The sequence below is a fragment of the Sphingopyxis sp. genome (assembly GCF_040216815.1).
Lineage (GTDB): Bacteria > Pseudomonadota > Alphaproteobacteria > Sphingomonadales > Sphingomonadaceae > Sphingopyxis.
Window position 1 is genome coordinate 223742 of sequence record NZ_JAVJOJ010000004.1, and the last position, 230686, is coordinate 454427.

203 protein-coding genes, 2 tRNA genes, 1 pseudogene and 1 riboswitch (2 of these 207 cut by a window edge) are annotated in these 230686 nt (G+C 65.0%); of the genes and pseudogenes, 130 read left to right on the plus strand and 76 right to left on the minus strand.

What is annotated here, in order from left to right; all coding sequences use genetic code 11:
• The 7 genes from tsaB to RIA72_RS04940 all read left to right on the plus strand — a co-directional run.
• Positions 1-614: the 3' portion of a tRNA (adenosine(37)-N6)-threonylcarbamoyltransferase complex dimerization subunit type 1 TsaB gene (gene tsaB, locus RIA72_RS04910; RefSeq protein WP_350031205.1), read on the plus strand. 13 nt of this gene lie to the left of the window's left edge; 614 of the gene's 627 nt are visible here — the last part of the coding sequence; its start codon lies beyond the left edge, outside the window; its stop codon occupies positions 612-614.
• The gene (locus tag RIA72_RS04915) at positions 611-1093 is read left to right on the plus strand and encodes a GNAT family N-acetyltransferase (RefSeq protein ID WP_350031206.1); all 483 of its coding nucleotides are present in this window, start codon (positions 611-613) and stop codon (positions 1091-1093) included. Before tsaB ends, RIA72_RS04915 begins: the two co-directional genes overlap by 4 nt.
• A gap of 107 nt (positions 1094-1200) precedes the next feature.
• Positions 1201-1635 carry a Ros/MucR family transcriptional regulator gene (locus RIA72_RS04920; RefSeq protein ID WP_350031207.1) on the plus strand — a complete coding sequence of 145 codons (435 nt, stop codon included), beginning with the start codon at positions 1201-1203 and terminating at the stop codon, positions 1633-1635.
• Positions 1636-1759: 124 nt separating this feature from the next.
• The gene (locus tag RIA72_RS04925) at positions 1760-2185 is read left to right on the plus strand and encodes a Fur family transcriptional regulator (protein WP_350031208.1); all 426 of its coding nucleotides are present in this window, start codon (positions 1760-1762) and stop codon (positions 2183-2185) included.
• Positions 2157-2942 carry a lysophospholipid acyltransferase family protein gene (locus RIA72_RS04930; RefSeq protein WP_350031209.1) on the plus strand — a complete coding sequence of 262 codons (786 nt, stop codon included), beginning with the start codon at positions 2157-2159 and terminating at the stop codon, positions 2940-2942. Before RIA72_RS04925 ends, RIA72_RS04930 begins: the two co-directional genes overlap by 29 nt.
• A gap of 7 nt (positions 2943-2949) precedes the next feature.
• Entirely contained in the window at positions 2950-4284 is a 1335-nt protein-coding gene (gene miaB, locus RIA72_RS04935) for a tRNA (N6-isopentenyl adenosine(37)-C2)-methylthiotransferase MiaB (protein WP_350031210.1), read from the plus strand.
• Between the two features lie 150 nt (positions 4285-4434).
• Positions 4435-5427, plus strand: a complete 993-nt coding sequence (locus RIA72_RS04940; RefSeq protein ID WP_350031684.1) for a PhoH family protein — start codon at positions 4435-4437, stop codon at positions 5425-5427.
• An 87-nt stretch (positions 5428-5514) separates the two neighbouring features.
• On the opposite strand, the gene RIA72_RS04945 is transcribed toward RIA72_RS04940, so the two are convergent.
• From RIA72_RS04945 to RIA72_RS04965, 5 genes are all read right to left on the minus strand, one after another.
• Positions 5515-6438, minus strand: coding sequence for a crotonase/enoyl-CoA hydratase family protein (locus tag RIA72_RS04945; RefSeq protein ID WP_350031211.1), 924 nt, complete (start codon positions 6436-6438; stop codon positions 5515-5517).
• Positions 6439-6567: 129 nt separating this feature from the next.
• On the minus strand, positions 6568-7095 hold the full coding sequence (locus tag RIA72_RS04950) for a hypothetical protein (protein WP_350031212.1): 528 nt from the start codon (positions 7093-7095) through the stop codon (positions 6568-6570).
• A gap of 10 nt (positions 7096-7105) precedes the next feature.
• Positions 7106-7459, minus strand: a complete 354-nt coding sequence (locus RIA72_RS04955) for a hypothetical protein (protein ID WP_350031213.1) — start codon at positions 7457-7459, stop codon at positions 7106-7108.
• A gap of 137 nt (positions 7460-7596) precedes the next feature.
• Positions 7597-7950, minus strand: coding sequence for a hypothetical protein (locus tag RIA72_RS04960; protein ID WP_350031214.1), 354 nt, complete (start codon positions 7948-7950; stop codon positions 7597-7599).
• Between the two features lie 62 nt (positions 7951-8012).
• Positions 8013-8522, minus strand: coding sequence for a hypothetical protein (locus RIA72_RS04965; RefSeq protein WP_350031215.1), 510 nt, complete (start codon positions 8520-8522; stop codon positions 8013-8015).
• A 66-nt stretch (positions 8523-8588) separates the two neighbouring features.
• Between RIA72_RS04965 and RIA72_RS04970 the strand changes: the two genes are divergently transcribed.
• The 3 genes from RIA72_RS04970 (at position 8589) to RIA72_RS04980 (ending at position 13169) form a co-directional block, all read left to right on the plus strand.
• Entirely contained in the window at positions 8589-9185 is a 597-nt protein-coding gene (locus RIA72_RS04970; RefSeq protein WP_350031216.1) for a helix-turn-helix domain-containing protein, read from the plus strand.
• A gap of 143 nt (positions 9186-9328) precedes the next feature.
• Positions 9329-10105, plus strand: coding sequence for a phosphoribosylaminoimidazolesuccinocarboxamide synthase (gene purC, locus RIA72_RS04975; protein WP_350031217.1), 777 nt, complete (start codon positions 9329-9331; stop codon positions 10103-10105).
• A 163-nt stretch (positions 10106-10268) separates the two neighbouring features.
• Positions 10269-13169 (plus strand): M16 family metallopeptidase, encoded by a 2901-nt coding sequence (locus RIA72_RS04980; RefSeq protein WP_350031218.1) that lies wholly within the window; start codon positions 10269-10271, stop codon positions 13167-13169.
• Between the two features lie 177 nt (positions 13170-13346).
• On the opposite strand, the gene RIA72_RS04985 is transcribed toward RIA72_RS04980, so the two are convergent.
• Positions 13347-14255, minus strand: a complete 909-nt coding sequence (locus tag RIA72_RS04985; protein WP_350031219.1) for a helix-turn-helix transcriptional regulator — start codon at positions 14253-14255, stop codon at positions 13347-13349.
• 297 nt (positions 14256-14552) lie between these two features.
• On the opposite strand from RIA72_RS04985, the gene RIA72_RS04990 reads away from it, so the two are divergent.
• Complete coding sequence (locus RIA72_RS04990) at positions 14553-15236, plus strand: hypothetical protein (RefSeq protein WP_350031220.1); 684 nt, start codon at positions 14553-14555, stop codon at positions 15234-15236.
• 22 nt (positions 15237-15258) lie between these two features.
• On the plus strand, positions 15259-16278 hold the full coding sequence (locus RIA72_RS04995; RefSeq protein WP_350031221.1) for a hypothetical protein: 1020 nt from the start codon (positions 15259-15261) through the stop codon (positions 16276-16278).
• 350 nt (positions 16279-16628) lie between these two features.
• Here the strand turns inward: RIA72_RS04995 and RIA72_RS05000 are convergent, their stop codons facing one another.
• Positions 16629-17006 carry a DoxX family protein gene (locus RIA72_RS05000; RefSeq protein ID WP_350031222.1) on the minus strand — a complete coding sequence of 126 codons (378 nt, stop codon included), beginning with the start codon at positions 17004-17006 and terminating at the stop codon, positions 16629-16631.
• A gap of 152 nt (positions 17007-17158) precedes the next feature.
• On the opposite strand from RIA72_RS05000, the gene RIA72_RS05005 reads away from it, so the two are divergent.
• The 8 genes from RIA72_RS05005 to RIA72_RS05040 all read left to right on the plus strand — a co-directional run bounded on the left by RIA72_RS05005 (position 17159) and on the right by RIA72_RS05040 (position 24596).
• Complete coding sequence (locus RIA72_RS05005; RefSeq protein WP_350031223.1) at positions 17159-17614, plus strand: carboxymuconolactone decarboxylase family protein; 456 nt, start codon at positions 17159-17161, stop codon at positions 17612-17614.
• Positions 17614-18480: a sigma-70 family RNA polymerase sigma factor gene (locus tag RIA72_RS05010; RefSeq protein WP_350031224.1), complete on the plus strand. Its 867-nt coding sequence runs from the start codon at positions 17614-17616 to the stop codon at positions 18478-18480. The genes RIA72_RS05005 and RIA72_RS05010 overlap by 1 nt, the downstream gene beginning before the upstream one ends.
• A gap of 281 nt (positions 18481-18761) precedes the next feature.
• Positions 18762-19268 carry an rRNA maturation RNase YbeY gene (gene ybeY / locus RIA72_RS05015; protein ID WP_350031225.1) on the plus strand — a complete coding sequence of 169 codons (507 nt, stop codon included), beginning with the start codon at positions 18762-18764 and terminating at the stop codon, positions 19266-19268.
• A gap of 19 nt (positions 19269-19287) precedes the next feature.
• Positions 19288-20232, plus strand: a complete 945-nt coding sequence (locus tag RIA72_RS05020) for a hemolysin family protein (protein WP_350031226.1) — start codon at positions 19288-19290, stop codon at positions 20230-20232.
• 41 nt (positions 20233-20273) lie between these two features.
• On the plus strand, positions 20274-21431 hold the full coding sequence (locus RIA72_RS05025) for a glycosyltransferase family 4 protein (RefSeq protein WP_350031227.1): 1158 nt from the start codon (positions 20274-20276) through the stop codon (positions 21429-21431).
• 7 nt (positions 21432-21438) lie between these two features.
• Complete coding sequence (locus tag RIA72_RS05030; RefSeq protein ID WP_350031228.1) at positions 21439-22758, plus strand: replication-associated recombination protein A; 1320 nt, start codon at positions 21439-21441, stop codon at positions 22756-22758.
• A gap of 103 nt (positions 22759-22861) precedes the next feature.
• Positions 22862-23215: a hypothetical protein gene (locus RIA72_RS05035; RefSeq protein ID WP_350031229.1), complete on the plus strand. Its 354-nt coding sequence runs from the start codon at positions 22862-22864 to the stop codon at positions 23213-23215.
• A 1-nt stretch (position 23216) separates the two neighbouring features.
• A complete protein-coding gene (locus tag RIA72_RS05040) occupies positions 23217-24596 on the plus strand; it encodes a serine hydrolase domain-containing protein (protein WP_350031230.1) in 1380 nt (459 codons plus the stop codon).
• Here the strand turns inward: RIA72_RS05040 and RIA72_RS05045 are convergent.
• Complete coding sequence (locus RIA72_RS05045) at positions 24578-24988, minus strand: GFA family protein (protein ID WP_350031231.1); 411 nt, start codon at positions 24986-24988, stop codon at positions 24578-24580. The genes RIA72_RS05040 and RIA72_RS05045 overlap by 19 nt on opposite strands.
• A gap of 185 nt (positions 24989-25173) precedes the next feature.
• On the opposite strand from RIA72_RS05045, the gene RIA72_RS05050 reads away from it, so the two are divergent.
• Positions 25174-26865, plus strand: a complete 1692-nt coding sequence (locus tag RIA72_RS05050) for a hypothetical protein (RefSeq protein ID WP_350031232.1) — start codon at positions 25174-25176, stop codon at positions 26863-26865.
• Between the two features lie 14 nt (positions 26866-26879).
• Here RIA72_RS05050 and ptsP read toward each other — a convergent pair whose 3' ends face one another.
• The 4 genes from ptsP to RIA72_RS05070 all read right to left on the minus strand — a co-directional run bounded on the left by ptsP (position 26880) and on the right by RIA72_RS05070 (position 31341).
• Positions 26880-29177, minus strand: a complete 2298-nt coding sequence (ptsP, locus tag RIA72_RS05055; protein ID WP_350031233.1) for a phosphoenolpyruvate--protein phosphotransferase — start codon at positions 29175-29177, stop codon at positions 26880-26882.
• Between the two features lie 86 nt (positions 29178-29263).
• On the minus strand, positions 29264-30007 hold the full coding sequence (locus RIA72_RS05060) for a hypothetical protein (protein ID WP_350031234.1): 744 nt from the start codon (positions 30005-30007) through the stop codon (positions 29264-29266).
• Between the two features lie 30 nt (positions 30008-30037).
• On the minus strand, positions 30038-31042 hold the full coding sequence (locus tag RIA72_RS05065; RefSeq protein WP_350031235.1) for an NAD(P)H-dependent flavin oxidoreductase: 1005 nt from the start codon (positions 31040-31042) through the stop codon (positions 30038-30040).
• 143 nt (positions 31043-31185) lie between these two features.
• Positions 31186-31341, minus strand: coding sequence for a hypothetical protein (locus tag RIA72_RS05070; protein ID WP_350031236.1), 156 nt, complete (start codon positions 31339-31341; stop codon positions 31186-31188).
• Positions 31342-31691: 350 nt separating this feature from the next.
• Here RIA72_RS05070 and katG point away from each other — a divergent pair, with 350 nt between their 5' ends.
• The 9 genes from katG (at position 31692) to RIA72_RS05115 (ending at position 41100) form a co-directional block, all read left to right on the plus strand.
• Complete coding sequence (katG, locus tag RIA72_RS05075) at positions 31692-33887, plus strand: catalase/peroxidase HPI (protein ID WP_350031237.1); 2196 nt, start codon at positions 31692-31694, stop codon at positions 33885-33887.
• Between the two features lie 170 nt (positions 33888-34057).
• Positions 34058-35242: a GNAT family N-acetyltransferase gene (locus tag RIA72_RS05080; protein ID WP_350031238.1), complete on the plus strand. Its 1185-nt coding sequence runs from the start codon at positions 34058-34060 to the stop codon at positions 35240-35242.
• Positions 35239-36105 carry a cupin-like domain-containing protein gene (locus tag RIA72_RS05085; protein WP_350031239.1) on the plus strand — a complete coding sequence of 289 codons (867 nt, stop codon included), beginning with the start codon at positions 35239-35241 and terminating at the stop codon, positions 36103-36105. The genes RIA72_RS05080 and RIA72_RS05085 overlap by 4 nt, the downstream gene beginning before the upstream one ends.
• 81 nt (positions 36106-36186) lie before the next feature.
• Entirely contained in the window at positions 36187-36405 is a 219-nt protein-coding gene (gene infA / locus RIA72_RS05090) for a translation initiation factor IF-1 (protein ID WP_010162480.1), read from the plus strand.
• Positions 36406-36416: 11 nt separating this feature from the next.
• Positions 36417-36989, plus strand: a complete 573-nt coding sequence (locus RIA72_RS05095; RefSeq protein ID WP_350031685.1) for a Maf family protein — start codon at positions 36417-36419, stop codon at positions 36987-36989.
• Entirely contained in the window at positions 36982-37974 is a 993-nt protein-coding gene (locus RIA72_RS05100; RefSeq protein ID WP_350031240.1) for a ribonuclease, read from the plus strand. Before RIA72_RS05095 ends, RIA72_RS05100 begins: the two co-directional genes overlap by 8 nt.
• A complete protein-coding gene (locus RIA72_RS05105; protein ID WP_350031241.1) occupies positions 37964-38146 on the plus strand; it encodes a DNA gyrase inhibitor YacG in 183 nt (60 codons plus the stop codon). Before RIA72_RS05100 ends, RIA72_RS05105 begins: the two co-directional genes overlap by 11 nt.
• Before the next feature lie 85 nt (positions 38147-38231).
• Positions 38232-38307 (plus strand) — tRNA-Phe (locus tag RIA72_RS05110).
• 219 nt (positions 38308-38526) lie between these two features.
• Complete coding sequence (locus RIA72_RS05115) at positions 38527-41100, plus strand: TonB-dependent receptor (protein WP_350031242.1); 2574 nt, start codon at positions 38527-38529, stop codon at positions 41098-41100.
• 147 nt (positions 41101-41247) lie between these two features.
• Here the strand turns inward: RIA72_RS05115 and RIA72_RS05120 are convergent, their stop codons facing one another.
• Positions 41248-44250 (minus strand): TonB-dependent receptor, encoded by a 3003-nt coding sequence (locus RIA72_RS05120; RefSeq protein ID WP_350031243.1) that lies wholly within the window; start codon positions 44248-44250, stop codon positions 41248-41250.
• A gap of 436 nt (positions 44251-44686) precedes the next feature.
• Between RIA72_RS05120 and folE the strand changes: the two genes are divergently transcribed.
• Positions 44687-45289, plus strand: coding sequence for a GTP cyclohydrolase I FolE (gene folE / locus RIA72_RS05125; RefSeq protein ID WP_350031244.1), 603 nt, complete (start codon positions 44687-44689; stop codon positions 45287-45289).
• 33 nt (positions 45290-45322) lie between these two features.
• Here the strand turns inward: folE and RIA72_RS05130 are convergent, their stop codons facing one another.
• The 5 genes from RIA72_RS05130 to RIA72_RS05150 form a co-directional block, all read right to left on the minus strand.
• A complete protein-coding gene (locus tag RIA72_RS05130; protein ID WP_350031245.1) occupies positions 45323-45979 on the minus strand; it encodes a Fe2+-dependent dioxygenase in 657 nt (218 codons plus the stop codon).
• Between the two features lie 10 nt (positions 45980-45989).
• Entirely contained in the window at positions 45990-47027 is a 1038-nt protein-coding gene (locus RIA72_RS05135; protein WP_350031246.1) for a hypothetical protein, read from the minus strand.
• Positions 47028-47171: 144 nt separating this feature from the next.
• The gene (locus RIA72_RS05140; protein WP_350031247.1) at positions 47172-48572 is read right to left on the minus strand and encodes an SPOR domain-containing protein; all 1401 of its coding nucleotides are present in this window, start codon (positions 48570-48572) and stop codon (positions 47172-47174) included.
• Between the two features lie 22 nt (positions 48573-48594).
• The gene (locus RIA72_RS05145) at positions 48595-49290 is read right to left on the minus strand and encodes a hypothetical protein (protein ID WP_350031248.1); all 696 of its coding nucleotides are present in this window, start codon (positions 49288-49290) and stop codon (positions 48595-48597) included.
• A gap of 17 nt (positions 49291-49307) precedes the next feature.
• Complete coding sequence (locus RIA72_RS05150; RefSeq protein ID WP_350031249.1) at positions 49308-50030, minus strand: AAA family ATPase; 723 nt, start codon at positions 50028-50030, stop codon at positions 49308-49310.
• Positions 50031-50288: 258 nt separating this feature from the next.
• Here RIA72_RS05150 and RIA72_RS05155 point away from each other — a divergent pair, with 258 nt between their 5' ends.
• On the plus strand, positions 50289-51467 hold the full coding sequence (locus RIA72_RS05155; protein WP_350031250.1) for an SPOR domain-containing protein: 1179 nt from the start codon (positions 50289-50291) through the stop codon (positions 51465-51467).
• Between the two features lie 22 nt (positions 51468-51489).
• Here the strand turns inward: RIA72_RS05155 and RIA72_RS05160 are convergent, their stop codons facing one another.
• Entirely contained in the window at positions 51490-52560 is a 1071-nt protein-coding gene (locus tag RIA72_RS05160; protein WP_350031251.1) for an energy transducer TonB, read from the minus strand.
• Between the two features lie 84 nt (positions 52561-52644).
• Positions 52645-53511, minus strand: a complete 867-nt coding sequence (bla, locus tag RIA72_RS05165) for a subclass B3 metallo-beta-lactamase (protein ID WP_350031252.1) — start codon at positions 53509-53511, stop codon at positions 52645-52647.
• A 95-nt stretch (positions 53512-53606) separates the two neighbouring features.
• On the opposite strand from bla, the gene RIA72_RS05170 reads away from it, so the two are divergent.
• On the plus strand, positions 53607-54488 hold the full coding sequence (locus RIA72_RS05170) for a LysR substrate-binding domain-containing protein (RefSeq protein ID WP_350031253.1): 882 nt from the start codon (positions 53607-53609) through the stop codon (positions 54486-54488).
• A gap of 73 nt (positions 54489-54561) precedes the next feature.
• Here RIA72_RS05170 and rplI read toward each other — a convergent pair whose 3' ends face one another.
• The 4 genes from rplI to RIA72_RS05190 form a co-directional block, all read right to left on the minus strand.
• Positions 54562-55197: a 50S ribosomal protein L9 gene (gene rplI / locus RIA72_RS05175; RefSeq protein ID WP_350031254.1), complete on the minus strand. Its 636-nt coding sequence runs from the start codon at positions 55195-55197 to the stop codon at positions 54562-54564.
• A gap of 13 nt (positions 55198-55210) precedes the next feature.
• Complete coding sequence (rpsR, locus tag RIA72_RS05180) at positions 55211-55435, minus strand: 30S ribosomal protein S18 (RefSeq protein ID WP_089217216.1); 225 nt, start codon at positions 55433-55435, stop codon at positions 55211-55213.
• An 11-nt stretch (positions 55436-55446) separates the two neighbouring features.
• Positions 55447-55812 carry a 30S ribosomal protein S6 gene (gene rpsF, locus RIA72_RS05185; RefSeq protein ID WP_194955022.1) on the minus strand — a complete coding sequence of 122 codons (366 nt, stop codon included), beginning with the start codon at positions 55810-55812 and terminating at the stop codon, positions 55447-55449.
• A gap of 158 nt (positions 55813-55970) precedes the next feature.
• The gene (locus RIA72_RS05190; RefSeq protein ID WP_350031255.1) at positions 55971-57359 is read right to left on the minus strand and encodes a Mur ligase family protein; all 1389 of its coding nucleotides are present in this window, start codon (positions 57357-57359) and stop codon (positions 55971-55973) included.
• Positions 57360-57512: 153 nt separating this feature from the next.
• Here RIA72_RS05190 and RIA72_RS05195 point away from each other — a divergent pair, with 153 nt between their 5' ends.
• The 4 genes from RIA72_RS05195 (at position 57513) to RIA72_RS05210 (ending at position 60745) form a co-directional block, all read left to right on the plus strand.
• Positions 57513-58340 carry an LD-carboxypeptidase gene (locus tag RIA72_RS05195; RefSeq protein ID WP_350031256.1) on the plus strand — a complete coding sequence of 276 codons (828 nt, stop codon included), beginning with the start codon at positions 57513-57515 and terminating at the stop codon, positions 58338-58340.
• 128 nt (positions 58341-58468) lie between these two features.
• A complete protein-coding gene (fabD, locus tag RIA72_RS05200; RefSeq protein ID WP_350031257.1) occupies positions 58469-59407 on the plus strand; it encodes an ACP S-malonyltransferase in 939 nt (312 codons plus the stop codon).
• A gap of 26 nt (positions 59408-59433) precedes the next feature.
• Positions 59434-60174 (plus strand): 3-oxoacyl-[acyl-carrier-protein] reductase, encoded by a 741-nt coding sequence (gene fabG / locus RIA72_RS05205; RefSeq protein ID WP_350031258.1) that lies wholly within the window; start codon positions 59434-59436, stop codon positions 60172-60174.
• A 31-nt stretch (positions 60175-60205) separates the two neighbouring features.
• Entirely contained in the window at positions 60206-60745 is a 540-nt protein-coding gene (locus tag RIA72_RS05210) for a hypothetical protein (protein WP_350031259.1), read from the plus strand.
• Between the two features lie 43 nt (positions 60746-60788).
• On the opposite strand, the gene RIA72_RS05215 is transcribed toward RIA72_RS05210, so the two are convergent.
• Positions 60789-61688 carry an NAD-dependent epimerase/dehydratase family protein gene (locus tag RIA72_RS05215; RefSeq protein WP_350031260.1) on the minus strand — a complete coding sequence of 300 codons (900 nt, stop codon included), beginning with the start codon at positions 61686-61688 and terminating at the stop codon, positions 60789-60791.
• A 47-nt stretch (positions 61689-61735) separates the two neighbouring features.
• Positions 61736-62842 carry a glutamate 5-kinase gene (proB, locus tag RIA72_RS05220; RefSeq protein ID WP_350031261.1) on the minus strand — a complete coding sequence of 369 codons (1107 nt, stop codon included), beginning with the start codon at positions 62840-62842 and terminating at the stop codon, positions 61736-61738.
• 35 nt (positions 62843-62877) lie between these two features.
• On the opposite strand from proB, the gene RIA72_RS05225 reads away from it, so the two are divergent.
• Positions 62878-63498, plus strand: coding sequence for a GNAT family N-acetyltransferase (locus tag RIA72_RS05225; protein ID WP_350031262.1), 621 nt, complete (start codon positions 62878-62880; stop codon positions 63496-63498).
• Positions 63499-63596: 98 nt separating this feature from the next.
• Here the strand turns inward: RIA72_RS05225 and RIA72_RS05230 are convergent, their stop codons facing one another.
• Both RIA72_RS05230 and RIA72_RS05235 read right to left on the minus strand, forming a co-directional pair.
• Complete coding sequence (locus tag RIA72_RS05230) at positions 63597-64043, minus strand: NfeD family protein (protein WP_350031263.1); 447 nt, start codon at positions 64041-64043, stop codon at positions 63597-63599.
• A gap of 1 nt (position 64044) precedes the next feature.
• Positions 64045-64959, minus strand: a complete 915-nt coding sequence (locus tag RIA72_RS05235; RefSeq protein ID WP_350031264.1) for an SPFH domain-containing protein — start codon at positions 64957-64959, stop codon at positions 64045-64047.
• A gap of 85 nt (positions 64960-65044) precedes the next feature.
• Here RIA72_RS05235 and RIA72_RS05240 point away from each other — a divergent pair, with 85 nt between their 5' ends.
• Positions 65045-65848 carry an HpcH/HpaI aldolase/citrate lyase family protein gene (locus RIA72_RS05240; protein WP_350031265.1) on the plus strand — a complete coding sequence of 268 codons (804 nt, stop codon included), beginning with the start codon at positions 65045-65047 and terminating at the stop codon, positions 65846-65848.
• Between the two features lie 153 nt (positions 65849-66001).
• On the opposite strand, the gene RIA72_RS05245 is transcribed toward RIA72_RS05240, so the two are convergent.
• Positions 66002-66472, minus strand: a complete 471-nt coding sequence (locus RIA72_RS05245; RefSeq protein WP_350031266.1) for a DUF3237 domain-containing protein — start codon at positions 66470-66472, stop codon at positions 66002-66004.
• Between the two features lie 66 nt (positions 66473-66538).
• Positions 66539-68722 carry a TonB-dependent receptor gene (locus RIA72_RS05250; protein ID WP_350031267.1) on the minus strand — a complete coding sequence of 728 codons (2184 nt, stop codon included), beginning with the start codon at positions 68720-68722 and terminating at the stop codon, positions 66539-66541.
• Between the two features lie 144 nt (positions 68723-68866).
• Here RIA72_RS05250 and RIA72_RS05255 point away from each other — a divergent pair, with 144 nt between their 5' ends.
• The gene (locus RIA72_RS05255) at positions 68867-70243 is read left to right on the plus strand and encodes a spinster family MFS transporter (RefSeq protein ID WP_350031268.1); all 1377 of its coding nucleotides are present in this window, start codon (positions 68867-68869) and stop codon (positions 70241-70243) included.
• Positions 70244-70385: 142 nt separating this feature from the next.
• Here RIA72_RS05255 and RIA72_RS05260 read toward each other — a convergent pair whose 3' ends face one another.
• A complete protein-coding gene (locus tag RIA72_RS05260) occupies positions 70386-72515 on the minus strand; it encodes a TonB-dependent receptor (protein ID WP_350031269.1) in 2130 nt (709 codons plus the stop codon).
• Between the two features lie 195 nt (positions 72516-72710).
• Between RIA72_RS05260 and RIA72_RS05265 the strand changes: the two genes are divergently transcribed.
• The 30 genes from RIA72_RS05265 (at position 72711) to RIA72_RS05410 (ending at position 106035) form a co-directional block, all read left to right on the plus strand.
• Positions 72711-73688: a cysteine synthase A gene (locus RIA72_RS05265; protein ID WP_350031270.1), complete on the plus strand. Its 978-nt coding sequence runs from the start codon at positions 72711-72713 to the stop codon at positions 73686-73688.
• On the plus strand, positions 73685-74095 hold the full coding sequence (locus RIA72_RS05270) for a hypothetical protein (protein ID WP_350031271.1): 411 nt from the start codon (positions 73685-73687) through the stop codon (positions 74093-74095). Before RIA72_RS05265 ends, RIA72_RS05270 begins: the two co-directional genes overlap by 4 nt.
• A 20-nt stretch (positions 74096-74115) precedes the next feature.
• Entirely contained in the window at positions 74116-75255 is a 1140-nt protein-coding gene (locus RIA72_RS05275; protein ID WP_350031272.1) for a Gldg family protein, read from the plus strand.
• A 274-nt stretch (positions 75256-75529) separates the two neighbouring features.
• Complete coding sequence (locus tag RIA72_RS05280) at positions 75530-76030, plus strand: division/cell wall cluster transcriptional repressor MraZ (RefSeq protein WP_350031273.1); 501 nt, start codon at positions 75530-75532, stop codon at positions 76028-76030.
• On the plus strand, positions 76027-77028 hold the full coding sequence (rsmH, locus tag RIA72_RS05285) for a 16S rRNA (cytosine(1402)-N(4))-methyltransferase RsmH (protein ID WP_350031274.1): 1002 nt from the start codon (positions 76027-76029) through the stop codon (positions 77026-77028). The genes RIA72_RS05280 and rsmH overlap by 4 nt, the downstream gene beginning before the upstream one ends.
• On the plus strand, positions 77022-77663 hold the full coding sequence (locus tag RIA72_RS05290; protein WP_350031275.1) for a hypothetical protein: 642 nt from the start codon (positions 77022-77024) through the stop codon (positions 77661-77663). The genes rsmH and RIA72_RS05290 overlap by 7 nt, the downstream gene beginning before the upstream one ends.
• Complete coding sequence (locus tag RIA72_RS05295; protein ID WP_350031276.1) at positions 77660-79348, plus strand: peptidoglycan D,D-transpeptidase FtsI family protein; 1689 nt, start codon at positions 77660-77662, stop codon at positions 79346-79348. The genes RIA72_RS05290 and RIA72_RS05295 overlap by 4 nt, the downstream gene beginning before the upstream one ends.
• Positions 79348-80787: a UDP-N-acetylmuramoyl-L-alanyl-D-glutamate--2,6-diaminopimelate ligase gene (locus tag RIA72_RS05300; protein WP_350031277.1), complete on the plus strand. Its 1440-nt coding sequence runs from the start codon at positions 79348-79350 to the stop codon at positions 80785-80787. Before RIA72_RS05295 ends, RIA72_RS05300 begins: the two co-directional genes overlap by 1 nt.
• Positions 80784-82160: a UDP-N-acetylmuramoyl-tripeptide--D-alanyl-D-alanine ligase gene (locus RIA72_RS05305; protein ID WP_350031278.1), complete on the plus strand. Its 1377-nt coding sequence runs from the start codon at positions 80784-80786 to the stop codon at positions 82158-82160. Before RIA72_RS05300 ends, RIA72_RS05305 begins: the two co-directional genes overlap by 4 nt.
• On the plus strand, positions 82160-83230 hold the full coding sequence (gene mraY, locus RIA72_RS05310) for a phospho-N-acetylmuramoyl-pentapeptide-transferase (protein ID WP_350031279.1): 1071 nt from the start codon (positions 82160-82162) through the stop codon (positions 83228-83230). Before RIA72_RS05305 ends, mraY begins: the two co-directional genes overlap by 1 nt.
• On the plus strand, positions 83227-84531 hold the full coding sequence (gene murD / locus RIA72_RS05315; protein WP_350031280.1) for a UDP-N-acetylmuramoyl-L-alanine--D-glutamate ligase: 1305 nt from the start codon (positions 83227-83229) through the stop codon (positions 84529-84531). Before mraY ends, murD begins: the two co-directional genes overlap by 4 nt.
• Positions 84532-84545: 14 nt before the next feature.
• Entirely contained in the window at positions 84546-85760 is a 1215-nt protein-coding gene (locus tag RIA72_RS05320; RefSeq protein ID WP_350031281.1) for an FtsW/RodA/SpoVE family cell cycle protein, read from the plus strand.
• The gene (murG, locus tag RIA72_RS05325; RefSeq protein WP_350031282.1) at positions 85757-86935 is read left to right on the plus strand and encodes an undecaprenyldiphospho-muramoylpentapeptide beta-N-acetylglucosaminyltransferase; all 1179 of its coding nucleotides are present in this window, start codon (positions 85757-85759) and stop codon (positions 86933-86935) included. Before RIA72_RS05320 ends, murG begins: the two co-directional genes overlap by 4 nt.
• The gene (gene murC, locus RIA72_RS05330) at positions 86935-88365 is read left to right on the plus strand and encodes a UDP-N-acetylmuramate--L-alanine ligase (protein WP_350031283.1); all 1431 of its coding nucleotides are present in this window, start codon (positions 86935-86937) and stop codon (positions 88363-88365) included. Before murG ends, murC begins: the two co-directional genes overlap by 1 nt.
• Positions 88362-89258, plus strand: coding sequence for a UDP-N-acetylmuramate dehydrogenase (gene murB / locus RIA72_RS05335; protein ID WP_350031284.1), 897 nt, complete (start codon positions 88362-88364; stop codon positions 89256-89258). Before murC ends, murB begins: the two co-directional genes overlap by 4 nt.
• Entirely contained in the window at positions 89255-90181 is a 927-nt protein-coding gene (locus RIA72_RS05340; protein ID WP_350031285.1) for a D-alanine--D-alanine ligase, read from the plus strand. Before murB ends, RIA72_RS05340 begins: the two co-directional genes overlap by 4 nt.
• Positions 90178-91116, plus strand: a complete 939-nt coding sequence (locus RIA72_RS05345) for a cell division protein FtsQ/DivIB (RefSeq protein WP_350031286.1) — start codon at positions 90178-90180, stop codon at positions 91114-91116. The genes RIA72_RS05340 and RIA72_RS05345 overlap by 4 nt, the downstream gene beginning before the upstream one ends.
• 3 nt (positions 91117-91119) lie before the next feature.
• A complete protein-coding gene (gene ftsA / locus RIA72_RS05350; protein WP_350031287.1) occupies positions 91120-92376 on the plus strand; it encodes a cell division protein FtsA in 1257 nt (418 codons plus the stop codon).
• A 153-nt stretch (positions 92377-92529) separates the two neighbouring features.
• Positions 92530-93996 (plus strand): cell division protein FtsZ, encoded by a 1467-nt coding sequence (ftsZ, locus tag RIA72_RS05355; RefSeq protein ID WP_350031288.1) that lies wholly within the window; start codon positions 92530-92532, stop codon positions 93994-93996.
• Between the two features lie 74 nt (positions 93997-94070).
• Entirely contained in the window at positions 94071-95726 is a 1656-nt protein-coding gene (locus tag RIA72_RS05360; protein ID WP_350031289.1) for a tetratricopeptide repeat protein, read from the plus strand.
• Positions 95723-96895, plus strand: coding sequence for a deoxyguanosinetriphosphate triphosphohydrolase (locus RIA72_RS05365; RefSeq protein WP_350031290.1), 1173 nt, complete (start codon positions 95723-95725; stop codon positions 96893-96895). The genes RIA72_RS05360 and RIA72_RS05365 overlap by 4 nt, the downstream gene beginning before the upstream one ends.
• A complete protein-coding gene (locus tag RIA72_RS05370; protein ID WP_350031291.1) occupies positions 96888-97535 on the plus strand; it encodes an NAD-dependent epimerase/dehydratase family protein in 648 nt (215 codons plus the stop codon). The genes RIA72_RS05365 and RIA72_RS05370 overlap by 8 nt, the downstream gene beginning before the upstream one ends.
• Before the next feature lie 58 nt (positions 97536-97593).
• Positions 97594-97693: riboswitch (glycine riboswitch) on the plus strand.
• 158 nt (positions 97694-97851) lie between these two features.
• Entirely contained in the window at positions 97852-99006 is a 1155-nt protein-coding gene (gene gcvT / locus RIA72_RS05375; RefSeq protein ID WP_350031292.1) for a glycine cleavage system aminomethyltransferase GcvT, read from the plus strand.
• Between the two features lie 3 nt (positions 99007-99009).
• The gene (gene gcvH / locus RIA72_RS05380) at positions 99010-99381 is read left to right on the plus strand and encodes a glycine cleavage system protein GcvH (RefSeq protein ID WP_350031293.1); all 372 of its coding nucleotides are present in this window, start codon (positions 99010-99012) and stop codon (positions 99379-99381) included.
• A gap of 36 nt (positions 99382-99417) precedes the next feature.
• The gene (locus RIA72_RS05385; protein ID WP_350031294.1) at positions 99418-100233 is read left to right on the plus strand and encodes a glycosyltransferase family 2 protein; all 816 of its coding nucleotides are present in this window, start codon (positions 99418-99420) and stop codon (positions 100231-100233) included.
• 12 nt (positions 100234-100245) lie between these two features.
• On the plus strand, positions 100246-101604 hold the full coding sequence (gene gcvPA, locus RIA72_RS05390) for an aminomethyl-transferring glycine dehydrogenase subunit GcvPA (RefSeq protein ID WP_350031295.1): 1359 nt from the start codon (positions 100246-100248) through the stop codon (positions 101602-101604).
• Positions 101601-103148: an aminomethyl-transferring glycine dehydrogenase subunit GcvPB gene (gene gcvPB, locus RIA72_RS05395; RefSeq protein ID WP_350031296.1), complete on the plus strand. Its 1548-nt coding sequence runs from the start codon at positions 101601-101603 to the stop codon at positions 103146-103148. The genes gcvPA and gcvPB overlap by 4 nt, the downstream gene beginning before the upstream one ends.
• Positions 103149-103265: 117 nt before the next feature.
• The gene (locus RIA72_RS05400) at positions 103266-103730 is read left to right on the plus strand and encodes an ABA4-like family protein (protein WP_350031297.1); all 465 of its coding nucleotides are present in this window, start codon (positions 103266-103268) and stop codon (positions 103728-103730) included.
• Positions 103727-104374, plus strand: a complete 648-nt coding sequence (locus RIA72_RS05405) for a DUF938 domain-containing protein (RefSeq protein WP_350031298.1) — start codon at positions 103727-103729, stop codon at positions 104372-104374. The genes RIA72_RS05400 and RIA72_RS05405 overlap by 4 nt, the downstream gene beginning before the upstream one ends.
• 101 nt (positions 104375-104475) lie before the next feature.
• Positions 104476-106035, plus strand: a complete 1560-nt coding sequence (locus tag RIA72_RS05410; RefSeq protein ID WP_350031299.1) for a fatty acid--CoA ligase — start codon at positions 104476-104478, stop codon at positions 106033-106035.
• Between the two features lie 473 nt (positions 106036-106508).
• Here RIA72_RS05410 and RIA72_RS05415 read toward each other — a convergent pair whose 3' ends face one another.
• Positions 106509-107129 (minus strand): glutathione S-transferase family protein, encoded by a 621-nt coding sequence (locus tag RIA72_RS05415; protein WP_350031300.1) that lies wholly within the window; start codon positions 107127-107129, stop codon positions 106509-106511.
• Complete coding sequence (locus RIA72_RS05420) at positions 107126-108085, minus strand: DMT family transporter (protein ID WP_350031301.1); 960 nt, start codon at positions 108083-108085, stop codon at positions 107126-107128. The genes RIA72_RS05415 and RIA72_RS05420 overlap by 4 nt, the downstream gene beginning before the upstream one ends.
• 99 nt (positions 108086-108184) lie before the next feature.
• Here RIA72_RS05420 and RIA72_RS05425 point away from each other — a divergent pair.
• Positions 108185-108260, plus strand: a tRNA-Trp gene (locus RIA72_RS05425).
• Between the two features lie 150 nt (positions 108261-108410).
• Here RIA72_RS05425 and RIA72_RS05430 read toward each other — a convergent pair.
• The 4 genes from RIA72_RS05430 to RIA72_RS05445 form a co-directional block, all read right to left on the minus strand.
• Positions 108411-109358 (minus strand): tetratricopeptide repeat protein, encoded by a 948-nt coding sequence (locus RIA72_RS05430; protein ID WP_350031302.1) that lies wholly within the window; start codon positions 109356-109358, stop codon positions 108411-108413.
• Entirely contained in the window at positions 109355-110419 is a 1065-nt protein-coding gene (locus tag RIA72_RS05435; protein WP_350031303.1) for a dipeptidase, read from the minus strand. The genes RIA72_RS05430 and RIA72_RS05435 overlap by 4 nt, the downstream gene beginning before the upstream one ends.
• A gap of 90 nt (positions 110420-110509) precedes the next feature.
• On the minus strand, positions 110510-111133 hold the full coding sequence (locus RIA72_RS05440) for a helix-turn-helix domain-containing protein (RefSeq protein ID WP_350031304.1): 624 nt from the start codon (positions 111131-111133) through the stop codon (positions 110510-110512).
• 191 nt (positions 111134-111324) lie between these two features.
• Positions 111325-113766: a TonB-dependent receptor plug domain-containing protein gene (locus RIA72_RS05445; protein ID WP_350031305.1), complete on the minus strand. Its 2442-nt coding sequence runs from the start codon at positions 113764-113766 to the stop codon at positions 111325-111327.
• Positions 113767-114002: 236 nt separating this feature from the next.
• On the opposite strand from RIA72_RS05445, the gene RIA72_RS05450 reads away from it, so the two are divergent.
• From RIA72_RS05450 to RIA72_RS05465, 4 genes are read left to right on the plus strand one after another with little or no spacing between them, the layout of a single operon-like run.
• The gene (locus RIA72_RS05450; RefSeq protein ID WP_350031306.1) at positions 114003-115259 is read left to right on the plus strand and encodes a metal-dependent hydrolase family protein; all 1257 of its coding nucleotides are present in this window, start codon (positions 114003-114005) and stop codon (positions 115257-115259) included.
• 46 nt (positions 115260-115305) lie between these two features.
• Entirely contained in the window at positions 115306-116862 is a 1557-nt protein-coding gene (gene amaB, locus RIA72_RS05455; RefSeq protein ID WP_350031307.1) for an L-piperidine-6-carboxylate dehydrogenase, read from the plus strand.
• Between the two features lie 23 nt (positions 116863-116885).
• Positions 116886-117878: a hypothetical protein gene (locus RIA72_RS05460; RefSeq protein WP_350031308.1), complete on the plus strand. Its 993-nt coding sequence runs from the start codon at positions 116886-116888 to the stop codon at positions 117876-117878.
• Positions 117879-117938: 60 nt separating this feature from the next.
• Positions 117939-119351 (plus strand): amino acid permease, encoded by a 1413-nt coding sequence (locus RIA72_RS05465; RefSeq protein ID WP_350031309.1) that lies wholly within the window; start codon positions 117939-117941, stop codon positions 119349-119351.
• 31 nt (positions 119352-119382) lie between these two features.
• On the opposite strand, the gene RIA72_RS05470 is transcribed toward RIA72_RS05465, so the two are convergent.
• Positions 119383-120150 carry a helix-turn-helix transcriptional regulator gene (locus RIA72_RS05470; RefSeq protein WP_350031310.1) on the minus strand — a complete coding sequence of 256 codons (768 nt, stop codon included), beginning with the start codon at positions 120148-120150 and terminating at the stop codon, positions 119383-119385.
• Positions 120151-120304: 154 nt separating this feature from the next.
• Between RIA72_RS05470 and RIA72_RS05475 the strand changes: the two genes are divergently transcribed.
• The 4 genes from RIA72_RS05475 to leuC all read left to right on the plus strand — a co-directional run bounded on the left by RIA72_RS05475 (position 120305) and on the right by leuC (position 125426).
• Positions 120305-121198: an EamA family transporter gene (locus RIA72_RS05475; RefSeq protein ID WP_350031311.1), complete on the plus strand. Its 894-nt coding sequence runs from the start codon at positions 120305-120307 to the stop codon at positions 121196-121198.
• Between the two features lie 149 nt (positions 121199-121347).
• A complete protein-coding gene (locus RIA72_RS05480; protein WP_350031312.1) occupies positions 121348-122691 on the plus strand; it encodes a phosphotransferase family protein in 1344 nt (447 codons plus the stop codon).
• An 18-nt stretch (positions 122692-122709) separates the two neighbouring features.
• Positions 122710-124005: an acyl-CoA dehydrogenase family protein gene (locus RIA72_RS05485; protein ID WP_350031313.1), complete on the plus strand. Its 1296-nt coding sequence runs from the start codon at positions 122710-122712 to the stop codon at positions 124003-124005.
• Positions 124006-124013: 8 nt separating this feature from the next.
• Positions 124014-125426: a 3-isopropylmalate dehydratase large subunit gene (leuC, locus tag RIA72_RS05490; RefSeq protein ID WP_350031314.1), complete on the plus strand. Its 1413-nt coding sequence runs from the start codon at positions 124014-124016 to the stop codon at positions 125424-125426.
• Here leuC and leuD read toward each other — a convergent pair.
• Positions 125423-126007, minus strand: coding sequence for a 3-isopropylmalate dehydratase small subunit (gene leuD, locus RIA72_RS05495; RefSeq protein WP_350031315.1), 585 nt, complete (start codon positions 126005-126007; stop codon positions 125423-125425). The two genes, leuC and leuD, sit on opposite strands and share 4 nt — an antisense overlap.
• 162 nt (positions 126008-126169) lie before the next feature.
• On the opposite strand from leuD, the gene RIA72_RS05500 reads away from it, so the two are divergent.
• Complete coding sequence (locus RIA72_RS05500) at positions 126170-126676, plus strand: MarR family winged helix-turn-helix transcriptional regulator (RefSeq protein WP_350031316.1); 507 nt, start codon at positions 126170-126172, stop codon at positions 126674-126676.
• A gap of 67 nt (positions 126677-126743) precedes the next feature.
• The gene (locus RIA72_RS05505) at positions 126744-127319 is read left to right on the plus strand and encodes an NADPH-dependent FMN reductase (protein ID WP_350031317.1); all 576 of its coding nucleotides are present in this window, start codon (positions 126744-126746) and stop codon (positions 127317-127319) included.
• A 124-nt stretch (positions 127320-127443) separates the two neighbouring features.
• Here the strand turns inward: RIA72_RS05505 and RIA72_RS05510 are convergent, their stop codons facing one another.
• Positions 127444-127887: a MarR family winged helix-turn-helix transcriptional regulator gene (locus tag RIA72_RS05510; RefSeq protein WP_350031318.1), complete on the minus strand. Its 444-nt coding sequence runs from the start codon at positions 127885-127887 to the stop codon at positions 127444-127446.
• 143 nt (positions 127888-128030) lie between these two features.
• Here RIA72_RS05510 and RIA72_RS05515 point away from each other — a divergent pair, with 143 nt between their 5' ends.
• The 6 genes from RIA72_RS05515 (at position 128031) to RIA72_RS05540 (ending at position 134834) form a co-directional block, all read left to right on the plus strand.
• A complete protein-coding gene (locus tag RIA72_RS05515; protein WP_350031319.1) occupies positions 128031-129665 on the plus strand; it encodes a long-chain-fatty-acid--CoA ligase in 1635 nt (544 codons plus the stop codon).
• A 24-nt stretch (positions 129666-129689) separates the two neighbouring features.
• Entirely contained in the window at positions 129690-130823 is a 1134-nt protein-coding gene (locus tag RIA72_RS05520) for an alpha/beta hydrolase (protein WP_350031320.1), read from the plus strand.
• A 1-nt stretch (position 130824) separates the two neighbouring features.
• Positions 130825-131802 (plus strand): phosphotransferase family protein, encoded by a 978-nt coding sequence (locus RIA72_RS05525; RefSeq protein ID WP_350031321.1) that lies wholly within the window; start codon positions 130825-130827, stop codon positions 131800-131802.
• Positions 131799-133097 carry a phosphopyruvate hydratase gene (eno, locus tag RIA72_RS05530; RefSeq protein ID WP_350031322.1) on the plus strand — a complete coding sequence of 433 codons (1299 nt, stop codon included), beginning with the start codon at positions 131799-131801 and terminating at the stop codon, positions 133095-133097. Before RIA72_RS05525 ends, eno begins: the two co-directional genes overlap by 4 nt.
• Entirely contained in the window at positions 133094-134014 is a 921-nt protein-coding gene (locus tag RIA72_RS05535) for an NAD(P)-dependent oxidoreductase (protein ID WP_350031323.1), read from the plus strand. Before eno ends, RIA72_RS05535 begins: the two co-directional genes overlap by 4 nt.
• Positions 134015-134141: 127 nt before the next feature.
• A complete protein-coding gene (locus RIA72_RS05540; RefSeq protein ID WP_350031324.1) occupies positions 134142-134834 on the plus strand; it encodes an alpha/beta fold hydrolase in 693 nt (230 codons plus the stop codon).
• A 94-nt stretch (positions 134835-134928) separates the two neighbouring features.
• On the opposite strand, the gene RIA72_RS05545 is transcribed toward RIA72_RS05540, so the two are convergent.
• A complete protein-coding gene (locus RIA72_RS05545) occupies positions 134929-135981 on the minus strand; it encodes a cobalamin-independent methionine synthase II family protein (RefSeq protein WP_350031325.1) in 1053 nt (350 codons plus the stop codon).
• A gap of 85 nt (positions 135982-136066) precedes the next feature.
• Between RIA72_RS05545 and RIA72_RS05550 the strand changes: the two genes are divergently transcribed.
• Positions 136067-137632 (plus strand): long-chain-fatty-acid--CoA ligase, encoded by a 1566-nt coding sequence (locus RIA72_RS05550; RefSeq protein ID WP_350031326.1) that lies wholly within the window; start codon positions 136067-136069, stop codon positions 137630-137632.
• A gap of 39 nt (positions 137633-137671) precedes the next feature.
• On the opposite strand, the gene RIA72_RS05555 is transcribed toward RIA72_RS05550, so the two are convergent.
• Positions 137672-138130, minus strand: a complete 459-nt coding sequence (locus tag RIA72_RS05555) for a hypothetical protein (RefSeq protein WP_350031327.1) — start codon at positions 138128-138130, stop codon at positions 137672-137674.
• Here RIA72_RS05555 and RIA72_RS05560 point away from each other — a divergent pair.
• Positions 138089-138574 (plus strand): hypothetical protein, encoded by a 486-nt coding sequence (locus RIA72_RS05560; RefSeq protein ID WP_350031328.1) that lies wholly within the window; start codon positions 138089-138091, stop codon positions 138572-138574. The genes RIA72_RS05555 and RIA72_RS05560 overlap by 42 nt on opposite strands.
• Before the next feature lie 144 nt (positions 138575-138718).
• Here RIA72_RS05560 and RIA72_RS05565 read toward each other — a convergent pair whose 3' ends face one another.
• Entirely contained in the window at positions 138719-139726 is a 1008-nt protein-coding gene (locus RIA72_RS05565) for a DUF4189 domain-containing protein (RefSeq protein ID WP_350031329.1), read from the minus strand.
• A 143-nt stretch (positions 139727-139869) separates the two neighbouring features.
• Positions 139870-142173 carry an LPS-assembly protein LptD gene (locus tag RIA72_RS05570; RefSeq protein ID WP_350031330.1) on the minus strand — a complete coding sequence of 768 codons (2304 nt, stop codon included), beginning with the start codon at positions 142171-142173 and terminating at the stop codon, positions 139870-139872.
• Between the two features lie 131 nt (positions 142174-142304).
• Here RIA72_RS05570 and RIA72_RS05575 point away from each other — a divergent pair, with 131 nt between their 5' ends.
• The 3 genes from RIA72_RS05575 (at position 142305) to ndk (ending at position 144729) form a co-directional block, all read left to right on the plus strand.
• On the plus strand, positions 142305-143750 hold the full coding sequence (locus RIA72_RS05575) for a leucyl aminopeptidase (protein WP_350031331.1): 1446 nt from the start codon (positions 142305-142307) through the stop codon (positions 143748-143750).
• A 20-nt stretch (positions 143751-143770) separates the two neighbouring features.
• Positions 143771-144220 (plus strand): DNA polymerase III subunit chi, encoded by a 450-nt coding sequence (locus RIA72_RS05580; RefSeq protein ID WP_350031332.1) that lies wholly within the window; start codon positions 143771-143773, stop codon positions 144218-144220.
• A gap of 86 nt (positions 144221-144306) precedes the next feature.
• Positions 144307-144729: a nucleoside-diphosphate kinase gene (gene ndk / locus RIA72_RS05585; RefSeq protein WP_350031333.1), complete on the plus strand. Its 423-nt coding sequence runs from the start codon at positions 144307-144309 to the stop codon at positions 144727-144729.
• Between the two features lie 57 nt (positions 144730-144786).
• On the opposite strand, the gene purN is transcribed toward ndk, so the two are convergent.
• The gene (purN, locus tag RIA72_RS05590; protein ID WP_350031334.1) at positions 144787-145734 is read right to left on the minus strand and encodes a phosphoribosylglycinamide formyltransferase; all 948 of its coding nucleotides are present in this window, start codon (positions 145732-145734) and stop codon (positions 144787-144789) included.
• A gap of 111 nt (positions 145735-145845) precedes the next feature.
• A complete protein-coding gene (gene purM / locus RIA72_RS05595) occupies positions 145846-146952 on the minus strand; it encodes a phosphoribosylformylglycinamidine cyclo-ligase (protein WP_350031335.1) in 1107 nt (368 codons plus the stop codon).
• Between the two features lie 210 nt (positions 146953-147162).
• On the opposite strand from purM, the gene RIA72_RS05600 reads away from it, so the two are divergent.
• The 4 genes from RIA72_RS05600 to RIA72_RS05615 are packed head-to-tail and all read left to right on the plus strand — an operon-like array spanning position 147163 to position 152753.
• Positions 147163-148437, plus strand: a complete 1275-nt coding sequence (locus RIA72_RS05600; RefSeq protein WP_350031336.1) for a heavy-metal-associated domain-containing protein — start codon at positions 147163-147165, stop codon at positions 148435-148437.
• Positions 148437-149093 (plus strand): P-loop NTPase family protein, encoded by a 657-nt coding sequence (locus RIA72_RS05605; RefSeq protein WP_350031337.1) that lies wholly within the window; start codon positions 148437-148439, stop codon positions 149091-149093. The genes RIA72_RS05600 and RIA72_RS05605 overlap by 1 nt, the downstream gene beginning before the upstream one ends.
• Entirely contained in the window at positions 149084-151258 is a 2175-nt protein-coding gene (locus tag RIA72_RS05610) for an RNA degradosome polyphosphate kinase (protein WP_350031338.1), read from the plus strand. Before RIA72_RS05605 ends, RIA72_RS05610 begins: the two co-directional genes overlap by 10 nt.
• Complete coding sequence (locus RIA72_RS05615) at positions 151239-152753, plus strand: Ppx/GppA family phosphatase (protein ID WP_502957944.1); 1515 nt, start codon at positions 151239-151241, stop codon at positions 152751-152753. The genes RIA72_RS05610 and RIA72_RS05615 overlap by 20 nt, the downstream gene beginning before the upstream one ends.
• Before the next feature lie 10 nt (positions 152754-152763).
• Here the strand turns inward: RIA72_RS05615 and rnd are convergent, their stop codons facing one another.
• Positions 152764-153957, minus strand: coding sequence for a ribonuclease D (gene rnd / locus RIA72_RS05620; RefSeq protein ID WP_350031340.1), 1194 nt, complete (start codon positions 153955-153957; stop codon positions 152764-152766).
• A gap of 121 nt (positions 153958-154078) precedes the next feature.
• On the opposite strand from rnd, the gene RIA72_RS05625 reads away from it, so the two are divergent.
• The 6 genes from RIA72_RS05625 to RIA72_RS05650 all read left to right on the plus strand — a co-directional run bounded on the left by RIA72_RS05625 (position 154079) and on the right by RIA72_RS05650 (position 160189).
• Positions 154079-154408, plus strand: coding sequence for a hypothetical protein (locus RIA72_RS05625; RefSeq protein ID WP_350031341.1), 330 nt, complete (start codon positions 154079-154081; stop codon positions 154406-154408).
• Positions 154408-155922: an FAD-binding protein gene (locus tag RIA72_RS05630; RefSeq protein ID WP_350031342.1), complete on the plus strand. Its 1515-nt coding sequence runs from the start codon at positions 154408-154410 to the stop codon at positions 155920-155922. Before RIA72_RS05625 ends, RIA72_RS05630 begins: the two co-directional genes overlap by 1 nt.
• A 92-nt stretch (positions 155923-156014) precedes the next feature.
• Entirely contained in the window at positions 156015-157796 is a 1782-nt protein-coding gene (aspS, locus tag RIA72_RS05635) for an aspartate--tRNA ligase (protein ID WP_350031343.1), read from the plus strand.
• 46 nt (positions 157797-157842) lie between these two features.
• On the plus strand, positions 157843-158733 hold the full coding sequence (locus RIA72_RS05640; protein ID WP_350031344.1) for an alpha/beta fold hydrolase: 891 nt from the start codon (positions 157843-157845) through the stop codon (positions 158731-158733).
• 79 nt (positions 158734-158812) lie between these two features.
• Positions 158813-159598, plus strand: a complete 786-nt coding sequence (locus RIA72_RS05645) for a polyphosphate kinase 2 family protein (protein ID WP_350031345.1) — start codon at positions 158813-158815, stop codon at positions 159596-159598.
• Between the two features lie 54 nt (positions 159599-159652).
• Positions 159653-160189 (plus strand): J domain-containing protein, encoded by a 537-nt coding sequence (locus tag RIA72_RS05650; protein WP_350031346.1) that lies wholly within the window; start codon positions 159653-159655, stop codon positions 160187-160189.
• A gap of 48 nt (positions 160190-160237) precedes the next feature.
• Here RIA72_RS05650 and RIA72_RS05655 read toward each other — a convergent pair whose 3' ends face one another.
• The 3 genes from RIA72_RS05655 to RIA72_RS05665 form a co-directional block, all read right to left on the minus strand.
• Positions 160238-161062 (minus strand): SMI1/KNR4 family protein, encoded by an 825-nt coding sequence (locus RIA72_RS05655; RefSeq protein WP_350031347.1) that lies wholly within the window; start codon positions 161060-161062, stop codon positions 160238-160240.
• A gap of 85 nt (positions 161063-161147) precedes the next feature.
• Positions 161148-161852 (minus strand): glutathione S-transferase family protein, encoded by a 705-nt coding sequence (locus RIA72_RS05660; RefSeq protein ID WP_350031348.1) that lies wholly within the window; start codon positions 161850-161852, stop codon positions 161148-161150.
• Positions 161853-161856: 4 nt separating this feature from the next.
• Entirely contained in the window at positions 161857-163020 is a 1164-nt protein-coding gene (locus RIA72_RS05665; protein ID WP_350031349.1) for a CaiB/BaiF CoA transferase family protein, read from the minus strand.
• Between the two features lie 124 nt (positions 163021-163144).
• Between RIA72_RS05665 and RIA72_RS05670 the strand changes: the two genes are divergently transcribed.
• Positions 163145-164044 carry a hydroxymethylglutaryl-CoA lyase gene (locus tag RIA72_RS05670; RefSeq protein ID WP_350031350.1) on the plus strand — a complete coding sequence of 300 codons (900 nt, stop codon included), beginning with the start codon at positions 163145-163147 and terminating at the stop codon, positions 164042-164044.
• A gap of 10 nt (positions 164045-164054) precedes the next feature.
• On the opposite strand, the gene RIA72_RS05675 is transcribed toward RIA72_RS05670, so the two are convergent.
• Positions 164055-164966: an EamA family transporter gene (locus RIA72_RS05675; RefSeq protein WP_350031351.1), complete on the minus strand. Its 912-nt coding sequence runs from the start codon at positions 164964-164966 to the stop codon at positions 164055-164057.
• A 219-nt stretch (positions 164967-165185) separates the two neighbouring features.
• Between RIA72_RS05675 and RIA72_RS05680 the strand changes: the two genes are divergently transcribed.
• The gene (locus RIA72_RS05680) at positions 165186-166208 is read left to right on the plus strand and encodes an acyl-CoA dehydrogenase family protein (protein WP_350031352.1); all 1023 of its coding nucleotides are present in this window, start codon (positions 165186-165188) and stop codon (positions 166206-166208) included.
• On the opposite strand, the gene RIA72_RS05685 is transcribed toward RIA72_RS05680, so the two are convergent.
• A complete protein-coding gene (locus RIA72_RS05685) occupies positions 166205-167335 on the minus strand; it encodes an acyl-CoA dehydrogenase family protein (RefSeq protein ID WP_350031353.1) in 1131 nt (376 codons plus the stop codon). The two genes, RIA72_RS05680 and RIA72_RS05685, sit on opposite strands and share 4 nt — an antisense overlap.
• Before the next feature lie 49 nt (positions 167336-167384).
• The gene (locus RIA72_RS05690) at positions 167385-168134 is read right to left on the minus strand and encodes a helix-turn-helix transcriptional regulator (protein WP_350031354.1); all 750 of its coding nucleotides are present in this window, start codon (positions 168132-168134) and stop codon (positions 167385-167387) included.
• A gap of 135 nt (positions 168135-168269) precedes the next feature.
• Here RIA72_RS05690 and RIA72_RS05695 point away from each other — a divergent pair, with 135 nt between their 5' ends.
• Positions 168270-170720 (plus strand): TonB-dependent receptor, encoded by a 2451-nt coding sequence (locus RIA72_RS05695; protein ID WP_350031355.1) that lies wholly within the window; start codon positions 168270-168272, stop codon positions 170718-170720.
• Positions 170721-170792: 72 nt separating this feature from the next.
• Here the strand turns inward: RIA72_RS05695 and RIA72_RS05700 are convergent, their stop codons facing one another.
• Complete coding sequence (locus RIA72_RS05700) at positions 170793-172490, minus strand: N-acyl-D-amino-acid deacylase family protein (protein ID WP_350031356.1); 1698 nt, start codon at positions 172488-172490, stop codon at positions 170793-170795.
• Between the two features lie 24 nt (positions 172491-172514).
• Positions 172515-173138, minus strand: a complete 624-nt coding sequence (locus tag RIA72_RS05705; RefSeq protein ID WP_350031357.1) for a helix-turn-helix domain-containing protein — start codon at positions 173136-173138, stop codon at positions 172515-172517.
• Between the two features lie 142 nt (positions 173139-173280).
• On the opposite strand from RIA72_RS05705, the gene RIA72_RS05710 reads away from it, so the two are divergent.
• The 8 genes from RIA72_RS05710 (at position 173281) to RIA72_RS05745 (ending at position 184626) form a co-directional block, all read left to right on the plus strand.
• Positions 173281-175254, plus strand: a complete 1974-nt coding sequence (locus RIA72_RS05710) for a serine hydrolase domain-containing protein (RefSeq protein WP_350031358.1) — start codon at positions 173281-173283, stop codon at positions 175252-175254.
• On the plus strand, positions 175254-176261 hold the full coding sequence (locus RIA72_RS05715; protein ID WP_350031359.1) for a dipeptide epimerase: 1008 nt from the start codon (positions 175254-175256) through the stop codon (positions 176259-176261). The genes RIA72_RS05710 and RIA72_RS05715 overlap by 1 nt, the downstream gene beginning before the upstream one ends.
• Before the next feature lie 82 nt (positions 176262-176343).
• Entirely contained in the window at positions 176344-177486 is a 1143-nt protein-coding gene (locus RIA72_RS05720; RefSeq protein ID WP_350031360.1) for a dipeptidase, read from the plus strand.
• Positions 177487-177490: 4 nt separating this feature from the next.
• On the plus strand, positions 177491-179677 hold the full coding sequence (locus tag RIA72_RS05725) for a TonB-dependent receptor (RefSeq protein ID WP_350031361.1): 2187 nt from the start codon (positions 177491-177493) through the stop codon (positions 179675-179677).
• Positions 179678-179697: 20 nt separating this feature from the next.
• On the plus strand, positions 179698-180738 hold the full coding sequence (locus tag RIA72_RS05730; protein ID WP_350031362.1) for an N-acetyltransferase DgcN family protein: 1041 nt from the start codon (positions 179698-179700) through the stop codon (positions 180736-180738).
• A 23-nt stretch (positions 180739-180761) separates the two neighbouring features.
• Positions 180762-181883, plus strand: a complete 1122-nt coding sequence (locus tag RIA72_RS05735; RefSeq protein WP_350031363.1) for a YkvI family membrane protein — start codon at positions 180762-180764, stop codon at positions 181881-181883.
• Positions 181880-183451, plus strand: a complete 1572-nt coding sequence (locus RIA72_RS05740; protein WP_350031364.1) for a serine hydrolase — start codon at positions 181880-181882, stop codon at positions 183449-183451. The genes RIA72_RS05735 and RIA72_RS05740 overlap by 4 nt, the downstream gene beginning before the upstream one ends.
• Entirely contained in the window at positions 183448-184626 is a 1179-nt protein-coding gene (locus tag RIA72_RS05745; RefSeq protein ID WP_350031365.1) for a dipeptidase, read from the plus strand. Before RIA72_RS05740 ends, RIA72_RS05745 begins: the two co-directional genes overlap by 4 nt.
• Before the next feature lie 3 nt (positions 184627-184629).
• On the opposite strand, the gene RIA72_RS05750 is transcribed toward RIA72_RS05745, so the two are convergent.
• The gene (locus RIA72_RS05750; protein WP_350031366.1) at positions 184630-185967 is read right to left on the minus strand and encodes a sigma-54-dependent transcriptional regulator; all 1338 of its coding nucleotides are present in this window, start codon (positions 185965-185967) and stop codon (positions 184630-184632) included.
• Positions 185964-187760 (minus strand): sensor histidine kinase, encoded by a 1797-nt coding sequence (locus RIA72_RS05755; protein ID WP_350031367.1) that lies wholly within the window; start codon positions 187758-187760, stop codon positions 185964-185966. The genes RIA72_RS05750 and RIA72_RS05755 overlap by 4 nt, the downstream gene beginning before the upstream one ends.
• 218 nt (positions 187761-187978) lie before the next feature.
• Here RIA72_RS05755 and RIA72_RS05760 point away from each other — a divergent pair, with 218 nt between their 5' ends.
• The 4 genes from RIA72_RS05760 to RIA72_RS05775 are packed head-to-tail and all read left to right on the plus strand — an operon-like array spanning position 187979 to position 195578.
• Positions 187979-189319: a dicarboxylate/amino acid:cation symporter gene (locus RIA72_RS05760; RefSeq protein WP_502957935.1), complete on the plus strand. Its 1341-nt coding sequence runs from the start codon at positions 187979-187981 to the stop codon at positions 189317-189319.
• 35 nt (positions 189320-189354) lie between these two features.
• Positions 189355-192483, plus strand: coding sequence for a TonB-dependent receptor plug domain-containing protein (locus tag RIA72_RS05765; protein ID WP_350031368.1), 3129 nt, complete (start codon positions 189355-189357; stop codon positions 192481-192483).
• Between the two features lie 56 nt (positions 192484-192539).
• A complete protein-coding gene (locus RIA72_RS05770; RefSeq protein WP_350031369.1) occupies positions 192540-193451 on the plus strand; it encodes an SGNH/GDSL hydrolase family protein in 912 nt (303 codons plus the stop codon).
• Positions 193452-193508: 57 nt separating this feature from the next.
• Positions 193509-195578, plus strand: coding sequence for a transglycosylase domain-containing protein (locus RIA72_RS05775; protein WP_350031370.1), 2070 nt, complete (start codon positions 193509-193511; stop codon positions 195576-195578).
• Positions 195579-195684: 106 nt separating this feature from the next.
• Here the strand turns inward: RIA72_RS05775 and RIA72_RS05780 are convergent, their stop codons facing one another.
• From RIA72_RS05780 to RIA72_RS05795, 4 genes are read right to left on the minus strand one after another with little or no spacing between them, the layout of a single operon-like run.
• Positions 195685-196581 carry a DNA alkylation repair protein gene (locus tag RIA72_RS05780; RefSeq protein ID WP_350031371.1) on the minus strand — a complete coding sequence of 299 codons (897 nt, stop codon included), beginning with the start codon at positions 196579-196581 and terminating at the stop codon, positions 195685-195687.
• Complete coding sequence (locus RIA72_RS05785; protein WP_350031372.1) at positions 196578-197996, minus strand: efflux transporter outer membrane subunit; 1419 nt, start codon at positions 197994-197996, stop codon at positions 196578-196580. Before RIA72_RS05785 ends, RIA72_RS05780 begins: the two co-directional genes overlap by 4 nt.
• Complete coding sequence (locus RIA72_RS05790) at positions 197989-201153, minus strand: multidrug efflux RND transporter permease subunit (RefSeq protein ID WP_350031373.1); 3165 nt, start codon at positions 201151-201153, stop codon at positions 197989-197991. The genes RIA72_RS05785 and RIA72_RS05790 overlap by 8 nt, the downstream gene beginning before the upstream one ends.
• Positions 201154-201159: 6 nt before the next feature.
• Positions 201160-202314, minus strand: coding sequence for an efflux RND transporter periplasmic adaptor subunit (locus RIA72_RS05795; RefSeq protein WP_350031374.1), 1155 nt, complete (start codon positions 202312-202314; stop codon positions 201160-201162).
• 131 nt (positions 202315-202445) lie between these two features.
• Between RIA72_RS05795 and RIA72_RS05800 the strand changes: the two genes are divergently transcribed.
• The 10 genes and pseudogenes from RIA72_RS05800 (at position 202446) to RIA72_RS05845 (ending at position 211328) form a co-directional block, all read left to right on the plus strand.
• A complete protein-coding gene (locus RIA72_RS05800; RefSeq protein WP_350031375.1) occupies positions 202446-203096 on the plus strand; it encodes a TetR/AcrR family transcriptional regulator in 651 nt (216 codons plus the stop codon).
• Between the two features lie 51 nt (positions 203097-203147).
• Positions 203148-204494, plus strand: coding sequence for an MFS transporter (locus RIA72_RS05805; RefSeq protein ID WP_350031376.1), 1347 nt, complete (start codon positions 203148-203150; stop codon positions 204492-204494).
• A gap of 157 nt (positions 204495-204651) precedes the next feature.
• Positions 204652-204849 (plus strand): preprotein translocase subunit SecE, encoded by a 198-nt coding sequence (gene secE / locus RIA72_RS05810; RefSeq protein ID WP_350031377.1) that lies wholly within the window; start codon positions 204652-204654, stop codon positions 204847-204849.
• Between the two features lie 34 nt (positions 204850-204883).
• Positions 204884-205420, plus strand: coding sequence for a transcription termination/antitermination protein NusG (gene nusG / locus RIA72_RS05815; protein ID WP_011541737.1), 537 nt, complete (start codon positions 204884-204886; stop codon positions 205418-205420).
• 109 nt (positions 205421-205529) lie between these two features.
• Entirely contained in the window at positions 205530-206465 is a 936-nt protein-coding gene (locus tag RIA72_RS05820; RefSeq protein WP_350031378.1) for an acyl-CoA thioesterase, read from the plus strand.
• Positions 206466-206734: 269 nt separating this feature from the next.
• Positions 206735-207166, plus strand: a pseudogene (rplK, locus tag RIA72_RS05825) (50S ribosomal protein L11).
• A gap of 4 nt (positions 207167-207170) precedes the next feature.
• Positions 207171-207869: a 50S ribosomal protein L1 gene (gene rplA, locus RIA72_RS05830; RefSeq protein WP_350031379.1), complete on the plus strand. Its 699-nt coding sequence runs from the start codon at positions 207171-207173 to the stop codon at positions 207867-207869.
• A gap of 223 nt (positions 207870-208092) precedes the next feature.
• Positions 208093-209550, plus strand: coding sequence for an IMP dehydrogenase (guaB, locus tag RIA72_RS05835; protein ID WP_350031380.1), 1458 nt, complete (start codon positions 208093-208095; stop codon positions 209548-209550).
• A 24-nt stretch (positions 209551-209574) separates the two neighbouring features.
• Positions 209575-210765 carry an RsmB/NOP family class I SAM-dependent RNA methyltransferase gene (locus RIA72_RS05840; RefSeq protein ID WP_350031381.1) on the plus strand — a complete coding sequence of 397 codons (1191 nt, stop codon included), beginning with the start codon at positions 209575-209577 and terminating at the stop codon, positions 210763-210765.
• A gap of 32 nt (positions 210766-210797) precedes the next feature.
• Entirely contained in the window at positions 210798-211328 is a 531-nt protein-coding gene (locus tag RIA72_RS05845; RefSeq protein WP_350031382.1) for a tetratricopeptide repeat protein, read from the plus strand.
• A 478-nt stretch (positions 211329-211806) separates the two neighbouring features.
• Here RIA72_RS05845 and rsmA read toward each other — a convergent pair whose 3' ends face one another.
• The 10 genes from rsmA to miaA all read right to left on the minus strand — a co-directional run bounded on the left by rsmA (position 211807) and on the right by miaA (position 222933).
• Positions 211807-212646 carry a 16S rRNA (adenine(1518)-N(6)/adenine(1519)-N(6))-dimethyltransferase RsmA gene (rsmA, locus tag RIA72_RS05850; RefSeq protein ID WP_350031383.1) on the minus strand — a complete coding sequence of 280 codons (840 nt, stop codon included), beginning with the start codon at positions 212644-212646 and terminating at the stop codon, positions 211807-211809.
• Complete coding sequence (gene pdxA, locus RIA72_RS05855) at positions 212643-213662, minus strand: 4-hydroxythreonine-4-phosphate dehydrogenase PdxA (protein ID WP_350031384.1); 1020 nt, start codon at positions 213660-213662, stop codon at positions 212643-212645. The genes rsmA and pdxA overlap by 4 nt, the downstream gene beginning before the upstream one ends.
• The gene (locus RIA72_RS05860) at positions 213662-215002 is read right to left on the minus strand and encodes a peptidylprolyl isomerase (protein ID WP_350031385.1); all 1341 of its coding nucleotides are present in this window, start codon (positions 215000-215002) and stop codon (positions 213662-213664) included. The genes pdxA and RIA72_RS05860 overlap by 1 nt, the downstream gene beginning before the upstream one ends.
• 138 nt (positions 215003-215140) lie before the next feature.
• Positions 215141-216397 carry an adenosylmethionine--8-amino-7-oxononanoate transaminase gene (locus tag RIA72_RS05865; RefSeq protein WP_350031386.1) on the minus strand — a complete coding sequence of 419 codons (1257 nt, stop codon included), beginning with the start codon at positions 216395-216397 and terminating at the stop codon, positions 215141-215143.
• Positions 216398-216412: 15 nt separating this feature from the next.
• On the minus strand, positions 216413-217177 hold the full coding sequence (gene bioD, locus RIA72_RS05870; RefSeq protein ID WP_350031387.1) for an ATP-dependent dethiobiotin synthetase BioD: 765 nt from the start codon (positions 217175-217177) through the stop codon (positions 216413-216415).
• Positions 217174-218310: an 8-amino-7-oxononanoate synthase gene (locus RIA72_RS05875; protein ID WP_350031388.1), complete on the minus strand. Its 1137-nt coding sequence runs from the start codon at positions 218308-218310 to the stop codon at positions 217174-217176. Before RIA72_RS05875 ends, bioD begins: the two co-directional genes overlap by 4 nt.
• 127 nt (positions 218311-218437) lie before the next feature.
• On the minus strand, positions 218438-219478 hold the full coding sequence (ilvC, locus tag RIA72_RS05880) for a ketol-acid reductoisomerase (protein ID WP_350031389.1): 1041 nt from the start codon (positions 219476-219478) through the stop codon (positions 218438-218440).
• 125 nt (positions 219479-219603) lie between these two features.
• A complete protein-coding gene (gene ilvN, locus RIA72_RS05885) occupies positions 219604-220122 on the minus strand; it encodes an acetolactate synthase small subunit (protein ID WP_350031390.1) in 519 nt (172 codons plus the stop codon).
• A gap of 4 nt (positions 220123-220126) precedes the next feature.
• Positions 220127-221881 (minus strand): biosynthetic-type acetolactate synthase large subunit, encoded by a 1755-nt coding sequence (gene ilvB / locus RIA72_RS05890; protein WP_350031391.1) that lies wholly within the window; start codon positions 221879-221881, stop codon positions 220127-220129.
• A gap of 74 nt (positions 221882-221955) precedes the next feature.
• Entirely contained in the window at positions 221956-222933 is a 978-nt protein-coding gene (miaA, locus tag RIA72_RS05895; protein ID WP_350031392.1) for a tRNA (adenosine(37)-N6)-dimethylallyltransferase MiaA, read from the minus strand.
• Between miaA and serB the strand changes: the two genes are divergently transcribed.
• Entirely contained in the window at positions 222932-223816 is an 885-nt protein-coding gene (serB, locus tag RIA72_RS05900) for a phosphoserine phosphatase SerB (RefSeq protein WP_350031393.1), read from the plus strand. The two genes, miaA and serB, sit on opposite strands and share 2 nt — an antisense overlap.
• A gap of 65 nt (positions 223817-223881) precedes the next feature.
• Here the strand turns inward: serB and RIA72_RS05905 are convergent, their stop codons facing one another.
• From RIA72_RS05905 to RIA72_RS05925, 5 genes are all read right to left on the minus strand, one after another.
• The gene (locus RIA72_RS05905) at positions 223882-224475 is read right to left on the minus strand and encodes a VOC family protein (protein WP_350031394.1); all 594 of its coding nucleotides are present in this window, start codon (positions 224473-224475) and stop codon (positions 223882-223884) included.
• A gap of 142 nt (positions 224476-224617) precedes the next feature.
• Positions 224618-225265 (minus strand): carboxymuconolactone decarboxylase family protein, encoded by a 648-nt coding sequence (locus tag RIA72_RS05910; RefSeq protein ID WP_350031395.1) that lies wholly within the window; start codon positions 225263-225265, stop codon positions 224618-224620.
• A gap of 10 nt (positions 225266-225275) precedes the next feature.
• On the minus strand, positions 225276-225671 hold the full coding sequence (locus RIA72_RS05915; protein ID WP_350031396.1) for a nuclear transport factor 2 family protein: 396 nt from the start codon (positions 225669-225671) through the stop codon (positions 225276-225278).
• A gap of 16 nt (positions 225672-225687) precedes the next feature.
• Positions 225688-226983 carry a spinster family MFS transporter gene (locus RIA72_RS05920; protein WP_350031397.1) on the minus strand — a complete coding sequence of 432 codons (1296 nt, stop codon included), beginning with the start codon at positions 226981-226983 and terminating at the stop codon, positions 225688-225690.
• Between the two features lie 144 nt (positions 226984-227127).
• Positions 227128-229494: a TonB-dependent receptor gene (locus RIA72_RS05925; RefSeq protein ID WP_350031398.1), complete on the minus strand. Its 2367-nt coding sequence runs from the start codon at positions 229492-229494 to the stop codon at positions 227128-227130.
• A 122-nt stretch (positions 229495-229616) separates the two neighbouring features.
• Between RIA72_RS05925 and RIA72_RS05930 the strand changes: the two genes are divergently transcribed.
• Together RIA72_RS05930 and RIA72_RS05935 are read left to right on the plus strand one after the other, a co-directional pair.
• Positions 229617-230123: a DUF3237 domain-containing protein gene (locus RIA72_RS05930; RefSeq protein WP_350031399.1), complete on the plus strand. Its 507-nt coding sequence runs from the start codon at positions 229617-229619 to the stop codon at positions 230121-230123.
• A gap of 1 nt (position 230124) precedes the next feature.
• On the plus strand, positions 230125-230686 hold the 5' portion of the coding sequence (locus RIA72_RS05935) for a glutathione binding-like protein (protein ID WP_350031400.1). It continues 164 nt past the right edge of the window; 562 of the gene's 726 nt are visible here — the first part of the coding sequence; its start codon is at positions 230125-230127; its stop codon lies beyond the right edge, outside the window.

A 230686-nucleotide genomic window follows, 5' to 3' on the forward strand; every position in this document is an offset into this window, starting at 1 on the left:
AAACGCTCGTCATCGATTCCGCCAGCGAGGCCTGCTCGGTTGCGCTGGTCGCGGACGGGCGCGTCGTCGATTATCGGCATGACGTGATCGGGCGCGGCCATGCCGAACGGCTGGTGCCTTTGGTCGCAGAGCTGGCGGGCGGCGGTCGTGCCGACGCGATCGCAGTCGGGTGCGGCCCCGGCAGCTTTGCCGGTGTGCGGATCGGCGTCGCCGCGGCGCGCGCGCTCGCGCTCGGCTGGCAGGTGCCGGTGCAGGGCTTTTCGACGCTCGCGCTCGTCGCCGCCACCGCCGCCGATGCGGTTGCCGAAGCGGGCGGGGCGCTCGTCGTGATGGAGGGGGGGCACGGGCAATGGTTCGTCCAGCCCTTTGCCGCCGACTTGTCGCCGCGCGCCGAGGTTCGCTCGCTCCTTCCCGATGCGGCGATCATGCTCGACGATATTCTGGTGATCGGCAACCGCGCCGAAGCCTTTGTCGAGCGCCGCGGGCCGGGCCGGGCGCTGGCCGTTCTGCCCGACGCGCGCGCCTTTCTGCGCTTGCCGCGCGCGGCGCTCGGCGACCGGCCGAGCCCGATCTATGGCCGCGCCCCCGATGCCAAGCCGATGCGGGCCGTATGACCGGCGCGATCCGCATCGCCACCGCACGCGTCGGGGACGTCGGCGCCGTGATGCGCGTGATGGAGGCGGCGTTCGATCCCGCCTATGGCGAGGCGTGGAGCGCGGCGCAGCTGCTGACGCTGTTCGCGCTGCCTTCGGCGCGCGTCGCGATCGCGTGGGACGGCGACCGCGCCTGCGGCTTTTCGGCGGCGCGGATGGCGGGGCCCGAAAGCGAACTTCTGTTGCTGGCGGTTGACCCGGCGAATCGCGGACGCGGGATCGGCAGGTTGCTGCTCGCCGATTGGCAGCTGTGGGCGACAGGGCAAGGCGCCGAAGACTATTTTCTTGAAATGCGGGCCGACAACGACGCGATTCATCTTTATACGCGCGCGGGTTTTTCGGAGTGCGGCCGTCGCGCTGCTTATTATCGGGGCCAGGATGGCGCGATGCGCGATGCAATTACGATGCGCCGTTCGGAACGCCACAGCGTGACCGACTGATCGGTCATTGCGAATTTGCTGTCAAAGTGGCAGTGGTTGGGTGGGTAAAAGAATTGATGCAATAAGTGCCCGACCAACTTCTGGGAAGCAAAACAAGGAATAGTCTCATGTCCGATCAAGCCGACACCAACGAAATGCTGGTTACGCTGACTGCCGACATTGTTGCTGCGCATGTCAGCAACAACAGCGTCGCGATTTCCGACCTTTCTCTACTTATCAATAATGTGCACGCGGCGCTTTCGGGCCTGGGTGACACCCCTGCGGTCGAGGAAAAGCCCGTGCCTGCGGTGTCGGTGCGCGCATCGGTCAAGCCGGATTATATCGTGTGCCTGGAGGACGGCAAAAAGCTGAAGATGCTCCGCCGCCACCTGATGACGCATTATGGCATGACCCCCGACGATTATCGGGCGAAATGGGGCCTTCCCGCCGACTATCCGATGGTGGCGCCCAATTATGCCGAAAAACGCCGCGCCTTGGCAAAGGAAATCGGCCTCGGGACCAAGGGGCGCGGCGGCGGCCGCCGGCGCAAGTCCAAGTCGTAACAGGCCGTTTCTGGCGGGTTGAAAGGGCGGCGCCGCCGGGGCGCCGCCCTTGTTCTATGGGCGGCGCGTGCCTATACAGTGGGCAAGCAAGACAGACACGACTGCATCGGCAGGAAAGGCAAGCATGTCCGGCAATATCGATCTTGAAGCGCTGTGCCACGAAAAGGGTCTGCGCATCACCGAACAGCGCCGCATCATCGCGCGTGTCATTTCGGAATCGGAAGATCATCCCGACGTCGAGACGCTTTATGACCGCGCCTCGAAAATCGACAGTGGCATCTCGATCGCGACCGTCTATCGCACGGTCCGCCTGTTCGAAGAGGCGGGCATCCTCGACCGGCACGATTTCGGCGACGGACGCTCGCGCTACGAAGCCGCGCCGGAGGCGCATCACGATCATCTGATCGACGTCGAAACGGGCAGGGTGATCGAATTTGTCGATCCCGAACTCGAAGCGTTGCAGAAGGTGATCGCCGAACGGCTGGGCTTCCGTCTCGTCGATCACCGCATGGAGCTTTACGGTGTCGCCATCGATCGCAAGCGCGACTGATCGCACCACGATCACGTGGCGGACGGTCGTTCGCCTGGCGCTGATGGCGCTGACGCTGCTTTTCCTGCTCGTCCCGCACCTTGTCTATCGCGCCATCGGGCGCCCCTCGCCGATGGTGATGGCCTTCCTCAACGCCGCGGGGTGGATCGCCGGGCTGCGGATCCGCACGACCGGCACACGGCTGCGGCGCGACGTGCTGTTCGTGTCGAACCATGTCAGCTGGCTCGACATACTGGCACTCGGCGGCGCGGCGCGATCGGCCTTTGTGTCGAAGGCGGAGGTCGGGACGGCGCCGCTCGTCGGCTGGCTCGCCGATCAGAATCACACCATCTATGTCCAGCGCGAGGCGCGGCGCGAGATTCATAACCAGACGAACGAATTGCGCGGCGCGCTGGCGCGCGGGCGCCCGGTGACGCTGTTCCCCGAAGGCACGACGGGGCCGGGCGACGGGTTGCTGCCTTTCCGGCCGTCACTGTTCCAGGCGGTGATCCCGACGCCGCCGCGGCTGCGCATCCAGCCCGTGTTCCTCGACTATGGGGCAGAGGCGAGCGACATCGCATGGCTCGACCCCGAATCGGGGCTCGACAATTTCAAGCGGCTGCTAGCGCGCAAGCGCCCGGTGCATTTGACGATCCATTATCTCGACCCGCTGCCCGACGCGGTCGAGGCCGATCGCAAGCTGCTCGCGGAGGCGGCGCGAGCCGCGATTGCCGCCGAAATCGCGCTCTCTTCCGCCGCGCCGCCGCTTCGCCTATAGCGCGCCGATGAAATCCGACTCCCCCCGAACCTTTCGCGTCAAATCCTTCGGCTGCCAGAACGTCTACGACGGCGAACGCATGGCAGAGATGCTGGGCGTGCAGGGTTATGTTCCCGCGGCCGAGGGTGCCGACGCCGACCTGGTCGTGCTCAACACCTGTCACATCCGCGAAAAGGCGGCCGAGAAGGTCTATTCGGATATCGGCCGCCTGAAGCGCGCCGACGGCAGCACGCCAACGATTGCCGTGGCTGGCTGTGTTGCGCAGGCCGAGGGCGCCGAAATCGCGCGCCGCGCGCCGAGCGTCGACGTCGTTGTCGGCCCCCAGGCCTATCACCGCCTGCCCGACCTGATCGCGCGCGCCGAACGCGGCGAGAAGGCAGTCGACCTCGACATGCCGATCGAGAGCAAGTTCGGCGCGTTGCCCAAACGCGCGAGTGGCCAGCGCCCGACCGCCTTTCTGACCGTGCAGGAAGGCTGCGACAAATTTTGCACCTATTGCGTCGTGCCCTATACGCGCGGCGCCGAGATCAGCCGACCCTTCGCCGACCTAGTCGCCGAGGCGCGTGCGCTGGTCGAGGGCGGGGTGCGCGAGATCACCTTGCTCGGCCAGAATGTGAACGCCTGGCGCGGCGAGGACGACAAGGGCAGGGCGATCGGGCTCGACGGCCTGATCCGCGAACTGGCGAAAGAGGATGGGCTCGAACGCATCCGCTATACGACCAGCCACCCCAACGACATGACCAACGGGCTGATCGCCGCGCATGGCGAGGTCGAAAAACTGATGCCGTTCCTCCACCTGCCGGTACAGGCGGGAAGCGACCGCATCCTCGCGGCGATGAACCGCAGCCACAGCGTCGAGAGTTATCTGCGCATTATCGAACGCGTCCGCGAAGCGCGCCCCGACATTGCGATTTCGGGCGACTTCATCGTCGGCTTCCCCGGCGAGAGCGATGCGGATTTCGAAGCGACGCTCGATATCGTCCGCGCGACCCATTATGCGATGGCGTACAGCTTCAAATACTCCCGCCGCCCCGGCACGCCCGCCGCGACGATGGCGGAGCAGGTCGACGAGGCCGTGATGAACGAGCGACTTCAGCGACTCCAGGCATTGCTCAACGAACAGCAGCAGGCGTTCAACGAGGCGAGTGTCGGCCGGACCACGCGCTTGCTCCTCGAACGCAAGGGCAAGCTCGAAGGACAGCTCATCGGCAAGTCGCCATGGCTTCAGTCGGTGCATGTCGTCGCGCCGGGTCTCGCTATCGGTGACATGATCGACGTGCGCATCACCTCGGCGGGACCGAACAGTCTCGCCGCCGAGGCGCTGATGGAAGCGCTGTCCTGATGCCGGTTTGGAGTTTGTGTGTCCCCGCGAAGGCGGGGACCCATCTCCGTCCCCCGAATTTCGAGAGCATCGGTGATGGACTCCCGCCTTCGCGGGAGTACACAGGATATATTACCAGTTAGGAGTCCTGCCCACGTGTCCAAACGCCCGATGACCGCCGCTGCCCCCGCCGAACCCGGCGATCGCGTTCGACTGACGGCCGAATTTGAACGGACACAATTGCTGGGCATCCTCTTTGGCGAATTCGACCGCAACCTTGTCGCAATCGAGAACCGCCTTGGCGTCTATATCTCGGCGCGCGGTAACCGCGTGCAGATCGAGGGGGAGGCCGAGGCCGCGGCGCGCGCGCGCGATGTGCTCACCGACCTTTATGACCGTATCGAAAAGGGGCAGGAGGTCGACGCGGGCATGGTCGACGGCGTGATCGCGATGTCGGCGCAGCCGACGCTCGACGGCATCATCCGTCACGACGCGAGCGAAGCCCCCGCGGTGATGATCCGCACGCGCAAAAAGACCATCGTGCCGCGCGCGCCGTCGCAGGTTCCCTATATGCAGGCGCTCGCGCGCGACGATGTGATTTTCGCGCTGGGCCCCGCGGGCACCGGCAAGACCTATCTCGCGGTCGCGCAGGCGGTGGCGCAGCTCATCACCGGCAGCGTCCAGCGCCTCATCCTGTCGCGTCCCGCGGTCGAGGCGGGCGAGAAGCTCGGCTTCCTTCCCGGCGACATGAAGGAAAAGGTCGATCCCTATCTGCGCCCGCTCTACGACGCGCTGCACGATTGTCTGCCCGCCGAGCAGGTCGAGCGACGGATCGCGAGCGGAGAGATCGAGATTGCGCCGCTGGCCTTCATGCGCGGGCGCACGCTTGCCGACGCGTTCATCATCCTCGACGAGGCGCAGAATACGACGATCCCGCAAATGAAGATGTTTCTGACGCGCTTCGGGATGAACAGCCGCATGGTAATCTGCGGCGATCCCAAGCAGGTCGACCTTCCGGCCCCCGCAACATCGGGGCTCGCCGACGCGGTCGCGCGGCTCGAAGGGCTGGAGGGCATCAATGTCAGCCGCTTCACCAGCGCCGACGTCGTTCGCCATCCGATCGTCGGCCGCATCGTCGAGGCTTATGAGGGGCCGGGGGCCTGATGGGCCATGCTGGTGTTAGGGGTGGCGCGCTGCGATTGGTTTTTCCGTCCCCCCGGTCTTCCGCCGCGATGATGCAGGCGTGACAGGTCAGCTGTACGGCGGGGCCTCCTCGAACTCGGCAAACCAGGGATAGTCGTCCGCGACGCTCGCGGTAAAATTGGGCGCGCGCTTTTCGAGAAAGCTCGTCACCCCCTCGGCGGCGTCTGCGCTGCGCCCGCGTGAGAAGATCGCGCGGCTGTCCCAGCGGTGTGCGCTCATTGGGTGGGCCGCGCCCATCATCCGCCACAGCATGTGGCGGGTCAGCGCGACCGACACCGGCGCGCTGTGCTCGGTCATCTCGCGCGCCTTGGCGATCGCAGCGTCGATCAGCGCGCCTGGCGCGTGGACCGACTGGACGAGACCCTTTTCCTTTGCCTCGGCCGCCGAAATCAGCCGCCCCGAATAGCAAAGGTCGACCGCGTTCGCGATGCCGACGAGACGCGGGAGGAACCAGCTCGACGCTGCTTCGGGCACGATGCCGCGCCGCGCGAAGACGAAGCCGTAGCGGGCGGTTTCGCTGGCGAGCCGCGCGTCCATTGGCAGCGTCATCGTCGCGCCAATGCCGACCGCGGCGCCATTGATCGCGCCGAGCACCGGCTTTTTCGCTTCGAAGATGCGCATCGACACGCGCCCGCCGCTGTCGCGGATCAGCGGATGCGACCAGTTGATCGTGCCGTCGTCGGCGACCGGGCTCGCGGGCATGCCATCGGGCAGCATCGCCAGCTTGTCGCTGCGCTTGTCGTAATCGAAGGTCGCGGCGCCGCCGCCGAGGTCGGCCCCGGCGCAATAGGCCTTGTCGCCGTGCCCGGTAAAAATCACCGCGCGCACCCCATCGTCGGCATCGCATTCGTCGAGCGCGGCGACAATCTCCTGCATCATCTCGCCGGTAAAGGCGTTCATCCGGTCGGGCCGATACAGCGTCAGCAGCGCGATGCCTTCGTGGAGGTCGAGGCGAATCTGGTCGAAGCTCATCCATCTCTCCTTGATTTTGGATCAGCATCGCCAGCTGGGCGCATGATTGCAAGCCCTTTACGTAAACGTAAAGTGGGGCAGCGTCTCGATACGCTCGCTAGACTCGTCGCCAGCGCCTGGCGGAAGCGCTTATGGCGAGGGGTTGGCGGGTGCTTCGGCGGCGGGCGCATCCGTAGCGTCGGCGGAATCGTCTCGTACGGTTTCGGGCGCAGTGGTGCACAGGCCGAGATTCTCGAAATAACTATATGCCGCCTTTGCATCGCCGGTCAGCGCGCGCGCCAGCAGCCGCTCGGCCGTGTCGGCGTCATCGCGCGCGGCGGGATGATCGCTATCTTCATCGCGGAAAAAGTCGACCGCATTTAACGCGGGATGGAGTTGTAATTGCGAAATGAGGATGTCTTCTACGGCCTCCGGGAAGATGAACTTCTCCAGAGCATCGGCGTGCACCTGCCAGCGAGCGCGGCAACGCGCGGCGTCCTTCATGGTGTAAACCATCGGCGAGCGCCGCTCGCCAATGGCAAAGGCGGCGATAGCGGCTTCCCAATCCGGTCCCGCCGCCTCGCCGGTACTCGCCGTCGCTCCGGCAAGCGTTGCGGCAGCGGCGATCGCCCCGACGCTAAAGCCGACCAACACGACCGGACTTCTCATTCTTGCCATCGCAAGCTCCTCAAACCGACTTGTAGACCGCGTAAATGGACTGGTGCCATGCGATCAGCGACGCAGGGACCGAGATCAACCCATATTGCCACGAGATGTCGGCCCACCCGTTCTGAAATTCAAAGAAGAAAAACTCGAGCCAGATCACAATCAATTGCACGCTGACGAAGAACAGGATGAGCGATTGTATGAGCCCCAGCCTCAGCATCGCAACGATCGCGAGCAGGAGCATCCCCCCCGCCAGCGCCACGACAAGCGCAACACCAAAAGTCAGCGCGGCAATCGCCACGGTTTCAAGCCCGACCATACGCGCCGCTACGGCCACCAACGCCGCGTGAGCAACGCCCGCAAAGATTGCGGTCATGGCTGCCGCGGGGACAAGACGCCCGAAATATAACTTCAACCGCTGTATCATTTGACCGTCATCCGCGTGCGGGCGCTCAGGGCCGGAACGGGACCGCTCACCGCCGCGGGGGCCGCGCCGGTGAGCCGGGCCGTTGCTCAAGATGCGGCGAGCAATTCGTCATAGGCCAAGCAGGCCTGCTCGATGCCGAAGCTGCCGTCAGCCGTGCCTTGCTGAACCTTCGCCTGAATATCCTGCATCTTGGTGGCCATTTCCTGCATCGCCTGCGGGTCGCTTGCCATGCCTTTCATCTTTTCGCCAAGCTCAGTCGCCTTGGCCATCATGGTTTCCTCTGTGCACGGCGCGCTCGCCGCCGCGGAGGCCGCTTCAGCCGTCTTGTCGGGTGCAGCACCCTCTGTCGTTTCGGTGCCGCCGCTACAGGCGGCGATCAAAAAAATGCTCGCGATCAAGGCGGCTTTGCCCATCATATTTTTCATAAACTCTTCTTCCATTCGCTTGGACATTTGCCGGGATCGGCGATCCGTTCGCAAATTCCACGTAAGTATCTGTTTGTTTACGGAATACGCACCAGCGCCATCTCCGACTCTTTGCTTGTTTCCCCCTGTCGATAGGCTTCCCCTCGAATAACCTGTCCCATGTCCGCAAGATCGAAGCTCAACCGATGCTGATGGCTTTGATCGGAGCTGTTCAAATTGGTGGCATCGTGAAAATCGAAGCTGATGCGGTTTTCATCGCCGCCGCTTTCCATCCTCAGGCGGGGCTGATTGCCCTGAGGGCAATAATGGGTCGCCATCAGCGTTGGCCCGTCCCGATGATAGATGGTCAGCGAATGGGTTTTGTCGCGATGAACCCATCGTTCGACCAGGACAGAGTCGTTGGCTGTCAACTCGAAGTCGATTCGAAATGCTATTCCATCGCTTCCGGCGCGCTTCCAGCTTCCGGCAAGTGCGGAAAGTTTTGAAAATGCGGCTTCGGACTCCAGCGGTTCGCCCGCACCTGCCGGCGTACCCGACAGAGCCACGAAAAGCGCGAGGACCGCCCCTACCATTTTCGCACGCCGCACTATATTCTCCCAGCGTCGTCCCGATCCACTATATGAGAAATCTATCATAATAGAAAATGATGTGCAATGACGGATTCGGTAAAATACAGGGGCGCTGAACAGGAAGCCGATGGCCTGGGCCAAAGAGCCAAGGCCTTGAGGTTGGCACGGAATCTGACGCTCGACGCGCTTAGCCGCCAGTGCGGCGTGTCGCGTGCGTCGCTGTCGAAGATTGAGCGCGGCGAGATGTCGCCAACCTATGAAACCTTGCGAAAGCTTGCGAACGGGTTGGATGTTGCCCTCACGACTCTGGTGGTGAAAACCAACCCCATTCGCGACGATGACATTCAGATCGTCCGTTCGGGCGAAGGCAAGCGATATGGGAATCCGCTCTACGGCTACGAACTGCTCTCCGGCTCGCCCGATGTCCTCGGCCAGACCATCTACATCAGCGAAATCGCCGCGCAGGACATTGATGCGTTCCCCGAGAAACACTCGCACGACACGATCGACTTCTTCTACGTCCTCGAAGGCAGAATATCCGCTCATTTCGAAGGGCGTGAGGTATTTGAGCTGGCAGCCGGGGACAGCCTGACATTCGATGGTCGACGGCCGCACGCCTTTGTGAAGGGTGGAACGGCGACGACTAATCCGAAAGTGATCTGGGTTTCGCGCCCTCAGTAGCTGGCGATGGACCGGATCGTGTTGCCGGGGATGACGCGCCCTCGCTTTGTCGCTATAGGCGCGCGGACCGCCCCGGCGCCGCGCCTCGTCCTGAGTCGTCTGGCCGGGGCCATTCATTTGGTTCCAACAGAAAGTTGACCGCCATGGCCCGTCGCCGCCAGATTTACGAAGGCAAAGCCAAGATCCTGTACGAAGGCCCCGAACCGGGCACGCTCATCCAATATTTCAAGGATGACGCGACCGCCTTCAACGCGCAAAAGCGCGGGACGATCAATGGCAAGGGCGTGCTCAACAACCGGATTTCGGAGCATGTCTTCACCCTGCTCGGCAATATCGGTGTGCCCACGCACTTCATCCGCCGCCTCAACATGCGCGAACAGCTGGTTCGGCAGGTCGAGATCGTGCCGATCGAGGTGATCGTGCGCAATGTCGCCGCGGGCACGCTGTCGAAGCGGCTGGGGATCGAGGAGGGGACGCAGCTCCCCCGCACACTGATCGAATATTGCTACAAGGACGATGCGCTCGGCGATCCGCTCGTCGCCGAGGAGCATATCGCCTGCTTCAACTGGTGCAGCCAGGACGAGCTTCACGACATTCAGGACATGGCGATCCGCATCAACGACTTCATGTCGGGCATGTTCGCGGCGGTCGGCATCCGCCTCGTCGACTTCAAGCTTGAGTTCGGGCGGCTTTACGAAGGCGATTTCAGCCGCATCATCCTCGCCGACGAGATCAGCCCCGACGGCTGCCGCCTGTGGGACATGACGACGAACGAAAAGCTCGACAAGGACCGCTTCCGCCGCGACCTCGGCGGCGAGGTGGAAGCCTATCAGGAAGTCGCGCGCCGCCTTGGCCTGCTGCCCGAAGGCGGCGACAATGCCGTGCTCGACCTCGAAAGCCATCGCAAGAAGAAGGGCTGAACCTTCCTTATCCGTCATCCCGGCGAAAGCCGGGATCTCACCCGATGGGGTTGCAGAACCGGCGAGATCCCGGCCTTCGCCGGGATGACGATAGGAATATGTTCACAATCGGTGCCAAGCCCGCCGCCTTGACGTTGACGCAATGATCGCCAGAACGGGGCGCATGACCAACCCCATCTTCCGGCGCGCCGCCATTACGCTGTCGCCCTTCGCCTTGCTTGCCGTCTGCGCGCCGCCGCTGCTTGCCAAGGAGGCCGAACGGCCTGCCGCGGAGGCGTCCGTCAACCCCCAAAGCGATGCCGCAAAGGCATGGAATTTTGCGAATAGCGATGTTCCTGTCGATCCGAACATCGTCTTCGGCGTCCTGCCGAACGGAATGAAATATGCGCTGCTGAAGAACAGCACACCCAAGGACAGCGTCGTGTTGCGAATGCGGTTCGACGTCGGCAGCTTTGCCGAGGCGGAGGACCAGCGCGGCCTCGCCCATTTCCTCGAACATATGGCGTTCAACGGCTCGAAGGGCGTACCCGAGGGCGAGATGATCAAGCTGCTCGAACGCAAGGGACTCGCCTTTGGCGCCGACACCAATGCATCGACGGGGTTCGATGAGACGATCTACAAGCTCGACCTGCCGAATGCCTCGGACGATCTTATCGACACCGGGCTGATGCTGATGCGCGAAACGGCGAGCGAGCTCACGCTTGATCCGGCCGCGGTCGATCGCGAACGCGGAATCATCCTGTCCGAACGGCGCGCACGCGACACCTATCAGCTCCGCAACCTCGTCGACCAGCTCGATTTCCAGATGCAGGGAATGACCGTTGCCAATCGCCTGCCGATCGGCACCGCAGAGGTCATTCGCACCGCCCCCGCGTCGCGCCTTCGCGACCTGTACGACCGTTATTACCGGCCCGAACGGGCGACGCTGGTGATGGTCGGCGATTTCGACCCGGTAGCGGTCGAGGCGAAGATCAAGGCGCGCTTTTCGGACTGGGCCGGACGCGGTCCCGCGGGGGAAGATCCCGACATCGGCGATGTCGATTATGATCGCGCCGCCGCGGCCGACGATTTCGTCGATCCCGCCATCCAGGATTCGGTGACGATCGCGGCCTTCCGTCCGTGGGTCGACGAACCCGACACCAGGGCCAAACGCGCGCGCCTGCTCGCCGAAAATATCGGCGAAGCCATCGTCAGCCGCCGCCTCGCCAAGATCGCGCTCGACGAGGATTCGCCGATCCTCGGTGGTTCCTTGTCCGACGCCAATGGCTGGAAGGTCTTTGACCAGGTGACGATCGGAGCGGTGGCCAAGGAAGGCGCGTGGCAGCAGGCGCTGGCGCTTGTCGAGCAGGAACGGCGCCGCGCGATCGAGCATGGATTCACCGAGGCCGAGGTCGCCGAACAGCTCGCCAACCGCCGCACGGCGCTGCGCAACGCGGCCGCCGGGGCGACGACAAGGCGCAGCGAAACACTCGCCGACGCGCTCGTCGTGGCGGCGAAGGGAGAGGCAGTGTTTACGCGCCCCGAAACCGCGCTCCAAATGTTCGAGGCGGCGGCACCTTCGCTCGACGCCGCCGCCGTCACCGCTGCCTTTCGCAAGCGGATGGCGGGGTTGAGCGCGCCGCTCGTCCGTGTCACGGCCAAGGCACCGATCGCAGGCGGCATCGACGCCATTCTGTCCAGCCTGCGCGCTTCGGCGAAAGTCGCCGTTGCGCCGCCCGCCGAAAGCGCGAGCGTCGCCTTCGCCTATAATGATTTCGGCTCGCCCGGCACCGTCGTCGCCGACGATCGCATCGAGGATCTGGGCATTCGGCGCATCCGCTTTGCCAATAATGTCATGCTCAACATCAAGGCGACCGATTTTCAGAAGGATCGCGTCATGCTCTCGCTGCGCGTCGACGGCGGGACGCTGCTCGCAACGCGCGACGACCCGACGCGCGTTGCGCTCGCCAACTCGTTCATGCTCGGCGGGCTTGAAGCGCATAGCGTCGACGATCTGCGCAGCGTGCTGGCGGGCCGGACCGTCAGCCCGTCCTTCGGCGCCGGGGTCGACGCGTTCGGCGGCTCGGCGACAACGTCACCCGAGGATTTCGCGCTTCAGGCCAAACGGCTCGCGGCCTATCTGACGCACCCCGGCTATCGCGCCGACGGGCTCGCGCTCATCCGCCGTGTGCTGCCGCAGCAATATGCCGCGAACGATGCCACGCCCGCGGCGGTGATCGCGCGCGACGCCGGGGGCATCCTGGCCAACGACGATCCGCGTGCCCAAACGCCGCCGCTCGACAAGCTGATGGCGCTCGACTGGACCCAGCTCAAACCCGTCATCGCCGACAGCCTGGCGCATGGCGCGATCGAGATCGGCGTCGTTGGCGACATCGACGAGCAGGCGGTGATCGACGCCATCGCGGCGACCTTTGGCGCGCTGCCCGCGCGCCGCGCTGCCTTCGATCCCCGCACCGACGCGCGCATTCGCGAATTTGCCGCCGACCGTCGAGAGCGCACGCTGGTCCACAAGGGGCCTGCCGAACAGGCCGAGCTGCGCGTCTATTGGCCGGCGCGCGACGACAGCGACCTCGCGGAAGCGATGCGGCTCAACCTGCTCGCGCGCGTCATGCGCCTCAAGCTGACCGAGGAACTGCGCGAGCGACTGGGCGAAAGCTATAGCCCCGGCGCCGCCGCCAGCCTGTCGGACGAGTTTCCAGGCTATGGGCATCTTTTTGCCGCAAGCAATGTCGATCACAAGCATCTGGCGACGACCCGCGCGGCGATCTTTGCGATCGCCAGGGAACTCCGCGATGCGCCCGTCGACACCGACCTTCTCGACCGGGCCCGGCGCCCGCTTGTCGAGGCAATGACCAAGGCGCGGCGCGAGAATAGCTATTGGCTGAACTATGTCGCCGAAGCGACGAGTGAGGCCGACCGGCTCGACCGCAGCCGCAACGGCATTGCCGAGGTCGAAGCCGCGACCCCCGCGGAGTTGCAGGCGCTGGCGCAGCACTATCTGACCGATGACAAGGCGCTCGTCATCAAGGCGGTGAGCGACAAGGCGGCTACATCTTTATTATAGCTGATTCGGATTTGCCATTTAGAGCGTTTTTCGACCATTTCGGATCGGCGTAACGGAGCTGACCCTAAATGGTCGAAAACCGCTCCAAGGCTTTGTAGAAGGCTCGCGTCGGCCGATATGCTTTCGAGACTTTGTTCCCCGTCTTTGAAGACGCCGGTACGCCGACTTCTGGCGGCGTCAATCGCGCGGGGCTCCGCCATCGAACGCGGCCGGGAACGTCGCCAACAGTCTGACCAGCGAGCTCTGGCGCGTGACACCGGTTTTATGAAACAGCGATTTCAACTGCGTGCGCAGCGTCTCGCGCGTGACCCCGCGCTGGGCGGCGATCTCGTCCAGCGAATGGTCCGCAAGAAGCCGTGACGCAAGGTCGGCCTCCATGGCCGACAAGCCATAGACCCCTCGCAGCGCGACTTGCCAATCCGGACTGGGCGTGACGTCCGGGTCGTCGATCCGCAACAGCACTCCGGCATCGCCATCGAAACCCGCGGGTAGGAGGCGCAGGCGATAAGCGCGGCGTCCCGACGGACGCGGGCAAAGCAGCGCGGTGCGTGCGCGCACCGTCCGGTCAATGATCGCGGCGATCGCGGCGCGCAGTTCCGTCTCGATGTTCACCGGCAGGACAAGCCGCCGGTCGCGCAGAAAAATGCCGTCGCGTTTTTCCAACAGGCGTTCGGCGGCAGCGGAGATGGCAACAACCCGCAGGTTGCGGTCAAGGTGCAGGATCGCCTCGCCGCTCTGGTCGACGAGGTTTTGGAGCCTTGCCCCCCGGGCCCGCTCGACAGCGAGCGAGCGGCGCAGCGCAACGACGCGGCGGACATGACCGTAAACCTCATCGAGCCGCCGTTCGTCCTGCGCGGTAAACGCCGCGTCGTCGGCGGCGCGGTGAACCGCCAGCATGACACCCTCGCGTCCCGGCGGCGGGGCGACGCCCAGGCACCGTCCCGTATCATCGCCAGCCTGGCGCATCAGATCGTTATAGAGCGCAGTCCGTTGAAAATCCTCGGGTGGCATCGCCGAGTCCAGAGCGGCAGCACGGCCGAAACGGCCGAGGCGCAGCGACAACGCCGTCCACGGATCGTCGTGCACGAAATGCTGCTCGTAAGTGGTCAGAAACGCCCCATCCCACCAGTTTGCCTTTACCAGTGTCGCGACATTATTCTCCAATAATGTGAGGATGGCGGATCGGGTGCTACACGCTTCGGCGATCCGGTCCGCGAGCCCATCGAAGGCGCGATCGTCTTCGATTGCGGCGTAAATCCCATCGAGATCGATTTTCATCTCCGCCCCTCAACCCGCTCTCTGCACTGATTATCCCGTCGTCCATTTCGCAACAAGCCGCATCCTTCACCCGAACGGGGGAAGCGCGTTTCGACCGACAGGATTATGAACGCGGTGCGGATGACGCGGAAACGGAAGGAACAGCGGATGCTCTTTTGCATGGTCGGCATGGGGGGCGAGCCGTCGGCGGTGCGGCGCATGGCGCTCCTCGCCATGCTGGGCGCCGTTATGTTGGCGCCGGATCATGCGATGGCGGCATTGTCGGCAAATTGTCCCGCGCCAGGTGCCGGGCAGGCACCGCCATCTCCGGGAGCCGGTGTGGCGACAAGGCGTGCGTCGTCCGGCGTGATCGGCGCCCCGAACCCGACCCCGCCTCCGACCACGGCGGCGCAGGATGGATTCGGGAAAAAACTCGACCGCCTCAGGTTGACCTATACCGTGGACAAGGACGGTGATTACAGGATTGTCTTCAATGTAAGGGACACCAAGCGTACCCAACTGCTCTATATTTCGGGTAGAACGCAAAGCTATGATTGCCTCGTCATCCGCGAATTCTTTGCGCCCGCCGCCAAGGTATCGGCATCGGTCGATGGCGCGAAGGCGCTGGAACTGATGGCCCATAGCCACACGCGGAAGATCGGCTCGTGGGAAATCCACAGCAGTCTGCTGATGTTTACCGCCAAGATTCCCGATGTGATTGACGGTGAAGACCTGCGATCGCTGATAAATCTCGTTGTGAACACCACCGACGAGGCGGAGCTGAAACTCACCGGCGCGGATGTCTATTGATCGACGAAGATAGGGGGATTTTATGCGGTGGATCATCTCTTTGCTGGCGATGACGGCACTGGCGTTCTCGAGCGTTGCTCATGCTGGCAAGGAAAAAGGCCCAACCACTGGTGTTCTGGAGGTTGTCCCCGATCAATATGATAATGAATATGGGGCGGTCTTCAGGCTCAACGGATGTATCGTCATCGCTATGGAAAAATATGCAGGATATGACATTTCCAGTGATGATCTTCAGGAGGACAGGAGCAGTTGGTCAGGCGCATGTGCAGCCAATGGCATGGCTGAGGGGAAGGGCGTACTCAAATTATGTGTTTTCAGTGACGGCTTTTTTGATCGCTGCACTGTCGAAGAAGGGATCATGCGCAACGGATTGTTACAGGGGCGGGTACATTACTGGTTTGAACAATATAATGATGACGGTAGTATAATGGGCAACAAATTTGAATCATGGGAAGAATATAATAATGGATGCCCGCTCGATCCTAATAATGAACGCAATAGTTCGCCTTGCGATACCGAACTAGGCCCGAAACTTCAAACCCGCTACCTTACCAGCGCTTCAGGTGGCAGCGTGCGCGCAGTCGCCAGCGCGACCGGCGGGGCGGTTGGGCAGAATCGCGGCAAGGGCGGCAATCCCGACTGGATGTATGACGATGCCGATCACGGCAAATGTATATCGGTCCAGCCCGCGAGGCGGAACACCGGCAGCGGGCTCGCCTATGGGCATTACAAGCTGATCAACAACTGCGCCTATCCGATCAAGATCAGAACCTGCATCACCACCGACCGCGCGGACGGCAGTGAAAGCAATTACGACCTGCATCAGGACGGGGCGAAATGTCCCGGCATGGGCTGGCTCGGCGGCGACATGGATGCGAACGAGGTGCAGAACGGGCGCGAGTGGTTCGAATATAACCGCCTCAAATGGGACATTCAGGTCTGCCGCGAAGGCTGGAGCTTCGTCGGACGGGACGGCGTAACCTACCCCGGCCCATTGCTCGGCGAAGAATATGGCTGCAGAATGCGCAGGCCGAGTGAATGAGCTTTGGGGCTGGTCTGCCTTGGAAAAGCTGGTCCAATTCTGGAGAGAGCCGATTGGGGCGAGAGCATCGGAGAAAGCTACAGGACGTCAGCAATCCTGCGAGAGACGCAAACGCGGCTCGGCGCCTCAAGCGACATCCGTTCGTCGTCGGCAAGATCGTCCCGCATCCCGGCGAGCAGCGCGTTGAGTTTCACGCCACGCTCCACGGCTTGCTCATGGGCATTCTCGACTTTGCCAACGACCGGCCGCAAACCGGGGAGCGCCGAGTTATAACATCGGTGTCGTCGGGTTCGCCGGGATGACGACAAAATAATGGATTGGCAGCGGCCCGCTTGCTGACCCGACGCTTCCTATTTGCTGGCCCCGCCGAGGCTCCATATCCCCGCACCACGCGTCGCGATGAACAGAAAGATGAAGCAGTAAAGCGCGATCGTTTCGCCGCCATTGGCGATCGGATAGAGGCCCTGGCTGCCGTGTTGGGCCCAATAGCCGACCGCCGACATGCCGCTCGCGATGAAGGCTGCGGGGCGCGTGAACAGGCCGATGACGATCAGCGCGCCGGCGACGATCTCGATCGTTCCCGCGGCATAGAGCATCGGGTTCAGCGGATAGGGGAAGGCCACTGGAAAATTGAAGAATTTCTGGACGCCGTGCGCGAGGAACAGGAGCCCGGACACGATCCGCAGCAACGCATAAGCCTGTTCGCCATATCTATCGAGAAAGTTCATGACACGCCCCTCTCATCGTGGTGGAGCGCCGAAACTAACCGATTTGACGATGCGCGCGAAATTTTTTTGGCGCGCCATGTCACAGCTTGCCATCTTGTCTCGTCATGTTCTGGCAACCCCTTTGCAGCAATCCCCTTGCAGGAGCCAATGAGATGACCAAGCCGATCGACCCCTTCGCCGCCGCACCGCACCTGATGAAACAATGGATGGGCGCTTCGCTCGAAATCGAGAAGGGGCTGGAAAAAAGCCTGATCGAACTCGTCAAGATCCGCGCGTCGATCCTCAACGGCTGCGCCAATTGCATCAACATGCACACCGCCGACGCGCGTTCGCTGGGCGAAAGCGAACAGCGCATCTACCTGCTCGCCGCCTGGCACGAAGCGCCCGTCTACACCGACCGCGAACGCGCCGCGCTTGCGTGGACGGACGCCTTGACCACCTTGTCGCAGGGCCACACACAAAAGGCCGCGAAAGAGGCGCTCGAAGCGCATTTCACGCTGGAGGAACAGGTGAATCTGACCCTGATGATCAATATCATCAACGGCTGGAACCGGATCGCGGTCGGTTTCGACCTGTGGTACGAAACGCCGGCGACCCAGGCGGCCTGATGGCGGCGAGCGGTCCCACGGATGCGGCAGACGCGGCGGGTCTGTTCGACCCGCTGCGTCCGATGCTCACGCGCGTCGCATACCGGATGCTGGGGTCGGTCGCCGATGCCGAGGATGTCGTGCAGGACGCCTTTCTCCGCTGGGTCGGGACCGATCGCGATGCGGTGCGCGAGCCTGCGGCCTTTCTCCGCCGCACCGTGACGCGGCTGTGCCTCGATCAGCTCAAATCGGCGCGCAGGCAGCGCGAAACCTATATCGGCCCCTGGCTTCCCGACCCGATGGTCGAGGAGGAGGAAGCGGACGACGTCACCTTGCCATTGATGCTCGCGCTCGAACGGCTCTCCCCCTTGGAGCGCGCCGCTTTCCTCCTCCACGACGTGTTCGGTGTGGGGTTCGACGAAGTCGCAGCGACGATCGGGCGCGACCCTGCTGCAACACGCCAGCTCGCCGCGCGTGCCCGCGCGCACGTCCGCGAAGCCCGACCGCGCTACAAGCTGGAGAAGGAGCGCGGGCTGGCGATCGCGCACGCCTTTTTCGAGGCGTCGCGCAGCGGCGATATGGAGGCGCTCGGCGCGATGCTCGCCGCCGACGTCGGCATGTGGGCCGACGGTGGCGGCAAACGCCCCGCCGCCGCGGTCCCGATCATCGGCAGGGCGCTGGTGATGAAGGTGCATCGCAGCGTCGCCGTATTGCTGCGCAAATATGGCTCGACGCTCGTTCACACGGGCATGATCAACGGCCTGCCTGGCTTCGTCACCCGCGAAGCCGACGGCGAGTTCCAGACGACGGCGCTGGAAATCGCGAACGACCGGATCATCGGCATCTATGTGATGCGCAATCCCGACAAGCTGAAGCACATGCATTGAGCGACTGGCCGGTTTGGGCCGGAGCTGCTGTTCTTTTCGTGGTCATCCCGGCGAAGGCCGGGGTGACGAGACAGGGGATGACGGGACCGGGAAGGTCCGCTTCCCCCCCCCTGCGCGGACATCTGCGAACCCGAAAAAACTCTGTCCTACTTGACCGTGTGGCGGTAGCGCATGGGCATGACCATTCCGGATAATCCCGCCTACACTCTCGCCCCGCCCGAAACGCGAATTGCGGGTCAAGTTGCGCAGTTTTCTGCCCGTTTTTCCCCGTGGCATTTTCCATGCTGAGCGTCGAAACCCATGCCGCGACGCCGTGGCCCGACGCGCTCGACTGGGACGCACGCGCTGCGGAGGCCGTAGCGGTGGCGCTCGCGATCACGCCCTTTGCCTCGCTCGCCGACGCGGCGCCGCTCGTCGAGGTGGCGGTGCGGCTGACCGACGATGCGGAGGTCCACACGCTGAACCGCGATTTCCGGGGAAAGGACAAGCCGACCAATGTGCTTTCCTTTCCGCAGGTTCAGGCCGACCTGCTCGAAAGCCTTGCGAACAGCGACGACGGTGAAATCCTGCTGGGCGACATCGTGCTCGCACGCGAAACCTGCGCGCGCGAGGCGGAGGAGAAGGGCGTTTCGCTCGTCGATCATGCGACGCACCTGATCGTCCACGGGACGCTCCACCTCGTCGGATACGACCATATGGACGATGTCGCGGCGGCCGCGATGGAGACGCTGGAAGTGAAAGCCCTTGCATCGCTGGGCATCGCCAATCCATATGCGGAACGGGATTAACTTGGGATACGCTGAAAACATGCCCGACGAACAGGGATCTTCGAGCCGATCGGAAGAGGACAGTAGCAGGTCCGGGCTGCTGTCCGGACTGAAAAACCTGTTGTTCGGGGGCGACAAGGAACCGTCGCTGCGCGAACAGATCGAAGAGGTCATCGACGAGGCCGAAGAAGAGGGCGAGGACCGCCGCGGCAGCAACATCGTCGGCGACCTGTCCCCCATCGAGCGCAAGATGCTGCGCAACCTCCTCCATTTCGGCGAACAGACGGTCGACGATGTCGCGGTGCCGCGCGGCGAGATCATCGCGATTCCCGAAACCGCGACGTTTGAGGAGGTGCTCGCCATTTTTGCCGACGCAGGGCACAGCCGCCTGCCAGTCTATCGCGAAAGCCTCGACGAAGTGATCGGGATGATCCACGTCAAGGACGTCTTTGCCGTGCTCGCCGAAAAGCGGCCGCCGCCGCCGTTGCTCGATCTCCTCCGCCAGCCGCTTTATGTTCCGCAATCGATGGGCGTGCTCGACCTGCTCGCCGAAATGCGCGCCAAGCGGACCCATCTTGCGATCGTGATCGACGAATATTCGGGAACCGAGGGATTGTTGACGATCGAGGATCTGGTCGAGGAGATTGTCGGCGAGATCGAGGACGAGCATGACGACGAGCCCGAACCGCTGATCGTCGCGGGCGAGGGCGGCTGCTGGGAGGTCGACGCGCGCGCCGAACTCGACGATCTGGGCGAGGCGGTCGACGCGCGGCTGGCCGAGGTCGAGGAGGATGTCGATACGCTCGGCGGGCTCGCTGCGGTGCTTGCAGGCCATGTGCCGGAGGTCGGCGAAATCCTGGCCCATGCCAGCGGCTGGCGCATCGAGGTGGTCGATGCCGACGAGCGCCGCGTCCATCGTCTGCGGCTGCATCCGCCGGTCGAGGTCGATCTGGAAGCGCCGGCGGATCGCGGCGAGGGCTTCTGACGCAATTGCCTTTGCCGGCCTGAGTGATTAGGCGAGGCGGGATGGAAGTTTCCGATCTTCGCATCGCCCTGTTCAGCGGCAATTACAACATGACGACCGATGGCGCGAACAAGGCGCTCAATCGGCTGGTCGGCTATCTGCTCGCGCAGGGCGCGGCGGTGCGCGTCTACTCGCCGACCGTCGACGATCCCGATTTCGAACCGACCGGCGATCTGGTCAGCGTGCCCTCGATGCCGATTCCCGGCCGCGGCGAATATCGCATTCCGCTGAATTTTTCGGCGAGGGTGCGCAAGGATATTGCCGATTTTGCACCCAATATCGTCCATATCTCCAGCCCCGACCGCGTGTCGCGGCAGGCGGCGGCGTGGGCGCGGCGGCGGCGGCTCCCCGTCGCCTGTTCGGTCCACACGCGTTTCGAAACCTATTTCCGCTATTACAACCTGTCGTTCCTCGAACCGCTGGTCGTCGCCTGGCTGCGCAAACTCTATCGCCGCTGCGATGCGCTGATCGCGCCATCCGAAAGCTTTGCGCAGGTGCTGCGCGACCAGCGGATGAACTATGACATCGGCATCTGGACGCGCGGCGTCGAGCAGGGAATTTTCAACCCCGCGCGCCGCGACATGGGCTGGCGCCGGTCGCTCGGCATCCCGGACGATATGCCTGTCATCGCCTTTCTCGGCCGGTTGGTGATGGAAAAGGGACTCGACGTTTTCGCCGATGCCATCGACGTGCTCCAGCGGCGCGGCGTGGCGCACCGGGTCGCGGTGATCGGCGAGGGGCCGGCTGGCGAATGGTTCGAATCGCGGCTGCCCGATGCGCATTTCGTCGGTTTTCAGGGCGGTGTCGACCTGGCGCGCGCGCTTGCTTCGTGCGATATTTTTTTCAACCCTTCGGTCACGGAAACCTTCGGCAATGTGACGCTGGAAGCCATGGCGTGCGGACTTCCCGTCGTTGCTGCGCGGGCGACGGGCAGCGCCAGTATCGTCAAGCAGGGTCAGACGGGCTATCTGGTCGCGCCGGGGTCGATATCGAGCTTTGCCGACCATCTCCAGCGCTATTGCAACGACGCCGCACACCGTGCCGAGCATGGCGCGGCGGCGGTGCTGGAAAGCGGGTCCTATCAATGGGACGCGATCAATCAGGCGGTCGCGGACACCTATGTGCGCCTGATCCGCCAGAAACAGCGGCACGGGGGCTGAGCGTCCGATGGCGGGCGACTTGTTCGGAGAGGCGACGCCCGCGGCGCAGCCGACCAGCGCGCCCGGTCCCGCGCCGCTCGCCGAGCGTCTGCGCCCCAGAACGCTCGGCGATGTCGTCGGGCAGGAGCATCTGACCGGCGCCGACGGGGCGATCGGGCGCATGGTTGCCGCGGGTCAATTGTCGTCGATCATCCTCTGGGGTCCGCCGGGCACCGGCAAGACGACGATTGCGCGCCTGCTGGCCGAGGCGGTGGGGATGCGCTTCGCGCCGTTGTCGGCAGTGTTTTCGGGCGTCGCCGATCTGCGCCAGGCCTTTGCCGATGCCGAAAAAATGGCCGCGGCGGGCAAGCGGACCTTGCTCTTCGTCGATGAAATTCACCGCTTCAACCGCGCGCAGCAGGACGGCTTTCTGCCCTATGTCGAGCGCGGGACGGTGGTGCTCGTCGGCGCGACGACAGAAAATCCGAGCTTCGCCTTGAATGCCGCGCTGCTCAGCCGCGCGCAGGTGCTGGCGCTGAACCGGCTTGGCGATACCGCGCTCGGCACGCTGGTGGCGCGCGCCGAGGCCGAGATGGGCGCCGACCTGCCCGTCACCGCGGAGGCGCGCGAAGCGCTGATCGCCAGCGCCGACGGCGACGGACGTTTCCTGCTCAACCAGGTCGAAACGCTTTTCTCGGTTGCCATCGAAAAGCCGCTCGATCCCGCGGAGCTGGCGCAATTTCTCCACCGCCGGATGCCGGTCTATGACAAGGACCGCGACGGCCACTACAACCTCATTTCCGCGCTGCATAAGGCGCTTCGCGGCTCCGATCCGCAGGCGGCGCTCTATTGGATGGCGCGGATGCTGGTGGCGGGGGAGGAGCCGCTCTACGTGCTTCGCCGCCTCACGCGCTTCGCCAGCGAGGACATCGGGCTCGCCGACCCGCAGGCGCTGGTGCAATGTCTGGCGGCCAAGGATGCCTTTCAGTTTCTCGGCTCGCCCGAAGGCGAACTCGCGATCGTGCAGGCATGCCTCTACCTTGCCACCGCGCCCAAATCGAACGCCGCCTATGCCGCGCAAAAGGCGGCGTGGTCCGCGGCGCGCGAGACGGGCAGCCTTGCGCCGCCCGCGAATATCCTGAACGCGCCGACGAAGCTGATGAAGGATCTGGGATATGGCGCGGGCTACAGCTATGATCACGACGCCCCCGACGGCTTTTCGGGTGACAATTATTGGCCCGACGGCATGGCGCCGGGCGACTATTACCGCCCCGTCGATCGCGGCTTTGAAAAGCGGATCGCGGAGCGCATGGCGTGGTGGGACGAAAGGCGCCGTGCAAAGGACTGATGCCCGCCGGGCGTTGACGTGCCTTCACATCCAGCCCATGCAATCCAAGGGGCGCGACACGGAAGTCGGCGCCGCGACCTTGGAAGATCGAGCAGAACCGCTAATGATGCCGAGATTCGACAGCTGGGACGATGTCGTCGCCTTTGCGTGCGCACTGCCCGATGTCGAAATGCTACCCTTTTACGGTACCCCCTGTCCCAAGCTCAACGGCAGGGCGCTCGCATCGCCGGGGCGCGAGCCCGGCAGCTTTGTGGCGATGTGCAAACCGCATGAAAAGGAAATGCTGCTTGAAACCGATCCCGACACCTTCTGGCAGACGGCCCATTACGAAGCTTGGCACGCGATCCTCATCCGCTTCGGGTCGCACGATCCCGAACGCGTCGCCGATGTCCTCCGCCGCGCCTGGTGGGATCGGGCAAAAAAAGCGCAGCGGCAGGCGTTCGGCGATCGGCCCTGACATGCTGCGGATCGCCGCTGCCCTGTCCGTCATCGTCGCGGCGCCATCCGCCGCACAGGCCCCGACGCCCCAAGCCGAGCTTCATCGCGCCTGGGCGGCGGGTTATCGTGCCGCGTTCGTCTGTTCTTCCCTATGGAACGGCGCGGGCAAGCCGCTCGACGCGATCGAGCGCGACGAACTCACCGGAATCTATCCCGAGATCGAGGACGATGTCCGCGCTTTGAGCGCCGATGTCGACGATGGGGCGAAGCGGGTCAGCGTTCAATATCGCGACGACATGCCGCCGCGCGTCGCGGTCTGGACCGGCCGCGACGGCTGCGTCACGCTGCCGATCGGGGCGCAGCCGGGTGAGACAGGCGCGGCGCAGGCGCCGCGGCCGAACCTCGACGCGCAGCCCTGGCCCATGGGCGACAGGAAGGCGAGCTGGCCAGGGCTCCAGGAGCGATCGGGGTTCGCCCTGGCCACAAGGGATATGGATCGGTTCGGGGGACGCACCAGTTCACTGCTGATCGTCAAGAACGGTCGCATCGCGCTCGAACGCTATTGGGGCGGACATAACGCCCACACGGCGCAGCGCACCTTTTCGGTCGCGAAGTCGATGGCCGCGACGCTGATCGGACACGCGGTCGCGCAAGGGCGGTTCGACGTCACAAAGCCCGCGATCATCGCCGACTGGCAGACGCCGGGGGACCCGCGCGCCGCGATCACGACCGAGCAACTGCTGCGTATGGCGAGCGGGCTCACCAGCGACAGTGCGGGGAACCGCACCGATGCCATCTATATGGGCGGCGCATCGGTCCGCCAGTGGACGGTGCACTGGCCGCTGCTCCATCCGCCGGGAACGCGCTATCGTTACGCCAACAACGATACGCTGCTCGCGGTGTTGTCGCTGAAGGCCGCACTTGCGAAGGCCGGAACGCCCCTCGATCCCGCTGCCTTTTTCGATCGGCTGGGTATGACGCGCACCTTTGTAGAGCGCGACAAGGAGGGTGACTTCATCCTGTCGAGCCAGGTGTGGACCACCGCGCGCGATCTTGCGCGGTTTGGCCTGCTCTATCAGAACGACGGTGTTTGGCAGGGGCAACGCTTGCTGCCCACCGACTGGCGCCGGTTCGTGACGACGCCCAGCGGACCGCAACCCGATGGCGCGTTCGGCTATGGCGCGGGTTTCTGGCTGCTCGACAAATCGCCGGGGGTTCCCGCCGACGCCTTCGGCGCCTTTGGCAATCGCGGCCAATATGTCGTCGTCATCCCGTCGCGCGCGCTGGTGATCGTGCGACAGGGCTATGACGACGCCGGAACCCGGCTCGACATTGCGAAACTGGTGGCTGCGGTGGTCGCCGCCGACGGCGAGGACCGACGCTATTCGAACGGCGGATAACGCTCGAACGCGGGCAGGTCGTCGAGCCTTTCCATCCAGCCGATGCGTTCGGCGATCTGTATCTGTGCCTGCGCCGGGATCAGGTCGGGATCGTCGAGCGTTGCGGTCTGCACGTCGATCTGGCCGGGGAAGATGGTTTCGTTCGTATAGAAAAGCCCGGTGCCGCAATCGCCGCAGAAATGGCGGCGGCCATGTTCCGACGAGGCATAGATTTTGGGCGTTCCGCTGATCTCGATCTGATCGTTTCCGACCAGCCCCCATCCGACGAGCGGCGCGCCCGAATGACGGCGGCAATCGGTGCAGTGGCAAAGCGCATGATGCTCGACCGCAGTGGACATCGAATAGCGGATCGCGCCGCAATGGCATTGGCCGCTGGCGCGCCTTTCCTTCATGGGGAGCTCCTTCTGGTGATCGAAACAAACTAGTACCGAAGACTGGTGCAATGCAATCACGGGGCGTGCGGGAACGGTAGGTTGATCGACGAGGTAGTTTTTCCTGAAAATATATGAATATTTCTGATGGTTATCGGATTATTAAGCAAGACTCAACATAACGTTCCCAAAGAGTAGGAACGATCGTGATCGAAGAAAAGCGGATGGGCTGGGATGGCTTTGCAACTGTTCGTTGGGGGGCTCTTCTTCTTATGCTTGCTGCGGCCACGTTAGCCGCGATCACGCCGGTAAAGGCCAATCTCACCATATTTTATCTGCGAAACCAGGATATCTGGCTTCTGTTGGCGGCGGCTTTGTTGCTAGCGATCGGAACCAAGGGGTTGTCACACCGTGACACGCCGCTCATCGCAAACAACCGCATGTTAATTGCGATCTCCGTGACAGCCGCGGCGGTGGCTTTGGTTGGACATCATGTGATTTTGCTGGGTTATAATCTCAGCCGCGACGAACAGATGGCCGATTTCGACGCCAGCATCTTCCTGTCGGGTCAATTGTTTGTCACGCTGCCTGAATTTTGGCGGGATCATAGCGACGCACTGAACACCACCTTCATGCAACCTGCCACACATCGGCAGGCGTGGGTGTCGTCGTACCTGCCGCTCAATGCCGCCTTTCGCGCGATGTTCGAGATGCTTGGCGCAGCAGAGTTGGCGGGCCCCAGTTTTATTGCCTTGTCTGCCGTCGCCCTGATCGGGTGCGTGCGTCGGATATGGCCGAATGACCGTGAGTTGCCCATTGTGGCGTTGCTCTTGTTGACGGGCTCGGGTCAGGTACTGTTCGCGGGAATGACAGCCTACGCCATGCCCGCACATCTGGCGATGAACCTTTGTTGGCTTTGGCTTTTTCTGCACCGCAGTTGGCGTACAGACGTGGGTGCGCTGCTGATTGGGTTCATTGCGGTTGGCTTGCACCAATCACATGCTCATCCGCTCTTTGCCGCACCTATCCTGTTTATGCTATTGCTCGAAAGGCAGTGGAGGCGCGCGGCACTCTATTTTCTAGGCTATTGCCTGATCGGCGCGTTCTGGACGCTGTGGCCACACTGGATCGCCGCTCACCTCGCGGCTGCCGATGGCGGCGTTCCTTATGGGGACATGTATCAGATTGCCATGCGCCAGATGGAAGACCGCTGGTCCAAAATGGCGGCCAACCTATTCCGTTTCATCGCTTGGCAGCATCTATTGTTGTTACCGTTCGCGATTGTCGGCTTTTGGTCTGCCCGGCGTAACCGCCTGGCGCTGGGATTGACAGGCGGGATCGTGCTCACGCTGGCAATTCGTGTGGCGATCCTTCCCTACCAGGGACATGGTTTTGGCTACCGCTATTTGCACGGTCTAATCGGAAATTTCATTCTGCTTGCGCTATTTGGCTGGAAAGCTCTGGTTCCGCTCCAGCCCCAATGGCGATCCTTGTTCCTGCGTATGACCGTTGCAGGGTGGCTGCTCATACTCCCGCTGCAGGCATGGATGGCGCATCGCTTTTATGCTCCCTTTGCCCAAGTCTCCAGCCGCATTGACACTCTGGATGCAGACTATGCGGTGATTGGCGTATTCGACGCGCCCTATTCGGCCGACCTAGTGATAAACAGCGCCTTTCTCACGAATCGTCCTTTACGATTGCTCCGCCACAAGATTCCTCCGCACCGTCAGAATCAAATCTGCGCTGGGGGGGCAAGGATTGCTTTGGTTCGGCCATCAATGTTGAAACCGATAGGCGATCGTCTGCACCAGTCCGATAATCCAAAGAACGACCGCGAGCTAGACGAGTTGGCAGTCAGCCTCAGGGCTGCGGGCTGCAGGATCACTTTCGCAGCTTGAAGGAAGGTTCGAGTTCAATCCCCCAGATCGACCCGATGCCGCGCCGCCCAGTCGTGATATTGTTTGCGCGGGTCTGACGATGGCTGGGCCAGGATCGCCGGCATGTCGGCGCGCAGCTTGGCAAGGTCCAGCGACCGGATCATGGCCTTTACGGGACCGACGCCTGCGGGCGTGATTGACAGGCGTTCGATGCCGAGCCCGAGCAGCGCCATCGCTTCCAGAGGGCGCCCGCCCATTTCGCCGCAGACGCCGAGCGCGACCTTCGACCCCGACACGATCTTCACCACGCGGGCGAGGTAGCGCATCACCGTCGGCGACAACCAGTCGTACCGCTCGGCGAGCCGCGGGTGCGCGCGGTCGGCCGCGAAGAGGAACTGGGTGAGATCGTTGGTGCCGATCGAGAGGAAGTCGAGGTGCGGCAGCATCAGGTCGAGCGTTTCGACCAGCCCCGGCACCTCCAGCATCGCACCATAACGGATCGCGACGGGGAGCTTCTTGTTGTGGCTGGCCAGCCATGTGCGCTGGCCGACGAACAGGCTGCGCGCCGCTTCATATTCCCAGGGTTCGGACACCATCGGGAACATGACATTGAGCGTCCGGCCCGCCGCGGCCTCCATCAGTGCGCGTGCCTGCACCTTCAAAAGGCCTTCGCGTTCGAGCGCGAGCCGCAGCGCGCGCCAGCCCATCGCCGGATTTTCCTCCTGCGCGCTGTCACCGACATTCATATAGGGCAGCGCCTTGTCGCCGCCGATGTCGACGGTGCGAAAGATCACCGGCCGATCACCTGCGGCGTCGAGCACGTCGCGATAGAGCCGCTGCTGCCGCTCGCGCGCGGGCAGGGTCGCCGACACGAGGAACTGGAACTCGGTGCGGAACAGGCCGATGCCGCGCGCGCCGGTCAGGTCGAGTGCGGCCACATCTTCGCGCAGCCCTGCGTTGATCATCAACTCGATCGCCACGCCGTCCTTGGTGATTGCGGGCAGATCGCGCAGCGCGGCGAGGTTGGCGCGGCGCTTTTGCGAGATTTCGAGCTTGGCGTCGAACGCTTCCTGTACCGCCGGGGTCGGGCGAACCTGCACCGTGCCTGCGCTCGCATCGAGCAGCAGCAAATCGCCCTCGCGGATCGAAGTGCGGACGTCGCGGACGCGGCCTATCACCGGTACCCCCATCGCTCGCGCGACGATGATGACGTGCGCGGTGAGCGAGCCTTCTTCCAGTACGACGCCCTTCAGTCGCCGCCGGTCATATTCGAGCAGTTCGGCGGGGCCGAGATTGCGCGCGATCAGGATCGAATCCTGCCTGAGGCCCATCTGCGCCGCGGTGCCCATCTGTCCCGACACGATGCGGATCAGCCGGTTCGACAGATCTTCCAGGTCGTGCATCCGGTCGCGCAGCAGCGGGTCGTCGATCTGGCGCATTCGCATCCGGGTGCGTTGCTGGACGCGTTCGATCGCCGCCTCGGCGGTCAGGCCGCTGTCGATCGCTTCGTTGATCCGCCGCGACCAGCCCTCGTCATAGGCGAACATCTTGTAGGTTTCGAGCACCTCCTCATGCTCGCCGCCGACGCCGAACTCGGCCTGGCTTGCCATGCGGTCGATCTGTTCGCGCATCTTGTCGAACGCGGCATAGACGCGGTGCCGTTCGGCCTCGGTATCGTCGGCGACCGTATGTTCGATGGTGATGCGCGGCTGATGAAACACCGCGACCCCGGCGCCCATGCCGTCGACCAGTTTCTGTCCGCTCAGCCGCTGCGCCGACTGGTCGGTCGCGGCGGCGTCGGTTCGCGCGGCCGTGTCGACCAGGTCGGCATTGGCGATCAGTTCGGACAGAACCATCGCGACCGTCTGCAATGTTTCAATCTCTATATCGTCATAGCGGCGCGGATCGGCGTGCTGGACGCAGAGCACGCCGACCGCCCGTTCGCGGCGAATGATCGGCACCCCGGCAAAGCTGTGAAAAAGTTCTTCGCCCGTTTCCGGGCGGTAGGAGAAGTCGGGGTGCGCCGCCGCTTCGTCGAGGTTCAGCGTTTCGATGTGTTCGGCGATCGTCCCCACAAGTCCTTCGCCAAGGCCAAGGCGGGTGACATGCACGGCTTCCTGTTTCAGCCCGCGCGTCGCATAAAGTTCAAGCGCGCCCTCGCGCAGAAGGTAGATCGAGCAGACCTCGCTATCGAGGCATTCGCCGATGATGCCGACAACCTGATTGAGCTTGCCCTGCGCATTGGCACGCGATGCCATGACCTCGTGCAGCCGCGTCAATATGTTGCGGGCGGACTGGGCGGCCGACGAGGGCGGGGGCGGTGCGTTGGTCATCGCCCTCCTGCTATCAGAAGGATGCCGCGCGCGCCAATAGCTCGCGCGCGATTACGCCATCTATTCCTATGCAGTCGGCTCCCGCTTTAATGGCCGGACGGCGGAATGGCGGAAGCCGCGGCCGGGTCATTGGGGTCGGCGGGCATTGCCGATGCGGTCGGCGCGGGCTCGGTCATCGGCATGGGGCGCGGGGCATATTTCGCGTCCCACGCAGCCACATCGGCCTGATATTGGGCATAGGCTTCGTAAAAGTCGGTGAAGGGTTCGTCGAGGCGCACCAGATGGGTCGGCGCCTGCTCGACAAGTTGGGCGCTCGGCGTCGTTGAGATGATCTGCGCGATTTCGTTCGCCCGTGCGCAGAACGCGCGCTGTGCCGGCGGCTGCGCGAAATAATTGAAAAGCTGCGTCGACAGCCGGTCGCGCGCGGCGGTTCCGTTGGTTCTGGTTTCCTTGCCAAGATCGCGGATCACCGACTTTTCGGTGTCGCGGATCGTTTTGCCGTGCGTCTTGACGATCGTGTTGTAGGCGGCAACGAGCGTCGATTCCTCGAGGCCGCGGCAGCCGATCGCCGCGACGTTGAGCCCGATCTTGAGCTGCCAGAAGGCGCGCTCGCCGGTAATGCCGCTGTTTGCGGTAACGAATTTCCCGTCGATTCCGCGGCCGGGAAGAATCTGCGTGAGCGATGCGTTGCCCGGCGGCTGCGGGCGCGGCGGAATGATCACGACCGGCGGTGCGGGCGGCGGCGGAGGAGGGGGCGGAGGCGGTTTCGGTGCACAGGCAGCGACGCTCGCCAGCAGGCCGGCTACGATGATCTTACGCGACAAATTCATGACCACTCCCCAACCGCGAAAAATGCGGCATTAGCCCCGGGCGTGCAAGGCCGCTTCGGCCTGTTGCACCAGCGATGCGACGATTTCGGCCGCACTCTCTTCTTCGGATACCATACCGACAGATTGCCCTGCCATTAACGACCCGTTTTCGACGTCGCCGTCGATGACCGCGCGGCGTAACGCGCCCGCCCAATAATGCTCGATCTCAAGCTGCGCTGCGGCCATGTCGACGTCGCCGGCATCGAGCTTGTTGGCGACTTCGCGCTGCTTTGCAGTAAAGGCCTCCGTGCCAGCGTTTTTGAGTGCGCGAACGGGGATGACCGGCAGGCGCGGATCGATCTGCACGCTTGCCACCGCCTCGCGCGCGGACGCGCGCATGAACGCCTTTTTGAAATTGGGATGCGCGATGCTCTCAGTCGCGCAGACGAAGCGCGTGCCGAGCTGGACCCCCGACGCCCCCATTTCCAGATAGGCGGCGATCGCTTCGCCCCGGCCGATGCCGCCGGCGACGAAGATGGGAAGTTCGTCGGCCAGCGACGGCAGAATCTCTTGCGCCAGCACGCTCGTCGAGACGGGGCCGATATGGCCGCCCGCCTCCATCCCTTCGATCACCAGCGCATCGACGCCCGACCGCACGAGCTTTTTGGCAAGCGCCAGCGTCGGCGCAAAGCAGATGACCTTGGCGCCCGACGCCTTGATGGCTTCGAGGCTGCCCTTTGGCGGCAGGCCGCCTGCCAGAACGACATGGCCGACGCCATGCTTGGCGCATATATCGATCAGGTCGAACAATTGCGGGTGCATGGTGATCAGGTTGACGCCGAAATTGCGCGTCGCCATCGCCTTGGTTGCGGCGATTTCGGCATCCAGAAGCTCCGGCGTCATCGCACCGCAGGCGATCACGCCAAAGCCACCGGCATTGCTGATCGCGCTGACCAGATGGCGCTCGGAAACCCAGCTCATCGCACCGCAGAGGATGGCGTAGTCGCTGCCGAGGAGATCGGTCCCGCGGGCCATCAGTTCGTGAATTTTGCTCATTGATGCCGCCTTTGCCAGCCCGGGCGTTTCGGCGCAATGGATAGCTATGATCGCGCTGACAGCTCATCGTGACGGAGAGTCAGTTCGCCGCGCAAAGGAAAAGGGCCGCCCCACGGGGCGGCCCTTTCTGTGCAGGCTGATAGTCAGCGCTGCTGCGGATCGCGGTCCTGGTCGGAACGCTGGTCGCTGCCGGGCTGGCGCTGCTCGCCGCCCTGCTGCTGTTGCTGCCGGCGGCGCTGTTCTTCGTCGCGGTCCGCCTGCGGGTTTTTCTGGTTCTGCTCGTTAGGGTTGTTAGCCACTTTCCATCTCCTCTCAGCCATCCCACCCCATTGTGGGACGACACCGGACCAACCCGGACCCGAGGGCCGATGTTGCGCCCGAATCGCCGGGACGTGGCAGCGGCGAGACGGGCGCCCCGTTCTCCGGCATCCGCCACGGTTGATCGCTTCATTCGATGACTGAATTCAGCTTATTCGGTTATGTCGATCGGACGGCGCGGCCTATCCTTCCCGTCAGAACGAAAGGATGACACTATCGACTCGACGTCCGCCCGTGCCGACTGTGCCCAGGCGACCACCTGGGCGCTGCGTCATGCGCCCGTCATCGCATTCGCCCATCACCGTCAGATAAATCGAAGAGGAGAGACTGCATGAACGACCAGACCCCCATCGGAAGCGGCTGCCCGGTTCATCAGCCGGGCGGCGTGCGCGCGTTGCTCGGACGGACCAACAAGGATTGGTGGCCCGACATGCTGGCGACCGAGATCCTCAATCCCAATGGTCCGTCGAACCCGATGGGCGAGGATTTCGATTATGCCAAGGCGTTCAAGTCGCTCGATTATCAGGCGCTGAAGGATGACCTTACCGCGCTGATGACGGACAGTCAGCCATGGTGGCCGGCCGACTATGGCCATTACGGCCCCTTTTTCATTCGCATGGCGTGGCATGCCGCGGGCACCTATCGCACCGCCGACGGTCGCGGCGGCGCAAACAGCGGGCAACAGCGCTTTGCGCCGCTCGACAGCTGGCCCGACAATGGCAATCTCGACAAGGCGCGCCGTCTGCTTTGGCCGATCAAGCAGAAATATGGCAACCGGATCAGCTGGGCCGACCTCTTCATCCTCGCCGGCAATGTCGCGATCGAAAGCATGGGCGGGCCGGTGTTCGGCTTCGGCGGCGGCCGCGTCGACGTCTATGAGCCCGAGCGCGACATTTACTGGGGCAGCGAGGACAAGTGGGTCAACCAGGGCGTCCAGACGCGCATCGACCCGGCGAAGGGGATGGAGACGATCGAAGGTCCGCTCGCCGCGATCCAGATGGGCCTGATCTATGTCAATCCCGAAGGGCCGCAGGGCAATCCCCACGACGATGAGGGCATGGCGCGCGACATGAAGGAAACCTTTCTGCGCATGGCGATGAACGACGAAGAAACCGTTGCGCTGACCGCCGGCGGCCATACCTTCGGAAAGGCGCATGGCAATGGCGACGCCTCGCTGCTCGGCGCGGCTCCCGCGGGCGGCGACTTGGCCGCGCAGGGTTTCGGCTGGGTCAGCGGCCATGAAAGCGGCGGCATCGGCGAACATACCGTCACCAGCGGCATCGAAGGCGCGTGGACCAACACGCCGCGCGAGTGGACCGAAAATTATTTCCGCCTGCTGTTCGACTATGACTATGAACTGGTGAAGTCGCCTGCCGGCGCCTACCAGTGGCAGCCGATCGATCAGAAAGAGGAGGATATGGCCCCGGCCGCGTGGGATCCGACCATCAAGGTCCCGACGATGATGACCACCGCCGACATGGCGCTGAAGCGCGATCCCGCATACCGCGCGATCAGCGAGCGGTTCCGCAAGGACCATGAGGCGTTCAAGGATGCGTTCGCGCGCGCCTGGTTCAAGCTGACTCACCGCGATATGGGCCCGAAAATCCGTTACCTCGGTCCCGAAGTTCCTGCCGAAGACCTGATCTGGCAGGATCCGATCCCCGCGGGAACGATGCCGACGGACGCCGACGTCAAGGCGGTGAAGGAAAAGATCGCCGCGTCGGGGCTGACCGTCAGCCAGCTGATCAAGACTGCCTGGGCGTCGGCGAGCACCTATCGCAAGTCGGACTTCCGCGGCGGCGCCAACGGCGCGCGCGTGCGCCTCGCGCCGCAGAAGGACTGGGAGGTCAACGAACCTGCCATGCTTGCACAGGTGCTGGGTACGCTCGACGGGTTGCGCGGGTCGATGTCGATGGCCGATGCGATCGTGCTTGGCGGCGTCGTGGGTCTTGAAAAGGCGATCAAGGACGCGGGCTTCAATGTCGCGGTGCCTTTCACCGGCGGCCGCGGCGACGCGACGCAGGAGCAGACCGATATCGAGAGCTTTGAGGTGATGGAGCCCGAAGCCGACGCCTTCCGCAACTATGTCGGCAAGAAGAAGCTGGCGGTGAAGATCGAGGAAATGATGCTCGACCGCGCGTCGCTGCTCGGTCTGTCGGTGCCCGAAATGACGGTGCTGATCGGTGGGCTCCGCGTCCTCGGCGCCAACCATGGCGAGCGCGGCCACGGTCATTTCACCAAGCGGTCGGGACAGCTCACCAACGACTTCTTCGTCAACCTGCTCGACATGACCAACGTGTGGAAGGCCGTGGATGGCTCGGACGATCAGGAATATGTCGCGACGGATCGCAAAGGCGGCGGCGAAACGTGGCGCGCGACGCGCGCCGACCTGATCTTCGGTTCCAACTCGGAGCTGCGCGCGGTCGCCGAGGTCTATGCGCAGTCCGACAGCGGCGAAAAATTCGTCAAGGACTTCGTCCGGGCCTGGACCAAGGTGATGAACGCCGACCGTTTCGACCTCGCCTGATCGGCATCCGCCTCAGACGACGGGTCGCGAACCCGCCCCCGGGGACATGGGCCCGGAGGGCGGGTTCTTTTTTGCGGGTGGCGGAGAGCGGGGCCGCGCCGGGTCGCCATCGCCCCTTCCGCGCGCGAATCAGCACGCGATCTTAACGCTTCGCTGCTAGACTCTTGCCGATGACGGTCCATCCAGCCTTTCCGGTGAACAGCATCGACGCCGCTCCGCTGGCGGTTCGCGTCGTCGATCCGCTCGCGCTGTCGAGCGGGCTTGCGGCGGCGTGGGATCGGCTTGCCGACGAAGCGAGCGAGCCCAACCCCTTCCTTGAGCGCTGGTGCCTGCAATCGGCGCTCCACCTGCTCGACCCCGAACGTCGCGCGCGGCTTGTCGTCGTGCAGGGCGGGGCCGATGGTCCGCTGATCGGTGTGATGCCGCTTGCGCCCGCGTCGCATTATGGACGCTTGCCCTTTGCCCATGTCACCGGCTGGGCACATCCCAATCACTTCCTGGGCGTTCCGCTGGTGCGTGCCGGAATGGAGAGCCTGTTCTGGTCGATCCTGCTCGCCTGGTGCGATGCGGCGGGTTGGGCGCGCACGATGCTGCATCTCCCCCGGCTGACCGAGGAGGGGCCGCTCACCCGCGCGTTGCTCGAAACCGCGCGCCAGCGCGGCGCGGCGGCCGAGATCGTCCATCGGGAGGAGCGCGCCTTGCTCGAAAGCGACCTTTCGCCCGCCGCTTATTGGGATGCGGCGGTGCGTGCGAAAAAGCGCAAGGAGCTTCGGCGACAGGCGAACCGGCTGGCCGAACAGGGCGATGTCGCCTTTCGCCGCTGGCAGGCGGGCGAGGGAGTCGACGCGTGGATCGACGCCTTCCTCGACCTGGAGGCGCGCGGATGGAAGGGGCGTGCGGGGTCGGCGCTTGCGAGCCAGAACGACACCCAGGCCTGGTTCCGCGCGATCATTCCCGCCGCCGCTGCCGCGGGGCGGCTCGACATGCGCGCGCTCGATCTGGGCGGCCGACCGCTCGCGCTGCTCGTCAACTTCCTTTGCCCGCCGGGCGGCTTTTCGTTCAAGACCGCGTTCGACGAGGATTATGCGCGCTTTTCACCCGGCGTGCTGCTGCAACAGGCGAATCTGGATCTGCTCGACGATCGGCGCATCGCATGGACCGACAGCTGCGCGGCGCCGGGCCACCCGATGATCGACAGCGTCTGGCGCGAACGCCGCGCGCTCGTGTGGATCAATGTTCCGCTGGCCGGACGCGCCGACCGGTTCCGCTTTGCGCTGCTCGCGCGCGCCGAACGGGCATGGCGGCGCTGGAAGGGTGCCCCCGTCGGCCCGAATGAAGTAGAAAGCCCGACATGACCGTGCACCAGACCATCGACCGCCCCGTCTTTCCCGCCGAAACGCTGGCACGGATGGCCGAACTCTATCCGGCGGAGGCGGGGCTGATCCATCATCATCTGCCCGACCATCCGTTGCTTTCGATCGAGGCGCTGGCGCGGCTGGGCGAGGCGTTGCCCGCCGGTGCCGCTGAATATAATCCGGGCGATCTACCCGTCGGCATCCGGCCCGAGGATATTCCCTCGAACGGCTTGTCGATCGGCGAGACAATTCGCACGATCGACACCAACGGCAGCTGGGCGGTGCTCAAGAATATCGAGGCGATCCCCGAATATCGCGCGCTCCTGATGAAACTGCTCGGCGAGCTGGAGCCTGTCGTCCTGCCGCGCACGGGGGCGATGCTGACGCCGCAGGGCTTTATCTTCATTTCGTCGCCGGGCTCGATCACCCCGTTCCACTTCGATCCCGAACATAATATCCTGCTCCAGCTTCGCGGCAGCAAGGTGATGCACGTCTGGCCCGCGGGCGACGAACGCTTTGCGCATCGCATCGAACACGAACGCTATCACAGCGGGGGGCATCGCAACCTGCCGTGGCAGGAATCGTTCCGCAGTGCGGCGCAGCAGGTGCCCCTCGCCGCGGGCGATGCCGTACTGATGCCCGTAATGGCGCCGCATTTCGTCGCCAATGGCGATGCGTCCTCGATCTCGCTGTCGATCACCTGGCGCAGCGAATGGAGCTATCGCGAATCCGAAGCCCATGCCGCCAACGCCGCGCTCCGCCGTTTCGGTATCGATGCCGCAATGCCGCCGCGCTGGCCACGCCACGCGCGGGTACGAAGCCTGGGCTGGCGCGTCGCGCGCAAGCTGCGGGTGGTAAAATAGCGGTTGCGACAGATTGCTTTCAATTGGTGGCGATTGCGGTTATGGGCGCGCATCCTGAAATTTCGAGCCCATAGAGGATAGATGGCGAAAGAAGAACTTCTGGAAATGCGCGGCCAGGTGGTCGAACTGCTGCCCAACGCGATGTTTCGCGTCAAACTGGAAAACGACCACGAGATTCTGGGTCACACCGCGGGCAAGATGCGCAAGAACCGCATCCGCGTGCTCGTCGGCGACGAAGTGCTCGTCGAGCTGACCCCCTATGACCTGACCAAGGGTCGGATCACCTATCGCTTCAAGTGAGCGCGGCGACCGTGCCCGCGCTGGTATTGGCTTCGACCTCGCCGCGGCGGCGCGAATTGCTGGCGCGCATCGGCGTGGTTCCGGCGCGCATCGCGGCCCCTGAAATCGACGAAACGCCGCTGAAGGGCGAGCTGCCGCGCGATTATGTCGCCCGGCTTGCGCGCGGCAAGGCGCTGGCGGTTGCGCGCGAAGCCGATGAAGTCGTGCTCGCGGGCGACACCACGGTGGCCGTCGGACGCCGCATCCTGGAAAAGCCGGCCGACGAGGCCGATCTGCGGCGCATGCTCGCCTTGCTGTCGGGACGCCGTCATCATGTCTGGTCGGGCGTATGCGTGGTCGGCGCCGACGGGAAGGCGCGGGTGCGGACGGTCGACACGATCGTTGCCTTCAAGGTGCTGAGCGGCGCCGAGATCGATACCTATGTCGCGAGCGGCGAGGGCATGGGCAAGGCGGGCGGCTATGCGATCCAGGGGCGCGCTGAAACCTTCGTCCGCTTCCTGTCGGGCAGCCATTCGAACGTCGTCGGCCTGCCGCTGTTCGAAACGCGCAGCCTGCTCACCAGCGCAGGAATCCCGCTTGGCTGAGTGGCTTTACGAAGCCGGGATCGGCGAGACGCGCGCCGCGCTGGTCGAGGACGGCGCAATCGTCGAGGCGCGGATCGAGCGCGACGATGAAGGGCCACGCGTGGGCGCGGTCGTCGCTGCAAGGCTGGTCGAGGCAGGGCGCGGCGGCAAGGGCGCGCTGGCCCAGCTCGACTGGCCCGGCGAGCCCGCGGCAATGCTCACCGGACTGCCGCGGGCGACTTCGACCGGCGCGCGCATCATCGTTGAAATCACCCGCATGGCGCTCAGCGAACGCGGCCGTGACAAGCCCGCGCGGGCCCGCATGGCGGAACCGGGCGCGCCGCTTGGCGATGGGCCCGACCTGGCCGCGCAGATCGCGGCGAGCGGCTTGCCCGTTGCCACGCTGCATCCGGCGGGCTCCGACCGGCTCGAAGAGGCGGGCTGGTCCGAACTGATCGACAATGTGCGCACCGGCCACTGGGCTTTTGCCGGCGGCGCCCTGTGGGTCGATGCGACCCCGGCGATGGTGCTGATCGACATTGACGGTGAGGGCGATCCGCTGGCCCTCGCGAGGACCGGCGCGGCAGAGGCCGCAGCCGTGATTCGCCGCTGCGGTATCGGCGGGTCGATCGGCATCGACTTTCCTTCGCTGCCGGGACGCGCCGAGCGGCAGGCGATTGACGCTGCGGTTGATACGGCCCTGCCGCCGCCCTTTGAGCGCACCGCGGTCAACGGTTTCGGTTTCATGCAGATCGTTCGCCGCCGCGATCGAGCGTCGCTGATCGAGCAGATATGCCTTGACCCGGTGCGGACCGATGCTGCGCTGTTGCTGCGACAGGGTGAGCGTGCGACGGGGACGGGCACACTCACCCTGACTGCGCGGCCTGCGGTGATCGACCATATCGCGGCCCGGCCCGACTGGATCGACCTGTTGCAGCAGCGCAGCGGGCGCGCGGTCAGGCTAGCCGCCGATGCGGCGGTGAAAGGAACAGGCCATGCCCAGTAAAGAACCTCATTGTCCGCTGTGCGGTAAGCCGCGCGATCCCGACTTCAAACCCTTTTGCAGCCGTGGCTGCCGCGACCGCGACCTGCTCGGCTGGTTCGGCGAAACCTATCGCGTGCCTGCGCATCAGGCGCCTGACGGCACTGCCGACGACGACAGGTCCGACGAAGGATAATTCCCGAATAAAGGTGCTGGACAGGACGTAGCGCCCTGCCTATAGCCGCCGCTCGCCAGCGCGGCCGACCGGCCGCAAGCGCCTTGCCTGGGTAGCTCAGTTGGTAGAGCATGCGACTGAAAATCGCAGTGTCGGCGGTTCGATCCCGTCCCCAGGCACCACTTTCCTAGTGGTCGCATGATTGCCTTTGTGACGGGGCGGTGACGCTTCCGTAGCGTAAACTGTTGCTTTTGTATCACTAATCGCCAGAAATTCTGGTGGTTTGGTTGCGCGCGCGTTGACGCGGGGGCGGCGCGCGCTAGACCTGATGGCTACCGCCGGGCATCTCCCGATAAGCCTTTGGCTGCGCCGCGGCGGTTTTGGAGAGAGAGACCTTAGCCATGACTTTGCGCAACATCTTGTTGGGCGCCACCATGCTGTGCGCCGCGACCACCCCCGCCATCGCCTTTGCCCAGAATACGGCACCCGCCGGCGACGCCGCCGAGACGTTCGACGACACCGACTATGGCAACGACATCATCGTCACCGCGACGGGCCGGGCGCAGCGTTCGCAGGATATTCCGATCGCGGTCAATGTGGTCGGCGGCGAGCAGCTCGAAAATTCGGGCATCAGCGATATTCGCGGGCTTCGCCAGATCGCGCCGAGCTTTCAGGCCACGACCGGCCAGTCTTCGGCGACCGGCGTTGTGCTGCGCATTCGCGGGATCGGCACCGCGGGCGACAATCCGGGTTTCGAGCCGTCGGTCGGGGTCTTTGTCGACGGCGTGTTCCGCGCGCGCGCGGGCCTTGCGCTTGCCGACCTGCCGCCGATCGACCGCGTCGAAGTGCTGCGCGGGCCGCAGGGAACGCTGTTCGGCCGCAACACATCCGCCGGCGCGCTGAACATCGTGACACAGAAACCGAGCTTCAATCTCGGCGGCTATGCCGAGGCAAGCTATGGAAATCTGGACGAGATCGAACTCAAGGCCGGTGTCACCGGGCCGGTCTCCGAAACGCTCGCGCTGCGGCTTGACGGCGGTTATCACAAGCGCGACGGCTATATCAAAGACGTCAACAGCGATCGCCGTTTCAACGACCTAGACCGCTGGTCGGTGCGCGGCCAGGCCTTGTTCGAAAAGGACGATGTGTCTTTCCGCCTGATCGCCGACTATGCCAAGACCGACGAGCAATGTTGCGGCGCGCTCAACACCAATTCGGGCTTTGCGCAGCCGGGAACGCCGGCCTTTGCCGCGAGCGCGGTCATTCAGGGCCTTGCCGCCGCCAACGGTCTGACGGGCATCGTGACGCCCTTCAATCCCAAGGACCGCGAAGTCGCTTATTCGCCGAATCGTGACTTGACCGAAAAGATGCGCGAATGGGGCGTATCGGGCCAGCTCGACTGGGATCTGGGCGGCGTCGAACTGACGTCGATCACCGCGTGGCGCGACTGGAAGGCGACGCGCGGCATGGACGTCGACTTTTCGGGCATCGACCGTGCCTATCGTGAAAATATGCCGATCGGGATGCGCGATTTCACGCAGGAAATCCGCCTGAAGGGCACGGCGTTCGACGACCATGTCGACTGGTTGATCGGCGGCTTTTATCTCAACGAAAAGCTGAAATATACCGAACGCACGCGCTTCGGTACGCAGGGCGCGCAATATGTCGACGCCTTTATTAATGCGCTGACCGATGCGTCGGTGCCCGGGCCGACGGGTTTCCAGATTTTCCAGTCGATCCCGAATGCGCCGCTGGTGGGCCAGGTGCTGCTGGCGTCGAACCCGCAACTCGCGGCGGCGGCGGCGCAAGCCGGCGTGCTCGACACCTTCCTGGCGCCGCTTCCCGCGCCGCAGGCGGGGCAGGGCCAGATTGCCGACAGCTACCGCGTGAACACCGAAGCCTTTGCGCTGTTCACGCACAATATCATCGACTTCAACGACAATGTCTCGCTGACCCTTGGTCTGCGCTACAACCATGAATCGAAGAAGCTGAACGCCGATCTTCAGTCGAACCTTCCCAGCTGCGCGACCTTGCAGAGCACGCGCTACGGCCTTTTCCGCCAGGCGTTGGGGGGGCTTCCGTCGGGTCTCGGCAATGCGATCTTCAACCTCGTCTGCAACCCGGTGGTGAACCCCGAATTCAACGGGGTTTATCGCGACAAGCGCAGCGAGAGCAAACTCACCGGAACGGCGAAGCTGTCGGTCAAGCTCGACGATCGTGTCATGGTCTATGGCGGTTATGACCGCGGCTATAAATCGGGCGGTTACAACCTCGACCGCGGGTCGTTCGACACCGCCTTCCTTGGCGGTAACGGCGCGCAGGCGTCCGACCTTGAGTTCGGGAACGAGGATGTCGATTCGTTCGAATTCGGCGTCAAGACCGACCTCAGCAGCGCCTTCCAGTTCAACGCCAACGCCTTCTACACCGAGCTCAAGGGCTATCAGAACCTGACGTTCGAGGGGAACAACTTCGTCGTTCAGAATTTCGACAAGGTGGTTGCCAAGGGGGTCGAGCTGGAGTCGGTGATCCGTCCGGCCCCGAACCTCAACATCGTGCTCGGCTACTCCTATGTGGACACCGAGGTGAAGGATCCGGTCGCGGGCGACGACAACGGCCTGCCGCTGACCAATTCGCCCAAGCATGTCGTCACCGGCGCGGTCACATGGACGCCGCAGATCAGCAGCAATGTCGGCGGCCTGCTGCATGTCGACTGGCGCACGAACAGCGATGCCAACACGATGAACGATCCGGTCGCGGTGCCGTTCACCACCAACGATGGCTATACGATCGTCAACGCGCGGGCGGGGCTGAACTTCGGCCCCGACCAGAATTATGCGGTCGAATTCTACGTCGAAAATCTTTTCAACAAATATTACCACATCACCGCTTTCCCGATCCCCGAACAGAGCGCGAGCTTTGCCGTCTATCCGGCGCCGCCGCGGCTCTATGGGGTGAAGCTGCGCGCGAAATTCTGATCGAGCGCACTGGTCAATCAGGATCGCGAAGGGGCCGGGCCATCGGATGATGGCTCGGCCCCTGTCTTTTGTTGACCCGATCAAAAAAAGAAACCCGGCCTCTCGATCGAGAGGCCGGGATTGTCAGCGTTGTTGCTGGCGGTTGTCTTAGAATCGCACGCCCGCCGCGATGCCATAGCGCCGCGGTTCAAGGGTGAAGATGTTGGTGTAATTGCCCGACGACTGATCGGTAATGTAAAGGCCGGTGACGCTGTTGGCGTCGAAGATGTTCTGGATAAATCCCTTCACATACCATTTGTCGTCGGGGCCGTTCAGCTGCAGCTGGGCATTGACCTGAGCATAGCCCTTGATGCGGTTGACGTTGCCGTTGAAGATGCTGCCATAGCTTTCGCCGGTATAGGCGAGGTCGAAGCGGGGAACGAGCGTCATGTCGCCCCCCAGCCGCGCCGTATATTGCACGCCGGCGCTGAACTTGTAGTTCGGCGCCTGCGGCAGCTGGTTGCCCTTGATATTGACGGGGATGCCGGCGGAGAAATAGTCTACGCCGCCGAGCGCCGCAGGATTGACCGACAAGCCTGCCACCGGCGCGGGCAGGTTCGCGAAGGCGCCCGCGGCGGCGGCTTCCATAACCCCACAGATGCTGAAAGCGCCCGTCGAAGCGATGCCGCCATCGGCCGGGAACGGCGTCGTCGGTTGCAGTCCCGCCCCGGCCTGGACGCCAGGCACGATCCCCAGGTTGATCAGCGTCTGGACGCCGTTCACGAACGCATTGACGCCCGCGGCATTGCCCGATCGCGATGCGACTGCGCAATTCGCTGCGTTGGTGATGTCCTTGATGATCACTGCATCGCTGCGCCCGCCGCCAAAGTCGCGCGGGTTGCTGGTGAACTTGTCGTCGGTGACTTTGCTGTGCAGGTAGCTGAACCCGAGATTGACGACGACATCGGGGTCGGGGCGGACGATCGCTTCGGCCTCAAAGCCATAGATATCGGCGCTGACATTGTCGTTGACCGCGGTACGGGCGACGATCTTGCTGAGCTGCAAATCTTTGTATTTATAATAGAAGGCCGTGAGGTTCAGCTGAAGCGCGCCGTTGCCGAAGGTGTTTTTCGACCCGATTTCGAACGCGTCGACCTGTTCGGGCCGGAAGCTTTCGGGCACTGCGAAGATCGGCTGGAGCGGCGGGTTGATACCCCCTGATTTATAACCGCGCGAATAGGAGGCATAGAGCAGATTGTCGTCGGTGATCTTGAAGTCGAGCACCGCGCGGCCGGTCAGCTTGTTGAACTTGACCGAACGTTCCTGGATGATCTGGTTGCCCGGCGTGCCAGGGTCGGCATCGAATGTGCCGACGAAGGGTGAATCGAACGCGCTGCCCGTTCCGCCGTGCGGAGCCAGAAAGCTGGCCAACGTCGAGCGCGCCCGGACGCTCTTCTTGTCATTGTTATACCGAAGACCCGCGGTAAGTTTGAGGCGATCGCTGAACTCGAAATAGGCTTCGCCGAACAGCCCGTAGGACCGGATTTTCAGATCGTCGGTGTTGTTGCGGAAAAAGGGTGTCGCGAGGAATGACGGTGGGAGCGGACCACCCGCGGCGGGTGGGTTGGTCGCCGCGGTGAACGCGCCGAGTACGCCGGTCAGATAGTCGATCGGAAAGGCGTTCACATAATAGCTGTTCTCGGTCAGGTGGTAATCGGCGTAGATGCCGCCGACGAGGAAGTTGAACGGCCCGTCGAGGTCGCTCGACAGAATGCCTTCGACCGACCAGCTGCTGTTATACTGGTTCGACCGGTCGAACTGGAGCGACTGGTCGCTGCAGATTTTTTTGCCACCATAGGCGCCATAGCCGCTTTCTTCGGCCAGTGACGTACAAAGCTGGCCGGTCGGGCCGTTGGGGATTATCGCGGCGGCCACTGGCGCGAAATAGGGTGTAAACGCCGGGCCGAACGCGCCGCTCGCGGCCGCTTGGAGCGTGGCGAGGCCCGTCGCATAGAGCGATCGGTTGCCGACATTGCTGTTATAGTCCTGCGACGCATCAAGCTTGACCTTTTGATACTGGCCCGAAACCTGCAGCGATACGGGGCCGAAATTATGCTCGATCTGCCCCTGCAGCGTCAGTTCGCTGGTGAAATAACTCGGCGTATAGGCGGTGTTCACCGTCCGCGGATCCTCGGGGATCGTGGTGTTGGCGTAGACGTCGGGGCCATAGAGGCTGCCGAGCGCGAAGGATTGCGGAATGCCACGAATGGCCAGGAATTCGCGCGAGGTCAGCGCAGCGGTAAAGGTCGCGTTGCCGTTGAAGGGCGAATTGTCGAGGCGGCTGTTGAGGCAGCCGAGGATGCCGGTCGGGTCGCGCTGGCAAAGCTGCTTCTGAATGCGGGTGCGCTGGTCCTTCTCGCGGAAATAGGACGCCATCAGATCGATCGTTGTGTCCGGCGTCGGTTCCCAGCGGAACGAGCCGCGGACCGAATAGAGGTCGCGGTCGTCGATCCGCGTGTCGAGAAATTCATTCTTCGTATAGCCGTCGCGGTTGAGGTAGATGCCCGCAACACGAAGCCCCATGGTGTCGCCAAGGGGGATGTTGACCATCGCCTTGCCCTTCATGGAATCATAATTGCCATATTCGGCCTCGGCAGCAGCTTCGAACGCTCCAAGCTTGGGCTTGGCGGTGATAACATTGACCACGCCGGAGGTCGCGTTGCGGCCGAACAGCGTGCCCTGCGGCCCGCGCAGCACTTCGACGCGTTCGAGATCGAAAAATTCCGTTTCGAACAGGCGGGTCGAAAATAGCGGATCGCCGTTCAGATGGATCGCCGTGGCGCTGTCGCAGGTCGTGCCGACGCAAAGATCGCCGATGCCACGGATCGTGAAGCTGGCACCGGTGAAATTGGTTTTGGTGAAGGTGACATTGGGCAAGGTCAGTTGAAGATCGGACGGGGTTTTGATCTGTTGCGCTTCGAGCGCCTCGGTCGAAAAGGCGCTGACCGCGATGGGGACGTCCTGCAGTCGTTCGGACTGGCGCTGTGCCGTCACAACGATTTCGCCGCCGAACGCATCGCGCGCGACCTCTTCTCCCGCATCCTGCGCGATCGCCGGCGTCGCGACCGTCATCGCAAGGATCGAGGTTCCGATCAGTGCCTTGAACTTCATTTACAGCCTCCCTTTTTCAGCCCCGCGCTGTGCGGGGCCGCCCAAAAGTCAATTTGTGGTAAGGGGAGGGGAAACGACCAGACATGGCAGCGGGGTCCCTGCTCGAACGGCATGGCGCTGAAGTGTGTCCCACTTGCCAGCTCTGCTGGTCATCGTCCTCTCCCACCGGCGTCGGGGAACACGCACGGCCTCTCCGGAATACGACCCGCTTGAGCGAGTTCTGTATTTCCTAAGGGTGCGCCGAGTTGACGAAAGCGTCAAGTCACTTGTTCAGCCCGAAAAAGGACGCGAAACCGCGCCTCTTGGATCGAGAAAAAAGTCAAGATTCCGCAACGTAAAGTTGATGGGTGAGGACAATTTCTTCTTGTCGCGGTCTTGCTTATCGGCTCTGGGACACCGAAATGTGCGACATGATGGCAACAGTGAAAGCGGGGCGATGAGCGATATGGGAGTGGAGTTGGGACCGGACGGCAAGCCGGTCGTGCCGGATCACGTCGCGGACGCCGTGCGCACGCTGATCGAATGGGCGGGCGACGATCCGGCGCGCGAGGGCCTGCTCGACACGCCGCGGCGCGTCGCGCGCGCGTGGAAGGAATATTGTTCGGGTTATGATGAGGACCCCTCGGTCCATCTGTCGCGCACCTTTGAAGAGGTCGGTGGCTATGACGAGATTGTGCTGTTGCGCGACATCCCGTTCCAGTCGCATTGCGAACATCATATGGCGCCGATCACCGGCAAGGCGTCGATCGCCTATCTGCCGAAGAACCGCGTCGTCGGCATTTCAAAACTGGCGCGCGTGCTCAACGGCTATGCGCGGCGGCTGCAGGTACAGGAACGGCTGACCGCCGAAGTCGCGCAATGCATCTGGGATCATCTCCAGCCGCATGGCGTCGCGGTAGTGATCGACGCGCAGCATGGCTGTATGACCGGCCGCGGCGTCCGCACCCCCGGTGTTGGCATGGTGACGAGCCGCCTGCTGGGTGGTTTTCTTGAGGACGAGCGCAGCCGCAAGGAAGTGCTCAGCCTGATGGGCTATTGATCCATTGCTTCGACAGTCGCGGGACGACGACGATCAGCGTCGCCACATCCGCAAGAGTTGATACTGGACCGCTTGCAGCCGTGTGAAATTCGCGGGCTCCATCTTTCCGCCCTCCAGCGCGGCGACGTCGTTCAGTTCATGCATCAGGTTCCGTTGCTGGACGTCGGGGATCAGGCTCTGGATAAAGGTAATGGCGACCAGCCGTTCCCCGCGCGTTACCGGCTCGACCTCGTGCAACGTGTGCGATGGATAGACGATCGCGACGCCCGGCGCCTCCTTGAAGCGCAGATCGGCATTGCCAAGCTTTACGTGCAGCGCGCCGCCCTCATAATCGGCGGGGTCATTCAGGAAGACCGTACAGCTTACGTCGGTGCGAAGCTGGCCATCGGGCAGCGGGATAAAGGCGGCATCGGGGTGCAGCCCATAGTGCATGCCAGGCGTGTAGCGCGTGAGCAGCGGGGGGGCGATGCGCGCCGGGAAGGAAAACTCCATGAAGTCCGCATTCTGGACCATCGCATCGAGCAGGATTTTCGACGATCGTTCATAGGCAGCGGCGTCGTGCAGTTGCAGGTTGTTCTTCACCTTTGAATGCGGGTTGCTGATCTTGCCATCGACGAAGGTTCCGCGGGCAGCGATCTCGCGCAGCGCGCGTAACGCATGGTCGTCGAGGAGTTGAACAAGCTTGAACATCGGAATCTTCCTATCGGCCGTGGATCGGCAGGTCGGCAAGGCTATTGTAACGTGCCGCCATCGCTTCAACCCATGCGATCGCCTCGGCAATTGCAGAGGCGTGGCGGGTGGCGGCTTCCGCCTGAAGCTGCCGGCGCAGATCGGGGCTATAGCCGTGCTCGGGGGCCTTTGAATATTGACGCATGATCGACCCGGCGAGCACAGCATCGATCTGGTCGGCGCCGACCGAAAGGCCGAAATGCGCGGCTTGCGCAGCAAGCGCGGAGGTCGGGTCGCGCAAAAAGGCCTCGAAGTCCATCCATCGAAAGCGCGGATCATCCGGTGGCAGCCGGCGCCGGGCACTAGCCATCTCGCAAAGCCAGCTCATGGCCACGCGCGTGACGGGCGCGAGCTGCCACAGTGCAAAAGGAAAGTCGGGAAGCAGCGCGGCAAGCCGCGCCATACGTGCGGGAGCCTGGACCAGCGTTTCCGACGTCGACGCCTCGCCGGCGAGGATCGTCTCGATATAGCGCGGTAATGGAACATAGAGGAACAGCGCGCGCGAATCCGTCGCCGTCAAATCGTCGGCGATTGCAGTGATGACGCTCGAGGCTTTCACCATCCCCTGCTGGCCGGGGCCGAAACCGCGACCCAGCCAGCCGCGCACCTGACCAAGCCGCTTTTCATAAAGCGCGGGCGGCCACAGCGATTCGGGGCGGTCGATCCGTTCGGCGACTTGTGCGAGCGTGCGCAGCAGCATCGGTTCGCGGAGCGGCAACACATCGCCAACCTCGGCCAGCAGGCGCGAGACGAGCGTGGACCCGACATGCCCGATGTGAAAGATGAAATGCGGATGCGGTGCGGCCGGCCCAAGGTCCGGTAGCGCCGTCCACGGCACCCATTCGCGCCCGACCCGGTCGGTGATCAAGCGCTGGTCGAGAAAACTTGCGCTGCGATAATCGCCTTCGGCGATCTGTGCGACTAGCACCCGGTCGTTTGTGAGATCCGCCATATGGGGGAACAGGCTTGCGTCGGCGGCAAAGCGTTCAGAAAGGGAAAGTGCGGCCATCGCATTTGCCATAGGAAAGTGGGCACGGGTTGGCCAGCTTTGACAGTGCGATCCATGAGCCGTCCGGTTGCAAATCACAGATGCCCGAAAACGGGGAGGCGCGGCCCTGCGACCACGCCTCTCCCAATAAACGGAAAATTGAAATCAGCGCGAGGCGAGCCGTAGCGGGTTGGCCTTTGCTGCCCATTGGATCGTTTCGCGGCCGCCCATCGCGCGGATGAAACAGGCCTGGCCCTGCGCTTTCAACTGATTGCAAAGGCTCGACGCGTCGGCGCGCGAAGCGAGCCCGTTGACCGTCAGGCGATAGAAGGTGCGGCCGCCCACCGTCGCAGCGTGGCTGGACGCGGGAAAGCTGCCGAGCATGGCGTTGCGCTTTTTCAGCGTACCCCATTTTTCCTTGGCTATCGCCAGGCTGTCATAGGCACCGAGCTGCACGGCCCAGCCGTCGGGGTTTTGGGCGTCGAAGCCCATCGCTTTGGGCACCATGACCGTTGCCAGTTCGAGCGCCTGTTTTTGCGCCGGGCGGATACGCCCCTCGCCCGCGACGCGGGGCGCGGCACGATAGGGGGCCGCATCGGCCAGGATGATTTCGCCGGCCGGCTTCGGCTGCGGCAATTCGGTGACGGGCACGACGCCTTCGGTCGTGCGTTCGGGCATCGGCAGCTCGACGCTGCGGATCGCGCTCCCCGCGTCGGCGAAAGCCGGCGGCGGCGCGTAATCGGCGACCGGCGCCGGGTCGGCGCTCGCCAGTTCGACCGCGGCGTTGCGGGCAGGCTCTGCACCGGCCATCTGCGTGTCGGCAAAGTTGCTGAGCGCCAGGCGGACCGGCATTCCCGCATCCTGCTGCGCACTGGTGCCGATCAGGCTGGCAACGCGCACCGCGGCGTTCGGCTGTTCGGCCAGCTTCGACCATTCGGCCATCCGCCCTTCAAGCTTGGCGAGCGAAAGATCCTGCGACGCGACGATGCGCGCCTGCGCCCAGCGGCCCGAGAGCGCGAGTGCGAGGGCAAAATTCTGGCGCGTCCGGGCGTCGGCCCCTTCGGCTCGTGCGGCCTCGCCCAGAACATAGAGCGACCCGGCGCTGTCACCCGCCAGCGCGAGCGCGAGGCCCAGGTCCGACGCGGGGACGGTGTCACGGTGCCGCGTAAGGAGCGTAATGGCGTCGCTGTTGCGGCCGCGCGCTATTTCGGTGAGCGCGAGCGAGAGGATTGTGCTGCTGTCGTTTGCTCCAAGCTCCATCGCTTCGGAGAGCGCGGAGGCGGCCGATGCAAAGCGGCCGTCGTTCAGATAGGCCTGCCCCAGAAGCGCGCGAAAACCGGCGTCGCGCGGGCTAGCAGCGACCGCAGCCTCGGCAAGGCTGACGGCTTTGCTCGGCTTGCCCGCTTCGAGCGCGTCGCGCGCCTTGTCGGCGGATTTGCTGGCCATAATCGGCGCGCCGGCGGCGCGCGACGGCGCATCGGCCATCTTGCCCATGCCGCTGCAACCCGTTGCTACGCCGAGCACGAAGCCCGAAACGGCCAGGTTCTTCAGCATCTTGCGGTTCATGTCGGGTCCCCCTTGATGGCGTTCAGCGTTGGCCGCGGGCCGGGCGTGCGGCGGGCAGGCGGCTCGCCATCGCGTCGATTTCGGGTAGCGTGGCGAGATAATTGTCGAGCAATTCGGTGAGGATCACCTGCGACGAACGGTTGGTGACTGCGCTGGCGAGCCGCAGGCGAAGGTGCCGTTCGGCGTCGAGACGCAAGGTAAAGGCAGCCTTTTCGCGGGCCCGCAGTGCGCTTGGCGCCTTTTCCCGCTTTGCAGCCGGTGCGGGGCGCGCCTCGACCTTGCGCGCCACCGCGGCGACGCGCTCGATGAGCGATTCCTGCTGGCGGACGACTTCGGGAACCTCGGCCATCTCCGGCGCCATCTCCAGCCCCGTCTCCGGCGCTTCGGCGACAAATTGGTCGACGCCCCGATCGGCGTCGAGCGATCCGGCGACGAGGTCGTGGCCTTCGCTTTCGTCGACGGCATGTTCGGCTTCGGCATTGTGCGCCAGCACCGATCCCGTGAGCAGCGGCTTCAGATCGACCATCCGGTCGGGGGCATCCGACTGGTCGGGATCGACATCATAGCCCATGTCATTCCAGCCGAGGTCGTCATAGCCCATACCGCCCATCGGCGCGGGGCCGCTGCCAAGCGGCTGGCGGCGCATTGCGGGGCGTGCGCCGCCCTTGCGCGCCAACAGTCCGGCGCTCAGCGATGCGAGGGGTTTCGGTTCGCCCATGGTTCCTGTCCCTCCCGTCACTGGCCGGCAATGCGGCGGCCGAAACCACCGCCCATCGGGCGAACCGTGCCGTAACTGCCCTGCTGAGGCATCGGCGCGGCGAAAACGGTGCGGCGGAAATTCTTTTCGAGCCGGTCGTTCATATAGGTCCAGAGCTGGCGGACCTCTTCGGCCGAACGGCCGTTGGGATCGACTTCCATCACGGTGCGGCCGTCGATCATCGACGCGGCATAGTCGGTGCGGTGGTGCAGCGTGACCGGCGCGACCGTGCCGTGCTGCGACAGCGCGACTGCGGCTTCGCTGGTGATCTTGGCTTTCGGGGTCGCGGCGTTGACGACGAACACCAGCGGCTTGCCCGCGCGTTCGCACAGGTCGACCGTGGCGCCGACGGCGCGCAGGTCGTGCGGACTGGGACGCGTCGGAACGACGATCAGCTCGGCGACCGAAATCACGCTCTGGATAGCCATGGTGATGGCGGGCGGCGTGTCGATGACGGCCAGCTTGAACCCTTGCTGACGCAGAATTTCGAGGTCCGATGCCAACCGCGCAACGGTCGTCTGCGCAAAGGCGGGAAGGTCGGTTTCGCGCTCGTTCCACCAGTCGGCAAGCGAGCCCTGCGGGTCGATGTCGATGAGGACGACGGGCCCGGAGCCGGCAAGCTGCGCCTGCACCGCCAGATGCCCCGACAGGGTGGTTTTACCCGACCCGCCCTTCTGTGAAGCCAATGCCAATACGCGCACTGCGTTACCCCCTCGGAAATCCGTAAAATCGGCGAAGGGATGCCATGCAGGGCGCTAAAATTGAGTTAACGATGATAAAAAGAGAGTGAACGACCTGTTCGCGATCGTGGTAAACAAGCTCCTAAGTCCGATATGTCCCATTATGGTTCGGATTCGGTGCGCCCTGAATTGCTGCTAACACCGTGTTAGCCATTTTGCGCTATGACGATCCCGGGGACTGCGGCCGTGCGCACGCGGCGCAAGTCATTGGAGAACAACATGCCTTCTTTTCGCACCCTTGCCATGCTGGCACTGCCGCTGCTGGCGGCATCGACGCTTTCGGGGCCGGCACGCGCCGACGTCAAGGCCGGGGTGGATGCGTGGCAGGCGGGCGACTATCAGTCGGCGGTGGCCGAATGGCGCCCGTTGGCGGTGGTCGGCGACGCCGATGCACAGTTCAATCTGGGGCAGGCGTACAAGCTCGGCCGCGGCGTTCCGACCGATCTGAACCAGGCCGAGGCCTGGTATCGCCGCGCCGCCAAACAGGGGCATTTGCAGGCCGAAGACAATCTTGGCCTGATACTCTTCACCGCGAACCGCCGCGACGAGGCGATGCCCTTCATCGCCAAATCGGCGGCGCGCGGCGAACCGCGGGCCCAATATGTCCTCGGCACCGCGCACTTCAACGGCGACCTTGCCGAGCGCGACTGGGCGCGCGCTTATGCACTGACGAAGCGCGCGAGCGACGCGGGGCTTTCGATCGCTTCGGCGCGGCTGGTCCAGCTCGACAGCCTGATCCCGTTCGACCAGCGCCAGCGCGGCCTTGCGATGATTCCCGAGATGGAGCGCAGCGAACAGCGTGAGCGCCTTGCCGCGGTGACGGCCGCCGCGCCGCCCGAGCCGAAGGCTGCACCGGTCTCGCCGATCAAGACCGCCAGCCTGCCGCCTTCGACGCCGGGAACCAGCTATACGCCGCCGCCCGTCATTGCCGCGACGAAACCCGCGCCCGCGCCGGTCGGCAAGCCCGCCGCATCATCGCCCGCCGCCGCCGCGGCTGCGACGGCCGCCGCCGAAGCCACCGCCGAAGCCATGGCCGCGACCGGGCAATCCGGCACGACCTACGCCGCGCCGCCAGTCAAGGCAGGGGATTCGCCCAAGCCATCCCATGCCGATCCGATCACCATCGTCGAGACCCCCACGCCCGCGCGTGTCGACAACCAGGCGGCAAGCCCGTGGCGCGCGCAGCTCGGCGCCTTCGGGATCGAGGCGAACGCCCGGAACCTTTGGGCGTCGCTGGAAAAGAAGTATCCCGACGTTGCGGGTCGCCAGCGCCATCTGGTCAAGAGCGGCAAGCTTACCCGCCTCCAGGCCGGCGGCTTTCCGAACAAGGGGGCGGCCGAAAATTTCTGCGCCACGCTGCGCAAGGACGGGCAGGCCTGTCTGGTAGTCGATAAATAGGGAGCCCTTGGCGACGTGTTCGTCACTCGTCCTCGGCGAACTGTCCGTAATGATCGGGCATCTTGAACTTCACCGTCTCGATGCAACCCGTTGCGCCCTGCGCTGACGGCGCGATGCGGCCGCTGCGCAGGATGCGGAGCGCCTGATCCCCGAAGTCCGCCGACGGCTGCGCGTCGAGTATCCTGATATTGCCGATCTCGCCCCATGGCGCAGCGTCGAACGACAGCACGGCCCAGCCTTCGATCGCCCGCTGGCGATAGGCAGGGGGATAGTGGGTGTTTGGCCGGGTCGTCCATTCGATCTTTGCGGGACAGCTCGCGTCGGCGGGACGCAACTCGCTCTCGTCCGGTTTATCGGGAGCCGTCAAGCGCCCGGCCGCGCGCCAGTAAGGATAGAGACAGCCCGTGCGGGCGCCGCCGGTAAAACGTGAGGCGCGCACTGCCTCGACCGCCGCCGCGTCAAGGTCGCTGCTACCCGAAGCGTGCGCGACGCGCGCGTTGACGGGGCGGCCCTCGGCATCGGTATCGAAAGCGATGAGCGACCAGTCGCGCGCGCCCGGCGTTGCCGCCACCTTGGAAAAGTCGGGATAGGCACGTAGCAGGACAGCCGGACGCGGCCTGTCGCGGCAATCACCGGTCGGCATTAGCCGGTTCCATCCCGCGGGAGGCAGCTTTGTCAGCCCGGCGGGAAATATCGAATAGGCGGCGAGATCGCCGAGAGGTGCCTGCTCGATCGGATCGAATCGTGGCGTATAGCGAATCGTGCAGTCGCTGCGCACCGCGCCCGCGGAAAAGCGGCTGGCAGCAAGCGCCGGGCCGGTGTCTTGCGCGTGGAGCACGAATCCCGTCTCGTCGCGCTCGATCGAATGCGGCCGCCCGGAACCGTCGATGGCGAAGCGATAGCCGACGCTTCGTACGCGTTGCGGATCGGCCGTCACCAGCGCGACATCGGGGCGCCGCATTTGCGAGGAGGCGACGACTTCGCCGTTGCAGCGGATTTCGCCGGATTGCCATCTCAGCATTCGTAGCGGCGCGCCGCTTGCCCCGACGACCGCCGGAGGAACGGACGCAAGCAGCAAGGCGGCAGTCAACATCGGCCAGTCCCCCCACCCAAACGAGGGCATCAGAATAGCTGGATCGCGACGGCTTACAAGATTGAAAAACAGCGCGATTAAACGCTATCGCGCGCCAGCACGCTCTTCCGCGAGCCGCTTCGCCAACGCCTTGCGCGATCGGTCGGCATAGGCGCGGCACGCATCGGGCTTTTCGCTGTAGCGCCCGTCGCCGACATTGTCGGGATGCGCGGCGATCAAGATGTCGCACGGCAAGGCATTCATCTTGCGATAGCTTGCCTCGAAACCCTTGAGAAACGGTGCGCCGGCCTTGGCGGTAAAGCGATAGCCCTCGGCCGACACGGGGTTGAGGCTCGCGGCAAAGACGACCGACTTGCATCGTTTCCCCTCGCACGCTTGCCAGGTCCAGCTCATGCTGCCCATCGTGTGGCCCGGCGTTGCGACCGCGGTGATGGCCGTCTTGCCTAGCCGCAGTACTTCGCCGTCCTTCAGTGTGCGGACGTTCGCGACGGCGGGCCAGTTGCCGCCATAGCCAAGCTGCGGATCGTCCGCCGCGTGGCGCCCGCTGCGCAGCCCTTCGGCGCCGCGCTCGCTGGCGATGACCGTCGCGCCCGTATCGCGCGCGAGCGCGGCGAGGCCGCCGGCATGGTCGAAATGTGGCTCGGTGCTCAGAATATATTTGATGTCTTTGGGATCGAAGCCGAGCTTGCGCACATTGGCAAGGATCGCGGGCGCCGCCTGCGGCAACGCTCCGTCGACCAGCACCAGCCCCTTGCCGGTGTCGATCAGCGCAACGCTCAACCCGCCGAAGCCGACCGCATAGGTCTTGCCGAAAATCTTCTCAGGCTTAACCGGGGCCAGCCATTCGGCCGATCGCGACGTCTCGATCGGCTGCGTCAGCGGATCGGTCGCCGGAACCGGCGCGCCGCCGACACCTGCAAGCCACGCGAACAGGCCGATTGCTTCGATCATCCTTCTCTCCTTTCGCCGCTGGAAATGCCCGGTCGTGCGCCGCCCGACAAAGTATCATTTCTCGACAAAGCCATGAGAATAATTGATGGTGGGCCATGGATCGTGCCCAGCTCCCTCTCAACGCTCTGCGCGCCTTCGAAGCGGCGGCACGCCATCTTAATTTCACGCGCGCGGGGATCGAACTGTGCGTCAGCCAGGGGGCGGTCAGCCACCAGGTCGCCGAACTCGAAAAGCGGCTGGGCACGCGGCTGTTCCACCGCCTGCCGCGGGGACTGGCGCTGACCGACGAAGGCCATGCGCTCGTCCCCGTGGTATCGGAGGCGTTCGACCGCGTCGCAGCCACGCTCGATCAATATGCCGATGGGCGCTTTCGCGAGACGCTGAAGGTCGGCGTTGTGGGGACGTTCGCGACCGGCTGGCTGCTGCCGCGGCTCGACGCCTTTGCGCGTGCGCACCCGTCGATCGATCTGCGCATCGCGACGAACAACAACCGCGTCGATCTGGCGGGGGAGGGCCTCGATTATGCGATCCGCTTCGGCGATGGCGCCTGGCACGGGACGCACGCCGAACCGCTGCTTGCGGCGCCCATGGCACCGATCTGCGCCCCTCTGGTCGCCGCGCGCCTCCGGGCACCGGCCGACCTTGTTTCAGAGCGTTTGCTGCGCTCCTACCGCGCCGACGAATGGGCGCTCTGGTTCGATGCCGCGGGCGTCGCGGTACCGCTTCTGCGCGGGCCGGTCTTCGACAGTTCGGCGCTGATGGCGGCTGCGGCGGCGGCGGGACAGGGGGTGGCGCTGGCACCGCCGTCGATGTTCACGCGCGAGCTTGCGGCGGAGCTGCTCGTTCAACCCTTTGCCATCGCGGTCGATACCGGACGTTATTGGCTGACCCGCCTGATGTCGCGCGCGGAGACGGAGGCGATGCAGCGGTTCCGCGACTGGCTGCGCGCCGAAGTCGCGGCGGGCGGCGGCGCCTGAGCCCATAGCAAAAGGGCCGCGTCGCCCCTGGGGAAACGCGGCCCTTTCGTAAAGGCTTCGGCCGTCAGGAGGCTCAGGCTTCCTTCGGCTCTTCCTCGGCGACGTCGTCGCTGGCTTCGTCAGCCAGTTCGGACGGCGGCGTCGCATCTTCGAACTCGTCTTCGCTGTCGGGTTCGAGGGCCGCGGCGGCCGCTTCGGCCTGTTCTTCCTCGAACATCGCGGCGATGACGTCGATGCCCTGGCTCTGCATTTCGGCCTCGTCGGGCGAACGCGCGACGTTGACGCCGACGGTCACGACGACTTCGGGGTGCAGCTTGACCTTGACGTCGACAAGACCCAGCGACTTGATCGGGCGTTCGAGCTCGACCATCGCCTTGGTGACGCCCTGGACGCCGTCGTCGGCCAGCGCCTCGACGATGTCGCGGACGGCGACCGATCCGTACAGCTGGCCGGTGTTCGACGCCTGGCGGATCAGGACGATCTGCTTGCCTTCGATGTCCTTGGCGCGGGCTTCGGCATCGGTGCGGCGTTCGGCGTTGTCGGCCTCGATCTTGGCGCGGTTGGCTTCAAACAGCTTGCGGTTGGCTTCGTTCGCACGCAGCGCCTTGTTGTTCGGGAGCAGATAGTTGCGGGCAAAGCCGTTCTTGACGGTGACGACGTCGCCGATACCGCCCAGTTTCTCGATACGTTCGAGCAGGATGATTTCCATGACGCTGCCCTCCTTACTTCACAATGTAGGGGAGCAGGCCGATGTGGCGCGCGCGCTTGATCGCACGGGCCAGCTCGCGCTGCTTCTTGGTGGACACCGCGGTGATCCGCGACGGGACGATCTTGCCGCGCTCCGACAGGTAACCCTGGAGCAGGCGGACGTCCTTGTAATCGATGACCGGTGCGTCCTTCGCGCTGAAGGGGCAGGTCTTGCGGCGGCGGAAAAAGGGTCGTGCCATATTGCTGTTCCTTATTCTTCGCCGTCGCGGTCACGGCCACGGCCGCCGCGGCGTTCCTGCTTGCGCATCATCACCGACGGACCCTTTTCGAGCTCGTCGACCTTGATGGTCATCCAGCGAATGATGTCTTCGTTGATCGCAGCCTGACGCTCGATCTCTGCGATCGCTTCGCCCGAAACTTCGGCCGACAGCATCACATAATGACCCTTGCGGTTCTTCTGGATCTTGTAGGCGAGCTGCTTGAGGCCCCAGGTCTCGGTCTTGTGGACCTGGCCCTTATATTCGCCGATCACGTTGGTGACGGTTTCCGCCAGCGCATCGACCTGAGCCTGGCTCAGATCCTGACGCGCGATAAAGACATGCTCGTAAAACGGCATGATGCGCTTCCTTCGATTTGGCCGATCGCTGATTTCGCGCCAATCGCGAAATCCCTCCGGCTGTCGTCCGGCCCTGCGTATTCGTGCAAGACAAACGGGGCGACCGGCACAAGGCCTCGCCCCGAATGGGGGCGCCTATACAGATTCGAGCGTGGAAATCAAGCGCGGAGGGCGAGCTTTTCCAGCAGCTCCCGCCCGAATTCGGTGAGGGTGTCGTCGCGCGCGCCGAGGATCAGGATGCGGTCGCCCGCTTTTGCTTCATCAAGGATCGCCGCGCCGCACGCCGCGCGGGTCGTCCTATGGGCGGCATCGCCGCCGCCCGCGAGGATGTCGGCGACCAGTGCCTCGCTGCCGACACTGCGGTCGACGGTGCCGCCGAAATAGACGGGGTCGCACACGAACAGCCGGTCGCCGGGCCGCATCCCCGCCGCAAAGCTGGCGGCGAGTTCCTTGCCCATCTGACGCAGCGGCCCATAGCCGTGCGGCTGAAAGAAGAACAAGGCGCGCCCCGGCAGTTCGGAGGCGGCGGCGAGCGTCGCCGCGACCTTGTCGGGATTATGCGCGAAATCGTCGATCACCGTGACGCCGCGTGCCTGCCCCAGCACCTCATAGCGGCGCGCAAGGCCCAGGAAATCGCCGAGCGCCTCGACCGCCTGTGCGATGGTTGCGCCGGCGGCGTGCGCCGCCGCGATCGCGGCGAGCGCATTGGCGGCATTGTGGCGGCCGGGCATCCGAAGCGTTGCCCGATAGGCCGTGCCGCCGGCATGGACGGTAAAGCGGCACCCATCCGCCAGCGCTTCGAAATCGCTGCCGCGCACCGCGGCGCTTTCCCCGAAGCCAAAGGTGACGATATTGTCGGTCCGCCGCAGCGCCGCCGATTCCGGATCGTCGGCGTTGACCACTGCAACGCGCGCCTTTGCGGCGAAGTCGCCGAAAAGCTGGTGCAGTTCGGAGAGGCTCTTGTGGTCGAGGCTGATGTTGGTGATGACCGCGACGTCGGGCCGATAGAGCGCGATCGACCCGTCGCTTTCGTCCACCTCGCTGACATAGGTTGACGCGCCGCCGATCAGTGCGCTTGCAAAGGGCATGTCCGCATTCGCGAAATTGCGCATCACGGCGCCGTTCATCACCGTCGGCTTGCGCTTCACGCTTTCGAGGATCCAGCCGATCATCCCGGTGACGGTCGACTTGCCGCTGGTTCCGCCGACGCCGATTGCGCTCTCTGCCGCATTGAACAGCGCCGCATTCAGCTCGGCGCGCGTGATGCGGGAAAGTCCGAGCGCGTTGGCGGCCGCGATGTCGGGAACGCTGTCCTCGATCGCCGCCGAGGCGACGAGAATCTGTCCGGCCTTCGGACCGCTGCCGTCCTGCGGGAAAAATTCGATGCCCTGTTCCGCAAGCCAGGCAAATTTGTCGGGTGTTCGGCCCTGGTCGCGGCTGCGGTCGGAGCCCGATACCTTTGCGCCGCGCGCCGCGACGATCATGGCGAGCGGCAACATGCCCGACCCGCCGATGCCGCAGAAGAAATAGGATTTGTTTTCGGCCATCGCGGCGCGATATGGCGTCGGCGAAGGGTTTGCAACAGAGCGGCATCCCCTTTCCCGTTCGCATCGAGCGAAGTCGAGATGCCCCTCGGCCCGGCGCCATGTCGATGGGTGTCTTGACTTCGCTCGACACGAACGGAAAACAAAGGCCGTTTTATGCGCATTGGCATCGTCGCCCCTTCTACCTCCATTCTTCCCGACGATGCCGAGGCGGTGCGCGCGATCGCCAGTCTCGGCTATCCCGACGTCGAACTCGAATTCGATCCGCAATGTTTTGCCGTCCACGGCCATTTCGCGGGCGAGGACGGGCACCGCTTCGCCGCGCTCGTCGAAATGGCCAACCGCTCCGACATCGACGCCGTGTGGTTCGCGCGCGGTGGTTATGGCGCCTGTCGGATCGCCGCGGACGCGGTCGCCGCGATGACCGATACCGCGCGCGGCAAGGCCTTCCTTGGCTATTCGGACCAGGGAAATTTGCTCGGCTGTCTTTATCGCGAGGGCTTCGACCATGTCGCGCACGGGCCGATGGTCGCCGATATTCGGCGCGAAGGGGGCGATGTCGCGGTCGCGCGCGCGCTCGACTGGCTCGTTGCGCGCGATCCCGCGGCGTGCGAGCCGGGGTTGGAGCATGGCGCGCGCCATGCGGCGTTCAACCTGATGACACTGTCGATGATGCTCGGCACCCCGCTCGAGCCCGACCTTTCCGGCCATGTTCTGCTCGTCGAGGAGGTCAGCGAATATCTCTATGCGTTCGACCGCGCCTTTTTTCATGTCGCAAACTATCTCGCGCCGCGCGGGCTGGCGGGCATCCGGCTCGGCCGCGTGAGCGACATCCCCGAAAATGATCGGCCGTTCGGCATGGACGCCGAAGAAATTGCCCGCGACTGGTGCGCGCGCGCCGGAATCGCCTGGCTCGGCCGCGCCGACATCGGCCATGACGCCGCGAACAAGGTCGTCCCCTTCGGCTTGCATCGCGCGGGGTGAAGGAATAGGCGCTTGCCCTTTCCGTCGTCCCCGCGAAGGCGGGGGCCGTTGTCGGCTCTATACCGATGGCGAGATATGAAATTCCAGCGGCCCCCGCCTTCGCGGGGGCGACGATAAGGGGCAAGGTCATGCGCGCATTCATCTTTCCGGGTCAGGGCAGCCAGTCGGTTGGCATGGGCAAGGCGCTCGCCGAAGCATCGACCATCGCGCGCGAGGTGTTTCAGGAGGTCGACGATGCGCTCGGCCAGCATCTGTTCAAGCTGATGAGCGAAGGGCCGGACGACCAACTCACCCTCACCGAAAATGCCCAGCCTGCGATCATGGCGAACGCGATCGCAACGCTGCGCGTGCTCGAAAAGGAAGGCGGCGTGACGCTTGCCGCCAAGGCCGATTATGTCGCGGGCCACAGTCTTGGCGAATATAGCGCGCTCTGTGCTGCGGGCGCGTTCGACCTTGCGACCACGGCGCGGCTCTTGAAGACGCGCGGCCAGGCGATGCAGGCGGCGGTGCCGGTCGGCGTCGGCGCGATGGCGGCGCTGCTCGGCGCCGATGTCGAAACCGCGCAGAAACTGGCCGACGCGGCAGCCGAGGGCGAGGTCTGCACCGTCGCCAACGACAATGACCCGTCGCAGGTCGTGATCTCGGGCCACAAGGGCGCGGTCGAGCGCGCGGTGGCATTAGTCAAGGATTACGGCATCAAGCGCGGCGTGCTGCTGCCCGTATCGGCGCCCTTCCACTGTCCGCTGATGCAGGGAGCCGCCGACGCGATGGCCGAGGCGCTCGGCGCGACCCCGCCGGCGGCGCCGCTGGTCCCCGTCGTCGCCAACGTCACCGCCAGCCCGGTGAGCGACGCCGACACGATCCGGGATTTGCTGGTGCAACAAGTCACCGGCCGCGTCCGCTGGCGCGAAAGCGTCGCATCGATGGAAGATATCGGCGTCGGCCAGTTCGTCGAATTCGGCGGCAAGGTCCTCTCGCCGATGGTCAAGCGCAGCGCGAGCGGAGAGGTCGAGACGGTCAGCGTGATGTCGATGGACGACATCGAAGCACTGCTCAAAACACTTTAAGCTCAACGATTTCAGGAGAAACACAGATGTTCGATCTCACCGGCATGACCGCCCTTGTCACCGGCGCTTCGGGCGGTATCGGTTCCGCGATCGCGCAGGCACTCGCGGCGCAGGGCGCGCGGCTCGCAGTGTCGGGCTCCAATGTCGACAAGCTCAATGCCTTTCGCGACAGCCTGGGCGGCGATCACGTCGCCTTGCCGTGCAATCTCGGCGACGCAGCGGCGGTCGATGCGCTCGTGCCCGCGGCGGTCGAGGCGCTCGGCCAGCTCGACATTCTCGTCAACAATGCCGGGGTGACGCGCGACAACCTCATCCTGCGCATGAAGGACGAGGAATGGTCGGACGTCATCCGGATCAACCTTGAGGCCAATTTCCGCCTTGCGCGCGCCGCCGCGAAGCCGATGATGAAGGCGCGCTTCGGCCGCATCATCTCGATCACCAGCGTCGTCGGCGCGACGGGCAATCCGGGGCAGGCCAATTATGCGGCGTCCAAGGCAGGCGTCACCGGCATGACGAAGGCGCTGGCACAGGAACTGGCGAGCCGCGGGGTGACGGTCAATTGCGTCGCCCCGGGCTTTATCGCGACGGCGATGACCGACGACCTGCCCGACGCACAGAAGGAGGTGCTCAACCAGCGTATCCCCGCGGGCCGGATGGGCGAGGGCGACGACATTGCCGCCGCGGTTGTCTATCTCGCGTCGAAGGAGGCGGGCTATGTCACCGGCCAGACATTGCATGTCAACGGCGGCATGGCCATGCTATCCTGAGCGCTGCGGTCGATCGCGAAGGGAATTGCCGATGACGAGATTCTGGATTGCCGCAGCGGGGCTGATGCTGACGCCGCTGCCAGCGGCAGCATCGGCACAGGAAGGCGAAAAATTCGACTGCGTCGTCGCATCGGTGCCGGCAGGGACAAAGGATTTGATCGGCGCCGCGATGGCGGGTGCCGGCGACGAGGCATCGCGCGATGCCCTGTTCAAGGAACTGGCGACGATCACCGACCGGTGCGTCGCGCGCCACGCCATCGCCGACGAGCGCAAGGGAGATTATTTCGACTACAGCCTTGCGCGGATTTCGCGCGAATGGCTGGCGGTGGACATTGCGAATCTCGATCTTGCCCCCGGCGTTGTCGACCGCGCGCTCGACTTCGGGCCGGCGGGCACGAACCCCGATCTGTCGTCGGAAATGAGCGAGGAACAGATTATGAAGATCGTGCAGGCCTATATCGAGGCGGGGGTCGATATTGAAAAGATCGACGGCGCGGTCTGGGAAAAGGTCGGCGCCTATGCCGCGGCAACATCGATTTATTGGAACAAGCGCAAGCTGCTCGCTTTCTGATGCGGTATCGCGTGCGCGATCGGTCGCCCGCCAGGCGGATATTTCAGAGCCAGCCTTCGCGGCGATACCAGCGTACGGTTTCGGCGAGCGCTTCGTCGGTATCATGTTCGGGGCGCCAGATCGCGGCGGGCGGGCGCGCGCCTTCGCTCACCACCCAGTCGGGATGCGCGATATAGCGCGCGCGGTCGGGGGTCAGCTTGGCGCGGCCGCGGCGGACGAACCTGTCGATCCGCCCGCCTGCCTTGAGCAGCAGGGCTGGGGTGGTGAGCGTCGGCACATGAGGCCGCCCCACCGCTCGGCCGATCGCGCGGGCGAACCCCCGATGCGACCAGCCTCCGGGCGTGCCATCGTCGGGTTCGTAAAGCTGACTGCAACTCGTCTGGTTCTCGGCCCCAAGCGCGACGAGCAGGCGGGCGAGGTCGTCGACATAAATCGCCGACATGCGGCCGCGCGGCGGGAGCAGCGCGATCCCGCGGCGGACCATGCGGAACAGGTCGAGCATTTCGGTGTCGCCGGGGCCGAACACTGCGGGCGGACGCACGATCGTCCAGTCGAGTTCGCTTGCTCGCACCGCAGCTTCGGCGCACTCCTTCGACCAGCCATAGTCGGAAAGCGCGGGTTCGCGCGCCGCGAGCGACGAGACATGGACGAAGCGCGACACGCCGGAAGCGCGCGCGGCAGCGATCACATTGGCGGTGGCGGTCGCATTGCCAGCCTCGAAAGCCGCGCGATTCGGTACGTTTACCACGCCGGCGATGTGCATGACGGCATTGGCGCCCGCGCTCATCTCGGCAAGGCTCGCCTTATTATCGAGCGCGCCCGCGATCCACGTCACGCCTGGACGTTCGGGCTGGGGGCGGCGGGTGAGCGCGCGGACGTGCCAGCCCGCTTCGATCGCGTGGCTGAGCGTCGCGCCGCCGACGAAACCGGTCGCGCCGGTCATCGCCAGCACGCGCCTGGCCTGTTTCTCCCCGGAACGGGGAGGGGAGGTCACAGCAGCACCAGATGGTCACGGTGGACCATGGCGCTGCGCGGCGCGTAGCCGAGCGCGGCCTCCTGCGCCTCGCGGCCGAGGCCGAGGATCGCGGCTGCGTCGGCGGCGGGATATTCGGAGAGGCCGCGCGCGACGACGCGGCCATCGGGCCCGGCGATGTCGAGGATGGCGCCGCGTGCAAAGACGCCCGACACCGCCGTGACCCCCGCGGCGAGCAGACTGGCGCCGCCCGCGAGCGCCCTGACCGCGCCCGCGTCGATCGTCAGCCGTCCTTCGGCGGTCAATCCGCCCGCGAGCCACGCCTTGCGCGCACTGGCGCCGCGCTCGGCGACGAACAGGCTGTGCCGCGCCTCGGTCGACAATGGCCGGTCGATGCGGCCCGATGCGATGGCGAGGTGCGCGCCCGCGGCATTGGCGATCCGGGCGGCGGCGATTTTCGACACCATGCCCCCCGATCCCATGCCCGACGCCGATCCGGTGTCGGCCATCGCTTCGATGCCCGAATCGATCCTGTCGATCCGCGCGATATGGACCGCGCCCGGCAGCGCAGGGTTGCGGTCGTAGAGCCCGTCGATGTCGGACAGCAGGATGACGCCGCGCGCCGCCGCAGCCTGCGCGACGCGTGCCGCGAGCCGGTCGTTGTCGCCAAAGCGGATTTCCTCGGTCGCGACGCTGTCATTTTCATTGATGATCGGGACGACGCCAAGGCTGAGCAGGCGGTCGAGCGTTGCCGCGGCGTTCAGATAGCGCCGTCGATGTTCAAGATCGCCGAGCGTCACCAGCATCTGTGCCGCGGTCAAACCTTCGGCGCCGAGCACCTCGGCCCAAACCTGGCTGAGCGCGATCTGGCCGGTCGCCGCGGCCGCCTGGGCATCCTCAAGGCTCGCGCGGCCGCCCTTGGACAGTCCCAGCCGCCGCGCGCCCAATGCGATGGCGCCCGACGACACCACCGCGACCTGCTGCCCCGCGCGCGCGCGCTCGGCGATGTCGGCCGCGATCCCCGCCAGCCAGTCGCGCCGTACCGCTCCATCTGGATCGACGAGCAGCGCCGATCCGATCTTGACGATCAGCCGCGGGCAGGAGACGGGTGGAAACAGGCTCATTCCGCAGCCGATAGCGCGGCGACGACCGCGCGCCAATGCGAATGTCAAAGGCGGCGCTGCACGACCTGTTCGGCCGGTTGCCGAACCCGGTTGACCGCGCGCCTCGCCATGGGCACATCCGGCCGATGTCGAACATCGCCCCCGTCATCGAAACCGAACGCCTGCGCCTGCGCCCCGGGCGCCTGTCGGACAAGGATACGCATATCGCAATGTGGGCCGATGCGCGCGTCACGCGTTTCATCGGCGGCGAACCGCGCGCGCCTGACGTGAGCTGGGGGAAGTTTTTGAGCTCGGCGGGACTGTGGCCGGTGATGGGCTTTGGCTATTGGGTGTTCGCCGACAAGGCGAGCGACGCGCTGATCGGCATGGGCGGCCTCAGCTATTTCTGCCGCGGCATCGCCGAACTCGAAGGGATGCCCGAGGCAGGCTGGGCGTTCGACGCCGACCATTGGGGCGCGGGTTATGCGACCGAGGCGATGACCGCGGCGCTTAGCTGGGCGGACGCGAACCTCGACGCAAACGAAGTGCGCTGCATCATCGATCTGGGCAATGACGCATCGGAACGTGTGTCGACCAAGCTCGGTTTCCGCCGCATCGGTGACAGCGACGCGCTGGGGCATGTGGTGGCGATTTATGCGCGGCCGCGGGGTGGGTAACGCCTTCCGTCATCCCGGCGAAGGCCGGGATCTCACCCTGTCGGATTGACGCACCGGCGAGATCCCGGCCTTCGCCGGGATGACGAACAAGCATGGAGCTACACGACCTCGACCACCAGTACGCCGCCATCGGCGCTGACGACGCGGACCTTGCTGCCCTCGGCGGCGTCGGGGCCGCGCACAGGCCATTCGCCATCGCCGACTTTCGCGCGCCCGCGTCCATCCTCGATCGCCTTGGTCACGATCAGCACTTCGCCGATCAGGCGGCCGCCGCGCTGGTTGAGATGCGGGTCAGCGGTCGTGATCGGATTGGCCTTGAGCCAGCGACGCCCGCCATAGAGCGCGACGAACGACAGCACGGCAAAGATGCCGAGCTGGAACGGGACGCTGAGCGGGACGATCCACGCGATGACGCCGGTAACGATCGCCGCGGCGCCGATCCAGATGAGGAAAAAGCCCGGCGCGACGATCTCCGCCGCCGCGAGCAGAACGCCGAGCGACAGCCACGCCCAATGCGGTTCCATATTGGCAAGCCAGTCGGGCATCTCAGGCTCCCGTCTTGCGTTCGATCGCGTCGCGCGCGAGTTCGCCGATCCCGCCCAAAGTGCCGATCAACTGCGTCGCTTCGACGGGGAACAGGATCGTCTTGCTGTTCGGGCTGGTCGCAAACTGGCTGACCGCCTCGACATATTTCTGCGCGACGAAATAGTTGATCGCCTGCGCATTGCCGCTGGCGATCGCGTCGCTGACCATCTGCGTCGCTTTCGCTTCGGCCTCGGCCTCGCGTTCGCGTGCTTCGGCGTCGCGGAAGGCGGCCTCGCGGCGGCCTTCGGCCTCAAGGATCTGGCTCTGCTTCTCACCCTCGGCGCGCAGGATTTCGGACGCGCGCAGCCCCTCCGCTTCAAGGATCGCGGCGCGCTTTTCGCGCTCGGCCTTCATCTGCCGCGCCATCGCGTTCGAAATGTCGGCGGGCGGGCGGATGTCCTTGATCTCGACGCGCGTGATCTTGACGCCCCACGGCGTCGTTGCATCGTCGACGACGTGGAGCAGCCGCGCGTTGATCTCGTCGCGTTTCGAGAGGGTCTCGTCGAGGTCCATCGATCCCATGACGGTGCGCAGGTTGGTCGTCGTCAGGTTCATGATCGAGAGGTAAAGGTCGCTTACCTCGTAGGCCGCCTTGGCCGCGTCGAGCACCTGAAAGAACACCACCCCGTCGACCGCGACCATCGCATTGTCCTTGGTGATGATTTCCTGCCCCGGAATGTCGAGCACCTGTTCCATCATGTTCACTTTCCGGCCCACCCGGTCAAAGATCGGCATGATGAAGTTGAGCCCCGGCTGCGCGGTATGCGTGTAACGGCCGAAGCGTTCGATCGTATAGGCAAAGCCCTGCCTCACGGGCGTCAGCGCCCAGATCAGGAACACCAGCGCCAGAACCACCAGTGCGATTGCGAATTCCATCGATCATCCCCTTTTGCAAACAAGCGTCTTTGCAAACCCGCCTTCCTTATTGCGGCAATGGCGCGCCTGCGCCACAGAAAAGCGCATGACCGACTTTGCTCCGCGCTCGCTGCTCTATGTTCCGGGGTCGAACGCTCGCGCGCTCGAAAAGGCGCAGGGACTCGCCGCCGATATGCTGATCATCGATCTGGAGGATGCCGTCCCCGAGGATCGCAAGGCCGAGGCGCGTGCGGCGATGCGTGCGGCGGTGACGGCGGGCTATCCGGGAAAGCGCGTTGCGGTACGGATCAATGGCGCAGGCAGCGCGCATCAGGGGACGGACATCGACGCGCTGGCGGGCCTGGCGATCGACGCGGTCGTCCTGCCCAAGGTCGACGCGCCGGCCGATCTGGACGCCGCGCGGAGGCTTGGCCTGCCATTGCTTGCGATGATAGAGACGCCGATCGCCATTTATGCTGCGCGCGACATCGCTGCGGATACCGCGGTTGCCGGGCTGATCGCGGGGCTCAATGATCTGGCGCACGAACTGAAGCTGCCGGACGGAATGGACCGCGGCGCGATGAGCCATGCGATTCAGGCGATCGTGCTCGCGGCGCGCGCGGGCGGGATATGGTGTTTCGACGGCGTTTATAATGCGATTGACGACGCCGCGGGCTTTGCGAACGAAGCCGCCGAAGGCCGCCGGCTGGGTTTCGACGGCAAGACGCTGATCCACCCGTCGCAGGTCGATCCGTGCAACGCCGCCTTCGCCCCTTCGGAGCGCGAGATCGTAGCGGCCGAGGCGCTTGTCGCCGCTGCAACGGGCGGAGCGCAGCGCCACGAAGGCCGGATGATCGAGGATATGCACGTCGTCGCGGCGAGGGCTTTGCTGGAGCGGGCGGGGCGTTGAACCTCTGCGTCAGGTCGACCTTCGCGGGACATTTTATTGTAACTTTCTGGTCCCTCTCCGGAAAGCCAAAGAACGGCATGATCAGGCTGTCTGACTCGACGTTGGATCTCTGACCGAACGGCCCCTTTCCCGCCCGATGTGGGTCTTGGCCCCCTAAAGCAGTTCGAAGACGTCGTAGCGCACCGCGCCGCCAATACTCGCGCCGAGCCCGACAGCGACGATGTCGTTGAGCCAAAGATAGCGTTCGTCCCCGGTTTCGAACATCGGCGTGGTACGGAAATAGACCTCGGCCTTTTCCTCCGGTGTTTGCGGCCCGCCGTTCCGCGCATGTTTGTGGGCGGCCGACAGCGGACGCAAAACTCCGCGATAGGAAACATAAATCAGCGCGCCATCATGCGTCTCCAGCGTGATCCGCGCATCGAGCCGCAGCGTGTCGCGGTCGTCAATCGTCGCCCAATCCCCGCCGCTTGGCATCACGCGTCCGTGCAGGCGTTCGCCCGTGACTTCGCCGCCGGTCAGCGCGGCGATCATGCGGCGTCCGAAATGCGCCTTTCCGACCATCTGCTGCGGTTCGGTGAAGGCGGCGCGGTAGGAACAGAGGTAGCGGAAACGGGGTTCGTCCATCGATCATTTCCTTTTTCGAAGAACAGGGGCGCGGCGGCGAAAGTCGGTGCCGCCGCGCGCGCGGGATCACATCTTGAAGGCGACCGTCACGCCATAGGTGCGCGGCGGCGCATAGGGGGTCAGTATCTGACGGAACGGGCCGAAATAGGTAACATAGGTCGGCGTCAGCTCATCGGTCAGATTCTTGCCCCACAGCGATAGCTCCCAGCGATCGCCGGGCCCCGAAAGCGACAGGCGGGCGTCCAGATTCTCATGCGACGGCCAAAGCTGCTGCGGGATGTTCGACGCCTCGAAAAAGGCATCGTCGACCCAGCTGTAATCGACGCGCAGCTTCGCCGACAGGTCGCCCAGCGGAGCCTCGACCTGTCCGCCGATGTTGAACTTGTTCTTCGGCGATCGCGGCAGGCGGTTGCCCGTATAGTTCTGGCCGGGGATCGTATATTCGGTGAATTTCGCGTCGAGATAGGCATAGCTGCCGTCGATCTGGAAGCCCTCGAAGGGACGGGCCACTGCCTCGACCTCCACCCCCTTGATCCGCGCTTTCGCCGCGTTGGTGACGACGACGCAGCACAGCGGGATAAGCTGCGAGATCTGAAGATCCGAATAATCGGTGCGAAAGGCTGCGACGTTGAGCCGCAGGCGGCGGTCGAACCAGTCGGTCTTGGCCCCGACCTCATAGCCCCAGGCGAATTCCGGGTCATAGGGAGTCGACGCCCCCGCCGCCGTTCCCGAAATCCCCTGGAAACCACCACTTTTATAGCCGCGGGCAACCGAGGCGTAGAGAAGGATGTCGTCGCTCGCTTTCCAGTTGAGCGCAAAGCGCGGCGTGAAGGCTTTCCAGTTCTTCTTGCCCGTTACATCATAGCCTGCGAGCGATCCCAGCGGCGGTGGCAGGCCGGGGCCGCTGTCGGCCTTGAAACCCGCGAAGCGGCCGCTCTTGCGTTCCCAGGTCATGCGCGCGCCGAGCGTCGCGGTCAGCGACGGGACGATCTCCACATCGACCTGGCCGAAGATCGCAACGCTGCGCGCGTTGACCGATTGCGGATAGATGCCCGTTCCCGAAATGGCGGGGGTCGGAAAATCCTGGATCTGCCCTTCGACGCGGTCGTTGTTCTCCTTGAGGAAATAGATGCCCGTCTGGCCTTTCAGGCGCCCGCCCCACGCATCGAAGGCGAGGCGCAGTTCCTGGCTGAACTGGCTATTGTCTTCCTCGCCAAAGCTGGTCGATTCGATCTGCGCCGGCGGGTTGATGGGGTTGCTGAAAAACGGCGTGACGAAGTTGAACTTCACCTTGCGCAGCGCGGTGAGCGACGTCAGCGTGCCGAAGGGCAGGTCGAGATTGGCCTCCGCCGAATAGGTTTGGATCGTGCGCTTGACCTCGCCGTCGATATAGGCGTTCACCACGCGCGGATCGGGGTTGATCCCGACGCAGTGAATTCCATTATTGAAACTTGCGTCGCAATTGTTGTGGCGGGGATTGCCCCTCTGGTCCTGGCGCGCCACTTCGGCGCGCAGGATGATGTCGAGCGTGTCGGTCGGCACGAAACGCAGCGCGATACGCCCCGTCGTCAGGTTGAGGTCGTTGACGTCATTGCCGGTCGATTCATTATATTCGAAGCCGTCGCGCTGCTTGTGCGACAGGCCCGCGGACAGATAGATATTGTCCGTCAGCGCCATGTTGCCGCGCGCAATCACGCCGACGCGATCATAATTTCCGTAGGTGCCCTCGAAATAGAAGCTTTCTTCGTCGGTCGGCTTGCGGCTGATGAACTGGACAAGGCCGCCGATCGCGTTCTTGCCGAACAAGGTTCCCTGCGGCCCGCGCAGCACTTCGACGCGCTCAAGATCGAGGGCGTCGAGATCGGGCGTACCGCCGCGTCCGGCGTAAACGCCATCGACGAAAACGACGACCGACGGGTCGCCGCCCGCATTCTGGCTGATCCCCGGCGCGCTGCCGATGCCGCGCATTGCGAAATTGGTGTTGATGGGGTCGACCGCGCTCACCGCAAGGCCCGGCGTACGGATTGCGATATCCTGCACCGTTTCGATGCTGTTGTCGCGGAGCTGATCGGCGCCGAAGGCCGTAACCGAGACGGGAACATCCTGTAGCCTTTGTTCCTGGCGCTGGGCGGTCACGATGATGTCGCCGCTTGCGTCGCCGGCTTCCTGCGCGGCGACGGAAGCGGGCAGCGCCGCGGCGGCGGCGCCGGCCAAAAAGAGGGCGGATTGCTTCCTGTGGAAATTGGTCATCTCGCGTCTCCCAACACGTTGTCCTTTGCTCATCCGATCAGGCTTGACTCGGCGGCAAATTTACTTAGTTTTCTAAGTAACTGTTTCTATATATCAGGCCGGCTCGCGGTGCAAGAGCGAGCGGCATTCGGGAGAATGGGATCGATGGCGACACAGAGCGCGGAAGCCGGTTCGCATGCCACGATCGTTCCCGACGCGGGAGACCCGTCAGCGGATTGGCCGCGCCCCGCCTATAGCTGGTACGCCGTCGGCGTTCTCCTGCTCGCTTATACCCTGTCGTTTGTCGACCGGATGATCCTCAGCCTGCTCGTTGCGCCGATTCGCGCCGCACTCGATATTTCGGATACCGAGGTGAGCCTGCTGATCGGGCTCGCCTTTGCGCTTTTTTATACGCTGCTGGGGTTGCCGATTGCGTGGATCGCCGATCGCTGGAACCGCCGGAACCTCATTGTATCGGGCGTGGCGCTGTGGAGCGCGATGACTGCGGCTTGCGGCTTTGCCGGAAGCTATGCGACGCTGTTCCTCGCGCGCATGGGGGTGGGGGTCGGCGAAGCGGCGCTGTCGCCGGCCGCTTATTCGATGCTCAGCGACATGTTTCCGCGCGACAAGCTTGCGCGCGCGATGGCGGTTTATTCGATCGGTGTGCCGCTCGGCGCGGGTGTTGCGATGATCCTCGGTTCCTTCGTCGTCCAGACGGTGCTCGCGGCACCGATGGTTGACCTGCCGCTGATCGGCGCGGTCGATGCGTGGCGGACGATCTTTCTGTGGGTCGCCGCGCCGGGGCTGCTGATCTGCCTATTGCTGCTGACGATCCGAGAGCCGCTGCGACGCGGGCTCGCGAAAGCCGGACCGCGCAGCGACGCGGCGCCGGGTTTCCTGGTGCATCTGAAAAGGCAGCGCGTCGCCCTGGGCGCGTTGTTCGCGGGCATGTCGCTGATCGGGCTCGTCATGTACGGCGTGATCGCATGGGTGCCGACCTTCTTCGCGCGCACTTATGGCATGGCGGTGTCAGAGGCCGGTTTTTGGTTCGGCGTGATCATGGCGACCGGCGGCGCGGCAGGACTTGTGATGGGCGGGACGCTCGCCGACCGGCTGTTTGCCCGCGGCGTCGCCGATTCGCATCTGCGCGTGATGCGCCTTTCGATCCTGCTCGGCGGGCCGCCGCTGCTCGCAGCGGCGCTGATGCCGACTGCGACGCTGGCCTTCGTCATGCTTGCCATCGCCTTTCCGATGCTGACCATGCACGGCGTCGGAACGGTGGCGCTGCAATTCATCACGCCGAACGAATATCGCGCGCGCGTCACCGCGCTCTATTTCTTCGTCGTCAACCTCACTGGGCTCGGCTTCGGTCCGATGTTGATGGCGCTCCTTACCGACCATCTTTTCGCCGACGACGGTGCGCTGCGCTATTCGATCGCCTTGGTAACGGGCGTCGCGCTGCCGCTTGCCGCAATTATCCTGACCGCGGGCTTTTCGGCTTTCGCGCGCGATCTTGCCAAAACGGCGAAGGCAACCGGCTGAGTCCCTTCAGGTTCCCGAAAAGCCCATCCCGGCGCGCGGCTCGCCGGGGTGGGATATATTCGACTTCGCCGCGACAATCGGCAACCCGGCCTCGACCGAATTATGATTGCGATGCTGCCCTCTTCGCCGCGATGATGGCAGGTTAAAAGCTCGCCCGCGCGGTGAGGCGAATGTCGCGGCCCGCCAGCGGCACATAATCCTTGGTGAAGCTGGCGTGACGGCGCGCCTCGACGTCGAAGATGTTGTTGGCGGCCAGGCTGAGCGTCAGGTTGCGGCTGTCGGGAAGCGGGCGCCAGCTGATCGATGCGTTGACCAGGGTAAAGCCCTTTGTCGCCGTCTCGAACGGCGCGATGCGCGTCTGGTCGTCGGTCCATTCGACTTCGGCGCGTGCGTCGATCCGCTCGCCCTGTGCTTCCAGCCCACCGAGAACGCGTAGCGCGGGAATGCGCGGCGCATGTTGGTCGAGCCCGCCCTTGATTTTCGCGCGCGTCATGTCGGCCGTCGCGTCGGCGACAATGTTGAACCCGCCGATCTGCGCCAGCCGCGCGCTCGCCTCGGCTTCGAAGCCCCAGACGCGTGCGTCGCGCTGGAAATATTGGAAGACGGGAAGTTCATCCTCCTCTTCACCGGTCGCATTGGAATAGATGAAATTGTCGAACCAGTTGGAATAGGCCGCAAGGTTGAGGTTGAAGCCGTCGGTCTTGAGCTTGAACGACGCCTCGGCACCCCAACTCGCTTCGCGCTGGAGATCCGGATTGCCGACCTCGAACGACTGGGTCGCGATATGCGGGCCGTTGGAGAAAAGCTCCTCGGCCGAGGGCGCGCGCACGGCGCGGGCGACCGAGACGCCGAATTTCACGCCGTCGGCCAGCTCATAATTGGCGCCGAGTGCGCCCGAGAAGGCGTCGAAATCGCGCTCGATCCCCAGCGTCGGCGCACGGACGTTCGTGCTTTCGAAACGCGCCGCCGCCTCGATGCCCAACGGACCAGCCTGCCATTCCTGAAGCGTGAACAGCGCGAATTGGTCGGTCAGGTTGCGCGGGACAAAGGCTTCGGCGCCGATCGCGTTGAAATCGCGGTGGCTGTATTGCACCCCGCTCGCGCCGCGCCAACCGCCGCGGTCATTCTGCGCCAGTTCCAGCCGGCCTTCGACGCCCTGGTTGGTAAAGACGGTGCCGACCTCATCCCCTTCGAACTCCGTATGTTCGTAATCGGCATAACCCGCGCGGATGCGCAGCTTGTCGAAAAAGCCGTCGCCCATTTCGACCTCCCCACGCAAATCGGCGCGCCACTGCTTGAGGCCAATCGTCACCGGGCCCTCACCATGCTCGTGGCCGTGATCGTCATCCTCGTCGTCGTGGCCGTGGTCGTGCGCGGTATTCGGCCGCGACGGCACGCCGTAATTGCTATCGAAATAGCTCACCGAAATGCCGAGCTGGCCGCCGTCGTTGATCAGCGACAGGCCGCCAGCGGCTGTCCAGGTTTCGCTGGCCGTGTTCGCCACCTTGCCGCGCGACCCCGCCTGCTCGGTCAGTTCGGCGGCCTCGTCGGCATGGCCTTCTTCGGCTTCGTGCTCGGCGAGGTGCAAAAGCTCGTTACGCAATGCGGGGGCATAGACAAAGCCGCCCGTGCGCACATCGCCGGTCTTGCGCCAGCTGCCGTCGAGATGCGCGACGATCTGCGGTGAGAGGGCGACGTCGATCGACGCCCCGACGTTGCGGTCGTCGGCGGCGGTGGCATAGCCACCAATGGCGTCGATATGCACGTGATCGCCGGGCACCTTACGCGGGATGCGGCGGTCGAACAGGTTCACCGCCCCGCCGATCGCCTGGCTGCCGAACAGCAGCACCGCCGGACCGCGCAGGATTTCGACGCGCTCGACGGTGAGCGGGTCGATCGTTACCGCATGGTCGGCCGAGGTATTCGACACGTCGATCGATCCGATGCCGTCGGTCAAAACGCGGACGCGCTCGCCCGAAAAGCCGCGCAGTACGGGGCGAGAGGCGCCGGGGGTGAAACTGGTCGCCGAAACGCCGGCTTGCCGCGTCAGGCTGTCGCCGATCTGGCCGCGGAGGTCGCGCGCCAACTCGTCGCCTTCGAGCACCGAAACATTGCCGAGGATGTCCAGGCTGCGCACATAGGGCGCGGTGACGATGATCGGTTCGCGAGTGTGTACATCGTCGTCGCTGCCGGTCGCTGTGCGGTCCTGCGCGAGGGCGGGCGCCGAGAGGACAAGGGTGAGGGTGAAACCGGCGGAAGAGAGAAAACGCATGGGACCGAACAAATCCTGTTTGAGGGAGGAATGGCGCGGTTCAGTAATGTTATACTGTTACAATTACAAGCCTGTTCGACCCTGTTGGCGGTCGTTGGTCGGCGACAGAACGTCATTCGTCGACAAAGGCCGATCATCGGCAGGGCAAGCGAAGCTGTCTTGCGGGGGGCGGGGCTCGGCCCTAGATCAAGGGGCATGATCATTGCCAAAACCAGTCTGGACCTGATCGGCAATACGCCGCTCGTCCTGCTCAAAGGCCCCAGCGAAGCGACCGGCTGCGAAATCTGGGGCAAGTGCGAATATGCCAACCCCGGCGGATCGGTGAAGGATCGCGCGGCGCTCTATATCGTCCGCGACGCCGAAGCAAATGGCAGCCTGGCGCCCGGCGGCACGATCGTCGAGGGGACGGCGGGCAATACGGGAATCGGGCTTGCGCTTGTCGCCAATGCGCTCGGTTATCGAACGATCATAGTCATGCCCGACAATCAGAGCGCGGAGAAGATGGCGACGATCCGTGCCCTGGGTGCGGAGCTGGTGCTCGTCCCGCCCGCGCCCTTCGCCAATCCCGGCCATTTCGTTCACACATCGCGCCGTATCGCCGAGGAAACCGATAATGCGATCTGGGCCAACCAGTTCGACAATATCGCCAACCGCAAGGCGCATGTCTGCGGCACCGCCGAGGAAATATGGGCTCAGATGGATGGGCGGATCGACGGTTTCACTTGCGCCGCGGGGACCGGCGGGACAATCGCGGGGACCGGGCTGGGACTGAAGGCGCATGATGCGAATATCACTATCGCGCTCACCGACCCGCACGGCGCGGGGCTTTATAATTATTATCAGTGCGGCGAATTGAAGGCTGAGGGGTCGAGCGTCGCCGAAGGCATTGGACAGAATCGGATCACCGCGAACCTCGATGGCGCGCCGATAGATACTCAGTTCCGTATCTCGGATGCCGAAGGGCTTGCGGTGGTGCGCCGCCTGCTCGACGAGGAGGGGCTGTGCCTTGGCCTCTCTTCGGGGATCAATGTCGCCGGTGCGATGGCGCTGGCTCGGGAATTGGGGCCGGGAAAGCGCATCGCCACCATTCTTTGCGATAGCGGATTTCGTTACCTGTCAACGCTCTACAATCCCGAGTGGTTGGCAAGCAAAGGGCTGCAGACCGCGGCATGAGTGTTCGTATCGAAAATAGCAGTCCGCCATCGACAGAGAGGCCGCCCGCCACGCGGCCTTTGCCTTCGGAGCCGCCCGTCCACGACACGATGCGCCGGTTGCAGATCGGCATCGCCGGGGTGCTCACCGTGTTGCTGCTTGTCGGAATGGCGGGGCTGATCGGCGACCGGGCGCGCGAACAGGTGGCCGCCGAAGGGCAGGCCAATGCGAAGGTCGAGATGCCCGGCGAAGGAAAAGCTGGCAGCGCCCCCCTCGAAGAACTGGGGGTGCAGCCCGTGTCGCCCTCGTCGAAGGATGAAAATGTCGGGACGTCGATAAAGGTGCCACAGGCGGTTGCGCCGACAGCTACCGTTCCGGACCTCGAACCCGACCCCGAACTCGAACGCGCACGCCAGTCGGCACCGTGACGGCGGCATTGCGCAGCCCCTTGCTGCGTGCCGTGTCCGTGGCGGGGATACTTGTTGCGCTGGCGTGGGCTGTCGGCGGCCAGGCGCTGCTCGGTCGGATCGACCCGGCGCTCGCGGTGCCGCTGCTCGCGCCGCCGATGCTCCTGCTCGGCTGGTGGCAGCGCCGCGAAGCGGGCCGGGTGCGCACACGCACCGCATTGCTCGCGCTGGGGCTGATCGCTGCTGCGCAGGCGCTGCTTGCTTTCTTTCTCGCCGGATCAATTGCGCCGCGCCAGCTGGTGTTGGTGATGCTGGCGAGCGCCGCCGCCGCCTGGATCGCCGATGCGCTCATGCAGTGGCGCGCGCCTGTCCGCTTCCTGCCGGCGTTTGCCGCGCTGGCGTTCGTTCCCGCCTGGTTCGGGGCAGGGCATGTGCTGCTCGCGATGCTCTATCGGCCGGCCGCGGCGCCGGGCGCGGCGCCGTCCGCAACGATGCTCACCGGCCTGCCGCTGCGCTGGGGGGACGGCGGCAGCCTCGCCGGGATGATTGCCGAGGGGGCGAGCGACGATCCGGCGCTCGCCCGGCTGGAGGCGCTTGGCCCAACGTCGCTCGTCGACAGTCTCGTCGATCATGTGCCGCCGCCCGGCGGCGCCCTGCTGCTCGCGCATCCGCGTGCGCTGGCGCCGCAGGACCTGGTCGCGATCGATGCCTTCGTTCGCGGCGGCGGGCGGGCGGTCGTCCTCGCCGACGCGCTGTCGGGCTGGCCGCCGCCGCACGCGCTCGGCGATCCGCGCAACCCGCCGGTGACGAGCCTGCTGACCCCTTTGCTCGACCATTGGGAAATCAGCCTGAGCGCCGCGCCGCCCGATGAGAAGGCGCCCTTGGCCGTGGCGGTCGAGGGCGCGCGGCTGCGCCTGTCGAGCGCGGGGCGCTTCGACCGGCTTCCGGCGACGTGCCGCGCCTTTGCCGATGCGCGGATCGCCCGGTGCCGGATTGATGCGGGCGAGGCGTGGCTCGTTGGCGACGCCGACCTGCTTTTTGAGCCGCTCTGGCGCCCGCTTGTGCCCGGCGCCGATCATCTGCGCCAGGCCGATACGATGGAGTGGGTCGCCGCCCGGCTGTGGCGCGGCGCCGGGTCGGCCGCACTGCGCCCCCAGTGGATTTCAATCCCCGCGCGCTGAGTCGCGCTTTTCGACCCAATTGCCCGATCCGACCCCGTTGCACGACGCTTCTTTGCTTCGTGGGGCCCTTTGCTGCCCGATTTCAGGGACCTTTTGGAGCAAAATGGGGTGATATTCCCTAGTTCACCCTAAAATACCCCTTTTCACCCCGATCTATAGTTGATAACCAGATTGGCGGAGAGGGGCATTCTCCACCCGCGCCGAATCAACCGGATTTTCGCGATTCCGGGGACGGGAAAGTTTTGCCCGGTGACGCAAGGCAGGGGGCAGAGCGATGGCGATTGTGACGCCCGGCCAATATGCGGGCACCAATTTCGCCGCGATCGATGGCAAGGGGCGCATCGCCGTCCCGTCGCAGTTCCGCAATAATGTGCCCCTCAATGCGGACGGTCAGCGCGTACTATGGGTCGGTTTTCACGAAAAATTGCCGTGCCTCGTCGCCTATGGTCAGGATCAGTACGACCGGCTGAACGGTGAGATCGAGCGCGACCGTGAAACCGCGCGGCTCCGCAACCTCGATTTCGACGAAGACAATGAGTTCAAGAAACGCTTCAGCTATACCGAGCCCTATACGCTCGACGACAGCGGGCGTTTCCTTCCCAGCTTCATCCACCGCGACCGCGTCGGCGATGCCGGCGCGACGGCGTTTGTGGGGTCGGGCCGCCGCCTCGAAATCTGGTGGCTATCGACTTTGGCCGAATGCGCCGAGGCCGACCCGGTGCTCCGCCGCCTCGCCGCCTCGTGGGAGCAGGCGAAAGGAAAGGGGCGCAAGTGACCGACCTTTCCCCCGGCCTGCCTCGGGATCCCCGTCACGACCCGGTCCTCCGTGAAGAAGTCATCGCCGCGCTCGCCATTGCCCCGGGCGAGCGCCATGTCGATGCGACGTTCGGCGCCGGCGGCTATACGCGCGCGATGCTTGCGGCGGGCGCCGATGTCATTGCGTGCGACCGCGATCCCGATGCGATCGCCGAAGGGCAGGCGCTTGTTGCCGAAGCCGGCGGCAGGTTGATGCTGATTCACGGTCGCTTCGGCGAGATCGACCGGCTGCTCGCCGAGCGTGGAATCGACGCGGTTGACGGCATCACCTTCGACATTGGCGTCTCGTCGATGCAGCTCGACCGCGATGAGCGCGGCTTCTCCTTCCAGAAGGACGGCCCGCTCGACATGCGTATGGCGCAGGAGGGCGAAAGCGCCGCCGACTGGCTCAACCGCGCCGACGAGGGCGAGATTGCCGACGTGCTCTTTCACTATGGCGACGAGCGCCAGTCGCGCCGCATCGCGCGCGCGATCGTCGCGGCGCGCCCGCTGACGCGCACCGCCGAACTCGCAAGCGTGATCCGCAAGGCGCTGCGCGTGCCCCCCGGCGCGCCGAAGGATCCGGCGACAAAAAGCTTTCAGGCGATCCGTATCCACATCAACCGCGAACTTGACGAACTGGTTGAGGGCCTCGCCGCTGCGGAGCGCGTCCTGCGCCCCGGCGGCCGGCTTGCGGTTGTCAGCTTTCACAGCACCGAAGACCGGATCGTCAAAAATTTTCTGCGCGAACGCAGCGGCGGCGACGCCGGCGGTTCGCGCCACCGGCCGGCGCCGACTGCGGCAGCGCGGGCGGCGACATTCGAGACCCCGGCGCGAAAGGTGCGGCCGGGCAAGGCCGAAGAGGCACGCAACCCGCGCGCGCGCTCGGCGACGCTGCGCAGCGCGGTGCGCACCGCGGCCCCGGCCTGGTCGGGCAAGGGTCCGGACAACAGGATGAAGGAGGCAATGTCATGCTGATGGCGGCCCGCAAGCTCCAGGGGATCGGCCTGGTCCTGCTCGTGCTCCTCTTTGCGATGATGCTTTATCCGGTATCGCTGAAGGTCGCGGCGACGCGCAGCGAACTGACGCGCATCGAGCGCGACATCGACCGTGCGCGCGACAATATCCGTTACCTGGAATCCGAACTTGCGGTGCGTGCGTCGATGCGCCAGCTCGAACAGTGGAATGCCGAGGCGTTCGGCTATTCGGCGCCCGATGCCGGGCAATATCTGGCGAACGAACGCCAGCTCGCCTCGCTCGACCGATTGCCGCGTGCGCGCGGCGCCCACGAGGTCGCCCCCGTGCTGATGGCGATGGTTTCGCCCGTCGCGCTTCCCGAAGCGCCCAAGGCCAGTCCGGTCGCCGCGAAGCCCGCCCAGGCGTCGCCGACGCCGGCGCCGACTTCCGCACCGACGCGGTCGCTCGCGGCAAAGCCGGTCGTGCTGGCGCAGGCCACCAGCGCCGTACGCAGCGACACGATGCCCCGGATGGCGCCGACGCGCCGCCGTGAACAGTTGAAGATGATCGAGGATCAATTGCTCGCCGAATCGACGCTTGCCGACCTGAAGCGCGCTGCGGCGATCGAAGCGGCAGGAGGATCGTCCGGCCGATGAACACGCTGGTCGTCCGTCCGACCCGGGTGCGCACCGCCGGTGTGCGGCAGCAGATTTTGCTGACCGCGCAGCAGCGGCTGATGATCTTGATGCTGCTGTTCGCGGCGGCCTTTGCGCTTGTGTCGATGCGGCTCGTTTATTTTGCGTTGTTCGATACGTCGTCGGGGAATCGCGCCGGCGGCAGCTTCGTTCCGGCCCGCGCCGACATCGTCGATCGCAACGGCGTGCCGCTCGCGCGCACGATCGACGGCTATTCGATCCGCGTTGTGCCGTCGAAGCTGCTCAACGACCGCAATTATCTGGCGGGCGAGCTGCACCGTATTTTCCCCGACATGTCGCGCGCCGACCTGTTGGCCAAGCTTACCGGGCCGCGGCCGACCTATATCCGCCGCCGCGCCCTGCCCGATCAGGTCGCCGCCGTGAATGCGATCGGCGATGTCGGTTTCGATTTCCCGCGCGAGAAGGAGCGGCTTTATCCGCAACTGACGCTCGCCGCTCACGTGCTCGGCTTTACCAATGCCGAAGGGCATGGCGTCACCGGGGTCGAGGGTGCGTTCGACGGACGGTTGCTCGACAAGGCCACGCGCGGCGAGCCGCTGTCGCTGTCGATCGACGCGCGCGTGCAGGGCGTGCTCGAAAGCGAACTCGGCGCGGCGGTCGCCAATCTGGAGGCGATCGGCGGCGCGGGCATCATTTTGGACGTCCACACGGGCGAGGTCGCGGCGATGACCTCGCTCCCGACTTTCAACCCCAACAAGCTGGCGGGCAGCGATCCGACGACGCGGCGCAACGCCGTCACCTATAATCTTTACGAGCTGGGTTCGACCTTCAAACCATTGTCGATTGCCGCCGCGATCGACAATGGTGCGGTGACGAGCATGGCGCGCCGCTACGATGCGTCGGCGCCGCTGCCGATCGCCGGGTTCCGCATTCGCGACAGCCATCCCGGGCGCTGGTACAATGTACCCGAAACGCTCATTGAAAGCTCGAACATCGCGACCGCGCGCATCGCCGATGACCTCGGCCGCGAGCCGCTCGAAAGGCTGTTCCGCGACCTGCATTTCGACACGCGCCCCGGCATCGAGCTGAAGGAGCGCGCCTTCCCGCTGTGGCCCAAAAACTGGGGGCGCGTCACGACGATGACGACCAGCTATGGTCACGGTATCGCGGTCACGCCGCTGCATCTGGCGAGCGCCTATGCCGCGCTGGTCAACGGCGGCCTCTACCGCCCCGCGACCCTGCTGAAGCTGGAGGATAAGGCGCCGCCCAAGGGGCGCCGCGTTTTCAAGGCGGCGACGAGTGCGCGGATGCGCCAGCTGCTGCGCCTGATCGTATCCGATGGCACGGGCAGGAAGGCCGACGCTCCGGGGTTCCGCGTCGGCGGCAAGACGGGATCGGCCGAAAAGCCGGGCGCCGGCGGCTATCGTCGCCATTCGCTCGTGTCGACATTTGCGGCGGCCTTTCCGATGGACAATCCGCGCTATGTCGTGATCGTCATGATCGACGAACCCAAGGGCAACGCCTATAGTTCGGGGCAGCGCACGGCCGGCTGGACCGCAGCGCCGGTGGTGCGCAAGGTCGTGACGCGCGCCGGCCCGATGCTGGGGGTCTTCCCCGACGAGAGCCGCGATGTGGATGTGTCCGAACTCACGCCGTTGCTGCGGAAAAAAGAGAAGGCGCCCTGATGCGTCTCGCCGCACTTCTGGCGGACAGGGATTGGACGGGTGCCGACCCCGTCATCACCGGCCTGGCGATTGATCATCGCAAGGTGGCGCCGGGAACGATCTTCGGTGCCTTTGTCGGCGAAAAATTCAATGGTGAGGATTTTATCGTGGCGGCGGTCGATGCCGGCGCGGTTGCCGTCGTGGCGCGGCCCGGGGCGAAGGTCGAAGGCGCGGCGCATATCGCCGACGCCAACCCGCGCCGCGCCTTTGCGCATATTGCCGCGCGCTTCTTTCACCGTTTTCCCGCAACCAGCGTTGCGGTTACGGGCACCAACGGCAAGACCTCGACCGTCGAAATGACGCGCCAGCTGTGGCGTATGGCGGGCTTCAACGCGGCGTCGATCGGTACGCTGGGCATCACCACCTCGATCGACAGCGCATCGACCGGCCTCACGACGCCCGACATAGTGACCTTTCTCAGCAATATGTCGGGGCTCGCCGCCGAGGGCGTGACCCACGCCGCCTTCGAGGCGTCTAGCCATGGCCTCGACCAGTATCGCACCGAGGGGCTGCCGGTGAAGGCGGCGGCGTTCACCAACCTCAGCCACGACCATCTCGACTATCATGGCACGATGGAAGCCTATCTTCAGGCGAAGCTCCGTCTGTTCACCGAGGTGGTGGAGCAGGGCGGGACGGCCGTGGTCTGGGCCGACGATGCCTATTCGTACGCGGTGATCGACGCGGTGAAGGCGCGCGGTGTCCGCCTGTCGACCGTTGGCGCCCAGGGCGAAACGCTTCGCCTTGTTTCGCGTGCGCCGACCCAGCTCGGCCAGTCGCTCGTCGTCGCCGCCGGCGACCTCGAACAGAAGGTCCAGCTGCCGCTGATCGGCGCCTATCAGGTCGCAAACGCGCTGGTCGCGGCCGGGCTGGTGATCGCAACGGGCGGCGACCCGGCGCAGACGCTTTCCAATCTCGCACGGCTTCAACCGGTACGCGGACGGCTCGAGCGGGCGGCCATCAGCCGCGTGGGCGCACCCATCTACGTCGACTATGCCCATACCCCCGACGCGATCGAAGCGGCGCTTGATGCGCTGCGTCCCCATGCGACCAGCCGCCTGATCCTGGTGTTCGGGGCCGGGGGCGACCGCGATCAGGCGAAGCGTCCGGAGATGGGGCGGGTTGCCGCCGCCAAGGCCGACCTTCTGTTCATTACCGACGACAATCCGCGCGGCGAAGACCCTGCTGCCATTCGCAGCGCGATTGCCGCCGCCGCCCCCGACGCGAGGGTGATCGGCGACCGGCGCGCCGCCATCGCCGCCGCGATTGCCGAGGCGCGCGCTGACGACATCGTCTGCATCGCGGGCAAGGGGCACGAACAGGGCCAGATCGTCGGTCGCGGCGACGCTGTGCGTGTTATTCCCTTCGACGATGTCGCGGTCGCGCGCGAGGCGGCGGCATGAGTCCGCTCTGGACCGCGCGCGCCATCGCTCAGGCGACGGGCGGCACCGCCAGCGCGGATTTCACCGTGAACGGCGTTGCCTTCGACTCGCGCGAGGTCGCGAAGGGCGATCTTTTCGTTGCGATGAAGGGCGAACATGCCGACGGCCACAGCTTCATCGACAAGGCGATCGCCGCGGGGGCCGCGGGCATCGTTTGTGAGACCCCGATCGACCATCCGCATGTGCGGGTCGCCGATAGCGCCGCGGCGCTGAACGCGCTCGGCATTGCATCGCGCGCGCGAAGCCATGGCCGGATCATCGGCGTCACCGGATCGGCAGGCAAGACGGGGACAAAGGAGGCGCTGTTTGCCGCCCTCGACCGCTTTCGGCCCGGCAAGGCGCATCGGTCGGTCAAAAGTTACAATAACCATGTCGGCGTACCGCTCAGCCTCGCGCGGATGCCGTCGACCGTCGATTATGGCGTTTTTGAAATGGGCATGAACCATGCGGGCGAACTCGCCGAACTGACCCGCATGGTTCGGCCGCACGCCGCCATCGTCACCACCATCGCGCCGGCGCATATGGAATTTTTCGGCAGCGAAGAAGCGATTGCCGACGCAAAGGGTGAGATTTTCGAGGGGCTGGAGCCTGGCGGTACCGCGATCATTCCTTTTGACAGCCCGCATTATGCACGGCTGCGCGCCAAGGCGGAGCATCATGCGGCGCACATCGTCAGCTTTGGGTTGAACGAAGGCGCCGACGTGCGCGCGGTCGACTGGTTGCCCGACGGGCGGGGCGGGTCGCTCGTCACCGCGCAGGTGCAGGATTCGCTCCTCTGCTTCACCATCGCCCAGGCGGGGGCGCATTGGGTCGCCAATTCGCTCGCGGTGCTGGCGGCGGTAAAGGCGGTCGGCGGCGACCTGCCTGCCGCGGGTCTTGCCTTCGCCGAGATGGCGGGGCTCGCAGGGCGCGGCGCGCGTCACCGAATTGCTGTGACCGGCGGGCATATTCTGGTCATCGACGAAAGCTATAACGCCAACCCCGCGTCGATGGCTGCGACCATCGGGGGGCTGGCCAACGAATCTGCCGAGCGCCGGGTGGCGATTCTCGGCGCGATGCGCGAGCTGGGTGAACGGAGCGACGCCTATCATGCGGCGCTCGCCGCTCCGCTCGTCGCTGCGGGAGTGCAATTCGCCCTGCTTGTCGGGCCGGAAATGGCGCCGCTCGCCAAAGCGCTTGAGGGGCAGATGGATTTCGCGCATGTGGCCGCGCACTCGGCCGCGGTGGAACGGCTGAAAGACCTGATCCGTCCGGGTGACGTGGTGCTGGTCAAGGGTTCTAACAGCGTCGGCCTGTCGCATGTCGTGACGGCGCTGACCGACGGGGATTATTGATGCTGTATTGGCTGGCGGAATGGCTTGGCTTTCCGGGGGCGCTCAATCTCATCCGCTATCTGAGCTTTCGCTCGGGCGCGGCGGTTGCGACGGCGATGATCCTCGGCCTCTGGATCGGGCCGCGCTTCATCCTGATGCTGCGGATGCGGCAGGGCAAGGGACAGCCGATCCGCGACGACGGCCCGCAAAGCCATCTTGCAAAAAAGGGCACGCCGACGATGGGCGGGCTGATGATCCTCATTTCGCTGATGATCTCCGCCCTGCTCTGGATGGACCTGTCCAACCGGTTCGTCTGGGCGTGCCTGTTCGTCACCGCGGGGTTCGCGGTCGTCGGCTTCCTCGACGATTATGACAAAGTCACCAAGTCGAGCCATCGCGGTATTCCGGGGCGGGTAAGGCTGCTGATCGAGTTTCTGATCGCGGGCGCGGCAGTTCTGCTGATCGTCTCGCGCACCGGCACCGACCTTTATCTGCCCTTTTTCAACGATGTGGTCATTCCGCTCGGACCGCTCTATTATGTCTTTGCGATGGTGCTCATCGTCGGATTCGGCAATGCGGTGAACCTGACCGACGGGCTCGACGGGCTTGCGACCTTTCCGGTGATCATCGCCAGCCTGACCTTCCTCGTCATCGTATATCTGTCGGGCAATGTGAAGTTCGCCGAATATCTGGGCATCCCGCATGTTCCGGGCGCGGGCGAACTGGCGGTCTTTGCCGCGGCGATCATCGGCGCGTGCCTGGCCTTCCTGTGGTTCAATGCGCCGCCCGCCGCAGTGTTCATGGGCGATACCGGCAGCCTTGCTCTCGGCGGCGCGCTTGCGACGATCGCGGTGACGGCGCAGCACGAACTCGTGCTCGTCCTCGTCGGCGGGCTGTTTGTGGTCGAGGCACTGTCGGTGATCATTCAGGTCTTCTGGTACAAGCGCACCGGCAAGCGCGTGTTCCGCATGGCGCCGATCCATCATCATTTCGAACAATTGGGCTGGCCCGAATCCACCGTCGTCGTTCGCTTCTGGATCGTCTCGATCGTCCTGGCGCTTGCGGGACTCGCGACCTTGAAACTGCGGTGATCACCTCGCGCGCCTTTGCCGGCCGCCGCTATGCGGTGCTGGGGCTGGCGCGCTCGGGTCTTGCGAGTGTCGAGGCGCTTGTCGCCAGCGGCGCCGGCGTGACCGCGTGGGACGAGCGCGAAGAGGCGCGCGACGCGGCGATGGCCCTGGGCGCCGACATCGGCAACCCGCTCGACATTGATCTTATCGGCTTTGCGGGTGTGGTCGTCTCGCCGGGCGTACCGCTCAATCGTCACCCGATCGCGGCGCACGCCAGGGAAGCGCATGTTCCCATCATCGGCGACATCGAGCTTTTTGCCGAGGCGCAAAGCGACCTGCCGCGCCACAAGGTCGTCGGCATCACGGGAACCAACGGCAAGTCGACCGTCACCGCGCTTGTCGCCCACATGCTCGAAAGTGCGGGGGTGCCTGCACTGATGGGCGGCAACATCGGCCTCCCGATTCTGACGCGCGAACCGCTCCCCGAAGGCGGAGTCTATGTTCTCGAACTGTCGAGTTATCAGATCGACCTTTCGCACAGCCTTGCCTGCGACGTGGCGGTGCTCACCAACATCAGCCCCGACCATCTCGACCGCTATGACGGGTTCGAGGGTTATGCCGCATCGAAAGCCCGGCTGTTCAGCCTCCAGCACCGCGATCAGGTCGCGGTGATCGCCATCGACGACGACCCGTCGAAAATGATCGCGAGCCGGGTGAACCATCGCCTTCACCGCGTCTCCGCCAAGGACATCGACCCCGCCGATCAGGCGCGCTGGCCCGCGCTGCAAGGCCCGCACAACGCGCAGAACGCGGTCTGCGCGATCGCGGTGTGCCGTGTGCTGGGGCTGAACGATGACGCGATCGAACGCGGCCTTGCGACCTTCCGGTCGCTGCCGCACCGCATGGAATTGGTCGGCGAAGCCCATGGCGCCCGCTGGTATAACGACAGCAAGGCGACCAACGCGGCTTCCGCTGCACCGGCGCTGGCGGCTTTTCCGCCGGCGCCGGACCAGCGTTTGCACTGGATCGCGGGCGGACAGGCAAAGGGCGACGGGCTGGCGGCGTGCCGTCCCTGGTTCGGCCATGTCAGGCGTGCCTACCTGATCGGCGAAGCGATGGAGCCCTTCGCCGCCGAGATCGGCGATGCGATTCCCCTCGAACGATCGGGCGAGTTGGCGCGCGCGGTGAAACAGGCGGCCGCGGCGGTGCGGCCCGGCGACGTCGTGCTGCTGTCGCCGGCCTGTGCGTCGTTCGATCAGTTCAAGGATTATGAAGCGCGCGGCGAAGCCTTCCGCGCCGCGGTCGAGGCATTGGACCTATGAGCGGGGGGGACAATATGGATGCCACCGAACGCCCTGTCATCGCGGCCGCGCGGACGACGAAACGGCGCGGTCCGCGCTTCAGCCGCGCCGACCGCACGCCGCTCGGCCTGTGGTTCTGGGAAATCGACCGCGTGCTGTTGCTGTTCGTATCGATGCTGATCGCGATCGGGCTGGTCGCGGTGGCCGCCGCTTCTCCGGTCGCGGCCCAAAAGCTGTCGACGAGCAGCGCATCGCTCGACCCGCTCTATTATTTCTATCGCCAGCTGATGTGGGTGATCGTCGGGGTGCCGGTGATGTTGGCCGTGTCGATGCTGCCCAAGCCGCAGGCGCGGCGCTTCGCGATCTACGGCACGATCCTCTTCATGGCGCTGCTGTTCCTCGTGCCGCTGGCAGGGACCTCGGTGAACGGCGCGCAGCGCTGGATCGGCAGCGGCGTCTTTCGTTTGCAGCCATCGGAGTTCCTCAAGCCCTTTTTCGCGGTGTCGCTGGCGTGGATATTGTCGTTGCGGCTCCACGACCAGAGCCTGCCCGTCGTCCCGCTCGCCGCGGCGCTGACGGGGGTGATCGCGCTGCTCCTGATGGGCCAGCCCGACCTTGGGCAGACGGTGATTTTCGCCGCGACCTGGTTTGTGCTCGTGCTCGTTGCCGGGCTGCCGATGCGGATCATGGGAATGCTGGCGGGCGCGGGCGTCGCCGGGCTGATCCTCGCCTATTTCTTCTATCCCGTGGCACAGCAGCGCATCAACATCTGGCTTTTCGCCGAAGGCGACAGTTTTCAGGTCGACAAGGCGCACGCGACGCTGACCGCGGGGGGGCTCACCGGCACCGGTCCAGGCGCGGGGCTCGCCAAATTCCAGCTGCCCGAAGCGCATACCGATTATATCTTCTCGGTGATCGGCGAAGAGTTCGGGATGATCGCGTGCGTCGCGATCGCCATCCTCTATCTGGCGATCATCGTCCGCGTGCTCGTCCGCCTGCTCGACGAGGAAGACAGTTTCCTCATCCTGGCGGTCGCCGGGCTCATCGCGCAGTTCGGCGGACAGGCGGTGATCAACATGGCGGTGAATACACAGATCTTCCCGTCGAAGGGGATGACCCTGCCTTTCATCAGCTATGGCGGCTCTTCCTTTATCGCCTTGTCGATCGGCATGGGTTTGCTCTTGTCGCTGACCCGGCGAAACCCCTATGCGGCGCGCATATCAATGACGCGCAACTGGAACAGGAAATGACCGCAACTCGCCACTTTCTTCTCGCGGCCGGCGGGACAGGGGGACATATGTTGCCCGCCTATGCGCTCGGCCGCGAACTGATTGCGCGCGGACACCGCGTCGCCTTGGTCAGCGACGACCGCGGGCTGAAAATTCCCGGCGCGCCCGCCGAAATGACGACGCATATGCTTCCCGCGGGGCGCGCGTCAGGCGGGCCGGTCGGCTGGATCAAGGGGGCGCTCGCGATCCGCAAGGGGCGCGCCCAGGCGATCGAGCTGATCCGCGACTTCGACCCCGCGGTTGTCGTTGGTTTCGGCGGCTATCCCTCGCTGCCCAGCCTGCTGGCGGCCGGGGCGACGAAGCGGCCGCGCGTGATCCACGAACAAAATGCGGTGCTCGGCCGCGTCAACCGGCTGATGGCGCCGCGCGTCGACGCGGTCGCGGTCGCCTATCACCATATTCAGCGCTACCCGGCCGGGCACGAGCTGAAAAAACATATCACCGGCAATCCTGTGCGCGACGAGATTGTGGCGATTCGCGAAGACGGTTTTCCGCCGCTGCTGAGTGACGGCATCTTTCGCCTGCTTGTCGTGGGGGGGAGCCTCGGCGCGACGGTGCTGAGCGAGGTGGTGCCCGCGGCGATTGCGATGCTGCCGCGCGCGCTGCTCGACCGGCTGCAGATCGTCCAGCAATGCCGCGAGGACGATCTGGAGGCGGTGCGCGCCAAATATGCCGAGCTTGGCGTTGCCGCCGAATGCGCACCTTACATTCACGATTTCCCGGAGCGGCTGCGCTGGGCCCATATGGTTATCGCGCGCGCAGGCGCATCGACCGTGGCCGAACTCGCGTGCGCGGGCCGTCCGGCGATCTTCGTGCCCTATCCGCATGCGATGGACGATCACCAGACCCATAATGTCGTCGATCTGGTCGAGGCGGGCGGCGCGATTTCGTTCCAGCAGCCGGTGTTTACCGCGGGAGAGGTCGCGAAGCATATTCAGCGCATGGCGCTCGAACCCGGTGCGCTCGAAGAGGCGGCCGAGCGCGCCGCCGGCTGCGGGCTTCCGGATGCGACGCGTGACCTTGCCGATCTGGTCGAATCCTTTGCGGCGCCGCCGATGATGGACGTGATCCGTGTCGGCGCATCGACGCAGCGCGCGGCATCGGGCGTCGCCGCGGCGCGCCGGGAGGCGAAGTGATGCGCGGCGTTGCCACCGACATCGGCACCATCCACTTCATCGGCATCGGCGGCATCGGCATGTCGGGGATTGCCGAGGTGATGCACAACCTCGGCTATCGGGTGCAGGGCAGCGACATCGCCGACTCCTATGTCGTCGAGGGGCTGCGCAAACGCGGCATCAAGGTGGCGATCGGCCATGCGTCCGAAAATGTCGATGGCGTCGCGGTGGTCGTCACCTCGACCGCCGTGCAGCGCGGCAATCCGGAGGTGGAGGCTGCCTTGGCCAGCCGCATCCCGCTCGTCCGCCGTGCCGAAATGCTCGCCGAACTGATGCGCCTTAAATCCACCGTCGCGATCGCGGGCACGCATGGCAAGACGACCACAACCAGCCTCGTCGCCGCGTTGCTCGACGCGGGCGGGATCGACCCGACGGTTATCAACGGCGGGATCATCAACAATTACGGATCGAATGCGCGGCTCGGCGCGTCGGACTGGATGGTGGTCGAGGCCGACGAAAGCGACGGCAGCTTCCTGCGCCTCGACGGGACGATTGCGGTCGTCACCAACATCGATCCCGAACATCTCGACCATTATGGCAGCTTCGACGCGATCAAGGATGCCTTTGTCGAATTTATCGAGAATGTGCCCTTCTATGGCGCCGCGATGCTGTGCCTCGACCATCCCGAGGTGCAGGCGATCATCCCCCGCATCCGCGACCGGCGGATTATTACGTACGGCTTTTCGGCGCAGGCCGACGTGCGGGGAACGAATGTGACGCCCGGCCCCGACGGCAACCGCTTCGACGTCGTCGTACGCGACCGCGACGGGGGCAGCCGCACGATCGAGGGCATCCATCTACCGATGTCGGGACGCCACAATGTCCAGAACGCGCTCGCGGCGGTCGCAGTGGCGTTGCACATGGGTGTTTCCGACGAAAAGATCGCATCGGGCTTCAACGGTTTTGCCGGGGTCAAGCGGCGTTTCACCAAGGTGGGCGAGATTCCGGTGGATGGGGGCGTCGTCACGGTGATCGACGATTATGCCCATCACCCGGTCGAAATTCGCGCCGTGCTGTCGGCCGCGCGCGAGGGGGCGGGCGCAGGGCGCGTCGTCGGCGTCGTCCAGCCGCACCGTTTCACGCGCCTGCGTGATCATATGGACGATTTCCAACAGGCGTTTAACGACGCCGACATGGTGATTGCCCTGCCAGTCTATGCTGCGGGCGAAGCGCCGATTGACGGCGTGTCGTCCGACGCGCTGACCCAGGGGCTGCGCGATCGCGGTCATCGTCATGCGCAGGTCGTCGCCGACGTGGACGCGCTCGCGGCCAGCATCGCTGCGAGCATCAGGGCGGGCGAACTCGGCGCGGGCGATATGATCATCTGTCTCGGCGCGGGCGACATTACCAAGATGGCGGCAGGATTGGCGCTCGCGGTGGAGGGGGCGTGACTGTTGAAACCCTTCCCGCCGTTCGCGGCAAGCTCACGGTGAAGGCGCCGCTGGCGCCGCTCGTCTGGTTCAAGTCGGGCGGCCCTGCCGACTGGCTGTTCGAACCCAAGGACGCCGACGATCTCGCCGATTTCCTGCGCGACCTCGATACCGCGATCCCGGTGATGGCGCTGGGCCTCGGCTCAAATCTCATCGTCCGCGACGGCGGCTTTCCGGGCGTCGTCGTCCGACTGGGCAAGGCCTTTGCAAAGGTCGAAGTTCTTGACGGAACGACGCTGCGCTGCGGCGGGGGCACGTCGGGTATTCTCGTTTCGTCGACCGCGCGCGACGCGGGTATTGCGGGAATGGAGTTCCTGCGATCGATCCCCGGCACTGTCGGCGGCTTCGTGCGCATGAATGGCGGCGCTTATGGCAGCGAGGTCAAGGACATATTGGTCGAAGCCGACATCATCCTGCGCTCGGGCGAACGCCAGACGCTCGCGCTCGCCGATCTCGGCTATACCTATCGCCACAGCGAATTGCCTGAAGGCGCGGTCGTGGTCGCGGCGACCTTCCGCGGCCGACCCGGCGAGGCGCAAGCCATCCAGGCCGAAATGGACCGCATCTCTGCGAGCCGCGAAGCTTCGCAGCCGCTGCGATCGAAAACGGGGGGGTCGACCTTCAAAAACCCCGACGGGCACAGGGCTTGGGCTCTTGTCGACGAGGCCGGGTGCCGCGGCCTGACGGTCGGCGGCGCGCAGGTCAGCGAGAAGCACACCAATTTCCTGATCAACACCGGCACGGCGACAAGCGCGGACATCGAGGCGCTGGGCGAAGAAGTCCGCCGCCGGGTGAAGGACAAGAGCGGCATCGAACTGCAATGGGAGATTCAACGCGTGGGTAAGCCCGAATGAGCCGGGGTCCGTGGCATGTCGCCGTCCTGATGGGCGGCTGGTCCGCCGAACGCGAAGTGTCGCTGATGAGCGGCAACGGCGTCGCCGACGCGCTCGAATCGCGCGGGCATCGGGTGACGCGGATCGACATGGATCGCGATGTCGCGCTGCGCCTTGCCGAGGCGAAGCCCGATGTCGTGTTCAACGCGCTCCACGGCGTTCCGGGGGAGGACGGGACGGTGCAGGGGATGCTCGACCTGATGGGCCTCAAATACACCCACAGCGGCCTCGTCACGTCGGTGATCGCGATCGACAAGGAATTGACGAAGCAGGCGCTGGTGCCGCATGGTGTGCCCATGCCGACGGGGTTGATGGTCGACAGCGAAAGCCTGTTTTCAAAAGACCCGCTGCCGCGTCCCTATGTCCTCAAACCCGTCAACGAAGGATCGTCGGTCGGCGTCGCGATCGTCAAGGACGACAGCAATTACGGCAACCCGATCGCGCGCGATGCCGTGGGGCCGTGGCAGGAGTTCGACCGCCTGCTCGCCGAACCGTTCATCAAGGGGCGCGAGCTGACCGTAGCGGTGCTGGGCGACCGGCCGCTCGCCGTCACCGAACTGCGCGTCAAATCGGGTTTTTACGACTATGACGCGAAATATACCGATGGACTGACCGAGCATGTCTGTCCCGCCGACGTGCCCGATGAAATCGCCGAACGGATGAAGGAACTGGCGCTGAAGGCGCATCGCCTGCTCGGCTGCAAGGGCGCCTCGCGCTCCGATTTTCGCTGGGACGACGAACATGGCCTTGCGGGCATTTTCCTTCTTGAGGTCAATACCCAGCCGGGCATGACGCCGCTCAGCCTTGTGCCCGAACAGGGGCGCGCCGTCGGCATGGACTATGCCGAGCTTGTCGAACGCATCGTGGGGGAAGCGCTGGCATGAGCAGTACGAGGATCAAGCGCGCGAAGGCGCCGCCGCGGCGGCCCGCACGCGCGCCGAAGAAGCGGCGCAAGGTTCAGCAATCGCGGCTCAACGCGATCATCAACGCGCTGCCGATCAGCCCGCAGCGGCTTCAGAAGGTCGCCAACTGGACGGTCGGCCTTGGTCTGTTCGCCATCGCGGGTCTCGCCGCACATGCGACGGGCGTGACCGCCAAGGTGCACGAGGAATGGGCCCAGGCGGTCGGCCGTGCCGGCTTTCAGGTAAAGAAGGTCGAAGTCGTCGGCGCCGACCGTATCGACCGGCTGAAAGTCTATGACATCGCGCTCGCGCAGAAGGACCGGTCGATGGCTGCCGTCGACCTGGAGGATGTGCGCGGCGACCTGATGCGCTATGGCTGGATCAAGGATGCGCGCGTGTCGCGCCGCCTGCCCGATACGCTGGTCGTCGACATCGTCGAACGCACCCCGGCCGCGATCTGGCAGCATTCGGGCAAGCTGTCGCTGATCGACGAAAAGGGCGTCGTGCTGGAACCCGTCACCGTCGCGACCATGCCCGACCTGCCGCTTGTCATCGGTCCAAAGGCGAACCAGCGTTCGCAGGACCTCGCCCGCTTGCTTGCCGAAGCGAGCAGCCTCAAGGAATTGCTCGCGGGCGCAACCTGGGTCGGCAATCGCCGCTGGGATCTGCGCTTTCGCAGCGGCGAGACGCTCTCGCTGCCCGAAGGCGAGGAAGCGGCGAAGGCCGCGCTCGCCAAATTCGCGCATATGGACGGCGCCAACCGGTTGCTCGGCCGCGGCATATTGCGTTTCGATATGCGCGACCCCGCGCGTTTCGTGCTCCGTCTGCCGCATGAGGGACAGGTCGCGCCCGCGAAGCTCGACGAGGCGCGCGCGGCGGTCGATGCGGTCGCCGCCAGCCGGATGAACAAGGGGTAGGGGATGGCGCCGCCGCGGATCGAAAAGATCATCACCGCGCTCGATGTCGGGTCGTGGAAGGTGTGTGCGCTGATCGCCGGGCAAACCGCCGACGGCAAGCTGCATGTGCTTGGCACGGGCCAGCGCGAGAGCCGCGGCGTCCAGCGCGGCTATGTCGCCGACATGGAACAGACCGAGCATGTCGTGCGCGAGGCGATCGAGCAGGCCGAACGTATCGCCGGGCTCAATATCGACGATGTGTGGGTCAGCTTTTCGGCGGGAAGTCTTTTGAGCGACGTCGCGCCGATCGAAAGCGAACTCGGCGGACACCGTATCGAGCAGGAGGATATCGACGACCTGCTCGCGGCGGGGCGGGCAGGGATCGATCCCGAAGGTCGGATGATCCTGCACGCGCAGCCGGCGCTGTACACGCTCGACGGACTGACCGGGGTGAAAAACCCGATCGGCCTCCACGCCGACCGGCTTGGCGTCGATATTCACATCATCATGGCCGACGGCGCGCCGGTGCGAAACCTTGAGGCAGCGGTGCGCCAGGCGCATCTGGACGTGAACGCGGTCGTGGCTTCGCCGATCGCGGCGGGGCTCGCCTGCCTGTCCGACGAGGAACGCGACCTCGGCGTCGCGCTCGTCGAATTGGGGGCGGCGGTCACTACCGTATCGCTCTATGCCGGCGGAATGCTGGTCGAAATGGCGTCGCTGCCCTTTGGGGCGAGCGACATCACCGACGACATCGCCTCCGCTTTCGGTATCCGGCGCAGCCAGGCGCAGCGGCTGCAAAGCTTCTATGGCTCGGCCTCGGCAAGTCCGCGCGACAATAACGATGTGATCGAACTCGAACCCGGCGCGCCGGCGGGCGGCGATTCCCCGCGCATCACGCGCGCGCAGCTGGTGTCGGTGATCCGCCAGCGGCTCGACACGATGATGGGAGAGATCGGCCGGACGCTGAAAGACCTGCACTTCGTCGGTCCGATCGGGCGCCAGGTCGTGCTCGTCGGTGGCGGTGCCGACCTCAAAGGCATCGCCGATTACACGCAAAGCGCGCTGGGGCGCGCGGCGCGCGTCGGGCGGCCGCGCGGCTTGCACGGGCTGCCCGATGCGCACAGCGGCCCGGCTTTCGCGACGCTTGCGGGTCTGGTTCTTTATGCGGCGTCGGATCCCGTCGACTTGCGTGACCTGCCGATGATGGCGCAGGATGTGTATAAGCCGGCGGGGACGTCGATCTTCCATCGATTGATGGCGGCTTTGAAAAGCAGTTTTTAGCGGTGAAACGCGAAAAAAGGTTAAATTTTTGGGTGATTCCGGCGTCACAATAGTGCAATGCGGTAACAGAACGCCGGGCGGTTGGACTGTCGCCCGGCCGGGTCGCAAGGTTGGGGAAGCGGCAGCTGTCCGCCGCTGCAGGGAGATTGATTGATGAGCATCAACATTGGCCCGCCGCAGGTCGATGAACTGAAACCGCGGATCGCGGTGATCGGTGTCGGCGGTGCGGGTGGCAATGCCATCGCAAATATGATCGCGGCACGCGTCGAGGGCGTCGATTTCATCGTCGCCAACACCGACGCGCAGGCGCTGAACGCTTCGCCGGCGGAACGGCGGATCCAGCTGGGGACGCAAATCACCCAGGGGCTGGGTGCGGGCTCGCGGCCCGAGGTGGGGCGCGCAGCGGCCGAGGAAAGCATCAGCCAGGTCGAAGAAGCGCTGAACGGTGCGCATATGTGCTTTGTCGCGGCGGGCATGGGCGGCGGCACCGGTACCGGCGCCGCGCCGGTGATCGCCAAGGCCGCGCGCGACCGTGGCATCCTGACCGTCGGCGTCGTGACCAAACCTTTCATGTTCGAAGGTGCGCGGCGGATGCGCTCGGCTGACGCCGGGATCGCCGAGCTTCAGGATCATGTCGATACGCTGATCGTCATTCCGAACCAGAATCTGTTCCTGGTCGCCAACCCGAACACGACCTTCAAAGAAGCGTTCACCATGGCGGACGAGGTGCTGCAGCAGGGTGTGCGCGGAATCACCGACCTGATGGTCATGCCCGGCCTCATCAACCTCGACTTTGCCGACGTGCGCAGCGTGATGCGCGAAATGGGCAAGGCGATGATGGGGACTGGCGAAGCCGAAGGCGACGGTCGCGCGCTCGAGGCGGCGCAGAAGGCGATTGCCAATCCGCTGCTCGACGGCGTGTCGATGGCGGGCGCGAAGGGCGTCATCATCTCGATCACCGGCGGCGAGGATATGCGCCTGATGGAAGTCGACGAGGCGGCAAACCATATCCGCGAGCTGGTCGATCCCGACGCCAACATCATCTGGGGTAGCGCCTTTAACGAGAGCCTCGACGGCAAGATCCGCGTCTCGGTCGTCGCGACCGGCATCGACGGGACGGGCGAGGCGGCACAGGCCGCGCCCGCCACGCGCAGCTTCTCCTTCGCGCCCGCGCGTGCGGCGGCGCCCGCGCCAGTGGCCGAAGAAGTCGTCGAGCCTGCGGCGCTGGAAGAGCCCGTTGCCGAGGAAGCGGCGGTGGCGCAGGACGACGAACCGGCACCGGGCTTTTCGCTGGGCGACACCTCTGCACAGGAAGCCCCGCTCCCCGAAGCCGCTGCGGCAGCAGAGGAAGAGCCCATGGAATTGTCGCAGGTCGCCGCGACTTACGACGATACGGCCGATGAACTGATGCTCGATGCGCCTGCGGAGCCCGCAGGCACCCCCCGCGCCGCGTCGGAAGGCGCTCCGGCCGAAGCGCCCGCGCGTTCGATCGGCGGGGGTACGCTGTTCGAGCGCATGTCGCGCCTGTCGCGCGGGGCGAGCACGCCCGACACCGACAATGGCGGCAAGGACGACGCGGTCGATATTCCGCGTTTCCTGGGGCGGCAGAACAACCAGTAACGGGGCATCGAGCGGCCGTCCGCCGGGCACGGCAGGCCGGAAATCGGGAAAAATTGCCCATGTGGCGACGGATATTGACGGCGAAGCCGGCGCGCACATCGCTTTGCGTGGGTGCGTCGGCCGCGCTGTTGCTCGGCACAGTCGGGGCGCCGTTGGCGGGGGCGATGCAGGCGACGCCGCCCGATGCCGCGACGCGCGCGGCCATGGAAAAACGTACGGCCGCGCGCACGCTCCTGTCGGCATCGCTCGCGCGCCTCGCGTCGAACGGTAACGATACGAGCGCGCTGCTCGATGCCGGACGCGCCTCGATCGCGCTCGAAGATTATCGCGCCGCGCTGGGCTTTTTGCTGCGCGCCGAACAGGCAAGCCCGCGCGATGGCGCGGTGAAGGCCGCGCTCGGATCGGCGATGACGCATCTGGAAAATCCGACGCGCGCGCTCGATTACTTCGGCGAGGCGCAGCTGTTGGGCGCGCCCGAACGGCTGCTGCTGGCCGATCGCGGCCTCGCGCGCGACCTGCTGGGCCAACAGGAGGCAGCGCAGCGGGATTATCAGCTCGCGCTGTCGATCGCGCCCGATGCCGAACTGACGCGGCGTTATGCCCTCTCGCTCGGCATCAGCGGCGACGCCGACCGGGCGGTTCAACTGCTCACGCCGCAGCTGCGCGCGCAGGATCGCGGCGCGTGGCGCCTTCGCGCGATGATTCTCGCAATGAACGGCCGCGACAAGGAAGCGAGCGAGATCGTCAATGCGACGATGCCACCCCCGATGGCGGCGAATATCCTGCCCTATCTGACCCAGATGGACCGGCTCAACCCCGCGCAAAAGGCAGCCGCGGCGCATTTCGGCCGTTTCCCGAACGGCCAGCCCGCGGCCGTTTCCCGGCCGGTGCAGGTCGCCGCAGCGACGCCGACGCCCGCGCCCGCACCACGGCGCGTCGTGCCGAAGCCGGCCCCGGCGCCGACCCCCGTGCCAACCTCGACCCCCGCCGCAGCCAAGCCGCCGCCGGGCCCGACACCTGCGCCGCCCCCGGTGGCCGCCAGCGCCAGTCCGATGCGTGTCGACCCGCGCCCTGCGACGTCGACCCCGGCCGCCAGTCCGCCCACGACAAGCGCGGCGGGCGCCCCGATCGGTCCGGGCTTTTCGATAGCCGACATCAAACCATCGGCTCCGGCCACGGCGAGACCGCCTGCCGCACCGTCCGCGGCGCCCTCGACCGCTACATCGGCTGCCGCGCCGCTCGCCTCGCTCGCCGATATTGTCGGATCGATCGAGATACCGGCTGAAGAGCTGGCGCGTCCCGACGATGCGATCGGTGCCGACACGCTCGCCAAGCTGCTCGACGACAAGCGCAAGGCCGAGGCCGCCGAAGCGGCGAAGCGCGAAAAGGAAGAAGCGGCGGCGAAAGCAAAGGCAGAGGCGGACGCCAAGGCCAAGGAAGAGGCCGCTAGGAAAAAGGCGCATCCGGCGCGCATCTGGGTTCAGATTGCGACGGGCGCCAATTTGCGCGCGCTCGCCTTCGACTATAACCGCTTCGAAAAGCGCAACGCGGCGCTGTTCAAGGGCAAGGCGGGTGCGACCGCCGAATGGGGACAGACGCGGCGCCTGCTCGTCGGTCCTTTCGCCAACCGCAAGGCGGCGCAGGACTGGCTGGCCGAGTATAAAAAGGCCGAGGGCGACGGCTTTCTTTTCAACAGCGAGGTCGGCGAACCCGTCGATCCCTTGAAGTGAGCGTTGCCCGCTGCGCCAGCGACCCGGCGCAGAGCCGCGGACGACGACACGTCGAATCGGGCCGTGTCGTGCGCGGACCGCGCGATGCGTTCCAGCGCGACCGCGACCGCATCATCCACTCGATCGCCTTTCGCCGCCTTCGTCACAAGACGCAGGTGTTCATCGCGCCCGATGGCGACCATTATCGCGTCCGCCTGACCCACAGTATCGAGGTCGCGCAGATCGGCCGCGGCATTGCGCGCGCGCTTGGGCTCAACGAGGATCTGACCGAGGCTCTGTGTCTGGCGCACGACATCGGCCATCCGCCCTTCGGACACGCGGGCGAGGATGCGCTGAAGGCCGCGATGGCGGCCCATGGCGGTTTCGACCATAATGGCCATACGCTCCGCACGCTGGCGCGCCTCGAATGCCCTTATCCGCTGTTCGACGGTATCAACCTGACGTGGGAAACATTGGAGGGGCTGGCCAAGCATAATGGCCCGGTCGCGGCCCCCGGCTGGGCGCTTGCCGAAATCGACGGCGATTTCGGACTGGACCTTGCCAGCCACGCCAGCCTCGAAGCGCAGGTGGCGGCAATCGCCGACGACATCGCCTATGACAATCACGATATCGACGACGGCCTCCGCGCCGGTCTGCTGAACCTCGACCAGTTGATGGAACAGCCCTTTGTCGCCGCCAATTATCGCGCGGTCGAGGCGCGCTTTCCCGGCGCGCCGCGCAACCGTTTGCTGCGCGAACTGGTGCGTGACCAGATCGGCGTGATGGTCAATGACGTGATTGCCGCCACCACGGCGAATGTCGCCGATGCCGGGGTGGCCAGCGCGGACGAAGTACGCGCGGCCGGACGCGCGCTCGGCGGCTTTTCGGCCGGGCTCGCCGCGGACGAGCGCGATCTCAAGCGCTTCATGTATGCCAATCTTTATCACCACGCCGACCAGCTTGCCGCCGCCGAGGCGGCGAGCAGGGTGGTGGGCGATCTTTTCGCGGCTTATGCCGCCGACCCGCGGCTGATGGGCGACGACTGGTCGGCGCGGCTCCCCGCCGGGGAATGCGCGATAAACCGCCATATCGGCGATTATATTGCCGGCATGACCGACCGCTTCGCCATCGACCGCTATGCCGAAATCTTTGGCCGCGCGGCAGTGCCGGCGGCGCTGGCGCATGTCTGATGCGCTGATCGTCGGCGCGACCGGGATGGTCGGACGTCTGGTGATCGATCGTTTCGATGCCACGCCCGTCACCATAGTGGCGCGCCGCCCCATCGAGGCGCTGCCCGCGCATCACAGGCAATTGGTCGCGCCGTCAGGTCGCTGGGCCGACATCATCGCGGCCGAGCGCCCCGATGTCCTAATTTCGTGTCTTGGCACGACGATACGGCAGGCGGGGTCGCAGGCGGCTTTTCGCGCGGTCGATCACGATCTGGTGCTCGCTGCCGCGCGCGGGGCGCGGGAGGGCGGCACGCGCCAGATGATTGCGGTCAGCTCGGTCGGCGCCTCGCCAGCAAGCCGCAATTTCTACCTCCGGACCAAGGGCGAGACCGAACGCCATCTGATCGAACTGGGCTTCGACCGGCTCGATCTGCTCCGGCCCGGCCTGCTTCGCGGCGACCGGCCTGGGCCGCTGCGGCTGGGCGAAGGGCTTGCGGCTCTTGCGGCGCCGCTGACCGACGCGCTGCTCCACGGAAATTTTCGCCGTTACCGTTCGATTTCGGGCGCGCGCGTCGCTGCCGCGATCGCCGCGCTTGCCGGGCGCGGCGGTGCGGGCGTCCATATTCACGAAAACGACGCGATCCGCGCGCTCGCCGATTGACTCCGGCAGGGTGCAGCGCCAAGGCTCGCCCGTCCGCCGCATTCCTTCACGGGATTCGGCCGGCCGCGCGGGAGAGCGCGAGGGGTGGTTCGCCGCGCCTCGCCACCGAAGGAGCAACCGCCCCGGAAACTCTCAGGTCAACGGACCGCGCGGACGATTGGACACTCTGGAAAGCGCCCCGGTCGACTGCCGGGGCCACCGAAGGGGTAACTCCATGATAACATGGGGGAAAACTCTCAGGTTCCCGTGACAGAGGGGGCATGGCGAAGGAACGGCATCGGGCCGCGCCGCGTCATGTCAACGACGGGAGGCCGATATGAGCGAAAGCGAAGACGTGATCGAAGAGGTAGCGACCGAGGTGCTGCCGCTCGACGCATGGCACCGCGCAAAGGGCGCGCGCATGGTCGAGTTCGCCGGTTATTGGATGCCGATCCAATATGAAGGGATCATGGCCGAACATCTGTGGGTTCGCGAGAATGCCGGCCTGTTCGATGTCAGCCACATGGGGCAGCTCGTGCTCAGTGGCGACGGCGTCGCCGACGCGATCGAGGCGCTCGTGCCCGGCGATATTGCGGCGCTGAAACCCGGACGGATGCGCTATTCGATGTTGCTTGCGGACGACGGCGGCATCCTCGACGATCTGATGATCACCAATACCGGGCGCGGTCTCTATGTGGTCGTCAACGGCGCAGTGAAATGGGACGACATCGCGCATCTGCGCGAGCATCTGTCCGATTCGATCGACATCAATCTGCTCGACGAGGACGGCCTGCTCGCGCTTCAGGGACCAAGGGCCGTCGACGCGCTCGTCGCGCTGGGTATCCGACCCGAATTTGACGACATCCTGCCCGTAGACCAGCTCGTTTTCATGCAGGCCGGTCCGTATAAATGGGGTGACATCCGGCTGGGGATCAGCCGCTCGGGCTATACCGGCGAGGATGGTTTCGAAATCTCGGTCGCGGCCGAGCACATCGTTGCGCTCGCCGACGCGCTCTGCGCGCTGGATATGGTGAAGCCGATCGGGCTCGGTGCGCGTGACAGCCTGCGGCTCGAGGCGGGTCTTCCGCTTTACGGCCACGACCTCGACGAAGACATTGATCCGGTCGAGGGGGATCTCGCCTTCGCGATCAGCAAACGTCGCCGTGAGGAGGGCGGTTTCCCAGGCGCGCCGCGCATTCTGGGGCATATGGCCGACGGCGCGCCGCGCAAGCGTGTCGGACTGCTGGTCGACGGAAAGATGCCGGTGCGCGAAGGCGCCAAGCTGTTCGACGGCAACACCGAAATCGGCGTCGTGACGTCGGGCGGGTTCGCCCCCAGCGTCGGTGCGCCGATCGCGATGGGCTATGTTCCGACGGGGCTGTCCGCGCCGGGTACCGCCGTCGCCGCCGAGGTGCGGGGCAAGCGCGTCGCCTGCACCGTCACCGCCATGCCATTCATTCCGCACCGCTATGTGCGCAAACAGGGAGCCTGACCGATGCCGCGTTATTACACCGAAGAGCATGAATGGATCGACGTCGACGGCGATGTCGCGACGGTCGGCATCACCGATTTCGCGCAGGGGCAGCTCGGCGACATCGTTTTCGTCGAGGTGCCCGATACCGGCGCCGAGCTCAGCCAGGGCGGCGATGCGGCCGTCGTCGAGTCGGTCAAGGCGGCAAGCGACGTCTATGCGCCCGTCGACGGAACCGTGACCGAAGGCAATGCGCAGCTCGAGGAAGATCCCGCGCTCGTCAACTCGGACCCCGAGGGCGAAGGCTGGTTCTTTCGTATGACGCTTTCGGACAAGAGCCAGCTCGATGGCCTGATGGACGCCAAGGCCTACAAGGCTTTCTGCGACGCGCTGTAACCGATCGCCCCTCCCGCGGGCGGGAGGGGGAGGGACATGATGACCGCAGCTGATCCCGCACTCGCCGATTGCCGCCTGATGGTGGCGACGCCCATCTATGACGGCGCGCAGGGCAGCTATGTCCGCGCGGCACTGGCGCTTGTGTTTGCGGCGCAGGCAAAGGGCGTGCCGGTACGGTTCGAGTTCATTCTCCACGAAGCGCAGATTCATCGTGCGCGCAGCCTGCTGGCTGACCTGTTCGTGCAGAGCGATTGCACGCATTTGCTGTTCGTCGACGCCGACATCGACTTCGCTGCCGCCGACATTTTTTCGATGGTGGAGGCGATGGCGGCGCGGCCCGATTGTTCCATCCTGGGTGCGGCGGTTCCGCGCCGGACGATCAACTGGCCGCAGGTCGCGCGCGCGGCAGAGGCCGGGTTGGGCCGGGATAATCCCGTCGACCTCGCCCGGTTTACGGGTGATTTTGCGCTCAGCTTCCTGCGCCCCGACGAACGCTTTGCGCTGACCGATCTTGTCGAGTTGTCGCAGCTTGGCACCGGGCTGATGCTCATCCGCCGCGACGTCGTCGAAACGCTCCGCGCGCGGCACCCCGAGCTGGCCTTTCGTACCGACGCGCGCGACCGGCAGGGAACCGGCGTGCGCGAGACGGTCCATGCGCTCTTCCTTCCCGAGATAGACCGCGCAAGCGGGCTGATGCTCTCCGAAGATTATGCCTTTTGCCGCCGCGCGCGCGACGCGGGCTTTCGTATCTGGTTCGCGCCATGGGTGCGCACGACGCACAGCGGTCCCGCCACCTTTCGCGGATCGCTCGCCGATCTTGCGCCACTCTTTACATCTTCTTCCGTATCTTAACCGGAGTAGTTCATGCGTTACCTCCCCCTGACCCCCGACGATCGCGCCGCGATGCTCGCGACCATCGGCGCGCCGTCGATCGACGATCTGTTCGCCGACGTCCCAGCCGAAGCCCGGCTCGACGGACCGATCGAGGGGCTGCCGCTACGCGCGAGCGAGCTTGCGGTCGAACGCCATATGGGCGCTCTCGCGCGCCGTAACCGGGTCGCAGGCGACGGACCCTTCTTTCTTGGCGCGGGCGCCTATCGGCATCATGTTCCCGCCAGCGTCGACCATCTGATCCAGCGCGGCGAGTTCCTCACCGCCTACACGCCCTATCAGCCGGAAATCGCGCAGGGCACGCTCCAGATGCTCTTTGAGTTTCAGAGCCAGGTCGCGCGGCTGTTCGGCACCGACGTTGCCAACGCGTCCATGTATGACGGTTCGACGGCGTGCTGGGAAGCCATCGTCATGGCGCGGCGCATCACCAAGCGCAGCAAGGCGCTGCTTTCGACCGGACTCCATCCGCATTATCGCAGCGTCGCGCGCACGATGGCGAAATATACGCGCGACACGCTGGTCGATGGCGACCCGGCCCTCGAAGCCGGAACCGACTGGGCCGCGCTCGCCGCGGCGGTCGACAAAGAGGTGAGCTGCGTCGTCGTTCAATATCCCGACATTTTGGGCCGGATCGACGACATGGCGGCGCTGGCCGAGGCGTGCCAGGTAGCGGGGGCACTGCTGATCGCGGTCGTAACCGAACCCGTCGCGCTGGGCCTCATCAAATCTCCCGGCGAAATGGGCGCCGACATCGTGGTAGGCGAAGGACAGGCGATCGGCGTCGGGCTGCAATTCGGCGGTCCCTATGTCGGCCTGTTTGCCTGCAAGTCCAAATATGTCCGCCAGATGCCGGGGCGCCTGTGCGGCGAAACGGTCGATGCCAAGGGCAAGCGCGGCTTCGTGCTTACCCTCTCGACGCGCGAGCAGCATATTCGCCGTGAGAAAGCGACGAGCAATATCTGCACCAATGCAGGGCTTTGTGCGCTGGCCTTCAGTATTCACATGACCCTTTTGGGCGAAGCCGGGCTGCGTCAGCTCGCCGCAATCAACCATGGGCGGGCAAAGGCCGCTGCTGCCGAACTCGCCAAGGTGCCCGGCGTGTCGGTGATGAACGACAGCTTCTTCAACGAATTTACCCTGCTGCTGCCCGGCGACGCGCGCGCGACGGTGCACAAGCTCGCCGAAAAGGGCGTGCTGGGCGGCGTGTCGCTCGGCCGTCTCTATCCCGACAATGACGGTCTTTCGAAAGGGCTGGTGGTCGCCGTGACCGAAACTGTGACCGAGGAGGATATTGCCGCCTTTGCCGCGGCGCTGAAGGAGGTGCTGGCATGACCGCGCTCAACCCCGCCGGCTGGCGCCCCGAAATGAACGTTGCGGGCGGTGCCGACGACAATGTGACTTTCACTGGCAACCGCGCGCTGATGCTCGAGGAACCGCTGATCTTCGAGATTGGATCGACTGAAACCACCGGCGTCGATTTCGACGAAGCCGCGCCCGCCGCCGATCTGGGGTCGTTGATGCGCAGCGCGCCCATCGGCCTGCCGGGGCTTAGCGAGTCCGAAACGGTGCGCCACTATACGCGCCTGTCGCGGCAGAATTACGCGATCGACCTCGGCCTGTTCCCGCTCGGCAGCTGCACGATGAAGCATAATCCGCGCCTCAACGAAAAAGTAGCGCGGATGCCGGGCTTTGCCGACGTCCACCCGCTCCAGCCGCAGGAAACGGTGCAGGGCGCGCTCGCGGTGATCAACGAACTTGCCTTCTGGCTGATCGACCTGACCGGCATGTATGGCGTCGCGATGTCGCCCAAGGCGGGCGCGCATGGCGAGCTGTGCGGCATTCTCTGCATCAAGGCTGCCTTGGAAGCGCGCGGCGAGGACCGGCGCGTGCTGCTCGTCCCCGAAAGCGCGCACGGCACCAACCCTGCGACCGCAGCGTTTGCAGGCTTCACCGTCGAGGATATTCCGGCGACCAAGGAAGGCCGCGTCGATCTGGAGGCGCTCAAAGCGCGGCTCGGCCCCGATGTGGCGGGGGTGATGATCACCAACCCCAATACGTGCGGCCTGTTCGAACGCGACATGAAGGCGATTTCGGACGCGGTCCATGCCGCGGGCGGCTATGTCTATTGCGACGGCGCCAATTTTAACGCGATCGTCGGCAAGGTGCGTCCCGGCGACCTGGGCATCGACGCGATGCACATCAATTTGCACAAGACCTTCTCGACCCCCCACGGCGGCGGCGGCCCTGGTTCCGGACCGGTGGTGCTGTCCGAAGCGCTCGCGCCCTATGGCCCGATCCCCTATTCGGCGCGCTACGCCGACGGGTCGTTCAAGCTGGTCGAAGAGGAAAGCGCGGGCGAAGAACATCCCGACACCTTTGGCCGCATGACCGCGTTCCACGGCCAGATGGGCATGTTCACCCGCGCGCTGACCTATATTCTGAGCCACGGCGCCGACGGGCTGAAGCAGGTCGCCGAGGATGCGGTGCTCAACGCCAATTATGTGCTGCGCAGCCTGGAGGATGTGCTCGACGCGCCCTTCGCCTCATCGGGTCCGTGCATGCACGAGGCGCTGTTCAGCGACAAGGGACTTGCCGAAGGCTTCTCGACGCTCGACATCGCCAAGGGGCTGATCGACGAGGGTTATCACCCGATGACGGTCTATTTCCCGCTCGTCGTCCATGGCGCGATGCTCGTCGAGCCGACCGAGACCGAAAGCAAGGCGGTGCTCGACCAGTTCATCGGCGCGCTGCGCAGCATCGCGATGCGCGCGAAGAACGGCGATCCCGCGCTCAAGTCCGCACCGCATTTCGCACCGCGCGCGCGGCTCGACGAAACCGCTGCGGCGCGCAAGCCAGTGCTGGCGTGGGAAGATTGAGGTCTTTGTTCATCGTCACCCCAGCCTGCGCCGGGGTCTCTGCGGTGATCCGACACGCATCGGTGAGACCCCGGCCTGCGCCGGGGTGACAGCAAAAATAGGGGGTAGGAGAGGGGCATGAGCTGGGAAACATTATTCACCCTGGCCAACGGCTGGGCGATTGCCGCATGGCTGGCGCTCGTTTTCCTGCCGCGCGGGCCAAAGATTCTGGCGCTGATCCTCTATCTGGGCGTCGCCTTGCTCTGCCTGACCTACACCATCCTTCTGATCGGTGTCATGTCAGGCGGCATGGATCCCGGCGGGACGCGCGGCGCCGCCGACTTCTCGACCCTCGTGGGGGTGATGGCGCTGTTCGATACCAAGGGCGGCGCGGTCATCGGCTGGACGCATTATCTGGCGTTCGACTTGTTCACCGGCATGTGGATCGCGCGCGACGCCGATCAAAAGGGGTTCAGCCGCGTGGTGCAATTTCCCTTCCTGCTGTTGACGCTGCTCGTCGGGCCGGTTGGCCTGTTTGCCTGGCTGATCGTGCGAGAGCGCCGCGCGCGGGCGCTGACGAAAGCGCAGGCGAAAGCAGCATGACGGACGGCAAAGCGCCGCAGCCCTGGATGGCGGAGGATGGCGGAACCGCGGCCAAGCGCCACGCCCCCGCAACGCTGCGCAACCGCGATGCGATAACGCAGGTTCTGGCCGACTGGCTGCCCCCGTCGGGAATGGTGGTCGAGGTAGCGAGCGGGTCGGGCGAGCATGTGGTCCATTTCGCCGCCGCCTTTCCGCACTTGGACTGGCAACCGAGCGACCCCGATCGCGCCGGGTTGGCCTCCATCGCTGCCTGGAGCGGCGAGGCCGCATTGTCCAATCTTCGTCCCTCGCTGATGCTCGACGCTGCCGCATCGGACTGGCCCGTGAGCGCCGCCGACGCGATCCTCTGCATCAACATGGTGCATATCAGCCCCTGGAAAGCGACGCTTGGCCTGTTCGCCGGGGCCGCGCGCCTGCTGGCGCCCGGTGCGCCGCTGATCCTCTATGGCCCTTATATCGAGGCCGATGTGCCGACCGCGGCAAGCAACCTCGACTTCGATGCCAATCTGCGCGCACGGAATCCCGAATGGGGACTTCGCGACAGGGACGCGGTCGAGGCCGCCGCCGCGGACGCCGGCCTGGCTTTCGCCGACCGGCGCGCCATGCCCGCGAATAATCTGATGCTGCTTTTCCGCCGCACCTGACGGACATGACAGGGTAGGGGGATCGGCGCTTTACGTCGCCGCATCAATCGCTAGCTTTCTATCCAAACGCGCGAACGACGCGATTCGAGGAGAGAGAGGCGATGGCTCGCGACGTATCGGAGCTTTTCACATTTGATGAATTTCTGTCGCATTGGGCGGCCGAGCGGCCCGATCGGGTGGCGCTGCGCGAAGAAGATCGCGCATACAGCTACGCCGATCTCGACGATCTCACCGCGCGCGTTGCATCGGCATTGATCGCCGCGGGGCTGGGCAAGGGTGATCGCATCGCGTGGATCGGCAAGAACAGCGATCTGTATTTCATACTCTTCTATGGCGCGGCGCGGGCGGGGATCGTGATGGCGCCGATCGGCTGGCGGCTGTCGCCCGCCGAATGGGCCTTCATCGTCAACGACACGCAGGCGCAGATGGTCTTCGCCGGGCCGGGGTTCGAGGGGCTGGCCGATCAGCTTGCGGGCAGGCCGACGAACGATCCCGCGATCATCGGCGCCGCCGCGGCCTGGGCAATGATCGAAGGCGCCAGGCGGACGCCCTTCGAACCGTCCGCGGTCGACGATGCGGTGCTTCAGCTTTACACATCGGGCACCACCGGCAATCCGAAGGGCGCGGTCCTGTCCAATCGCAACCTCTTCGCGCTGCGCAAACATTCGGGCGAGCTCGACATGCCCTATACCAAATGGGAGGATGACGAGGCCGTGCTGGTTGCGATGCCCTGTGCGCATATCGGCGGCACCGGGCTCGGCATCATGGCGCTCGCGGCGGGTCTGCCCGGTGTCGTGCTTGCCGAATTCAATCCCGATGGCGTGTTCGACGCGGTCGAGCAGTATGGCGTCACCCGCTTTTTCATGGTGCCAGCGGCGCTTCAGATGCTGCTGATGCACCCCCGCTGCGCCAGCGTCGACTACAGCCGGCTCAAATATATCCTCTATGGCGCAGCGCCCATCCCGCTCGAACTGCTGCGCCAGTGTATCCAGATGTTCGGCGCACAGTTCATCCAGGCCTATGGGATGACCGAAACCACCGGCACGATTTCGATGCTGCCGCCCGAGGACCATGATCCCGCGGGCAACAAAAGGATGCGGTCGGCGGGCAAAGCGCTTCCCGGCGTCGAGATCCGCATCGTCGATGGCGACGGCAACCCCCTGCCGACCGGCGAGGTGGGAGAGGTCGTGACGCGCTCATCGAACAATATGCTGGGATATTGGAACCTGCCCGATGCGACCGCGCGGACGTTGAGCGCCGACGGATGGATTCATACCGGCGATGCCGGCTATCTCGACGAGGACGGCTATCTTTATATCCACGACCGGATGAAGGACATGATCATCACCGGCGGGGAGAATGTCTATCCGGCCGAGGTCGAAAGCGCGATCTTTGGCCATCCCGCGGTGCAAGAGGTCGCGGTGATCGGCATTCCCGACGAAAAATGGGGCGAGACGGTGAAGGCCGTGGTCGTCGCCAAGCCCGGCGCCAGCGTCGAGGAGTCCGACATCATCGCCTGGGCGCGCGAGCGCATCGCGCCCTTCAAAGCGCCGCGCAGCGTCGATGTGATCGACGCGTTGCCGCGCAATGCCAGCGGCAAGATTTTGCGGAAGGATCTGCGCGCGCCCTATTGGGAAGGTTATGAGCGGATGGTGAATTGACGCGAATAGCCGCTGTCGACCGATTGCGGAGCTTGCCGGTCCCGCCTGGCGCCCGCTAAAAAGCTAGCTCTCGAAAAAGGGGAGATCGGTGCGGTTGGCCCGGTCCCTGCCGAGGCGGGCCCTGACCTTCGCTGCGGCGTTGAGTCCCAAGACCTTGCACGCTGTTGCAAGCGTGCAACGGCGAAAGAATGGCCTTGGATATGCAGCATCAGATTTCCGTTATCACCCTTGGCATCGCTTCCTCGTTGGAGAGCTCATGGTCACTCGCTGTCCCCCGAGCCGAAGCGCCTTCGCAGGGGGCCGTATCGGGCCGTGAGAATGTGAAAGCCAACCTGCCGGATCATGCATAAAATCGGTCCCACATACGGCCCTTCACGCGACCCATACCCCCGAAGGGCCGATGCGTTTCCCCGTCGCCATGCCATGCACCGGGGGGCACAGAGGGCTTCACCCCAGGGTGGAGCCCTTTTTCGTCAGGTGGCTGCCTGTCTTTCGCGCGCGCGCCGGAACCCGTCGCGCGCCGTACAGCGTCGAAGCCACGCCTTTGTCGCATCGCCCAGCACATCGTCAGCGCCGAGCGCGGTCGCGAGAAAGGCTGCATAGCCGATTGTGATGTCGGCGATGGTGAAGCGCCCAGCGACCAGCCATTCGCGCCCATCGGCAAGTGCCGCTTCGATGCTCTTCGCGCGGCCACTGAAGAAGGCTTTGTAATCCTCGACCGCCTGCGCCAGCCGTCGCTCCGGGGGCTCAACGCGGGTGTAGCGGATCATGATCGCGAGCGGAAAGGTCAGCGTTGCGTCGCTGCGGTGCAGCCAGTTGCGATAATCCCAATAATCGGCCTCGTCTCGGCGTACTTCCAGCGGCGTCCCTTCGGCGATGCGTTCACAGATCGCCGCCGACTCGGTCATCAACCGGCCGTCCTCGACCCAGCCGGGCACGGTCATCAGTGGGTTCACCGCGCGATAATCGGGCTCGAACGCGCGCGGCGGGAACTTGAGCAGGCGAAGATCGACGTCGACCCCCGCTTCCTCGATGGCCCACAGGCAGCGGAGCGAGCGCGCGTCGGGACAGTGATAGAAGGTCGGCAAACTCATGCGGCAAGCTCCTTGGGACGTTCGATATGGCGGCGATGCTCGCGCCATGCGATGAACAGGCCCGACGCGACGATCAATGGTGCGCCGATCCACGTCGTATCGGCGGGCAGCGTTCCGAAGAACCACCAGCCGGCCGCGATCGACCAGAGCAGGCTTGAATAATCCATCGGGATCACGACCGACACCGGGGCGAGGCGCAGCGCGCCGGTCAGCGACATCTGGACGACCGCGCCGAGAAAACCGAGCCCCATCAGGAGCAGCCATTCGCGGCCGTCATGCGGCGTGATGACGAAAGGCAGCGCGATACCGAGCGGGATCATCGATAACAGGCTGAACCAGAAAACGATCGTTGCGGCGTTTTCGGTGCGGCCCAGGTCGCGCACGGCAATGGTGATGAGCGCGGTCATAATCGCGCCGGAAAGCGCGACGATCGTGCCCACCCCGTGTTCGCCCCCAAAGCCCCCGGCAAAGCCGGTGATTGGATCAAGCACCAAAAGCACGCCGATGAAACCGACGATCACCGCACTCCACCGCTGCCACCCCGTCGCTTCGCCAAGCAGCAGCGCAGCAAAGATCACGGCAAAGATCGGTACCGACAGGCTGATGGTCGTCGCCTCGGCCATCGGCAGCAGGATCATGGCGCCGAAATTACATGCCATTCCCGCAAGCCCCATGGCCATGCGCCGCGCGTGCGCGCCGATCCGCTGCGTTTTCAACGATGCGAGCCCGCTCGTCGCCATTACCCAGGCGAGCAGGAAGGGCAGGACGAGCGCCTGCCGCCAGAACAGGCTCTCGACGATATGCACCCCCGCCGCATCGACATATTTGACGAGCACGAACATCAGCGACAGGCTGATCATCGCGAGCAGCCGTAGCGCGATTCCGCCGAGATAATGTTGCGGTGGGCCATCGGAGGCGGCGGGGGGTGGAACGGCGGCCATGCGGCTTTTGCGCATATCAGCCCCGCCCGGACGCGCAAGTCGTCATCCCGCGTCATTTCCCCGTCATTCCCCTTGCTCCGCCCCGCCAATCGGGTTAGGGGCGCACTCCGGCCTAGGGGTATAGCTCAGTTGGTAGCGCATCGGTCTCCAAAACCGAGGGTCGCGGGTTCGAGTCCTGCTGCCCCTGCCAGGCCGCCATCCGGCAAAAGCGTGGCCAGGCTTCGGATATTCATTCGCAAATGAGGAGGGCGGGGCACAGCGCGATGTCGCGCGCACAACCGCTGCACGCCCATGAAGAATATCTGGTATCGATCCGCCTGATCCGGGGCGGTTTCTGTGGTCAGCTGGCCTTGCGGTCCGGCTGCGACAATTCGGCCTCCGATGGCCAGTGCCCTTGCGGATTTTCGCGGACGATTTCGGTCAGCAGCGCCCTGGCGCCTGCCTCGTCGCCGGCAAAGCGGCGTTCCATCGCGATCGCGAACTTGATCGTGCTGTCGCGCGTGTCCTCGAAATCCGCGGGGTCGAGCCGGCCCTGCATGATCTGGACCGCCTGATAATAGACATCGTTTTCGATAAGCTTCAGTCCCGGCTCGATCGCGTCGATCACGGCGCGGGCCTTATCGTGCTGACCCATTTTTCGATAGGCGAGATAGGTCCAATAGGCGGTCGGGACGCGCATGTCGTTGCGCGCAAAGTCGGGTGCGAGTTCCAGCGACCTGGCCATGCCCGTCACCACCGTCGGATAGTCGCCGGTCGCGAAACTTGTCTGCGCGTGATAATAGACGATGTTGCTGCGATAGGTGCCGATCGTCAGGCCGACCGCATTCGGCAGTCCGTCGGGCTCGAAACTGTCGGCTTTTCCCTCCATCAGCGCCAATGCGTCGCGATAATCGGCCAGCGCCGCGTCAAAGGCGCGCGCTCGGGCGAGGTGCCGCGCGCGATAGCGGCGCAATTTATAGCTGTCCGGAAAGGTCTTCAGCCCGTCGCTGAACACCGCAATCGCCTCGCATACCCGCCCGGCATAGCCGAGTCGGCGGCCGAGCCAGAAATGCGACTCCTCGCGATCGGGCGCGACGCGAAGCGCAAAACGCGCGATTTCGATATCCTCGTCCAGCCTCTTCTGCGTCGCGGGCGGATATTGGGGGATTGTGAGCGGCGTGCTGATCAGGCTGGTGGTGCAATTCCCCGCGTCGGCGCCAGGGACATTTTCATTCGCCGACGCGGGGGCGACCGCCATGATCAGGAGGAGGATGGCGCCTGCGCCGGAAGCCACGACGCGCGAACTCATCCGATCACCTCCTGATAGATGCGGCGGACGTTGGTTCCCATGATCTTTTCGACCGTGGCCGCAGGATAGCCGAGTTTGCGCACCCCGTCCCACACCACTTCCATCCGGCGCGGACCGTTGAGTTCGTCGATGAAGAGCGGCCAGTCGGCTTCGTTGAAATTGGCGCCTTCCTCGGCCTTGAGCTCGGCGATATAGGCATCGGTCATCTCGACGACACGGTGGTCACGGTCGCTGCCGATCGCGACATGGTCGGCGCCCATCACCTTCACCGCATGGTCGATATGGCGGAAATATTCGGGCAGCGCGCCCGCGCGCTTTGTCGTCAGGAACGGCCGCATCTGGCAGATGCCGGCGACCCCGCCCTTGTCGGCGAGCAGGCGCAGGTTGGCGTCGGTGGTGTTGCGGACATTCCGGTGCACCGCCATGCATGCGGTGTGCGAGACGATCACCGGCACCTTCGACGCGTGGATCGTATCGGCCATCGTCTGCATGTTCGCGTGCGACAGGTCGATCAGCATGCGCTGCTCGTTCATCCGCCCGACGAGGTCGCGGCCGAAATGCGTCAGTCCGTTCGTGCCGAGCTCCTTGCATCCCGAGCCCGCCCAATTCTGGTCGTTATAGGTGATCTGCGCCGACGTGACGCCAAGCTTGCGGAACAGGTCGACATTGTCGAGGTCGCGCCCGAACTGGGTGCTGTTCTGGAAAAGGTAGAAGAGCGCGAGCTGGCCGTTCTTGCGTGCGACGTCGATGTCGCTGGTCTTCGTCGCTTTCAGGAACAGCTCAGGGTGCTTGGCGATATGCGCGTCATGGTCGAGCACCGCCTGCACAGCCTCTTCATAGGCCTGCCCCTCATAAACTTTGGGGTCGCACAGCGTGATGGTGATCGCGTCGAGACCGCTCGCGCGCATCGCACCGATCAGCGCGGCATCATATTCGAAGCGTACTTCGCCCATCGCGTCGAACGTCAGCGGTCGCGCGACGGTGCGCGCCGCCGCGCCGGGCGCCAGTGCCATCGTTGCGGACATTGCCGCCCCCGACAGGATGAAATTCCGTCTGTCCATCGCCTTACCCTCTCCAATTCTGCATCGGAAAGAAATTAGCCGATAGGAAAATTATTGCAAGTCCACAGATTTGGGACCGGCCCCGTGCGGTCAGCCGGTGTTGACCCACAAAACGACGGCGTCCTTCTCGCTGGTCGAATAGGCGGCGTGCTGCATATTGCTGTTGATATAGATGCTGTCGCCGACGCCCAGGATCGCGGGCTCGTAATGTTCGGTCTGGAAACAGATTTCGCCTTCGAGGACGTAGAGGAACTCCTCGCCGCTATGCTGGGACCAGCTCTTGAAATCCTCGAGGCTGCGCGCCTTGATCGTCGTGACGAAAGGCAGGATTTTCTTGTTCTTGAGCTCGGCGGCGATCAGCCTGTGACGATAAACCTCGGTTTCCATCAGTCGCCCGGCGCCATCCATTGTGACGCTGCGGCGCCCCGCGGCATCCTGCCCCGAATTGCTGGCGAAGAGTTCGGTAATGTCGATGTCGAAACCCGCCGCCAGCTTTTGCACGACGTCGAACGTCGGCGACATCTGGTCGTTTTCGATCTTCGATAGTGTGGATGCCGCAAGTCCGGTCAGCCGTCCCGCGTCTTCCAGCGTCATGCCGCGCTCCTTGCGAAGCTGACGCAATCGTTCGCCCAGGTGAAAGCCTTCCGACCGAGGCCGCTTCGCAGTGCGGACGGCGCCCAATACTTCCGGCTCGTCTCCATTTCTGGGCGGCATAAATCTCCAATCCTTGGCTCGCGCGCGATCATATGGCGCTGGCGATCGGGGTCGGTCGGGCGACGAAGCCCGGTCGGCCAGCCCAGCAATCTATAGGGCACAAATTTCCGATAGGCTACGATATTGGCATATCCGCTATACCGCTGCCGCGTCGACCATCGGAAATTTGTCCTGCCCCCTGGCGGTCCGGATCAGAATTTATACTTGGCGTTGAGGTAATAGAAGCCGCCCGCAACCCCGAATACACTGTGGTTGTCATAGATCAGGCCCGCGCGCGCGCGCGCCGCGCCACGATCCGGCGGGAAGATGTTGAAGATGTTGCGCGCGCCGACGCTGACGTCGACACCCTCGATGCCCGAATAGGTCACTTCGGCATCGAACAACGTGACCGCCTTGCGCGGCAGGAAACTCGCGCCGTCAAGGCGGCGCCACGCGCCATAATGGATTGCCCGCGCCATGAAGCCGAAGTCGCCAACCTTGGTCGTAGCGGAGAAATTGCCGCGCCAGCGCGGGGTGCCGCGTTCGAACTCGGTCACGATTGCCGGGCTGAACCCCGGAGGCGGCGCGCCGCGCAGATGCTGTTCATTATAGTTCACCGCCAGGCTGAAATCGGTCGAGGCATTGTCCGACCAGCTGTGGCGATAGGTGCTGACGAAGTCGAAACCGCGTACGCGCGTGTCCATTTCGTTCTGGAAATAGCGCACCTGTTCGATGTCGGCGCCGTTCGGGAAGTTGATCGCGGCGAGCGCGGCGCGCTCGGCGGCGGTCGTGTTCCGCGACGGGGTTAGCAGCAGGCGGTCGTCGACGTCGATCTGATAGAAATCGAGCGTCGCGAGAAAGCCGTCGAGACCGGTGAAGACCATGCCCGCCGACATGTTGAACGAGGTTTCGGGGGTGAGCGCCTTTGATCCGAAGACCTGCGCCGCGGGCGAGCCCGGAACGAGCACGGCGTCTAGGATGAAGCCACCGACGCCGTCGAGCTGCGACGTCAGGCTGGTGCCGAACACTTGGCCCGCCGCCGGAGCGCGGAATCCGGTGCTGACCGACCCGCGCAGCGCAAAGGCGTCGCTGAGTTCGAAGCGCGTCGCCGCCTTGTAGCTGAAATTGTCACCGAACTGGTCATAATCCTCATAGCGCGCCGCCGCCGACAGGTTCCACCAGGGGGTGATGTCGGCATCGACTTCGGCGAAGACCGCATAGCTGTTCGAATCGAAGCTGCCGGCAAATTCGGGCGAGAAGCCCTGGAAGCCGTTCGAGCCGGCGGGCAGATCCTGCAACGGGCCGGTGGTGTAGCTCGCGACATCGCCTTCGCCGATGACGTAAGTTTCCTTGCGGTGGCTGGCGCCCGCGAAGGCCAGAATATTGTCGGTCAGCTCATAGGCGATTTCGGCGTCGAACTGGATTTCGCGCTGGGTCAGCGACCCCGGCTTGAACGAGGTCGGCGAGCGGACACCCATCGACGCATTGATGGTACCGGTGATCGAATAATCGACCGTGTTGGTGCCATAGCGCGCCGAAAGATCCCACGTCAGCGGCCCCTCCTGGTCGCGCAGGCCGACGAGGGCGCTGAAATCTTCCAGATGACCGCGAAATTCGGGGGTGAAGCCGCCTGGATAGATGGCGGTCAGGTCAAAGACTTCGGGGTGCGCGGCCGACTGGTCGAACGCCGAATTGGCATAGGTGCCGTGGCGGTTGAGCCCGCCCGCGGTGAGCGGCTGGCGCAGACCAAAAGTGACCGAGCTCTTGCCCGTCATATAATTGCCGAAGGTGTAGAGTTCGAGCTCGTCGCTAAGCTCGATCCCCGCGTTCCAGACCGATTTGAACGCCATATAACGCGGGTCGAGATTGCCTTCTGGATGTTCGGGGACGCCCGGAATCCCCATCGCCCGCAGCGCTGCGGCGCCCGAATGGACCGCCTTTTTCGCATAGGCCTTGGCCTGGTCGGTATATTGGGCGGCGAGGTTGAAATAGGCGTTGCCGCCGACGGGCACCGCGATATGCCCCTGGATGTCATAGGTGCGGCCGCCGGTGCTGAAATATTCACCGACCTGGCCCATGATCGAGCCGCCGCTCGGCTGTTTCTTTAGCTCCATGTTGATCACGCCGGCGATCGCGTCCGAACCATATTGGGCCGACGCGCCGTCGCGGAGGACCTCGACGCTCGAGAGCGCGATCGGCGGGATGACGTTGAAATCCTGCCCCTGCGAGCCCGAGGTCGAGGCGTGGCCGGTGCCGATCTGGACGATCGACGCGCGATGGCGGCGCTTGCCGTTCATCAGCAGCAGCACATGGTCGGCGGGCGAACCGCGCAGCGTGATCGGGCGCACGAAGGACGAGCCGTCATTGCCCTGAAGCCGCTGGGCGTTGAACGCGGGCACGAGCGTCCGCAGCGCGTCGTTGACGTCCGAATAGCCGGTCGTTTCCAGCTGTTCGGGCGCGATCACGTCGATGGCAACCGAACTGTCGGTGATCGAACGGTCCTTGCGGCGCGTGCCGATGACGACAATGTCGCTGCCGCCTTGACTTGTTTCGGCACCATCCTCGACCGGCGGCGCCGGCTGGGCATAGGCCATGGGCGTAATCCCAAACGCAACGGCCGACGACAACAGCAGGCGTGACACGAACTTCGACATTATTCCCTCCTTTTGGACCCGGTTCCCCACCCGGAAATTCGCTGATTTCCGTTATGTGCCATGATTTCTATAATTTTCCTATCATAAAATTTATTGCTAAACTAGCAAAAACTTCCTATGCAAATGATGAGCGCTGCACGGGGCGGCCTCGGAGTGCAGGGCGGCAGGAGTTTGGCTTGGGCGGCATCGGGAGATTATGGGCGCTGGCAATCGGCGCATCGCTTTCGGGCGGGGCCTTGGCAACGCCTTCTGGAACGCAAGCGGTCGAAGCTCTGGTGATTCACGCGGGTAGGCTGATTGCGGTGCCCGGCGAGGCGCCGCGCGGGCCAAGCACGATCGTGGTTCAGGGTGGGCGGATCGTCGAGATCTTGCCGGGATTTATCGAGCGCTCCGGCATGCGGCCGCTCGACCTCAAGGACCGCACGCTGCTCCCCGGCTTGATCGACACGCATGTGCATTTCAGCTTCTCGCCCGAAACGAAGCTTTGGTCGGCGGCGATCGACACGCCCGAGGATGTCGCGCTTTTTGCCTTTTCCAATGCGAAAAAGACGCTGGAGGCGGGATTCACGACGGTGCGCGATGTCGGGTCCGACGGCTATTCGATCCACGCGCTGCGCGACGCGATCGACGATGGCATCGTCACGGGCCCGCGGATTTTTCTGTCGGGGACGTCGCTGTCGATCGTTGGCGGCCATGGCGACATGTCGGGGCTCAACCGACAGGCGACCGAGGCGCTCTATCCCTATGACTATACCGGCGCTTGCACGGGCGCGGTCGAATGCGCGCTGCGCGTCCGTGAGGCGGCGAAATATGGCGCCGACCTCATCAAGATCACCTCGACGGGTGGCATCATGTCCGAGCAGGCGCGCGGCCTTGGTCAGCATCTCACCGACGACGAGTTGACGTCGATCGTCTCCACCGCGCACAGCCTGGGGCTCAAGGTTGCGGCGCACGCGCATGGGGAGGCGGGCGTTGCGGCCTCGGTCCGCGCGGGGGTCGATTCGATCGAGCACGGCACGTGGCTGGATGCCGATACCGCGAAGCTGATGGCGACGCGCGGCACCTGGCTGGTTCCCACATTGGGGCTGCTCGACGGACGCAAGGACGAAAGCGCGAGTCCCGCGGTGCGCGCCAAGATGGCCGAGGCCCGCAGCGTTGCCGGCCGCAATATCCGCCTTGCCGTCGAGCATAAGGTCAAATTCGCTTTCGGGACCGATGCCGGTGTGTCGCCGCACGGGGAGAATGCGCGCCAGTTCCGGCTGATGGTCGAACAGGGGCCAATGTCGCCGGCCGCGGCGCTGCGCTCCGCAACGGTCGACGCCGCAGCGCTGCTCGGCCAGTCGGAGCATCTCGGTACAATCGCGGTCGGCAAATATGCCGACATGATCGCCGTCGCGGGCGATCCGCTCCGCGACATCACGATCCTAGAACATGTTTCCACCGTCATCAAGGATGGCCGCGTCATCCTTCATGCGCCGGCCGACGGGCGCTGAGCCGTCAGGTCCGCCGAATTTCAAAACACTTTCAATGGATTTTATAATGAACGCTATCGACACGTCTCTCTCCTCGTCGCCCGGCCGCTTCGCCGATGCGATTGCCGGGCTGTTTCACGATCTTGGTCTGTCGCTGGAGGATGATCTGGGGTTGGGCCTTGATGTCTTTTCGCCGATCGACGGGAGCGCGCTCGCGACGCTGAAAATGCACGGCGCCGCCGAGATGGATGCGATGGTCGCGAGGGCGGACGCGGCGTTCCACACATGGAAACAGGTGCCCGCGCCGCACCGCGGCGAGTTGGTCCGGCGCTATAGCCAGCTGGTGCGCGAGCATAAGGAGGCATTGTCGCGGCTGCTCACGATCGAGAATGGCAAGATACTGACCGAGGCGCGCGGCGAGGTGCAGGAGGTCATCGACATTTGCGAATATGCCGTCGGTCTGTCGCGCCAGTTGTTCGGGCTGACGATCGCGTCCGAGCGCCCCGAGCATCGGCTGACCGAATATTGGCATCCGCTCGGAGTGCTCGGCCTGATCTCGGCGTTCAACTTTCCCGCCGCGGTGTGGGCGTGGGGCACGACCGTCGCGCTGGTGTGCGGCGACAGCGCGATCTGGAAACCGTCCGAAAAGACCCCGCTCACCGCACTCGCCTTTGCGAAACTGCTCCAGAAAGTTGCGGCCGATTATGAATTTGCGCCCGACCATCTGGTCCAGATCGCGATCGGCGGGGCCGAATGCGGCGGCATCATCGCCGACCACCCCGGCGTTTCGATCGTCAGCGCGACGGGCAGCGTGCGGATGGGGCAGGACGTCGGTGTGCGCGTCCAGCGCCGCTTCGGGCGGTCGGTACTCGAGCTCGGTGGCAACAACGCCGCAATCGTCGCGCCGAGCGCCGATATGGGGCTCGCGCTGCGCGGGACGATCTTTGCTGCGACCGGCACCTGCGGCCAGCGCTGCACGACGCTGCGCCGCCTGATCGTCCACGACAGCATTCGCGCCGATTTCGTGAAGCGGCTGATCGCTGCGGTCGGCAGCCTCAACATCGGCAGCCCGCTCGCCGACGCGACGCATATCGGCCCGCTGATCGACAAGGCGGCGTTCGACGCGATGCAGCGCGCGCTCGACCAGGCGCGCCGCGAGGGTGGGACGGTACACGGCGGCGAACGCATCGACGTCGATGGGGCGCCCGGCGCCTATTATGTCCGGCCCGCGATCGTCGAGATGCCGCGCCAGAGCGACGTCGTGCGCGAAGAGACCTTCGCGCCCATTCTCTATATCTTGTCCTATTCGGACCTCAACGAAGCGATCGCTTTGCAGAACGGCGTCCCGCAAGGTCTGTCGTCGTGCATCTTCACGAACGACATGCGCGAGGCCGAGCGTTTTCAGTCGGCGACGGGCAGCGATTGCGGAATCGTCAACGTCAACATCGGGACGAGCGGCGCCGAAATCGGCGGTGCCTTCGGCGGCGAAAAAGCGACCGGCGGCGGCCGCGTGTCGGGCTCCGACAGCTGGAAAAATTATATGCGCCGCGTCACTGCGACAGTGAATTATTCGGCGTCGCTGCCGTTGGCGCAGGGCGTGAAATTCGATCTCGACGTGCAATAAGACATTTTGGAGGAGGTTATACGATGGTCCCCGCGAAACTGACTTGGCTGGTATCGGCGGCACTTCTGGCACTGGCGGCGCCGGTATCGGGTGCGGCGCAGGAAGGCAGTGTGCAGGGCACATCGCTGCTCGGCAAGCCGATGGTGACGACGCAGACGCGTAACGCCAATGTCGCGGCGACCGAAACGCTCGACCGCGCGGCGCGCGATGCGAAGGAGGCGTTCGAAGCGAATATGACCGTCGACACCGCGACCTGGTACGGCCGCGTCCTGTTCTATCAGGGCTATTCGAAGGAATCGGCCGCGGTCTATGATCAGGCGCTGAAGCGCTTTCCCAATTCGGCCAAGCTGCTCCGCCACCGGGCGCACCGGCATTTTTCGCTGCGCGAGTTCGACAAATCGATCGAACTGGGACTGAAGGCGGCGAAGCTTTACGAAAACCAGCCGCTCGAACGCGAGAGGCCGGGTCCCGACTATTTCCCGGGCGACCCGGATGTCGTTCAATATTATCTCTATTACCATCTGGGGCAGGCCTATTTCGCCAAGCATGATTTTGAAAATGCGGCCAAATGGTTCGCGAAATCGGCCGAATCTGCGGCCTTCACCCACGATGTCGAGGCGCGCACCGCCAACACCTATTGGGAATATCTGTCGCTCGCGCGCGCCGGAAAGCTGCGCGAGGCGCAAAAGCTGCTCGACGATTATGACCTGACGCTGTTCGAAGTGCATCCGAAGGGCGGGTCGGACACCTATTTTGACGGCATCCAGCTGTTCAAGGGACACCGCGCCGCCGACAGCTTCTTCAGCGACAAGGACAGCGGCCGCGCCTTTGCGACCGCCGACGGCGTCGCAGCGTCGACCGCCTATAGCCTGGCCAATTATTATATCCTGCGCGGCGAGGCCGAAAAGGCGAAGCCCTGGCTCGTCCGGTCGATCAACGTCGACAGCTGGGGCTTTTTCGCGCGCATCCAGGCCGAAGCCGACTGGTTGCTGCTGTTCCCGAACGAACAGCCCTGAACCGGGGCATGGCGATGCCGCGGACCCGAATGATCGGGCCGTGTCTTTGGGAGAGGTAGCATGAACGACTGGACCCGCCGCAAACCGGTTATTGCGGCTGGCGGAGGCGGCGCGGACAAGCTGCCGCCAACGCTGCACTGGCCGCAACTGATGGCAATGGGCGTCGGGGCGATCATCGGTACGGGAATATTGACGCTGATCGGCGTCGGCGTCGACCGCGCCGGCCCCGCCGTGCTGATCGCCTTTGCCATCGCGGGCGCGGTCTGCGCGTGCGCGGCGCTCGCCTATGCCGAGCTGTCGTCGATGATGCCCGCGGTGGGCAGCGCCTACAGCTATTCCTACGCCGGGCTGGGGGAGGTCTTCGCCTGGGTCGTCGGCTGGAGCCTCATCCTCGAATATTCGCTCGTCGTCTCGACCGTGGCGGTCGGCTGGTCGGGTTATGCGTCGCCGCTGCTCGTCGGGGCCGGTTTTCCCGAAGCGCTGACGCGCGGACCCGAACTCGGCGGGCTGATCAACCTGCCCGCAATCGCGATCATCGCGGTCGTCGCGGGGCTGCTGCTGATGGGAACGCGCGAAAGCGCGCGCGTGAACGCGGCGCTCGTCGTGGTCAAGATCGTTACCCTGCTGCTATTCGTCGGCTACACCTTGCCTTATTTCGACGCCGCCAACCTCGATCCCTTCATGCCCTATGGCTATGCCGCGCATGTCGATGGTGACGGCGTACAGCGCGGGGTGATGGCGGCCGCGGCGATCATCTTCTTTGCTTTCTATGGCTTCGATGCGATTTCGACCGCGGCGGAGGAAACCCGGCGCCCGGCGCGCGACTTGCCGATTGCCATCATCGGCTCGATGGTCGCCTGCACGCTCATCTATATGCTGGTCGCCGCGGCGGCCGTCGGAGCGACGCCTTTCGCCAGCTTCGCCGACAGCCCTGAACCGCTGGCGCTCATCCTGCGTTCGATCGGGCAGGGCGGGATCGCACAGATCGTGGCGACGGCGGCCGTGGTGGCGCTGCCGACCGTCTTGCTCGCCTTTCTTTACGGGCAAAGCCGGATCTTCCTCGCGATGGCGCGCGACGGGTTCCTGCCGCAGCGGCTCGCGCATATTTCGCGGCGCGGAACGCCGACGCGCATCACCTTGCTGACCGCGGCGATCGTCGCGGTCCTCGCAGGGCTGCTGCCGATCGGCAAGGTCGCCGCGCTTGCCAATGCCGGTACGCTGATCGCTTTCATGGCGGTCGGCGTCTGCCTGTTGGTTCTTCGCCGCCGGGCACCCGATGTCCCGCGGCCCTTTCGCGTCCGGGCGGTCTGGCTGGTCGGGCTCGGCACCCTGGGGGGGTGTCTCTATCTGTTTTTCAGCCTTCCGGCCGACACGCTCTTATGGTGTCTGATCTGGAATCTCTTCGGTCTTGCTCTCTATGCCGTGTACGGCCGATTCCGGAGCGCGTTGGCCCGGTCCGTCCCCGGCGTCTGACGCGCCTACCGCCGCGGCCGGGGCGTCAATCCTACGCCGCGCTTTGCCGGTCGTTCGCGCGGCGACGCAACTCGGTCGGCGCCATGCCGAACCGGCGCGCGAAGGCGCGGGTGAAGCTCGCATTGCTGGTATAGCCGCTGCGATAGCCGACGACGGCAACGGGCAGGTCGCTTTCGGCGAGCAGCTGGCGCGCATGTTCGAGGCGGCGCTCGCTGACCGCCTCGGCCACCGTGCAGCGGTAGAGTTCGCGGAACCCTTGCGTCAGCTTGGCCTTGCCCAGCCCGAACCGGCGCGCAATGCCGTCGACGGTCAGCTTGTCCTGCCACGCTTCGAGCACCAGCTCGTGCGCCGCGGCGACAAGGGCGATCTCGCGCTCGCTGAGCGTCGTTGGGCCTTGTGCCTCGACCATCCGGCCCGACTTCAGCGCCTCGAACAATTGGCACAGCAGTTCCAGGCTGCGCGCCGTGCGGAGCAGCGTGACCGCTTCGCCGTCGCCCTCGACCGCGACAACTGCGCGCCCGATGCCGCGCAGGTCCGCGGGAAGATACCAGCGGCCACCCGCCTTGGGGACAAGGCCGAACAGACGGCGGCAGGCCGCGCGGTTGATTGCAAGGACGACCAGATCGTCATGCGCCTCGGCGCCAAGCGCGCCCGGCGTCATCACACCGACCGCTGGTTCGCCGATGTCCCCGAAACCCAGGATCAGCGGCGCGGCGGGAAGCGCCGAAAGGTCGCACGCGCCGCGGCCGATATAGGCGGTCAGCTCGGCAGAGATGACGACGGAGCGTTTCTGGATCATGGCGCCGCCAGCTTGACCCGTTCGGGCTGCGCGCCGCAACCATAAATTGCGATTGTTGGAGCCGTTCGGACATTATGAAATGACGAGCCGGCTTCCCACGCCCGGTTTGACCGCTTAGTCAGGCGCTTCACAACGACAACGACAACGAGAATCGATGGACGCCTCCTCGCCCAAACCCGCATCGCCCGGCCGCGTCGATCTGCTCGCGCTCGGCGCCCTGTTCATCGGGCTGGTGTCGGTGACCGGCGGCGCGGCGCTGGCCAAAAGCCTGTTTCCCCTGGTCGGACCGGCGGGCGCAACGGCGCTGCGCCTGATCTTCGGCGCATTGCTCTTGTCGCTTGTGCTGCGGCCGTGGCGGCTCAACCTGCGCAGCGGCTGGCGATCGATCCTGTTGTATGGCGTCGTGCTCGGGGCGATGAACCTCAGCTTCTATCATGCGCTCTCTTACATCCCCCTGGGCATCGCGATTGCGATCGAGTTCATTGGGCCCCTGGGCGTCGCGGTGTTTACGTCGCGTCGCCGCAGCGACCTGATCTGGATCGCAATCGCCGTTGTCGGACTGCTCCTCCTCCTGCCTCTGCGCGACAGTGCCGCCGCGCTCGATTGGCGCGGCGTCACGCTCGCGATGATCGCCGGCGCGTGCTGGGCGGCCTATATTCTTCTCGGCAAGCGCGCGGGCGTGGAACACGGTCCCGCCGCCGCAGCCGCGGGCACGGTCGTCGCCGCAGTTCTTGTCGCGCCCGTCGGTATCGCTGCGGCGGGGACGGCGCTGCTCCGGCCCGAGATATTGGCGCTGGGCCTCGCGGTCGGGCTGGTATCGAGCGCCATCCCCTATGGCTTTGAAATGGTCGCGCTGCGCCGTTTGCCACCCAGCAGCTTCGGGACCCTGCTCAGCGCCGAGCCCGCGGTCGGCGCGTTGATCGGCGTGTTGATGCTGGGCGAGATCCTGTCGGCCGGGCAATGGCTGGCGATCGGCCTTATCATGGTGTCGTCGATCGGCGCGGCGGCTGGCGCCAAGGACGATGCCCTCGCTGAACCGGCGCCTTGACGGGTCTTGCCCGAATCCCGTTCGCTCTATATTGTTAGAATGCTAAGTAATTGGACCGACCTGTCGAGCGTGACAGGGTAGGCCTGCCGGGGATTGCAAATGCGGGAATTTTCCGAATGGTTTGACCGCATGGCGTACGGGGTGGAGGCATGAGCGACTTTGCGGAGCGGCTGGCGGCCGCGATGCGGCGATTTGCGGGGCAGGGTGAACTTTCCGCGCTCTCGCGGCTGTCGGGCGGCGCCAATATGGAAAGCTGGGCGTTCGAGTGGCGCAGCGCAGCGGGTTCGGCACCCTATGTCCTGCGTCGCGCGCCGTCGGCGGCTTATATGGAAGACCGCCCGTTCGGACACCGCGACGAGGCAGCGCTGGTCATCGCTGCGCGCTTGGGCGGGGTAAAGGCACCCGAAGTGATCGGGGTGCTGGACGATACCGACGGGCTCGGCACCGGCTATATCATGCGCCGCGTGATGGCGGAGGTTGCGCCCGCGAAGATCCTGGCCGACCCGCCGCCGACGCTGCTCGCCGACCTTGGGCGCGAACTCGCGCGCATCCACGCGCTGCCGCTGGCCGACATTCCGGCAGCGATACCCCGCATGGACACGGCGGATGCGCTGGCGGCGCTCAAAGCACGCTTCCTTGGCTATGGCGGCGACCGCCCGGTCATCGCGCTCGCGATCCGGTGGTGCGAGGATCATCTGCCCACGCCCGCCGACCCGGTGCTCGTCCACGGCGATTATCGCATGGGCAATGTCATGGTCGATGCCGACGGTCTTGCCGCGGTGCTTGACTGGGAACTCGCGCATTTGGGCGATGCGCACGAGGATCTGGCCTTTGGCTGCATGACCGTATGGCGATTTGGCCAGCTCGACAGACCGGCCCTTGGGCTCGGCAGTCTCGAGGATTATTTTGCCGCTTATGAAAGCGCGGGCGGCGAGCCGGTCGACCGTGAGCGGTTCCGCTTCTGGCTGATCTATCGCACGCTCTGGTGGGCGCTCGGTTGTCTCCAGATGGGCGAGGCGTGGCGGAGCGGTGCCGACACGACGGTCGAGCGCGTCGTCGTCGGGCGCCGCACCGCCGAGCAGGAACTCGATCTCGTGCGGCTATTGGAGGCCGAGGCACCCGATACCGAGCGCGCGCGCGCTCTGCCGCAGTCGCCGTTGGCCGCGCGGGTTCCCGCTGGTGAGCCGACCAATGGCGAGATGGTGCGGGCGGTGCGTGACTGGATCGAAAGCGCGATCAAACCGCAATCATCGGGGCACGCCAAGTTTGAGGCGGTGGTGGCGATGAACGCGCTCGGCATCGTGTTGCGCGATCTCGATGCCGGGGTGCGCGCAGAGGATAAAGCGCTCGCCGACGAACTGCTTGCGGGCACGGCGACGCTCGCGCGGCCCGGTCTGCTGGCGGAACTGCGCCGCGCGGTGCTGGATAAATGTGCGGTCGACAGCCCGAAATATGCCGCGCTTGCCGCGGCGCGCGCCGAATGGGGCGGATAGGAACAAGGGAGAGAGACGATGGATTTTGCGGTTCCGGCCGATTTGCAGGCCTATCTGGACGAACTCGACGCCTTTATCGAGGCGGAGATCAAGCCGCTCGAGCTGGCCGACGACAATATCCGCTTTTTCGACCATCGCCGCGAACACGCGCGCACCGACTGGGACAATCAGGGGCTGCCGCGGCACGAGTGGGAGGAATTGCTGCGCGCGGCAACGCGCAAGGCCGACGCCGCGGGCCATTGGCGCTTTTCGGCGCCGAAAAAATATGGCGGCAAGGGCGGTAGCAATCTGTGGATGGCGGTGATCCGCGAACATTTCGCGGCCAAGGGGCTGGGGCTGCACAATGATTTGCAAAACGAGCACAGCATCGTCGGCAATTTCCCGTTCGTCGAAATGTTCGAACAATTCGCGACGAGCGATGAGCAGAAGGCCGAGTTCATTTTGGGCGGGTTCGAGGGCAAGCGCCGCACTGCGTTCGGCCTGACTGAACCCGACCATGGCAGCGACGCGACGCATATGGAAACGCGCGCGGTGCCCGAAATCCGCGATGGCGTAGAGGGCTGGTTGATCAACGGCGCAAAGATGTGGACGACGGGGATGCACGTTGCGACGCATTGCGCGACCTTCTGCCGCACCAGCGGCGCCGATGGCGATGCGAAAGGCATCACCTGCCTGCTCGTTCCGAACCCGTCGCCGGGGCTCAGAATCGAAGAATATCTCTGGACCTTCAACATGCCCACCGACCATCCGCGGGTCAGCTTTACCGACGTCTGGGTGCCCGACGGCGCGCGATTGGGGCCCGAAGGAGGCGGCCTGTCGATCGCACAGAGTTTCGTCCATCAGAACCGCATCCGACAGGCGGCGAGTTCGCTCGGCGCCGCGGTCTATTGCATTGAGGAGAGCGTGAAATACGCCCGGATGCGCAAGCCGTTCGGCGAGGCGCTGGCGAAGAATCAGGCGATCCAGTTCCCGCTCGTCGAGCTGGCCACGCAGGCCGAAATGCTTCGGCTGCTGATCCGCAAGACCGCGTGGGAGATGGACAACACGCCGCACAAGGAGATTGAGCGCACGCTGTCGGACAAGGTCAGCATGTGCAATTATTGGGCGAACCGCCTCGTCTGTGAAGCCGCGGACCGCGCGATGCAGGTTCATGGCGGGATCGGTTATTCGCGGCACAAGCCGTTCGAGCATATCTATCGCCACCATCGCCGCTACCGCATCACCGAGGGCGCCGAGGAAATCCAGATGCGCAAGGTCGCGGCCTATCTGTTCGGCTATCTCGGCCCGCGCCGCGAGACGCTGGGACGAATTTGACGCCCCCCATGCCCTTGCCCCGCACGCTCTATGACAAGATATGGGATGCGCACGCCGTTGCCGAAGACGATGGCGAGACGCTCCTGTACGTCGATCTTCACCTGCTGCACGAAGTGACCTCGCCGCAGGCCTTTGCCGGGCTCGACGCGGCCGCGCGCGCGGTGCGGCGGCCCGAACGCGCGCTCGCTCTGTCCGACCATAATGTGCCGACCACGGGGCAGGCGCTGGGGCCGGCGGGGGTTGCCGACGCCGAGGCGCGCGCGCAGTTGGAGGCGCTTGCCCACAATACGCGGCGTTTCGGCATCGAAAATGTCCCGATGGGCGATCCGCGCGGCGGCATCGTCCATGTCGTCGGGCCCGAACAGGGGCGGTCGCAGCCGGGGATGACGATCGTTTGCGGCGATAGTCACACATCGACGCACGGCGCGTTCGGGGCCCTGGCTTTCGGCATCGGAACCTCCGAAGTCGAGCATGTTCTGGCGACGCAGACGATCCGCCAGCGCCGTTCGCGCAACATGCGGGTGACCGTCGACGGCGCGTTGGCGCCGCATGTCCAGGCCAAGGATCTGGCGCTTTACCTGCTCGGCCGGATCGGCGTCGACGGGGCGACCGGTCATGTCATCGAATATGCCGGAACGGCGGTGCGCGCGCTGTCGATGGAAGGGCGCATGACGCTCTGCAATCTCAGCATCGAAATGGGCGCGCGCGCAGGGCTGATCGCGCCCGACACGACGACCTTGGCCTATTTGCAAGACCGTCCGGCGGTGCCCGAGGGGGCGGAATGGGACGCGGCGGTCGCCCGCTGGCGGGCGCTGGGCAGCGACGACGGGGCGATATTCGATCGCGAATTGCGCATCGACGCGCGCGATGTTCCGCCGATGGTCAGCTGGGGCACCAACCCGTCGCAGGTCGCGCCGATCGACGGGCGCGTCCCCGATCCCGCCGCGCTTGCCGATCCCGAAGCGCGCGCCGCGGCGGCGCGCGCGCTCGCCTATATGGATCTGGCACCGGGCAGCCCGATCGCCGGGCAGCCGCTCGACCGCGTGTTCATCGGAAGCTGCACCAACAGCCGGATCGAGGATTTGCGCGCCGCCGCCGAGGTCGTTCGCGGCCGCCGGGTGGCGCCGCATGTGCGCGCGATGGTCGTGCCCGGATCGGGGCTGGTCAAGCAGCAGGCCGAGGCCGAAGGCATCGCCGCGACGCTTTGCGATGCGGGCTTCGATTGGCGTGAACCCGGTTGTTCGATGTGTGTCGGCATGAACCCCGATCGTCTGCAACCCGGCGAACGCTGCGCCGCGACGTCGAACCGCAATTTCGAAAACCGTCAGGGGCGCGGCGGGCGCACACATCTGATGAGCCCGGCCCTCGCCGCCGCGAGCGCCATCGCGGGGGCGATCGCGTCGCCGGATATGCTGGTCTAGCGTGCCGCCTCGAAGCGCGCGATGGCATCGACGTGACGCAGCGTGCGGGCGATGTCGTCGAGCCCTTCCATCAATATGCGCCGGTCGCCGGCGTCGATGGCGAAATCGATCGTCCGACCCGACGCAAGCCGAATCTGCTGCTCGGCAAGGTCGATCTCGACCGGGGCATATTGCGCGTCTTCGACTTCGCGGCGCAGCGCGGCGCACACATCATCGGGCAGGCGGATCAGCAACAATCCGTTCTTGCGGGCGTTGCTCGCAAAAATGTCGCCAAAGCTCGGCGCAATGACGCAGCGTATGCCAAAGTCGGCGAGCGCCCACACCGCATGTTCGCGCGACGATCCGCAACCGAAATTGCGGTCGGCGATCAGGATCTGGGCATTGCGGCAGGGTGGGCGGTTCAGGATGAAATCGGCGCGCTCGCGCCCGTCCGCGCCATAACGCAGCTCGCGGAACAGGTGCTGTCCCAGCCCCGTTCGCGTCAGCGCCTTCATATAATGCGCGGGAATGATCATGTCGGTGTCGACATTGGCCAGCGGCAGCGCTGCCGCCACCGCCCTGACCCGGACAAATTTCTGCACATTGCCTCCAGTATCTTAGCATACTAAGTAAATGCACCGGGGCGCTTTGTCCAATTGTATCGCGTTGACGAAGATGGTTGCCGGGGGAATCCTCGCGCCCTAAGGTTTCGGCATCGAGCGGAGGGGCGTATGGGGCCGCCGCCGCGGCAGGGGAGCAGGAAGTTGGCGAAGAGCAAGCAGGCGTACCGGCATCCGGCCGAATATTATACCGACCCCGAAAACAGCATCGGCTATCTTGCGCGCGTCGTGTTTCGATCCTTTTCGCGCCTGCTCGAACGGCGCACGCTGACGCACGACGTGTCGGCGGGCCAGTGGCGCTTTCTGCGACAGTTGTGGCGCGAGGACGGTATCACCCAGCGCGAACTCAGCGAGCGTGTGGGTATGCGCGAGCCGACGACGGTGGTTGCATTGAAGGGACTTGAAAAGGCCGGGCTGATCACGCGCAAGAAAACCGCCGAGGATCGGCGCAAGACCTTTATATACCTTACCCCGCACGCCAAGAAGCTCGAACTTGTCCTGGCACCGATGAATGCCGAAATCCACGAAATCGCGACCAACGGTATGACCGACGAAGAGGTGGAGACGCTCCAGGCGCTGATGCGCCGCGTGATCGACAATCTGGCCGAAGAAACGCGCAAGCTGTCGGTCCTGTCCGACATCAAGGCCTGAACCTGGCCCACTTGCCCTACCCGCGGATAATAGGTTAGTATTCTAACCATATCGCATGGGAGGGAAAATGACCAATATCGCCGTTATCGCCGGGAGTGTCCGCGAGGGTTCCTATAATCGCGCGCTCGCCGAACTCGCGGCCGACAGTTTGGAGGCGCAGGGCGCGCGCGTCACGCGCATCGACCTTGGTGCCTTCGACTTGCCGCTCTATTCGGCGGCGATCGAGGCGGGGGCATTTCCGCCCGACGCCCTGCGGCTCAAAACCTTGTTCGCCGAACAGGATGCGCTGCTTTTCGTCTCGCCCGAATATAATGGTTCGCTCCCACCGCTGCTCAAAAACGCGATCGACTGGGCCTCACGCCCGACGGGTGACGAAGGGCTTGTCGCGCTCACCGCCTATCGCGGGAAGGCGGCGGCGATCATGTCGGCGTCGATCAGTCCTTTTGGCGGGCTGCGCGGGCTGATGCACTTGCGTCAGATTCTCTCGACGGTGCAGATGCTCGTGATCCCCGAACAGGTGGTCGTGCCCAATGCGCACGCCGCCTTTGCCGAGGATGGCAGTTTAAAGGAGCCGCTGCCCGCGTCGCTGGTCGAGATGACCGCCGCGCGGCTGGTCGCGGTTGCGGGGGCGCTTGCGACCTAGAGCGCAGTCTTCATCAAATCGTCATCCGGCGAAGGCCGGGGCCTCACCGCATCGTTATGACGCACCGGCGAGATCCCGCCCTTCGGCGGGATGACGAATGGGGAGGCGGCGTTTGCTCACCGGATCAGCGCTTGGGCACGCCATCGTCGATATTGTCGCCCCAGTCGGCTTCGAGCGCGTCGAACAGCGCGTCGAACCGGTCCTGTCCGATCCGCGCGGCGATCCGCGCGGTCAGCGTATCCATCGCGCGCTGTGCATCCTGGCGCATCCGCGCGCCCGTTTCGGTGAGCGAGACGATCATATGTCGCCGGTCGCCCGGATCGACGTCTAGCCGAACGATGCCCAGTTTCACCATCTGGTTGATCGTGCTGTGAATTGCCTGCCGCGATACGCCAAGGTTACGGGCGATGTCCGACGGGCGTACGATGCCGCTGACGATGTTGGTCATCACCATTGATTGCGGTCGGTTGACGTCGGGCCAGCCGCGATCGTGCAGTTGCGCCTGCAACCCCTCGTCGAGCCAGCAGAAGCGTTGAAAAAGGGCGATGATCAGCTGGTTGGTGTGCATAGAATGTCGAAGGCAGCCCCCGCAGCCGGCGGGGCGCCGGCGCGCACAGGCTAGAAGAGCAACGCGAGCGAAGCAAGGCGGCGCAAGCATTGCCAAGTCAAAATGCTTAGTATACTATCTATTAAATGAAGGGAGAGGTCCGCATGGACGGGTTGATGCAGAATGTGCCGCTGACGGTCGACCGGATCATCGACCATGCGGCGAACTGGCACGGCCAGCGCGAGGTCGTCTCGCGCGATGCCGATGGGCGCGAGACCCGTTCGACCTGGGCCGATGTCCATGCCAACGCAAAGCGCGTCTCGAGCGCGCTGGCCGCGGAGGGGATCGGACCCGGCGACCGCGTCGCGACGATGGCGTGGAACGGCGCGCGGCATCTTGCCGCCTGGTATGGGACGGCGGGCATGGGCGCGGTGCTTCACACACTCAATCCGCGGCTGTTTCTGGAGCAGATCGTCTATATCGCGAACCATGCGGGCGACCGGCTGTTGATCGCCGACCCGGCAACGGCGGAGTTGATCGAGCAGTTGCTGCCACAGGTGCCGTCGATCGAGAAAGTGATCTTCCTTTGCGATGCGGGATCGCTGCCCCGGACATCATTCGCTGCGGTCGCGTTCGACGATTGGATCGCGGGGCATGGCGACGCCTATGTCTGGGGCGATTTCGACGAAAATGCAGCGTGCGGGCTCTGCTACACCAGCGGGACGACGGGCAATCCCAAGGGCGTGCTTTATTCGCACCGCTCGAATTATATCCACGCGCTGATGACGTTGCAGCGCGACGCGCTTGCGCTTTCGGCGCGCGACACGGTGCTGCTCATCGTGCCCATGTATCACGCCAATGCGTGGGGGGTCGTCTATTCGGCGCCCGCCGTCGGCGCAAAGCTCGTGCTGCCGGGGCAGCGGATGGACGGCGAATCAATCTATGATCTGATCGAAAGCGAAGGCGTCACTTACTCCGCCGCCGTGCCGACCGTGTGGCAGATGCTGCTTCAATATATGCAGGAAAACGGCAAGCGCTTCACGACGCTTCAGCGCGTGACGATCGGTGGATCGGCGTGTCCCGAATCGCTCATCCGCACCTTCCGCGAGGATTATGGCGTCGACGTCATCCAGGGCTGGGGCATGACCGAAACCTCGCCGCTTGGCACGGTGTCGGTTCCCAATGCGTCGGTCGCGGCAAAGCCTGATGCCGAGCAGATGGCGTACAAGCTCAAGCAGGGGCGGTTGCTCTGCGGGTTGGAGATGAAGCTGGTCGACGATGCCGGAAACCGGCTGCCGCACGACGGCAAGACGCCGGGGCGGCTGATGGTGAAGGGGGCGACGATTGCGGCCGCCTATTATGGCGGCGAGGGCGGCGACGTGCTCGATGAAGAGGGGTTTTTCGACACCGGCGATGTCAGCACGATCGATGCCGAAGGCTATATGCAGATTACCGACCGCGCCAAGGATGTCGTCAAATCCGGCGGCGAATGGATCAGCTCGATCGAGATAGAGAATATCGCGATGGGCCACGCGGCGGTCGCCAACGCGGCGGTCGTCGGCGTCGTGCATCCAAAATGGGACGAGCGGCCGATTTTGCTTTGCCAGCTCAAGCCGGGGGCGACCGCGTCGGCCGACGAGCTGAGATCCTGGCTCGATGGCAAAATCGCGCGGTGGTGGATGCCCGACGACGTGCTGTTCGTGGACGAAATCCCGCTCGGTCCGACGGGCAAGATCGACAAGAAGGCGATCCGTGCGGGGCTCGATGGCTATACGCTGCCTTTCGAGGTTACACGCTGAAAATAACCGACAACAGGAGAGAAGATGATGGTGGACCCGAACGGGATCGAAGGGCTGGACGCGCAATTCGTCGGCCGTGTTTCGCCGACTGCGCCGCGCATTCAGGCGGGCGGGCATCCGTGCCAAGGCATTTACTGGACCGAGGCGGGCAAACGGCCCAAGGTCGCGATCATCGCCACCCATTATAATGTCGATTTCTCCGAACATTATATCGCCCCCTGGTTCGCGCGGCAGGGTTTCGGCTTTCTCGGCTGGAACACGCGTTATCGCGGGATGGAGGATCAGTTCCTGTTGGAGCACGCGATCGTCGACATCGGTGTCGGCATGAAATGGCTGAAAGAGGAAGCCGGGGTCGAGGCAATCGTCATCCTCGGCAATTCGGGCGGCGGTTCGCTGATGGGCGCGTATCAGGCCGAAGCCATTTCCCCGACGCTGACCGACCGTCTGCCGTCCGCGGGGCAGGACGCGCTCGCGAATCTCGTCAAGGGCGACCTCTACATCAGCTTCAACGCGCACCAGGGGCGCCCCGAAGTGCTCACCGACTGGATGGACGCGTCGGTGATCGACGAAACTGATCCGGTCGCCACCGACCCCGAACTCGACCCGTTCAACCCCGACAACGGCCCGCCCTATTCGGACGAATTTATTGCCAAATATCGCGCCGCCCAACGCGCACGCAACCAGCGTATCACCGACTGGGCGAAGGCGGAGCTGACGCGGCTCAATGCGGCGGGGATTCCCGACCGCATCTTCCCGATGTTCCGTTGCTGGGGCGACATCCGCTGCGTCGATCCCGCCATCGACCCGTCGGACCGCAAGCCCAACTGGTGCTATCGCGGCGATCCCGCGGTGGCCAACCGCACGCCGAGCATCGGCCGCGCCAATACGATCAAGACCTGGCTCAATATGTGGAGCCTCGAAACCTCGCCGTGTCAGGGTCAGCCGCACCTTGCCAAGCACGACACGCCAGCGCTGGTCGTTCAGGGCACCGCCGATACCGGCGTATTTCCCAGCGATGCGCGCAAGATCTTCGATTTTCTAGGCAGCGAGGACAAGCGGCTCGAACTTATCCCCGGCGCGCATTATTTCGAGGATTCGGTCGAGGAGCGGCAGAACGCCGCCGAGTTGGTCGGTGCATGGATCCGGGAGAAGCTGTAACGTGACGGCGAATGCCGACATTATCGAGGCATTGCGCGGCGCCGGACTGGCGGGTGAGGGCGATGTCGTCCTCGAACCGCTGACCGGCGGCGTGTCGTGCGACGTGTGGAAGGTCGCGACGCCCCGCGGCCCGATCGTCGTCAAGCGTCCGCTGCCGCAACTGCGCGTCGCAGCCGACTGGCGCGCGCCCGTCGAGCGCGGGACGAGCGAGATACGCTGGCTCAAACGCGCGCGCGGCGTCGACCCGCGCCTCGCGCCCGAGGTGCTTGCCGAACTGCCCGGCCACGCCTTCGCCATGCGCTTCCTTCCCGGTTGCCCGGTGTGGAAGGACGAACTCATGGCGGGCCGCGTCGATGCCGGTTTCGCCGCACGGGTCGGGCAGGGGATTGCTGCGGTCCACGCCGCCACGGCGCACGATGACGGCGACCGTGCGGCCTTCGCCAACGACGCGATGTTCCGCGCGCTGCGCGTCGATCCCTTCATCCTTTATGTTGCGCAGCATGATGCAGCATTGGCGCCCGCGCTGACCGCGCTCGCGGGCGACCTGGCGGGGCGCAAGATCGCGCTCGTCCACGGCGACGTCAGCCCCAAGAATATTCTGGTCAGCGCCGACGGGCCGGTTTTCCTCGATGCCGAATGCGCGGTTTATGGCGATCCGGCGTTCGACCTTGCTTTTTGTGTCACGCACCTGCTGTTGAAGGCGGTGTGGTCGGGCGACGCGCGGCTGAACGCAGCCGCCGGCGCTCTCATCGCCGCCTATCAAGCCGGTATCGACTGGGAGGATCGCGAGGGCCTGCTGCTCCGCGCAGGCAAGCTGACCGCGGCGCTGCTCCTCGCGCGCGTCGAGGGCAAGTCGCCCGCGCCCTACCTCACCGACCCCGAACACAAGCGCATCGTGCGTGATCAGGCGCGCGCATCGATCCTGGCGCCGCAATCGATCGACGCGCTCGCCGCCAACTGGAAAAGGACCTGTCCATGACTTCGCGTATTGCCTCCGTTACCGGCCGCCAGCTCTGGGACTCGCGCGGTCGGCCGACCGTCGAGGCCGAGGTCGTGCTCGAATCGGGCGCTGTCGGCCGCGCCATTGCACCCGCGGGGGCGTCCCGCGGCGCGCACGAAGCGATCGACCTGCGCGATGGCGGTACGGCGTTCGGCGGTTTTGGCGTCCATCGCGCGGTGGCAGGGATCGGCGCTGAAATCGCAGGCGCAATCGCCGGGATGGACGCGCGCGACCAAGCGGCGGTCGATGCGGCGCTCTGCGATCTCGACGGTACGGCGAACAAGGGGCGGCTCGGCGCGAATGCCATCGTCGCCGTGTCGATGGCGGTGCTCCACGCCGCCGCGGCGGATGCGCGCGCGCCGCTGTGGCGCTATCTTTCGGGCGACGCGAAGGTCCGCATTCCGCTCCCCGAGATTCAGATTTTCGGTGGGGGAGCGCATGCGGGGCGGCGCACCGACGTACAGGATTTCATGGTCATGTGTCCCAATGCAGGCAGCTTTCGCCGCGCGCTCGAGATCACGGACGATGTCTATCGCGCGGCTGGAAAGCTCATGGAAGCGAAGGGGCCCTTGTCGGGCGTCGCCGATGAAGGCGGCTGGTGGCCGAATTTCGCCTCGAACGAGGATGCGCTCGACACGCTGACCCGGGCGATCGAGGCGAGCGGGCATCGCGCCGGCGAGGATGTGTTCATTTCGCTCGACATCGCCGCGAACGAACTGGGCGACGCCGACGGATATAGTCTCGCGCTCGACAAGGGGCGGCTGTCGGGCGAAGCCATGGCCGCGCGCATTGTCGAATGGGCGGGCCGCTATCCGATCCTGTCGATCGAGGATCCGGCGGGACAGGACGACTGGACGACGATGGCGGCGGTGACGGCCCGCATCGGCGATCGGGTGCAGACCATCGGCGACGATGTGCTCGTCACCAATGCCGCGCGCGTCGAACGCGCGGGCGAAGCGGCGGTGTGCAACGCCGCGCTGATCAAGGTCAATCAGGTCGGCACCGTCACCGAGGCCAAGGCCGCGCTCGACGCCGCGGTGGCGCGCGGATGGGGCGCCATCGTTTCGGCGCGTTCGGGCGAGAGCGAAGATGTCACCATCGCGCATCTGGCGACTGGTTGGAACGCCGGGCAATTGAAGGTCGGCAGCTTCACCCGCTCCGAACGCATGGCCAAATGGAACGAGATGCTGCGGATCGAGGAGGCCATGGGACGCGACGCCGAATTTGCCGGCTTCTCGGCCTTTGCCGCTCCCATCGGGCGGGTGGCGGCATGATCGTCCTTCATGCCCGCCCCAGCCCCGGTTTCCGCGCGGCGGTCGATGCGATCTTCGGGCCGGGCGTCGTCGTTCATGTCGACGAGGCCGCGCCGCTCGACGAGGTGGCGGGCGACATCACCGCGCTGCTCCATGTGCTCACCCCGGTGACGGCGGACTTCATCGCCTCGGCGCCCAACCTCAAGCTGATCCAGAAGCTCGGCGTCGGCGTCAACACCATCGCGCTCGACGCAGCCCGCGACCATCGCGTTGCCGTGTGCAACATGCCCGGCACCAACAGCCAGGCGGTCGCCGAAATGGCGCTGTCGCTGATGATGGCGGTGCTGCGGCGCACCTGTTTCTTTGATTCGCGTACCCGCGCGGGTGAGGGCTGGACCGCCGATCCGTCCGAACTCGACAGCGTGGGGGAGATTGCCGGGCGCAGGGTGGGCCTCGTCGGGTTCGGCAGCTCGGCGCAGCGGCTCGCACCGGTGCTCGCAGCGCTGGGGGCCGATGTCGTCTACACGGCGCGGAGCGCGCGCGACGCTCCCTATGAATTTCTGCCGCTGGACCGCCTGCTTGCCGAAAGCGATATTGTCTCGCTGCATATCCCTCTGACCGACGAGACGCGCGGCAGCGTCGATCCCTTCGCAATGAAGAAGGGCGCGGTGCTGGTGAACACCGCGCGCGGCGAGCTGATCGATCAGGCGAAGCTCGTTGATGCCCTGGGATCGGGGCATTTGCGCGGCGCGGGGCTCGACGTTTTTGCGGAGGAACCGCTGCCGCGCGGCAATCCGCTGCTCGGCCTGCCCAATGCCGTGCTCGCGCCGCATATCGCCTGGCTCACCCCCGAAACGCTCGTGCGCAGCCTAACGGTCGCACAGGAAAATTGCCGCCGCCTCGCTGCCGGCGAGGCGCTGTTGCACCAAGTCGTATGAAACAACTCGTCATTGCGACCCCGGCGAAAGCCGGGGGGGGGGGGGCAATTCAGGGCGGTTTACGCAGTCTCTGGATTGCCGCGTCGCCTTCGGCTCCTCGCAATGACGATGCTTCAGGATTGAACCCATGACTCTTCCCATCGTTCTGATTACCGGTCAGCTTTTGACCGACGCTGTCTGGCAGCCGCTCCTTGATGCATGGGCGGACCGCGACGTGATCCTTGCCGACAATCGCAGCGACGACACGATTGCGGGTTTCGCGCAGCGGCTGCTCGACAACGCCCCGCCGAAATTCGTTCTGATCGCACATGCGATGGGCGGTTTCGTGGCGTTCGAGGTGATGCGCCGCGCGCCCGAGCGGGTCGCGAAACTTGGGCTCATTTCGACGCTCGCCTCGGCCGACGGACCCGCGCAGACCGCGCGGCGGCAGGGCTATATCGATCTCGTCGAAAGCGGTAATTTCGATCAGGTCGTCGAAGAACGTATCCCCATCCTTTTCCCCGAAGAAAAGCGCGGCGACGCGCGCCTGCTCGGCATCGCGCGGCAGATGGCGGCGGAAACCGGCGCCGACACCTTCCTGGCGCAGCAGCGCGCGATCATGGCGCGTATCGACAGCCGCCCGCGGCTGGGCGAGATCGCCGTGCCGACCCTGCTGATCTGGGGCGAGAAGGATGGGATCACCAGCCGCGCGCACCATGACGAGATTTTGGAGGCGATCCCAGAGGCCCGGCTCGAGGTGATCGCGGGCGCGGGGCACCTGCCGACGGTTGAGGCACCGGAGGTGGTGGTGCCCTTGCTGAGCGAGTTTATCGACGCATAAGTAGGTCGTCATCCCGGCGAAGGCCGGGATCTCGACGGTGAGATCGTGTTTCAGAGTCACGTGCCTCTGAACACCCTTCGCCGGGATGACGTGGTCAGGTTAACTCCGCCCGCACCAGCGCGGTCCCGTCCACCATCGCCTTCAGCTTCGCCTGGCTATGCGCGCGGCTGTGGTATTTCATCCCGCAATCGGGCGCGATCCACAGCCGCTCGGCATCGACGTAACGGAGCGCCTCGCGAATACGGCCGGCGACGACTTCGGGCGTCTCGACCTCCGGAATCGACAGGTCGAGCACGCCGTACATGATGGTTTTGGTCGGCAGTTCGGCAAGGATCGCGGGGTCGAGTCCCGGTTGCGCCGCCTCGATCGAGATGACGTCGATCGCCGATGCTTCGAGCTCGGCAAGGAAGTCATAAGCCTTGGGCTTCGGCCCCGTTGCGCCCGCGCCATGGTGCACCATCGCATAGCCGAAGCAGATGTGGAGCGCGGTCGTGCCGCCAACGCCGTCGAGCGCGCGGTTGATCGCCTCGATCGCATAGGATTGCGCTTCGCCGGCGCGCGCCTGCAAATAGGGTTCGTCGAGCTGGACGACATCGACCCCGGCCGCGAACAGATCCTTCACCTCGGCATTGACCGCGTCGGCATAGTCCATCGCGAGCGCGCGGGCGTCGGGATAATAGCCGTTTTCGGCCTGCTGCGTCATTGTGAAAGGGCCGGGCAGGGTAAGCTTCACCGGCCGGGTCGAATGGCGGCGGAGGAAGGCAGCATCCTGCGCCTCGATGGGGCGGGCGCGGCGGATCGGGCCGGAGACGAGCGGCACCGGATTGGCGTTGCCGGTGCGGTCGATCGCCGTGCCGTGCTTTTCCGTATCGATCCCCGACAAGGCGGTCGCCAGCCGGTTCGAATAGCTTTCGCGCCGCATCTCGCCATCGCCGACGATGTCGATCCCCAGCTCTTCCTGATCGCGGATCGCCATCAGCGTCGCGGCCTCCTGCGCCTCGGCAAGCCAGGGTTCGGGGATACGCCACAGCGTCTCCGCGCGCACGCGCGGCGGCAGGCTGGCTTTCAGTCGCTCGCGATCGATCAGCCAATCGGGTTGTGGGTAGCTTCCAACGATCGTCGTCGGCAATATGGGGTGGTCGAACAAGGGCCAATCCTCTCATTTTCGGGCTGGTCAAACATTTGCTTAGTATTCTATCTAATTCAAGTCGAAACGAGCGTGGGAGAGTAAAATGATCGATCTGGAGGCGATCCGGACCCTGGCGGACATCCCGGCGGCGCAGGCGCGCGTGCGGGGGCAGGCGACGGCGGTGAAGTTCGGCGACCGGGAAACGAGCTTCGCCGCGCTCGATGCGGCATCGAACCGCGTCGCCCATGCCTTGATCGCCGCCGGCGTCGCGCCGGGCGACCGCATATCGGCGCTCACCAAGAACCATGACAGCTGGTATCCGCTCTTCTTTGGAACGGCGCGCGCGCGCGCCTGTTTCGCGCCGATCAACTGCCGCCTCGCTCCCGCCGAGATCGGCTTCATCCTGGGCGACGCCGCGCCAAAGCTGCTGTTCGTCGGCGAGGATTTCTTCGACAGCGCGCTCGCGGCCATAGAGGGTCTTGCCGAACCGCCGCGGCTGATTGCTCTTTATGGCGCGCATCCGGCGTTCGAGCCGCTCGAAAGCTGGCTGGCGGGGGCGACGGACACGCCGCCCGCCGGCGTCCCGCAGCTCAGCGACGATGTGCTCCAGCTCTATACGAGCGGCACCACCGGGCGGCCGAAGGGCGTCGTGCTCACCAACGCCAATTATCGCACCTTCCTCGAAGCCGCGAGCGAGGTCGACGGCTTTGCCTATGGCGAGGACGAGACGGTGATGATCGTCATGCCGCTGTTCCACGTCGCGGGCACCAATGTCAGCTTTTCGGGGCTGGCGCAGGGCGGGCGGCTGGTGCTCGTCAAGGATTTCGCCGCGGCTGACGCGGTGCGCATGATGCGCGACGAGGACGTGGCACACGCCTTTCTTGCGCCCGCGATGATCCAGATGATGCTGCTTCAGCCGGATGCGGATGCGGGGGGCTTTCCCCAGCTCAAATCCATCGCTTACGGCGCCTCGCCGATCGCCGAGGATGTGCTGCGCCGCGCGCGGGCGACCTTCGGCTGCGATTTCGTGCAATTCTATGGCATGACCGAATCGGCCGGTGGCGGCTCCTACCTGTCGCCCGCCGCACACGACCTGCCGGGCAAGCTTACCTCTTGCGGTCAGCCCTGGCCGGGGGTCGACATGGCGATCCTCGATGGCGAGGGGCGCGCGCTCGGCGATGGCGAGATCGGCGAGATCGCGATCCGCGGCGGCATCGTGATGAAGGGCTATTGGAACCGGGACAAGGCAACCGAGGAGACGCTCGCGGGCGGCTGGCTCCACACCGGCGACGTCGGCTATCGCGATGCCGACGGCTTTTATTATGTCCACGACCGGATCAAGGACATGATCGTGTCGGGCGGCGAGAATGTCTATCCGGCCGAGGTCGAAAGCGCGATCATGGGCTGTCCCGGCGTCGCCGATGTCGCGGTGATCGGCGTCCCCGACGACAAATGGGGCGAGGGCGTGAAGGCGCTGATCGTCGCCGCCGCGGGCGCGACGCCGGATCCCGCCGCCGTGATCGCCTGGGCGCGCGACCGGATCGCGGCCTACAAGGTTCCGAAAAGCATCGAGTTCATCGACGCCCTCCCACGCAACCCGTCGGGCAAGGTGCTTCGCCGCGAATTGCGCGCACCCTATTGGGAAGGGCGCGACCGGGCCGTGGGGTGACGGGCAGCGCGGCGGCAATTTGGGGGTGGCGGCTCGCGATCAGGTAAATAGGGGGCTTTCGATGGACAAGGGGCGGAACAATCGTCCGACCTGTTCCGGCGCGTCGGCTTCCAGTATCGCCCATTGCTCGCCGCGAAGCGGGAGCAGAGCGGCCGTATCGCTCCCGTCGCTGTCCACGCAATAGCGAATCTCGAAATCGGGCGCGAGCGCCGCGTTGAGTGCGAGCAATGTCGTATCGCGGTCCGCCACGCCGTCGGGGTAGCGCACAATCGACATCTTGCCGCGATAGGCAATCTCCAGGTCGGCCGATATGTCGTTGGGCCGATAGCAGGCGGATAGCGCACCGGTCCGCAAGATGCCCTCGCACATGGTGACGATATCGACTTCGTCTTCCCGCCAATCGACCCACAGGATGATGTCGTCGGCATCGGACGCACCGAGAACGTCGTGCAGGAAATGGCGATCGCCATCGTCGAGATAGCGACGGATCAAAGCCATCTTGTCGGATCGATCGACAGGCTCATGAGCCGGCGGGGCGGCGAACTTGTCGAGCGCGCCCGGAAGTCCCAAATACTCGTACCAAGCGTCAAACATCCGTTCGATCTGGGCGATATGAACGGGGTTCCGGGTCACGGGACTTGCCCACCAAGTCATCTCGTCATCGGCGCCGAAGCGATATTGCACGGCTCCGTCAACCAGGCCCACGGCGGCATAGATCGGCTTGTGGGCCCATTGGACATGCGCATGGCTATGGACGACCAGGTCACGGCGATAGCGGCCGTGCGCCTGTCGGAAATCGATGTCGCACGGGTCGGCCTGAAAGCCGATATTTTCGCCGATTCCCTTGAAACCGCCGATGCCGCTTCGGCCCTGCCCGACGGCATTGTTCGCCTTTGCAAAAGCCAGCATGTGGGCCAGCCGCTCGGGCGTGACCGCCCCTGATGCGGTCCCGCTCCAGAGGCGCCCGAACCATCCGCTGATCCGCCTCAACATTCCCATCATTCCCATCATTCCGGCCCCTGAACTTCGGCTGGCGAGCCTGCCCGAGAATGCGTTCTGGGGTCGGTATCCAGCTATCCTCTTCGATCAGCGCTCTATCCTGGTCTGGTAGCGATGAAGCCCTCGCACGCCGACGTCGAACGACCGTTCGATCCGGCACGCGCCGAGCTGCTCTTGCTTGCAGAAGCCGTGCAAGGCCTCCGCAGCGGCTTGGGGCGAAAAGTCCGTTTCAAAATAGGTCTGCCCCGTTTGATCGGAATAAAGGACCATGACCTTGCTGCCACTCCAGTTGCGCATCCGGCAGTCGTCATCGCCCGGCTCGGCATTACGGCACGCCGCCAGCGCGGCCGCCTTCGCCTCTTCCAATGTCCGATAACCTGTGGCCAAAAAGCCCTCATTGCGATCGGTATCCCGCACGGCAGCAGCGTAGCTGCGCCGGACGTTCCTCAAATCTCTGGGGTGGCGCCGGTTGAGGATCGCCTGTGGGTTGAAATCCTCATAAGTGTCGCTGCTCCGGAACATCCCGATCTCGCTGCAGCGTATACGCGCCTTGGCGCATGATTCGGCCATTCTGCGACGCGCTTCCTTTTTGCGGCCGTCGCTCACGATGAACAGGTCACCATATTGGTCTCGCGACACCATGATATAGCCATTGACCTGCCGCATGGTCTTGCAGCCGTCGCCCATGACATCCCGGCAAGCGGTGAAGGCGTCGATATGCGCCCCGCCGGAACTATTATGTCGTGCCGACGCCCATACATCGTTGGCATCGTCGTGCCAGGCCACGGCAGAAAAGTCGTCGCCCGACCCGCTCGGCGCAGTCGACGCGCCGCTCTGGTCGGTGCGCTGGCAGATCGGCGTAGGCGGCGCGCGGGGCCCGGCGCGATGTTCGCCAACGACCACAACGCCGGGGCCTGGACCGGAACAGGGAAAAGTCTGGGCGTGCGCATCGCCGGAATCGATCGCAAAGATGAAAGCGATGAGCAGCGCCAGCGTCGCAATGAAGTTGCGCAAATTCGCAGTGGTAAAGGGACTCTTCACTGCACTTCTTCCCTCGTTTATGGTTGAACCATGGGAGTCGGATGCCGATACCAATACCCAATGGTATAGATTTGACGTTGTGATGTAAGGGAAAATTCTCCCTCGTCCCGCGCCCGGCCGGGCGCAGTACATGCCGCGTTCGATGGCCCGTTCATGGGGGCCATCGACACGATGGGAACTGAGTTCGGATGTTGGCCCTAGAAGCCCAGGTTGCGGAAGGCCACGCGGAACGAGAAGCTATTGCCGCGCCGCGCGTCGCCGGTGTCGGCATAGTCGCGCCGCCAGGTGAGCGCGATCGACAGGCATTCGTCGTCATAGGCGATGCCAAGCCGGTGGCGGATCGGTTCGAAGCCGTCGGCCTGCGCCAGCGGATCGTCGCTGCGGCTGGTCAGGTCGACGATCGCCGATCCGAAGATCGACCAATTGCGCGCCACGGCGACGCGCCCGCCCGCGCGCACTTCCTCGCGGTCCTGCAAATCCTCGCCGAGCAGCAATATGTCGCGGTTGAGCCGCGAATAGCCGAGCACGGCATAGGTCGACCGATTGCCGATCGTCGCGTCGAACTCGTTGCGGCGCACCGCCAGATTATCCTTGTCGAGCCGGAAGCGGTGCGTCAGGCGCAGGAAATCCTTGTAGGCGATCGTCGTCCGCCCAACGATGTCCGACGTGCGGTCGGTCAGCCCGGTGCCGTCGGGAAACAGGCTGGGCTTGTCGGTCAGACGATAGCTTTGCCCGACTATGCTGTTGATATTGAATCCCGGCCGACTGTAATTCCATTCCACGCCATAGGTGATGCGGGCGCCATCCTCGAACCGGTCGTGGCCGTTGAACCGGTTGATCGCGAAAATATTGCTGTCTTCAAGCTCGAAGGCGCGCGAATCCTCGTTCGGAATGTCCAAATTCTTGATCGGCGGCGTCGCGACGAGCTGGACGCGCGGGGTCAGCGTTTGCGTCCCGCCCGCAAATTCGCCGATGAAGGGCCAGCGCATGTCGGCGGCGACCGCCGCGACGCCGCGCGCCTGCCACCCCGACTTGCCGCGATAGCCGGGAATGGCGGTCAGCAGATTTTCATCGCTGTGATAAACGTCGCCGCGCACCAGGGCGGTCAGGACGACTTCCTGACCCAGCGCGGTCAGCCCGCGCAGATTCCACTGCGCCCCGGCAAAGGCGCGCTGCGTATCCTGCCCCGCGGTACGTCCGATCGCGAGTGTGTTGAGCTGAAGCTCGAACTGCCCGCCAAAGATCGGATCGTCGAGCCGCTGCCTATAATCGATGATGGGCAGCGCGATCGGTTGCTGGCCCTGTTCGTCGTTGCGGCGCAGCGTCTGCGTCGCCCATCCCGCAATCGACAGATAGGAGTTGCCCCCGATCCGTTCGAGCTCGAAGGTCGAGCGCAGCCGGTCGTCGCGGCTGATGTCGTAGCGGCGCATGAAGGTGCGATCGGTCGCGATCCGCCCTGAATAGCTGAGGCTCCAGCGCGGATCGAACTGGAACCGGCCCGCGCTTTCCAGATAGCCGCGAAACCGCTTCTGGCGGTCCGGATCCTCGCCGATCAGCGGAACGAGCGAGCCATAGGTAGCGTAGCCGTTGACACGGAACGACCCGATGTCGGTGAGCGCGCGAAACTCGCCCTCCAGCATCGGCGCGGCGTTGGTGTAGAGGTGCGGGGTGATCGTGACGTCGCGGTCGGGCGCGAGGCGGAGATAATAAGGCACCGCAATCTCGAACCCGTTGCTGCGGTCGAGGCGGATTTCGGGCACAAGGATGCCGCTTCCCGCCTCGCGATTCGCGGGATGGCTCAGCCCCGGCAACGGAATCAGCGGCAGGCCGAAAATCTCGACGCGCGCGCCCTTGTAGCGGACCTTGTTCTTCGCCCGGTCGTACATCACCTTGACCGCGCGGATCTGCCAGCTGGGATTTTTGGGGCAACCCGCCTCGTCCTCGACCGGACACGGCGTGTAGGCGGCGTTTTCCAGCTCGATATTGCCATTGTCGAAACGCGTGCCCTTTACCGCGGCGAGGCGCGCGCCGTTGTCGAGCACGACGAGCAGATTATCGATCACCCCGTCGCGCAGGCTGTCGGTCAGCTCGATCCGCTCACCATAGGCGGTGTCGCCTTCGGGATTGCGGATCATCACATTGCCTTCGGCCATGACCTGTCCGGTCGTGCGATTCCATATGACCTTGTCCGCGCGCATCTCGATCGCGTCGCGGTTCATCTGCACATTGCCTTCGGCTGTGACGATATCGGCGTCGCCATCGTAATGGAGGTTGTCGGCAGCGAAACCGATCTGCTGTTCATCCGTGGTGGCGGGAACGTCGGACGGGGCAGGGGGGATGTCGGGCGTTTGCAGGTCGGGTTCGCCGGAGACTGTCTGCGCAGGGCGGGCGCGCGCCTCGTCCTGGGCGAGCACGGGACTCGCGGACAAGGCAAGGCCGCTTGCCGTTGCAAGCCAGAACCGCTGAGCGGACGGCGGCCGATGGAACAAAGCCCAGCTCATTAAATCCCTTTGTTCCAGACCCTGATCGATGCGCACCGGATTGGACCGGCCGCTTTGTTTTTGCAACTCGCAGGCGAAACCCCTATCGGTCCGCCACGTTCCAATCAATCATCGCATAAGAAAGTTAAGGCATGGACATTCAGTTTGTCGCGCAAATCGATGCGTCTGCCGACGTCGTCGCATTCCCGGTCCGCAAGGGCGGGGCCGATGCGCTCGGCGCGCTGCTTGGCGCTGCGGCGGCCCAGGCGCGCTTCGACGGCGCGGCGGGCACGATCGCCGAGACCGCGGCGATCGACGGCGAACAGGCGAAACGCCTGCTGCTCGTCGGTATCGGCGAAGGGTCGGAGCAGGATCTCGAACGCGGCGGCGCGGCGCTGACGGCAAGGCTCCAGACGAGCGGCGCTGCGCAGGTTCATGTCGACTTTGCGAGCGCGGGGCAGAGCGATGCCGACGATGTGCTTGCCTTTGCGATGGGCGCGCGCCTCCGGAACTGGCGCCTCGACACCTATCGTACGCGCCTGGCCGACAAGTCGAAACCCAGCCTTCGTGTCGTGACGATCGCCTCGCCGCACGGCGACCTTTCGGCGCGCTGGGCGGCGAACGAAGCGATTGCCGAGGGGGTTGCGCTGACCCAAACGCTCGTCGCCGAACCGCCGAACATCCTCTATCCCGAAAGCTTCGTCGAACGCTGCCAGCATCTGGCCGACCTCGGCGTCGAACTCGAAGTGCTCGACGAACGCCAGATGAAGGCGCTCGGCATGGGTGCGCTGTTGGGCGTCGCGCAGGGTTCCACCCGTCCGCCGCGGCTGCTTGCGATGCGCTGGAACGGCGGCAATCCGGGCGATGCCCCCGTCGTCTTTATCGGCAAGGGCGTGACCTTTGACACCGGCGGGATCAGCCTGAAGCCGGGGCCGGGCATGGACATGATGAAATGGGACATGGGCGGCGCGGGCGCGGTCGCGGGCGCAATCAAGGCGATTGCGGGCCGAAAGGCGAAGGCGAATGTCGTCGGCGTCGTCGGGCTCGTCGAAAATATGCCCGACGGCAATGCGATGCGCCCTGGCGACATTGTTTCCACCATGTCGGGACAGACCGTTGAGGTGCTCAACACCGACGCCGAGGGCCGCCTCGTCCTCTGCGACGCGATCACTTGGGCGCAAAAAGCCTATGATCCCAAGGTGATCGTTGACCTCGCGACGCTGACCGGCGCGATGGTGATTTCGCTCGGCCATGAATATGCGGGCATCTTCGCCAACGACGACGCGCTTGCCGCCGACCTGCTCGCCGCCGGAGAGGCGTCGAACAATAAATTGTGGCGCTTCCCGCTGTCGCCCGCTTACGACAAGCTGATCGACAGTCCGATCGCCGACATGAAGAACATCGGCCCCCGCGAAGGCGGGTCGATCACCGCGGCGCAGTTTCTGAAACGCTTTGTCGAGGATGGCGTCGCCTGGGCGCATCTGGACATTGCGGGCATGGCGTGGGCCGACAAGGATGGTCCGGTCTATGCCAAGGGCGCGACCGGTTACGGTGTGCGCCTGCTCGACCGCTATATCGCGGCGACGCACGAGGGCTGAAGGCGGGCGGGGCAGGGAGCGTGGCGCGCGTCGATTTCTACCGGCTGACCCGCGACCCCGCCGAACGCGTGCTTCCCGCGCTTGCAGCCCGCATATTGGCGAACGGCGACCGCCTGTTGGTAGTCGCCGCCGCGGCGATGCAGCGCCAGGCGATCGACGCCGCGCTCTGGACGCTTCAGCCCGCGAGCTTCCTGCCGCACGGCCATGCGGGAACCCCCGACGAGGCGATCGAACCGATCCTGATTGCCGGCACGCTCGACGTCTCGCCGCCCAACGGCGCCACGCACCTCGCGCTCGCCGATGGCGAATGGCGCGAAGAGGCGCTGGGATTCGAACGCGTTTTTCTGCTGTTCGACAACAGCCGCATCGACGATGCGCGCGCCACCTGGCGCCGGCTCGCGGCGCAGGAGGATGTCGACAACCGCTTCTGGAAACAGGATGAATCGGGCCGCTGGTCCGAAGGGCCTTAGGCCTTCGCCGCTCTATCCTTGCGATACGGCAAAAGCGCGTCTAGAGGCGCGCGCACCATATAACACAGATACGCAGGAGCTTTCCCATGGCGGTTACACGCACTTTCTCGATCATCAAACCCGACGCCACCCGCCGCAACCTGACCGGCGCGGTCACCAAGATGCTCGAAGACGCCGGCCTCCGCGTCGTCGCGTCGAAGCGCATCCACATGACCCGCGAACAGGCCGAGGGCTTTTATGCGGTTCACAAGGAACGCCCCTTCTTCGGCGAACTGGTCGAATTTATGATCTCGGGCCCCGTCGTCGTTCAGGTACTCGAGGGTGAAGACGCCGTGAAGCGCAACCGCGACGTCATGGGTGCGACCAACCCCGCCGATGCCGCCGAAGGCACGATCCGCAAGACGCACGCCGAAAGCATCGAAGCCAATTCGGTCCACGGTTCGGACAGCGACGAAAATGCGGCGATCGAAATCGCCTATTTCTTCAAGCCTGAAGAGATCGTCGGCTGAGCCTGTCGGCATAACCGAAACAAAGAGGCCGCCGGAGCGATCCGGCGGCCTTTTTTGTCAGAATTCCTCCGCCACGGCCATCAGCCCCGCCAGCTTCTTCGGCGCGATCGACAGCCAGCTCTTGCGCAGCCATTCGGCGATGGCATCCCAGTCGGTGTCGCCGAGGTCGAGGCGGATGCCGATCCAGCCGTCGCCGAAATAGGCGGGCCGGTAATAACGGTCGGGGTCGAGTTCGATGAGCTGCGCCTGCTCGTCGGCGCCGCTGATCTTCACCAGCAGCGCGGTCTTGCCGTCGCCGTGATGATCCTCGGTGAAATAGGCAAATTTCTTGCCCTTCACGATACCGAAACAGGGCATGCCGTGCGACGTCACCTCGTCGCTTTCGGGCAGCGCCAGCGCCAGTTTGCGCACGCGCCCACGCAGATAGCCGGGCGAGCGTTCGCGCATTACAAAGGCGGCCAGCGCGGCGGGGTAAAGCTGATGTTCGGCAAAGCGGACCCGCTCGGCCAGCGATGCCGCGGTATCGCCCGCGACGATCGCGACCGGGGTTTGTGCCAGCACCGGGCCGTCGTCGAGCGCCGGGGTCACGACATGCACGCTGCACCCCCCGAATTTGTCGCCCGCGTCGATCGCGCGCTGATGGGTTTCGAGCCCCTTGTACAGGGGCAGCAGGCTGGGATGTATGTTGAGCATCCGGCCTTCCCAGCGTTCCACGAAATCGTCGGACAATATCCGCATATAACCCGCAAGCGCGACATATTCGGCGTTCGCGCTGCGCAATTGTTCGTCGACCAGCGCGTCGAAGGCGGCGCGTGTCAGCCCCTTGTGCGGGTGCGCCCAGGTTGCGATTCCCTCGGCCTCAGCAATCTTCAGCCCCGGTGCGGCGGGGTCGTTGCTGGCGACGAGGACCAGTTCATAGGGGCAATCGGCAGCCTTTGCGGCATAGAGCAGCGCCGCCATATTGGTGCCGGCGCCGGAGATCAGGACGGCGACCTTGGCCTTCACTTCTCCCCTCCGGCTTGTGGGAGGGGTCGGGGGAGGGCATGTCGAAGAGCAGGGCGTCGAAACAGGCGCTCACCCCACCCCGCCCGCGAGCGGGAGGGGGACTTTACGGCCTTAGCCATTATGCGTGGCGCTCCATGCGCCCATCGCGCTCCACGTCTCGGCGCTGCCCGTCACGGTGCAGCCCTTTTCGCCCGCGGCAATATGGCCGATGCGGAATACCGTTTCGCCCGCGGCTTCCAGCGCCGCTGTAACATGGTCGACATCGCCTTCGGCGACGACCACCGCCATGCCGATCCCGCAGTTGAAGGTGCGCGCCATTTCCTCGGGCTCGATATTGCCCTGCGCCTGCAGAAACGCCATCAGGGGCGGCTGCTCCCACGCATCGGCGTCGATGTGCGCGTGCAGCGCCTTGGGCAGCACGCGCGGGATATTTTCGAGCAGGCCGCCGCCGGTGATATGTGCGAGCGCGTGAACCTTGCCCGTCTTCACCAGCGGGAGCAGGCTTTTTACATAGATGCGCGTCGGCGCCATCAACGCGTCGATCAGCAATATATTCTGGTCGAACAGCGCAGGGCGGTCGAGCTTCCACCCCTTGTCGGCGGCGAGGCGGCGGACGAGCGAAAAACCGTTCGAATGCACACCCGACGAGGCGAGGCCCAGGATCACGTCGCCCGCCGCGACCTTGTCGGCGGTCAGCACCTGGTCGCGCTCGACCGCGCCGACGCAAAAACCCGCGAGATCATAGTCGCCGTCGGAATACATGCCGGGCATTTCGGCGGTCTCGCCGCCGATCAGCGCACATCCGGCCTGCTTGCACCCTTCGGCGATGCTGGCGACGACCGCCGTGGCGACATCGTTGTCGAGCTTGCCCGTCGCATAATAATCAAGGAAAAACAGCGGCTCGGCGCCCTGTACGATCAGGTCGTTCGCGCACATCGCGACAAGGTCGATACCGACGCCCTCATGCTTGCCCGATTCGATCGCAAGTTTCAGCTTGGTGCCGACCCCGTCGTTCGCCGCGACGAGCAGGGGATCGTCGAACCCCGCGGCTTTCAGATCGAAAAAGCCGCCAAATCCGCCAAGGTCGGCGTCGGCGCCGGGGCGGCGTGTCGCGCGGGCGAGCGGGGCGATGGCACGGACCAGCGCATTGCCGGTCTCGATCGATACGCCGGCCTCGGCATAAGTGTAAGAGGCGGGTGAGTTGTGCTTGGAATCCATGGCCAGCGCGACTAACGACTCTGGCCACGAAATGCCATGATTTCCTTGTCGGCGACATTGCCTTTGGCGTAGTGCATGCTTGAATCGTCATCCCGGCGAAGGTCGGGATCTCGACATCGCGCCAAAATGCGGCGATGAGATTCCGGTCTTCGCCGGAATGACGAAAGAAGATTTGTCGTCGTGAGATTGGGAACGAAGCGTAAATACTATATGATTTCGGCTGCTTTTCCCCGTTTCACGCCCCGGCCGACCCTTGATGCCATTCGCCCGCGCGACTGGCGCTGGGTGGCGCTCGTCGGCTTTTTCTTCGCGATTTTACTCGCAGGGATCGTCGATGGACAGATTGCGAGCGGCAATCGCGGCATCACCCCGATCAATTCCAGCGGCGATTTTCTGGCGAGCGGCATCCGCGTCGACGTGACCGGCGACAACGCCGACGATGCGCGCACAAAAGGTTGGCGAGAGGCGCAGCGGCAGGGCTGGGCGCAACTCTATCGCCGCCTCAACGGCACCGACGGGCCCGCGCTCGGCGATTCGGTGCTCGATGGCATCGTCACCGCGATCGTCGTCGAGGAAGAACAGATCGGGCCGCGCCGCTACGTCGCGCGGCTCGGCGTTCAGTTCGACCGCGTCCGCGCCGGACAGATACTGGGTGTCAGTGGCCGTACGCTGCGTTCGCCGCCGCTGCTCGTCATCCCCGTCTATTCGGTCGACGGCGTCCAGCAGGTGTTCGAACAGCGCAGCGCGTGGCAGCGCGCCTGGGCCGAATATAATACCGGACAAAGCGCGATCGATTATGTCCGCACCGCGGGCACCGGCGCCGACACGCTGCTGCTCAATTCGGGGCAGATCGGACGGCGCGGCCGCGTGTGGTGGCGCGTCATCCTCGACCAATATGGCGCCGCCGATGTGCTGATCCCGATCGCGCGCATCGAATATGCCTATCCCGGCGGACCGATTCGCGGCCATTTCACCGCGCGGTTCGGGCCAGACAACAAATATATCGCCAGCTTTGCCATGACGGGCCCCAGCCCGGCGGCGCTGCCCGACATGATGGAAAAAGCGGTCGCGCGCATGGACCGCATCTATACCGAGGCGCTGGAATCGGGCGTGCTGCGCACCGACACCTATCTTGTCCTCGAAAAGCCCATCGAGCGTGACGACCTGCCCGAAGAAGCGGCGGCGGGCGACGACGATGCGCTGCCCGCAGAAGTGGACGGCAGCGTCCCCGTGACGCCGCCCGCAGGGGTGCAGAGCTTTACCGTCCAATATAGTTCACCTGACGTCGAATCGGTCACGGCGACCGAACGCGCCGTGGCGGCCGTGGCGGGGGTGCAGTCGGCGTCGACCACCAGCCTCGCGCTCGGCGGGACGTCGGTGATGCGCGTGACCTTCCGCGGCGACCTGTCGGCGCTGCGCGCGGCGCTCGCGGCGCGTGGCTTCACCGTGCAGGAAGGCGGCGGCCAGCTCCGGATCAGCCGCTGATGAGGCGCGCCGGATCAGGCCAGATCGCCCTGCCGCTCGACTGGAGCGCGGGCGGAGCGAACGACGGCCCGCTCATCGTCGGCACCAGCAATGCCGATGCCGTGCGCTATCTGCGCCATGTTTCGACCTGGCCGGTGCGCACCGCCGTGCTCACCGGGCCGCGCGGTTCGGGGCGCAGCCTGATGGGGCGCCTGTTCGCGGCGGACACCGGCGGGCGGGTCATCGACGGTCCCGGCAGTGTGAGCGAAGAGGAGCTGTTTCACGCCTGGAACGCGGCGCAGGCCAGCGGCACGCCGCTGCTCGTCATCGCCGACGCGCCGCCCGCTGAATGGAACGTGGCCTTGCCTGACCTTCGCTCGCGCCTTGCGGCCGTGCCGGTGCTGACGATCGGCGATCCTGACGATTGCCTTGCGCGCGATCTGATCGAGGCGCTTTTCGCGCGGCGCGGCATGGCCTTGGCGCCGGGCGTCGCCTCCTATATCGTGCCGCGAATGGAACGCAGCTATGCGATGATCCACCGTGTCGTGGCGGCACTCGATGCGGCATCGCTGGAAAAGGGCGGAGGAATCGGCCTGCGTCTTACGCGTGAAACATTATTGTCACAGGGGCTCATCGATCCCGATTTGCTCGAAAGACAGGATGTTTCATGTCGATGACCGGTCAGCCGCTTCGCGCCGACAATGACCCCGTGGCCGCCCCGCCGCCGCCAAGCTTTGGCTCTGAACGCTTTTTCAACCGCGAACTGTCGTGGCTCGCGTTCAACCGGCGGGTGATGGAGGAAGCGCGCAATCCCGCGCATCCCCTGCTCGAACGGCTGCGTTTCCTGTCGATTTCGGGAAGCAATCTCGACGAATTTTTCATGGTCCGCGTCGCGGGACTGAAAGGGCAGCAGCTTCAGGGCATCGACGATCCCTCGGCCGACGGTCGCTCGCCGGGACAGCAACTGGCCGAGATCGAGGCCGAGGTTCACCGCCTTGTCGATCAGCAGCAGAGCGAATGGCAGCGGCTCCATCGCCAGCTCGCCGAACAGGGCATCGTCGTTCATGGCGCGGGGTCGGACAAGGAAGCGTTGCGCGCCAGCCTGCGCCAATATTTCATCGACCAGATTTTTCCGATTCTGACGCCGCAAGCGCTCGATCCCGCGCATCCCTTTCCCTTCATTCCCAACCGGGGACTCGGCGTCATCTTCGACCTTCAGCGCCGGGCCAGCGGCGATACGGTGCGCGAATTGGTGATGATTCCCGCGTCGCTGCCGCGTTTTGTCCCGGTACCGGGGGAAGCGAGCGGCTTTGTCCCGATCGAATATCTGATCGAATTGTTCGGCGACCTTCTGTTTCCGGGCTTCGTCATCCGGTCATTGGGCGTGTTCCGCATCATCCGCGACAGCGACATCGAGCTGGAGGAAGAGGCCGAGGATCTGGTGCGCCTGTTCCGCACCGCGATCCGCCGCCGCCGGCGCGGCCGCGTGATCCTGATGGAGCTGGAGGCCGACATGCCGGCCGAAATCGCTGCCGTCCTGAACGCCGATATTCAGGGGCACGAGGCGATCGTTGCCAAGATAGGCGGTTTCATCGGGCTCGCGGCGCTGTCGGCGCTCGTTGACGTCGATCGCCCCGACCTGAAATTCCCGGCCTATTCGCCTCGTTTTCCCGAACGTATCCGCGAACATGGGGGCGATTGTTTCGCCGCGATCCGGTCGAAGGACATCGTCGTCCATCACCCCTATGAAAGCTTCGACGTCGTCCTTTCCTTTTTGCGGCAGGCGGCGGCCGATCCCGACGTCGTCGCGATCAAGCAGACGCTCTATCGCGCCGGCAACCAGTCGCCGGTCATCCGCGCACTGATCGAGGCGGCGGAGGCGGGCAAGTCGGTCACGGCGGTTGTCGAACTCAAGGCGCGTTTCGACGAAGAGCAGAATCTGCTCTGGGCGAACCAGCTCGAACGCGCCGGGGTGCAGGTCGTCTACGGCTTCATCGAATGGAAAACGCACGCCAAGATTTCGATGGTCGTCCGGCGCGAAGGGCAGGGGTATCGGACCTATTGCCACTTCGGCACCGGCAACTACCACCCCGTTACCGCGCGCATATATACCGATTTGAGCTTCTTCACCGCCGATCCGCGCGCGGGGCGCGATGCGGCGCAGCTGTTCAACTATATCACCGGCTATGTCGAACCCGAACGGCTCGACCTCATCACCATGTCGCCGCTCAATATGCGCCAGCATCTTTGCGAGCTGATCGACGCTGAAATCGCCGCGGCAAAGGCCGGGCGTCCGTCGGGCGTCTGGGCCAAGATGAACAGCATCGTCGACCCCGACATCATCGACAAGCTTTACGAAGCGAGCGCGGCGGGTGTACCGATCGAACTGATCGTGCGCGGCATCTGCTGCCTGCGCCCGGGTGTTCGCGGCCTGTCCGACACCATCCGCGTCAAGTCCGTGGTCGGTCGCTTTCTCGAGCACAGCCGTGTCTGGGCCTTTGCCAATGGCGCGCCGCTACCCAATCGGGGCGCGCGGCTCTACATCAGCAGCGCCGACTGGATGCCGCGCAATTTCGACCGCCGCGTCGAATATATGATCCCGATCGAAAACCCGACCGTCCACGACCAGATTCTCGATCAGGTGCTCGTCGCCAATCTGATCGACAATGAACAAAGCTGGATCCTGCAACCCGACGGCACCTCGGTGCGCGTCGATCCGGGCGACAAGCCCTTTAACCTGCACCATTATTTCATGAACAATCCGTCGCTTTCGGGCCGCGGTACGGCGCTTCATCAGCGGCAGGACGTTCCGACGCTTGCCTATGATCTGCGCGAAGATTGAGAAGTTGCGCTTGCCCTTGCTGCGATCCGCCAAACAGACAATCCACCGTTCCGCCGTCATCGATATCGGTTCCAACTCGGTCCGCCTCGTTGTCTATGAAGGGCCGGCGCGCGCGCCCGCGGTGATCTTCAACGAAAAGGTCGCGGCGGGGCTCGGCCGCGGGCTGGCGATCGACGGCCGGATTGCAGAGGCCGATGCCGAACGCGGGCTGACCGCGCTGCGCCGTTATGCGCTGCTCGCGCAGCATATGGATGTGACGAATCTGGTCTGCGTCGCCACTGCGGCTGTGCGCGATGCCGCAAATGGTCCCGCCTTTATCGCCGCTGCGGCAGAGGCGGGGCTCGCAATCCGCCTCCTGTCGGGCGAGGAAGAGGCCGAAGCGGCGGGCTATGGCGTCCTGTCCGCCATCCCGGAAGCGCGCGGCATCGCCGTCGACCTTGGCGGCGGCAGTCTCGAGCTCGCGGAGGTTGCGGATGGCGCGGTCGGCCGCCGCGCCTCCTTTCCGCTCGGTGTGCTGCGCCTGCCTGCGCTGCGCCGCGACGGACAGCAGGCGTTCGAGCGCACGGTGCGCAAGATGCTGCGTGACGCGGGCTGGCCGGGGGGCATGGCGGGACTGCCGCTCTATCTTGTCGGCGGATCGTGGCGCGCGCTGTCGCGCCTCGACCTGGAACTGACCAACGACCCGCTGGCAGTGCTCGACCAGCATACCTTTCCGCGCACCGCGCTGCGCCGGCTGGCGCGCGCGACCAAGCGGCTGAGTTTCGACGAATTGCGCGCGATCCCTGGCATGGCGTCGAACCGTGCCGCAACCCTGCCCGACGCGGCGGCTCTGCTGGCGGCGCTCGCCAACATCATCGACGTGCCCGAAATGACCGTCTCGTCGTCTGGACTGCGCGAGGGGCTGCTTTACCAGGCGCTCGACGCCGCGACGCGCGCACAGGACCCGCTGATCGTCGCGGCGGAGTTCGAGGGGCGGCGCCTCGCGCGCTTTGCGCCGCACGGCCGCGCGATCACCGAATGGATCGCCCCGCTCTTTGTCGGCGAAGCGGCCGCCGACAGCCGCGTCCGTCTTGCCGCGAGCCTGCTCAGTGACGTCGCATGGTCGGCCAACCCCGATTTCCGCGCCGAACGCGGAATGGAGATCGGACTGCACGGCAACTGGCGCGGGATCGATATTCCGGGGCGCATTCTGCTCGCCCGCGCGCTCCACGCCGGGTTCGGCGGGGCCGACGGTGACTTTCCCGCGATGGGTACGCTGGTCAGTGCCGAACGGCTGGCGCGCGCACGGCAATGGGGGCTGGCGATCCGGCTCGCGCAGCGGCTGACGGGAGGGGTCGAAGCGCCGCTGAAGGCCAGCAGCATTGCGCTTGACGACGGCCGGCTGTGTCTTCGACTCAATCCCGGCTGGCATCACCTTGGCGGCGAATCGGTGGAACGCCGCCTGCGCTCGCTCGCGCAGGCGTTGGGCGCCAAGCCCGAACTGATGCTGCTTTAGGACCCTGACTTCAACCTTCGTCGGCAGCCGCGGCAGCCGCGTCGATTTCGCTCATCAGCAGCTTGCCGTTCTTTACGGCGAAGCCCATCCGGCCCTCGACCAGATCGAGCGCCGCGTGGCCGAACACATCGTAGCGCCAGCCTTCCATCATCGCGATGCCCTTGCGCGTTCCGGCAGCCAGCGCCTCCAGATCGTCGCTGCGCGCAATCAGCCGCGCGGCGACATTGAGCTCGCGCGCGCGGATTTTCAGAAGCAGTTTCAAGAGGTCGGCGACGAGCGCGCCTTCCTTGCCGAGGCCCGGCCCGCGCGGGGCACGGTCGGGCATATCGTCCTTGCCGAGCGGCTTGGCATTCGTCAGCGCTTCCATCAGCCGTGCGCCGATGTCATTGCCCTTCCACGTCGCCGACAGGCCGCGGACGCGGCCCAGACCATCCTGATCCTTCGGCGGGTGCGCCGCAAGGTCGGCGAGCGTTTCGTCCTTGACGATGCGGCCGCGCGGCAGGTTTTTCGTCCGTGCCTCGCGCTCGCGCCAGGCGGCGAGCGCGCGGAGGCGGCCGAGCACGTCGGGTTTGCGCGACGGGATCTTGATCCGCTGCCACGCCCTGTCGGGATCGATACTGTAATTGGCGGGGTCGGCGAGCTTTTCCATTTCCTCGTCGAGCCAATGGCCGCGTCCGGTCTTGACCAGCTTGTCGAGCATCATCGGGAATATCTCGGCGAGGTGCGTGACGTCGCCGATCGCATAGTCGATCTGCCGCTTGTCGAGCGGGCGGCGGCTCCAGTCGGTGAAGCGTGCGCCCTTGTCGAGCTGTACGCCCAGCCACGCTTCGACCAGGTTCGAATAGCCGACCTGTTCGGCCTGACCGAGTGCCATCTGCCCGATCTGCGTGTCGAAAATAGGGTGCGGCGTCTTGCCGGTCAGGTTGAAGATGATTTCGACGTCCTGCCCGCCCGCGTGAAAGACCTTCAGCATATCCTCCTTGTCGACAAGCAGGTCGAGCAGGGGTTTAAGGTCGATGCCCGACGCCATCGGATCGATCGCGGCGGCGTGGTCGCTGTCGGCGACCTGGATCAGGCACAGCTCGGGCCAGAAGGTGTTTTCGCGCATGAATTCGGTATCGACAGCGATGAAATCGCTGTCCTTGATCAGATCGCAGAATTCAATGAGCGCGCTGTTGGTATCGATCAACGGATGGACTTGCATAGCGCGCCTATACAGCTAGTTGGAACCAACGGGCAGGAAAAATTACCGGATACCTGATCGTCGCTCTTCGGGTCGCGGAGCCGGAACACCGGCCAAATGGAAAACGAAGGGGTTTGGGGCAATGACGTGGCTTGGTTGGGCGCTGGCCGCGCTCGCGTGTCTGCTGCTGTTCGGGCAATATATGGCCGGGCAGTCGGACGTTTTCGTGTCGATCGCCAATCCGCGGCCGCTCGACGAGGATTCGATGGTCGTGACGTTGAAGGGCTGGGGATTCGCCACCCACGCGGCACAGCCCTTCATCGCCCCCGAATCCGACCATGGCCTGTCCGACGTGCGCGTCTTTTCGACGCGGCGGCAGATGCTCGTGTCGATTGCCAGCTTTGGCCTTTTGCGTCCCGTTACCGTCGCGTGGCGCGCGCACGCCGGGGTTCAACCCTTGGGGGACGCCTGATGCCGATCGTGCAATTGGGCAGCGAGGGCCGTTGGCGTAACTATCACGGCACCGGCACTTGCGAGGCTGCGACGCGCTTTGCGCTGCGGGCGGGCGATGCGCCGCGCGGGCGCGACGAGCTGGCGGCGGCTGCGCGCGCGGTGCAGGTCTGGCTGGCGGATGCGGCGGCCGCGGGACGCCGCGTACGGCCGCTCGGCGCGGGATGGTCCCCGTCGAACATCAATATCGCCTCCGAAAGCTGGCTGCTCCACACACGTCGTTTCAACCGCTGCTTCCGCATCGCCGCCGACGACGTGCGGCCCGGCCTCGATGCGGCCGCGCTGATGCTGGTCGAGGCGGGCGCGCTTGTGGATGAGGTGTCCGACAAGCTTGAGGCGCAGGGCCGCTCGCTGTGGACCAGCGGGGCGGGCAATGGACAAACCTTTGCCGGTGCCGCCGCGACGGGGACGCATGGCTCGATGATCGCGCATGGCGGTATTCAGGACCATATCCGCGCCCTGCAGATCGTGACCCCGGCGGGCATTTTCTGGATCGAGCCCGCCGCGGGCGTGATGAGCGACGCGTTCATCGCCGCGACCGGATCGGTGCCGCTTCGCGACGACGAGCTTTTTGCCGCGGCGCAGCTTCCCGTCGGCGCGCTGGGTATCGTCACCGCGCTGGTCGTCGACAGCGTGCCGCGCTTCCTCATCCGCCCGATCCAGAATCTGAGGACGGTCGATCGCGCTGCGCTCGCCTGGCTCGCGGTGGGCGATTTTCGCCGCTTCTCGGCCGCCTATGCGCTCGATCGCGATCCCGATTTCGTTCAGATGATCGTCAACCCCTATAAGCCTTTCAAGCGCCCGGCGATGCTGCGTTTCCTGTATCGCGAACCGTGGCGCGACGATTATCCGCGCGCGACGCCGGGACAGCTCGGGGCTGGCTATGACGCGCTCAGCCTGCTCGGGCGGCTGCTCAACGATTATCCCTGGGCGCGCGGCGCGCTGCTGCAATATGCGATGAAGCTTGGCTATGCGTCGGGCCCCGACGTGGATGATCCGCCCGTCTATGGCAGCTGGGGGGAGGGACTCGACACGCACCGCCCGCTCGCCGACCTGTTCAACGCTTCGGTCACGATCGACCGCGCCGACCTTGCGCGCGCGTTCGAGCTGATCTGCGCGGTGTACGCGCGCCATGGCGGCTCGACGGTCGTGACGCTGCGCTTCATGCGCCGTGCTGGCGGGTTGCTCGCCCCTGCGCGTTTTGCGCACAATGCGGTGATCGACTTCGACGGACCGCGCAGCCGCCGCACGGCCGAGGCCTATGCGCGCGTCGTCGACCGGCTCGATGCCGAGGGAGTCGCTTTCACGCGCCATTGGGGGAAAAGCTGCAACCTCGACGCCGCGCGCGTCGCCGCCGATTATGGCGAGGATTTCCGCCGCTGGTGCCGCGCGCGCGACCGGCTGCTCCCCGATCCTGCACACCGGACGCTGTTCCGCAGCGCGGTGCTCGACGGCCTGGGGCTCACCTGTCCATAGGGACAAGCCTTGACAAATCCCGCCCGGCCCTGCCTTAGGCGCGGCCATAATCACTTTAAATGTGATGCCTCCAATCTTCGAAAGACCAAGAAATGCACGCCTATCGCACCCATCATTGCGGCCAGCTTCGCAGCCAGGACGTCGGCCAGACGGTCCGCCTGTCGGGCTGGGTCCATCGCAAGCGCGACCATGGCGGGCTGCTCTTCGTCGACCTGCGCGATCATTATGGATTGACGCAGATCGTCGCGGATTCGAGCGACGCCACCTTCGCGACGCTCGATGGCCTCCGCGCCGAGAGTGTCGTCACGATCACGGGCGAGGTTGTTGCGCGTTCGGCCGAGACGGTGAACGCCAATCTTCCGACCGGGGAGGTCGAAGTCCGCGCGCGCGAGGTGGCGGTGCAATCGGCGGCGGCCGAGCTGCCGCTCCCCGTTGCGGGCGAACAGGAATATCCCGAGGACATCCGCCTCAAATATCGTTTCCTCGACCTCCGCCGCGAGCGGTTACACGCGAATATCCTGCTGCGGTCGAAGGTGATCGCCTCGCTCCGCCGCCGCATGGTGGAGCAGGGCTTTACCGAATATCAGACGCCGATCCTCACGGCCTCGTCGCCGGAGGGCGCGCGCGACTATCTGGTGCCGAGCCGCGTCCACCCCGGCAAATTTTATGCGCTGCCGCAGGCGCCGCAGATGTTCAAGCAACTGCTGATGGTCGCAGGCTTCGACCGCTATTTCCAGATCGCGCCCTGCTTCCGCGACGAAGATGCGCGCGCCGACCGTTCCCCCGGCGAATTTTACCAGCTCGATTTCGAGATGAGCTTCGTCACGCAGGACGATGTGTTTGGCGCGATCGAACCCGTGCTCGCGGGCGTGTTCGAGGAGTTCGCGAACGGCAAGTCGGTGACGCCGGCGGGCAGCTTCCCGCGTATCCCCTACCGCGAATCGATGTTGAAATATGGCAATGACAAGCCCGACCTTCGCAACCCGCTGATCATCAGCGATGTGTCGTCGCATTTTGAAGGGTCGGGCTTCGGCCGCTTTGCCGACATCGTCGCGGCGGGCGATGTTGTGCGCGCCATCCCGGCGCCAAACACGGCGGAGAAGAGCCGCAAATTCTTTGACGACTTGAACAGCTGGGCGCAGGGCGAAGGCTTTGCCGGCCTTGGCTATGCGACGCGCAAGGGCGGCGAATGGGGCGGCCCGATTGCCAAGAATCATGGGGCGGACAAGATGGACGCGCTCGCTGCCGAACTCGGCCTCGGTCCCGACGACGGGCTGTTCTTTGCCGCGGGCAAGGAAGCGCAGGCGGCGAAACTCGCGGGCCTCGCGCGCACGCGCGTCGGCGAACAGCTCGACCTCATCGATGCCAACCGTTTCGAAATGTGCTGGATCGTCGACTTCCCGATGTTCGAACTCGACGAGGAAACGGGCAAGATCGACTTCAGCCACAACCCCTTCTCGATGCCGCAGGGCGAGCTGGAAGCGCTGGAAAGCAAAGACCCGCTCGACATTCTTGCGTGGCAATATGACATTGTGTGCAACGGCGTCGAACTGTCCTCCGGCGCGATCCGGAACCACCGCCCTGACATCATGTACAAGGCGTTCGAGATTGCGGGTTACAGCCAGGCCGACGTCGACGCCAATTTTGCAGGCATGATCAACGCCTTCAAATATGGCGCGCCGCCGCACGGGGGTTCGGCGCCGGGGGTCGATCGCATCGTCATGCTCCTCGCCGACGAACCCAATATCCGCGAAGTCGTCGTTTTCCCGATGAACCAGAAGGCCGAAGACCTGATGATGGGTGCCCCGGCACCGGTCAGCGAAAGGCAGCTGAAGGAACTCGGCATTCGTATCGTCGACGGTCCCAAGAGCTAAGGCGTTGAAGCGCCCATATTCCTCTCTTGCCCGGGATGACGATTAAATGAGCGAGCCCCGCGAGCATCGGCTCCAAACGCCGGATGGCGACATCTGCTGGTTCGAATGGGGCGAACGCGGCGAGGGGGCTTCGCTGCTCCTGCTTCACGCCACCGGTTTTCACGCGCGTCTTTGGGACCGGGTCGTCGCCGCGCTGCCCGCCGGAACGCATGTCATCGCGCCCGATCACCGCGGTCATGGGCGGAGTTTTCGCCCGGCAACCCTCGCCAATTGGGCGGCCACTGCCGACGCGCTGCTGCCACTGCTCGACGGGCTCGGCGGACATCCGCTGGTCGGTTGCGGACACAGCATGGGCGCGTATGCGTTGACGCGCCTCGCGTCGCAGCGCCCGGCGGCCTTCGGGCATCTTGTGCTGATCGACCCGGTAATCATGGACCCGGCCCTGTATGACAGCGAAAACGCAGGACCCATTCCCGATCCGGCCGATCACCCGGTCGCGCGCCGCCGTAACCGGTGGGCGAGCCCCGAAGAAATGCGCGCGCGGTTCGCCGACCGACCGCCCTACGCACGCTGGGACCCGCATGTCCTCGCCGATTATTGCACCCATGGCCTGCTTTCTGCGGCCGACGGCGACGGGCTCGAACTCGCATGCCCGCCGATGATCGAGGCGTCGGTCTATCAGAATGCGCTGCGGACCAATCCGCATGAATGGCTGCATTATCTCGCGGTCCCTTCGACCCTTATCCGCGCGCCGACCGGCGAGCGGAGCAGCGCGCTCGATTTTTCGCTGAGCCCGACCTGGGCCGGCCTTGGCGCAGCGCTGGGCGCCGAGCGCGACGAATTGTGGGCCGAACACAGCCATTTCATCCCGATGGAAAATCCGTCGCGTGTGGCGGCGTTGCTCGCCGACTATCTCCGGCAGGCGGCGCTCGTCTGATCACACGCGCGCTGTCCCATAAAATGACAGCGGCCATCGCCAGCTTGGTGCGAACGCCAGTGCGCGCTAGGAAAGGCCCATGAGCATCTCTCTCTCCGACTATGAAGCCGGCGCCAAATATGACGGCGATTATTCCGACGATCTCGCGGCGCTCGAGGACCGGCTGGAGCGGCTCCAGGCCGCGCATATCTTTCACGGACAGCGCAGCGTCATCATGTTCGAGGGCTGGGACGCGGCGGGCAAGGGCGGGATCATCCAGCGGCTCACCGCGTCGCTCGACCCCCGCTATTTCGAGGTGTGGCCGATCGGCGCGCCGAGCGAGGAGGAAAAGGCGCGTCATTTCCTCTGGCGCTTTTGGAAACGCTTGCCCGGAAAGCGCGAAATTTCGGTGTTCGACCGCAGCTGGTACGGCCGCGTGCTCGTCGAGCGCGTCGAGGGCTATGCGAGCGAAGCCGAATGGCGCAAGGCCTATGACGAAATCAACGAATTCGAGGCGCAGCTGACCGGCAGCGCGACCAACCTGGTCAAGCTGTTCATCCATGTGACGCAGGAGGAACAGGACAAGCGCTTCGCCGACCGCCTCGACGATCCCTGGAAACGGTGGAAGACCGGAGCCGAGGATTATCGCAACCGGTCGAAACGCGCGGCCTATCTGACGGCGATGGACGATATGTTCGCCCAGACGCATACACGTTGGGCGCCGTGGAAGCTGATCGACGGCAACAACAAGAAGGCGGCGCGCATCGCCGCGCTCACGCACGTCGTCGAAACGCTGGAAGCCGCGGTGCCGATGACGCCGCCCGAACGCGACCCTGCGGTGGTCAAACTTGCGGCCAAGGCCTTCGGCTACAAGCCCAAAGACTAGGATTTTCGCCCTCGTCGGCTAGCAATCGGGCGCTTCAGCCGCTACATGGGGTCGATGAGCCGCGCCAAGCGATCCGACGATTGGGGATTTCCCCGCTGGCGTCCCTATGGCGCATCGCGCGAGGCGCAGAAGGTGCGTCTTTGCGACCGGCACGGCTGCGCGGAGCCAGGCAATTGCCCTGCGCCCAAGTCGCCGAACAGTGCGGAACGCTGGTATTTCTGCGAAGCCCATGCCGCCGAATATAATCGCGGCTGGGACTATTTTGCCGGACTGTCGGCGGAGGATGCCGCGGCGCGCGCCGCCGAGGAGGCCCGCGGCGCGCGCAGCTATGCCCGCGCCCAGCATTATGCCTGGGGCGGCGCCGGCGACGGCAGCCGCAGCGCCGACGAAATGCGCGCGCTCGAACTTTTGGGGCTGGAACCCGACGCCGACTTCGAGGCGACGAAAAAGGCGTGGCGCGCCTATGCCAAGGAATGTCACCCCGACGTCAAGCCTGGCGATGACGAGGCGGCAAAACGCTTCGCGGCCGGACAGGCGGCGTTCGAGGTGCTGAAGCAGGCCGAAGAGCGGAAAAGCTGGAAACCGGCTTGAGGCCGTGTAGCTGTCGGCGCGACAGCGGACGTCGAGCCGAGGCCCATTTCATAAGAACTGGTCGGGCGCTCCCCGGAGTATCCGGGCACCAGTATGGAAGTCGTCTGTTGGCGGTTCCTTCAATCGAAACTGCCGCAGCACATTCTCGCCTGTCGCCGCCGTCAGTCGGAAATTGCCGCTCTCCAACAATCCTGCGATCCACTCCAGAAATTCGCCAAGAGACTCGGCGAGCACGATCTTCACATCCTCGTCGCGCCCGAAGAGGATCACTTGACCAATCCGGCCGCCGGGCCATGGGTCGAAGTCGAGACCGATATGACCGCCCGATCCATCATTGGTCAGCGGGATCCACGAGCGGTTTGTATAGGCCGGGTCGACGGCGCCTTCAGGCCACGCTCCTCCCGGAATGGCGTAACGATCGCCGTCAAAATCGGCCGATATCCTGGTCCATGCCGTCCAATCGGCTGCCGCGCGCTCCAAAGGAAGTAACGGAAGCCCGTAGATATGGCCCCAGCGGTCGTTATTCTCGCCATCATGCCACCGGTATAGTTGGCGGTAGGATCGCGGCATTTCCAGGCCGACCAGGCGCTCGAATGCGTCGATCTGCTGGTCCGTCGCAGGCGGATTGAACCTGTATTTGTCCGCTGCCAGATGAGCTGCGTACCAAGCGTCCAGTCGGGCGAGGATCGGTGTAATATCTTCGTCGAGTGCCGGTTTCGCTTCGCCTTTTGGGCGTTTGGGAACATTGCTCATCGGTTTCGTCGGCTCCGTGGTGTTCCGGCGCGTCGCGCAGGCACGCGGCAGCAGTCCACCGATGGCGAGCGCGCCCAGGATGGTACCGCCGATCAACAGGTTACGTCTACGCGAATCCATGTGCCTCCAAGTCAATGGCGATACACGAAAATGCCTAATGTCCGCTTTCTACCCGAAAGCTGTGTTTCGCTCTTTGTGGGGTGCCTCAGCGCTTCGCGTGCTGGCGGTCGCCCCACAGGATCGCGCGATGTTCGTCGGTGAATCCGGCGAGGCCACCTTCGATCGTTTCGGCGCGCGCCACGCCGACTGTCATGCCCTCCGCGACGGCGGGGCGTTCGAGCATCGCGGCACCCCAGCGGTCGACGTTCGGGAAACGTCCCGCCTTTTCGATCAGCTGACGGCGCAGATAGGGCAGCGTCGCCATGTCGGCGATCGTATAGTCTGCGCCCGCCAGCCATTCGCTTTCTCCCAGCCGCTTGTCGAGCACCATCATCAGCCGGTCGACCTCGCGGCTGTAGCGCGCGATCGCATAGGCGTGCCGGTCCTTGGCATAATGGGTGAAATGCGCCTCTTGGCCGAACATCGGCCCGACGCCCGACACCTGGAACATCAACCACTGCCAACAGATTGCCCGCTTCTTCGGGTCGGCGGGCAGGAAGCCCCCGGTCTTTTCGGCAAGGTAGAGGAGGATCGCGCCCGTTTCCCAAAGCACGAACCGGTCGCCGCCGGGGCCGGCGTCGTCGACGATCACCGGCGTCTTGTTGTTCGGATTGAGCGCCAGAAATTCCGGGGTCAACTGGTCGCCTGCCAGAATGTCGATATATTCGAGCCGCCAGTCGAGCCCCATTTCAAGCAGCGCGATCGCAATCTTGCGCGCATTGGGGGTGGGACCGCCATAGAGCGTGATCACCGTGTCAAATATCCCGTCCGAGCCAGCGTTTGATCACGTCGGCGCCATCCTGGCCGACGGCAAGCGGGGCGGGGCGGCGCACGCTGCCCGGCGTCGCCGACAATTTGGGGAAAACACCCTGCATGGTGACTTCGCCCAATTCGGCGTCCTTGACCGTCACCAACGCCTCCCGCGCGGCGAAATGCGGATCGGCGAGCATATCCTCTGCGTCGTAAACGCGCCCCGCCGGCACGCCCGCCGCAACCATTTCTGCTTCCAGTTCGTCGATGGTCAGCGTCTTGGTCCATTCGCCGATCAGCGCGTCGAGTTCCTCCTGCCGCGCGCCACGGGCGCGGTGGGTCGCATAGCGTGCGTCGTCCGCCAGCTCGGGGCGGCCCATTGCGGCGGCAAGCCGGGCAAACACGCCGTCCTGATTGGCGCCAATCAGATATTCGCCGTCCTTGCACGGATAAACGTTCGACGGTGCGATGCCGGGCAGCGTCGATCCGGTACGCCGACGCTTGGTGCCGCTCGCCGAATAGTCCGACACGGTCGATTCCATGACCTGTAGCACTGCCTCGTAAAGCGCCGAATCGACGATCTGGCCTTCGCCCGTTTTGTGGCGATGGTGGAGCGCCGCGAGCGCGCCGAGACAGCCATAGGTCGCCGCCAGCGTGTCGCCGATCGACACGCCCATGCGCGCGGGCGGCAGGTCGGGATAGCCGACGATGCCGCGCCAGCCGCCCATGGCCTCGCCGATGCCGCCAAAGCCGGCGCGTGCCGAATAGGGGCCGGTCTGGCCATAGCCTGACACCCGCACGACGATCAGCCCCGGGTTGGCCTTGCGCAGCTCCGTCGGGTCGAGGTTCCATTTTTCGAGCGTTCCGGGGCGGAAATTCTCGATCAATATGTCGGCCTTGGCGATCAGCTCGCGCGCCAGCGCCTGACCCTCTTCCGAACGCAGGTCGACCGCGACCGAATATTTGTTGCGCGCGATCACGCGCCACCAGCTCGGCTTGTCGCCCTGGCCCCAATGGCGCATCTGATCGCCGGTGACAGGGGGTTCGAGCTTGACGATCTCGGCCCCCATGTCGCCAAGCAATTGCCCGCAGAAGGGGCCGGCGATGAGCTGCCCCATCTCGACCACCTTGATGCCTTCCAGCGCGCCCCCGCTGACTGTATCGCTCATGTCATTCCTTTCGCGGCCGGCTCCGATCGTGGCGACCGGAGCCTCGCCCATGGCTTTTGTATACTTAGAATGCTATGTAATTTTCAACCTGCTAAATGACTCACGATTTCGAGGGCGCGAAATGTTGAAAAATCATCGGGTGGAACTGGTCGAGGTCGGACCGCGCGACGGGCTGCAAAATGAATCGGCGATCGTCGCGACCGCCGACAAGCTCGAACTGGTTCGCCGCGCGATCGACTATGGCGTGCGGCGGATCGAGGTCACGAGCTTCGTCAATCCAAAAAGGGTGCCGCAGCTCGCCGATGCTGAGGAGCTGGTGGCGATGCTGCCCGATCATCGCGACGTCACCTATATCGGCCTTGTCCTCAACCGCCGCGGCGCCGAGCGCGCGCTGGCCACCGGCCGCATTGGTGAACTCGGCGCGGTGTGCGTGACGACCGATACGTTCGGCATCCGCAATCAGGGTCAAAGCTCGGACGAATCGCTCGCCGCCGCGATGGAGATTGTTGCGCTGGCGCGGGAGGCCGGACGCGGCGGACAGATCACCATCGCCACCGCCTTTGGCTGCCCGTTCGAGGGGCGGGTTGCAATCGACCGCGTCGTCGAAATGGCGAAGCGCGCCGCCGATGTCGCCCCACGCGAAATAGCGCTGGCCGACACGATCGGCGTGGGTGCGCCGGCGCAGGTCGCCGAGACGGTCGGCCGCGTGCGCGAAGCCGTCGGCGGTTTGCCGGTCCGTGTTCATTTTCACAATACGCGCGGCACCGGCATCGCCAATGTCTGGGCCGCGGTGCAGGAGGGGGCGGCGGTGGTCGATGCGTCGCTCGGCGGGCTTGGCGGCTGTCCCTTTGCGCCGGGCGCGGCGGGCAATGTCGCGACCGAAGATGTGGTCTATATGCTCGAAAACAGCGGCGTCGCGACGGGCATCGCGATACCCTCGGTCGTCGAAGCCGCCGAATGGCTGGCGGGAGTCATGGGACGGTCGCTGCCCGCGATGGTCAGCAGAGCGCCTGCCTTTCCCTAGCGGCCTGACCCTAAAGCGTCGCGAGCAGCGCCAGCGCTACGCCGCCAACGACGAGAAGCAGGCCGACGATTTCGTGCCAGCGCACCGGTTCGCGCAGATAAAAATGGGCAAAGCCGATCGTAAAGACGACCTCGACCTGCCCGACGATCCGTACGAGCGCAGCGGGGGCGGCGGCGAATCCGATATACCAGCACGCTGAGCCGAGCGCCGACAGCAGCCCGACCTGGCTCGAATGGCGCCACGTCCGGAATACGGCGCGCAGCGTCTCGCGGTCGCGCAGCAGGGTCCAGGCCAGATGCAATCCGGTCTGGATCGTCATCACGACGACCAGGGTAACGAGCGCCGATCCGATCAGATCGACGTCTTTCAGCTCGGCGGTCGCAAGCTTGACCGCAATTGCCGCGAGCGCAAACATCGACCCCGCGCCCAGCCCGCATAGCGCCGCGGGCTGGCCGAGTGCGTGCCAGACCTCGCGCGCGGAAACGCCGCGTCCGGCGAGCGCGAGCAGCAGCACGCCCGCGACGCCCGCGACGATCCCAATCCAGGCAAGCAGCGGCAATCGTTCGCCGAGGAACAACGCGGTCACAAGCGCGACCTGAACCGCTTCGGTCTTGGAAAAGGCGGTGCCGACAACAAAGCCGCGATGTCCGAACGCCATGATGAGCAGGATCGTGCCCGCCATTTGCGTGATCGCGCCGGCGATGGCGAAACCCGTAAATCCGTCCCCAAAGGCCGGCACGGCATCGCCCTGTGTCGCCAGCCAGGCGGCCGCGAGGCAAAGCGCAAAAGGCAGGCCGTAAAGATAGCGCACCAGCCCCGCGCCGCTGATGCTGAGCTCGGCGCGCAGCCGCTGCTGCAGCGCGGTGCGCCACGCCTGGAACAGCCCGCCGAGCAGCGACGCGGGAAGCCAGATCGGGCTCACCCTGCCACCGCGTGCGGCGTTGTCGCCGTGATTCGCTTTGGTCTGCGCATGGCGTCCCATGCAATAGTTTTATTACTAAGTATATGGCGAGATCCCGCCCGCGACCTGCCACGCCAATCAGCTAGACCTGCGCCGCCGCGCGCGGCACAAACGGGGCGGGAGGCGCAATGACCAACAACATCATCCGGACAGGCCGGCGCAGCGGGGCGAAATTCTGACATGGCGACGCTCGATCTGCCGCTTAGCGAAGAGCAGGTAATATTGCGCGAGAGCATTCAGCGCTTTCTGGCCGATCACACGCGCCCCGGCTGGCGCGAGCTTTGCGATTCGCTGGGCCTGGGTGGACTGGCCGCGCCCGAAGCGGCCGGGGGTTTCGGCGGTGGGGCGCTCGATATCGCGCTTGCGATTGCCGAGCTGGGTCCGGCGCTTGCGGGCGCCGACTGGCTTTCGCACGCCGCCGCGACGATGCTGCTCGGCGCGGCCGCGCCCGATCATCCCGCCTTGCCCGCTCTCGCGTCGGGTGAACGCCGTATCGCAACGATTTCTGCCGCGACCGCCGCGTCGATGCCCGTCTGCGACCCCGCGATGGTCCGCGGCAGCGCCACGCTCGTCTCGGGTGCGGCAGAGGCCGCCCTGCTGCTACTCGCCGATCCCGACGCGCTGCTGCTTGTCGCCGCCGACCATGACAAGATCGAGCAGCGGCACCGGATCATGCACGACGGCAGCGTCTCCGCCGACCTGGTCTTTGCACTGAAACCGGACGATATGCTGCTGCTCGCGTCGGGCGACCAGGCGGCACGCGCGGCGGACTTCATCACCGATCTGATCCTCGCGGCGCGCTGTGCCGAGGCGGTGGGTCTGATGCAGCGGATGATCGGCGACAGCGTCGACTATCTGGGTCAGCGGCAGCAATTTGGCACCGCGATCGGCCGGTTCCAGGTGCTGCGCCACCGCGCTGCCGACATGCAGCTTGCGATGATGAAGGCCGCAGCGCTGACCGAAGAGGCGATCCTGGCGGTCGACGCCGACCGTGCCGATCGCGCGGCCGCGGTCGGTGCGGCGTGCATCGAGGTCGCCGACGCGGTGCGGATCGTCGGCGAAAGCGCGGTGCAGATCCACGGCGCGATGGGATTGACCGAGGAACTGAGCCTCGGCGGCCATTTCAAACGCGCGCTGGCGATCGCCGCGGGATTGGGACCGCGCGCCGGTCATCTGGCGCGGGCCGTGTCCGCGGTCGCTTAACCCAACATGGTCCGCGCGATCAGGTCGCGCTGGATCTCGTTCGACCCGGCATAGATTGTCGCGGCGCGATCGTTGAGATAGCGCGGCACTGCGACGGCCAGTTCGGCCGGCGCCTGCCCGTCGGCCTCCGCCCACGCGGCGTGACCCAGGGCTTCGCACGCGAGCGTGTCGATGCGCTGCGCCGCTTCTGTCCCGAGTATCTTGAGCGCCGACGCATAGAGCGCAGGGCTGCCGCCCACGCCGCGCATCGCCTTGAGTTCGAGGGCCTGCAAGGCTCGCAAGGTCACGGCTTCGCGGTCGAGCGCGGCGCGCAGCACGGGGTCGGGGTCGCTGCGGCGGCGCAGCTGTTCGAGCCGCCCGATCAGTCCCGGCGCATATTTTCCGCCGCGTTCAAAGGTCAGCAGATGCTTTGCGACCGACCAGCCCTCATTCTCGCCACCAAGGCGATTCGCCTGCGGCACGCGGACATCGTCGAAAAAGACCTGGTTGAACTCATGATCGCCGGCAAGCGTCCGGATCGGTTCGACCGTGATGCCGGGCGTTTCCATGTCGAGCAGCAGAAAACTGATCCCTGCCTGCGGCTTGCCCTCGGTCGATGTGCGCACCAGCGCGAACATGCGGTTCGCGAAATGCGCGTGCGTCGTCCATATCTTCGATCCATTGAGGATGTAATCGTCGCCATCGGGCACCGCGCGCAGTTGCAGTGCGGCAAGGTCCGAACCCGCGCCGGGCTCCGAAAAGCCCTGGCACCAATAATCATCGCCCGATAAAATGCGCGGAAGATAATGGGCCCGCTGGTCGGGGCTGCCATAGTGCATGATGACCGGCGCGACCATCTTGAGCCCCATCGGCGCAAGGTTCGGCGCGCCCGCGCGGGCGCATTCGGCGGCGAAGATATAGCGCTCGATCTCGCCCCAGCCGGGGCCGCCATGTTCGGCTGGCCAATCGGGCGCGGCCCAGCCTTTTTCATGCAGGATGCGCTGCCACGGCAGCGAAATCGCGGGGTCGATGAAAACGCTCGTCGCTCGCGCTGCCGCGCGGCGGATGCCATCGGGGAGGTTGACCTCCAGGAAGGCGCGAACTTCGTCGCGAAACGCCATCAGCGCGGGGTCGTTCAGCATGTCCATAGGTCCTGCTTAGGGCTTGCCCAGGCGCACGGCCAAGCTGGCATCTGCATCAGGCCGCGCGCGCTCCAACATAGCCGAGCCCCGCTGCGATCTGGATCGATTGGGCGCGGCCCGTCGCGCCGAGCTTTGCCGCGGCGTTGCGCAAATGAAAGCGCACCGTCGAGACCGACAGCGACAGGATGATGCCGATTTCGCCGTCGGTCTTGCCCGCCGCCGCCCAGCGCAGGCACTGAACCTCGCGCCGCGTCAGCGTTTGCGGCACGGTGGCGTTGCGCGGGCGTCCACGCGCTTCGTTATGCGTTGCGACGAGGCGGAGTGCGAGCGTGTGCAGCCGCCCGGCATGTTCGTCGAACAGCGCCTTGACCCCGACCGGCTCGCGCGAGCACCAGAAGACCGCACCGACCAGCCCGCGCGGCAGGTGGACCGGTGCGATGATCGCCTCGCCGAAATTGGGCGTGTTCCTTGCCTGCGAACAATCGACGGCATCGATCAGCGCGGTCGGGCGCCACGTGCCGAGCTGCCCGTCGCTGTAGTAAAAGGGTTCGGCGGTGAGGCGCGCCGCGGTCAGAAAGGCAAGCTGCAACGCCAGCTTGCGGTCGCGCCAATAGGCGTAATCGGGATCGACCCAGCGAAAGCTTGTTTCGGCATAGGGGCGGCCCTCGGCATCGCTCATCGGTTCGGGATCGCCCAGGTCGGCTTGCGCCGCAACATGGGGCAGTCCGATGGCATCGCCCGCCGCCTGCACCGCATCGATCAGCGCGGGCATGTCCGCCCAGCATTCGGCCCTGCGATCGGTCACGCGCTCGTCCCTTCCATCCCTGACACAGGTGTCAGCTTGTCCCGCCGTCCGCAATCGCCTGTTCTGTCACGGTCCGGTTTCGCGCGACGCTCGCACAAAGACGAGCCCGGCGACAAGCGATTTGAGGGAGGATGAATGATGAAGGCCATGCGTATCGTGCTTCTGTCGGGTGCGGCGACCGGGTTGCTGGCTGGCGCGCCCGCCTTTGCCGCCGACGCGGTCCAGGCCGAACCGGTGACCGCCGAAGGCGAGATCATCGTCACCGCGCAGCGCCGCGCCGAATCGATGAACGATGTCGGGATGGCGATCCAGGCGGTCGACGGCGAAACGCTAGAAAATCTGCGCGTGACCGACATGCGCGACCTCACCGCCGTCGCGCCGAGCTTCACCGTGTCGCAAAGCTATCAGGGCGTGCCGACCTATACGTTGCGCGGGATCGGCTTCAACACGATCAACCTGTCGTCGACCTCGACCGTCGGCACCTATGTCGACGAGGTCGCCTACGCCTATCCGATCATGAACACCGGCCCGGTGATGGACATCGAGCGCGTCGAGGTGCTGAAAGGGCCGCAGGGGACGCTATATGGCCGCAACACCACCGCCGGCCTCATCAATTTCATCACCGCCAAGCCGACCGACAGTTTCGAGGGCAGCCTCAAGGCCGACCTCGGCAATTACCAGACTTGGAATATCGGCGGCCATATCTCGGGTCCGCTCGGCGAAGGCATTGCCGCGCGCGTCGCCTTCCGCAGCGAGAATAGCGACAAGGGTTGGCAGGTCAGCAATACGCGTGGCGAGCGACTGGGTGAAGTCGACAAGCTCGGTATCCGCGGCGCGCTCGCCATCGATCCCGCGCCGGGCACGCATTTCGACCTGTCGGTGACCTGGTGGCGCAACCGGTCGGACACCGTGGCGGGGCAGGGGATCGGCTTCACGCCCGCGACCAACCCGGTCACCGGCACCAGCAATTCGCGCTTTTTCAACGCGCCGGGGCTTGCGGACTATATCTCGAACAACGCGCCGACGAAGGCGAGCCAGGCCGATTGGGCGCCCGAAGCCGGGCGGTCGGCCGACATCGGCACCGGGCTCGGCCTCGACGGTCCGCTGGCCGAGGATAATCGTTTCTGGGGTCTGAAACTGCGCTGGGACCAGCAGCTCGGCGACACGATCAAGCTGGTGTCGCTCACCAGCTACAATGATTTCAAGCGCGACGCGCTCTCCGACTGGAGCGGCGCCCCGTTCGAGATATTGCTCCAGAACACCGTCGGCCGGATCAAGAGCTTTGCGCAGGAGCTGCATCTGGAAGGCGAGAGCGGGGCGTTCACCTGGCTCGTCGGCGGTTATTATGCGCACGATCGCATCATCGATTCGAACCGCACGCTGCTGGGCCAGAACGCCAATGTCGGGCTGATCCGCGCCGCGGGACAGCCGCTGCTGGCGACGCCGTTCAACTCGGGCGGCTATACGCCGCTTCAACTCTCGCAGGCCTTCCGCACCTATGAGGATTTCGGGCGTATTCGCACGAAGACGTGGAGCATCTTCGGCAATGCCGATGCCGAGCTGACGGACCAGTTGAAGCTGACGGTCGGCGTCCGCTATACCGAGGACAAGCAACGCTACAACGGCTGTTCGCGCGACTTCAACGGCAATATGCTGCCCAACGTCAATGTTGTGAACCGCGCGCTCTATTTCCAGACTTACGGCGTGCTCGCGCCCGAAATCGCGGCGGGGCAGTGCAACACCTTCGATCCGATAACGGGCACGTTCGCAGAGGTGCAGTCGCTGCTCGACGAAAACAACGTCGCGTGGCGCATCGCGCTCGACTGGTCGCCGAACGACGACACCTTGCTCTATGCGTCGGTGTCGCGCGGCTATAAATCGGGGACGACGCCGATCAACGCAGCGAACCTCGCGCGGCAGAATGCGCCGGTGACGCAGGAGAAGCTGACCGCCTATGAAGTGGGCGTGAAGGCGACGCTCGCCGATCGCGCGGTGCAGGCCAACCTGTCGGCCTTCTATTATGATTATCGCGACAAGCAGATCAGCACCTATTTCGCCGATCCGATCTACACCGCGCTTTCGCGCCTCGACAATGTGCCCGACAGCGAGGCCTATGGCGTCGAGGGCGAATTGACGATCCGCCCGGTTGCCGGGCTGACCCTCGCCGCCAACGCACTATGGCTGAAAACGCGGATCAACGATTACAACGGCACCAACGCGGCCGGACAGCCGCAGAATTTCGACGGCGCCGAATTTATCTACAGCCCCGAATTTCAGGGCAGCGTGACGCTCGCCTATGACACGCCGGTTAGCGATACGGTGCGCCTGACCGGCGCGGTCAGCGCGCGTTACCAGAGCAAGTCGAACACGATTTTCGAGGATCTCGATCTCTACAAGGTCGACGCCTATGGCACCGTCAACGCCAGCATCGGCCTTCGCGACGAAAGCGGCTGGTCGGTGTCGCTGTGGGCCAAAAATCTTTTCGACAAATATTATTGGTCGGCGGTCGCCAGCAACGCCAATGTCGTCGTGCGTTTCGCCAACCCCCCGCGAACCTATGGCCTGACCGTGGGTTTCGATTTCTGAAACGCGATAGTCTCCCATTTTCGTCATCCCGGCTTTCGCCGGGATGACGTTTCAAGTGGCGATAACGACGCGCTAAGGACAGCGGTTGAAGCCCGCGCCGCGCACCGCGCGTCCGGGCGTCGCGCCGCTATGCTCGCCGCCCTGTAGTACCGCGACGCCGTTGACGAACACGTCGCGCACCCCGACCGAATATTGGTGCGGTTCCTCGAAAGTCGAGCGGTCGCCGATCGTCGTGGGATCGAAGACGACGATATCGGCATAATAGCCGGGCTTCAGCGCGCCGCGATCCTTGATGCCCAAATTGGTCGCGGGCAGGGTAGTGAGCCGGTACACCGCCTGTTCGAGGGGGATCAGTTTTTCGTCACGGACATAGCGGCCGAGCAGGCGGGCAAAATTACCATAGGTGCGGGGATGCGCGCCCGATTTCAGAAAAACGCCCTCGGTTGCCTGCGACGCCGCATCGGACCCGAAGCTCATCCACGGCAGCTGGATCTGCCTGCGCACATTCTCCTCGGACATCAGGAAATAGACGGTGCCGACGCGCGAGCCATCCTCGACGACAAGGTCCATCGCCGTTTCTTCGGGGGATTTGCCGCGCATCTGGGCGACCTCGGCCAGCGTCTTGCCGGTCAGCGGTTTGAGCGCGTCATTCTTGAAACCCGACAGGATCATCTTGTCGGCGCCCGCGCCGAAATAGAGATTTTCCCAGTCGCTGCCCGGCTTCTTCATCTCCTCGGCGACGCGCGCACGGGTCGCGGGGTCCTTCAGCCGCTCGATCCATTGTTCGAGCCCGCCCGCCTGCACCCAGGTCGGCATCGCCGCGTCGAGCCCCGTGGCGCCGGCGGTATAAGTATACATGTCGGTTGTGATCCGCAGCCCCGACGCGCGCGCATCCTCGATCTTCTTCACGATCGTATCGAGTTTGCCCCAATTGCTGCGCCCCGCCATCTTCAGATGATAGATTTCGGCCGGCGCGCCCGATCGGCGCGAAATCTCGATCAGTTCATCGACCGCTTCTTCGATCCGGTCGCCTTCGGACCGCATGTGGCTGATGTACATGCCGCCGCATTTTGCCGCTTCGCTCGTCAGCGCGACGAGTTCGTCGGTTTCGGCGTAGGAGCCAGGCGCATAGATGATCGAGCTGCCGACCCCCATCGCGCCTTCGTTCATCGCCTGCCGCACCAGCGCGCGCATCCGGCCGAGCTGTTCGGGGGTCGGGTCGATGTCGCCTTCGCCCAGCTCGTGAACGCGCACCGTCGCCGCGCCGACGAAGCTCGCGATATTGGTCGAAATGCCGCGCTTTTCGAGCCAGTCGAAATAATCGCCGAGCGTGGTCCACTCGATCGGATATTTGATGTCGCCCTGTCGCTTGGCTTCCTGTGCTTTCATCATGGGGTTCATTGGCCCCATCGACCAGCCTTCGCCCATCACCTCCAGTGTCACGCCCTGCCTGATGTCGCTCTGGCTCTTGGGGTCGGCGATCAGCGACTCGGTCGCCCAGCTCAGCATGTTGATGAAGCCGGGCGCGACCGCCATGCCCTTCGCCGCGATTTCCTTCTTCGCCTTGCCGTCAAGCTTGCCGACCGCGACGATCCGGTCGTCCCTGATCGCGACGTCGCCGACGACCGGCGGTTTGCCCGATCCGTCATAGAGCGTGCCCCCGCGAATGATCAGGTCATAGGCGGGCGTTTCCGCCGCGAGTGGCGTCGAAACCAGCATCGAACTGCACAGCAGCAAAAGCGAGGATGCGGAGCGCCGGGACGATGCCATGTATCTCTCCATTTTTTGAGCAGTTTATCCGTGAAGGTTCATCAAGCTGTCCATCAGCCCGTCGTCGGCGCTCGAACAGACGCCGAGGACGAGTGCTTCATCGAACCCGTCGGCGACGACATAGGCGTGGCCCATCGACGAATCGATATAGATGCCCTGGCCTGCGTCGAGCGTGACCGGATCGTAAAATTCGCTGTGCACCTCGATCCGGCCTTCGAGCACATAGATGAACTCCTCGCCCTGGTGGCGCACGAGTTCGCCGAACTCGCGCGCGCTGTGTGCGCGGATACGCGTCAGGATCGGGATCATCCGTTTCTGCCGAAGGTCGGTGCAGAGGTAGTGATAATCATAATTGTCGGTGGTCACGCGCGCGGCGCGCTCGATCGCCGCGATGCTGCGGCGCCCGGTGACGCGCGGCGCGGCATCCTCTTCCTCTTCGGCAAACAGGTCCGACATGCGAATCTTGAGCCGCTGGCTCAGCTGCTGGAGCTTGTCGTAGCTCAGCGTCAGCCGGTCATGTTCGACCTTCGACAGCGTCGAGACGGGAATGCCCGACTTCGCGCTCATCTCCTTGAGCGTCCAGCCGTTTCGCGCCCTTATGCCCTTCATCACCGCGCCGAGCGTCGGCGGTGTTGCACGGTCGGCCATCAGTTTTTCCATTCCCCGTTTGACAATTTTCTAATCAGGATCATTATGTCCCTATTGGGCTAACTCATGTTGGTTCCTTGGTAAGGGGTCGCGCGGCTTGCCGCAAGGTGTGACAGGGCGCGCCGGACAAAAGGGGAAAGCGATGCGTTTCATCCGCAAGGCGATGATCGGGCTCGCGGCACTGGCCGCGCTGCCACTGGCGGCGCAGGGGCCGGTGCCCGCACCCGCCGTGACAAAGACCGAAGCTGTGGCTCCCAAGGCGGCGTCGGCGCCCGTCGCGCTCGATCCAAAGGATCTGGAAGCCTGGATGGACGGCTATTTGCCCTATGCGCTCGAACGCGGACGCATTCCCGGCGCAGTCGTGACCGTCGTGCGCGGCGACGAGGTGCTGCTGCAAAAGGGTTATGGCTTTGCCGACGTCGCAAAGCGCGCGCCGGTTCTGCCCGAAACCACGCTTTTCCGGCCGGGATCGGTGTCGAAGCTGGTCACATGGACCGCTGTTATGCAGCAGGTCGAGGCTGGGAAGATCGATCTCGACAAGGACGTAAACGCCTATCTCGACTTCAAGATTCCGGCTTTCGGGGGCACGCCGATCACGATGCGCCATATCATGACGCACACCGCGGGCTTCGAAGAATCGGTACGCCACCTGATCAGCAGCGACCCCAAGGCGGTAATGACGCTCAAGAAGCTGATGCCGCTCGCGCTGCCCGAACGGGTGTTCGCGCCGGGCACGACGCCCGCCTATTCCAATTATGCGACCGCGCTTGCGGGTTACATCGTCGAGCGCGTCAGCGGACAAAGTTTCGACGATTATGTCGACAGTCGCATTTTCAAGCCGCTCGGCATGACATATTCGACGTTTCGCCAGCCGCTGCCCGCGCGCCTCGCGCCGCACATGGCAAAGGGCTATGCCGACGTCACCGGCAAGCCGCAGCCTTTCGAGATGGTCATTCCCGCCCCGGCGGGAAGCATGTCGGCGAGCGGTGCCGATATGGCGAAATTCATGATCGCGCATCTGAATGGTGGCGGGGGGATATTGAAGCCCGAGACCGTGGCGCAGATGCATAATTTCAAGGCGTCCGGCGTCGGTCCGCTCAACAGCATGGCGCTTGGCTTCTACGAACAACAGGTCAATGGCCGCCGCGCAATCGCGCACGGCGGCGACACCGTGTGGTTCCATTCCTATCTCTGGCTGTTCCCCGAATCCGACATCGGCATTTTCCTGTCGATGAATGCGCAGGGCAAGGATGGCGCGACGGGCGCGGTGCGAAGCGCGCTGTTCCACAAATTTGCCGACCGTTACATGCCCGGACCGCCCGAAAAACCGTCGCAGGTCGATGCCGCGACGGCCCGCGAACATGCGCAGATGATGGTGGGCAATTATGTCAGCAGCCGTGGTTCCTTCACCAACTTCCTGAGCCTGCTCGGGCTGTTGGGGCAAGCGACGATCTCGCTGACCGAGGATGGCAAGCTCAGCTTCCCCGCGCTCGACGGCCTCGGCGCGGGCGCGCGCGACTGGGTCGAGGTCGAACCCTTTGTGTGGCGCGATACGGGCACCGGCGAGCGCCTCGCCGCAGAGGTCAAGGACGGCCGCGTCGTGCGCATGAGCGTCGATGCCGGATCGCCCTTCATGGTGTTCGAACCCGCACCCGCCGGGGTCAACGCCGCGTGGCTGAACCCGGCGTTGATTTTCGCTTTCGGCATCATCCTGCTTGCGGCGCTCGCCTGGCCGGTGCGCGCGCTCGTGCGGCGCAGCTTCAAGGCGGAATTTGTGCTGACGGGTAGGTCGCGGCGCGCCTATCGCCTCTCGCGTGTCTTTGCGTGGCTCGCGCTCGCCGCCCTGGCGGGATGGATCGGACTGATCGCCGCCTTCTCGGCCGACATCGGCAGCATCGGTGGCCCGCTCGACTGGCTCATCCACCTGCTGCGTATCCTGACGCCGCTCGCCGCCTTCGGCCTGCTGGCAAGCGCCGCGTGGCACCTCTGGCTTTCGATCAAGGACAAGCGGCGCTGGACGATGAAGCTTGGCGCGGTGCTGCTGGTCCTCGCCGCCGCGGTGCTCGTGTGGGTCACGATGGCCTTCCATCTCTATGGCTTCGGGATGGTCTATTGATGACGACGCAAAGCACGCGGCGATTGACGCTCGATCTTCGGGTCGAGCGCTTTCCCTATCATCGGCCGTTCCGCATATCGGGCCATGTCTTTACTGAAACCGCGCTGCTCGTCGCCGAACTGTCCGACGGCGAGCATGTCGGGCGCGGCGAGGGGGCGGGGGTCTATTATCTCGGCGACGACATCGACCATATGCTTGCCGAGGCGAGCAGGGTTCAGGGTGCTATCGAGCGCGGCGCAACGCGGGAGGAATTGCAGCATCTGCTCCCCCCCGGCGGCGCCCGCAACGCGCTCGACTGCGCCTTCTGGGAGCTTGAGGCCAAGTGGGCGGGGCAGCCGGTTTGGAAGCTCGCCGGACTGGAGCCGCCGAGAGCGCTTCGTTCGACGCTGACGCTCGGCGCCGACAGCGCCGAAAATATGGCGAAGGCGGCGCTGGCGATCGATCCCGAAGCTCCGGTCAAGGTCAAATTGACCGGCGACTTGGCCGATGACATTGCGCGCGTGGTTGCGATCCGCACCGCGCGGCCCGAAGCATGGATCGGGGTCGATGCCAATCAGGGCTATGACGCGGGCACGCTCGCCGACCTGCTCCCCGTCCTTGTATCGGCGCGCGTCGCGCAACTCGAGCAGCCGATGAAACGCGGGCGCGAGGGCGATCTCGACGGACTGAAGCGCCCCTTGCCGTTCGTCGCCGACGAAAGCGCGCTTTCGCTCGCCGACACCGCCTCGCTCGTCGGGCGTTTCGATGTGGTGAACATCAAGCTCGATAAATGCGGTGGGCTGACCGAAGGGCTGGCGATCGCGCGCCAGGCGAAGGCGCTCGGCCTGGACGTCATGGTGGGCAACATGATGGGTACCAGCCTGTCGATGGCGCCATCCTATCTGGTCGGCCAGCTGTGCGACATCGTCGATCTCGACGGGCCGACCTTTCTAGCCTGCGATCGCGTCCCCGGCGTCGAATATCGCGACGGGATGATCCATTGCCCGGCAGAAATTTGGGGTTCGTGACAATTTGATGTCCTAAATGGATTGACAATTTTCCAATCAGGACAATAATGGCCGAATAAAGAATTTTGAGAGGGAGGCTGGAATGACGTCGTCATTCCCGGTGACGCGCCGCGCAGTGATCGCGGGCGCGGCCGGGGTCGCTTTGTCCGCGCCGATGCTGAACCGCGGCGCCTATGCCTTTGCGGCGGCGCCGACGAAGACCTATTCGCGCCGCGCGGTCGACCTTGTCGCCTCCTCGCTTGTCATCGACATGCTGGCGCCGCTGAAAATCACGCTCGACGAAAATTATGTCGCGCACCGGCTGACCGCGGCCGAAGCGGCGGAGTTCCGGGCATCGGGCATCACCGGCTTTCACAATGCCTATGGCCTCGGCGGTCCCGATGCGAAGGCACAGGCGCTCGAATATCTGGCGGCTTGGCAGGGCTTTGCGGGACGCAACAGCCACGTCTTCACGCTCGTCGACACCGCCGTCGACCTCGACCGGGCAAAGGCCGACGGCAAATGCGCGGTCATCATGGGCATCCAGAACGCCGAGCATTTCGAAAAGGTCGACGATGTCGCACGGTTCCGTCGCCTCGGCCTCCGCTGCGCGCAGCTCACCTACAACAGCCAGAACCGCATCGGCTCGGGCAGCACCGATCGGGTCGATGGCGGCGTCAGCGACTATGGAGCCGCGATCATCGCCGAGATGGAAAAGCAGAAGATGCTGGTCGACGTTTCGCATTGCGGCGACAGGACGACGCTGGATGCGATCGCGATTGCCGGCGGACCGATCGCGATCACCCACAGCAATGCGCGCGCGCTCGTCGATCATCCCCGCGTCAAAACCGACGAAGCGATCCGGGCGCTCGCGGCAAAGGGAGGGGTGATGGGAATCACGGGCGTGCGCATGTTCGTCCGCGCCAGCGATCCCACGAACGTCGGGCATATGGCCGACCATATCGACCATGTCGCAAGGCTGGCCGGAATCGATCATGTCGGCATTGGCTCCGATGCCGACCTGCACGGCTACGACGACATGAAGCCCGACGAATATGCCGTGCTGAAGGGCGCGTACAAGGACAGCTACGCCTTTCGCGACAAGATCGACATCGACGGTTTCGACCATCCTTTGAAGACCTTCGACCTCGTCGAGGAACTCATTCGCCGGGGCTATTCGAACGACAATATCCGGGCCGTGCTCGGTGGCAATTTCCGCCGCCTGCTCGCCCAAGTCTGGGGGTAAGACAATGAACAGGGGATTTTTGATTACCGGAAGCCTGATTGCGCTGGCCGCCGCCTTTCCCGCGCAGGCGCAAAGTGCCGCCGCTGTCGAGGCGGGGGGCGAAATCGTCGTCACCGCGCAAAAGCGGGTGCAGAATGTCCAGGACGTGCCGATCTCCATCGCCGTCGTGAACGGCGAGGAATTGCAGGAGCAGGGCTCGGCGTCGCTTGTCGATTATGCGGGTTATGTGCCCGGCATGAACGTCAGCAACGGCGGCACGCCGGGGCAGACGACGATCACGCTGCGTGGCGTTGCGCCTTTGAACGGCAGTCAGACGGTCGGCATCTATCTCGACGATGCGCCCGTCGGGTCGAGCGCGATCTATAACCGCGCCGGGTCGTTCACGATCGACCTTCTGCCCTATGACCTCGAACGCATCGAAGTGCTCAAGGGGCCGCAGGGTACGCTTTATGGCGCGAGCTCGATCGGCGGCCTGCTCAAATATGTGACCGTCCAGCCCGATACGCGCGAATTCAAGGTGCGCGCAGGCGTTGAGGGTTTCGCGATCAAGGGCGGCGACGGGCTGGGCTGGGGCGGGCAGGTGTTCGTCAACGCGCCCATCGCGACCGACACGCTCGCGATTTCGGGCAGCTTCGCGTGGCGCAGGACGCCGGGCTGGGTCGACAGCGTCAACAACGCGGCGCTCAGGGACCAGAATGATTATGAACAGCGCGGTGGCCGTGCCGCGCTGCTCTGGCAGCCAACGCCCGAACTCAGCATCAAGCTGGCCGGCATCTGGCAGTCGCTCGATTCCGACGGCAACGGAACCTATGCAGCGGATCTGGCCGGCAACCGGCTGGGCGACGGTCGCTCGTTCAACAATTTCGTTCCCGAATCCTTCGACGTCGATCTCGACTATTATTCGGCGACGATCGATTATGATTTCGGTGGGGCCGTGCTGACCTCCGCCACCACATTCAGCGAGACACAGAGCCGTCAGGTCCAGGATGCCAGCTATGCTTTTGGCGTATTGTTCCCGCTGCTGACCGGAGGGGCGATCCCCCCCGGCATCACGCCGTTCGCGCTCGATCTCGGGCTCAAGAAATGGACGCAGGAGTTGCGATTGGCCTCACCGAGCGGTGGGCGGTTCGAATGGATGATCGGCGGCTTCTTCACCGACGAGAAGACGAGCAATTCGCAGCTCGTCCGCTCGTTCGACATGGCGGGCAATCCGATTGCGCCGCTTGACCCGCTGGCGATCGTCGGCCTGCCCGCCACCTACAAAGAATATGCAGTTTTCGGCAACGCCACCGTCAAGCTGAGCGAACAGTTTGAAATAACGGGCGGTCTTCGCTGGGCGCGCAACGAACAGACGTTCCGCCAGATCAGCTCGGGCGCGATCGTGCCGCAGGCCGACGATCCGGGCGATTCGGCCGAAAGCGTCTGGACCTTTTCGGTCAGCCCGCAATTTCATATCAACGAAGATGCGATGCTTTATGCGCGAGTCGCGACCGGCTATCGCCCCGGCGGCCCGAATGTCATCGTTCCCAATGTCCCGCCCAGCGTTGATGCCGACCGCATGACCAATTACGAGGTCGGGCTGAAGGCGGATTTTGCCGATCGCATGGTCTCGATCGACGCTGCCTTCTTCTGGATGGACTGGACCGACATCCAGGTCACGCGCGCCTTCGGCGGCGTGTCGGGCGGTGCAAACGGGGGCAAGGCGACGAGCAAGGGGTTTGAAGGCAGCCTGGCGCTGCGCCCCGCGCCCGGTCTGACGATCAGCGCCACGGGAAGCTACACCGATGCCGGTCTCAGTGAAGACGTGCCTGAAATCAGCGGGGCGAAGGGCGACCGCCTGCCCGCCGTTCCGAAATTCGCCGGGGCGCTCAGGGCGGATTATTCGTTCGAGCTCGGCGGCGGTACGGAAGGCAGCGTCGGTGCGGGTATCCGCCACGCAAGCAATCGGCTGTCGCTGGTCGAGAGCGACCCCCTGGTGGCGCGCGCCAAGGCTTATACCTCGGTTGATCTCAACGCGTCGGTGACGTTCAGCGACCATTGGACGCTTCGCGCCTATGCGCGTAACCTGCTCGACAACAAGGGCGAGATGGCGCGTTCGACGCTGGCCGACGGGCTCAACCGGCCGAGCTTCCTCGCGATTTCGCCGCTTCAGCCGCGGACGGTTGGCGTCGCACTCGACATGGCTTTTTGAGCGGACGGGAGTTGGACAGCATGAACGCCCCGATCGGCCGGATCGCCGAAAGCCTGATCCTGCCGCAACCCTATCTGCTCTTCCTCGGCGACACGACCGAGGCGGGCTATGCCAAGACCGCCTTTGGCCTCGCCCACTGGGCCTCCGACCGCTGCGTAGGTGAACTCGGCGTTTCCGGCTGCACGGTCAGCGCGGGTTTGCCGCGCCTGACCGCTGCCGAGGCGAGCGCGGCCGGCGCGCGTTCGCTGGTGATCGGCGTTGCGAACCAGGGCGGGGTGATAAGCGAAAGCTGGGTGGCTGCACTCGTCGAGGCGATGGAGGCCGGGCTCGACATCATCAGCGGGCTGCACACGCGCCTGACGAGCGTGTCGGCGCTGGTCGAGGCATCGCGGCGCACCGGCCGGCGGCTGATCGACGTCCGCACCCCGCCGCCGTCGATCCCGATCGGCAATGGACGCAAGCGCAGCGGCAAAAGATTGCTCACCGTGGGCACCGATTGCGCGCTCGGCAAAAAATATACGGCGCTCGCGCTGCACCGCGCCTTTGTGCTGCGCGGGATCGACGCCGATTTCCGCGCGACGGGGCAGACGGGAATCATGATCGCGGGCGGCGGCATCCCGATGGACGCGGTCGTTTCGGATTTCGAGGCCGGCGCCGCCGAAATTCTCAGCCCCGATGCGCCCGACGATCATTGGGATTTGATCGAGGGGCAGGGGTCGATCTTCAACCCCGCCTATGCTGCAGTGTCGCTCGGCCTCCTGCATGGCAGCCAGCCCGATGTCTTCGTCGTCTGCCACGATCCCTCGCGCAAGGTTATCCTGGGCATGGAAAGCTTTGCGCTTCCCAGTATCGAGGAGGTGATCGATCTGACCGTCCGGCTCGGCAGCCGAACCAACCCCGCGATCCGCTGCGGCGGGGTCAGCCTCAACACGTCGAGCATGGGGGCGGGTGAGGCCGCAGCGTTGATGGGCACAGAGAGCCGCCGCCTCGGCCTGCCCGTCGCCGACCCGATCCGCGGCGGCGCGGCTTTCGACGCGCTTGTGGACCATTGCCTCGCATGAGCGTGGCCGGGACCGGCGGCAGGATGCGGGGTTCCAATTGGTTCCAGCGTTTCCTGCTGCCCGGTTTCGCGCTGAAGGCGGTCATCATCGGCGGCGGCTATGCCACCGGCCGCGAGCTTGCCGAATATTTCGTGCCGTCAGGGCCGTGGGGCGGACTTGCCGCGATGCTGCTTGCGACGTCGATCTGGAGCATCGTCGCGGCGTTGACCTTCGCACTCGCGCGCAAGCTTGGAGCCTATGATTACCGCGCTTTTTTCGAAGGGCTGCTCGGCCCGGCGTGGATCCTGTTCGAACTGGCCTATCTCATCTTCGTCGTGCTGATCCTTGCGGTCTTCGGCGCGGCCGCGGGGGCGATCGGCGCCGCGACCTTCGGCTGGCCCGAACTCGCGGGATCGGCGCTGCTGGCGCTCGGCATCCTCGCCTTTACCGCCTTCGGCACCGCTATCGTCGAGCGATTGTTCCAATATGCCTCGCTGTTGATCTATGCGGTCTATGTCTTGTTCATCGTCTTTGCGTTCGCGAGCTTCGGTGACTTGATCGCCGACGGTTTTGCGAAAGCCCCGCCGCCGTCGGGCGATTGGGTGGCAGGCGGCGTCACCTATGCCAGCTATAACATCGTCGGCGCGGTAATCATCCTGCCTGTGCTGCGCCATCTGACCAGCCAGCGCGACGCGGTGGTGGCGGGGCTGATCGCCGGGCCGCTGACGATGCTGCCCGCGGTCCTCTTCTTCGTCGCCATGACGGCCTTCTATCCCGCGATCGGCAGCGCGACGCTGCCCTCCGATTTCCTGCTCCGCCAGATGGCGGTGCCCGGCTTTCACCTCCTGTTCCAGCTGATGATCTTTGCCGCGCTCCTCGAAAGCGGCGTCGGTGCGGTTCACGCGATCAACGAGCGCGTGTCGGGCGTTGTCGAGGCACGCGGCCGGCTCCCGCTCGGCGCCGGTGCGCGCGCCGCGATCGGCTCGCTCGTCCTCGTCGGCTGCATGTTCGCCGCGGCACGCATCGGTCTCGTCGACCTGATCGCCAGCGGGTACCGCTTCCTCGCGTGGCTGTTCCTCGCCGTTTTCGTGCTGCCGCTCCTTACCGTCGGCACGTGGCGCCTGCTGCGCCCCGAACCCGCTCGCCCAATGGAGGCTTTGCCATGAAACGCCTGCTCGCCCTCTGCCTCCTCGTATCGCTCGCCATGCCTGCGTGGGCCGACCCGCCTGCCGACATCGGTGAAAGCGTCGAGGCGCTCCGCCAGAAAGTCGGCGCCGCAGGCGTCTCGATCGCGATTGTCGAGGATGGCCGGACGACGCTGTCGCGCGGCTGGGGCGTGCGCAAGCTCGGCGAACGCGCGCCGGTCGATGCCGAGACGATTTTCCAGACCGGCTCGACGGGCAAGGCGATGACGGCGGCGGCGCTCGCGGTGCTGGTCGACGAAGGCAGGATCGGCTGGGACGATCCGGTCATCCAGCATATGCCGTGGTTCCGCATGTACGACCCGTGGGTCACGCGCGAGATCACGATCCGTGACCTGCTCGTCCACCGCAGCGGGCTGGGGCTGGGGCAGGGGGACCTGATGTTCGTGCCGCGCACGCATCTGACACGCAAGCAGACGGTCGAGCGCGTCGCCTATTTGAAGCCGAAGACGAGCTTCCGTTCGGCCTATGCCTATGACAACATCCTTTACGCCGTCGCCGGCCAGCTGATCGAGGAGGTTACGGGCCAGACATGGGAGGATTTCATCCGCGCGCGCATCCTTCGCGCGGGCGGCATGAAAAATGCGACCAGCGATAGCGCCGAGCGCTTTGCGACGCCGAACCGCAGCTGGCCGCACGCGCGCCTATCCGGCCCCTTGCGCGGCCTGGGGCCGCAGCAGGTGCTCGACGAACGCGATGAGCTCGGCCGCAACGGCGCGCCCGCGGGCGGTCTCGCGCTGAGCGCCGACGATATGGCGGCATGGCTTCGAATCCAGCTTGCGCGCGGCGCGTTGCCCGACGGCAAGCGGCTGTTCAGCGAAAAGCAGGCGATGGAAATGTGGGCGCCGGTCACGCCGATACCGATCACACCGCTGCCCGATGCGTTGAAGCCCGCGCAGCCGACGCAACAGGCCTATGCGCTCGGCTGGCAGGTGCAGGATTATCGCGGCCACCGCATCATCCAGCATGGCGGCGGCGTGTTCGGCTCGATCACGCGCGTCGTGCTGATCCCCGATCGGAAAGTCGGTTTCGCGATCATGATGAACAGCGAGGACAGCGGAATGCTCCTCGGCCTGACCTATCGGCTGCTCGATCACTATCTGGATCAGGGCGATCATGGGTGGATCGAGAAATGGGAAAATTGGTATCAGTCGCGGCTCGCCGGGGGCAAAGCCTTTCTCGAGCAAGCGAAAGCGTCGCCAGCGAAAAGCGGTCCCTCGCTTTCGCTGGCGCGCTATGCCGGGCGTTTCCGCGATCCCTGGTATGGCGATGTCGTGGTCGGGTCGGACAAGAAAGGGTTGACCATCGACTTTACCTCGACGCCCCGGATGGCGGGGCGGCTCGACCATTGGCAATATGACAGCTTCGTCACCCGGTTCGACGATCCGGCGATCGAGCCCGCCTATGTTACCTTTGCCCTCGACGCCGACGGGAAGGTGACGGGGGTGACAATGAAAGCGGTGAGCAAGATCGCCGATTTCAGCTGGGATTATCACGACCTCGACCTGAAGCCCGTGGAGGACAAGAAGTGAAACAACTGGCACTCCTGTTGACCGCGACGTCGCTTGCCGCCTGCTCGACCGGCGGGGATGAGCCGAAGGCGCCGGAGCCTCCACTGCACGGCCGGATGCTCGTGCTCGACACCCACCTCGATACCCCGCTCCATTTCGAGCGCGCGGAGTGGAGCTTTGCCGACCGCCACACCCTCACCGACGATATGGTGCAGCTCGATATTCCGCGGATGAAGGACGGCCACCTCGATGGCGGTTTCTTTGTCATCTATACCGAACAGGGACCCTTGACGGCCAAGGGTTATGCCGACGCGCTTGCCTTTGCGCGGCGACGGTCGGACCTGATCGACCGCACGCTCGCCCGCTATTCCGACGCGATCGCCCCCGCGCGCACCGCCGCGGATGCCGGGCGGCTGACGCGGGAGGGCAAGCTGATCGCCTTCAAGTCGATGGAGAACAGCTATCCGCTCGGCGAAGACCTGACGCTGCTCGCGGAGTTTTACGACACGGGCCTGCGCATGGCGGGCCCGGTGCATTCGCGGACCAACCAGTTCGCCGACAGCGCGACGGGCGAGGCGCGCTGGAAGGGGCTGAGCCCGCTGGGCAAGCAATGGGTGGCCGAGATGAACCGGCTGGGCATCGTCATTGACGCGAGCCATTCGTCCGACGCGGCGTTCGACCAGATGCTCGCGCTTTCGAAATATCCGATCATCCTGTCGCACTCCAGCCTGCGTTCGGCGCATGCTCACCCGCGCAACCTCGATGAAGCGCGGCTGAAGGCGCTGGCCGCCAAGGGTGGAGCGATGTGCATTTCGACGATCTTCATGTCCGACATGAACATGACCCCGGCGCGCGCCGAATTGTTCGGGCAATATGAACGGATCGGTACAATGACGGCGGCCGAGCAGGCCGAACTGAACCGGAGATGGCGCGAGCTCGACAAGAGCGAGTCCTTATGGGCCGCCGATTTCGATGATTATATGAGGATGGTGCTACGTGCGATCGAGGTCGCCGGTCCCGATCATATCTGCTTCGGCGCCGACTGGGACGGCGGGGGCGGCCTCAAAGGCATCGAGGACATCACCGCACTGCCCAAGGTCACGGCACGGCTGAAGGAGGCGGGTTATTCGGACGCCGAAATCGAAAAGATGTGGAGCGGAAATGTCCTGCGCATCCTCGCGGCGCAAGGCAAGTAACGCTCAGCCCCGAAACCGTTTGGGGTCGATCCCCAGCTTCGCCATCTTGTCGTACAGCGTCTTTCGCGGCACGCCGAGCTGCGCCATCGTTTCGGCGATATGGCCGCGGGTGTGGGCGAGCGTGTCCTCGATGATCGCCATCTCGAAGCGGCGCAGCCGTTCGGCAAGCGGGGCGCCCGTCGGCATCGCCGCGCGCGCGGGATCGGACGGCAGGTCGAGCACGACGCTATAGGCGAAATTCTTGAGCTCGCGGACGTTACCCGGCCAATCATGTTCGACCAGGTGCCGGCGCGTGGCGTCGTCGATCTGGAACCCGGCCAGCCCCATTTTCGACGTCGCTTCGTCGAGGAAATAGGCAAAGGTTTGCGGAATGTCGGAGCGGCGTTCGCGCAGCGGCGGGATGCGGAGCTTGACGACGTGCAGCCGGTAATAGAGATCTTCGCGGAAATCGCCGCCGCGCACCGCGTCCATCAGGTCGGTCTTGGTCGCCGCGACGACGCGCAGGTCGACGGGTTCGGGCGCGCTGGCGCCCAGGGGCTGCACCTCGCGCTCCTCGATCACGCGCAGCAGCTTCGCCTGTACCGCCGGGTGCATCGTGTCGATTTCGTCGAGGAACAAGGTGCCGCGATGCGCGCTGCGGATGCGTCCCGCCTGCCCCAGCTTGCCCGTTGTGCGATCGGTGAGGTCGCTGCCGAACAGTTCGGCTTCGGCGAGGTCGTGCGGCAGAGCGGCGCAATTGACCGCGACGAGCGACGCTGCGCTTCGTCGGCTCTGGCGGTGCAGCATATGCGCGACCAGTTCCTTCCCCGTTCCCGTCTCGCCCTCGATCAGCACGTCGATGTCGGCCTGCGCGAGCTGCGTGATCGTCTCGCGCAGTCGGACCATTGCCGGGCTTTCGCCGATGAGCGGACTGTCGATTGCTGCGGCTGCGGCGGTCAGGCGCCGGTTGTCGAGGATCAGCGCGCGGTGCGACAGCGCGCGCCGGACCACGCCGACCAGATGATCGGCCGCAAAGGGCTTGGCAAGGAAATCGAACGCCCCGTCGTGCAGCGCGCGTACCGCCATCGTCACATCGGCGTGGCCGGTTATCAGCACGACAGGGATGTCGGGGTCGATCGCGTGGATCGCGGCGCGCAGTTCCAGCCCGTCCATGCCGGGCATCCTTATATCGGTGACGACGATCCCGGCGAAATCGGCGGCGATGCGCGGCAAGACGCTCTGCGCGTCGGCAAAGCTTTCGACCGCCAGACCTGCAAGGTCGAGCGTCTGCGCATTGGCTTCGCGCAGCGCGGCATCGTCGTCGACGAAAAGGACTGTCTGCTCGGTGGTGAAGAAACTCATGCGGACCTCAGCGTCACGCGGAACCCCGCGCCGCCGAGCGGCGAGGGGATGAGTGAAACTGTGCCGCCGAATCCCTTCACAATGTCGCTGGCAATCGCCAGCCCCAGCCCAAGGCCGTCGGGCCGTCCAGTGACGAAAGGGGTGAATAGTTGTGGCGTGATGTCGGCAGGGACGCCGGGGCCGTTATCGCAAATCTCAACGATCACCGGGTCGCTGCCATACGTGGTCAAGATGATCCGCGCGTCGCCCATATCGCGCATCGCATCGGCGGCATTTTGCAACAGGTTGACGAGGACCTGTTCCAGCCGGACGCGGTCGGCGTGGACGCTCGCGACAGGGTTTTCCAGCTCGACTTCGAGCGCGATACCCTGCGCGCGCAGGCGATCGCCGATCAGCAGCAACGTGCCATCGATGGCCGATTGCAGGGTTACGGGCCCCAACGGTGCGGGCACGCGGCGTGCAAAATTGCGCAGCTCGCCGGTGATCGCGCCGACGCGTGCAGTCAGCGCGACGATATGGCCCAGATTGGCGCGCGCTTTTTCGTCTTCCGCACGGTGCAGATAGGCGAGGGCGTTTTCGGCGAAACTGCGGATCGCGGCGATGGGTTGGTTGATTTCGTGCGCCACCCCCGCGGTGATCTGTCCGATGGAGCCGAGGCGGCTGGCCTGCGCCAGTTCCTCGCGCGCGGCGCGATAGCGCCGGTCGGTTTCGGCTTGCCGCTCGGACGCTTGCCGCAGTTCGTCGTTCGCATCGCTGAGGTCGCGCGTGCGCGCGGCTACCTCGCGTTCAAGCGCCTCATGCGCTGCCTGCCGAAGCGCCTGCCGCTCGACAAGGCGGAGCAGGGTCACGATCGCCGCGCCGACAAGGATGAGGAGGACCAGGAATATCACGCGCGCGGTGGCATCGGCGCTCGCGCGTGCAGGCTCGGCGGGCTGGAGCAGGCGCAGTGTGCTGCCGGGCAACGACACGCGTTCCGCCACCTCAAAATAGGATCGGTCGCGGGCACGGGACAGGTCGCCGGTGCGGTTCAGGGGAAGCGGATCGAGTGGCGCGTCGCCGTAGCTGCGCGTCGCGCGCAGCCGCCGGCGCTCGCTCGGCGACAACGTGCCGAAAGACCGGAAGCGCCAGCGCGGCGCGCTGCTCATCACGACGATGCCCGCGCCATCGGTGACGAGCGTTGTCGCAGCCGAATCGGCCCAGTGCGTTTCGAGCTTATCGAACTCGACCTTCAGCACGATGACGCCCAGCGCGCGGCCGCCCGTATTGACGCGCCGCGCGAGGTAAAGGCCGGGGCGTCCGCTCACCGTGCCCAGCGCGAACAATTCGGCGTCGCCGCGCTGCATCGCATCCTTAAAATAGGGGCGGAAGCGATAATTCTGGCCGACAAAGCTGGTGGGCGACTGCCAGTTGCTCGCCGCGATGGTCGTCCCTTCGGCGTCGAGCACATAGATCACGGCCGCATCGGTGCGCGCCGCCAGCTGTTCGAGTTCGCGGTCGAGGCGGCGCGACGCGGCGTCGCTCTTGTCGGCAAGCGCCTCGCGCACGTCGGGAAATTCGGTGAGCACGCGGGGCAGCAGGCGGAACTTCTGCAATTCGCTTTCGAGCAGGCTGGTATGGGCGCGGGCGTTCTGCCGCGCCTCGACGGCGGTTTGCGTCCCGGCGCGATCGGCGGCCCACCGCGTGAGGCCGAATCCCGCGAGAAGCAGGATCGCCAGCCCGGTTGCGACCGCAATCAGCAACCGGCGGCGGCCGGTAGCGGACGAGGTGACGGGCGACTCCAGCGACTCGGGCATGTGTGGATTATTGCACATATCTCGGAAATGATATGCGGAATTTCACACATTCTGGATGGCCCTATCGACGTGATTTCTTAATTAACATAATAATTACAATATATTGAATGATGTTTGTTGCCGGTTTGACGCCCGGTTTCCCGGCTCCCTAAACTCGCCCAAAGGCGGCGAACGGTCGCAAGTCGCGCCACAAGGCGCACAACAAAGGGGAGAGGCTGGTGGCAGCCAATGTCAATGCGATGGCAGCACCGATGCCCGCGCGGCGCCGCGTCTGGTGGTCGCATCTATATGTGCAGGTCCTCGCAGCCATCGTCGCCGGCGTGCTGCTCGGCCATTTCTGGCCAGCGGTCGGCACCGAACTCAAACCGCTCGGCGACGGTTTCATCAAGCTGGTGAAGATGATCATCGCGCCGGTCATCTTCCTGACCGTCGCCACCGGTATCGCCTCGATCGGCGGTGAGACGAAAACGCTCGGCCGCGTCGTCGGCAAGACCTTTGCCTATTTCCTCTTCTTCTCGACGCTCGCGCTGATCGTCGGGCTTGTGGTCGCCAATGTGGTGCAGCCGGGCGCGGGGATGAACATCGATCCCGCGACGCTCGATGCGGGCGCGGTGGCGCAATATCAGGCGAAAGCACATGAGGCGACGCTGACCGCCTTCCTGCTCGACATCATTCCCGTCACCTTTGTCTCGGCGCTGACCGAAGGATCGATCCTGCAGGCGCTGTTCGTCGCGATCCTCTTCGGCCTTGCGCTGTCGCACGCGGGTGAACCGGGGCGGCAGGTACTGGGCTTGCTCGAAAAGGTCTCGACCGTATTCTTCGGCCTTGTCGGGATGCTGATGAAGTTCGCGCCGATCGGGGCGTTCGGTGCGATGGCCTTTACCATCGGTAAATATGGCGTCGACTCGCTCGCCAACCTTGGCCTGTTGATCGCGACCTTCTATCTGACCTCGCTCTTTTTCGTCATCGTGATCCTCGGCGCCGTCGCGCGCTTCTCGGGCTTTTCGATCTTTCGGCTGATCGCCTATCTCAAGGCCGAATTGCTGCTCGTGCTCGGCACCTCTTCGTCCGAGGCAGCGCTGCCGAGCCTCATCGAAAAGCTCGAAAAGGCGGGCTGCGCCAAGCCGATTGTCGGCCTCGTCGTACCGACCGGCTACAGCTTCAACCTCGACGGCACCAACATCTATATGACGCTTGCCGCGCTGTTCATCGCGCAGGCGGTCGGCGTCGACCTCAGCCTCGGCGACCAGATTGCGCTGCTGCTCGTCGCGATGGTGAGTTCGAAAGGCGCGGCGGGGGTAACGGGTGCCGGCTTCATCACGCTGGCCGCGACGCTGTCGATCGTGCCCTCGGTTCCCGTCGCGGGGCTCGCGCTGATCCTCGGCATCGACCGCTTTATGAGCGAGTGCCGCGCGCTCACAAATTTCATCGGCAATGCCCTCGCGGCGATCGTCGTCGCGGGTTGGGAAAACGGGCTCGATCGCGCGGCGCTCGTCCGCGCGCTCGCCGGCGAGCCCGCGCCGCTCGCTGCGCAGCCGATCGAGACCGACACCGACTGACCGGACGAACAAACAAGGGAAAGATGGGGGATGATATGATCAAGACGAAACAAAGCCGCTGGGTACGCCAGAGCAGTCGTATCGCGATGATCGTCGCGGCCGGAATGACCGCGACATTAGTGCAGGCGCAGGAAACCGCGCCGCAGGGTGAAAGCACCCAGACCGCGACCGACGAGGAGATCGTCGTGACCGGTTCGAACATCAAGGGCGCATCGGACAGCGGCGCGATCGCGGTGACGACGCTCGGCAAGGAAGAGATCGACAGCTTCGGCGCCAGTTCGACCGGCGAGATCATGGAATATATCGCGCAGGCGGGCTCGGCGGAGATCAACGGCGCCGCCGACGGGCCGAACGATGCGCGCGGCGATGTCGCGACGGTCAACCTTCGCGGCCTTGGCACCGGCAATACGCTGATCCTGCTCAACGGCCGCCGCATTGCGGCGCACGCCGCGAACCAGGACATCGGGTCGACCCCGCGCCAGATCGTCAACGTCAACGCCTTTCCAGCGACGGGCATCGACCGGGTCGAGGTGCTGCGCGACGGTGCGTCGGCGCTCTACGGATCGGACGCGACCGCGGGGGTGGTGAACACGATCCTCGACGCCGACTTCAACCGCAATGTGCTCAACTTCGAATATAGCAAGCTGGAAGGGACCAAGTCCGACGAGATCAGCATCGACGGCGGCTTCGGCGTCGAGTTCAACAAGGGGCGCACGCGCCTGATGGTCTCGGGCAGCTATTATGACCGCAATGGCCTGTTCTCCAGCGAGCTTGGCCCGCAATTCAACTCGGTCGACAAACGTGCTCTCCTCGGCGACTCGCCCTTTGCGACCGAAACGACCGACTTTCGCAACACCTCGACCTCGTCGCCTTTCGGGCAGTTTCAGGTCGGGTCGGTCAATGCCGACGGTGTGTTCGTCGGGCAGCGCGTGCGCCAGGGCTCGACGGCGCTGACCAGCACGAGCGGCGTATTTCATATCCAGCCGTGCGGCTTCCCCGGCACCCGCGCCGAACTCGGCACGGGCAGCGAAGGCTGCATGGGGCTCGACGACGGCTCGCTCGATACCGCGCTGCGCTATGATTTCGGGGCGAACCAGCCGAACAATTCGCTGAACGAGGGCGTCAACATCACGAACGATCCGGTAACGGCAAAGGGGCGTCAGCTGATTTCGTCGGCGAAACGCTACAACGCCTATGCCAATCTGGAGCATGAGTTGGAGGGCGGCGTCGAACTTTTTGCCGAGGCGCTCTATTACCGCGCCACGACCAGCTCGAACCGTGCGGCGCAGCCCGTCGACAGCGGGCTCGCTTTCCTGATCGTCCCGGCGAGCAATTACTGGAACCCCTTTGGCGCGGTCGGCAGCCCCAACCGTTTGCCCGGCCTCAACAGCGGCGACGTCCCCGCCGAGGGGCGCGACATACTGCTCGTCAACTGGCGGCCGACCGACCTTGGCCCGCGCTTCATCGACACGCAAACCGAAACCTATCGGCTGCTCGCCGGGCTGCGCGGCCAGTTCGGCAATTGGGACTGGGAAGGCGCGGTGGCGATGAGCGGCAATCGCACCGAAGACACCGAAAGCAATCGCCTATCGAAAGCGCTGCTCGCGGCCGAGCTTGCCAAATCGACCCCCGACGCGATCAACCCCTTCGGCGGCCCCAATGCCAACACGCAGGAACAATGGGACCGGGTGCGGATTTCCAACACCAATGTCGGCACGACCGAATTGATGACCGCCGATTTCCGCATATCGAACAGCGATGCCTTCGACCTGATCGACGGCCCCGCCGGACTCGCTTTCGGCGCCGAGTGGCGGCACGATTATTATGAGGAAGATCGCGACCCGCGGCTCGACGGGACGATCATTTTCGATGAATCGAACGTCTCCGGCGTATCCGACGTGGTGGGGGTCAGCCCGACGCGCGATTCGAGCGCGGGCCGCGATGTCTTTTCCGCCTTTGGCGAAGCGCTGATCCCCGTGCATCGCGGCGAGGGGACGTTCATCAACGACCTGACGCTGCAACTCGCCGTGCGCGGCGAATATTTCAACGACATCAAGGACGGGGCGGTAAAGCCCAAGATCGCGCTGTCGTGGTTCCCGGTCGAGGCGTTCAACCTGCGCGCCGCCTATTCGCAAGGCTTTCGCGTTCCCAACCTTGTCCAGCTCAACCGCGGCGACATCTCGCGGCTCAACCTGGGCACGGAGGATTATTATCGCCGCGACGTAACGGGCGATCCGGTATCGACCGGCGATGCCTATCTCGCCTCGGTCCGCCAGTCGAACCCCGACCTCAAGAACGAGGATACCGAAACCTTTGTCGTGGGCGCGACGCTCGATCTGACCAAGGCGTTTGAAAGCAACATCTTCCGGCGTTTTGCGATCAATATCGATTATTGGCGTTTCGAACAGTCGGGCGTGATCGGCGCCTTTGGCGACCAGGAAGCGCTCGCGCTTGACTTCCTGCTGCGCCAGCAGGGATCGAGCAATCCCAACGTCGTCCGCGCGCCCGTAACGGCCGCCGACCAGGCTGCCTTCGACGCCTATAACGCCGCCAATCCGGATGCGCCGCGCCAGGCGGCGGGGCAGGTCCAGTTCATCGTCGATCCCTATATCAACCTTGACAGCCAGGTTGCCGACGGTTTCGATTTCGGCCTGTCGACCAGCATCGACGCGGGATCGGCGGGCACCTTTCGCTTCGGGGTGGAGGCGACCTACCTCAACAAGCTCGACGTCGTGCGCAACGACCTGCTAGCGGCGCTCGCCCAGAATCCCGCTTTCGCCGGTGACTTTGCGGAATTGCAGGTCGACCGCGTCAAGCTCGACGGCAATCCGCGCTGGCGCGGCACTGCAACCTTCGGCTGGCGGCTCGACGATTTCAGCATGGGCGGGTCGGTGCGCTATGTCTCCGACATGATCGACACCAGCGCCGACATCACCGTCGATGGCGAGACCGTCTATTGGAAGGTCAAGGAGGATTGGCGCGTCAACCTCTATGGCGAATATCGTTTCCGCCTCGGCCAGCGGCGCGACGTGCGGCTGCGCCTTGGCGTCAACAATGTCTTCGACAGCGCGCCGCCGCTGGTCGACGAAAGCTATGGCTATTACCCCGAATATCATTCGGTTAAACCGCGGGAGTTCTATGTGCAGCTTCGGGGCAGCTTTTGATGCGATATGGGAATGAAACCGCTTCGGGGCTTCGATCCACGGGACCCCTGAAGGCCATGTGGGGCGGCGTGTTGCTCGCGCTGGCGGGGTGCGCGCCCGGCCACGCGGTCGCCAGCGCCGCCCCGCATGGCGACGCCGCGGCGGTACAGGACGAGCCCCAGGCTGCGCCGCGAACGATCCTGTTTATCGGTAACAGCTTTACGCAGGGTGCGCATTCGGCGGCGCGCAACTGGCGCGCGGGGTCGGTCACTGATCTTAACGAGGCGGGTTATGGCGGCGTGCCCGCGCTGTTCAAGCTGTTCACCGAGCAGGCGGGGCTCGACTATCGGGTCAGCCTGGAGACGCAGGGCGGCAAGTCATTGGGCTTTCATTACGACGAACGGCGCCAGCGTTTCGACCGCGCGTGGGACGTCGTCGTGCTCCAGGAATTCAGCACGCTCGACCGCGACCGGCCCGGCGATCCCGGCAACTATCGCCGCGATGTCGACCGGCTGACCCGGCTGTTCAAGGCGCGCAACCCCGCAGTCGACATCCGCCTGATGGCGAGCTGGACGCGCGCCGACCAGACCTACACGCCGAAGGGGCATTGGTATGGCAAGCCGGTGACGGCGATGGCGGAGGATCTGCGCGCCGCCGCAAATCAGGTGCGTGCCGCCAACAGCGCGGTGACCGGGATTCTGCCGGTCGGGCAGGCGTGGAACCGCGCGATGGCGGAGGGGGTTGCCGATCCCAACCCCTATGACGGCATCGGCTATGGCCTGCTCGATCTCTGGGCCTATGATCATTATCATGCGAGCGTCGCGGGCTATTATCTCTCGGCGCTGGTGACATTCGGCGCGGTCACTGGCCGCGATCCGACGACGCTTGGACCGGACGAGAAGGGCGCCGACGAACTCGGCCTCTCCAATGCGCAGGCCGCGGCGCTTCAGCGCGTCGCGCGCGATACGCTGCGCAGCGCGGGCGGCTGAGGCGGCGCGACAAGCCATTTGCCTATGCTGTGTTGGGGCTGTAATACGGCCCCACGCATGACTTGGTTCCGCAAACCCGAAGGCGCCGACCCCACCCTCGCGATGACGCCGGGTGGGCCGTTCGCCGACGTTCCGTCGTCATCGCCGCGGCCGCCGACGGCGCCGCTTCCCGAATCGCGGCGGCGCAAGTGGCTGCGGCGCATCGCGCGCGGCTTTGCGGTTCTGTGCGTGATTTTCATCCTGCTCGTCGGCTGGCTTGCGCTCACCGCGCCGCTGTCGAAGTCGCTCGAACCGATCGCGCCACCGCAGATTACCTTGCTCGCGTCCGACGGTACGCCGATCGCGCGATCGGGGGCGATCGTCGACCGGCCGGTCAAGGCGCGCGAGCTGCCTGGCCATGTCACCGGCGCGTTCCTCGCGATAGAGGACCGGCGCTTCTATTCGCACTGGGGCATCGACCCGCGCAGCATCGCGCGCGCGGTGTGGAGCAACCTGACCGGCGGGCCGACGCAGGGCGGCAGCACGATCACGCAGCAGCTCGCCAAATTCACCTTCCTGACGCCGAAACGCACCCTTGGCCGCAAGGCGCGCGAGGCGCTGATCGCCTTCTGGCTGGAGGCGTGGTTGACGAAGGACGAGATTCTCGAACGCTATCTGTCGAACGCCTATTTCGGCGACAACACCTATGGGCTGCGCGCCGCCTCGCTCCATTATTTCTATCGCCAGCCCGAAAATCTGACCCCGGCGCAGGCGGCGATGCTCGCGGGGCTGGTGCAGGCGCCGTCGCGTCTCGCTCCCACGCGCAACCCCGAGCTTGCCGAAAAGCGCATGAAGCTGGTGCTGAACGCGATGGTCGCGACGGGCCGGATGACCGAGCGCGAGGCGCGCGCGATCCGCACGCCGCGCATCGACGTGCGGACGCGGGGAACGCTGCCCACCGGCACCTATTTCGCCGACTGGGCCTTGCCCGAGGCACGCAAGCTCAGCGACGTCGGCTATTCGCGCCAGACGATTGCGACGACGCTCGACGCGCGATTGCAAGGGATCGCACGGCGCGTCACCGGCCGCGCGGGGCTGGGCAAGGCGCAGGTCGCGCTCGTCGCGATGCGCCCGAACGGCGAGGTGGTGGCGATGATCGGCGGCAAGGATTATGCCGCCTCGCCCTTCAACCGCGCGACGCAGGCGCGGCGCCAGCCCGGATCGACTTTCAAACTGTTCGTCTATCTCGCCGCGCTCCGCGCGGGGTGGGAACCGGGTGACATGATCGACAACAGGGCGATCGAAACGGGCGCCTATCGTCCCAAAAACGCCGGCGACGCCTATTCGCGCGAGATCAGTTTGGAGGACGCCTTTGCGTCGTCGAGCAATGTCGCCGCGGTGCGCCTGTTCGGCAAGGTCGGCAGCGGCAAGGTCATCGATATGGCGCGCGATATGGGCGTCACCGCGCCGCTTGCGGACGGCGACCCCAGCCTCGCGCTCGGCACATCCAGCATGACCTTGCTCGAACTCACCGCCGCTTATGCTGCGGTTGCGGCGAACAGCTACCCGGTCGAACCGCATGCGTTCAAGGAACAGGAAAAGGGCTGGCTCGAAAATCTGGTCTGGGGGCCGTCGCGTTTCGGATCGCGCGTGCACAAGGATATGGAGAGGATGCTGCGCGCGGCGGTCAACCGTGGCACCGGCCGCGCGGCGCGGCTGCCGCAGCCCAATTTCGGCAAGACGGGGACGAGCCAGGACAATCGCGACGCGCTGTTCGTCGGCTATGCCAATGGCCTCGTCGTCGGCATCTGGATCGGCAACGACGACAACAGCCCGCTGCGCGGCATTTCGGGCGGCGGCCTGCCTGCGCGCATGTGGCGCGATTTCATGTCGCAGGCGTCGGGTCAGAAAGCGGCGCCGCGGCCGCGCCCGGTCGACCCGACCGGACCGGTCGAGCCGCAGGACAGCCCGGCCATCCCCGATGTCGGCAATGTCTCCATCGGCGACCGTACGCGCATCGGTATCGAGGAAGGCACCGCGGTGATTTCGACCGAGGTGGGTGGCAGCCGGATCGACCTTCGCGTGCCGATCGATCAGCGCCCGCCGGAGCCGGTCGCGCCCGATCCGGGGGCGCCATCCAGGAATTGATCCCAGCATTTCCGTCATCCCGGCGTAGGCCGGGATCTCGCCGGAGCTTCAACATGGCAGGTAGAGATCCCGGCCTACGCCGGGATCACGATCTGGAAGATGTCGATCAGGCCTGAACGCCAGTGTCGCCCATCAGATCGAACGCCGCTTCGCCCATCGTCTGTCCGTTGACGATCAGCTCGACACGGTGCCGCCCCGGATGATGGCGGCGCGTTGTGAAGTCGCGGATCGTCTGCGAAATCGACAGATGAGCGCTATCGCCGCCAGCGAGAGTAAAGCTCTTGAGCTTGAACACCTTGGGCGCGCTCTTGCCGCCGGGGCGGGCATAGTGGACGCGATAATCGACCACGAGCGGCTGGTCGTCGGCGGTTTCCGACGCCAGTTCGGCCGCGATGACGACCCGCTGACCAAGCCGAACGGCGGCCGGTTCGACCGCAAAGCGACGCACCGCTACCGCCGCCCCGTGCCCGACGCCGATCAGTGCGAGCGCGGTGGGGTTGCCCTGTTTGATCAGCGTGCGCAGCGCGTGGCGGACGATCCACGCGGTGCGTTCGTCGTCCTGCGGCCAATGCGCCAGGCGCTCTACCAGCCAGCCCGGCCGGTCCTTTGCTATATCGTTGAGATGATTGGCGACCGATTTGCGAACATAGATCGCGGGGTCGGCCTTCAGCGCCTCGAGGATCGGCGCCGAGCGTGTCGGATCGGCCTTCAGCGCGGGAACGCGCGCCGCCCATGGCAGGCGCGGCCGCGCGCCTTCGCTGGCGAGGCGGCGCACATGCTCGTCGTCACTCGCGGTCCAGCCAAGCATCATCGCGAGCGCGCGCTCGGTGTCGGCGGCAAGGAAAGGCCGGATCGCGAACTCGGCCGAACCGAAGCGCGTCAGGTCGGCGAGCGCCGCCATCGGCCGATCGAAACGCGGCGCCGCGGCGGCGCCCGCATCGGCGATCGTCGCGATCGCGTCCGGCCCGAGCAGATTTTTGAGCAGCAGCGTTTCGCCGCTCACCGTGCGGGGCCTCCTGCGCGCTCGACCAGCCCGCCGCCCAGCGCGACATAGAGCGTCACCAGATTGTCGACCTGCGCGCGGCGCAGTTCGATCAGCGTCTGTTCCGCGGCGAACAGATTGCGTTCGGCGTCGAGCACTTCGAGATAGGTCGACACGCCCTCGCGGTACCGCTTGCGCGCCAGGTCGGCGATCTGCCGCGTCGCGAGCGTGCCGCGCTCCTGCGCCTTGACCTGTTCGGCCAGATACCGCCGTCCGGCGAGCGCATCGGCCACCTCGCGGAATGCGCCCTGCACGGTTCGTTCATAGGTTGCGACCGCCATGTCCTCGCGCGCTTCGGCAACGGTCAGATTGCCCCTGTTGCGGCCGAAGTCGAAGATCGGCAGGCGGATCGACGGCCCGAAGCTCCACGTCATGCCATCGTCGCTGAACAGATCGTCGAGCGCGCCCGACGCAAAGCCGAAGCTGCCGGTAAGCGAAATCGACGGAAAAAAGGCGGCGCGCGCTGCGCCGACATTGGCGCGCGCGGCGCGCAGCCTTTCCTCGGCGGCGACGATGTCGGGCCGTGCGACGAGCAGGTCCGATGGCAGCCCGGCCGTCAGCGCGGGCGCACCCGCCTGCGCGACGAGCGGCAGCGGCGCGGGCAAGGGATCGCTCACCGGCCCGCCGGTCAGCACGGCGAGGAAATTGTCGGCCTGCGCCTTGCCGAGTTTCAGGCTTGCGAGCTGGGTTTCGGCCTGCGTCAGCAGCGTCTCCGACTGGCGATAGTCGAGCGCCGATGTCACGCCGGCGTCAAGGCGGCGCTTGGCGATGCGCAGCCCTTCCTTGCGGCTCGTCACCGTTGCTTCGGCAAGCTGGATCTGTTCCTCGGCGCCGCGCGACGCGAAATATGTCGATGCGACGTCGCGCACGAGCGCCAGCCGAAAGGCACGTTCGGCCGCCGCGGTGGCAAGATATTGGCTGCGCGCCGCTTCGAACAGGTTTTTGACCCTTCCCCAGAAATCGAGCTCGAACGATGTCACGCCGACGCCGACCGAATAGCGATTGTTGGTGTCGGTCCCCACGCCCGTCAGCGACGGGCCGCGCGTTCGCGTCGCCTCGGCACTCGCGCCGACGGTCGGCAGGCGGTCGGCCGCCTGGATGCGATAGAGGCCGCGCGCTTCCTCGATTTGCGCGACCGCGACGGCAAGGTCGCGATTGCGTTCGATGGCCTGCGCGATCAACGCCTCGAGCCGGGGATCGGCGAAAAAATCGTGCCACGCAATATCGGTCGCGCGCTGACCGAGCGCTACGTCGCCCGCGAACTCGGCGGGGTAGTCCGCGGCGGTCGCCAGCGGCGGCCGTTCGTGGTTAGGCGCCATGTTGACGCATCCGGCGAGCGTCGTCGTCGCGGCGAGCAGCAGGATTGCCTTACGCATGGCCGGGTTCCTCATGATGGCCTTTCTCGGCGGGGGCGGGGGGACGCTTGCGGCTGAGCCACTTGCGCACCGACAGGTAAAAGAGCGGGATGAAAAAGATGCCGAGCAGGGTCGCGGCGATCATCCCGCCCATCACGCCCGACCCGACCGCGATGCGGCTTGCGGCGCCCGCGCCGCTCGCGATGACGAGCGGCACCATGCCCAGAATGAAGGCCAGGCTTGTCATGATGATCGGGCGCAGGCGCAGCTTCACCGCCTCCATCACTGCGTCAAGCGTCGATTTGCCTTCGGCCTCTTGCTCGATCGCGAACTCGACGATCAGGATCGCATTCTTGGCCGCAAGTCCGATGATCGTGATCAGGCCGACGTTGAAATAAATGTCGGCCGACAATCCGCGGGCCATCGAGAAAAGGACGGCGCCGAGCACGCCCAATGGCACGACCAGGAGGACGGAAACGGGCACCGACCAGCTTTCGTAAAGCGCCGCGAGCAACAGGAAGACAACGACAAGCGACAGGCCGAGCAACATGCCGATCTGTCCCGCCGATTGCTTTTCCTCATAAGAAATGCCGGTCCATTCATAGGAGAAGCCGGGCGGCAACTGCTCGGCCAGGCGCTCCATCTCCGCCATGGCTTCGCCGGTCGATTGGCCCGGCGCGGGCTCGCCCGAAATCGTCATCGCGGGATAGCCGTTATAGCGTTGCAGCTGCGGCGGTTCGGCCGACCATTCGGCCTTGCTGAACGATCCGAAGGGGACCATGTCGCCCGTCGCGCTGCGGACGCGCAGGTCGAGCACATCCTGCGGCGTCATGCGGCTGGCGGCATCGGCTTGCAGCAGCACGCGCAGCACGCGGCCCTCGCGCGTGAAGTCGTTGGCATAGGCGCTGCCGAAGCTGATCGCGAGCGTCGCGTTGACATCGCCGATCGACAGGCCCAGCGCGCGCGCCTGAATGCGGTCGATGTCGAGTTTCAGCACCGGCGCGTCTTCCTGCCCCTCGGGCCGGACATTGGCCAGCAGCTTGCTTTGCATCGCGCCGCCAAGCATCTGGTTGCGCGCGGCGACCAGCGCCTCGCGCCCGTTCGCGCCGCGATCCTGAAGTTTGAAGGTGAAGCCGCTCGACGTGCCCAGTTCGGGAATCGATGGCGGGCTCAGCGAAAAGACGAACGCTTCCTTGATGCCCATGAAACTTGCCATCGCCTTGCCCGCGATGGCGTCGGCGCTGTCCTCGTCGCCCTTGCGCTCGTCCCAGGGCTTGAGCGGCGTGAACATGATCGCGTTCGACTGGCCCTGCCCGAAAAAGCTGAAGCCGTTGACGAGCACGATATTTTCGACCTGCGGCTGTTCGGCGAAAAAGGCCTTCACCTGCTTCGTCGCTTCGGTGGTGCGCTGCGTCGTTGCGCCAGGCGGTGCCTGAACGACGGTGATCAGATAGCCCTGGTCTTCCTGCGGCAGAAAAGAACCGGGCAACCGCGAGAAGAGAAGCGCGGTCACGGCGACCATCGCAACGAACACGCCCAACCAGCGCAGCGGGGCAGAGAGCATCTTGCCCACGCGCCCCTGATAGCGGTCGGTCGTGCGTCCGAACCATTCGTTGAAGCGCGTGAAGAAGCGGTCGAAGAATACGCCCACGGGGCCCGTACGCTGCGTCTGGTCGTGCGGTTTCAGCATCGTCGCGCAGAGCGCGGGGGTGAGAGTGAGCGCCAGCAGCGCCGAGAAGGCGATCGAGATCGCCAGCGTCATCGAAAACTGGCGATAGATGCCGCCGGTCGATCCGGGGAAAAACGCCATCGGGATGAACACGGCGATCAGCACCAGCGTGATACCGATGATCGCGCTGGTGATCTGCCCCATCGCCTTCACCGTCGCTTCATATGGTGGCAGATGTTCCTCATTCATGATGCGCTCGACATTCTCGATCACGACGATGGCGTCGTCGACGAGGATGCCGATCGCCAGCACCATGCCGAACAAAGTCAGCACGTTGATCGAGAAACCGAACGCCCAGAGCCCCAGGCACGCACCCGCCAGCGCGATCGGCACGACGACAGTGGGAATGACCGTCGCGCGCCAGTTCTGCAGGAACAGGAACATGACGAGGAAGACGAGCACCATCGCCTCGACCAGCGTTTTCACGACCTCTTCGATCGAAAGTTCGACGAAGGGGGTCGTGTCATAAGGGATCGACCAGGTGATGTCGGGCGGGAATCCCTTTTCCAGCTCCGCCATCTGCGCCCGCACGCCCGCGGCGGTCGACAGCGCATTGGCGCCGGGGGTCAGCTGGACGGCAAGGCCGGCCATCGGTTTGCCGCTCAGTTCGGAGGAGAAAAGATAGCTCGCGGCACCCAGCTCGACGCGGCCGACATCGGCCAGCGTCACCGCCGACCCGTCGGGATTGGCGCGCAGGATGATGCTTTCAAACTGTTCGGGCTTGGTGAAGCGGCCCTGCGTCGTGATGACGGCGTTGAGTTCGGCGCCCTTGGCGATCGGCTGGTCGCCCAGCTGGCCGCCCGGCGTCTGGCTGTTCTGTTCCTGCACCGCGCGCAGCGCCTCGGCGGCGGAGAGACCGTAGGACGCGAGCTTTTGCGGATCGAGCCAGATGCGCATCGCATATTCGGGCGCAAAGGCCTGGACATTGCCGACGCCGTTCACGCGCCTCAGTTCGTCGAGCACGCGCGTATTCGCGAAGTTGTTGACCTCCATCGGATCGGTGTTGCCGCTTTTCGACGTGATCGCGACGATCAGGAGGAAGCCCGAATTGGCCTCGGTCACGGAAATGCCCTGGCGGCGCACATCTTCGGGCAGCCGCTGCTCGACCCGGCGCAGGCGGTTCTGAACCTCCATCTGCGCATTGTCGATGTCGGTCCCCGCCTCGAACGTCAGGTTGATCGACGCGGTACCGTTCGACTCGCTGGTCGAGGCCATGTAGAGGAAGCCCTCGACCCCGTTCAGTTCCTGTTCGATGACCTGCGTGACATTCTGTTCGAGTGTGCTTGCGTCGGCGCCCGGATAAGTGACGCCGATCGTCAGCGACGGCGGCGCGACCGACGGATATTGCTCCACGGGAAGCCCGCGCAGCGCAATGATCCCGGCAAGCAGAATACCGATGGCGATGACCCACGAGAAGATGGGCCGGTCGATGAAGAAGCGGGGGGTCATGCCGGATCAGCGCTTTGCGTCGGGAGTGGAGGCTGTGCCCTTGGGCTGGGCCACGCGCACCGGCTGGCCTGGCTGGACCTTTTGCAGCCCGTCGACGATTACACGGTCACCGGGCTTAAGCCCGTCGAGGACCGCCCACTGACCCGCAACCATCGTTCCGAGCTTCACCGGCCGCGGCGTCGCGACATTTTTGGCGTCGAGCACCATCACGCTGGCGGAATCGGCGGCGAGCTTGACCGCGCGTTGCGGGATCAGCATTCCGTCCGAACGGTTGCCGGCAAAGATGCGGGCCCGCACGAACTGGCCGGGGAGCAGCGCGGCGTTGGGATTGGGGAACTCGGCACGCAGCGCCGCCGTTCCCGTCGCCTCGTCGATTGACAGGTCGAGGAAGTCGAGGTGGCCGACCACGGGATAGGCCGTGCCGTCTTCCAGGATCAACTGGACTTCGACGCGTTCGAGCTGGGGCACGCTGACCTTGCCCGATCCCATTTCACGGCGGCTCGCCAGCAGGTCGGAACTCGACTGGCCGAAATTGACATAGACGCGATCGATCTGTTCGATCGTCGTGAGCAGCGTGCCCTGCGCCGCGCTGACCAGCGCGCCTTCCGTAACCTCGGCGCGGCGCGCGCGGCCCGAAATCGGCGCCGTCACCGACGCATAACCGAGATTGAGGCGCGCCGATTCCAGATTGGCCTGCGCCGCCTGCACATCCGCCTCGGCGGTGCGCTGCGCGGCAACGGCGGCGTCATATTCCTGTTTGCCGATCGCCTGGTCGGCGAGCAGCGGCTGATAGCGTGCAACGACCTGGCGCGCGTTCGCGGCGGTCGCCTGTGCGCGGGCCAGCTGCGCGCGCGCCGCGTTGGCGTTCGCGATCAGCTGACGCGGATCGATGCGAAACAGCGCGGTTCCCGCGCGCACAAAGCTGCCCTCATTGAACAGGCGGCGTTCGACGATGCCATCGACGCGTGCGCGCACCTCGGACGTCCGATACGCCTGCACGCGGCCGGGCAGCTCGATGACATTGGGGACCGGCTGCGACCGGACGGTGACAATATTGACCTCGGGCGGCGGCGGCGCGGGCGGCGCCTCCGGCGAACAGGCGGCCAGGAGGAGCGTCAGCGCTGCGCCGGCGGCGCAGGCAAGAGGAGAGATGCGACTCATACGGATCCTCGAAAAAATCGCAGTTGTGCAGGATGTTCTTATAGGCGAAAGCTTGCGCCAGCGCGGCGTGTAATCTAAATTACAGATAGGCGCAAGGGAACAGATAGGCGCAAGGGAAGAGGGACTGCAAATTGTACATTCCGGAAAAGACTTTATCTCAGATAGATACAGTATCCGCGCGCGAGCGGCGCCACGTCGCCATTCTCGACGCCGCCGAGACCCTGTTTCTTGAACAGGGCTATGATCGCACCAGCCTTGCCGACATCGTCCGCCGTTCGGGCGGTTCGCTGGCGACGCTTTATGACCTGTTCGGGAACAAGCAGGGCCTCCTGCGCGCGATTGCGACGCGATGGTCCGACGAAACCGCATTCCGCCCGCTTGAACCGGCGGCGACGGCGGCAACATCGCACGTCGGTATCCTCCGAAACTACGCCTATCAGCAAAGCGACGCGATGCAGTCGCCGCGCGCGATCGCGCTCATGCGGATGCTCGTGTCCGAAAGCGTCCGCGACCGCGATTTTGCCGTGCGTATCTATCGCGACCTTCATCTACCCGCGATCGACGAACTGGTCGAACTTTTCACCGGCTGGGCCGAGGCTGGCGAGGCGGCGATCGACCATCCAGAGGCTGCGGCCAAATTGTTCCTCAATATCGTGTTCGGCGATGCGATGCTCAATGCGCTGGCGGGTATCGAGGAGGAGTGGCCCGACCGCGCCGAAATCGATTGGCGGCTGCGGCCCTTTATTTCGCATTTCAAGATTGGCGATGCGTCATTGACATAGCTGTCAATAGCTGAAAGCATCGCGCTTCCTGTTTTGGGGGAGCGTCGCGCTTTGGCCAGTACCGCTTTGCCCTCGGCCGTTTCCGGCGGCCCGGTATCGACGCTGCGTCCCCGTGTGGTCGCTGCCTATGCCGCGACCGCCGGGCCGACGGCGATGCTCGCGCTGCCGTTCAGCGTCTATCTGCCGCCCTATATTGCCGAAGGCGGGGTGATCCCGGTCGCGCTTGTCGGGCTGCTCTTTTCGCTCACGACGATCTGGGACGGCGTGGTCGATCCGCTCATCGGCACGATGGTCGATCGGGTCCGTACCGGCCTTGGCGCGCATCGGCGTTGGATGCTGATCGCGCTGGCACCGCTCGCCCTGCTGCTGCTCGCGCTCGTGACGGTCGGCGATCGCCTGCCGTTCGCCGCGCTGTTCCTGACGATGGTGTTCTTTTACTCGAGCTTCAGCCTGTACGAGGTGGCGCAGCTTTCGTGGGGATCGGCGCTCGTGCGCACGCCCGCCGACAGTGCGATGCTGTACGGGATGCGCGACTGGTTCGCGAAGATCGCGCTGATCCTGGCGTTCGCCGCGCCCGCGGCGGCGCAGTTGCTGCTGCCGTCGATAAGCCTGCAAGGGCGGATCATTGCCTATGCCAGCCTGTTCCTGCTGATGGCGCCGATCGCGCTCTATGCGATCGGCCGTATTCCGCGCCGCCGCATCGTCGCCGAGCCGGGGCTCGGTTGGCGCCAGGAAATCCGCGCATCCTTCGCCTTTCCGGCGCTGATTCTGCTCTTCGGCGTCCAGTTTCTGAACAGCTTTGCCTTTGGGTCGCTCACCGCGCTGTTCATTTTCTTTGCCGATGCGGTGCTCGGGCTCGACGCCCAGAGCGCGGTGCTTTTGTTCGCAAGTTTCGTCGGCGGCGCGCTGGCGTCGCCTGTGTGGACCTTTCTTGCCCGCCGGTTTGGAAAGCCGCCGATGATGATCGTGATGGCGCTCCTCATCTCCACCCTCCTTGTGGCAACGCTCTGGCAGTCGCCGCGCGGACTTGCGCAGGCAGTGATCTTCTCGCTGATGCTGGGCACGGGGTTTGTGGGGCTGTTGTTCATCCATTCGATGCTTGCCGACCTCATTCCGCGCGATGCCGAACGCTGCGGCCGGTCGCGCGCGGCCTTTCTGTTCGCGCTCCTCAATCTGATGCAGAAATTCGGCGTCGCGGCGGCGATCGCAGTCAGTTATCTCATGCTCGATCTGGTCGGCTTCGAGCCGGGGCAGGGCGAAGCCGCGGCGCGCGAACTGCATCTTCTCTTTGCGCTTCAGCCGACCGCCAGCTGGGCGGCCATGATCCTGCTGCTGCTCTTGATCCAGCGCATTTTTGCACGCGACCCCGCGCTTGCAATCGCCGCGCCGCCCAAGTAAAGGCCGCTTTCATTCGGACAGATGCGCCGTTTTCCTTCCGCCTTTCGCCGACATGCTCGGGGAGGGTGGGCGGACTATTGCCCGCAGCGCGCTTGACGCGCCGGGAGCGGCAACCCATCTGACCGGCTAGTTTGACGCTTACGAGGACGGAACGGGCATGGCGAAGGTCAAAATCGGCGAGTTCGTCAATCAGGTAAAGACCGAAGCCGGCAAGATCGTGTGGCCCACCGGCCGCGAAACCGTGCAGACGACGATCCTGGTGCTGATCATGGCGACGATCCTGTCGCTCTTCTTCCTGGGCGTCGATACGGTTTTCAACGCGATCGTCAGCTGGCTGACCTCGCTCGCGCGCTGACGCCCGCGATCAACGACACAGGACAGGGACAATTATGGCGCGCTGGTACATCATTCACGCCTATTCGGGTTTCGAAAACAAGGTTCGCGATTCGGTGCTTGCCGAGGCCGAACGCATGGGTCTCACCGACTTCGTCGAGGCGGTCGAGGTGCCCGTCGAAACCGTCACCGAGGTGAAGCGCGGCAAGAAGGTGCAGGCCGAACGCAAATTCTTCCCCGGTTATGTTCTCGCCAAGCTGACGATGACCGACGATGTCTATCACCTCGTCAAGAATACGCCGAAGGTCACGGGCTTCTTGGGTTCGTCGGGCAAGCCGCAGGCGATCAGCGAGGCCGAAGCCGCGCGCATCCTCAACAGCAAGGAAGAGGCCGCGGCGCGCCCCAAGACCGAAATCCGCGTCGATTACGAAATCGGCGACCAGGTCAAGGTGCTCGAAGGTCCGTTCGCCAGCTTCAACGGCGTGGTCGAGGAACTCGACTTCGACAAGGCGCGTGTCAAGGTCAGCGTTTCGATCTTTGGCCGCGCCACGCCCGTCGAGCTCGATTTTGAGCAGGTCGAACGCATGAAGTGACGACCCCCACAGGTCGTCATCCCCGCGAAAGCGGGGATCTCGCAAGGCATTGCGGCATGATAGCGGGAGATTCCGGCTTTCGCCGGAATGACGAAAGGGGCCCGGAACCGTGACATCCCTCTCTCCCGCAGAGTTTCAGGCACGCATCGACCGCGCGCGCGAAATCAACGCCGGCGTCGATGCGGCCAAGGTTGTCGGCGCGGTCGCGCGGCTTTTCGATCTCGATCCGGTGCCGGGGCTGGAGGATGAGTTCACCTATCCCGCGCTTCCGACCACCGAGCGCGACCGCATTTTCGGCGGGCAGGTGATTGCGCAGGCGATGATGGCCGCCGCGCGCACGGTGGAAGAGGGCAAGCGCGTCCATTCGCTCCACGCCTATTTCCTGCGCGGCGGCGACGAGACCAAGCCGCTCCATTTCCGCATCCACCGCGACTTCGACGGGCGCAGCTTTTCGAACCGCCGCGTCGTCGTGCGTCAGGACGGCAAGGTCATCTTCAACCTGACCGCTTCCTTCCAGATCCCGGCCGAGGGATTGTCGCATCAAGTGCCGATGCCCGAGGGATTGCTGCCGCCGGACAAATGCTGGGACTTCACCGATTTCATCGCGGCCGATCCCGATATCTCTGACCGGCACCTCGCCCATATGGCGCGGCGGCGGCCGTTCGAGGTGCGCAGTTTTCGTCCGCCCGCGTCCGAACGGGCGACACAGCATTATCAATGGTTCCGCGTCGCTGCACCGATCGGCGACGATCCGCTGGTTCACACCGGCTTTCTCGCCTTCGCTTCCGACATGGGGCTCTTGTCGTCGGCGATGCTGCCGCATGGGGTCAATTTCTGGTCGCCGGGCATGGTCTCGACCAGCCTCGACCATGCCATGTGGTTTCACGGGCCGGTGCGCGTCGACGAATGGTTCGTCTTTGTCATGGACAGCCCATGGACCGGCGGCGATCGCGGCCTTTGTCGCGGGTCGATCTATCGCCAGGACGGCACGCTGATCGCGACCGCGGCGCAGGAAGGCCTCGTGCGCTACCGGCCGCCGGTGTGACCGAAGACCGATAGGTCGAGATCCCGGCCTTCGCCGGGATGACGAAGAAAGGCACCGTTCCTCACAATCGTCATCCCGGCGAAGGCCGGGATCTCGCCACTGCCATTCACGCCACCGCTTGCAATTTTTGCCGCTTACGGCTAACCGCGCCGCTTCGCATCAGACACGGATGCGATTCCGCGCGGGAGGAGGCGTGATAACCCTCTGCTTGACCGCTTATTTTGAGCCCCGGACCCCGGTTCGCGGCGACAGAAAGAAAGGAGGCCATCATGGCCAAGAAAATCAGCGGCTATATCAAGCTGCAGGTGCCCGCCGGCACCGCCAACCCCTCGCCGCCGCTCGGGCCGGCACTGGGTCAGCGCGGCGTCAACATCATGTAATTCTGCAAGGCGTTCAACGCCGCGACCGACGGGCTCGACAAGGGCACGCCGACGCCGACGATCATCACCGTCTATGCCGACAAGAGCTTCTCGTTCGTCACCAAGACGCCCCCGGCGACCTACCTCATCAAGAAGGCCGCGAACCTGAAGTCGGGCTCGAAGGAACCCGGCAAGATCAGCGGCGGCAAGATCGCGCGCTCGAAGCTGACCGAAATCGCCGAGATCAAGATGAAGGATCTCAACGCGAACGACCTGGAACAGGCGACGAAGATCATCGAAGGCAGCGCCCGCTCGATGGGCCTCGAAGTGACGGAGGGCTGAACCGATGGCAAAGCTGACCAAGAAGCAGAAGGCCCTTGAGGGCAAGGTTGACGCCCTGAAGCTCCATGGCGTCGACGAAGCGATCAAGCTGGTGCGCGAGCTGGCCTCGGCCAAGTTCGACGAAACGCTCGAAATCGCGATGAACCTCGGTGTCGATCCGCGCCACGCCGACCAGATGGTCCGCGGCGTCGTGACGCTGCCCGCCGGTACCGGCAAGGACGTCAAGGTCGCCGTGTTCGCGCGCGGCGACAATGCCGAAAAGGCGCTGGCCGCCGGTGCCGACAAGGTCGGTGCCGAAGACCTGATGGAAGACATGCTCGCGGGCAACCTCGACTATGGCCGCGTCATCGCGACGCCGGACATGATGGGCATCGTCGGCCGCCTGGGTAAGACGCTGGGTCCGAAGGGCCTGATGCCGAACCCCAAGCTCGGCACCGTCACCCCGAACGTCGCCGAAGCGGTCAAGGCAGCCAAGGGCGGCCAGATCGAATTTCGCGTCGAAAAGGTCGGCATCATCCACGCCGGCCTCGGCAAGCTGTCGTTCGGCGAGGAAAAGCTCCGCCAGAACTTCGACGCCTTCGTCGACGCGATCGTGAAGGCGAAGCCCGCCGGCGCCAAGGGCAAATATGTCCGCAAGGTTGCGCTGTCCTCGTCGATGGGTCCGGGCGTCAAGGTTGACACGGCTGAGCTTGCCGGCGCCTGATCGCAGCGAACAGGAATTTGGAAAGGGCCGGGGGAAACTCCGGCCCTTTCTTGTTGGGCCGTGATGGCTTGAGGTGGAATCCAGGCATAACCCCGCGAAATAATCGTGCGCGACCCACTGGCGCGTCGGGGCTCGACTGGTTACATGGGCCGCCACCAAATGATTCGCGCGTGCCGCCCCGAATGCGTGGGACAGGCGCCGCCCGCACCGGAAAGTGGCACCCATGGAAATCATCACCGGCCTGACCTTCGACGACGTGTTGCTGGTGCCGGGACCGTCGGACATTCTGCCGTCGGACGCCAATCTGTCGACCCAGCTGACCGGCGAGATCAGCCTCAATATCCCCGTCCTGTCGTCGGCGATGGACACGGTGACAGAGGCCGACATGGCGATTTTGATGGCGCAGATCGGCGGCATCGGTGTCCTCCACCGCAATCTGACTGTCGAGGAACAGGCCGCGGCGGTGCGGCAGGTGAAGCGCTTTGAAAGCGGGATGATCGTCAACCCCATCACCATCACCCCCGACGCGCCGCTTTCCTATGCCACTGCGCTGATGGACCAGCACCGGATTTCGGGCATCCCCGTCGTCGAAACCGGCGGCAAGCTTGTCGGCATCCTCACCCATCGCGACGTGCGCTTTGCCGACAATCCCGGCCAGCCGGTGCGCGAGTTGATGACCGCCGAAAATCTCGCGACGGTGCGCGCGGGCGTCGGGCAGGACGAGGCGCGCAAACTGCTGCACCAGCGCCGCATCGAGAAACTGCTCGTCGTCGACGACGACTATCATTGCATCGGCCTGATCACCGTCAAGGATATGGAAAAGGCGGTCAATTTCCCCGAAGCGACGAAGGACGGCAACGGCCGGCTGCGCGTTGCCGCGGCGACCAACACCGGCGATTCGGGCGTCGAGCGCGCCGAGGCGCTGCTCGAGGCCGAATGCGACCTCATCGTCGTCGATACGGCGCACGGTCACAGCAAGGGTGTCGGCGCGACAGTCGAGCGGATCAAGAAGCTGTCCAATCGCGTACAGGTGCTCGCGGGCAATGTCGCGACGGGCGATGCGACCAAGGCGCTCATCGACGCGGGCGCGGACGGTGTGAAGGTCGGCATCGGTCCGGGGTCGATTTGCACGACGCGTATCGTCGCGGGTGTCGGCGTGCCGCAATTGACCGCAATTCTGGACAGTGTCGAGGCGGCGTCGAAACTCGGCGTGCCGGTAATCGCCGACGGCGGCCTCCGCACCTCGGGCGACGTCGCCAAGGCGCTCGCGGCGGGGGCGTCGAGCGTGATGGTCGGATCGATGCTCGCGGGCACTGCCGAGGCACCGGGCGAAACCTTTCTCTATCAGGGGCGCACCTATAAAAGTTATCGCGGTATGGGCAGCGTCGGCGCGATGGCGCGCGGCAGCGCCGACCGCTATTTCCAGCAGGACATCAAGGACCAGATGAAGCTGGTTCCCGAAGGCATCGAGGGACAGGTTCCGTTCAAGGGTCCCGCAAAGGACGTCATCCACCAGATGGTCGGCGGCGTGAAGGCGGCGATGGGCTATACCGGCAGCCGCACCCTCAAGGATTTCCGCGAGCGCGCAAAGTTCGTGCGCATCACCAATGCAGGGCTGCGCGAAAGCCATGTTCACGACGTCGCGATCACGCGCGAGGCGCCCAACTATCCCGCGGGTTGATTTCCTTGATAGGAAGCTGAAACCATGACGCCCGCCGCGCGCGTCCAGACCGCGATCGAAATTCTCGACGCCATCGCCGCCGCGGCGCGCGAGGGCGGGGCGCCCGCCGACGCCATCTTTGCCGAAGCAATGCGCGCGCGCCGCTACGCGGGATCGAAGGACCGCCGTGCGATCCGCGGCCATGTCTATGACGCGATCCGGCTCGTCCGCTCGGCGCCCGTGTCGGGGCGCGCCGCGATGCTGGCGCTCGCCGAGGTGCAGAGCGAACTCGCGCCGCTGTTCGACGGCTCAGCCTATGGTCCCGCGCCGATCGCCCCCGGCGAAGCGCGCGCCGAAACCGGGCTCGCCGCACCCGCGCTGCTCGACCTGTTCGATCCGCTCGTCGGCGAAAGCGAGCATGATGCGATGCTGGCGCGCGCGCCGCTCGACCTTCGCGCGAACCGCATCAACGCGGCGCGCGACGATCTGGCGGCGCTCTTTCCCGAAGGCGAAGCCATATCCGGCGCGCCGGACGGCTGGCGCCTGCCGGCCGAAACCGCCGCGGTCCAGCACCCCGCCTATGCCGAAGGGCGCTTCGAGGTGCAGGACGCCGCCAGCCAATATGCCTCTGCCGCGCTCGATGCCGCGCCGGGGCAGGCGATCGTCGATCTTTGCGCGGGCGGCGGCGGCAAGACGCTCGCCATCGCGTCGCTCACCGGCAACGCCGCCGATATTCTTGCCTGCGACACCAATCGCGCCCGGCTGCAACAGCTTGCGCCGCGCGCCGAGCGGGCCGGGGTCACGCGTATCGCAACGCGCTTGCTCAATCCGGGGCAGGAAGGCGCAATGCTCGCCGACTGGCAGGGCCGGGCGGATCGCGTCTTTGTCGACGCGCCCTGTTCGGGCAGCGGCACCTGGCGGCGCAGCCCCGAACTGCGCTGGCGCCTCACCCCCGCGCGGCTCGACCGCCATCTCGCCGATCAGGCGAAGCTTCTGGACATCGGCGCCGATCTGGTGGCGCCGGACGGCAAACTCCTTTATGCTGTCTGCTCGATCATCGCGCGCGAGGGGCGGGCACAGGTGGATGATTTTCTGAACCGGAATCCGGGCTGGACGGCCGACACGGGCTATCTGCCGGTGGGGCTGGGACGCACCGCGGGCGCAGGTTTTCTGCTCACCCCGGCGCATGATCGCTGCGACGGATTTTTTCTCGCACGGCTGACATCGCCATGTTAGCATCGCCTGCAATGAAGCGATGGGAGAATGCGATGCGCATCAGTTTTCTGGCCATTGGCGCCGGTCTTGTCCTGGCCAGCCTGCCGACCGCCTCCGATGCGCAGCGCGCCGATAACGACATTCTTCCCCGCTCGATCGCGCTTCAGCACGAAGGCCAGCAGGCACAGGAAAGCGGCGATCTGAATCTTGCGATCGACTATTATGAATCGGCGCTCGCCGCCGATCCGCGCAACCGTTCAGCGATCATTGCGCTGGCCCAGGTTGCGCGCGCGCAGGGGCTGCCGGGCAAGGCGATCGGCCTTTACCGCGAGGCGCTGATACTCGAACCCAATGACGTCGTTGCGTTGACCGGACAGGGAGAGGCGCTGGCCGACAAGGGTGCGCTTGAACTCGCCCGCGAAAAGCTCGCCGAGGCGCAGCGCCTGTGCAAGAACAGCTGCGCGCAGGTGGCCAGCCTGGAAAAGACTATCGACGCGAGCGCCTCGAAGCGCGTCGTTGCTGCCGAAGTGCTGGTACCGAAGCCGGTCGTCGCCACGGTGAAGCCCGCCAGCGGCCAGAATTAGACGCTCGCTCCCTGGAGAGGGGAGAAGGTCCGCTTGCGACCGGAATTAGCCGTCGCCCCCGCGAAGGCGGGGGCCGCTGTCGGTTTACGCAGCGACGCAGGAAAAGGCCGATTGCGGCCCCCGCCTTCGCGGGGGCGACGCTCTGAAGCAATGTTCGCTTCCCACCCCAAGGCCGACAGCCGCTGCAAAAGCGCTGTCCTATATTATCCGGCTGTCCGAGCCCTTGTTCCGGTTCTTTCAATTGGTGGATAAAATGATCGCCATCCCGCCCCCGGACGCGTGTAACAGCGGCGCGCACCCTATGCGCCGGGCGCCGCGAAGCGGAGGCTGCACAAGGCTGATCTTTCCTGACCTTTGGATCATTCGGCGCTTCCAACGCTGACCGGACCACGGACAAGCCCCTTAGTATCGAGGAGCGCAATGACCGCTCTCTATCCCTGCGCAGACTTCCGGTGACCGTGCAGGTATGGCGATAGCGTCAGCGGGTGAGCGCGCGGGCCAAGGCCACCCATTCGGTTACCGTCACCGTTTCGGCGCGGCGCGTCGGGTCGATTCCCAGCGCATCGGCGGCCGCGACCGCACCTTCGATACCTTTCAGGCTTTGCCGCAGCATCTTGCGCCGCTGCCCAAAGCCCTTTTCGGTGAGCCGCGACAGGATGCGCGGATCGACGCCTGCGGGCTGTTCGGCGGGGGTCAGATGGACGATCGCCGACATCACCTTGGGCGGCGGGGTAAAGGCGGAGCGATGCACCTTCATCGCGATCTTGGCGTTCGATCGCCATTGGGCCAGTACGGCGAGCCGGCCATAGGCGTTCGTGTTCACGGGCGCGACGATGCGCTCGGCAACCTCCAGCTGGAACATCAGCGTCAGCGACAACCAGCGCGGCGGCCACGCGGCGGGCTCCAGCCAGCGCGTGAACAGCGCGGTGCCGACATTATAGGGCAGGTTGGCGACGATATGATAAGGCGCACCGCCCGTGACCGCATCGACGTCGACCGCCATGGCATCGTCCGCAATCACCGTCAGCTGCCCCGGAAAGGCTTCGCTCAGCTCATCGAGCAGCGGCAGGCATCGCTCGTCGCGTTCGACCGCAATCACCTCTGCGCCCGCGCGGAGCAATGCGCGCGTCAGGCCGCCGGGACCGGGGCCAACCTCGAACACCGTCGTGCCGTTCAGATCGCCGGGCAGCGCTGCGACGCGATCGAGCAATTGTTCATCGAACAGGAAATTCTGCCCGAGCGCCTTGCTCGCCGACAGGCCGTGGACGCGCACCGTTTCGCGGAGCGGGGGCAGGGCGGTGCGCGGCTGAATGGTCACTTTGCCGGCGCGCAGCTGCGTTCACGCGCCGCCGCCATCTGAGCTGCCATCCGGATCGCGGCGATGGTCGGGCCGGGATCGGCCTGTCCGGTTCCGGCGATGTTGAATGCGGTGCCATGGTCGGGCGAGGTGCGGATGATCGGCAGCCCCAGGGTCAGGTTGACGCCGTCGTGAAAATGCAGCGCCTTGAACGGTGCCAGCGCCTGATCGTGATAGGCGCACAGCAGCGCGTCGTAGCGATCACGGATTCCTGGCGCAAAAAGTGCATCGGCGGCAACCGGCCCTTCGATCAGCACGCCTTCGCTCGCGAGCTGCGCCACGGCGGGCCGCATGATCCGATCCTCTTCGTCGCCAAGCTGGCCATTCTCTCCGGCGTGGGGATTCATGCCGGCGAGGGCAATTCGCGGCGTGTCGATTCCGAAATCGCGGCGCAGGCCGCGCGCGACGATCCGCGCCTTGGCGACGATCAGCTCGGTCGTCAGCCGTTCGGAGACGTCGGAAAGCGGGATATGGACGGTCAGCGGAACGACGCGCAGCGACGGCCCGGCCAGCATCATCACCGCATTGGTTGCAGTGACGCCGCAGCGTTCGGCGATAAACTCGGTCTGTCCGGGGTGGGTATAGCCGATGCCGTGGAGTGCGTGTTTGGACACCGACCCGGTTACGAGCGCCGCGCTCGCCTGGTTGCGCGTCAGCCCGATTCCGGTCTCGAGCGAATGGAGCGCACAGGTCGCGCCCGCCGCAGTCGGCGATCCGGGCGTCAGCGGGCCGCTATCCTCCAGATGCAGGACGGGAAGCGCCCCCGCAAAGATGCGGCCGACGTCTTTCAGATCGCCGACCCGCGCGACCGGTCCGTCCCAGACCGCATCGACCGCGGCGATGTCGCCGATCGCGACAAAGGGGGGCAGATCATGTTCGCGGCGCGCTGCCCAGGCGCGAGCGGTGACTTCAGGGCCGACGCCCGCCGGGTCGCCCATAGTGACCGCGATCGGGCGCCGATGCTCGTCGATGGACATCAGCTATATTCGATCACCGCGTCGCGGCGCAGGTCGCGCAAATAGCGCTGGGCGCGCTTGTTGACCTTTTCCTCCAGCAGCTTCTGTTCGATCTGCTCGAGATTCGGCGCGGTTGCCGTTTGCGGCATGTCGCGACCGCACAGCACAAGCACGCTGATGCCTTCATTCGCGGCGCCGAATGGCTGCGTCGTCTGGCCGATTTGCAGGTCGACGAGCGTGGCCTGCAACGGGGCAGGCAGCGCGCGCATCGCGATATTGTCGCGCGACACGACGGTCGCGCCGAGTTGCTGCGCCACCGTATCGGCCGCGCCGCAGCCGGCAATCGTGCGCGTCGCTTCGGCAAAGCGGCCCGCCAGTTCGGATGCCCGCGCCTGTGTCGTGCCGGGCGGGAAATCGAGCGAAATCTGCTTGAGGCTGAGCATCGCATCGCGCGGATCGGCGGTCAGCACCTGTCGGCGGTCGATCATCAACATGATCGAAATACCGCCCGGCACCTCGATCGGTCCGACCAGTTGCCCCGGCTGCATCTGCATCGCGGCTTCGCCCATCGACGCCGGAAGCTGTGCCGCCTTCACCCAGCCAAGGTCGCCGCCGACAACCGCCGTCGACGCTTCGGAAAATTGCCGGGCATAGGCGGCAAAACTGCCGCCGGCCTGCAACGCCTGTATGATCTTGCGGGCGTTTTCGGTGACGGCAGCAATATTGTCGGGGGTCGCCGACAAATAGATTTCGCCGAGGTGAAATTCGTCCTGGCCCTTGGCCGCTTCCATCTGCTTGACGATCAGATCGACCTCGTCGGTCGAAACATTGGTCGTCGACTGGATGTTGCGCGACAGCAGCCGGTCCCATGCAAATTCGCCGCGGATCTGCTGTTTGACCGCGGCTGCCGACGATCCCTTCGACGCCAGATAGGCGGCGAACTGATCGGGCGTCTGCTTGAACCGGGTGGCAAGGCGCGCGAACTGGTCGTTGACGATATTTTCGTCGATCGTGATGTCGGCCGCGCGCGCTTCCTGTATCTGCAACTTCTCGTCGATCAGGTTGCTGAAAACCTGGTTGCGCAGGCGCTGCACCTCTTCGGGCGGCAGCTCGATGTCATTATTCGCAATGCGGATCAGCGCCATGCGCTGTTCGATGTCGGTTGCGGTGATAATCTCGCCGTTCACCGTTGCCGAAGGGCGATACACATTGGGCTTGTTATCGCCGAAAAGCTGGACATTGCCCGGAATGTTGAGGCTGGTCGCAGGCACTTCGCTGTCGGCAACGGTCTGCGCAAGCACGGGGGTAATGCCGGCGGCAGCCAAGGCAATCAGGCCGGTCATGGTCGAAAATCTGGTCATCTTTACCCTATTCGAGAAAGTCCGGACGCTCCGTATCAGCCGATACGCCCGATGGTCCAGCGCAATCCGCTATCCGGAGCCATTTGTCGTCCGCAGATAGCTCGGCGTCGCTGAACCTAGGCTGAGCGGCGCGCGCGGTCAGATCGTGTCGATCGAGGCGGCGATCGCCCCCCATATCTGCGCCAGCTCCTCTGCACCCGTGCAATAGGGCGGCATCACATAGATGCTGTTGCCGAGCGGGCGCAGAAGGATGCCGCGATCGCGATAAAAGGCGGTGAGCCGGGGGGTGAGACCCGAAAGATAGCCCGAATCGGGCGCCGTCACGTCGAGCGCGGCGATGGTGCCGAGGCGACGGGGGTTGGCGACGCGTGGGTGGGCGGCGAGCATGGCGAGATGTGCGTCCTGGATCTCGGCGAGCGTGTCGATCCGCGCCTGTACTGGTTCGTCGCGCCAGATGGCGAGATTGGCGTTGGCGGCGGCGCAGGCAATCGGGTTCGCGGTATAGCTGCTCGAATGGTAAAAGAGCCGCGCGCGGTCGTCGGACAGATGCGCTTCGAAAATCGGTTCGATACACAGCGTCACGGCAAGCGGAATGGCGCCGCCGGTGAGCCCTTTCGACAGACAGACGATGTCGGGGATCACTCCCGCCTGGTCGCAGGCGAAACGCGTGCCGGTGCGGCCCCAGCCGGTCATCACCTCGTCGGCGATAAAGAGAACGCCGTATCGCGCGCAGATGCTTCGCATTTCGGCGAGCACCCATGCCGGGTAGACGAGCATACCGCCCGCGCCGAGGATCAGGGGTTCGACGATGAAGGCGGCGGGTTTACCGGCGCACGCGGCTTCGAGCGCATCGAGCGCGCGCTGCTCCTGCCCTTCGTATGGAAAGGGGATGGTGCCCACGTCGAAGAGCAGCGGCTGCCACGCGCGGTTGTAGACGCCGCGCTCGCCCACCGACATCGCGCCGATCGTGTCGCCATGATAGCTGTGATCGAGGACGAGGATGCGGCTGCGCGCCTCGCCGATATTATACCAATAGCCGAGCGCCATTTTGAGCGCGACTTCCACGCTGGTCGAGCCCGAGTCCGAGAAAAAGACGCGGGTGAGCGGGTCGGGGGTTATGCGGACGAGTTCGGCGGCGAGGCTTTCGGCGGGTTCGTGGGTCCAGCCCGCGAAGATCAGCTGGTCGAGCTTTTCGGACTGATCGCGGATCGCCGCCATGATGCGCGGGTGCGCGTGGCCGTGCGTCGTGACCCACCAGCTGGAGATGGCGTCGATCCAGCTGTTGCCGTGGGCGTCGTAGAGGCGCGCGCCTGAAGCGCGCTCGATGCGCGGGATCGGCTCGCCGAGGCCGTGCTGGGTGAAGGGATGCCAGACGGGGGAGGGGGTGGTAGTCATGCTGGGTGCCTTACCTCAATTCGTCATCCCGGCCTTCGCCGAGATGACGTGTTGCTGGAAATCCGCGACGTCGAAACTCTTCGCGAACGCCTTTGCCAGCGTTTCCGGCGTCAGCGGGTCGATAATCGGCAAGCGGCCAAGGCGGCGGACCCGGCCGAGGTCGCAGATGATCGCCTCGCTGTCCTCGACCGCGTCGCCGATGAAGGCCAGCCCATGGATCGGGACATTGCGCGCGCGCAGCGCCTCGATCGTCAGCAGGCTGTGGTTGATCGTGCCGAGCGCGGTGCGCGCGCAGATGATGACGGGCATCTGCCAGCGCGCAAACAGATCGGCGTAGAGGAGCGAGCGCGTGACCGGGACGAGCGCGCCGCCCGCGCCCTCAATGAGCAGGTCGCCCGGCGGCGGAACGAGCGCATCCGCGTCGATGGTGACGCCGTCGATCTCCGCCGCGATATGGGGCGAGGCGGGGGTGACGAGGCGATAGGCTTCAGGAAGGATTCCACCCCGCGGCGTAGCCGTGGGGAGGTGGACCGTCGCCGCTGGCGATGGTGGAGGCGCGGCAGCGTCGCGTTTATGCCCCTCCGTCAGTTCTTCGGACTGCCATCTCCCCACGCTTCGCGCAGGGAGGAGTTTGGCGACTGTTTCGCTATCGGTTTCGTCCTCCAGGCCCGACTGGATGGGTTTCCAATAGGGAATGGCGAGCGCGCCCGCGAGCGCGGCGGAGAAGATGGTTTTGCCGATGCCGGTATCGGTTCCGGTGACGATGAAGCGCCTGGTCATGCCTCCGCCATAGCGACCGCGAGCGCGTCGGTCATAGCGTCAATGTCGCTTTCGTCGATATTGAGCGTGATCGCGACGCGCAGCCGGGCGGTGCCGAGCGGGACGGTTGGCGGGCGGATGCCGCGAATATCGAAGCCCGCCGCCTGCAGCGCGGCAGCGACGCGCATGGTGCGGCCATTGTCGCCGAGGATCACCGGGATGATCTGCGACCCGCTGGCGGAAATGTCGAGCGCGGCAAAGCGCTTTTCGGCGTGGCGGACCAGCGCTTGCAGCCGCGCCGCGCGCTCCGGCTGATCGGCGATGAGTTCCAGCGCCTGACGCACCAGCCACGCCATCAGCGGCGATGGCGCGGTCGAGAATATGAAGGGGCGGCCGCGGTTGATCAGGAAATCGCGGACGATCGCGGGGCCGCAGACGAGCGCGCCTTCGCAACCCAGCGCCTTGCCGCAGGTGTGCAGCGTGATGACATTGTCGCGGCCCGCCAGATCATGCGCGAGCCCCTGTCCCGCGGGCCCATAAACCCCGGTCGCATGGGCTTCGTCGACGATCAATATGGCATCGTGGCGCTCGGCAACGGCGGCCAGGTCGGCGAGCGGGGCGCGGTCGCCATCCATCGAATAGAGACTTTCGACCGCGATCCACGGCGTCCCGGTGCCGCCCCCGCGGCGCCAGCGCGCGATGACATCGTCAAAGCTTTGCACATCATTGTGGCGCGCATCGAGCCGCCCCGCGCGGCCGAGCTTCATCCCGTCGTGCGCGCTGGCGTGGATCAGCGCGTCATGAACGACCAGATCGCCGCGCTGGGGCAGGGTGGCGAAGATCGCGGCGTTGGCGGCGAAGCCGGTGGGGAAGAAGAGCGCCGCCGCGCTGCCATAATGGCGCGCGGCGTGCGCTTCGAGCGCTTCATGCTCGGCATGATTGCCGCGCAGCAGGCGCGAGCCGCCCGACCCCGCGGGAATGCCGCGCGCCGCCCCCTGCGCCATCGCTTCGGCCAGCGCGCAGGATCCCGCGAGTGCGAGATAATCGTTCGAGGCGAAGTCGGCGCCGCTGCGCGGTGCGAGCACGCGGCGTCGTTCGTCGGCAGCGAGCGCGGCGAGATCGGCGCGGTGGGGGGCGAAGGGGGCGTTCGGCATTACGTCCTCTAACCAGGTCATCCCCGGCGAAGGCCGGGATCTCAACGTCGCGTGAAACGCAATCGCGAGATCCCGGCCTTCGCCGGGATGACGGCCTGTTGGAGAGCCTGCCCGGCGAAGGCCGGGGTCAGTTCTTTGCCTTGTCGACCAGCTTGTTCTTCGCGATCCACGGCATCATCGCGCGCAGCTTTTCGCCCGTCTGTTCGATCGGGTGCGCGGCGGCGGCCTTGCGGCTGGCTTTCAGCTCGGGCTGGCCGGCCTGGTTGTCGAGGACGAAATCCTTGACGAAGCGGCCCGACTGGATGTCCGCGAGGACGCGTTTCATTTCGGCCTTGGTCTCGTCGGTGATGATGCGCGGACCCGTTTTGATGTCGCCGTATTCGGCGGTGTTCGAGATCGAATAGCGCATGTTCGCGATGCCGCCTTCATAGAGGAGGTCGACGATCAGCTTGGTTTCGTGGAGGCATTCGAAATAGGCCATTTCGGGGGCATAGCCCGCCTCGACGAGCGTTTCGAAACCCGCCTGGATCAAGTGGGTGATACCGCCGCAGAGCACCGCCTGTTCGCCGAAGAGGTCGGTTTCGCACTCTTCCTTGAAGGTGGTTTCGATGATCCCGCTGCGCCCGCCGCCGACGGCCGAGGCGTAGCTGAGCGCGAGCGCCTTGGCATAGCCGTTGCCCGATGCGGCCGACCCTTGCGCTTCCTGCGCGACCGCGATCAGGCAGGGAACGCCACCGCCCTTCTGATATTCGCTGCGCACCGTGTGGCCCGGGCCTTTGGGCGCGACCATGAAGACGTCGATGTCGGGGCGGGCTTCGATAAGGCCGAAATGGATGTTGAGGCCGTGGGCGAAGGCGAGCGCCGCGCCGGGCTTCATATTGGGGCCGATGTCGTCGGCATAGATTTTCGCCTGATGCTCGTCGGGCGCGGCGATCATGATGACGTCGGCCCACTCGGCGGCTTCCTTGTTCGACATGACCTTGAAGCCGGCATCCTCGGCCTTCTTCGCGGTCGGCGAACCGGGGCGAAGCGCGATCGCGACCTCTTTCACGCCGCTGTCGCGCATATTCTGCGCATGCGCGTGGCCCTGGCTGCCATAGCCGACGACGGCGACCTTCTTGCCCTTGATCAGATCCTGGTCGGCGTCGCGATCGTAATAAACCTGCATTGGATTAAACTCCTTCGTGCATTTGCCTGATCGTCATCCCGGCGGAGGCCGGGATCTCGCCCTCGCGTTCATCTGCAACGGTGAGGTCCCGGCCTTCGCCGGGATGACGAAGTTAGTGGTAAACTCTAAAGCGCCTCCGGCCCGCGGGCGATGGCGACGACGCCGGTGCGGCCGACCTCGACCAGCCCGCATTCTCGCATCAGCGCGATAAAGCGATCGACCTTGTCGCTCGTCCCGGTGATTTCGAAGATGAAGCTGGTGAGCGTCGTGTCGACCACCTTCGCACGAAACACGTCGGCCATGCGCAGCGCCTCGATGCGCTTGTCGCCGGTGCCCGCGACCTTCACCAGCGCGATCTCGCGCTCGACATGCGCTTCGCCCGCGTCGGTGAGGTCGACGACCTTGTGGACGGGGACAAGGCGGTCGAGCTGTGCGATGATCTGATCGATGATCGGCGGCGGGCCCGAGGTGACGATGGTGATGCGCGACAGTGCATGGTCGGCGGTAATGTCGGCCACCGTCAGGCTTTCGATATTATAGCCGCGCGCGGTGAACAGGCCGGTGATCTTCGCGAGCACCCCGGCCTCGTTGTCGACGGTGATGGCGAGCACATGGCGCTCGCCGGCTTCGGTAGTGATTTTCATGTGGTTACACCAGTGCCTTGGCTTCGTCGTCCATCGTGCCGACGATGTCGTTCGGCTGGAGGATCATGTCGGTGTGCGCCGCGCCCGACGGGATCATCGGGAAGCAGTTGGCGAGCTTGGCGACGCGGCAGTCGACGATCACGGGGCCTGGCGTCTCGATCATCGTGGCGATGCCATCCTCCAACTCGCCCAGCGTGTCGATGCGGAGCCCCGTCCACCCATAGGCCTCGGCGAGCTTCACGAAATCGGGCAGGCTGTCCGAATAGCTGTTCGAATAGCGGCTTTCATAGGTCAGTTCCTGCCACTGGCGGACCATCCCCATCCATTCATTGTTGAGGATGAAGATCTTCACCGGCAGGCGATACTGGCTGACCGTACCCATTTCCTGGATGTTCATCTGAAGGCTCGCTTCGCCAGCGATGCAGATGACAAGGCGGCCCGGATTCGCGATCTGCGCGCCGACCGCGGCGGGGAAGCCGTAGCCCATCGTGCCGAGCCCGCCGCTGGTCAGCCAGCGGTTCGGCGCCGAGAAGCCGAAATGCTGCGCCGCCCACATCTGGTGCTGGCCGACCTCGGTGGTGATGATCGGATCGCGCCCGCGCGTTGCCTCGAACAGCGCCTTGACCGCGCGCTGCGGCATGATGTCGGCGCCCGGCTCCTTCTTTTCGGGAAAGTCCAGGCAGCGCGTCGCGCGCCAGCCGTCGACGCGGCGCCACCATTCGCCAAGGTCGCGCGCCTTGTGTCCCTTGTCGCTCCATGTGGCAATCAGCGCGTCGAGCGCGCGGCCGGCATCGCCGACGATCGCAAGGTCGACGGGGACGATCTTGTTGATCGAGCTCCGGTCGATGTCGATGTGGATTTTCTTGGCTTCAGGCGCGAAAGCGTCGAGGCGGCCGGTCACGCGGTCGTCGAAGCGCGCACCGACCGCGATGATCAGGTCGGCGCGATTCATCGCCATATTGGCTTCATAGGTGCCGTGCATCCCCAGCATCCCCAGCCATTTCGGATCATCCGACGGAAAGGCGCCGAGCCCCATCAGCGTCGAGGTGATCGGCGCGCCGGTCAGCGACACGAGCTGGCGCAGCGCCGCGCTGGCATCGGGGCCGGCGTTGATCACGCCGCCGCCGGTATAGAAGACGGGGCGCTCGGCCGCCGCGATCATGTCGATGGCCTCGGCAATCGCGTCGGCGTCGGGTTCGACCTGCGGGCGATAGCTGTTGTGCTGGATGAATTCGGGCACCGAATAGGTTCCGGTCGCGACCTGCACATTCTTGGGAATGTCGATCACCACCGGGCCGGGGCGCCCGTGCGTCGCGATGTGAAACGCCTCGTGCATGATCGGTCCCAGCCGGTCGGGGTCCATCACCAGATAATTATGCTTGGTGCAGTGGCGCGTGATGCCGACCGTGTCGCATTCCTGAAAGGCGTCGGTGCCGATCAGCGTCGTCGGCACCTGTCCCGTCAGCACGACCATCGGGATCGAATCGAGCAGCGCGTCGGTGATGCCGGTGACGGCATTGGTCGCGCCGGGTCCCGAAGTGACGAGCACAACGCCGGGCTTGCCGGTCGAGCGCGCATAGCCCTCTGCTGCGTGCGTCGCCGCCTGTTCGTGGCGGACGAGGATATGCTTGATCGTCGGGTGGTTGAAAAGCGCGTCATAGATGGGAAGGACCGCGCCGCCCGGATAGCCGAACACCGTGTCGACCCCAAGGTCGACCAGCGCCTGAACCACCATGTCGGCACCGCTCATTTCCGTCACGACGAAACTCCTTTCCACGCAAAAACGCAGCGCTTGTGCGCTGCAACAGGGTTGCGGGCAATAGGTGTATGATTCTATCTTGTCAACAGTCTATCGCGTAATAAAATTACTAATTGGTCGATGGAATCGATGTTTAATGATTCTTCGTGGCGGGGCCAGTCGTCGGGGGGCTGGTGGCGGAACCAGGTATATTGGCGCTTCGCATATTGGCGGGTTGCCGCCTGCGCGGCTTGCAGGGCCTCGGTGCGGACGATTTCGCCGCGCAGATAGCGCGCGATCTGCGGGACGCCGATCGCGCGCATCGCGGGAAGGCTGGGGTCGAGACCGCGTGCCAGCAGGGTCTCGACCTCTTCGACAGCGCCGCTGTCGAACATCTGGACGAGCCGGGCGTCGCAGCGCGCGCGGAGCCAGTCGCGCGGCGGCAGAAGGACGATCGGGACGAGCGCGATATGGTCTCCGATGCCGCCTTCGCGCGCTTGCTGCCAGTCGGCGAGGGTGCGGCCGGTCGCGCTGACGACTTCGAGCGCGCGGGCGACGCGCGTGGTGTCGGAGGGGTTGAGGCGGGCGGCGGCAGCGGGGTCGGCCATCGCCAGCGCGGCATGGGCTTCGGCGACCGGGAGTGCGCGGACGGCGTCGCGGACCTTCGGGTCGATGTCGGGGATGGGTGCGATGCCATCGAGCAGCGTGCGCAGATAAAGGCCGGTGCCGCCGACGAGGATGGGCACCTCGCCCGCGGCATGGACCGCGGCGATGACGTCGCGTGCCTCGTCCGCCCAGCGCGCGGCATTATGGGCCTCCGCCGCATCGACATGGCCGAACAGGCGGTGGGGCACCCCCTCCATCTCTTTTTCGGTGGGGCGTGCCGACAGGGTGGCGAGGTCGGCATATACCTGGCTCGCGTCGGCGTTGACGACCGTTGCCATTGCGGGCGTCCCGTTTCCGAGCGCTTTTGCGAGCGCGACCGCCAAAGCGCTCTTGCCGCTGGCGGTGGGTCCGGCGATAAGTGCCACAGGCAGCCGCGCTTTGGCGGTCGAGAAAGAAGGAGATGCCATGTTCGTCGCGACGCTGATAGCAGCCGGAAAGCTGACCGACGAGGTGGTTCGCGAAGGCATCGACCGGCTGGCTGCGACGGGGCATGACGTGGGTGCGCCGCACTGGATCGACGAACATGATGCCGCCGACATCGTCTTTCACGGCAGCCTGGTCAGCGCGCGCAAGGAATTGGCGCAGATGGACCATGGCGCGCTCGACATTGTTATCCAACCCTTGGGCGACCGTACGAAGAAGCTGATCATCGCCGACATGGATTCGACGATGATCACCTGCGAATGCATCGACGAGCTGGCCGATTATGCGGGGCTGAAACCGCAGATCGCGGCGATCACCGAACGCGCGATGCGCGGCGAACTCGATTTTCGCGCGGCGCTGGACGAACGCGTCGGGCTGCTCGGTGGGATGCCGGAAAGCCGGCTGGTCGATTGCCGGATGGAGCGCGTGCGGCTGACGCGCGGCGCTCGCACGCTGGTCCAGACGATGAAGGCGCATGGCGCCTTTTCGATCCTGGTGTCGGGCGGCTTCCTGCCCTTTGCCGGGCCGGTAGCGGAGGCGATCGGCTTTGACAGGGTCGTCGCGAACGATCTGGAGATACGGGACGGCAAGCTCACGGGCCGGGTGATCGAGCCCGTCATCGACAGCTCGGCGAAGCTCGAGACGCTGAAGGCAGAAGCGGCGAAGCACGGATTGCCGCTCGCCGAGACGCTGGCTGTCGGCGACGGCGCGAACGATATTCCGATGATCACCGCGGCGGGGCTCGGCATCGGTTATCATCCCCATCCCGCCGCCGCCGAGGCGGCCGATGCGGCCATCAGGCATCATGACCTGACCGCGCTGCTGTGGGCCCAGGGCTATCCGCGGCGCAGCTGGGTTCTCGGATAAAAAGAACCCGGCCAAAGGCCGGGCCAGGAGGAGTTCCCCGAGGGGAGTTCCGGTGGACCGGAATGCTATTCGGCGGGAACGGGCGCCGCGCGGGTGATCATCCCCTCTGCCTTCGTGCCGTCGGCCCGCATGGGATCATGCGCGACGTCGCGGTCGTCGAACGTCTTGGTCCATGCCGCAAATTCCAGGCACACGCCATCGGGGTCGAAGAAATAGACCGAGCGTACGAAGACGTCGTCGTTCACTTCGTCGGACGTTTGCGTCGGCGAATTGTCATGGTTGAGGATTTTTGTGACCTCGACGCCCTTGTCCACCAGCCGCTCATAATATTCATCGAAACGTTCGGCGGGAACATTGATGGCGATGTGGTTCATCGATCCGTGCGCCGACACGAAGCTGCCCTGCGTCGGCAGTGCTGCGGGGGCGGAAATTCCGGGCGCCGCTTCGGGGGCGTCGGGGAACCAGAAGAAGGCAAGGCTGTCGCCATTGCCCATATCGAAAAAGAAATGCTGGCCGCGTCCGCCGGGCAGGTCGATCGTCTTGGTCAGCGGCATTCCCAGGATGTCGCGATAGAAGGCGACCGTCTTCGCCATATCCTTGCATACGAGCGCGAGGTGATTGACCCCGCAAAATTCGAATTCGCTGTTCGTTGCAGCCATCATCCATCTCCTTGATCGTTCGGTTTGCGGCGACGCTGGGGCGGCTTTGCATCCACTCGTACCAGCCGAGCATGAGTCTTGTACCAGCACCGGGCTTAATCGTCAACTTAATTGACGATTAAGCCCGGTGGGCTGTCCGCGCTCAATCCTTTGCGGGACGCGGCGCGCTCAGGAAGTCGGCGGCATTGAAACCCTCGGGCGCTGCGATCTCGACGATCGGGTCTTCGCGCGCGTCATATTCCATGCGCAAGGCGCGGGTGATCACTGCGTGCATGTCGTACAGGCAGGTGATGTAGGTAAATTCGAAAATCTGCTCGTCGTCCCAAAAGGTCTTGAGCTTGTCGAACACCTCCAGGGGGACGCGCCCGCCCGCCTGGCTCAGACAATCGGCATAGGCCAGCACGGCACGTTCCTGCTCGTCATAACAGTCGGCAACCTGCCAATGCGCGATCGATGCGATCTTCTCTTCGCTGACGCCAAGGCCGCGGAGCGATTTGCAATGCTGCGAAAAGACGAACTGGCTGCCCTTGACCCAACCCGCACGCGTCTGGCCCAGTTCGCGCAGTACGGGATCGATCTTGCGCGCCGGGTGGCGATAGACGGCAAAGCCGTCGACCGCATGTTTGAAGATGTCGGGCGCGAGCGCGTAAACGGTCCACCAATCGCCGGGCGTGCCGGTCGCGGTGCCCGGCTCGGCGACGGGATCGCGGTCGCCGAACAGGCGGTTGTAATAGGCGGTGACGGTCTCGTCGGTGACTTCCGAACGGGGAACTTGGCGCAGAACGGGCATGGGCTACTCCTCAGGCATTCGCAAATTTGCGGAACTCGGCGACGTGCGCGCTGTCGAAATATTCGTCGAGGCGCGTGATCTTGCCATTCGCGACTTTGCACACGATCGCGCAGGGCAGCCGGACTTCGCCGTCATCGTGGACGCGACGTCCTTTGAGCACATGTTGCTGGACAAAGCCGCCGGGAAAGACGGTCAGGCGGCGCTCGGCATATTCGCGGTCCTTGATCCGCGCGGTCATGGCGGTCAGCGTCTGTGCGGTCTGCGCGGGGGTGACGATCAATTCGTCCGTATTGTGCCATATCGCGGCATCGGGGCTGAAACTGTTCTGCATGGTTTCGATGTCGCCCGCCTCGATCGCATCGAAAAAGCGCGTCGCCATTTGGCGGATATCGTCAAGATCGGTCATCGGCTCCATCCTTTGCTCATTCGGCAAAATCGCTGTCGAGATGGCGCGTCATCGCGAACTGCGCGATGCCTGCTGCTGCGGCAAAAGGCATGAGCGCCAACAGCGCCCAGCGCAAGCTGGCGTCGCCGAACTCGGGCTTGAGGAAATCGCTTATCATGCCAGCGAAAAGCGGTCCGAGACCCAGGCCGACGATGTTGAACATCAGCATCAGCAAGGCGGCGGCCGTCGCGCGGCTGCGCGGGGGCGTCAGATTCTGCACCAGGGCGAGTGCCGGCGCGATATAAACGGTGCAGGCCGCCATCGGAAGCAGCATCAGCGCGAGCGAGACCTGCCAGCTGTCGACGAGCAGCGCGGCGATGAAGGTCGGGATCAGCACCGCGGTCGCAAGCGCGGGAATCGTGCCATAAGCGCGCGCAGAAATCTTGGCCCGATGGCTGACCAGCCACCCGCCGCCGAGGATGCCGACGCCGAAGGTGATACCCGCGGCGGGAGCGAACCAGGTCGCCATGGCTTCGAGCGGCATCTGCTGCGTCCGCATCAGAAAGGCCGGGATCCAGTTGAGCATCCCATAGCTGACAAACGCTGCAAGGCCGCTGCCGATCATCACCATGCGCAGCGAAGGTCGGCGGGCAAACATCGCGAGGCTCTGGCGAAAGGGCAGCGCTTCGTCGGCGGGCCTGTGCGTGTCCATCGCGCCTCGCGCCGGTTCGCGCACCAGCCAGATCAAAAGCGGGGCGATCAGGACGCCTACGATGCCGATCACGACAAAGGCGTTTCGCCACCCGATGTTGGCGGCGGCCCATGCGCCAAATGCCGCGCCGACGAAAACGCCGAACGGGCCGTTGCAGGTGAAAAGCCCGATCGCCAGCGGACGCTGTGCGGGCGGATAATAATCGGCGATGACCGACAGCGACGGTGCGGTCCCGCCCGCTTCGCCCGCACCGACCCCGAAACGCATCAGGGCAAGCTGCCAGAAATTCGAAACCATGCCGCATGCGGCGGTAAAGCCGCTCCACACGATGCAGGCGATGCCGATCAGCTTCACGCGGTTCCAGCGGTCGGCGATCATGGCCACCGGCACGCCGGCCGCAGCATAGAAAAGGGCGAAAGCAAAGCCCGTCAGCAGGCCGAACTGCGTATCGCTGAATTGCATCTCGGCGCGGATCGGTTCGACGAGCACCGAGAGCAGCTGGCGATCGACGAAGTTGATCGTGCCGACGATGAACAGCATTGCGAGCGCGACATTGCGGCGCAGCGCATGGCCGCTGTCGGTCGCTCCGGCGCCGGTGGTCGCGGCAGTGGCCTCGGTCATAAAATTCCTCAAAATACGGCGTTTCCGACCGTTCGCGCTGCGTGTCGGGTTCGTCCTTCTTCTATTGCTTTTGTCGACCGCCGGCGGCGGCTCGCAGGCCTGGCCCCTTGACGGGTTCGGGCTGCCAGCGCCGCCGGTCCGTGGTCAGAAGCTTGCGCCCAGGGTCAGGCCGAAGGTACGCGGGGCATTATAGAAACGCTGGGTAAAGAATTGGGCGGTCGGCGTCAGTGCCGCCACATAGGTCTTGTCGGTCAGATTCTTGCCCCAGAGCATCGCCCGGAACCGTCCGTCCGCGCTCTCCCATCCCACCGATCCGTCGATGAGCGTGAAATCGCCGGTCTTTCCTGCCAGATCGTTCGCGACGGTCGAATAATAGGTGCTGCGATAGAGCATCGCTGCGCGGAAGCTCAAACTGCCCGCGCTGCCGAGGGGCACTTCATATTCGGCCGAGAATTGCGTCTGCCATTTGGGCGCGCGCACAAGCTTCAGTCCGGTGAGATCCCTGTCGACGAGATAGGTGCCGTTCGGCAGCAGCGTGACATCGCCGCAGGTTGACGTCGGCGGGGTCGGAAAGGCCGAGGGGCCGTCGATATCGGCGCAGAAGTCGGTGTATTTCGCGTCGAGATAGCCGATATTGGCCGACAGGCGGAAATTTTGCGCCGGCTTCAGCGTCGCTTCGAGTTCGAGACCCTTCGTCGTCGCCGAACCGATGTTGAGCTGTGCCGTTTCCTGCCCCGATGCGACGTTCGGGTTGGGGAAAAAGACCCCGAACTCCAGCTGCTTGAACTTGGTGATGAAGCCGGTGAGGTTGAGGCGCAGGAGGTTGTCGAAAAAATCGCCCTTGAATCCGGCTTCATACAGGTTGGCGGTATTGTCGCGCGTTGGTCCCGCGGTCGTGGTGGTCGCCGAGCGGGCGCCGAAACCGCCGCCCTTATAGCCCTGGCTGAAACCGGCATACACCATCACATCGTCGGTCAGGCGATAATCGACCCCCGCCTTCAACGTCATGCGGTTGCGGTCGTAACCCAGCTTGAACGCGCGGCCGGCCGCAAAATTGGTGTTGGCGAGCGCTTCCATTTCGGCGAGCGACTTGACCGTGGCGCGCGTGTTGAAAAAGGCGGGCGAGAGCAGCGTTCCCGTCGGGTCGCGAAAATAATCCTTCGATTCCCAGCTCTGCCGGACGCCAAAGGTCAGGTTCAGCCGGTCGGTCACGCCATAGATGGCCTGCCCGAACAGGGCCTTGGCGGTATTGTCCTGCGTGACGAAATCCTGGCTGCCAAAACGCAATGTCGGCGCGAGCAGGACGGGGAGCGTCGGGAACGCCTGCGTCAACTCAAAGCTCTGTTTCAGGAAATAGCCGCCGAAAACCAGGCTGAGGCGCGAAAGCGCGTCGCTGCGATCGGAAAAGTCCGATTGCAGGCGCAGTTCCTGGCTGAATTGGCGGTGCGATTGCAGGCGAAAGGTCGGAAAGAAAAAGACTTCGGACTGGTCAAAATCGCTGTCGTTGAAATCGTCGGTTTCGATGTATCCGGTGATCGACTTCGCCTGCCACGATCCCATGTCGAACCCGATATTGCCGATCAGGCCCAATTGGTCAGTGTCATGGTCGGCCGGAAAGTCGCGCCCGATCGTATAGGGGCCGTCGTCCGGCTCCTCGAACCCGAAAACCTGCCACAACAGCTGGTTGCGATTCGGCGCGGCGTCGCCGCCGGGCGCACTCGACCGGTCGCGGACGAGAAACGCCTTGAGATTGATGTCGAGCGTCTCGGTCGGCGTGAACAGCACGGTGCCGCGCAGCGTCAGCCGGTCCTGACCGCCGACCTTCTTGCCGTTCGCCCTATTGGTGAAATAGCCGTCATAGGTTTCCTTGTTGACGACCAGCCGGACCCCCAGCCGGTCCTCGATCAGCGGCATGTCGACCGCTGCACGCGCGTCCATCCGGCCGTAGTTGCCGACGGTCACTTCCGCCTGCACGCCCCAGTCGCGGCCGGGGTTCTTGGTATAGGCAGCGATACCGCCCGCAAGCGAATTCTTGCCGAACGAGGTGCCTTGCGGGCCGCGCAGAACCTCGATGCGGTCGAGATCGAAGGTGTCGAGCATCGTCGCGACCGGTCGGGTCACATAGACGCCGTCGATCGACACGCCGACCGGGCTTTCCTCAGTCGATTCGATCCCCTGTGCACCAAGGCCGCGAATGAAGATGGCGGCCGAGTTGGAAAAGGTCGCGACGGGCTGGATGCTGATATTGGGCGTCGAAGGCGCCAGATCGGTGATGTCGCGCGCGGCGATCTTTGTCAGCGCGGCTTCGCCAAAGGCCGAAATCGCCTGCGGCACATCCTGTAGCGATTCGTCGCGGAAACGCGCCGTTACGATGATTTCGTCGTTCGCTCCCCCGGCGTCGTCCTCCATGCCGGACGGTGCGGGACCGTCCTGTGCGATTGCCGGTGCGGTGCTGGCCAGCATCGCGAGCCCCGCGACACCGGATAAGAGAAATTGGTTGCGAGCCTTCATGATCACCCTCCCATAGAGCCAGTTGCTGCCGGTTCCGGATAGCGTCCGGTCCGTCAATCTGATTGACCCTTAGTATACTAATGGTTTTATACTTGTCCATAGGCAGGAGGAGGAATCACGACATGAACCAGGACAATGGATCGGCGGCTGAAGCCCCGCTGGCGAGCCGACATTTGTGCACGGTCGAGTTCGAGGTCGGCGGCGGAATCATCGGGATCGGCGCCTCGCCTTTCGGTGACCAGCGGCTCGGCTATATCAGCGGGGGGCGTTTTTTCGGGCCGCGGATCAACGGGGTAGTGTTGCCCGGCGGCGGCAACTGGTCGCGCAGCGGGCGGCTCGGCGACAGCGCTTCGGTCGGCACCTTCGACGCGCGCGCGGTGTGGCAGACCGACGACGGCGAACTCGTCTACCTCAGCTACACCGGCCGCAGCCTCATTCCCGACGATGTGCGCGCGACCTTCGCAGATACTTCGGTGCCTGACGCCGACGCCTCGCGCTACTATCTGCGAATCGCTCCGGTGTTCGAAACCGCGAGCGCAAAATATGGCTGGCTGAACGGCCTGCTTGCCGTCGGCGTCGGCGAACGCACCGACTTCGGGGTGCGGCATGTGATCCACGAGATACTCTGAGATGATCGATCTCCATTATTCGGCCACCCCCAACGGACAGAAGATTGCGATCATGCTGGAGGAGGTCGGCGCAGCCTATCGCGTCCTTCCCTACGACATCTTCGATGGCGATCAGCTGACCGCGGCGTTCGGCCGTATCAATCCGAACCACAAGCTGCCCGCGCTCGTCGATCATGCCCCGGTCGAGGGTGAGGGCCCGGTGACTGTGTTCGAATCGGGGGCGATCCTTCAATATCTTGCCGAAAAGAGCGGGCGTTTCCTGCCTGCGTCGGGCGCCGCTCGCGCCACGACATTGTCATGGCTGACATGGCAGGTCGCCGGACTGGGGCCGATGGGCGGGCAGGCGAGCCATTTCCTCCGCTATGCGCCGGCGGGACAGGATTACGCCGTCGAGCGCTATACCAGGGAGCTCGCGCGCCTGCTCACCGTGCTCGAAAAGCGACTCGAAAAAAGCGCCTATGTCGCGGGCGATGCTTATACGATCGCCGATATGGCGATCTGGCCGGGCCGCGCTTCGGCATTTGTGATGGGCATGGGGCTCGACGAATGGCCTGCGACGAAAA

What these genes read in the sequence shown, in the direction of transcription:
- RIA72_RS04915 (WP_350031206.1), top strand. Translation starts at nt 611, where the DNA reads ATGACCGGCGCGATCCGCATCGCCACCGCACGCGTCGGGGACGTCGGC.
- RIA72_RS04920 (WP_350031207.1), top strand. Translation starts at nt 1,201, where the DNA reads ATGTCCGATCAAGCCGACACCAACGAAATGCTGGTTACGCTGACTGCC.
- RIA72_RS04925 (WP_350031208.1), top strand. Translation starts at nt 1,760, where the DNA reads ATGTCCGGCAATATCGATCTTGAAGCGCTGTGCCACGAAAAGGGTCTG.
- miaB (WP_350031210.1), top strand. Translation starts at nt 2,950, where the DNA reads ATGAAATCCGACTCCCCCCGAACCTTTCGCGTCAAATCCTTCGGCTGC.
- RIA72_RS04940 (WP_350031684.1), top strand. Translation starts at nt 4,435, where the DNA reads ATGACCGCCGCTGCCCCCGCCGAACCCGGCGATCGCGTTCGACTGACG.
- RIA72_RS04945 (WP_350031211.1), bottom strand. Translation starts at nt 6,438, where the DNA reads ATGAGCTTCGACCAGATTCGCCTCGACCTCCACGAAGGCATCGCGCTG.
- RIA72_RS04950 (WP_350031212.1), bottom strand. Translation starts at nt 7,095, where the DNA reads ATGGCAAGAATGAGAAGTCCGGTCGTGTTGGTCGGCTTTAGCGTCGGG.
- RIA72_RS04955 (WP_350031213.1), bottom strand. Translation starts at nt 7,459, where the DNA reads ATGACCGCAATCTTTGCGGGCGTTGCTCACGCGGCGTTGGTGGCCGTA.
- RIA72_RS04960 (WP_350031214.1), bottom strand. Translation starts at nt 7,950, where the DNA reads ATGGAAGAAGAGTTTATGAAAAATATGATGGGCAAAGCCGCCTTGATC.
- RIA72_RS04970 (WP_350031216.1), top strand. Translation starts at nt 8,589, where the DNA reads ATGACGGATTCGGTAAAATACAGGGGCGCTGAACAGGAAGCCGATGGC.
- purC (WP_350031217.1), top strand. Translation starts at nt 9,329, where the DNA reads ATGGCCCGTCGCCGCCAGATTTACGAAGGCAAAGCCAAGATCCTGTAC.
- RIA72_RS04980 (WP_350031218.1), top strand. Translation starts at nt 10,269, where the DNA reads ATGACCAACCCCATCTTCCGGCGCGCCGCCATTACGCTGTCGCCCTTC.
- RIA72_RS04990 (WP_350031220.1), top strand. Translation starts at nt 14,553, where the DNA reads ATGAACGCGGTGCGGATGACGCGGAAACGGAAGGAACAGCGGATGCTC.
- RIA72_RS04995 (WP_350031221.1), top strand. Translation starts at nt 15,259, where the DNA reads ATGCGGTGGATCATCTCTTTGCTGGCGATGACGGCACTGGCGTTCTCG.
- RIA72_RS05000 (WP_350031222.1), bottom strand. Translation starts at nt 17,006, where the DNA reads ATGAACTTTCTCGATAGATATGGCGAACAGGCTTATGCGTTGCTGCGG.
- RIA72_RS05005 (WP_350031223.1), top strand. Translation starts at nt 17,159, where the DNA reads ATGACCAAGCCGATCGACCCCTTCGCCGCCGCACCGCACCTGATGAAA.
- RIA72_RS05010 (WP_350031224.1), top strand. Translation starts at nt 17,614, where the DNA reads ATGGCGGCGAGCGGTCCCACGGATGCGGCAGACGCGGCGGGTCTGTTC.
- ybeY (WP_350031225.1), top strand. Translation starts at nt 18,762, where the DNA reads ATGCTGAGCGTCGAAACCCATGCCGCGACGCCGTGGCCCGACGCGCTC.
- RIA72_RS05020 (WP_350031226.1), top strand. Translation starts at nt 19,288, where the DNA reads ATGCCCGACGAACAGGGATCTTCGAGCCGATCGGAAGAGGACAGTAGC.
- RIA72_RS05025 (WP_350031227.1), top strand. Translation starts at nt 20,274, where the DNA reads ATGGAAGTTTCCGATCTTCGCATCGCCCTGTTCAGCGGCAATTACAAC.
- RIA72_RS05030 (WP_350031228.1), top strand. Translation starts at nt 21,439, where the DNA reads ATGGCGGGCGACTTGTTCGGAGAGGCGACGCCCGCGGCGCAGCCGACC.
- RIA72_RS05035 (WP_350031229.1), top strand. Translation starts at nt 22,862, where the DNA reads ATGATGCCGAGATTCGACAGCTGGGACGATGTCGTCGCCTTTGCGTGC.
- RIA72_RS05040 (WP_350031230.1), top strand. Translation starts at nt 23,217, where the DNA reads ATGCTGCGGATCGCCGCTGCCCTGTCCGTCATCGTCGCGGCGCCATCC.
- RIA72_RS05045 (WP_350031231.1), bottom strand. Translation starts at nt 24,988, where the DNA reads ATGAAGGAAAGGCGCGCCAGCGGCCAATGCCATTGCGGCGCGATCCGC.
- ptsP (WP_350031233.1), bottom strand. Translation starts at nt 29,177, where the DNA reads ATGACCAACGCACCGCCCCCGCCCTCGTCGGCCGCCCAGTCCGCCCGC.
- RIA72_RS05060 (WP_350031234.1), bottom strand. Translation starts at nt 30,007, where the DNA reads ATGAATTTGTCGCGTAAGATCATCGTAGCCGGCCTGCTGGCGAGCGTC.
- RIA72_RS05065 (WP_350031235.1), bottom strand. Translation starts at nt 31,042, where the DNA reads ATGAGCAAAATTCACGAACTGATGGCCCGCGGGACCGATCTCCTCGGC.
- katG (WP_350031237.1), top strand. Translation starts at nt 31,692, where the DNA reads ATGAACGACCAGACCCCCATCGGAAGCGGCTGCCCGGTTCATCAGCCG.
- RIA72_RS05080 (WP_350031238.1), top strand. Translation starts at nt 34,058, where the DNA reads ATGACGGTCCATCCAGCCTTTCCGGTGAACAGCATCGACGCCGCTCCG.
- RIA72_RS05085 (WP_350031239.1), top strand. Translation starts at nt 35,239, where the DNA reads ATGACCGTGCACCAGACCATCGACCGCCCCGTCTTTCCCGCCGAAACG.
- infA (WP_010162480.1), top strand. Translation starts at nt 36,187, where the DNA reads ATGGCGAAAGAAGAACTTCTGGAAATGCGCGGCCAGGTGGTCGAACTG.
- RIA72_RS05105 (WP_350031241.1), top strand. Translation starts at nt 37,964, where the DNA reads ATGCCCAGTAAAGAACCTCATTGTCCGCTGTGCGGTAAGCCGCGCGAT.
- RIA72_RS05115 (WP_350031242.1), top strand. Translation starts at nt 38,527, where the DNA reads ATGACTTTGCGCAACATCTTGTTGGGCGCCACCATGCTGTGCGCCGCG.
- RIA72_RS05120 (WP_350031243.1), bottom strand. Translation starts at nt 44,250, where the DNA reads ATGAAGTTCAAGGCACTGATCGGAACCTCGATCCTTGCGATGACGGTC.
- folE (WP_350031244.1), top strand. Translation starts at nt 44,687, where the DNA reads ATGAGCGATATGGGAGTGGAGTTGGGACCGGACGGCAAGCCGGTCGTG.
- RIA72_RS05130 (WP_350031245.1), bottom strand. Translation starts at nt 45,979, where the DNA reads ATGTTCAAGCTTGTTCAACTCCTCGACGACCATGCGTTACGCGCGCTG.
- RIA72_RS05135 (WP_350031246.1), bottom strand. Translation starts at nt 47,027, where the DNA reads ATGGCCGCACTTTCCCTTTCTGAACGCTTTGCCGCCGACGCAAGCCTG.
- RIA72_RS05140 (WP_350031247.1), bottom strand. Translation starts at nt 48,572, where the DNA reads ATGAACCGCAAGATGCTGAAGAACCTGGCCGTTTCGGGCTTCGTGCTC.
- RIA72_RS05145 (WP_350031248.1), bottom strand. Translation starts at nt 49,290, where the DNA reads ATGGGCGAACCGAAACCCCTCGCATCGCTGAGCGCCGGACTGTTGGCG.
- RIA72_RS05155 (WP_350031250.1), top strand. Translation starts at nt 50,289, where the DNA reads ATGCCTTCTTTTCGCACCCTTGCCATGCTGGCACTGCCGCTGCTGGCG.
- RIA72_RS05160 (WP_350031251.1), bottom strand. Translation starts at nt 52,560, where the DNA reads ATGTTGACTGCCGCCTTGCTGCTTGCGTCCGTTCCTCCGGCGGTCGTC.
- bla (WP_350031252.1), bottom strand. Translation starts at nt 53,511, where the DNA reads ATGATCGAAGCAATCGGCCTGTTCGCGTGGCTTGCAGGTGTCGGCGGC.
- RIA72_RS05170 (WP_350031253.1), top strand. Translation starts at nt 53,607, where the DNA reads ATGGATCGTGCCCAGCTCCCTCTCAACGCTCTGCGCGCCTTCGAAGCG.
- rplI (WP_350031254.1), bottom strand. Translation starts at nt 55,197, where the DNA reads ATGGAAATCATCCTGCTCGAACGTATCGAGAAACTGGGCGGTATCGGC.
- rpsR (WP_089217216.1), bottom strand. Translation starts at nt 55,435, where the DNA reads ATGGCACGACCCTTTTTCCGCCGCCGCAAGACCTGCCCCTTCAGCGCG.
- rpsF (WP_194955022.1), bottom strand. Translation starts at nt 55,812, where the DNA reads ATGCCGTTTTACGAGCATGTCTTTATCGCGCGTCAGGATCTGAGCCAG.
- RIA72_RS05190 (WP_350031255.1), bottom strand. Translation starts at nt 57,359, where the DNA reads ATGGCCGAAAACAAATCCTATTTCTTCTGCGGCATCGGCGGGTCGGGC.
- RIA72_RS05195 (WP_350031256.1), top strand. Translation starts at nt 57,513, where the DNA reads ATGCGCATTGGCATCGTCGCCCCTTCTACCTCCATTCTTCCCGACGAT.
- fabD (WP_350031257.1), top strand. Translation starts at nt 58,469, where the DNA reads ATGCGCGCATTCATCTTTCCGGGTCAGGGCAGCCAGTCGGTTGGCATG.
- fabG (WP_350031258.1), top strand. Translation starts at nt 59,434, where the DNA reads ATGTTCGATCTCACCGGCATGACCGCCCTTGTCACCGGCGCTTCGGGC.
- RIA72_RS05210 (WP_350031259.1), top strand. Translation starts at nt 60,206, where the DNA reads ATGACGAGATTCTGGATTGCCGCAGCGGGGCTGATGCTGACGCCGCTG.
- RIA72_RS05215 (WP_350031260.1), bottom strand. Translation starts at nt 61,688, where the DNA reads ATGACCGGCGCGACCGGTTTCGTCGGCGGCGCGACGCTCAGCCACGCG.
- proB (WP_350031261.1), bottom strand. Translation starts at nt 62,842, where the DNA reads ATGAGCCTGTTTCCACCCGTCTCCTGCCCGCGGCTGATCGTCAAGATC.
- RIA72_RS05225 (WP_350031262.1), top strand. Translation starts at nt 62,878, where the DNA reads ATGCGAATGTCAAAGGCGGCGCTGCACGACCTGTTCGGCCGGTTGCCG.
- RIA72_RS05230 (WP_350031263.1), bottom strand. Translation starts at nt 64,043, where the DNA reads ATGCCCGACTGGCTTGCCAATATGGAACCGCATTGGGCGTGGCTGTCG.
- RIA72_RS05235 (WP_350031264.1), bottom strand. Translation starts at nt 64,959, where the DNA reads ATGGAATTCGCAATCGCACTGGTGGTTCTGGCGCTGGTGTTCCTGATC.
- RIA72_RS05240 (WP_350031265.1), top strand. Translation starts at nt 65,045, where the DNA reads ATGACCGACTTTGCTCCGCGCTCGCTGCTCTATGTTCCGGGGTCGAAC.
- RIA72_RS05245 (WP_350031266.1), bottom strand. Translation starts at nt 66,472, where the DNA reads ATGGACGAACCCCGTTTCCGCTACCTCTGTTCCTACCGCGCCGCCTTC.
- RIA72_RS05250 (WP_350031267.1), bottom strand. Translation starts at nt 68,722, where the DNA reads ATGACCAATTTCCACAGGAAGCAATCCGCCCTCTTTTTGGCCGGCGCC.
- RIA72_RS05255 (WP_350031268.1), top strand. Translation starts at nt 68,867, where the DNA reads ATGGCGACACAGAGCGCGGAAGCCGGTTCGCATGCCACGATCGTTCCC.
- RIA72_RS05260 (WP_350031269.1), bottom strand. Translation starts at nt 72,515, where the DNA reads ATGCGTTTTCTCTCTTCCGCCGGTTTCACCCTCACCCTTGTCCTCTCG.
- RIA72_RS05265 (WP_350031270.1), top strand. Translation starts at nt 72,711, where the DNA reads ATGATCATTGCCAAAACCAGTCTGGACCTGATCGGCAATACGCCGCTC.
- RIA72_RS05270 (WP_350031271.1), top strand. Translation starts at nt 73,685, where the DNA reads ATGAGTGTTCGTATCGAAAATAGCAGTCCGCCATCGACAGAGAGGCCG.
- RIA72_RS05280 (WP_350031273.1), top strand. Translation starts at nt 75,530, where the DNA reads ATGGCGATTGTGACGCCCGGCCAATATGCGGGCACCAATTTCGCCGCG.
- RIA72_RS05290 (WP_350031275.1), top strand. Translation starts at nt 77,022, where the DNA reads ATGCTGATGGCGGCCCGCAAGCTCCAGGGGATCGGCCTGGTCCTGCTC.
- RIA72_RS05295 (WP_350031276.1), top strand. Translation starts at nt 77,660, where the DNA reads ATGAACACGCTGGTCGTCCGTCCGACCCGGGTGCGCACCGCCGGTGTG.
- RIA72_RS05300 (WP_350031277.1), top strand. Translation starts at nt 79,348, where the DNA reads ATGCGTCTCGCCGCACTTCTGGCGGACAGGGATTGGACGGGTGCCGAC.
- RIA72_RS05305 (WP_350031278.1), top strand. Translation starts at nt 80,784, where the DNA reads ATGAGTCCGCTCTGGACCGCGCGCGCCATCGCTCAGGCGACGGGCGGC.
- mraY (WP_350031279.1), top strand. Translation starts at nt 82,160, where the DNA reads ATGCTGTATTGGCTGGCGGAATGGCTTGGCTTTCCGGGGGCGCTCAAT.
- RIA72_RS05320 (WP_350031281.1), top strand. Translation starts at nt 84,546, where the DNA reads ATGGATGCCACCGAACGCCCTGTCATCGCGGCCGCGCGGACGACGAAA.
- murG (WP_350031282.1), top strand. Translation starts at nt 85,757, where the DNA reads ATGACCGCAACTCGCCACTTTCTTCTCGCGGCCGGCGGGACAGGGGGA.
- murC (WP_350031283.1), top strand. Translation starts at nt 86,935, where the DNA reads ATGCGCGGCGTTGCCACCGACATCGGCACCATCCACTTCATCGGCATC.
- RIA72_RS05340 (WP_350031285.1), top strand. Translation starts at nt 89,255, where the DNA reads ATGAGCCGGGGTCCGTGGCATGTCGCCGTCCTGATGGGCGGCTGGTCC.
- RIA72_RS05345 (WP_350031286.1), top strand. Translation starts at nt 90,178, where the DNA reads ATGAGCAGTACGAGGATCAAGCGCGCGAAGGCGCCGCCGCGGCGGCCC.
- ftsA (WP_350031287.1), top strand. Translation starts at nt 91,120, where the DNA reads ATGGCGCCGCCGCGGATCGAAAAGATCATCACCGCGCTCGATGTCGGG.
- ftsZ (WP_350031288.1), top strand. Translation starts at nt 92,530, where the DNA reads ATGAGCATCAACATTGGCCCGCCGCAGGTCGATGAACTGAAACCGCGG.
- RIA72_RS05370 (WP_350031291.1), top strand. Translation starts at nt 96,888, where the DNA reads ATGTCTGATGCGCTGATCGTCGGCGCGACCGGGATGGTCGGACGTCTG.
- gcvT (WP_350031292.1), top strand. Translation starts at nt 97,852, where the DNA reads ATGAGCGAAAGCGAAGACGTGATCGAAGAGGTAGCGACCGAGGTGCTG.
- gcvH (WP_350031293.1), top strand. Translation starts at nt 99,010, where the DNA reads ATGCCGCGTTATTACACCGAAGAGCATGAATGGATCGACGTCGACGGC.
- RIA72_RS05385 (WP_350031294.1), top strand. Translation starts at nt 99,418, where the DNA reads ATGATGACCGCAGCTGATCCCGCACTCGCCGATTGCCGCCTGATGGTG.
- gcvPA (WP_350031295.1), top strand. Translation starts at nt 100,246, where the DNA reads ATGCGTTACCTCCCCCTGACCCCCGACGATCGCGCCGCGATGCTCGCG.
- gcvPB (WP_350031296.1), top strand. Translation starts at nt 101,601, where the DNA reads ATGACCGCGCTCAACCCCGCCGGCTGGCGCCCCGAAATGAACGTTGCG.
- RIA72_RS05400 (WP_350031297.1), top strand. Translation starts at nt 103,266, where the DNA reads ATGAGCTGGGAAACATTATTCACCCTGGCCAACGGCTGGGCGATTGCC.
- RIA72_RS05405 (WP_350031298.1), top strand. Translation starts at nt 103,727, where the DNA reads ATGACGGACGGCAAAGCGCCGCAGCCCTGGATGGCGGAGGATGGCGGA.
- RIA72_RS05410 (WP_350031299.1), top strand. Translation starts at nt 104,476, where the DNA reads ATGGCTCGCGACGTATCGGAGCTTTTCACATTTGATGAATTTCTGTCG.
- RIA72_RS05415 (WP_350031300.1), bottom strand. Translation starts at nt 107,129, where the DNA reads ATGAGTTTGCCGACCTTCTATCACTGTCCCGACGCGCGCTCGCTCCGC.
- RIA72_RS05420 (WP_350031301.1), bottom strand. Translation starts at nt 108,085, where the DNA reads ATGCGCAAAAGCCGCATGGCCGCCGTTCCACCCCCCGCCGCCTCCGAT.
- RIA72_RS05430 (WP_350031302.1), bottom strand. Translation starts at nt 109,358, where the DNA reads ATGAGTTCGCGCGTCGTGGCTTCCGGCGCAGGCGCCATCCTCCTCCTG.
- RIA72_RS05435 (WP_350031303.1), bottom strand. Translation starts at nt 110,419, where the DNA reads ATGGACAGACGGAATTTCATCCTGTCGGGGGCGGCAATGTCCGCAACG.
- RIA72_RS05440 (WP_350031304.1), bottom strand. Translation starts at nt 111,133, where the DNA reads ATGCCGCCCAGAAATGGAGACGAGCCGGAAGTATTGGGCGCCGTCCGC.
- RIA72_RS05445 (WP_350031305.1), bottom strand. Translation starts at nt 113,766, where the DNA reads ATGTCGAAGTTCGTGTCACGCCTGCTGTTGTCGTCGGCCGTTGCGTTT.
- amaB (WP_350031307.1), top strand. Translation starts at nt 115,306, where the DNA reads ATGAACGCTATCGACACGTCTCTCTCCTCGTCGCCCGGCCGCTTCGCC.
- RIA72_RS05460 (WP_350031308.1), top strand. Translation starts at nt 116,886, where the DNA reads ATGGTCCCCGCGAAACTGACTTGGCTGGTATCGGCGGCACTTCTGGCA.
- RIA72_RS05465 (WP_350031309.1), top strand. Translation starts at nt 117,939, where the DNA reads ATGAACGACTGGACCCGCCGCAAACCGGTTATTGCGGCTGGCGGAGGC.
- RIA72_RS05470 (WP_350031310.1), bottom strand. Translation starts at nt 120,150, where the DNA reads ATGATCCAGAAACGCTCCGTCGTCATCTCTGCCGAGCTGACCGCCTAT.
- RIA72_RS05475 (WP_350031311.1), top strand. Translation starts at nt 120,305, where the DNA reads ATGGACGCCTCCTCGCCCAAACCCGCATCGCCCGGCCGCGTCGATCTG.
- RIA72_RS05480 (WP_350031312.1), top strand. Translation starts at nt 121,348, where the DNA reads ATGAGCGACTTTGCGGAGCGGCTGGCGGCCGCGATGCGGCGATTTGCG.
- RIA72_RS05485 (WP_350031313.1), top strand. Translation starts at nt 122,710, where the DNA reads ATGGATTTTGCGGTTCCGGCCGATTTGCAGGCCTATCTGGACGAACTC.
- leuC (WP_350031314.1), top strand. Translation starts at nt 124,014, where the DNA reads ATGCCCTTGCCCCGCACGCTCTATGACAAGATATGGGATGCGCACGCC.
- RIA72_RS05505 (WP_350031317.1), top strand. Translation starts at nt 126,744, where the DNA reads ATGACCAATATCGCCGTTATCGCCGGGAGTGTCCGCGAGGGTTCCTAT.
- RIA72_RS05510 (WP_350031318.1), bottom strand. Translation starts at nt 127,887, where the DNA reads ATGCACACCAACCAGCTGATCATCGCCCTTTTTCAACGCTTCTGCTGG.
- RIA72_RS05515 (WP_350031319.1), top strand. Translation starts at nt 128,031, where the DNA reads ATGGACGGGTTGATGCAGAATGTGCCGCTGACGGTCGACCGGATCATC.
- RIA72_RS05520 (WP_350031320.1), top strand. Translation starts at nt 129,690, where the DNA reads ATGATGGTGGACCCGAACGGGATCGAAGGGCTGGACGCGCAATTCGTC.
- eno (WP_350031322.1), top strand. Translation starts at nt 131,799, where the DNA reads ATGACTTCGCGTATTGCCTCCGTTACCGGCCGCCAGCTCTGGGACTCG.
- RIA72_RS05535 (WP_350031323.1), top strand. Translation starts at nt 133,094, where the DNA reads ATGATCGTCCTTCATGCCCGCCCCAGCCCCGGTTTCCGCGCGGCGGTC.
- RIA72_RS05540 (WP_350031324.1), top strand. Translation starts at nt 134,142, where the DNA reads ATGACTCTTCCCATCGTTCTGATTACCGGTCAGCTTTTGACCGACGCT.
- RIA72_RS05550 (WP_350031326.1), top strand. Translation starts at nt 136,067, where the DNA reads ATGATCGATCTGGAGGCGATCCGGACCCTGGCGGACATCCCGGCGGCG.
- RIA72_RS05560 (WP_350031328.1), top strand. Translation starts at nt 138,089, where the DNA reads ATGGCGATCGCCATCGTCGAGATAGCGACGGATCAAAGCCATCTTGTC.
- RIA72_RS05555 (WP_350031327.1), bottom strand. Translation starts at nt 138,130, where the DNA reads ATGGCTTTGATCCGTCGCTATCTCGACGATGGCGATCGCCATTTCCTG.
- RIA72_RS05570 (WP_350031330.1), bottom strand. Translation starts at nt 142,173, where the DNA reads ATGAGCTGGGCTTTGTTCCATCGGCCGCCGTCCGCTCAGCGGTTCTGG.
- RIA72_RS05575 (WP_350031331.1), top strand. Translation starts at nt 142,305, where the DNA reads ATGGACATTCAGTTTGTCGCGCAAATCGATGCGTCTGCCGACGTCGTC.
- ndk (WP_350031333.1), top strand. Translation starts at nt 144,307, where the DNA reads ATGGCGGTTACACGCACTTTCTCGATCATCAAACCCGACGCCACCCGC.
- purM (WP_350031335.1), bottom strand. Translation starts at nt 146,952, where the DNA reads ATGGATTCCAAGCACAACTCACCCGCCTCTTACACTTATGCCGAGGCC.
- RIA72_RS05600 (WP_350031336.1), top strand. Translation starts at nt 147,163, where the DNA reads ATGATTTCGGCTGCTTTTCCCCGTTTCACGCCCCGGCCGACCCTTGAT.
- RIA72_RS05605 (WP_350031337.1), top strand. Translation starts at nt 148,437, where the DNA reads ATGAGGCGCGCCGGATCAGGCCAGATCGCCCTGCCGCTCGACTGGAGC.
- RIA72_RS05610 (WP_350031338.1), top strand. Translation starts at nt 149,084, where the DNA reads ATGTCGATGACCGGTCAGCCGCTTCGCGCCGACAATGACCCCGTGGCC.
- RIA72_RS05615 (WP_502957944.1), top strand. Translation starts at nt 151,239, where the DNA reads ATGATCTGCGCGAAGATTGAGAAGTTGCGCTTGCCCTTGCTGCGATCC.
- rnd (WP_350031340.1), bottom strand. Translation starts at nt 153,957, where the DNA reads ATGCAAGTCCATCCGTTGATCGATACCAACAGCGCGCTCATTGAATTC.
- RIA72_RS05625 (WP_350031341.1), top strand. Translation starts at nt 154,079, where the DNA reads ATGACGTGGCTTGGTTGGGCGCTGGCCGCGCTCGCGTGTCTGCTGCTG.
- RIA72_RS05630 (WP_350031342.1), top strand. Translation starts at nt 154,408, where the DNA reads ATGCCGATCGTGCAATTGGGCAGCGAGGGCCGTTGGCGTAACTATCAC.
- aspS (WP_350031343.1), top strand. Translation starts at nt 156,015, where the DNA reads ATGCACGCCTATCGCACCCATCATTGCGGCCAGCTTCGCAGCCAGGAC.
- RIA72_RS05640 (WP_350031344.1), top strand. Translation starts at nt 157,843, where the DNA reads ATGAGCGAGCCCCGCGAGCATCGGCTCCAAACGCCGGATGGCGACATC.
- RIA72_RS05645 (WP_350031345.1), top strand. Translation starts at nt 158,813, where the DNA reads ATGAGCATCTCTCTCTCCGACTATGAAGCCGGCGCCAAATATGACGGC.
- RIA72_RS05650 (WP_350031346.1), top strand. Translation starts at nt 159,653, where the DNA reads ATGAGCCGCGCCAAGCGATCCGACGATTGGGGATTTCCCCGCTGGCGT.
- RIA72_RS05655 (WP_350031347.1), bottom strand. Translation starts at nt 161,062, where the DNA reads ATGGATTCGCGTAGACGTAACCTGTTGATCGGCGGTACCATCCTGGGC.
- RIA72_RS05665 (WP_350031349.1), bottom strand. Translation starts at nt 163,020, where the DNA reads ATGAGCGATACAGTCAGCGGGGGCGCGCTGGAAGGCATCAAGGTGGTC.
- RIA72_RS05680 (WP_350031352.1), top strand. Translation starts at nt 165,186, where the DNA reads ATGGCGACGCTCGATCTGCCGCTTAGCGAAGAGCAGGTAATATTGCGC.
- RIA72_RS05685 (WP_350031353.1), bottom strand. Translation starts at nt 167,335, where the DNA reads ATGGACATGCTGAACGACCCCGCGCTGATGGCGTTTCGCGACGAAGTT.
- RIA72_RS05695 (WP_350031355.1), top strand. Translation starts at nt 168,270, where the DNA reads ATGATGAAGGCCATGCGTATCGTGCTTCTGTCGGGTGCGGCGACCGGG.
- RIA72_RS05700 (WP_350031356.1), bottom strand. Translation starts at nt 172,490, where the DNA reads ATGGCATCGTCCCGGCGCTCCGCATCCTCGCTTTTGCTGCTGTGCAGT.
- RIA72_RS05705 (WP_350031357.1), bottom strand. Translation starts at nt 173,138, where the DNA reads ATGGCCGACCGTGCAACACCGCCGACGCTCGGCGCGGTGATGAAGGGC.
- RIA72_RS05710 (WP_350031358.1), top strand. Translation starts at nt 173,281, where the DNA reads ATGCGTTTCATCCGCAAGGCGATGATCGGGCTCGCGGCACTGGCCGCG.
- RIA72_RS05715 (WP_350031359.1), top strand. Translation starts at nt 175,254, where the DNA reads ATGACGACGCAAAGCACGCGGCGATTGACGCTCGATCTTCGGGTCGAG.
- RIA72_RS05720 (WP_350031360.1), top strand. Translation starts at nt 176,344, where the DNA reads ATGACGTCGTCATTCCCGGTGACGCGCCGCGCAGTGATCGCGGGCGCG.
- RIA72_RS05725 (WP_350031361.1), top strand. Translation starts at nt 177,491, where the DNA reads ATGAACAGGGGATTTTTGATTACCGGAAGCCTGATTGCGCTGGCCGCC.
- RIA72_RS05730 (WP_350031362.1), top strand. Translation starts at nt 179,698, where the DNA reads ATGAACGCCCCGATCGGCCGGATCGCCGAAAGCCTGATCCTGCCGCAA.
- RIA72_RS05735 (WP_350031363.1), top strand. Translation starts at nt 180,762, where the DNA reads ATGCGGGGTTCCAATTGGTTCCAGCGTTTCCTGCTGCCCGGTTTCGCG.
- RIA72_RS05740 (WP_350031364.1), top strand. Translation starts at nt 181,880, where the DNA reads ATGAAACGCCTGCTCGCCCTCTGCCTCCTCGTATCGCTCGCCATGCCT.
- RIA72_RS05750 (WP_350031366.1), bottom strand. Translation starts at nt 185,967, where the DNA reads ATGAGTTTCTTCACCACCGAGCAGACAGTCCTTTTCGTCGACGACGAT.
- RIA72_RS05755 (WP_350031367.1), bottom strand. Translation starts at nt 187,760, where the DNA reads ATGCCCGAGTCGCTGGAGTCGCCCGTCACCTCGTCCGCTACCGGCCGC.
- RIA72_RS05765 (WP_350031368.1), top strand. Translation starts at nt 189,355, where the DNA reads ATGATCAAGACGAAACAAAGCCGCTGGGTACGCCAGAGCAGTCGTATC.
- RIA72_RS05770 (WP_350031369.1), top strand. Translation starts at nt 192,540, where the DNA reads ATGTGGGGCGGCGTGTTGCTCGCGCTGGCGGGGTGCGCGCCCGGCCAC.
- RIA72_RS05775 (WP_350031370.1), top strand. Translation starts at nt 193,509, where the DNA reads ATGACTTGGTTCCGCAAACCCGAAGGCGCCGACCCCACCCTCGCGATG.
- RIA72_RS05785 (WP_350031372.1), bottom strand. Translation starts at nt 197,996, where the DNA reads ATGCGTAAGGCAATCCTGCTGCTCGCCGCGACGACGACGCTCGCCGGA.
- RIA72_RS05790 (WP_350031373.1), bottom strand. Translation starts at nt 201,153, where the DNA reads ATGACCCCCCGCTTCTTCATCGACCGGCCCATCTTCTCGTGGGTCATC.
- RIA72_RS05795 (WP_350031374.1), bottom strand. Translation starts at nt 202,314, where the DNA reads ATGAGTCGCATCTCTCCTCTTGCCTGCGCCGCCGGCGCAGCGCTGACG.
- secE (WP_350031377.1), top strand. Translation starts at nt 204,652, where the DNA reads ATGGCGAAGGTCAAAATCGGCGAGTTCGTCAATCAGGTAAAGACCGAA.
- nusG (WP_011541737.1), top strand. Translation starts at nt 204,884, where the DNA reads ATGGCGCGCTGGTACATCATTCACGCCTATTCGGGTTTCGAAAACAAG.
- rplA (WP_350031379.1), top strand. Translation starts at nt 207,171, where the DNA reads ATGGCAAAGCTGACCAAGAAGCAGAAGGCCCTTGAGGGCAAGGTTGAC.
- guaB (WP_350031380.1), top strand. Translation starts at nt 208,093, where the DNA reads ATGGAAATCATCACCGGCCTGACCTTCGACGACGTGTTGCTGGTGCCG.
- RIA72_RS05840 (WP_350031381.1), top strand. Translation starts at nt 209,575, where the DNA reads ATGACGCCCGCCGCGCGCGTCCAGACCGCGATCGAAATTCTCGACGCC.
- RIA72_RS05845 (WP_350031382.1), top strand. Translation starts at nt 210,798, where the DNA reads ATGCGCATCAGTTTTCTGGCCATTGGCGCCGGTCTTGTCCTGGCCAGC.
- pdxA (WP_350031384.1), bottom strand. Translation starts at nt 213,662, where the DNA reads ATGTCCATCGACGAGCATCGGCGCCCGATCGCGGTCACTATGGGCGAC.
- RIA72_RS05860 (WP_350031385.1), bottom strand. Translation starts at nt 215,002, where the DNA reads ATGACCAGATTTTCGACCATGACCGGCCTGATTGCCTTGGCTGCCGCC.
- RIA72_RS05865 (WP_350031386.1), bottom strand. Translation starts at nt 216,397, where the DNA reads ATGACTACCACCCCCTCCCCCGTCTGGCATCCCTTCACCCAGCACGGC.
- bioD (WP_350031387.1), bottom strand. Translation starts at nt 217,177, where the DNA reads ATGACCAGGCGCTTCATCGTCACCGGAACCGATACCGGCATCGGCAAA.
- RIA72_RS05875 (WP_350031388.1), bottom strand. Translation starts at nt 218,310, where the DNA reads ATGCCGAACGCCCCCTTCGCCCCCCACCGCGCCGATCTCGCCGCGCTC.
- ilvC (WP_350031389.1), bottom strand. Translation starts at nt 219,478, where the DNA reads ATGCAGGTTTATTACGATCGCGACGCCGACCAGGATCTGATCAAGGGC.
- ilvN (WP_350031390.1), bottom strand. Translation starts at nt 220,122, where the DNA reads ATGAAAATCACTACCGAAGCCGGCGAGCGCCATGTGCTCGCCATCACC.
- serB (WP_350031393.1), top strand. Translation starts at nt 222,932, where the DNA reads ATGTTCGTCGCGACGCTGATAGCAGCCGGAAAGCTGACCGACGAGGTG.
- miaA (WP_350031392.1), bottom strand. Translation starts at nt 222,933, where the DNA reads ATGGCATCTCCTTCTTTCTCGACCGCCAAAGCGCGGCTGCCTGTGGCA.
- RIA72_RS05905 (WP_350031394.1), bottom strand. Translation starts at nt 224,475, where the DNA reads ATGGCTGCAACGAACAGCGAATTCGAATTTTGCGGGGTCAATCACCTC.
- RIA72_RS05910 (WP_350031395.1), bottom strand. Translation starts at nt 225,265, where the DNA reads ATGCCCGTTCTGCGCCAAGTTCCCCGTTCGGAAGTCACCGACGAGACC.
- RIA72_RS05915 (WP_350031396.1), bottom strand. Translation starts at nt 225,671, where the DNA reads ATGACCGATCTTGACGATATCCGCCAAATGGCGACGCGCTTTTTCGAT.
- RIA72_RS05920 (WP_350031397.1), bottom strand. Translation starts at nt 226,983, where the DNA reads ATGACCGAGGCCACTGCCGCGACCACCGGCGCCGGAGCGACCGACAGC.
- RIA72_RS05925 (WP_350031398.1), bottom strand. Translation starts at nt 229,494, where the DNA reads ATGAAGGCTCGCAACCAATTTCTCTTATCCGGTGTCGCGGGGCTCGCG.
- RIA72_RS05930 (WP_350031399.1), top strand. Translation starts at nt 229,617, where the DNA reads ATGAACCAGGACAATGGATCGGCGGCTGAAGCCCCGCTGGCGAGCCGA.